A 206,727-nucleotide genomic window follows, 5' to 3' on the forward strand; every position below is an offset into this window, starting at 1 on the left:
GGGCGGGGCGGGGGGCGGCCGGGGGGGGGGGCGGGGCGGCGGGCGGGCGGGGGGGGGGGCGGGGCGCGCGGCGGCCCCCCGGGGGCCCGGGCACCCCCCCGGCCCCCGGCCCCCACGTCGTCGTACCGGCCGCGGCTACTGCTCGCCGCCCGTGGAGGCGCTCTCGGAGCCGGCGCCCTCGGCGGTCCCGGCCTTCTCACGCATCTTCTTCAGCAGCTCGGCCTTCTGGTCGGCGGCCGCCTTGCGGTCGGCGTTGCGGCCCTGACCGGCGCCGTGCTGTTCGGCGCGGGACAGCTTCTTGCGCTGTCCGCCGACGCCGAGGAGGTTGTTGCGGCCCTTGGCCATGGGTGGTTCTCCCGTCGGTGAGAGGTGCGGTGGTCAATCGGCTGGCGCTGCGCGGGCTTTCCCGGCCCGCGGCGCTCTCACTCGTAGATCTGGAAGAACGAATACATGCGCCAGACGCTACCCCGGCCGCGGTCGCCCGGGCACGTCGTTTTCCGGCGTGGTGCGGGCACGCCGACCGCTCACACCATCAAGTGAATGACAAACATTGAAATCTGTCAGCCGTCATGCCATGCTTGTCATGCGTCACCCCTCAGCCCGACTCCCGAGGAGACCCCCATGACCTCCGCCTCCACCCACCCCGCCCCCTCCGCCCTCCCCACCCGCCGCCTCGGCGCCACCGGCCCGCAGGTCTCGGCACTCGGCCTCGGCTGCATGGGCATGTCCGCGCTGTACGGCGAGAGCGACCGCGCCGAGTCGATCGCGACCATCCACGCCGCCCTCGACGCCGGCGTGACGCTCCTGGACACCGGCGACTTCTACGGGATGGGGCACAACGAGCTGCTGATCAACGAAGCCCTGCGCACGGCCCCCGCCGCCGCCCGGGAGCAGGCGCTGACCAGCGTGAAGTTCGGCGCCCTGCGCACGGTCGAAGGTGGCTTCACCGGCTATGACGGCCGCCCGGCCGCGGTGAAGAACTTCGCGGCGTACTCCCTCCAGCGCCTCGGCACGGACCACATCGACATCTACCGGATCGCCCGCGTCGACCCGGACGTGCCGATCGAGGAGACCGTCGGCGCCATCGCCGAGCTGGTCGAGGCCGGGCACGTCCGGCACATCGGCCTCTCCGAGGTCGGCGCGGACACCCTGCGCCGGGCGGCGGCCGTCGCCCCGATCGCCGACCTCCAGATCGAGTACTCCCTGATCTCGCGCGGCATCGAGGAGAAGATCCTGCCGACCGCCCGCGAGCTGGGCATCGGGATCACGGCGTACGGCGTCCTGTCGCGCGGCCTCATCAGCGGCCACTTCACGCGCGACCGCGAGCTCGCGCCGGGCGACTTCCGGGGCATGAGCCCGCGCTTCCAGGGCGAGAACCTCCAGCGCAACCTGGACCTGGTGGACCGGCTGCGCGCGCTCGCCGAAGCCAAGGGCGTGACGGTCGCGCAGACCGCCGTCGCCTGGGTCCTCGCGCAGGCGGACCGGCAGGGCGCGGACATCGTCCCGCTCGTCGGCGCCCGCCGCAGGGACCGGCTCACCGAGGCCCTCGGCGCCCTGGACGTGACGCTGGACGCCGCCGACCTGGCCGCGATCGAGCAGGCCGTCCCGGCGGGCGCGGCGGCCGGCGAGCGGTACCCGACGGCCCAGATGGCCCACCTGGACAGCGAGCACTGATCAGAGCCGCCGGGGTGCGACTGACAGGTACTGTCATCCCATGGCCACCGAGACCCTGACCGCAGAGCGCATCCTCGAAGCCACCGAGGAGGTGCTCCGCCGGTACGGCCCGGCGAAGGCGACCGTGGTGGACGTGGCCCGCGTCCTCGGCGTCAGCCACGGCAGCGTCTACCGCCACTTCCGTACGAAGGCGGCGCTGCGGGAGGCCGTGACCGAGCGCTGGCTGAGCCGCGCCGAGGTGATGCTCGCCGAGCTGATCGCCGGCTCGTCCGCACCGGCCGCCGAGAAGCTCCGCGCCTGGTTCGCCGCCCTCTTCGAGGCAAAGCGCCACAAGGCGGGCGACGACCCCGAGCTGTTCGCCACCTACGGCGTGCTGATCGACGAGGCCAGCGACGTGGTCGACGAGCACATCGAGGTCCTCGTCGGGCAGGTCCGGGAGATCGTCGAAGAGGGCGCGCGCAGCGGCGAGTTCGCCGCCCCCGACCCGGCGGCCACGGCCCGCGCGCTCTTCGACGCGACGGGCCGCTTCCACGACCCGATGTACGCCCCGGAGTGGCAGCGCCCCACGATCCAGGCCGAGTTCGACGCGGTCCTCGACCTGCTCCTGCGCGGCCTGCGCGTGTAGGGACACACGCTTCCCGGATGCGTTGAGCGTGAACTCCCTCTTGCCATACGCTGATTGAGGGACGAAAAACGGGAGGGGTAGCGCGGGTGTTGCCTTCACATGTACCGCCGGCCCCCAGTACGACCGAAGCCTCCCGGTTGCTGTGCGCCGGCACGTATCTCGACGACACCTTCCGTGACGCGGTCATCGACGAGCTCTATGTGCACGAGGAGCGCAGGGTCGCCCCCTCGTTCGGCTTCGACGCGGCCCGGGTGCTCGCCCATGCCCTGCGCGCCCGCAGGACGGCGGCGGCCTGGGCCGCGCTGGTGCTGGCGCTCTGGCTGATCGGCGTCACCCTCAGTGGCGGGCTGATGCTGGCCTTCGTGCCGCCCTTCGTTCTGCTCGCCGCCGCCTCCCGGTTCCGGAGCCCGTCGGCGAAGCATCCCGAGCCGTCCCCCGCCAGGGCGGCGGGCGGGGTCGCGCTGCGCTGGTCGGGACGGCTCTGGCTCAGCGGTCTCTCGCTCTGGCTGCTGTGGATCTATCCGGGCCTGGGGCAGGGCGACGACGGTCCGGGGGCGCTTCCCGAGGACGACGTCTTCTCCTGGGCCTCCGGCCTCTGGGAGGGCCTCGGCCACCGGCCGGTCCATGTGTGGGCGACGGTCTGCTGCGTCCTCCTGATGGCCGTGGCCGGGGCGGCGCAGCGCGCGCAGATCGCCGCGACCCTGGGTCGCGAACTGTCGCCCGCCGAATTCGGCGACCCGGCGAGCGACCCGGCCCTGCGGTCGATCGGCATCCGGTTCCAGCGGCTCAGGCAGCTCATCCGGATGGAACAGAGCTCGCCCCTCCTGCTGTACGACACTGCTGCACCGTTCCGCGGGGCGGGCGTGCCGTACACGTCGTGGACGCACGCCGTGGGCCTCCGCCCGATCCAGGAGCCGGGGTCCGGGACCCATCCGCCCTCTCAGCTCCTCAACCAGGAGGTCCTGGAGCACATCAGGTCCCGGATGGAGCAGATCCGGGTCCCGTCCGTGCTCGGCTCGGCCCAGGACACCGTGCGGGACCGGCTGCGCCAGCTGACCGTCGAGGACTGTGTGTTCCTCCCCGTGGACGGACTCCCCCACCGGTGGCTGGCACCGCAGAGCCTCGCCGAGTTCGAGGCACACCGGACGTCGTCGGTGGAGGAGGGCGGGGAGAAGCGCCGCCACTTCCTGCGGATCCAGGTGAGCAGCTGGGACGACGAGGTGATCCTCACGGTGTACGTCCGCGTACACACCCAGGGCGGGCTGCTGACGCTGGAGGCCGCGCCGTTCGTCCTGCGGCCCGTGCTGTCCTGGTTCCGCAAGGCCGACCGGATCGCGCACCGGCAGCGGCACAGCGGCCTCCTCGCCAAGGCGGCTCGGGCGATCGCACGGATCCCCATCACGGCCGGGTCCGCACCGCTGCTGCTGTGGCGGGCGGCGAAGCACTCCTGGCGGGTGCTCGCCGGCGGTTACGAGGCCGGCCTGCCGGAGGGCCCGGCGAGATCGGTGCGGGAGCTGGGCTCCGAGCGGAGCACCGGCGCGTTCCAGGACATGGACGTTCAGCGCTACTTGGAGTCGGTCCGCGAGGGCATCGCCCAGGGGGTCGCGGACGCGCTCCGGGAAGCGGGCTGGCAGGTGGACGAGTTCGAGGCGAAGACGCTGACGAAGGGTGTCTTCATCGGGGCGGCCGGCCTGCAGCCGGAGCCGTCACCCGTGCGACAGGCGGGGGGTGGAGCGGCGTGAGCACCAGTCAACCGTTCTGGGACGCGGACACGCAGGGTTGGAGCGGCGGAGCCTGGGCCGGCATGCGCGAGAGGCGGTACCGGCCACGGACCCGGCAGGCGCGGGAGCCGCACCGGTCCCGGCTGTGGGAGTGGCTCGCGTCGCGCCGGGACCGGATCGGCCGGAGCAGGGTCCCCGCTCGCTGGAACCAGGCGGCCGACGGGTGGGACACCGGAGCCCAGGACGTCGGTGCGGCCCGCCCGGAGACGTGGGCGCGGCGTGGGACGACCCTCGCGGTGATCGCCACGGCCGCGACGGTGGCGCTGCTGGCCGACTTCTGGACCGCGGTGCTGTTCGTCGTCTGGGCACACCTCGTGCGGACCGGCGTCGCGATGGTCCGCGACAAGGCTCCGCTCGTCGCGGGCGCGGGCGCGGGCACGGGCGCGGGCACGGGCGCAGGGGCAGGATCGGCCACGGGCGCCGTCACCGGACGCGCCCGGCCGGCCCGCACGGGTCCCCCCACCACCCCGGGGCGGGCCTTCGCCGAGGGCGCGCTCTCGGTGCTCGTCCCCTCACGCGCCTTCGGCGATGCCGAGCCCCTGCCGATGCGGACCTTCGCGGAGCCGCTGCCGCTCGAGAGCGGGCCCGTGGAGGTCGAGGAAGCCGTACGCGACGTCGTCGCTCGCATCGCCGCCGCCTCGGCCCGGGCCGACGGGGAGACCGGATGACCGCCCCCGTGCCGGCCCAGCCGGCGCTGCCCGGCCCGGACGGCACGTCCAACGGCCAGGGCGGCCTCTCTCCGCACCGCCCTCTGCCTCCGGGCGAGGACATGGAGATCTGGAAGCGCCTGATGGACGGGGCGCCCGAGCGGGTGCTGGGGATCGTCGAGCGCGAGTCGGCCGCGCAGATCGAGCTGCAGCGGGCGGAGGCCCTGCGGCGCCACCAGCTCGACCAGCACCAGATGCGGATGGACATCGTGCATTTCCGCTTCCGGGTCGCGGGAGCCGTCTTCGGCGCGACCGCCTTCGTCTCGATCCTCCTGCTCGCCAAGCACTTCATCGACCAGGGCGCCCTGGCCCCGGCCGCGGGTGTCCTCAGCGCCGCGGCGGCTGCGATCGGCGCGCTGGTCTTCGGAGCGAAGAAGGGGAAGTAGCCCAGGGGCACGACGCGTGGGCGAAGCCGCTTCCGGCGGCGCGGACAGAGCGAAGCCCCCCGGTTCCGCGGGAACCGGGGGGCTTCGTCACGCCAGAGGCGTCAGCAGCCGAGGAGGCGGCTGCCCAGGTAGCCCTGGATCTGGTCGAGGGAGACGCGCTCCTGCTTCATGGTGTCGCGCTCGCGCACGGTCACCGCGTTGTCGTCCAGGGTGTCGAAGTCGACGGTGACGCAGAACGGCGTGCCGATCTCGTCCTGGCGACGGTAGCGGCGGCCGATGGCACCGGCGTCGTCGAACTCGATGTTCCAGTTCTGCCGCAGGTCGGCGGCGAGGCCCTTGGCCTTCGGCGAGAGCTGCGCGTTGCGGGAGAGCGGCAGGACGGCGACCTTGACCGGCGCGATGCGCGGGTCGAGGCGCATCACGGCGCGCTTCTCCATGACGCCCTTGGCGTTCGGGGCCTCGTCCTCGCTGTACGCGTCGAGCAGGAAGGCCAGCATGGTGCGGCCGACACCGGCGGCGGGCTCGATGACGTACGGCGTCCAGCGCTCCTGGGCGTCCTGGTCGAAGTAGAGGAGCTCGTTGCCGGAGGCCTTGGAGTGCGCCTTCAGGTCGTAGTCGGTGCGGTTGGCGACACCCTCCAGCTCGCCCCACTCGCTGCCGCCGAACTGGAAGCGGTACTCGATGTCGGCGGTGCGCTTGGAGTAGTGGGAGAGCTTCTCCTTCGGGTGCTCGAACCAGCGCATGTTCTCCTCACGGAGACCCAGGCCCGTGTACCAGTTCCAGCGCTGCTCCATCCAGTACTCGTGCCACTGCTCGTCCTCGCCGGGCTTGACGAAGAACTCCATCTCCATCTGCTCGAACTCGCGCGTGCGGAAGATGAAGTTGCCCGGAGTGATCTCGTTCCGGAAGGACTTGCCCATCTGCGCGATGCCGAACGGCGGCTTCTTGCGCGAGGTCTGCAGCACCTGGCCGAAGTTGGTGAAGATGCCCTGCGCGGTCTCGGGACGCAGGTAGGCGACGGAGCCGGAGTCCTGGGTCGGGCCGAGGTGGGTGGAGAGCAGACCGGAGAACTGCTTGGGCTCCGTGAAGGTGCCCTTGTTGCCGCAGTTGGGGCAGTTCAGGTCGGTGAGGCCGTTCTCGGGGAGACGGCCGTGCTTCTCCTCGTACGCCTCCTCCAGGTGGTCGGCGCGGTAGCGCTTGTGGCAGGAGGTGCACTCGGTCAGCGGGTCGGTGAAGGTGGCGACGTGGCCGGAGGCCTCCCAGACCTCGGTGGCCAGGATCACCGACGAGTCGATACCGACGACGTCCTCGCGCGCGGTGACCATGTAACGCCACCACTGACGCTTGATGTTCTCCTTGAGTTCGACACCCAGCGGCCCGTAGTCCCAGGCGGCGCGCTGGCCGCCGTAGATCTCACTGCACGGGTAGACGAAGCCACGGCGCTTGCTCAGGCTGACGATGGTGTCGATCTTGTCGGCGGCCACGGTGCTCTCTTCATTACGACGACGAAGTGCGAATGCTTCAGGTTACCGGCGCCCCTGCCCCCTGTATCAAATCGGTTCGGCCTCTCGCCGCATACGCGGACGGGCATGCCTGGGTGTGTCCGGGGGTGTCCGGGAACACAACCAGGACAATTGACAATCGTTTCCAACTTTGTTGAAAATGAGTGTCATGAACGTACGCCGTCTGATACCCACCGCCGCCGTCGCCGGAGCCGTCACCCTCGGTCTCGTCACCCTCTCCGCCTGCGGCGGGACATCCGACGCGTCCGGCAAGTCCGCCGACGGCAAGCTGAGCGTGGTGGCGTCGTTCTACCCCATGCAGTACCTGGCCGAGCAGATAGGCGGCGACCACGTCTCCGTCTCCACGCTCACCGCGCCGGGCGTCGAGCCGCACGACCTGGAGCTCAAGCCGCGACAGATCGGCGAGCTCGGCGACGCGGACTACATCCTCTACCTCAAGGGCATCCAGCCCGCCGTCGACGAGGCGATCAAGCAGGCCGGCGTGAAGAACACCGTCGACGCCGCGACGCTCACGACGCTGGAGGACCACGGCACCGCCGTCGGCCACGACCACGGCCACGGCGCCGAGGAGCCCGGCCACGAGGGCGAGACCCCCGAGGAGCACGCCGGGCACGCCTCGGAGGAGCCCGGTCACAAGGACGAGCAGGGCCACGAGGGCCACAGCCACGGCTCCGAGGCCGGTGCCGACCCGCACATCTGGCTGGACCCGGTGAAGTACGCCGAGGTCGCCAAGGGCGTCGGCGCCTCCCTGGAGAAGGCCGACCCGGACAACGCCGCCGCCTACAAGAAGAACACCGACGTCCTGGTCAAGAAGCTCGGCGACCTCGACACGGCGTTCAAGGACGGCCTGAAGAACACCTCCACCAAGACCTTCATCACCACCCACTCCGCCTTCGGCTACCTCGCCGAGCGGTACGGCCTGGACCAGGAGGGCATCACCGGCATCGACCCCGAGTCCGAGCCGAGCCCCGCCCGCATGAAGGAACTGCAGGAGATCGCCGCGAAGGACAAGGTCTCCACCGTCTTCTTCGAGACCCTCGCCAGCGACAAGACCGCGAAGACCCTCGCGAAGGACACCGGCCTCAAGACCGACGTCCTGGACCCGCTGGAGGGAATCACGGACAGGTCCCAGGGCGATGACTACATCGAGGTCATGCAGTCCAACCTCACCGCGCTGAAGAAGGCCCTCGGCGCCAAGTGACCCCAGCACAGCAGGAGGCCCCCGTGAGCGCGCCCGTCACGCCGGACACCCCGGCCACGCCCGTCATATCCGTCCGCGGAGCCACGGCGTCCCTCGGCGCGCGCCCGGTCCTGCGCGGCGTCGACCTCACCGTGAACCCCGGTGAGGTCGTCGCGCTGCTCGGCGCCAACGGCTCCGGCAAGTCGACCGCCGTCCGCGCGATCATCGGCCAGGTCCCGCTGACCGACGGGGCGATCTCGCTCTTCGGCACCGAGCGGAAGCGTTTCCGCGACTGGTCGCGCGTCGGCTACGTCCCCCAGCGCACCACCGCCGCGAGCGGCGTCCCCGCCACCATCCGCGAGGTCGTCACCTCCGGCCGGATCTCCCGCCGGAAGTTCGGCCCCCTGGCCAAGGCCGACCGGGCGGCCGTCGACCGCGCCATCGAGCTCGTCGGCCTCACCGACCGGGCCAAGGACTCGGTGAGCGCCCTCTCCGGCGGCCAGCACCAGCGCGTGCTGATCGCCCGCGCGCTCGCCTCCCAGCCCGATCTGCTGATCATGGACGAGCCGATGGCGGGCGTCGACCTCGCCAGCCAGGAGATCCTCGCCGGCACCCTGCGCGAGCAGGTCGCGGGCGGCACCACGGTCCTGCTCGTGCTGCACGAGCTGGGCCCGCTGGAGCCGCTCATCGACCGGGCCGTGGTCCTGCGCGACGGCTGTGTCGTCCACGACGGCCCGCCGCCCAAGGCGGTCGGCCAGCACGCCCTGCCGGGCCACGACCACGTCCATCCGCACGCGGCCGACGAGCCGCTCCGCACGGGTCTGCTGACCTGAGGAAGCTGACCTGATCATGGAATTCCTCGAACCCGCCTTCATGCAGCGGGCGCTGATCGCGGCCGTCCTGGTCGGCATCACCGCCCCCGCCGTCGGCATCTTCCTGGTCCAGCGCCGCCAGGCCCTGATGGGCGACGGCATCGGCCATGTCGCCATGACCGGTGTCGGCCTCGGCTTCCTGCTCAACAGCAGCCCGGTGTGGATGGCCACCCTGGTCGCCGTCGCCGGCGCCGTGCTGATGGAGCTGATCCGGACCTACGGACGCACCCGCGGCGACCTCGCGCTCGCGCTGCTCTTCTACGGCGGCATGGCGGGCGGCGTGATGCTGATCCAGGTCGGCGGCGGCTCCAACGCGAACCTGCTGTCGTACCTCTTCGGATCCCTGTCCACGGTCTCGGAGGAGGACGTCACCGCGATCGGCATCCTCGCGGCCTTCGTCATCCTCGTCACCATCGGCCTGCGCCGACAGCTCTTCGCCGTCAGCCAGGACGAGGCCTTCGCACGCGTCACAGGGCTGCCGGTGCGCGCCCTGAACCTGCTCATCGCGGTGACCGCAGCGGTGACCGTCACGGTCGCCATGCGGGTCGTCGGCCTGCTCCTCGTCAGCGCGCTGATGGTGGTCCCGGTCGCGGCGGCGCAGCAGCTCTCCCGCTCCTTCCGCGCGACCTTCGTCCTCTCCGTCGTCATCGGCACGGCCGTCACCCTGACCGGCACGATCACCACCTACTACCAGGACCTGCCGCCCGGCTCCCTCATCGTGCTGCTCGCGATCGGCGTCTTCATCGTGCTGACCGCGCTCTCGGCGCCCCTCGCCCGGCGCCGCGCCCGAGCCGCCGCGGAGGCCTCGGGGGCGGGGACGGACGGCTGCGACGCCCAGGTGCCGCTCACGCGCCGTCCCACGGACGACGTCACGGTCTGAACGGCCTGGCAGAATGGCGGGGGCAACGGAACTCACAAGGAGGCCCCTGTGGCGACGGCAGGACCCCCCGTACGCGGCCGCTCGACCAAGCAGCGGGCCGCTGTCGCGGCGGCACTGAACGAAGTGGACGAGTTCCGCAGCGCCCAGGAGCTGCACGACATGCTCAAGCACCGCGGCGACTCGGTGGGCCTCACGACGGTCTACCGCACGCTCCAGTCCCTCGCGGACGCGGGCGAGGTCGACGCGCTGCGCACCAGCGACGGCGAGACGGTCTACCGCCGCTGCTCCACCGGCGACCACCACCACCATCTCGTCTGCCGCGTCTGCGGCAAGGCGGTCGAGGTGGAGGGCCCGGCGGTCGAGCAGTGGGCGGAGACGATCGCCTCCCAGCACGGCTATGTGAACGTGGCCCACACGGTCGAGATCTTCGGCACGTGCGCGGAGTGCGCCGCGAAGTAGGACTTCGGGCGCGCCAGAGCCTTCGGGCGCGGCAGGACACGATGCGAGAGGGCCCGTACGGATCGATCCGTACGGGCCCTCTCGCATGCGGTCGGTCAGAGCCGGGTGATGCTCCGGTCCAGCAGCTCACGGAGCCGGTCGACGTCGGCGGGGTCGGCGAGTCCGCGCTTGGGCAGGGCGGCGACACCGGCGCGGGCCTTGTCGGCCGTGAGCAGGACGAACTGCGTCGGCGTCTCGACGTACCGGGGCATCATCGGCCAGCGGTGTGACGTCTCGGTGTCGCGCGTGGTCCAGCCGACCCCCTGCTCGTCCACGCGCGCCCGGAACTCCCCCTGCCGTTCGACCATCCCGTACATCTGCCGGGCGGCCAGCCAGGGTGTCAGCGGCCCGAGGACGGCGGCGATCACCCCGAGCCCCGTCATGACGGCCACCCACACCCGATCCGGCTCACCGGGGCCGAACAGCTCCAGGGCGACCACCAGGAACGCCAGGACGGCGGTCGGGGGCAGCACCCACCGCAACCGCCGGAACATGCCGTGCCGCAGCTGCACCCGCACCGCGTCGGCCACGTCCGCGCGCGTCGGTACGTAGACCAGCTCCACGGTCAGACCGCCGGTCCCTGCTGCGGCACCGAGCCCATCGCCGCGCGGTCCGCCGCCGGGATCGCGCCGAAGCGGCGGTCGCGGGAGGCGTACTCGACGCAGGCGCGCCACAGGTCGCGGCGGTCGAAGTCCGGCCACAGGACGTCCTGGAAGACCATCTCGGCGTAGCTGCTCTGCCAGATCAGGTAGTTCGAGGTGCGCTGCTCGCCGCTCGGGCGCAGGAACAGGTCGACGTCCGGCATGTCCGGGTAGTACAGGTACTTCTGGAACGTCTTCTCGTTGACCTTCGACGGGTCGAGCCTGCCCGCCGCCACGTCACGGGCGATGGCCTGGGCCGCGTCGGCGACCTCGGCGCGACCGCCGTAGTTGACGCAGAAGTACAGCGTCATCGCGTCGTTGTCGACGGTCTGCTCCTGCGCGACCTGCAGCTCCTGGACGACCGACTTCCACATCTTCGGCATGCGGCCGACCCAGCGGATCCGGATGCCCAGCTCGTCCATCTCGTCCCGGCGGCGCCGGATCACGTCCCGGTTGAAGTTCATCAGGAAGCGGACCTCCTCGGGCGACCGCTTCCAGTTCTCCGTGGAGAAGGCGTAGAGCGAGAGGTTCTTGACGCCCAGCTCCAGGCACCCCTTCAGGACGTCCAGGACGACGCCCTCGCCGACCTTGTGCCCCTCGGTGCGCGGGAGGCCGCGCTCCTGGGCCCAGCGGCCGTTGCCGTCCATCACACAGGCGACGTGGTTCGGCACCAGCTCGCCGGGGAGCTTCGGCGGGCGCGCGCCGGACGGGTGCGGCTCCGGGGTCTTGTACTCCCGGATCTTCCGTCCGAGGATTCCGCGTCGTGCGATGGCCATGCGATGGGTCTCCTAGCTCTTCTCTACGTACCGCAGCGAGCGCAGCCCGCGCTCCAGGTGCCAGTGCAGATAGGCGGACACAAGGCCGCTGCCCTCCCTGACGTGACGCGGCTCGCACGCGTCCGCAGTCGCCCAGTCGCCGGTGAGCAGCGCGCTGAGCAGGCCGATGGCCTCCGGAGAGGGTACGACGCTGCCGGGCACCCGGCAGTCGCCGCATATGACGCCGCCCGCCGCGACCGAGAAGAACCTGTTCGGTCCGTGCAGGCCGCACTTCGCACAGTCCTCGAAGCTCGGCGCGTAGCCGTTGACCGCGAGCGAGCGGAGCAGAAAGGCGTCGAGGATCAGATGGGGCGCGTGCTCGCCCCGCGCGAGCGTGCGCAGACCGCCGACGAGCAGCAGGTACTGCTGCACGGCCGGCTCGCCCTCGTGGTCCGTGAACCGCTCCGCCGTCTCCAGCATCGCCGTCCCGGCGGTGTAGCGGGCGTAGTCGGTGACGATCCCGCCGCCGTACGGCGCGATGGTCTCACTCTGCGTACAGAGCGGCAGCCCGCGCCCGACCAGCTCACTCCCACGGGCGAAGAACTGCACGTCGACGTGGGAGAAGGGCTCCAGCCTGGCCCCGAACTTCGACTTGGTCCGCCGCACCCCACGCGCCACGGCGCGTACGCGCCCGTGACCGCGCGTGAGCAGGGTGATGATGCGGTCCGCTTCACCCAGCTTCTGGGTGCGCAGCACGATGCCGTCGTCGCGGAACAGACTCATGGGCCCATTCTCGCGTACGGGACGGCAGACCTTGGCCCCCCTGCGCACCCTCGTCCACTCGTGGGCCGTGTTCGCCGCGATCGCACGCTTCCCCGAGCGAGCGGCCCGCCTTCAGGGCACCTCACCCCGGCTCCGCGCGTTCGCGTGCGCGGTCGCCGCGCGCAGCCGCTCGGTCGTGGTGGCCTCCCTCACCCCCTCGGGCTCGGCGTCCCACTCCCGCCCGCCGCCGAGCGGCCGTAGCTGTACGTACGGCCCCTCGTGTCCCATGACCGTGCCCACACGTCCGGTGCGGATCTCCACGACGTACGACCCGATGGGCAGTTTCATGGCCGGCTCCCTTCTTCCCCTGACGGGAGTACGGCGCCGGCGAGGAGCCGTGCCGTTTCCACCGTGCAGCGTCCCAATTCGATGAGCGGCGGCCGGGACGGGGAGTCGGCGGCGAGGTGACGACGTCGAGCCCGAGGGAGGGAAGCACGATTCCCGCCCGCACGAGTGTCTCGCGCAATTCCGCCACCGTCTCGCTCGCTTCTTCGACGGCCCCCGTGATCGACCGCGTGCCTTGTTCCTTCACCAACGCATCCCTTTCCGAATCCATTTCTCACTTACCGCCCCCAGCGTGGTCCCGGATCCCTAAACTCGATAGATGCGCAGGTCCTACAACTGCGGGGCAGTATGGAGGAGTTAATCCATGGCCAAAGCAAGGCGGCAGGACACGTGGGCGTTCTTCGGCCAGGAGCTGAAGGCCCAGCGGGAGACGAAGGGGCTCACACAGACGGAGTTGGGCGATCTGGTGTTCGTTTCCGGCGGATACATCGGCCAGTTCGAGCAGGGAATTCGGAAGCCGCAGCTGGATGTGGCGCGGCGAATCGACGTGGTCCTACAAACCGGTGGCTTTTTCGAACGGACGTGTAAGCGACTCATCAACGCCTCGCCGTACGCGACCTATTTCGAGCCGGTGGTCGAGCTGGAGCGACTGGCGACGAAGATCTGCGAGTTCGCACCGACGGTGGTGCCGGGGTTGCTGCAGACGGCGGAGTACGCGCGGGCGGTGACGTTGGCGGCGAACCCATTCGCGACGGACGCGTACGTGGAGGAGAAGGTCACGTCGCGACTGGACCGGGCCCAGATCCTCAAGCGCACTACAAGGCCCGAGTATTGGGTGATCGTGCATGAGAACGCGTTGCTGACGCCGGTGGGCGGGGCGGCGGTGATGGCCGCACAGTTGGAGCATCTTGCGACGCTGGCGCGTGAGCGCGTGGCTCTGGTGATGGTGCTGCCGCGCACGACGGGCGCGCACGCGGCGATGGGCGGCATGCTTCAAATCATGGAGTTCCAGGACGCACCCCCAACCGCCTACACAGAGACCTCGTTTTCAGGAACTCTGCTGGACGATCCGGCAGTGGTGAAGCAGACACAGCGCGCCTACGATCTGCTCAGGGTTGCCGCGCTGTCGCCGGAGGCGTCCCTGGCTCTGATCGAATCGGCGGCGGAGGACTACAGACGATGCGCGAGTACGACCTGAGCAACGCCCACTGGTTCAAGAGCTCGCACAGCGACGGTGACGGCGGCAACTGCATCGAGGTCTCGTACGACTTCGTCGGAGCCACGTGGCGCAAGAGCAGCCACAGCAACGGCGAAGGCGGAAGCTGCCTCGAAGTCCTCGACAACATCCCCGGCGTCGTCCCCGTCCGGGACAGCAAGAACCCCGCCGGCCCCGCCCTCGTCATCGCCGCGCCCGCCTGGGCGGCGTTCGTGGCCGGGGTCAGGAAGGGCTGACGATCAGGCCGATCGTCGCGAGGACGCCCGCCGCGAAGGACAGGACCGCGATCCGCTGCGCGCCCCGCACGTAGCCCTTGCGGCGCCCGCGCTCCTGGCGGACCGTCGACATCGTGCCCATGTGCACGATCTTGGTGTTCGTGGGGTGGTGGACCAGCGGGTACTCGTCGCCGACCACGTGCGCGGAGCCGAAGTTGACCCCGGTGTTGTGCCGGGCGGTGCCTCCGGTCGGGGTCGGGAAGTCGTACGTGACGCTCGCGTAGCCACGCGGGCCGAACGGCTCCAGACGCACGAGGCGCGACCGCACCTCGATACCGGTCTCGCTCAACTCCGTCATCTTCTTCAGCTCTGACCGCTCACCGGAGATGAGCATCAGGCCGAAGATGCAGACCGGCACGGACGCGATCATGAAGCAGACGAGGACTGCGGTCACCAGGTTCACAGGCGGACCGTACGACACCACGCGCCCCACCCGAAACCCCCACAGGCTCTTCACCCGTGGGGATCCGGCGACTTACGATCACGCGCATGTCGATCACTTCGCCCATACCCGTCCTCCATGGCGACCGAGGTACCGAACTCCGCTCCGAGGGCGAGGGGTTGCTGCTGCGTCGGCGGGACGACGAGCTGCGCATCCCGCTCGTGGCGATCGCGCGCGTACGAGCCGAGAGGCGAGCCGTCACGATCGAGCTGACGGCCCCCGCGGGGACCGAGCCGACCGAGTACGGGGTCACGGACGTGAGCGCCGCCGCCGCCACGGCCTTCGCCGACGCGGTGAACGCAGCGCTGCCCGAGCGCACCGCGGACGAGCCGGCGGTCGACGGCTCCACGCTCGTCGTCACCCGGAGCCTGGTCTCCGGCGGCGACGGGGAGGACGGGGAGGACGGGGAAGCCGACGACGCGCGGCCTCGCGGACTCCCCAAGCCCGCGAAGTGGGCGACCTGGGCGACCAACGGCGCAATCGCGGTGCTCGCCGTCGCCGTCGGAGTGGCCGACCGGAACTGGGGCCGAGGCATCGCGACGCTCCTGCTCGGGGAACTCGCCATCGGGGCCGTCTTCCTCGCCTGGGCAGGACTGATGTCCGTGTGGGAGGGCTGGTACCTGCGCCGCTACGGCATCACCGTGGAGACCCGGCAGGTCTACCGGAACGGCACGGACACCAACGCCTACACCGCCACCGACGGCGTGACCCGCTACGTCGGCGGCACCGACAAGGGCAGGACCGTCCGGGTCGCCTACCACCCGCGCAAGCCGGGGACCGCCGTCGTCCTCACCGGCCTGGGCGATCGGATCGGGGGCCTGATCCTGTGCCTGGTGATCGCCGGCATCGCGGGCCTCATCGCCTGGGGTGTCGTCGCCCTCGCGCTGCCCGCCTTCGGCGGGTGACCGCCCCCCGTCCTACTTGATGAGCGCGTTGGCGGCCGCGATCGCCAGGCCGATCGTCGCGTCCGCCAGGCCACCCACCCTCGCCCCCAGGCTTCCTTTGGGAAGCCATAAGTCCGCCTTATGTGGTCATAGACCGGGGGTGGGTACCGGCGCGCTACGGGCGTTATTTAGGGTGACCTAAGTGACGACACCCATCGTCGTCACGTCGTTTTGCGAAGGGAACCCAGACATGACCCGCCCCCTCCGGGTAGCGATCGTCGGCGCCGGCCCCGCCGGGATCTACGCCGCCGACGCGCTGCTGAAGTCCGAGGCCGCCAACGAGCCGGGCGTGTCGATCGACATCTTCGAGCGGATGCCGGCTCCCTTCGGCCTGATCCGGTACGGCGTCGCGCCCGACCACCCGCGCATCAAGGGCATCATCACGGCCCTGCACCAGGTGCTCGACAAGCCGCAGGTCCGCCTCTTCGGCAACGTCGACTACGGCACGGACGTGCACCTGGACGACCTGCGCTCGTTCTACGACGCCGTGGTCTTCTCGACCGGCGCCATGGCCGACCGCGAGCTGAAGATCCCCGGCGTGGAGCTGGACGGCTCCCTCGGCGCGGCCGACTTCGCGTCCTGGTACGACGGCCACCCGGACGTCCCGCGCACCTGGGACCTGTCGGCCGAGAAGGTCGCCGTGCTCGGCGTCGGCAACGTGGCGCTCGACATCGCGCGCATCCTCGCCAAGACGGCGGACGAGCTGCTGCCGACCGAGATCCCGGCGAACGTCTACGACGGGCTCAAGGCCAACAAGGCCGTCGAGATCCACGTCTTCGGCCGTCGTGGCCCGGCGCAGGCGAAGTTCAGCCCCATGGAGCTGCGCGAGCTGGACCACTCGCCGAACATCGAGGTCATCGTCAACCCCGAGGACATCGACTACGACGACGGCTCGATCGCCGAGCGCCGCAAGAACAAGCAGACCGACATGGTCGCCAAGACCCTGGAGAACTGGGCGATCCGCGACGTCGGCGACCGCCCGCACAAGCTCTTCCTGCACTTCTTCGGGTCGCCGGTCGAGATCCTCGGCGAGGACGGCAAGGTCGTCGGCCTGCGCACCGAGCGCACCGAGCTGGACGGCACCGGCAACGTGAAGGGCACCGGCCAGACCACGGACTGGGACGTGCAGGCCGTCTACCGCGCGGTCGGCTACCTCTCCGACGAGCTGCCCAAGCTCCCCTGGGACACCATCAGCGGCACCGTGCCCGACGAGGGCGGCCGGGTCATCGAGGAGGGCGGCGCGCACCTGGCGTCGACCTACGTGACCGGCTGGATCCGTCGCGGCCCCGTCGGCCTCATCGGCCACACCAAGGGCGACGCCAACGAGACGGTCGCGAACCTGCTGGACGACTTCGCGAACGACCGGCTCCTCACGCCCTCGAACCCGGAGACGGACGCGGTCGTCGCCTTCCTGGAGGGCAAGGGCATCACGTACACGACGTGGGAGGGCTGGTACGCCCTCGACGCCGCCGAGAAGGCCCTGGGCGAGCCGCAGGGCCGTGAGCGCGTGAAGATCGTCGAGCGCGAGGACATGCTCCGCGCGAGCGGTGTCGAGCTGGGCTGACCCGCCCACTCGTCCGCCCTCCCGGGCCCCCACCGGTCACGTACCGGTGGGGGCCCGGCCCGTGTCCGCGACGCGCCGCGATGCCCGGCGCGCGTCAGCGGCTCGGGGCCACCAGGCCCGACTCGTACGCGGCGATGACCAGTTGCGCCCGGTCCCGGGCGCCGAGCTTGCCCATGATCCGGCTGACGTGTGTCTTCGCCGTGAGGGGCGAGAGCCCCAGCGTCTCCGCGATCTCCGCGTTGTTCAGGCCCCGTGCCACCAGCGCGAGCACCTGGCGCTCGCGCTCCGACAGCCCTTCCGGGCCTCCCGTCACCGGCGCCTCCGGCGTCGCGAGGACCCTGGCTATCAGCAGCGCCGTCGGGCCGGGGGAGAGCAGGGACTCCCCCGCCGCCACCGTGCGGATCGCCGCGAGGAGCTCGGCCGGGCGGATGTCCTTGACCACGAAGCCCGAGGCGCCCGCCCGCAACGCCTCCACGATGTGCTCGTCCGTGTCGTACGTCGTGAGGACTAGCACCTTCACCCCGGCCAGGTCCTCGTCGGCGGCGATCAACCGGGTCGCCCCGATCCCGTCGAGCTCGGGCATCCGGACGTCCATGACCACGAGGTCCGCCCGCGCCGAACGGGCCAGCTCCACCGCCTCCCTGCCGTTGGCCGCCTGGCCCACGACCTCCATGTCGGGCGCCGAATCGACCAGCATGGCGAACGACGCCCGGACGAGCGTCTGGTCGTCCGCGAGCAGCACCCGGATCACGCCGTCACCCTCTCCCTCGCCACGAGCGGCAGCGCCGCCGTGACCTCGAACCCCCCGCCGGTCCGCGGGCCCGCGCTCAGTGTCCCTCCCACACTCCGCGCTCTCTCCCTCATTCCGAGAATCCCGTACCCGGAGCCCCCGCCGGCCCCGCCCGAACGACCGGCCCCACCCGAGCCGCCCGAGCCGACGCCGCCGTTGACCACTCGTACCGTCAACACCTCGTCGACCAGGCCGACATCGACCCGCACCCCACCGCCGCCCGCACCCCCGTGGCGGACGGCGTTGGTCAGGGACTCCTGCACGATCCGGTACGCGGCCGCCGCCACCGCCGCCGGGACCTTCGCCTCCCCCGTCCGAAGCGTCAGTTCCGCGCCGGAGGACCGTACGAGATCGGGCAGCGAGGCGAGATCCGGCAACGGACCTTCCGGGGCCGCCCGCAGCACGTCCAGCGTCGTGCGCACCTCCGCACGTGCCTCCCGGCACGTCTCGGCTATCCCGTCGAGCGCCCGGGCGAGCGCCTCCCGGTCGAGCCTGTCCGGGTCGGCGACCAGGACATGCGCGGCGACCGACGTCTGCACGCCGATGAGGGTGATCGAGTGCGCCAGGAGATCGTGCAGGTCACGGGCGATACGCAGCCGCTCCTCGGCGACCTTCCGCTCCCCGTCGCGCTCCGCCCGCTCGACCACGCTCGCCACCAGCTGCCGGTAGAGCCGGATGCTCGCGCCGAAGACCAGCATCGCGATCACCCAGCCGGAGACCCTCAGCAGCTCCACCATCTCGTGCGGGTTGACGAAGATCTGCATGGTGAGCGTGATGGACGTGACCGAGAGGCCCACGAGCAGGGTCCGCTGCGGACGGCCGGTGGCCGCGACCGTGTACAGCGCGGTCATCGAGGCGGGTATCGGCGCCAGATGCATGTAGTCCAGGGCGTGGTACGGAGCCACGCAGGCCACCACGGCGAGCAGCACCGGCATCGGAGCCTTGCGCCGCCACGCGAGCGGGACGTGCGCGGCGAGCAGCAGCGCCCAGCCGACCAGGTCCGGCCGGCGGCCGTCGTCGACGGTGAGCGCGATCACCACCGCGAGGACGGCGAAGACAGCGGCGGCCGCCGCGTCGCACCTCACCGGGTACGGCGCCGCCTGCGGGTCACGGGTGAAGGCCGCTGCGAAGTCCATGACGTTCATCCTCCCTGCGGGCGGGGGCTCCTGACAGTCCGGGAAGCCCCCCACCCGCCCCCGATCACACCCGTACGGGCATCCGCTCGGACCCCGAACCGCCCGTTGACGGACCGCCGTCGGACGGACCGCCGTCGGACGAACCGCCCGTTGACGGACCTTCCGTCGAAGAACCGCCCGTCGACGAACCGCCCGCCGACGCACCCGCCTTGGCCAGCGGTCCCGGCCACCACACCTTCCGGCCGAGCAGCACGCTGGCGCTCGTGACGAGGTACGTGCGGACCAGGAAGGTGTCGAGCAGGACGCCGACCGCGATCACGAAGCCCAGCTCCGCCAGTTGCACCATCGGCATGTTGACGAGGACCCCGAAGGTGGCGGCGAGGACGAGCCCCGCCGAGGCGATCACCCCGCCGGTCGTGCGCAGCGCGGTCAGGGCCGCGGCGCCCGGCTCCGCGCCGTTCAGGCACTCCTCGCGCATCCGGTGCATCAGGAAGATGCCGTAGTCCACGCCGAGGGCGACGAGGAAGACGAACGAGAGCAGGGCCAGGCCGGGGTCGGTCCCCTCGAAGCCGAAGAGCGACTCGAAGACGAGACCGCCGATGCCGAGGGCCGCGCCCCAGACCGCGACGACGGCCGCGACCAGGATCAGTGGTGCCACGAGGCTGCGCAGCAGCACGACCAGCACGAGGAGGACGACGACGATGACGAGCGGCACGACGATGTTCCGGTCGCCGGCGTTGGTGTCGGTCATGTCGAGCTGTTCGGCGCTGGGCCCGCCGACGTACACACCGTCGCCGAGCGCGGTCCGCAGCTCCCTGATGGTCGCGGTCTCGGCCGCCGACTGCGGCGGTACGGAGGCCACGACGGAGATCTCCGTCCAACCGCCGCCGCTGCGGCCCCGCTCGGCCTTCGCGACCCCGTCGGTCGCGAGGGCGGTCCGGAGAGCCTCGGGAACCGCGCCGGTCGGGGCGACGACGGTGAGGGGCTGGGTGCCCATCTCCGGATACGCGGCGGCGAGCGTCTTCATCGCGGCGACCGCCTCCGGGGTGGAGGTGAAGGTGTCCTCCTGCTTGAGGGCGCCCGGCAGGTTCAGCGCGCCGAGCGCGAGCGCAGCGAGCGCCGCGGCACCCGCGACGAGGACGGCGAGCGGTCGGCGGCCCGCCGAGGAGCCCATCACCGCGAAGAGGGAGCGGCGCGCGGCCTTCGGCTCGCTGCCGTACGCCGGGATCAGCGGCCAGAACACCCGCCGGCCGAGGACGACGAGCAGCGCGGGGAGCAGCGTCATCATCGCGACGAGCGCGCACAGCACGCCGACGGCGGCCGTGGGCCCCATGCCCCGGCTGCTGTTCATGTCCGCGGCGAGCAGGCAGAGCATCCCGAGCGCGACGGTGCCGGACGAGGCGAGGACGGCGGGCCCGCAGCCGCGCAGGGCGGTGACCATGGCGTCGTACGGCCGCTCGGTGCGGCGCAGTTCCTCGCGGTAGCGGGAGACGAGGAGGAGGGCGTAGTCGGTGCCGGCGCCGAAGACGAGGATCGTCATGACGCCGGTGCTCTGGCCGGAGACGCTGATGTCGAAGCCCTGGTGGAGGGCGTACGTGACGGCCATCGAGAGGTAGTCGGCGACGCCCGCGACGACCAGCGGGACGAGCCAGAGGAAGGGGCTGCGGTAGATGACGATCAGGAGGATCGCGACGACGGCGACGGTCGTGTAGAGGAGCGGGCCGTCGAGGGAGTTGTAGACCTCGCCCGCGTCGGTGGCGAGCGCGCCGGGGCCGCCGACCTCGCCGCTCACCGTCTCGCGCACGTCGAGGACGAAGGCGTCCCTGGCTTTTTCGTCCGTACCGGGCTCGGTACTGGACACCGCGTACAGCAGGGTGGTGCCGTCCTTGGACGGGACGGGGGCCGGGGGCGTGGTGAGCGGGTGCTCGGCCGCGACCCGCGCCACCTCCCGGGCGGCGGTGGCCTTGTCGGCGGCGGTCAGTCCGCCGTCACGGTGGTAGACGAGCACGAGGTCGGTGGAGTCTCCGCCGGGCAGTTGCTCGCTGATCTTGGCGACCTGGGTCGAGTCGGCGCTCGCGGGCAGATAGTCGACGGCGCGGTCGCGTTGTACGTCGCCGAGCTTTCCGGCGAGGGGTGCGGCGAGGGCGATCACGATCACCCACAGGGCCAGCACGCCCCAGCCCACGATTCTCTTACGGCCCTCCATGGCGGGGGCTCCCTCCGGTCGGTCGGACGAGTCGGTCGGATGTGTCGTCCGGTCGATCCCAGATTCCCGTCGCCCCGACCTGGATTCGTCGCGCTGACGGCCGAGTTGAGGGCTACTGCCAGGGGTGGTGCGGAGGCCCGCGTACTCCCCCGGGAGTAAGCCGGGAGTAAGCGGAGGCCGTACGCGCCGGGCGCTCATATTCTGGAAGGACCGGCACGGCCGGAAGGGAAGTGAGCGGCGATGGCCGTCCCCGTCGAAGAGGCCCCCGCGGTCGAGCGGGCGCGGGACGCGGCGGCCCGGGACGCGTGGGCCGAGGCGTACGTCCTGCTGCGCGAGTCCGACCGGCACCCCTCCGCGGCCCTTGCCCCCGAGGATCTGGACCTGCTCGCCGACGCGGCCTGGTGGACGGGCCACGTGGACGAGTCGGTGGCCGCGCGGCTGCGGGCGCACGCGGCGTACGGGGCGGCGGGCGACCACCGGGGCGCGGGGGCCGTGGCCTGGTGGCTGCACTTCGAGTACCAGTGCCTCGGCCGCCCGGCGGCCGCGGCGGGCTGGCTGCACCGGTCACGGCACCACCTGGAGCGCGAGCCGGACTGCCCCGAGCAGTGCTTCCTCGCCTGGACGGACGCGGAGGAGGCCCAGCAGCGCGGGGACCCGGCCGCCGCTCTCGCCGCCGCACGCCGGATGACGCGGCTCGCCACCGCGTCGGGCGACCCGGGTCTGATGGCCCTGGGCCGGACGACCGAGGCGGCGGTGCTGCTGGCCGAGGGGCGCCGGGAGGAGGGCATGGCCCTCCTCGACGACGCGATGGTCGCGGTCCTGGCGGGCGAGCTGAGCGGCATGTACACCGGTTTCCTCTTCTGCCTGGCGCTCAGCCAGTGCATGGAGGCGGCCGACCTCGCCCGTGCGGTGGAGTGGACGGACGCGGCGATGAGCTGGTGCGAGGTGCCGTGGTCCCGGCACGTCCGGCCGCCGGAGCCGGAAGGCGCGGGAACGCCCGCGCCGGGGAGCGCCGGACCACCGGCGTCGGCCCCCGAGCCGGCGCCCGGCGCGGGCTCCTTCACGGACAACCCCTTCCGGGGCCTGTGCCGGATCCACCACGTCGAGGTGCTGGACCTCCTCGGGGCGTGGACGCTCGCCGAGGACGAGGCCGGGCGGGTGTGCGGCGAGGTGATGGTGGACAGCCTGGACGTGGCCGCCGAGGCGTACTACGAGGCCGGGGAGATCCGGCGCCGCCAGGGGCGCCTGGACGCCGCCGCCCGCGCGTACGCGCACGCCCATGAGCTGGGCAGGGTCCCGCAGCCCGGCCTCGCGCTGCTACGGCTGGCGCAGGGCAAGGCCGACGCGGCCGTGGCCGGTCTGCGGCTCGCCCTGGCCTGCGACCCGCACCACGGGCTCCTGGGCCGGGCCAGGCTGCTGGCCGCCATGGTGGAGGTCGCGCTGGCCGTCGGGGACGTGGCGGGCGCCGAGGCGGCGGTCGTGGAGCTGGAGGGGCTCGCCGGGGCCGGGGGCGCGCCGCTCCTGACCGCCATGGCCGACACCGCACGCGGCGCCCTCGCGCTCGCCGGGCACGGACCGGCCCTGTTGCCGCTGCGCAGCGCCCTCGCGGGCTGGCTGGAGCTGCGGGTGCCGTACGAGGCGGCGCAGGTACGGATGCTGCTGGCCGCCGCCGACCGGGCCGCCGGGGACGAGGAGGCGGCCCGCCTGGAGCTGGAGGCGGCCCGTGCGGCCTTCGACCGGCTGGGCGCCGTGCCCGACGCGCGTCGCGCGGCGGCCCTGCTGACGCGGCGGCGGCGCCAGACGCTGCCCGGCGGCCTGACGGCCCGCGAGGCCGAGGTGCTGCGGCTGGTCGCGTCGGGCGGCACGAACCGGGAGATCGCCCAGGCCCTGGTCATCAGCGAGCACACGGTCGCCCGCCACCTGAACAACATCTTCGCCAAGCTCGACGTGACCTCCCGCACCGCCGCCTCGGCCTACGCCTTCGCCCACGACCTGGTCCCGCCCGCGTCCCCGCCCCGCTCCCCGCCGTCCGCTCCCGCCCCGCCCCACTCCCCGCCGTCCGCTCCCGCCCCGGTCCCCGCGCCGACGGGCGAGCCGCCACCCGTGCCGTGAGTGTCCTCCTCGCGCGGAAGGTCTGATCCGGCGGGGGACGCCAGGGGGCCGGTACGCGGCGGGAGGCGCCGTTGCGCGGGGATGCGCGCAGGTACCGACGGGCCGCCGAGGTGTCTCCTCAGGGCCCGGACCGCGGTCCGGGCCGCTCGGACAGCTGCCCACAGCCTGGTGACGGTGAGCAGGAGGGAGGGGGTGCCGTAGCGCATCAGCGCGTGCCGCACGCGCGGTCCCGGGGCCACCGGCTCGCCGCGGACGTGATGGCGGCGCAGCTGGGCGCGGGCGCGGCGGAAGAACTCGGCCCGCCGCTCGTGGGGCAGCCGGCCCGAGTCGAAGTACAGCCGCGTGTAGTGGTTCGCGATCTTCCGGTAGAGCCCCGGCCGCCAGCGGTCGAACTCCGCCCGTCCTTCGAGGAAGGCGAACACCCGGTCGTACTGGTCGATGATGTCCAGGTGGCGGGGCGAGGGCGTGGAGAGGATCGAGCCCGGCCGGGCCTGCAGATAGTCCACGCACACCCGGTCGAGCACCGCGATGGAGTGGGCCGACAGCAGGGCCTGGTAGCCCCAGGGGGTGTCCTCGTACAGGCCGGGAGGGAAGCGCAGCCCGAGCCGCTCGACGTAGTCCCGCCGGTACGCCTTGTTCCACGCCACCATGAGCACGGTGAGGAGTCCGGGCCGCTCGGAGACGCGGAAGGTGCCCGGACCCCGCTCCGCCAGGTGCGCCGCCCGTTCGTTGCGGACCTTCTCGCCGTCCGGATAGGTGAGCGCGAAGTCGTAGACCAGGATCTCGGGGGAGCCGGTCGCCTCCAGCCGGTCGGCGACGGCCTGGAGCGAGCCGGGGGTGAGCCGGTCGTCGCTGTCGAGGAAGAGGACGTAGTCGCCGGTGGCGAGGGCCAGTCCGGCGTTACGGGCCCGGCCCAGGCCTACGTTGCGGGGCAGGTGGACGGCGGTGACGCGGGGATCTCGGGCCGCGTACCGGTCGATGATCTCGCCGCACGCGTCCGGGGACCGGTCGTCGACGGCGATCAGTTCGAAGTCGGTGAACGACTGGCCGAGGACGGAGTCCAGACTGTCCCGGAGGTACTCCTGGACGCGATACGCGGGCACGATGACACTGAACCGGGGCACGGCACATCCCAAAGCCGAGTGGGTGCGGGGACCTGCCTCCCAGAACCCCGGCCCGGCGTCGCGGTCACGCCGGTTGGGGCGAACGGGTGACGATCCCGTCGACGGGACGACGCCGCCCGCCCCCGCATGGGCCGTTTCGCCCATGTCCGCGCGGCGCGCGATGTGGGTGGTTCGGGCGATGCCCGCGCCCGCGCACCCGGCCTAGAACGGGTGCATGGACACCACCGACCCCCTCACCACGCTCCCCGACACCCCCCACCCCGCGCCCCTCCCCCTCGAAGGCCTCGAAGCCCTCGACACCCTGCGCGGTGCCGTCCGCGGCGAGGTCGTCGTGCCCGGCGACCCGGACTACGACGAGGCCCGCAAGGTCTACAACGCCATCCACGACCGGCGACCCGCCGTCGTCGTCCGGGCCGCGGACGCGGGCGACGTGATCGCCGGCGTCCTCTTCGCCCGGGACCACGGGCTGCCGCTCGCGGTCCGGGGCGGCGCGCACGCGGTCGCCGGGTACGGGACCGTCGACGACGGGCTCGTCGTCGACCTGTCCCCGATGCGCGCGGTGCGCGTCGACCCCGCGGCCCGTACCGCCCGCGCCGAGGGCGGCTGCACCTGGGGCGACTTCAACCACGCCACGCACGCCTTCGGCCTGGCCACCACCGGCGGAGTCGTCTCCACCACCGGCATCGCCGGGCTCACCCTCGGCGGCGGGATGGGCAATCTCGCCCGCCGCTACGGCCTGAGCTGCGACAACCTCGTGGAGGCCGATGTCGTGACCGCCGACGGCACCCTCGTCACCTGCGACGCCGAACGGCACCCCGACCTGTTCTGGGCGCTGCGCGGCGGCGGAGGGAACTTCGGCGTCGTCACCTCGTTCGTCTACCGGCTGCACCCGGTCGACGACGTCCTGGGCGGCGTGGTCTTCTACCCGCTCGACGCGGACGTGGCCCGGAACTGGCGTGATCTCGTCGCCGGCTCACCCGAGGAGCTGAACACGATCTTCGTCATGGTGCTCGGCCCCGACATGCCGTTCCTGCCGGAGCGCTGGCACGGCCGCCCGGTCTGCGGCCTCGTGACCTGCTTCAGCGGCCCGCCCGAGGAGGACGGGAAGGTGCTCGCGCTCCTCGACGAGCTGGGTCCCGTCGTCGGCCGCTTCGTGGAGCGGATGCCGTATCCGGTGGTCAACACGCTCTTCGACGAGGACCTGCCGCCCGGGCTCTACCACTACTGGAAGGGGAACTTCAGCCGCGATCTCTCGGACGGCGCCATCGACGTCCACGTCCGCTACGGCGCGACCCTGCCCTCGATGGAGAGCGACACGGCGATCTTCCCGATCGACGGCGCCTGCCACCGCGTCGGCCCCGAGGAGAGCGCCTTCGCCTACCGGGACGCGAGCTTCTCCGCCGCGTTCGGCACGACCCACACCGACCCCGCCGACAACGAGGCGAACATCGCCTGGACCCGGGCCTACGACGAGGCGCTGCGGCCGCACACGCAGGAGGCCGGCTACGTCAACTTCATGGACACCGACGACCAGGACCGCGTACGGGCCAACTACCGGCAGAACTACGACCGGTTGCGGACGGTCAAGCGCCGCTACGACCCCGGCAACCTCTTCCGCCTCAACCACAACATCGAGCCGTGAGCGGCCCTCAGGCCCTCAGGTCCTCAGGTCCTCAGGTCCTCAGAGCAGCGTCCGGGCCGTCGCGAGGAGACGTGCCGTGTCGTCCGCGCAGAGCGCGAGCGCGTTGCCGACGGTGTTCAGGACGTCCCGCTCCGACGGGGTGTACGCCCCGTCGGCGAGCGCGATCCGCGCGCCCTGGAGCAGGATCGATTCCCGCCCGGAGAAGGCCAGGTGCGGGGCGAGCGGCTCCAGGGCCTCGTGCAGCTCGATGGCGAGGGCCGCGCCCCCGCAGTCGGCGTCCGGCAGGAACCGGCCGGTGTCGGCGGCGAGCGCCTCGACCAGGTCGGTGAGCTGGACTCCGGTGCACTCGTCGTACCCGGCGGAGCGGACCGCCGCGACGGCGGTGTCGACGGCCGTACGGGACTCGGTGCCGCCCGCCGCGAGCACGGCGAGGGCGACCGTGTGCACGGCGTCGCGGAGCATCGCCGCGAAACGGCTGGTCGTGGGGTGGTCGAGCGCGTCGGTGCCGAAGTGCGTGTGACAGCCCGCGCATTCGATCACCGGCCCGGCGTGGCCCCGGGGCAGCAGCGGCACGCCGAGGACGGCGAACCGCCGGCGTCCGGTCCTGCGGCGGTAGTTGCGGTCGCCGCCGCACTCCTCGCAGAAGAACTCGCCGTCCCCGATGGTGTTCCAGGAGGTACGAATGCCGCAGAGAATTACTTTTCGTCCACGTGACTCTCGGGCAGACAGCACGCCGCACCTCCCTTGACGAACCGGCGACTTTGCCGACGTGGGGAGTGATGTTAGCCACATCCTTGATGTGGCGTCAGCACCCCGTCAGCAGATCGCCACCGACTTGGCCGAGACGCGACACCGTCAGGAGAGCCGCCCGCGCCGCCTGCGCACCGAGTACGCGACGAATCCACCGCCCAGGGCCACGGTGGCGATCGCCACCCCCACGACACCCGGTCCGAACGCGGATCCGGTACTGGCGAGATCACCCTCAGGGGTGGTCGGGGCGGGCGCGGGCGTCCCGGGGGCGGCGCTCTCCGCGGGCGTCGAAGGGGACGCGGACGGCGCCCCCGGCTCCGTACCGCCGGGCTGCTCGGACTTCGGCTCCTCGGGCTCGGGCTGCTCGGGGACGACGGTCGGCGTCGGCTTCGGCTTCTCGGGGGTGACGGGCTCGCCCGGCTCGGCGGCCTTGGGCAGGCAGCCGGTGAACGTCATCTGGTGGGTCTCGGCGCCGGGGACGGAGAGCAGCTCCTCGGCGACGACCGCGCCGTTGACGTGGCCGGGGCCGACGCCCTTGCCGCCCAGCTCCACCGTGGCGCGGGGCGCGAGGATCGTGCCGGGCCAGGAGGTGTAGTTCTTCTTCACGCTCTCGGCCTGCGGGAAGTTCCACAGCAGCGCGGAGCGGACCTGCTTGAAGGCCGCGCTGCCGGCCGCGTAGTCGTCCTGGACGAAACGGCCCGCGGTCTCGTCCCAGAGGTTCACGCCGTACGTGGGGGTGGCGCCCATGTCGTACGAGCCGCCGATCACGTTGACGAGGGTCGTGGCGCCGGCCGGGACCTTGATCGAGATCTCGGCGGCCTTCTCGAGGTCGCCCGCGGCGACAGCGAAGACGTTGAGCTCCTTGTCGGTGCCGGCCAGGAGCAGCCCGTGGGAGCCCTGGGGCACGGCGACGGTGCCGTTCGGCGTGACGGCGGCCCAGCCGGACGAGAGGTTCCGCAGCGCGGCGAACTCCTTGCCGAAGTCGACCGGGGAGGCGCCGGGCCCGTGCCGTCCGTCGACGGCGAAGTCGGCGCTGGAGCGGTCCTGAAGGCGTCCGTAGACGGCGCTGCCCTTGGACACGACGACCTGGTTGGCGTGGAGGGTGCCGCCGACGACGAGGCTGTGGCCGCCCGGGAGCTTCGCGAGGTCGGCGTCGGAGAGCCGGGAGCCGACGGAGAAGCCCTGGCCCGTGGCGGCGTCGCCGAAGCGCGCGTCCCCGCCGACCGCGACCGCGCCCTCGGAGTCGGAGAAGCGCGTGGAGTCCTTCTCGACGAACTCGGCGTAGCCGCCGGCGACACCGAGGGGGGCGCACGACAGGGCGGCCGTCGGGGCGGCGGAGGCGGCCGGGGCCCAGAGGAGGGCGGTGCCGGTGACCGCGAGGACGGCGGCCGCGGCAGCGGGCGTACGCATGACGGAACTCCAGGTCAGGGAGTGCGGAAGGGGGGCGTCCGAGTGGACGAGCCGAACCTTCCGGCACTCCCTGATGTGGCGTCAACTGCCCGCACATACGGGTAATTCAGGCACTGCCGACCGATCTTCCTTAAGTCAACCTGAAGGGGTGACCCAGATCACAGCCGGGCTTTCGGCGCGGCCGACACGCGGTCAGCGCGCGGAGCGGTTGACCGCCGAGACGACGGCCTTCAGCGAGGCGCGCGTGGTGTTGGCGTCGATGCCGATGCCCCACAGGACCTGGCCGTCGATGGCGCACTCGATGTACGAGGCGGCCTGCGCGGAGGCGCCCTCGCTCATCGTGTGCTCCTGGTAGTCCAGGACCCGGGCGTCCACGCCGGCCGCCGCCAGGGCGTCGATGAACGCGGAGATCGGACCGTTGCCGGAGCCGCTCAGGACGGTGTCGACTCCGTCCACGACCGCCTCGACGGTCAGGGTGTCGGTGCCGTCGGTGTCCGAGGTGGACTGACCGGAGCGCAGCTGGATGCGGCCCCAGGCGTTGTCCGGGTTCGGCAGGTACTCGTCCTGGAAGACCGACCAGATCGCGGCCGGGGTGACCTCGCCGCCCTCGCTGTCCGTCTTCTGCTGGATGATCTTCGAGAACTCGATCTGCATCCGGCGCGGCAGGTCCAGCTTGTGGTCGTTCTTCAGGACGTACGCGATACCGCCCTTGCCGGACTGCGAGTTGACCCGGATGACGGCCTCGTAGGAGCGGCCGACGTCCTTGGGGTCGATGGGCAGGTACGGGACCGCCCACTCGATCTCGTCCACGGTCCTGCCCTGGGCGGCCGCGTCGGCCTCCATGGCGTCGAAGCCCTTCTTGATGGCGTCCTGGTGGGAGCCGGAGAAGGCGGTGTAGACCAGGTCGCCCGCGTAGGGGTGGCGCGGGTGGACCTCCATCTGGTTGCAGTACTCGCTGGTGCGGCGGATCTCGTCGATCTGCGAGAAGTCGATCTGCGGGTCCACGCCCTGCGAGAACAGGTTCATGCCCAGCGTCACCAGGTCGACGTTGCCGGTCCGCTCGCCCTGCCCGAACAGGCAGCCCTCGATGCGGTCGGCGCCGGCCATGATGGCCAGCTCGGCCGCCGCCACCGCCGTACCGCGGTCGTTGTGCGGGTGGACGGACAGGCAGACGTACTCCCGGCGGGTCAGGTTGCGGGACATCCACTCGAACCGGTCCGCGTGCGTGGACGGCGTCGAACGCTCCACGGTGGCGGGCAGGTTGAGGATGATCTCGCGCCCCTCCTCGGGCTGCCAGACGTCACAGACCGCCTCGCAGACCTCCAGGGCGAAGTCCAGCTCGGTGTCGGTGAAGATCTCGGGGCTGTACTGGTAGCCGAAGACGGTCTCGTCGCCCAGCAGCTTGTCCGCGTACTCCATGACCAGCCGCGTGCCGTCGACGGCGATCTGCTTGATGTCCTCCTTCGAGCCGCGGAAGACGACCCGGCGGAAGGTGGGCGCGGTGGCGTTGTACAGGTGGACGGTGGCGCGCCTGGCGCCGACCAGGGACTCCACGGTCCGCTCGATCAGGTCCTCGCGGGCCTGGGTCAGTACGGAGATGGTGACGTCGTCCGGGATCGCGCCCTCTTCGATGATGGAGCGCACGAAGTTGAAGTCGGTGTCGCCGGAGGACGGGAAGCCGACCTCGATCTCCTTGTAACCCATGCGCACCAGCAGGTCGAACATCTCGCGCTTGCGGGCGGGGCTCATCGGGTCGATCAGGGCCTGGTTGCCGTCGCGCAGGTCGGTCGACAGCCAGCGGGGGGCCTTGGTGACGCGCTGCTCGGGCCAGGTGCGATCGGGGATGTGGACGGCTTCGTAGCGGCCGTACTTGTGGATCGGCATCCCGGACGGCTTCTGCGTCTGGGTGGCGTTGGTGATGGGCGTGGGGCGGCCGACAGGCTGGGACATTGCGTAGGGCTCCTCGGGGTCCAGAAGAGGGACGGCCGACTGTCGAACGCAACACCAGGTCCCGCGGGGAGGGGGTCGGCCTACGACTACAGGCCCTCGCCGCGGCAGCTAAGGAGAAGCAGCCCGAAACGCATGATGTGCCGCAGCCTAGCCCAGGTCCGTGGAGCGCGGACCTCCTGTTTCAGTATGCGGGACGGCCGGACTGTCAATACGAAAAGGTGACGTATCACTCCATTTCGCGGATCATGGTCGCCCCTAGTGACACTGGCGTGACCCAGTGCCACATTGCTGGGATGACTTCTGTCTTCTGCACGATCGTGCCGCCCCACCTCCTGGAGCACCTGGCCGCCTCCGCGAACCCGGCCGTCGCGGCCGTCGCCCGGCGCACCCTCGTCGCCGACGCGGCGAACCGCACGAACCGCGCCCTGGCCCTCCCGGCGGCGCCGACGGCGGTCGCGCCGAGCGCCGGACCCGCCCGCCCCAAGCGGACGATCTTCGACGCCCAGGGCGCCACGGAGCTGCCCGGTGTCACGGTCCGCGAGGAGGGCCAGGAGGCGACGGGGGACGCCACCGTCAACCGCGCGTACGCGGGGCTCGGCGCCACCTTCGACCTCTTCCTGAAGGCCTTCGACCGGGACTCCATCGACGGCGCGGGACTGCCCCTGCTCGCGACCGTCCACTACGACCGCAACTACGGCAACGCGTTCTGGAACGGCGAGCAGATGGTGTTCGGCGACGGTGACGACGAGATCTTCCTCGACTTCACCCTCCCCGTGGACGTGATCGGCCACGAGCTGGCGCACGGCTTCACGCAGTACACGGCGAACCTGGAGTACTTCAGCCAGTCCGGCGCGCTCAACGAGTCCGTCTCCGACGTCTTCGGCGCCCTGGTGAAGCAGTACGGCCTCGGCCAGAGCGCGGACGAGGCGGACTGGCTGATCGGCGAGGGCCTCTTCCACCCGAACGTCCAGGGCACGGCCCTGCGCTCCATGAAGGCCCCCGGCACGGCCTACGACGACGACGTCCTCGGCAAGGACCCCCAGCCGGGCCACATGGACGACTACGTCCGCACCAGCAGGGACAACGGCGGCGTCCACATCAACTCGGGCATCCCGAACCACGCCTTCTACCTGGCGGCGACGGAACTGGGCGGCCGCGCCTGGGAGCGCGCCGGCCAGATCTGGTACGACGTGATGACGGGCGGCACGCTCACTCCCGAGACCCGCTTCACCGAGTTCGCGGCGGCCACGGTGGCGGCGGCGAAGGCGCGGTACGGCGACGGGGCGGAGATCCAGGCGGTCCTGAAGGCGTGGGCGGCGGTGGGCGTGGCGACGGACTGATAGACCTGCGTCATGCGTATTCGAGTACGGCGCACCGGTGGTTTCGCGGGGATCGAGCGGTCGGCCGAGGTGGACACCTCCGGCCGGCCGGACGCCGGGGAGTGGGCCGCGCTGGCCGCCACCGTCGTCCGGGAGGGGGACGGTGACGTCCGGGGCGGGCCGGACGGGTTCTCGTACGAGATCACCGTCGACGGCGAGACGGTGCGCTGCTGCGATCCGCGGCTGACGGAGGCGCAGCGGGCGCTGATCGAGAGGGTGCTGAAGGAGGGGGCGTAGGGCTCCTCCGGAGCGCTGACCTCCAGTTATCGTCGATTCCTCGCGCGGACAACTCCCCCTCACCATCGGGGCATTCGTGCGAACATACAGCCCGTGCATATTGATCATCTTCTGTCACGGGCCGCCCGCCGCGGGGTGCTGAGCGCGTTCGCGCTCACCCTCCTCGCCGCCGGTGCGCTCGCCCCCTCACCGGCCTCCGCGGCCGAACCGGCCATCAACCCCAAGGTCTCGACGCCGTTCGACATCGGCGTCGACGCCGGCTACGCCTGCTTCCGCATACCCTCGGTCGTCAGGACGGTCTCCGGTGACCTCCTCGCGTTCGCCGAGGGCCGGGTCGACGACTGCACCGACGACACGCACGTCGACATCCTCGTGAAGCGGTCGACGAACAACGGCCAGAGCTGGGATCCGGCGGCCAAGGTCGTCGTCGGCGCCACCGACGACTTCGCCAACGGGAACCCGTCGCCCGTCGTCGACACCGCCTCCGGACGCGTCTCCCTGGTGTACGCCTCGTCGAAGGTGCACGACCGCGGCAACCGCACCGTGCGCGTCGTCAACAGCGAGGACGGCGGCACCACCTGGGGCGAGCCCCGGCAGCTGCCCACGTACATGAAGCCCGAGTGGGGCTGGGTCTCCGTCGGTCCCGGCCACGGCATCCAGCTGACCCGTGGCGCGCACAAGGGGCGGCTCGTCGTCACCGGCGACCACAAGAACAAGGACAATCTGCGCGCCGGCGCGCAGCTGTACGTCAGCGACGACGGCGGCCAGAACTGGACCTTGGGCGCGTACACCGACACGCCCGCCGTCGCCCCCGCGGGCAGCACGGCCGTCCCCCAGCAGCCGGGCGAGGTCGCCCTCGTCGAGCGGACCGACGGGTCGCTGCTCTTCAACGCGCGCGACCGGCTCGCCTGCGGCTACAACGAGCGGCGGCTCGACGCGGAGTCGACCGACGGCGGCAACTCCTTCACCCGCGGCTTCGAGCCGGTGGGGGATCTCGACTCGCCGCCGGTCTTCGGCTCGCTGCTGCGCCTGAACGCCACGGACACCGGTGACGCGGGCAACCGCATCCTGTACTCCGGCTCCTCCAGCACGGGCAGCACCGTGGCGGACCGGAAGGACCTCACGATCCGCTCCACCACCGACGAGGGCCGGACCTGGTCCGGCACCGGCACGGTCGTCGCGCCCGGTTTCGCCGGCTACTCCGACCTGACCCTCCTGGCGCCCGGCACGGTCGGGATGGTCTACGAGTCGGCCCTGAGCTACCCGCACGGCCGCTTCATCCGGTTCTCCTCCTTCACGGACGGCCAGCTGAAGGCCCAGGAGACCGTGGTGCGCGAGCAGCGGACCACCGACTCCGCGGGCGACCACCGCGACTCCCCCGCCGTCCAGGGCGGGCCGGTGCAGACCTCGCGCGGCGCGGGCAAGGCACTCGCGCTCGACGGGGTGGACGACCAGCTGCAGACCACGTCCTGCTCGCCGGACCTCCAGATCGGCGCGGCCGACTTCACCCTCACCGCGTGGTTCCGCTACTCCGCGACGAGCGGCGCGCACCCGATCCTGTGGGCCTACGGCCAGGGTCCTGACGCGCCGCAGTTCTGGCTGCGGGCGGAGCCCGGCAACGGGCGGATCCACGGTCTGGTGGACACCGGCGCGGGTCGCGACGCCGTCGACGTGACGGTGCCCGGCGCGTACAACGACGGCTCCTGGCACCTCGCCGTCCTCACCCGCGAAGGCAAGCAGCTGCGGCTCTCCGTGGACGGCACGGCGACCGGCGTCTCCGCCGCCGGCGCGGACGCGAGCGGCGCGATCACCCCGGCCGACCCGCCGGTCCTCCGTGTCGGGTCCCGTCCGGACGGCATGGAGCACTTCGCGGGCGCGCTGGACGAGGTCCGGCTCTTCGCGCGGGCGCTGACCCCGGCCGAGGCCGAGGCGGCGGGCAACAGTGCCGCCGTCGACGCGACGACGGAACGGTTCCGCCTGGGCTTCTCCGCCCTGTGGAACTGACGGCCCCGGGGGCCTCGGCCCCCTCGGGCCCCTCAGTGCCCTAGAAGCCGAGCTTCCTGAGCTGCTTGGGATCCCGCTGCCAGTCCTTCGCGACCTTCACGTGGAGGTCGAGGAAGACCGGGGTCCCGAGCAGTGCCTCGATGTGCTTGCGGGACTTCATCCCGACCTCCTTCAGGCGGCTGCCCTTCGGGCCGATGATGATCCCCTTCTGGCTGGGGCGCTCGATGTAGACGTTCGCGTGGATGTCCAGGAGCGGCTTGTCCGCCGGGCGGTCCTCGCGGGGGATCATCTCCTCGACGACCACCGCGATCGAGTGCGGCAGCTCGTCCCGTACGCCTTCCAGCGCGGCCTCGCGGATCAGCTCGGCGACCATCACCATCTCCGGCTCGTCCGTGAGGTCGCCCTCCGGGTAGAGCGGCGGGGACTCCGGGAGGAGCGGGATCAGCAGGTCGGCCACGAGCTGGACCTGCTTGTCACCGACGGCCGAGACCGGCACGATCTCGCGCCATTCGAAGCCCAGCTCCTTGCCGAGCTGGTCGACGGCGATGAGCTGCTCGGCCAGCGTCTTGGAGTCGACGAGGTCGGTCTTGGTGATGATCGCGACCTTCGGGGTCTTCTTGATCCCGGCCAGCTCCTTGGCGATGAAGCGGTCGCCGGGGCCGAGCTTCTGGTCGGCGGGCAGGCAGAAGCCGATCACGTCGACCTCGGCCCACGTCGTGCGCACGACGTCGTTCAGCCGCTCGCCGAGGAGCGTGCGCGGCTTGTGGAGGCCGGGCGTGTCCACCAGGATCAGCTGCGCGTCCGGGCGGTGCACGATGCCGCGGACGGTGTGCCGGGTGGTCTGCGGCCGGTTGGAGGTGATCGCCACCTTCTGGCCGACCAGAGCGTTCGTGAGGGTGGACTTGCCCGCGTTGGGGCGGCCGACGAAGCAGGCGAAGCCGGCCCGGTGGACGGCTTCGGATTCTTGGTTACGAGCGCTCATGGGGGCCATTCTCCCCGATCCCCGGCCGCTGACGTACCTCGGCGCCTCCTCAGTCCGCCGCGGAGCCCGCCCGGCCCGCCTGGACCCGCCGCACCCGCAGCGCGATCAGCGCCACCGCGCCGCCGACGAGCACCACGCCGGCCGCCAGCCACGGCAGCGCGAGGAAGGAGGCCCGTCCGGACTCCCGCACGTCCTTGGCGGTGGCCGTGAGCGTCACCTCGCCCCAGTCGAACTGCGGCGCGCCCGTCCACCGCTCGCTCAGCCGGATCTTCTGCCGGGGCAGCAGCTCGGAGGGGATCTTCGCCAGGTCGCGGGCGAGCAGGGTGCGGCCGAAGACCCCCTCGGCGCGCAGGGCCACCTTGGGGTTGAGCGTCACGTTCCCGCGGTTGTGGAGGGTGTACGAGACGACGGCGGTGGACGTGCCCGCGCCGGGCACCAGCGGCCGGTCCTGGTCGAGGGTGACGTCCTCGACGGCGAGCGCAGGGACGGTCGGGCCGTTCACCCGGAGGTAGACCCGGGCCCCGACCGCCCGCTGGACACCGACGGCGACGGAGCCGGTGCCCGCCTCGATCCGCTCGTCGAGGGCGACGACGGCGCCGGGGTGGTCGCCCGGCTCGGCGTCCTCGGGGACGGTCAGGGTGTAGGGCACGGTGACCGCGGAGCGGGGCGGCACGGTGACACGGCTCCGCTCGGGCTTGATCCAGGCTCCGGCGCCGGTCTGCTTCTCCTGGCTGGTGCGGACGGCGAAGCCGCCGTCCCGCTCGGTGTTGTAGGCGTCGGCTCCGTAGAGCCGGAAGGTCAGCGGGGCCCCGGTCTTGTTGGCGACGGTGACCTGGTCCTTCAGGGTCGTGCCGGGGTCGGCGGAGAGGTAGAAGTACGGCCGGCTGCCGAGCTGGGAGGCGGCCGGGTAGACCGCCCACTCGCCGTTCTCGGCGGCCCGGGCTGCGGGGGCGGCCACCGCGCCGATCAGCGTGAGCGCCGTCACGAGGAGAAGGACGTACAGCTTGCTGTGCACGGTGCGGAGACCTCCCGTGGTTCGGAGCGGGCCGACCGGGTGCGCGCCCGGCCCGCCGTGGTCGTACTGCCGATCAGCTGAGCGTCAGCGTCAGGACGCCCGCGTACGAACCGGGCGCGGTGAACGCCGGGACGTCGAGGGAGACCTTGGCGTCGACGGTGAACTCACCGCCGGTGAGCGTGCCGTTCGGGGTCGAGGCGAGGGTCGCCCCGCCGCTGCCGACCGCGCCCGCCGAGCCGGGTACGCAGGTGCTCGGGCTGCCGGCCTTGGTGGTGCAGGCCGGGGTCCAGCTGAGCGCGCCGGCGCCGATGGAGCCGCCGGGGCCGGTGAAGTCGGTGACCTTGCCGGTCAGGGACCAGCCCGCGGGGCCGCCGCGGAAGTCCTTGACCGTCACCGTCTTCAGGTCGCCGGTCGCCGCGCCGCCCTGCCCGAAGTCGACGGACGACAGCTGGACCGCGTCACCGGCCTGGGTCATCGACAGCTGGCCCGCCGTGACCGCCGCCGTCAGCTTCTGGCTGTTCGGTGGCTGCGGGGTGTCGTCGACGACGGTGTACGCGGCCGGTCCGGCACCCTTCTCCGGGTCCCAGGCCGCCCCCTCGTACGCCACGATCCCGGTGGTTGCCTTGTCATTGACCTTCAGACGGGCGGCGAACCCGCCCTCGCTGTCGGTCGTGACGGTCATCTTGTCGGCCGTCTCCGCCCCGCCTGCCCGGCCGACGACGGTGACCTCGGCGAGCGGGGTGAACTTGGCGCCGGTCACGGTGACCCGGACCCCTGGTGCGCCGGAGGCCGCGTCGAGCGAGACGCTCCGCTCGTTGGCGCCCGGCTGCGCGCTGGCGACGACCGTCTCGGAGACGGGCGCGGGCGGGTTGAGGACCGTGCAGGGGGTGTCCAGCTCCATGATGTAGCTGGTGTGGATGTTGTAGTCACCGGGCGAGAGGGTGATCGATCCCGGCGCGGTGACCGTGAAGGTGCCGGTCATCGAGAACGACGGGAACGTGCCCTTGCCGGGGACCGGCGGGTTCTTCTTGGGCCCGGCGACGGTGACCGCGCCGGACTGGGCGCCGCCGAGGGCGACCTTGCCGGTCGGGGTCATGATGTCGGCGGGCAGCGCCAGGTCGACGGGGTTCGAGGCGGCCGGCTTGGTGATCGTGTACGTCACCGTGACGGTGTCGCCGACCTTGGGCGCGGCGTTGTCGACCGTGATCTGGGCCTTCGTGACGCCCTCGATGGGCGGGATGCCGGCGATCGGCGGCGGGACGCAGCGGGTGGGGAATTCCACCTCCTGCGAGGTGGGCCCGAGCGCGCCGGCCGGAGCCGCCAGTGCGCCGCCCGCGGCGAGCACCAGGGCCGTGGCGCCGAGGGCGGCGGTCCAGCGCCGTCTTCGGGTCCGGGTCCGGATGGGCGAAAGTGCCATGTGTGTGCCCCCTCCTGAGGGATGAGAGGGCGCCATTGACGGCTGCGGGCCAGGAGAAGTCAATGGAATCGAAATGCACCGACTGATGACCCATCAGATAGTGTCAAGATCGACGTTTCCCCTGGTCACAGGGGTTCCGGCGCGACCCCGCGGGGCAGCACAGGTACCGGCGCCGCCTGCGGCGACGCCGGTGAGGGAACGGTGGAGCGGTTGCGCGCTAGAACACGAACGGGCCGGGCGACTGCGAGGTGACCGCGTCGCAGTTGACGGTGACGCCGAAGATCGTCATCGTGAGCGCGGTGCCCGCGAAGTACGAGTTGAGGCTGTCGCCGGCGGCCACGGTCCCGTTGAGCGGGCCGATGGTGACGGACTGGTTCGCCGCCAGGGCCGGGTTCTTCTGGCCGGTGAACACGCGGGTGCCGCCGCCGCCCTTGGCCATCGTCAGCGAGGCGTTGATGGTGTCCGCCCCGACCGCGACCGGCGTCTTGACGGCCGATGTGAGGGTGATCGTCGCGGCGGTGCCGCTCTGCGTGGCCGCCAGGGTGGCGAGCCCGCCGCCCCAGATCCCGCAGTCGTACGTGGCCGTGGCCGAGCCCGGCGTCACGGCGCCGGCGGCCGGGGCGAAGGCGAGCCCGGTGACCGCGAGCGCACCCGCGAGGACCGCGCCGATGCCTAACCTGCCGCTGTTGCTGCCTCTCATGGTCGTACCCCTTCCCGATGAAGCACGCAGGGGTGCGGACGCTGCGTGAAGGCGTGAATCTGACGGTCCGTCGGACCGGTCGCTGCTATTGATGCGCAACGGACCGGGGAAGACAAGAGACGTTTCGTTGATTCTTCACAAACACACAAAGGGGGCCCGGCGCGCCGCCGGGCCCCTTCTGATGCGGGTGGACCTCAGCCCGCGGTGACCGCCGCGCGCAGCTGCCCGTCCGGCCCGGCGAGCAGCACCGGGGTCTCGGGCCCGCCGAGGTCGCGCACGGCCGCGCGGTCCTCGTCCGAGGCCGCCTCCGCGTTCGAGACGACGGCGGCGGCCTCCAGGGACTGGGCCCCGCTGGCCACGGCCATCGCCACGGCGGTCTGGAGGGCGCTCAGCTTGAGCGACTCCAGGGCCACGGTCCCGGCCACGTAGGTGCGGCCGGTCTCGTCCCGTACGGCCGCACCCTCGGGCACACCGTTACGGGCGCGGGCGCTGCGCGCCAGCGTGATGATCTTGAGGTCCTCGGCGCCGAGGTCGCCGTGGTCGGGCTGAAGTGTCATGGACCGAGGATAGGTCGGGGCACGGGGTCAGCTCTTGGCGCCCTTGACGAACTTGTCGGTGGCGAGCTTGCCGAGGGCGTCGAAGTCCTTGTGGCCGGAGGCGGCGGCCGGGTCGTGCGCCAGCCTGATCACACCGGTGCCCTGACGGGCGACCAGCAGGTTCACCTCCGTCTCGTAACCGAAGTCGGCGATGCTCAGCTTCAGCCGCAGGGCGTGGGCCTGCTCGGCGCCCTGCGGAGCGGTGAGCTTCGCGACGGTGGCACGCACCTTCATATCCTCCGCCGTGGCACCGAATTCGGTGCAGGCCTCCAGGGCGGCGCCCAGCTTCGTGACGAAGTCGGTGGCACCGGTGCCCGCGAAGGCCAGGACCTCCTGGTTGAGCGTCGTGGCTCCGCCCCGCTCGAAGTCGCCCGAGGCACCGAGCGTCGCGCCGGAGATCTTCTCCGAGAGCAGGCCCGCGATCGGCAGGCATTCGGGCTTGTCGACCTTGGTGAGAGTCGGGCCCTCCTCCGCCTTGGCGGTCTTCCAGCCCGACGGCAGGTCCTTCGCCTCCAGGACGGCGGCCTTCATCTGCGCGGCCGTCAGCGGCGTCGCGGCCGGGGCGGACGACGGGGCGGCCGAGGTGCTCTGCTCGGCGGCCGGCTTGTCGGCGGCCTTGTCCTTGCCGGTGCCCTTGGCGCCGTCCGAGCCACCGCAGGCGGCGACGAGGGAGAGGGCGGAGACGGTGAGGGCCGCGGCCAGGCCGTGGCGGACGCGCGTACGCATGGTGGTGGAACCTTTGGTGGGTGCGAGCGGAACGGAGGGACCGGCACCAGTGAGGGATCGGCCGGAACGGCAGGAGGATATACGGCGGCTGTGACGTTCCTGTGGGCCGGGCTCCTCCGCCGGTCGGCGCCCTCCCGGGCGGAGCCCAGCTCCAACGGCGCAGGCCAACGGGTTCCGGCACCCGGCCCGAGCCTCCCTCCCGGACCCTCAGCCCGCGACCGGGTACATCGAGCCGCGCCTTCCCTCCGGGGAGACCAGCCAGGCCAGCTTCGCCTGGGTGTCGGCGAGCGGCAGCGGGGTGTGCATGACGATCGTCAGGTCCGGACGGGCCGGTACCCGCAGCTGCGTGGCCTCCAGGTGGAGTTCGCCGACGACCGGGTGCCCGATCCGCTTGTGGAGCTGGCCGCCCGGGGAGATGTCCCGCCGCTCCCACAGCGCCGCGAACTCCGCGCTCGCCGCCTTCGCCTCCTCCACCACTGCGCGGAAGCCCTCGTCGTCGGGGCAGTCCGAGCAGGCGGCCCGGAACTGGGCGACGATCTGCGGTGCGAGGCGCTCCCAGTCGGCGGCGCGGGAGCGGTAGAGCGGGTCGGTGAAGAAGGAGATCAGGCAGTTCTGCGAGGTCTCGGGCCGCATGCCGAGGACCACCGACGCCGACTCATTGTACATGATCGCGTTCCAGTACACGTCCATGATGTGCGCCGGGAACGGCATCCACGCGTCGATCAGCCGCCGCAGCCCCGCGCACATGTCCCGCGCCGCCGGATCGACCTCGGGCGCGGGCGGGTTGAGGGCGGCGAGGACGTACAGATGGCGGCGCTCGGCCGGGCTGAGCCGCAGCACCCGGGCGACCGAGTCGAGGACCTGCGCGGAGACCGTGATGTCCCGGCCCTGCTCAAGCCACTGGTACCAGGAGACGCCGACGCCCGCGAGGACGGCGACCTCCTCGCGGCGCAGGCCCGGCGTGCGGCGGCGGGCGCCGCCGTCCGGCAGACCGGCCTCGGCGGGGCTGACCCGGGCCCGGCGGCTCATCAGGAACTCGCGCAGCTCGCCCAGTCGGTGCGCCTTGGCGGCGCCGCTCTCGACCGCTGTGACCACGGCTCGCTTCCTCCCCCTGGATGCCTGGTGGTACGACCAACAGGATAAGTTCCCGCTCCCCACGGTTGTTCCGCGGCGCCGAGGGTGTCGTCCATGGCAACGACCCTCGACTCCCCGACCGGCACCTCCGCTCCGCAGGCCCCACCCGCCCTCACCGGCCGCGCCCGGCTGGTCCTCTTCGTGCTGTGCGCCGCCCAGTTCATGGTGGCGCTCGACTTCTCCGTCCTCAACGTGGCACTGCCCGTCCTCGGCGCCGACCTCGGCATGAGCCCGTCCGCGCTCCAGTGGGCGGTGACCGCCTTCGCGCTGCCGTCCGGCGGGTTCCTGCTGCTCTTCGGGCGGATCGGCGACCTGTTCGGGCGCAAGAAGCTGTTCCTCGCGGGCCTGGCGCTCTTCGGCGCGGCCTCGCTGCTCGCGACCTTCGCCTGGGACCCGGCCTCCTTCCTCGCCGGCCGGGCCCTCCAGGGCCTGGGCGCGGCGGCGATCGTGCCCACCGGCATGTCCCTGCTGACCACGACCTTCCCGGAGGGCCCGCAGCGGGCCCGGGCGCTCGGGATCTCCGGCACGCTGATGTCCCTCGGCTTCACCGTCGGCATGATCCTCGGCGGGGTCATGACCGACACCCTCGGCTGGCGCTCGACGATGGCCCTGCTGGCGCTGTTCAGCGTGATCGTGCTGCCGCTCGCCCCCGGTGTGCTGCGCGAGTCGCGGACCGCCGAGCGGCCGCGCCTCGACGTACCGGGCGCGGTGACGGTGACCGGCGGACTGCTCGCCGTGATCTACGCGCTCTCCACGGCCGCCGAGCGCGGCTTCGGCGGGACGGACGTCCTGGTCACGCTGGTGGGCGGGGTGCTGCTGCTCGCGGCCTTCGTGGCGGTCGAGTCCCGGCACGAGACGCCGCTGGTCTCGCTGCCGATGCTGCGCCGCAGGACGGTGGCCTTCGGCAACCTGGGCGGGCTCGTGACCTTCTCGATGATGTCCACGGTCGTCTTCGTGCTGACCCTGTACCTCCAGGAGACCCTGGGCCTGTCGGCCTTCGGCACCGGCCTGGTCTTCGGCGTGCAGGGCGTCCTGTCGGTGCTCGCCGGATCGACGGCCGCGAAGATCATCGGCCGGTTCGGCGCCCGCCGCACGCTGGCGGTCTCGCTGCTCGGCCAGGGCGTCTTCGTGGCCGCCCTGCTGGGCCTCGGCACGGAGTCGGGCGCGGTCTACGCGACCGTCGGCGTCTCGGTGGCGAGCATGTTCCACCTGGCCGCGATCATCTCGTACGGCGTGACCGTCACCTCCGGCGTGCCGGACACGGAGCAGGGCCTGGCGACCGGGCTCGTGACGACGACCCAGCAGGTCGGCATCACCGTCGGCATCCCCCTGCTCGGCGTCCTCGCGACGACGGGACCGAGCCTCTACGACGGGGTGCGCACGGTCCTCGCGATCGACGCGGCCATCGTCCTCGCGGCGGCTCTGCTGGTCGCCGTGGGCCTGCGGAAGCGCGCCTAGGGCCGGTCGAGGCGGAGCCGTACCGCCTTCGGGAGGCCCGCGACCACCAGGTCGTAGCTGTCCTCGACCAGCTCCCGGACCATGCGGTCCGGGAGTTCGCCGACGGTCACCGTGTTCCAGTGGCGCTTGTTCATGTGGTAACCGGGTGCGATCGCCGGGTACTCCTCGCGGAGCCGGACCGCCTCCTCCGGCTCGCACTTGAGGTTGATCCGCAGCGGACTGCCGTCGAGCCAGGACAGCGCGAACATCTTCCCGGCGACCTTGAAGACGGAGGTGTCGGGCCCGAAGGGGAACTCCTCCGTCGCGTCGTTGAACTCCAGGCAGAAGGCGCGCAGCTGGTCAGGCGTCATCGGTCGGCGTCCCTTCCGGGTCGGCCGCCACGGGCTCCACGAGCACGGTCACGATCTTGTTCCGACGGCCCGCGGGGGACTCGGCGGTCAGCCGCAGCGAGCGCCCGTCGGGGAGTTCCACGACCGCCTTGGCACCGGCGATCGGGACCCGGCCGAGCGCCTTGGCGAGCAGTCCGCCGACGGTCTCCACGTCCTCGTCGTCGAACTCGTCCGGGCCGAAGCCGTACAGCTCGCCGAGGTCGCCGATGTCGAGCCGGGCGGTGACCCGGTAGCTGCCCTCGCCCAGGTCCTGGACGGGCGGCAGCTCGCGGTCGTACTCGTCGGTGATCTCGCCGACGATCTCCTCCAGGATGTCCTCGATGGTGACGATCCCGGCCGTGCCGCCGTACTCGTCGATCACGACGGCGACATGGTTGCGCTCCTGCTGCATCTCGCGCAGCAGGTCGCCGGCGTTCTTGGTGTCCGGCACGAAGGTGGCGGGACGCATCGCCGTCGACACCAGGTCGGACTCGGCGTCGCGGTTGATGTGCGTCTTGCGGACCAGGTCCTTCAGATAGACCATGCCGACGATGTCGTCCTCGTTCTCGCCCGTGACCGGGATCCGGGAGAAGCCGGAGCGCAGCGCGAGGGTGAGGGCCTGACGGACGGTCTTGTACCGCTCGATGCAGACGAGGTCGGTGCGCGGCACCATGACCTCCCGTACGAGCGTGTCGCCGAGCTCGAAGACGGAGTGCACCATCCGGCGCTCCTCGTCCTCGATCAGCGACTCCTGCTCGGCCAGGTCGACCATGGCGCGCAGCTCGGCCTCGGAGGCGAAGGGGCCCTTGCGGAAACCCTTGCCGGGGGTGAGCGCGTTGCCGATCAGGATGAGCAGCTGCGGGATCGGGCCCATGATCCGGGCCAGCGGCAGCAGGACGTACGCGGAGGCCGTCGCCGTGTTCAGCGGGTGCTGCCGGCCGATGGTGCGCGGCGAGACGCCGACGGCGACGTACGAGACGAGCACCATGACCGCCATCGCGACGAGCAGCGCCTCCCAGGTCTCGGGGAACTCCTCCAGGCACGCGTAGGTGACGAGCACCCCGGCCGCCATCTCGCAGGAGACCCGGACGAGCAGGGCCACGTTGAGGTAGCGGGTCGGGTCGGCGGCGACCTGCGCCAGCTTCTCCGCGCCGCGCCGCCCGGACCGTACGGCCTCGGCGGCGCGGAAGCTGGAGACGCGGGCGATGCCGGCCTCGGCGCAGGCCGCGAGCCAGGCGACGATCACCAGCGCGACCGCTCCGAGGATGAGCGATGCGTTCATCGGGGGCCCGATCCCCGGGTCAGGAGACGGTGGGCGCCGGGGACGGGCCGGTGAGGCCCTTCTCCGCGCGCCAGCCGTCGACGATGGCCGCCTGGAGGCCGAACATCTCGGCCTTCTCGTCCGGCTCCTCGTGGTCGTAGCCGAGCAGGTGCAGCACTCCGTGGACGGTCAGGAGCTGGAGCTCCTCGTCCATGGAGTGCTGCGTCGGAGCGTCCTTGCCCTGCTGGGTGGCGACCTCGGGGCAGAGCACGATGTCCCCGAGGAGCCCCTGCGGCGGCTCCGCGTTGTCGTCGTCCTTCGCCGGCGGACGCAGCTCGTCCATCGGGAAGGACATGACGTCCGTCGGGCCCGGCAGGTCCATCCACTGGATGTGGAGCTGCTCCATCGCGTCGGCGTCCACGACGATCACCGAGAGCTCGGAGAGGGGGTGGATGCGCATCCGCGCGAGCGCGTAGCGGGCGATGTCGAGGATCGCCTGCTCGTCGACCTCGGTTCCGGACTCGTTGTTGACGTCGATCGACATGGTGCTCTTCTACTGCTTCCCGTTGCGGCTGTCGTACTGCTCGTACGCGTCGACGATACGGCCGACGAGCTTGTGCCGGACGACATCCTGGGAGGTGAGCATGGAGAAGTGGACGTCGGGGACGCCGTCCAGGATGTCCCGGACCTGGCGGAGACCGCTCTTGGTACCGCCGGGCAGGTCGACCTGGGTGATGTCACCGGTGATGACGATCTTGGAATCGAAGCCGAGCCGGGTGAGGAACATCTTCATCTGCTCGGGGTTCGTGTTCTGCGCCTCGTCGAGGATGATGAACGCGTCGTTGAGCGTCCGGCCTCGCATGTACGCCAGCGGCGCGACCTCGATCGTGCCCGAGGCCATCAGCTTCGGGATCGAGTCGGGGTCGAGCATGTCGTGCAGGGCGTCGTAGAGCGGCCGCAGGTACGGGTCGATCTTCTCGTAGAGCGTGCCGGGCAGGAAGCCGAGCCGCTCGCCCGCCTCGACGGCCGGCCGGGTCAGGATGATCCGGGTGACCTGCTTGGACTGCAGGGCCTGGACCGCCTTGGCCATGGCCAGATACGTCTTTCCGGTGCCCGCGGGGCCGATGCCGAAGACGATCGTGTGCTTGTCGATCGCGTCGACGTACCGCTTCTGGTTGAGGGTCTTGGGGCGGATGGTGCGGCCGCGGCTGGAGAGGATGTTCTGCGTGAGCACCTCGGCCGGGGTCTCCTGGCCTGCCTCCGCCTTGCCGTTCTCGCTCGCCCTGAGCATGGCGATCGAGCGTTCCACTGCGTCCTCCGTCATCGGCTGTCCGGTGCGGAGCACCAGCATCATCTCGTCGAACAGGCGCTGGATGAGGGCGACTTCCGCCGCTTCTCCCACTGCGCTGACCTGGTTGCCCCTGACATGGATGTCGGCCTTCGGGAACGCTTCCTCGATCACACGGAGGAGCGCGTCACCGGAACCGAGCACGGTCACCATCGGATGCTTGGCGGGGACGGTGAAGTGGGCGCGGGTCTCGCCCGACGCGCCGTTGGGGGCTGTGGGTGTCTGAGTCATGGGCCGGCACTGTGGCCTGCACATACCTCCCGTTGCAGGGTTCTCGCTGCTCGACAACCTCTGGGTTACCAAGCCTACGACTTGTCGCTGACACGACCGAAGGCTTTTACGAGGGGGCCGCTCTGAACCCGATCGTCGGCACCGCACGGCGCAGGGGCCAGGGTCGGGTGGCGGCCGGGAGCATGCGCTCCAGGAAGGCGTAGCGGGCGCGCAGGGCCTCCGGGTCCTGGCAGACGTGCTCCTGGACGTGCTCCCACCAGGCGGCGACCTCGCCCCAGCCCGGGGCGGAGAGCGAGCCGCCGAACTCCTGCACGGAGAGCGCGGCGATCAGCCCGGCGAAGGCCAGCCGGTCGGCGAGCGGCCAGCCCGCGAGCGTCCCGGTGACGAACCCGGCCACGAAGACGTCCCCGGCGCCGGTCGGGTCGAGGGCGGACACCTCGATGGCGGGCACCTCCGCGGTCTCGCCGGTGGCCCCGTCGACCGCGTACGCGCCCTCGGCACCGAGGGTGACCACGGCGTAGCGGACCTTGTCGGCGAGCGCCCGCGCGGCGGTCCTCGGGCAGTCGGTGCGGGTGTAGCGCATGGCCTCCTGGGCGTTGGGCAGGAAGGCCTCGCAGTGCGCCAGATCGGCCAGGCCGGCCAGGTCCCAGCGGCCCGTGTCGTCCCAGCCGACGTCGGCGAAGACCTTCGCGCCGCCCCGCGCGGCCCGGGCGACCCACTCCTCGGACCGGCCGGGCACGAGCGAGGCGACGGCGGCCCTGGCGGGCGGCGGGTAGGCGGGCAGGGCGCCGTCCAGCGGCGGGGCCTCGTGGCCGTGGGAGACCATCGTGCGCTCGCCCTCGTACGCCATGGAGACGGTGACCGGGGAGTGCCAGCCGGGGACGGTCCGGGAGAGCGAGAGGTCGATGCCCTCGCCCTGCTCCAGGGCGTCCCAGCAGTACTCGCCGTAGTGATCGTCGCCGAAGGCGGCGGCGAGCGAGGTGCGCAGGCCGAGGCGGGCGAGTGCGGTGGCCATGTTGGCGACGCCGCCGGGGCTCGACCCCATGCCCCTGGCCCAGGACTCGGTGCCGCGCACGGGGGCGCTGTCGAGGCCGGTGAAGATGATGTCGAGGAAGACCGTGCCGGTGAGGAAGACGTCGCAGGCGGGGTCGCCGGGCTCGCGCAGACGCACCAACGGGTCGACCCCCGCGTCGCGTTGCTGGTCTCCTCGTGCTGTGGTCACGGCCTGCTCCCGTCCGTGGTGCCGATCAGGCCAGTGTGCCTGATGGGGGCGGGGCGACAGGGGTGACGCGGGACGGAGAACCGCGCGCGTTTACCCGGGCGACCACCCCCCAAACCCCATAGTGACCCAGATCACAAATGGAATGGGGGCTTTCCGCCCTCTTCGGGCTTCTCCGGGCCCACGATCACTTGATACGAATGTCCCCGCGACCCCGTTGGCCCGCGACCCCGACCCCCGGGATCCCGTGCACACACCGGGCGCTCCACCCCTCCTCGCCCTCCCGTTCCCTGGAACGCCCATGTCGTCGCGCCCGCGTGCCCTGGGGCCTCTCGTCGCCCTGTTCACGGCCGGTTATCTCGCTCCGTACCTGCTGCCCACCGTCGTCGGCAGACTCTCCGCCGGACTCGGCCTGACCCCGGCCCAGGCGGGCCTGGTCGGCTCGGTCCTGCTGCTCGCCTCCGCCTCGGCCGGCTTCACCCTGGCCTCCCGCGTGGAACGGATCGGACCGCGCCGCGCGGCACGGTTCGGGCTCGGCGCGATGATCCTCGGCTACGGCTCCGCGGCCCTGACCGCGAGCGTGCCGCTGGTCGTCGGCGGCGCGGTCGTGGGCGGCTTCGGCTCCGGTACGGCCCTGGCGGTGGCCGCCGCCGGCATCGCCGCCCAGCGGGACCCGCACCGGGCGTCCACGCTCGGCCTGCTCACCGTCTCGGCGACGGCCGGCGCGCTCTACCTCACGCTGCCCCACCTCGGCGGCGGCCACGGGCTGCCGTTCGCGTCCATCGCGGTGGCGGCGGCGCTGGTGTGGCCGCTGACGGGCGCGCTGGGGAGCGGGGCCGGGCACGGTCCCGTACCGACGCCGTCCAGGGGCGAGGGAACCCCACTCCCCCACCGCCGCTCCGGCCTCGTCCTCGCCGCCGCGATCCTGTGCTGGTCCATGGCCCAGAACGCCCTGTGGGGCGTCAGCGGCCGGATCGGGCTCACCCAGGCCGGGCTGAGCGAGGTCACCGTCGGCGCCGTCTTCGCGGTGGCCCTGGGAGCCGGGCTCGCGGGCGTGACGGCCGCGGGGGCGCTCGGCTCACGGCTCGGCCGGGCCGCGCCGATCGGGGCGGGCACGGCGATCATCGCCGTCTGCGTGCTGGTGAGCTCGGGCGCGGAGAGCCTGCCGGCGTTCGCGGCCGGCGAGATCCTGTGGAACGTCTTCTACCCGGTCGTCCTGTCCTACCTGCTCGGCCTCGCGGCGTCCCTCGACCCGCGCGGACGGTGGGCGGTGCTCGTCGGCTCCGCGTCCTCGCTGGGCGTGGCCTGCGGCCCGGTCACCGGCAGCCTCCTGTCCGAACAGGCCGGCTACCCGGGCATGGGCGTGGTCCTGTGCGCCCTGCTCCTGCTGGCGGCGGCCCCGATGACGGCGGTCGCCCTGCACACCTCCGGCCGCCCCCTGGTCCCCGGCTCGATCCGCCGCCGCGGCGGCGCCCCTGCGGCGGTCCTGGCGGGCACGACGGGCTCGACACCGGGCCTGGTGCCGCAGATGGGCGCGCCGGAACAGGAGATCGCGGAGATCCCGGTCCCCGCCCGGCGCCGCGCGGACCGCCGCGCCTTCGGCCTGGCCCGCCCGAGCGACCGCGGCTGAGTCGGGGGCCGGGGCTCTTTCCCACCCCGCCCCTTCCCGAACCGGGGGCAAGCCCCCAGGCCCCCGGGAGCCGGGTTCCAGCCCCGCCGGCGTTTGAGCGCGGGTCCGGGGCGGAGCCCCGGTTCGGGAAGGGGCGGGGTGGGGAAGAGGCCCCGCGCAGCGGCCCACCCGCACCCGAACCCCCGCCCCCTATTCCCCCGCAGGGAACTCGTACGCCTCCACCTCCGCGAGATACCGCGCCCGCCGCTCCTCCTCGTCGTCCAGGAACGCCGCCTCGAACGAGTTCCGCGCCAGCGTCCGCAGCTGCTCCGGCTCCAGCCCCAACGCCCCCCGCACCGCCGCGAAGTTGTCCCCCACGTACCCCCCGAAGTACGCGGGGTCGTCGGAGTTCACCGTCGCGACGAGCCCGGCGTCGAGCATGGCGGCCAGCGGGTGGTCCTCCAGGACGTCGATCGCCCGCAGCCGTACGTTCGACAGCGGGCAGAGCGTCAGCGGCACCCGCTCCCGTACGAGCCGGGACACCAGCTCCGGGTCCTCCATGCAGCGCAGCCCGTGGTCCACGCGCTCCACGCCCAGGACGTCCAGGGCCTCGCGGATGTACTCCGGAGGGCCCTCCTCGCCCGCGTGGGCGACCCTGCGCAGGCCGAGCTCCTCGGCCGCCGCGTACACCTCGCGGAACTTCGACGGCGGGTGGCCGACCTCCGCCGAGTCCAGGCCGACACCGGTGATCCGGTGCAGATACGGCTTCGCGGCCTCCAGCGTCGCCATCGCCGACTCGGCGGACTCGTCCCGCAGGAAGCACATGATCAGCCGGGTCGAGACGCCGTGCCGCTCCTCGGCCCGGTCGAGCGCGGCGGCGAGCCCCTCGACCACCGTGCCCATCGGCACACCGCGCGCGGTGTGCGCCTGCGGGTCGAAGAAGATCTCGGCGTGCCGCACGCCCTGCGCCGCCGCCCGCGCCAGATACGCGTCGGCCAGCTCGGTGAAGTCCCGCGCCGTGTGCAGGACCCCCATCAGCTCGTAGTACAGGTCGAGGAAGGACTGCAGGTCGCTGAAGCGGTACGCCTCGCGCAGCTCCTCGGTGGACGCGTACGGCAGCTCCACGCCGTTGCGCGCGGCGAGCGCGAACGCCAGCTCGGGTTCGAGGGTGCCTTCGATGTGGAGGTGGAGTTCGGCCTTGGGGAGGTGCATGGGCATGGCCTGGTCTTTCCGGTCTTTCATGTCTTCCGTCTATCGCTTGGGGAGGGGCACCCGCATGAGGTCCTGGGCGATGCTCAGCTCGCCGTCGAACCCGGCCTCCCGCGCCTGCCGTTCGAACTCCGCGGGATCGCCGTACCGCTGCGAGAAGTGCGTCAGGACGAGGTGGCGCACCCCCGCCTCGCGCGCGACGTTCGCGGCCTGTCCTGCCGTCAGATGGCCGTGGTCGGTGGCGAGCCTGACGTCCTCGTCGAGGAAGGTCGACTCGATGACGAGCATGTCGGCGCCCTCGGCGAGCGCGTGCACGCCGTCGCAGAGCCGGGTGTCCATGACGAACGCGAACCGCTGCCCGCGCCGGACCTCGCTGACCGACTCGAGCGTCACTCCGTCGAGGACGCCGTCCCGCTGGATCCGGCCGACGTCCGGGCCCTTGATGCCGTGCGCGGCGAGCCGCTCGGGCAGGATGCGGCGCCCGTCGGGCTCGGTGAGCCGGTAGCCGTACGACTCGACCGGGTGGGAGAGCTTGCACGCGTCGAGGGTGTACGCGTCTGTGACGGCGAGGGGGCCGTCGGCGGCCACCGGGGCCTCCGCCAGCCGCACCGTCTCGCGGTAGGCCGTCGCGTACCGCAGGCGCTCGAAGAAGCGCTGCCCGCTCGCCGGGTAGTGCGCGGTGACCGGGTGCGGGACCTGGTCCAGGTTGATCCGCTGGATGACCCCGGCCAGACCGAGCGAGTGGTCGCCGTGGAAGTGCGTGACGCAGATCCGGTCGATGTCGTGGGCGGCGACCCCGGCCCTGAGCATCTGGCGCTGGGTGCCCTCGCCCGGGTCGAACAGGATGCCCTGCCCGTCCCAGCGCAGCAGGTACCCGTTGTGGTTGCGGTGCCGGGTCGGGACCTGGCTGGCGGTCCCGAGCACGACGAGTTCACGTACGGACACGGCTTATCCGGGGGGCCAGTTGAGGCCGCGGCCGCCGAGGACGTGCGCGTGGGCGTGGAAGACGGTCTGGCCCGCGCCGGCGCCGGTGTTGAGGACGATCCGGAAGCCGGTGCCGTCGATCTTCTCCTGGGCGGCGACCTCGCCGGCCTCGCGCAGCATGTCCGCGGCGACCGTCGGCGCGGCGGCGGCCAGGCTGGCGGCGTCGGGGTAGTGGAGGCGCGGGATGACGAGCACGTGCGTGGGCGCCTGCGGGTTGATGTCCCGGAAGGCGAGGGTCGTCTCCGTCTCGCGCACGATCGTCGCCGGAACCTCCCCGTCCGCGATCTTGCAGAACAGGCAGTCGCTCTGCGGCTCTCCGGTCATGGCCCGGGCCTCCTCGCCTTCGGTGATCAGCTACCCGGGCATCGTATCGGCCGGGTCACCGCCGCCGCTCGGGTCACCGCCCGGGGTGGGGCGCGGGCGCGCGGCGCTGCAGGGCGGAGCGGCTCACCCAGTAGGTGATGACCACGGCCCAGAAGAGCGGGTAGCCGAGCATCCTGAAGGCCGACGCGTCGAGCGTCCACAGCGCCATCGAGACCGCCGAGTGGAGGCCCAGGAGGCCCACCGCCCCCGCCATGGCGAGGACGGGCCGGCAGTTGCGCGCCACCAGGAGCAGCGGACGGCGCAGCCGGGACGGTATCCGGCGGATGTTCCACAGCGCCCAGCCGGCCCAGCCGCCGACGAGGACGGTCAGGGCGATCCCGTACGCGACGAGGCCCTCGTCCGCCGGGCCGTCGCGGAGGGATCCCGAACCGATCGCGGCCGCCAGGTAGCCGGCCAGAGCCACCCAGCGGGCGCCCGCCGCGGCGCCCCAGGCCATGGTCTCCAGGTTGTAGCGGGCCTGCCGGTCGTTCAGGTCGAGTGCGGCGGACTCCACGAACCCCTCGGCGGCCTTCGTCCACGCCCCGCGCCGGAACCAGCGGCGGCGCAGGTGCAGCAGCGAGAGGTTGTTGTGCGCCTCGCTGCTCTCCGGGTCGAGCCGCAGCGCGGTCTCGTAGGCCTGCTGGGCGATGCGGTGGTTGCCGGTGCGCTGCGCGGTGAGACCGACGAGGAAGTGCGCGTCGCTCTCCTCGGGTGCGAGCGCGACGGCGGTGCGGGCCGCCTCGTACGCCTCGCGCCGGCGTTCCATGCGGACGGAGCGGTCGAGGACCGTGCCGAGCGCGTAGTGGCTGCCCCAGTACTGCGGGGCGAGTTCGACGGAGTGCCGGGCGGCCTGCTCGGCCTCCTCGTACCGCCGCAGCGCGAGCAGGATGTGGGTGCGCATCAACCAGCCCGGCAGCGCGTCGGGATCGGCGCGCAGGGCCCGCTCGACGGTGTCGAGCGCCTCCCGCTCCCGGCCGAGGCGGTGCTGGCAGCGGGCCAGGAGGACGAGCGCGGCCCCGTCGTCCGGGTCGTTCGCCAGGTGCTGGGCGGCGAGGGCGGCCGCCTGCTCGTACCGCCCGACGTCGAAGAGCGCGTCCGCCCGGTCGAGGACGCGGTCCGGCGCGGCGCTCATCAGACCTTGTTCCGGTCGTGGGTGATGCTGAGCAGGTTCGGTACGAGTCCGAGCCAGAACAGGACCTGGGGAACGGTCCGGTCGGCCCAGGGCACGAGGACGATCAGCAGGGCGCAGAGCGTGGCGAGGATGGCCTGGCCGAGGACGATCCGGGGCCAGACGAGCCGCCGCAGGAGGTCGCGTACGGTCATCTGCGCGCCGGTGCGCATGCGCCGGTAGCGGCGCAGGGCGCCGAAGCCCCATACGGCCGCCATCAGCGCGAGTGCCCAGAGCCGGGTGCCGAGATGGACGGGGAGTTCCTTCGCGTCCGCGCCGTCGGTCGGGAAGACGTCGACGACGACGCCCGCCATGACCAGGCAGAGCAGGGCGAGCCACCGCGTCCCGCGCAGCATCCGGTAGACGGCCCTGTCGAGGTCCTTGCGGAGCCAGTTGGCGTCGGGGGCGGCGGCGAGGCCGCCGGCATAGAGGTCGGCGGCCTGCGCGGCGGAGGTGCCGGGCCTGGCGGCCTCGTCCTGGGTGGCCATCGTCACGGCCAGGGTGTTGGTGGGGTCGATCCGCAGGAGCTGCCGGACGGCCTCGTCGGCGAGGTCGGGGCGCCGGTTGAAGAGGGCGAGCTTGTACAGGGCCTCCCACGCGCGGGTCTCCTCCGGCCCCAGCCGGACGGCCTCCTGCGCCTCGGCGAGCCCCTCGGCGACCGCCGCCGCGTCGCCTCCCGGGAACCGGTCGCGTACGAACGGCATCAGCTCGGCGCGCACGGCACGCGGCGCCCAGTAGTCGGGGTCGAGACGGATGGTCTCCCGCATCGCCTCCTCGGCGTCGTGCGGCCGCCCCTGCCGCCGCAGCGCGACACCGCGGATGTAGTGCCCGAAGGCGAAGTCGGGGGCGTGGGCCAGCGCCGCGTCGGCAGCGGCCTGGCCCTCGGCGCACCGGTCCTCGGCGAGGAGGCAGCGGGCGAGCAGCACCAGGGCGTGGTGGTCGTCGGGGGCCTCGGCGATGCATCGGGCGACCCGCTCCCGGCTCTCGGCGTACCGGCCCAAGTCGTACAGCAGCTCGGCCTGTTCGAACTGCGCGTTCTTCACACTCACAGCTTCCGCTTCTTCTTCAGGTGGGCGACGAGGTCGTCGTACATGCCGCCGTCGTTGGCGAACATCGCCACGTTGCGGGCGGAGGCGAACCAGGCCTCGCTCGACGGCTTCAGCTGCTTCGCCGCGCCCAGCAGGTCCTTCATGTTGATCATGCGAACGGTGCCGGTGCGGGCCGAGTCGAGGAGGGCGGACTCGGCGGCGGTCTCGCAGAGATGGGCGAGGTCGGCGCCGGAGAAGTCCTCGGTGGCCTTCACCAGCTTGCCCAGGTCGACCGATTCGATGGGCCGCTCACGCAGGTGGTAGCGGAGGATCGCCTCGCGCGCGGGGGCGTCCGGCGGCAGCACGAGCAGCGTGCGGTCGAGCCGGCCGGGGCGGCGCAGCGCGAGGTCCACGTCCCAGGGGACGTTGGTGGCGGCCAGGACGAACACGCCCTCGTTCTCTGCGCCGTCGACACCGTCGAGCTCGGTGAGGAGCTGGTTGACGACGTTGCGCAGTCCACTGTGATGCGTACGGGAGCGCTTGGCTCCGAGGGCGTCCAGCTCGTCGAGGAAGACGACGCACGGAGCCTGGGCACGGGCGGTCTCGAAGATGTCGTGGACGTTCTTCTCCGACGTGCCGATGTACATGTCGAGGATGTCGGAGAGCGAGACCGAGATGAAGTTCGCGCCCAGTTCACCGGCGACGGCGCGGGCGATGAAGGTCTTGCCGCAGCCGGGCGGGCCGTAGAGGAGCAGGCCGCCGCGGAGCGACTTGCCGTACAGCTTGCGGAGTTCGGGGTTGCGCATGGGCGCGAGGAAGGCGGCCTCCAGGCGGTCCTTGACCTCCTGCATGCCGCCGACGTCCGCGAGGCGTACGGAGCCGGGGGCGTCGACGTCCCAGGCCGAGGCGTCCCCGGGGTCGCCGCTGCCGTCGGCGGTGAGCGGCGCCTCGATCCCCTCCGCCGGTCCGGTCACGAAGCGGGGCCCGACGACGTCACCGACCTCCTGCTCGGCGGCGGCCCAGTCGAAGGCGGGGGTTCCGGCCGGGGTCGCGGCCGCCGGAGTCGCGGCCGAGGCGTCGTCCGGGGTGCCGGCCGGGGTCTCGGCCGGGGTCTCCGGATCCGCGGAGGGGGTCGCGGCGACAGCAGTGGCGGGCGTCGCGGGCAGTCCCATCGCGCGGACCATAAGGGCGCGGGCGGCCGAGTCCCCGGGCGCGTGCTGAAGGGCGACGGCCGCCTCCGTGACGGCCTCGTCGCCCCGCCCCTCCGCGAGGAGCAGTTCGGCGAAGTGGAGCCGCAGGGGCACGTCTTGCGGTGCGGCGGAGACGGCGGCGCGCAGGCTACGGATCAGGGGTGACTCGTCGGGCATGCGGCCCAGCCTAGGGAGCGGGCCCGGGCCCCCGTCCACCGGGTTCCGGCAACCGAGAGGGCTCGCGCGGGTCAACCCCGGGCCCTGGACTCCCACTCCCGTCGCGCGATCCGGTGGAGCACGCACGGGCGCAGCGGCCCTTCGGGCACGCTGAGGTCCTCGAAGTCGTCGGCCGGGTCACGGGTCATGCCGATGCGGCGCATCACGGCCTGGGAGCGGAGGTTGCGGACGGTCGTCGACGCGAGCACCTCCGCGAGCCCGAGCGTCTCGAAGGCGAAGGCAAGGCAGGCCAGTCCGGCCTCGGTCGCGTAACCGCGCCCCCACGCCGAGCGCGTCAGCCGCCAGCCGACGTCCACGCCCGTGAACGGCGTGTCCGGGCTCATCTCGTCAAGCCCGGCCCGGCCGACGAACGCGCCGGACCCGCGCTCCTCCAAGGCCCACCAACCGAAGCCCCGACGCTCGAAATCGGCCCGCATCGCCGCCACCGTGGCATCGCTCTGCTCACGCGTCAGGAGCTCGCCGAGGTGTTCGCGGATCTCGGGATCGGCGTTCATCGCCGCCCACGGCGCGAGGTCGGACTCCCGCCACGGGCGGAGGAGGAGACGGTCGGTGCGCAGCTCTGGCATGGCGCGGAGCCAAGCAGATCACCGGCCGCCGCGTCGACGGAAATACCGTCCGCGGCGCGGGAGTACGGGGCCGGTGTACGAGGCCGGGGTACGCTCCGGGTCTGCTGAACGGGGCCGGGGTCCGGGGCCGGGGTCCGCGTCCGGAGCCCGGGTCCGGGGCCGGGGTCCGCGTCCGGGGCCGGGGGCCGGACGCGTGCTAGCTCCAGCGGCCCGTACGGCCCAGCAGCAGCGCCGTCGCCGCCGTGCCCGCCGTCGACGTGCGCAGCACGCTGTGCCCGAGCCGGTACGGCTTCGCGCCCGCCTCCTCGAAGGCCGCCAACTCCTCCGGGGAGACGCCCCCTTCGGGTCCGACGACGAGCACGATCTCACCCTCCACGGGGAGTTCGGCGTCGGCGAGCGCGCCGCTGGGGTGGTCCCGGTCCTCGTGCAGGACGGCGGCGAAGTCGGCGCCGGCGAGGAGCGCCGCGACCTGCTTGGTGGTCATCGCGTCGGCGACCTCGGGGAAGCGGTTGCGGCGCGACTGCTTGCCCGCCTCGCGCGCGGTGGCGCGCCACTTGGCGAGGGCCTTGAGCCCGCGGTCGCCCTTCCACTGGGTGATGCACCGGGACGCGGCCCACGGCACGATCGCGTCGACACCGGTCTCCGTCATGATCTCGACGGCCAGTTCGCCCCGGTCGCCCTTGGGCAGCGCCTGGACGACAGTGATGCGGGGCGCGGGCTCGGCCTCCTCGTAGGTACCGGAGACCTGGACGGTCAGCTGGTCCTTGCCCTCGGCGGACAGCACGACGCACTCGGCCCAGGTGCCGCGCCCGTCGGTGAGGACGACGTCCTCCCCCGCGCGCAGCCGCTTCACGGAGACGGCGTGACGGCCCTCGGGGCCGTCCAGGAGGAAGGGGCCGTTGCCGGGGACGGCCTCGACGACGAAGACGGGTGCGGTCATGAGGCGGTGCTCCTGTGGGCCTGCGCGGTGAGTGCGGTGTCGAGTTCGGCGGCCAGCACCTCGACGAGCTGGCCGGCCGGGAGGTCGCGGGCGAGCCGGTGCCCCTGGCCGGCCCACAGGGCCATGCCCTGGGCGTCGCCGGCGGTGGCGGCGGCCTTGCGGAGGGGGGCGGTGAGGTGGTGGACCTCGGGGTAGGCGGCGGGGGCGTACCGCCCGTGCTCGCGCATGAAGCGGTTGACGAGCCCGCGCGCGGGGCGGCCGGAGAAGGCCCGGGTGAGCTCGGTCCGGACGAAGAGCGGGTTGGTCAGGGCCTGCTTGTGCAGCGCGTGCGCGCCCGACTCGGGGCAGACGAGGAAAGCGGTGCCGAGCTGGGCGGCGTCGGCCCCGGCGGCGAGGACGGCGGCGATCTGCGCGCCGCGCATGATCCCGCCGGCGGCGACGATCGGCAGCTGGACGGTCTCCCGGACCTGGGTGACGAGCGTGAGGAGCCCCGTCCCGGCGAGCGCGGCGTCCGGGTCGTCGCGGTGCGTGCCCTGGTGGCCGCCGGCCTCGACGCCCTGCACGCAGACGGCGTCGGCCCCGGCCCACTGGGCGGCCTGGGCCTCTTCGGCGGAGGTGACGGTGACGACGGTGAGCGTACCGGCGCGGGCGAAGGCGTCGAAGGTGCCGCGGTCGGGGCAGCCGAAGGTGAAGGAGACGACGGGGACGGGGTCGTCGAGCAGGATCGCCAGTTTGGCGTCGTACGCGTCGTCCCGCCCGTTGTCGGGGTCGCCGAGGGCCGTCTCGTACCAGGTGGCCTCGCCGGTCAGCTGGTGCCGGTAGACGTCGACGGAGGCGGAGTCGGCGTGCTGTCCGCCGGGCGGCATGAAGAGGTTGACCCCGAAGGGCTGACCGGTCAGCCCGCGCACCTGCTTGATCTCCTGGTAGAGCCCGCCGGCGGTCTTGTACCCCCCGGCGAGGAACCCGAGCCCCCCGGCCTCGCACACCGCCCCGACGAGCTGCGGACCGGACGCGCCGCCCGCCATGGGGGCCTGCACGATCGGGTACCGGGAGAGATCGTTCAGCGCGGTGGACATGCAGGCATCGTGTCATACGGGAAGGGCGGCACCCGCTCGAAGCGGATGCCGCCCTTCCAGGCACAACGCGGGCTCAGCGCCCGTTGAACGCGTCCTCGATGTCCGAGAACAGACCAGACCTACCGCCCGTTGAACGCGTCCTTCAACCGCGAGAACAGCCCCTGCTGACCCGGCTGGAACTGACCCGTCGGCCGCTCCTCGCCGCGCAGCTTCGCGAGTTCGCGCAGCAGTCGCTCCTGCTCGGGGTCGAGCTTCGACGGGGTCGTCACCTCGACGTGGACGATCAGGTCACCGCGTCCGCCGCCCCGCAGGTGCGTGATGCCGCGCCCGTGCAGCGGGATGGACTGGCCGGACTGGGTGCCCGGCCGGATGTCGACCTCTTCGAGCCCGTCGAGGGTCTGCAGCGGCACCTTCGTGCCGAGCGCGCCCGCCGTCATCGGGATGGTCACCGTGCAGTGCAGGTCGTCGCCGCGGCGCTGGAAGACCTCGTGCGGGACCTCGTGGATCTCCACGTACAGGTCACCCGCCGGGCCGCCGCCCGGGCCGACCTCGCCCTCGCCGGCGAGCTGGATGCGGGTGCCGTTGTCGACACCGGCCGGGATCTTGACCGTGAGCGTACGGCGGGACCGGACCCGGCCGTCGCCCGCGCACTCGGGGCACGGGGTCGGGACGACGGTGCCGAAGCCCTGGCACTGGGGGCACGGGCGGGAGGTCATGACCTGGCCCAGGAAGGACCGGGTGACCTGGGAGACCTCACCGCGGCCGCGGCACATGTCACAGGTCTGCGCGGAGGTGCCGGGCGCGGCGCCCTCGCCCGAACACGTCGTACAGACGACGGCCGTGTCGACCTGGATGTCCTTCGTCGTGCCGAAGGCGGCCTCGTTGAGGTCGATCTCCAGACGGATCATCGCGTCCTGGCCGCGCCGCGTGCGCGAGCGCGGTCCGCGCTGCGACGCCGTGCCGAAGAACGCGTCCATGATGTCCGAGAAGTTCCCGAAGCCGCCCTGGCCGAAGCCACCGGCTGCACCGGCGCCGCCGGACGCGGACAGCGGGTCGCCGCCGAGGTCGTAGACCTGCTTCTTCTGCGGGTCCGACAACACCTCGTACGCGGCGTTGATCTCCTTGAAGCGCTCCTGCGTCTTCGGATCGGGATTCACATCCGGGTGCAGCTCGCGGGCGAGCCGCCGGAATGCCTTCTTGATCTCGTCCTGGGACGCGTCGCGGCGTACGCCGAGTACGGCGTAGTAGTCCGTGGCCACTTACGACTCCGCCAGGATCTGTCCGACGTAACGTGCCACTGCGCGTACCGCTCCCATCGTTCCGGGGTAGTCCATGCGGGTCGGTCCGACCACGCCGAGTTTGGCGACTGCCTCGTCGCCCGAACCGTAGCCGACCGCGACGACGGACGTGGACGTGAGGCCCTCATGGGCGTTCTCGTGCCCGATCCGTACGGTCATGCCCGAGTCCTTGGCCTCGCCGAGCAGCTTGAGGAGCACGACCTGCTCCTCGAGCGCTTCGAGCACAGGCCGGATCGTGAGGGGGAAGTCATGGCCGAAGCGGGTGAGATTGGCGGTACCGCCGATCATCAGCCGCTCCTCGTGCTCCTCCACCAGGGTTTCGAGCAGGGTCGCGAGCACGGTCGAGACCGTCCCGCGGTCCTCCATCTCCTCGAAGGACTCCGGGAGATCCTGCACCAGCTGCGGCACGTCCGCGAAACGGCGGCCGACGACCCGGCTGTTCAGCCGGGCGCGCAGATCGGCGAGCGAGGTCTCGCCGAACGGCGCGGGGCAGTCGATGACGCGCTGCTCGACGCGGCCGGTGTCCGTGATGAGGACGAGCATCAGCCGGGCGGGCGCCAGCGAGAGCAGCTCCACGTGCCGGACCGTCGAACGGGTCAGCGACGGGTACTGCACGACGGCGACCTGCCGGGTCAGCTGCGCGAGCAGCCGGACCGTGCGCCCGACGACGTCGTCGAGGTCGACGGCTCCGTCGAGGAAGTTGTGGATCGCGCGCCGCTCGGGCGTCGACAGCGGCTTGACGCCGGCGAGCCGGTCGACGAAGAGGCGGTAGCCCTTGTCGGTCGGGATGCGTCCGGCGCTGGTGTGGGGCTGGGCGATGTAGCCCTCGTCCTCCAGGACCGCCATGTCGTTGCGCACGGTGGCGGGCGAGACGCCGAGCTTGTGGCGCTCCGTGAGCGCCTTGGAGCCGACCGGCTCCTCCGTCCCGACATAGTCCTGGACGATGGCGCGCAGCACCTCGAGTCTGCGTTCGCTGAGCATCGCGCCCACCTCCAGCTGTCGTTCGGTCGTATCGGTTGCTCCACATTTGGCACTCGCCCTGTCCGAGTGCCAGGAATCCCCCGGCCAGTGTACGGCGGCGGGCATCGCTCCTGGCAAGGAGGCCGCGTCGGAGCGCGTCCTTGCGGATAGCGTCGCGGTATGGATGTCGCTTGGGAAGACTTCGGCTGGGAGCGGCTCGCGGACGGTGTCGGTCGGCGCAGACTGCCCGGCTGGGACGCCACGGTGGGCCTGGTGGTGGGCGAGAAGGCCGTCCTGCTGTACGACACGGGCTCGACGCTCCGGGAGGGAACGGCGCTGCGGACCCAGGTGGAGTCGCTGACCGGGGGCCGAAGAGTGACACACATCGCACTCAGCCACCCCCACTTCGATCATGTCCTGGGCACGGCGGCCTTCGCGGGGGCGGAGGTGTACGGGGCGGTCGGCGTGGACGCGCTGCTGCGCCGGGAGGCGAGCGAGCTGATGGCGGACGCGGTACGGCACGGGGTGGACGCGTTCGCGGCGGCGGAGGCGGTGGACGTGCTGGTGGCGCCGCAGCACGTGGTCTCCGGCGAGTGGACGCTGGACCTGGGCGGCCGGCAGGTGCTGCTCGCGAACGTGGGCCCGGGCCACACGGCGCACGACCTGGCGCTCTTCGTCCCCGGTGGCCGGGAGGTCGTCTTCTGCGGGGACCTGGTGGAGGAGTCCGGGGAACCACAGGCGGGCCCGGACGCGATCCCGTCGCGCTGGCCGGACGCCCTGGACCGGCTGCTGGCCCTGGGCGGCGCGGACGCGGTGTACGTACCGGGCCACGGGGCGGTCGTGGACGCCGCGTTCGTGCGACGCCAACGCGAGGAACTGGCACGGCGCTTCGCCGTCGCATAACGTCACGCGAATGCGCAGCTACGACCCCGACCTGACGCCCCCGTGGAAGCGATCCGCCCCGGTGCCGGAGGTGCCGGCGGAGGTGGACCTCGTGGTGGAGGAGGTCTCGACGGGCTTCTGCGGGGCGGTGATCCGCTGCGAGGCGGGCACGGTGACCCTGGAGGACCGCTTCGGCAAGCACCGGGTGTTCCCGATGGAGCCGAGGGGCTTCCTCCTGGAGGGCAGGCCGGTGACGCTGGTGCGCCCGGCGTCCGGGCCGGCGCGGCCGACCCGCACCGCCTCCGGATCGATCGCGGTCCCGGGGGCGCGGGCTCGGGTGGCACGGGCGGGCCGGATCTACGTCGAGGGCCGGCACGACGCCGAGCTGGTCGAGCGGGTCTGGGGCGACGACCTCCGGATCGAGGGCGTGGTGGTGGAGTACCTGGAGGGCATCGACGACCTCCCGGCGATCGTGGCCGACTTCGCCCCGGCGGCGGACGCACGCCTGGGCGTCCTCGTCGACCACCTGGTCCCCGGCTCGAAGGAGTCCCGCATCGCGGCGCAGATCTCGTCACCGGACGTCCTGGTCGTCGGCCACCCGTACATCGACGTCTGGGAGGCCGTGAAGCCGGCCTCGCTCTCCATCCCCGCCTGGCCGACGGTCCCGCGCGGCCAGGACTGGAAGACGGGCGTCTGCGAGGCCCTGGGCTGGCCCCCGAACACGGGCGCGGCCTGGCAGCACATCCTGTCGAAGGTCCACAGCTACAAGGACCTGGAGCCGTCCCTGCTGGGCAGGGTGGAGGAACTGATCGACTTCGTCACGGCGCCGTAGCGGGGCCTGCCCGGCCGAACAGGTCTGTCCGGCCGGTCGGGTCTGCCCGGCCGATCAGGTCTGCCTGGCCGATCAGGGCCTGCCCGGCCGGTCGAGCCGGTCGGGCCAGATCAGGGCGAGGCACGGCGCCAGTCCTGCTCGGGCCGGTCGGGCCGGATCAGGGCGAGGCACGGCGCCAGTCCTGCTCGGGCCGGTCGGGCCGGATCAGGGCGAGGCAAGGTGCCAGGGCCCGCGCGCCCGGCCTGATCCAGAAACGCGGGGCCCTAGTCCACCAGGTCCCTGACCACCGCGTCCGCAAGGAGCCGTCCCCGGAGGGTCAGGACCGCGCGCCCCTCGCCGTACGCCACCTCGTCGAGGAGGCCGTCCGCGAGGGCCTTGCGGGACGCGGCGAGCCCGTCCGGGCGCAGGAGGTCCAGCGGGCACCCCTCCCGGAGCCGCAGCTCCAGAAGCACCCGCTCGACGCGCCGGTCCTCGGCCGAGAGGATCTCGCGCCCGGCACCCGGCGACCTGCCGGCGGACAGCGCCTGCGCGTACGCCCCCGGATGCTTCACGTTCCACCACCGCACGCCGCCCACGTGCGAGTGCGCCCCCGGACCGGCTCCCCACCAGTCGGCGCCGCGCCAGTACAGCTCGTTGTGCAGGCACCGCCCGGCCTCCGAGGTGGCCCAGTTCGACACCTCGTACCAATCGAAACCGGCCTCGGCGAAGACGGAGTCGGCGATCAGATACCGGTCCGCGTGCACGTCGTCGTCCGTCATCGGCACCTCGCCGCGGCGGATCCGCCGGGCCAGCTGTGTGCCCTCCTCGACGATCAGCGCGTAGGCGCTGACGTGGTCGGGCCCCGCCCCGATCGCCGCCTCCAGGGACGCCCGCCAGTCGTCGTCGGACTCCCCAGGCGTCCCGTAGATCAGGTCCAGGTTCACGTGGTCGAAGCCCGCCGCCCGCGCCTCGGCGACGCACGCCTCGGGCCTGCCCGGCGTGTGGGTGCGGTCGAGGACCTTCAGGACGTGCTGCCGGGCGCTCTGCATCCCGAAGGACACCCGGTTGAAGCCACCGGCCCGCAGCTCCTCGAGATACGCCTGGTCCACCGACTCCGGGTTCGCCTCCGTCGTCACCTCGGCGTCGTCCGCGAGCCCGAACTCGTCCCGGATCGCCCCCAGCATCCGTACGAGGTCCCCGGCGGCGAGCAGCGTCGGCGTACCGCCGCCGACGAAGACCGTCCGCACCGGGCGCGGGTCGTCGCCGAGCACCTTGCGGGCGAGGCGTATCTCCTCGGTCACCTGTCCCGCGTAGTTGTCCCGGGAGGCGAGCACGCCACCGGCACCGCGCAGCTCGCTCGCGGTGTACGTGTTGAAGTCGCAGTAGCCGCACCGCGTGGCGCAGTACGGCACGTGCAGATAGAACCCGAGCGGCCGCTCCCCGGCCCCTTCCAGGGCGTGCGCGGGCAGCGCCCCGTCCTCGGGCATGGGCTCACCATCGGGCAGTACGGAAGGCATGAGCCCATTGTCCCGTACCGCCCGAGCAAGCAGGCCGCCCTGTGGACAACCCTTGACGGACAGCCGTCAAGGGTCGTCCGTCAAGGATCCCGTCGACCGGAGACGGCCGGGGCTACGCCTCCCGCGCCCCCGCGTACATCTCCTCGATGAGGTCCTTGTACGTCCGCTCGACCACCGGCCGCTTCATCTTCAGCGACGGCGTCAGCTCGCCGTGCTCGACGTCCAGGTCACGCGGCAGCAGCCGGAACTTCTTGATCGTCTGCCACCGCTGCAGGTCCCCGTTGAGCCGGTCGATGTACCCCTGGACCATTTCCTGGGTCTGCGGGGCGGCGACGACCTCGGCGTACGACTTGCCCGCGAGGTCGTGCTCGGCGGCCCAGCCGAGGATGGCGGGCTCGTCGAGGGCGATGAGCGCGGAGCAGTAGTTCCGGTCGGCGCCCAGGACGACGATGTTGGAGACGAACGGGCAGACCGCCTTGAACCGGCCCTCGATCTCGGTCGGGGCGATGTACTTGCCGCCCGAGGTCTTGAACAGGTCCTTCTTGCGGTCGGTGATCCGCAGGTAGCCGTCTGCGGACAGCTCGCCGATGTCGCCCGTGTGGAACCAGCCGTCCGCCTCCAGGACCTCGGCCGTCTTCTCGGGCAGGCCGTGGTAGCCCTCCATGATGCCGGGGCTGCGCAGCAGGATCTCGCCGTCGTCGGCGATCCGGACCTCGGTGCCGGGCAGCGGCTTGCCGACGGTGCCGGTGCGGTACGCCTCGCCCGGGTTGACGAAGGAGGCGGCGCTGGACTCCGTCAGGCCGTAGCCCTCCAGGATGTGGATGCCCGCGCCGGAGAAGAAGTAGCCGATCTCGGGCGCCAGCGCGACGGAGCCGGAGACGGCGGCGCGCAGCCGGCCGCCGAAGGCGTCGCGGAGCTTCTTGTAGACCAGCGCGTCGGCGACCTTGTGCTTGGCCGAGAGGCCGAAGGGCACGGAGGCGGTACCGGTGCGGCGGAAGTTGTCCTGGCTGACCTTGGCGTACTCGCGGGCCACCCCGGCAGCCCACTGGAAGATCTTGTACTTCGCCGGGCCGCCCTCGCGCGCCTTGGCGGCGACGCCGTTGTAGACCTTCTCGAAGATCCGGGGCACGGCGGCCATGTACGTCGGCTGGACCACCGGCAGGTTCACGATGATCTTGTCGATACGGCCGTCGACGGCCGTGACGTGGCCGACCTCGATCTGGCCGGAGGTGAGCACCTTGCCGAAGACGTGCGCGAGCGGCAGCCAGAGGTACTGGACGTCGTCCTGGGTGACCAGGCCGGTCGCGGCGATGGCCTTCGCCATGTACGACCAGTTGTCGTGCGGGAGGCGGACGCCCTTGGGCCGGCCGGTGGTGCCCGAGGTGTAGATGAGGGTGGCGAGCTGCGTGGAGGTGATGGCCGAGACGCGCTCCTTGATGGCGTCGGCGTGCTTCTCCAGGTACGCCTTGCCACGGGCCTCCAGCTCGGCGAGGGAGAGGACCCAGTCGTCGCTCTCGACACCCGTGGCGTCGATGACGACGACGTGGTGGAGGCCGGGCAGGTCGGCGCGGGTCTCACGGGCCTTGGCCAGCTGGGCCGCGTCCTCCGCGATCAGCACCTTGGACTCGGAGTCGGCGAGGATGAACGCCGACTCCTCGGCGTTGGTCTGCGGGTAGACGGTGGTGACGGCGGCACCGGCACACATCACGCCGAGGTCGGCGAGGATCCACTCGACCCGCGTCGAGGAGGAGAGGGCGACCCGCTCCTCCGGCTGGACGCCCAGGTCCATCAGACCCGCGGCGATCGCGAAGACCCGCTCGGCGGCCTGTCCCCAACTGAGCGACTTCCAGTCGTCCGGGCCCTGGCCGTCGGCCGCCGGGACGGGGTAGCGGTAGGCCTCCGCGTCGGGAGTCCGCGCCACGCGCTCAAGGAAAAGGTTCGCCACCGAGGGCGGCCGGTTCTCGATCTGGGTCTGTGTGTCGCTCACGACGTCCTCCGGGCGGCGGCGGTGCGTTCTGGCGGTGCGTTCCATGCGTACTAACTCGCGAGTAACCTTCGAGCCGCGATCAGAGTAAGGCGCCGGGGTCCGGCGCGTAAGAGGCTGCGGGCCGCCTCTTCATACCCGGTTGATAACAGAACCAAAGACGAACGGGCCCCCGCACTGCCGGTGCGGGGACCCGTTCGACGCATCCGGTCGGACGCGGGGGACGGATGGTCCGTCGGCCGGTTCTTCCTACTTCTTCGCCTTGCCGCCGGACTCGTCGCTCGACAGCACGGCGATGAAGGCCTCCTGCGGGACCTCCACCGAGCCGACCATCTTCATCCGCTTCTTGCCTTCCTTCTGCTTCTCCAGCAGCTTCCGCTTACGGGAGATGTCACCGCCGTAGCACTTGGCGAGGACGTCCTTGCGGATGGCGCGGATGGTCTCGCGGGCGATGACCCGGGAGCCGATGGCGGCCTGGATCGGCACCTCGAAGGCCTGCCGCGGGATGAGCTCGCGCAGCTTGGCGACGAGCCGCACACCGTAGGCGTACGCGGCGTCCTTGTGGGTGATGGCGGAGAAGGCGTCGACCTTGTCGCCGTGCAGCAGGATGTCGACCTTGACCAGGCTGGAGGTCTGCTCGCCGGTGGGCTCGTAGTCGAGGGAGGCGTAACCGCGGGTCTTGGACTTCAGCTGGTCGAAGAAGTCGAAGACGATCTCGGCGAGGGGGAGGGTGTAGCGGATCTCCACCCGGTCCTCGGAGAGGTAGTCCATGCCGAGGAGAGTGCCGCGCCGGGTCTGGCACAGCTCCATGATCGCGCCGATGAACTCGCTCGGGGCGAGGATCGTGGCCCGCACGACGGGCTCGAAGACATCGTTGATCTTGCCTTCGGGGAACTCGCTCGGGTTGGTGACGACGTGCTCACTGCCGTCCTCCATCACCACGCGGTACACGACGTTCGGGGCGGTGGCGATGAGGTCGAGACCGAACTCGCGCTCCAGGCGCTCCCGGATCACGTCCAGGTGCAGCAGGCCGAGGAAGCCGACGCGGAAGCCGAAGCCGAGGGCGGCGGAGGTCTCCGGCTCGTAGACCAGCGCGGCGTCGTTGAGCTGCAGCTTGTCGAGGGCGTCGCGCAGCTCGGGGTAGTCCGAGCCGTCGAGCGGGTAGAGCCCGGAGAAGACCATCGGCTTGGGGTCCTTGTACCCGCCGAGCGGCTCGGTCGCCCCCTTGCTCAGGCTGGTGATCGTGTCACCGACCTTGGACTGCCGGACGTCCTTCACACCGGTGATCAGGTAACCGACCTCGCCGACGCCGATGCCGTCGGACGGAGTCATCTCGGGGGACGAGACGCCGATCTCGAGGAGCTCGTGGCTGGCGCCGGTCGACATCATCTTGATGCGCTCACGCTTGTTGAGCTGCCCGTCGACGACACGGACGTACGTCACGACGCCCCGGTAGGAGTCGTAGACGGAGTCGAAGATCATCGCGCGGGCGGGCGCGTCGGCGACACCGACGGGGGCCGGCACGGACGCGACGACGCGGTCGAGCAGCGCCTCGACACCGAGACCGGTCTTCGCGGAGACCTTGAGCACGTCCGCGGGGTCGCAGCCGATGAGGTTGGCGAGCTCCTCGGAGAACTTCTCCGGCTGCGCGGCGGGCAGGTCGATCTTGTTCAGTACGGGAACGATGGTGAGGTCGTTCTCCATCGCGAGGTACAGGTTCGCGAGGGTCTGCGCCTCGATGCCCTGGGCCGCGTCGACGAGCAGGATCGTGCCCTCGCAGGCCGCCAGGGACCGCGAGACCTCATAGGTGAAGTCGACGTGCCCGGGGGTGTCGATCATGTTGAGGATGTGGGTCTTCCCCTGACCCTCGCCCTCGGTGGGCGCCCAGGGAAGACGGACCGCCTGGGACTTGATCGTGATGCCGCGCTCGCGCTCGATGTCCATCCGGTCGAGATACTGGGCGCGCATCTGCCGCTGGTCGACCACACCGGTCAGCTGGAGCATCCGGTCGGCGAGTGTGGACTTGCCGTGGTCGATGTGCGCGATGATGCAGAAATTGCGGATCAACGCAGGGTCGGTACGGCTCGGCTCAGGCACGTTGGTAGGAGTCGCGGGCACGCAAGGTCTCGTCTCGGGGCGATGGTCGGTTGGATACGTAGGCTCCATCGTCCCACGAGTGGGAGCCGCCGCTCGGTTTGGGCGGAGCTTATAGGCCCTGATAACGTGGACAGCTGTGTCACGTGCGCCCTCTCAGCGATGTGTACACACCTCAGAAACAACACCGAACCTGAAAAGGCTCTTTTCGTGGCGAACATCAAGTCCCAGATCAAGCGGAACAAGACGAACGAGAAGGCGCGCCTGCGCAACAAGGCCGTCAAGTCCTCGCTCAAGACCGCGATCCGCAAGGCCCGCGAGGCCGTCGCCGCGGGTGACGTCGAGAAGGCCGTCGTGGCTTCTCGCGCCGCCTCCCGCGCGCTCGACAAGGCTGTCTCGAAGGGTGTCATCCACAAGAACGCCGCCGCCAACAAGAAGTCGGCGCTGGCCACCAAGGTTGCCGCTCTGCAGGGCTGAGCCCCTCTGATGTAACGCCGGACGGGACCCAGCGGGCCCTCTACCCCGCTCCCAACCGGCACCCCGGACTCGCGCGCGACACGCGTTCGCCACGCGTGCACGAGCCCACCAGCACACGCCGAAGGCCCCGAGCCTCCTTCCCCAGGAGCCCGGGGCCTTCGCCGTACCCGTACACCGCCGGCTGCCCGCGCCACACCCGCCGAGGCCCAGCAAGGCCTTGCCCCAAGCCCGGACCAGGCAGGCCCCGCCCGAACGCGCGGGCGAAGCCACCCGCGCCTGGCAAGGGCTCGGGCCAAGCCCGAACCAGGCAGGCCGCGCCCCAACGCGGGGGCGAAGCCACCCGCACCCGGCAGGGGTCGGGGGCGCAGCCCCGATCCGTTCAGCCCCCACCAGCCCCCGGCAGGGTTTCGGGAAGGGGCGGGGTGGGGGGAATCGCCCGAACGGAACGGACCCGCACCCGCAACGCGCCCAGTCCTAGCGCCTCATCCTCGCCGCCCGAGCCACCGCCACCACCGCCTTCTCCAGCGCGTACTCCGGGTCGTCCCCCCCGCCCTTCACACCCGCGTCCGCCTCCGCCACAGCGCGCAGCGCGAGCGACACCCCGTCCGGCGTCCAGCCCCGCATCTGCTGCCGCACACGGTCGATCTTCCACGGCGGCATCCCCAGCTCCCGCGCGAGATCCGCCGGCCGCCCACCCCGCGCCGACGACAGCTTGCCGATCGCCCGGACGCCCTGCGCGAGCGCGCTTGTGATCAGGACGGGCGGGACGCCGGTCGAGAGCGACCAGCGCAGCGCTTCGAGCGCCTCCGCCGCCCGCCCCTCCACCGCACGGTCGGCCACGTTGAACGACGACGCCTCCGCCCGCCCCGTGTAGTACCGCCCGACGACCGCCTCGTCGATCGTCCCCTCCACGTCCGCCGTCAGCTGCGACACCGCCGACGCCAGCTCCCGCAGATCGCTGCCGATCGCGTCCACCAGCGCCTGGCACGCCTCGGGCGTCGCCGACCGCCCCAGCGACCGGAACTCCTGCCGTACGAACGTCAGCCGCTCCGCCGGCTTCGTCGTCTTCGGGCAGGCCACCTCCCGCGCGCCCGCCTTCCGCGCCGCGTCCAGGAGGCCCTTCCCCTTGGCGCCGCCGGCGTGGAGCAGCACGAGCGTGATCTCCTCGACGGGCGTGTCGAGATACGCCTTGATGTCCTTGATCGTGTCCGCGGACAGGTCCTGCGCGTTCCGCACGACCAGCACCTTGCGCTCGGCGAAGAGCGACGGACTCGTCAGCTCGGCGAGCGTCCCCGGCTGGAGCTGGTCGGAGGTGAGGTCCCGTACGTCCGTGTCGGCGTCGGCGGCCCGGGCGGCCGCCACGACCTCCTGGACCGCGCGGTCGAGGAGCAGGTCCTCCTGGCCCACGGCGAGCGTGACGGGGGCGAGGAGGTCGTCGTTCGAATTCTTCCTGGTGGCCATCCCGACCAGCATCCCACGCGCCACTGACACCCATCCCCGGCATCCGCCCCCATGCCCGAGAATGACGGGGTGAGTGAACGACACGTACTGGTACTGCCCGACCGCGACGCCGCCGAGGAGGTCGCCGAGGAGCTGCCCGCCCGCTTCGCAGTCGTCGAGGAGCCCCAACTGGTCAGGGACGCGCTGGCCGGCGAGGACGACGCCGAGGACGCGCAGTGGCTGGTCGTCGTCGAGGACCCGGAGGGCCGGCTCGACTCGTCGGCCCTGGACGAGCTGGCGGCCGAGTACGAGGGCTGGCTGGAGGCCCCGTAGGCGTGGCCGCGTCCGCGCCTACGCGCGCGAGACGGTCGGCAGCTCGGCGAGCTCGATGCCGAACAGCTCCCGGTACGCGGTCCTCACCTCCTCCTCGCCTTCGAGCATCCGCTCGGTCAGCTCGCCGTGCACGTGCGTGACGAGCTTGTGGCCGCTGAGAGTGACCCGGCCCTCGTCGGTGAGCCGGGTGCAGACGAGGGAGCGGGTGAAGTGCGAGTCCGGTGAGGTGCGGTGGTACCAGGCACCCGCCGTGAAGTCGGCGAGCACCCGCGGTCGTGTCTCCAGCCGGTACTGCGGCTTGCCGTTCCGCAGCACGTCCAGGTCGCCCTCCTCGGTCTCCACGACCCGGAACGTACCGGCGGGGTCGGTCTGGTCGCCCCGCTCGTCCAGCGCCACCGGGAAGTGGCTGTGCTCACCGAACCCGACGTCCGCGAGCCACCGCCCCTCCGGCTCCGACCCCCTCTCCGTCTCCACCACCATCGCCATGTGGTCGTACGGAATCCCCAGCCGGCCGCCCTCACCGAAGACGCGTGCCTGCACGAGCGTGACGCCGAAGCCGAGTGACCGCAGCAGCGCGGCGAACGTGCCGTTGATCTCGTAGCAGAAGCCACCCCGCCTCGCCCCGACGACCTTGTCGAGCAGCGCCTTCTCCTCCAGGACGATGTCCTCGCCGAGGTGGATCGAGAGATTCTCGAAAGGAACCGCCTTCAAGTGCCGCAGATGCAGGTCGCGCAGGGCGGTCGCGTCGGCGCGGTCCGGTCGCTCGGCACCGATGCGCCGCAGGTACGCCTCGACGGACGAGTCGACGGGGACGTCCGGGCTCTGCCGGGTGTGAGTGGTCATGAACCGAGTCTGCCGCTCCGTCCCCCCGCACGCCCATGAGTCCCTGGACTTAGGCCTGTTGCCCGAGGTCCGACGACCGAGGCGGCACCCGCCCCGCCCCGGCTACCGTGCCGGTCATGACCGATCATGAACCGCCCGGCCCCAGCCCGCGCCCCCGCGCCCAGCGCAAGCGGGACGTCCTCGACCGGCTCGCGAAGGAGGAGGACATCTGGGTCGCGACCGCCTCCACCGATGGCCGGCCGTGCCTGGTGCCGCTGTGGTTCCTCTGGGACTCGGGGAGCCTTCTCTTCTGCACGAAGCGGAGCAACCCCACGGCCCGCAACCTCACGCCGAGCGGCGCGGTCCGGCTCAGCCTCGGCCACACCCGGGACGTCGTGCTGATCGAAGGCACGGCCGAACCGGTCGAGGGCGCCGACCTGCCGACGGCCTCGGCGGACGCCTTCGCGGCCAAGCTGTCCTGGGATCCGCGTGGCTCCACCGACTGGGTCTACTTCCGCGTCACCCCCGAAACGGTCAGAGCCTGGCACGAGCAGCACGAACTCGCGGGCCGCCTGCTGATGCGCGACGGCCGGTGGCTGGTCTGAGGGCCGCACGGCCCTACGGACTCGGTACGGCCATCAGGCCCGGCCCCGCCCCCGTCACCGCGACGGCGCCGTCCCGGTCCGTCCGCAGCACCTCCGCTCCCCCGGCCCGCAGCGCCTCGACCGTCGCCGGCGCGGGATGGCCGTACGGGTTGTCCCGTCCGGCCGACACCAGCGCGAGCCGCGGCCGGACCGCCCGTATCAGCCCGGGGTCCTGGTAGGCGGAGCCGTGATGGGCCACCTTGAGCACGTCCACCGGGCCGAGCGCGGGGTGGGCCCGCAACAGCCCTTGCTGGGCGGGGGGTTCGAGGTCTCCCAGGAGCAGCAGCCTCAGCCCCTCCCGGGTCCGGACGAGCAGCGTGACGCTCGCGTCGTTCGGACCGGACTCCGCCGGCGTGACCGCCCCCGGCCTCCCCACCGGCCACAACACCTGCCACTCCAACGGACCCAGTCGTCTCCGCTCCCCCGGCCACGCCCGGACGACGGGCACCCCCGCCGCCCCGGCCGCGCGGCGCACAGCCGCCGCCTGCGCCGGGGGCTCCTCGAGGCCCGTCGTCTGGATCGCCCCGACCGACCGGCCCCGCAGGACCCCCGGCAGCCCGGCGACGTGGTCCGCGTGGAAGTGCGTCAGGACGAGCAGCGGGATCCGCCGGACTCCGAGATCGTGCAGGCAGCGGTCCACCAGGTCCGGGTCGGGCCCCGCGTCCACGACGACGGCCGCGTCCCCTCCCGCCGCGAGAACGGTCGCGTCGCCCTGCCCCACCTGGCACATCGCGAACGTCCAGCCCGGTGGCGGCCAGCCACTGACCAGCCGGGTCAACGGCGGAGGGCGTACCACCGCGAGGAGGAGCAGGACGACGCAGCCCACCGCCACCCTCCGCCGGTACGGCAGCCTCCACGCCCCGAGCACCACCAGCCCGAAGAGCCCGGCGAGAAGGAGCCCGCCCCACCAGCCACCGGGCCAGCCGGCCTCCGCCCCGGGCAGCGCGGCACCCGCCCGGGCCACCCCGGCGATCCACCCGGCGGGCCAGGCGGCGACCCCCGCCACCAGCTCCGCCGCGGGGAGCCAGAGCGGGGCCAGCGCGAGCGCGGCGAACCCGAGCACCGTCGCCGGTGCCACGGCCACCTCGGCGAGCAGGTTGCTGGGAATCGCGACCAGGCTCACCCGCGCGGCGAACACCGCCACCACGGGCGCGCACACGGCCTGGGCCGCCAGGGCCGCCGCCAGCGCCTCGGCGAGCCTGCCCGGCACCCCACGCCGCCGTAGCGCGTCACTCCAGCGCGGCGCGATCGTGAGCAGCGCCCCGGTGGCCAGGACCGAGAGCAGGAAGCCGTAGCTCCGCGCCAGCCACGGGTCGTAGAGCACCAGCAGGAGCACGGCTCCGGCCAGCGCGGGAATCAGCGACCTGCGTCGGCCCGTGGCGATGGCGAGCAGCGCGACCGAGCCGCAGGCCGCCGCCCGCAGCACGCTCGGATCCGGTCGGCACACGACCACGAAGGCGAGCGTCAGGCCTCCGCCGATGAGGGCGGTGGCCCGCAACGGAAGCCCGAGCCGGGGCGCGAGCCCGCCCCGCTCCACCCGCATCGCCGCCCCCGGCCGCCCGATCAGCAGGAGCAGGACGCACGTGAGGTTCGAACCGGAGACCGCGAGCAGGTGCGTGAGGTCGGTGGCTTCGAAGGCGTCGTTGAGATCCTGGTCGATCCGGGAGGTGTCACCGACGACGAGCCCGGGCAGCAGCGCCCGCGCGTCACCGTCGAGATCCTCGGTCGCGCGGCGCAGCCCCGCCCTCAGCTCCCCGGCCGTGCGCTGGGCACTGCTCGGCGGACCGGTGATCCGAGGTGGCCCGGCTCCTTCGACGCGCAGCACCGCCGCGAACCTGTCTCCCGGCCGCATCGGAGGCGCGAGCCGTGCGGAGAGCCGCACCCGGGTCGACGGCAGCAGCCGCAGCCACTCCCGCTGGGCCTCCCCGGCCGGGACGATCACCAGGACCGGAGTCCGGGTCCGGTGCGCGGCGCCGCCCGCCGCCTCGACACGGGTGGCCCGAGCGTCGAGGACGACGGACACCGGGGCCGTCCTGTCGCCCCGGATCCGGGGCCGGGTGAGCCGCGGATCGGAGGTGACCGTGACTTCCGCTGCCACCCGTGCGTACTCCTCCGCGAGCCCGGGCACAGGCCCTCGCCGCAGGTCCGCGGCGTGCAGCCCGCCCGCCGCGGCACCCGAGGCCGCGCAGAGCAGCACCGCCGCCCCCGCGGTCCCCCGCAGCCACCACCCGGCCCCCTCCCGACCGGCGGGACGACGCCCACCACGCCCCGACCGCACGCGGACCGAAGCCATCAGGGCTGCCGCCCCCGCCAAGCAGACGAGCACCCCCGCACACACCCACCACCCGGCCACGCCGACCGCCGCCCCGGCCGCTCCCCAGGCCGCCAACGCGGGCGGAACGAGCCGGAGATCGGCGGGCCCGTCCTCCTCGGCCGGCCGTCCGGGCCACGACGTCGGGACGGACTCCTCATCCGCCACCCGGCGCGCGTTCATGGCCGCACCAGCGGCGCGAGGTCCGCGAACCTGCGCTCTCCGATGCCATTGACCTCGCGCAGCTCGGCCACCGACCGGAATCCGCCGTGCTCCGCGCGGTGGTCGACGATGTGCTGAGCCAGCACCGGTCCCACCCCGGGCAGGGTGTCGAGCTGCTCCACCGTCGCCGTGTTCAGGCTCAGCGGTGCCGCGCGCGTGCCGGCGGCCGCTCCCGCGCCTCCTCCCCCGCCGGCTCCCGGCGCGCCGCCCATCACCACCGGCGGCGTCACTCCGACCGCGACCTGTTCGCCGTCCGACAGGACGCGGGCGCGATTGAGTCCGGTCAGGTCCGTTCCCGGCCGGGCCCCTCCGGCCGCCCGCAGCGCGTCGGCGACCCGCGAACCGGCCGGCAGCGTCAGCACCCCGGGCCGCCGTACCTTGCCGCTCACGTCGACGACCACACCCGGCGGCGACGCCTCGGGCACCGGGGCCCCGTGGGTCGGAGTCACCGGATCGCCGTGGGCCGGCCCGGTCCGCGGCGGCGGCACCGCGTGCACGATCTCCGGCGCCCTGACCGCCTCGGGCCTGCCGGTCCAGAAGTGACGCCCGGCGAATCCGGCGGCCACGACGAGGATCACGGCCAGCGCGGCCAGGGTCCGCGGTTCGAGGCCGCACCGGGTCTGCACCCACAGCGGCAGGCGATCACCGAGCGCCGACCGCAGCCGCACCCACCGCCCCGAAGCCGCCCGCTCCCTCTGGGGGCCGGTCGGCTCGACCGCCTCCGCCGCTCCCCATTCCGCCAGTCGCCGAGGCGTCGCTGCCGTGCGCTCGGCAGCGGGCGCGCCGGCGGCGGAGAAGAGTGCCTCGCCCCGCCGCCGTACGGCCGCGCCGTTCGCCGCGACCGCGCGCCTGCCCCGTGCCCGTGCGGGAGGCGAGCCACGCCCCCGGATCCGTGTGCGCCTGTCCGATCCGGGAGGGCGACCGGGACCGCTGGACGCGCCTCGGACAGTCCGACGAGCGGTGGAACGTGTGGAGTTGGATACGGAGGGACGGGTTGCGAGATGTGTGCGAAGAGCCATGGACAGGACGGTAGGCACATCCGTCCGAATCCGCTGAGACCCCTCGATTTCCGTGGACAGAGGCCCAGTTGTGGAAAAACCCGTCACTCACACGAGGGATGGACGCGTCAGCGGGGCGCCACGACAACCGCGAGGAGTCCGGGCCCGGTGTGCGCCCCGATCACCGCGCCCACCTCGCTGACCTGCAACTCCTCAAGTCCCGGTACCCGTTCGCGCAGTCGCTCGGCGAGCGCGGCGGCCCGCTCGGGAGCGGAGAGGTGGTGCACGGCGACATCGACCGGTCCTGAGCCGGCCCGTTCCACCGCGATCTCCTCGAGGCGGGCGATGGCCTTCGACGCCGTCCGCACCTTCTCGCGCAGCTCGATCCGGCCTCCGTCGAGCTGGAGCAGCGGCTTGACGGCGAGGGCCGACCCGAGCAGTGCCTGCGCGGCGCCGATCCGCCCGCCTCTGCGGAGGTACTCGAGGGTGTCGACGTAGAAGAAGGCGGAGGTCCCCGCGGCCCGCTTCTCGGCGGCGGCGACGGCCTCGTCGATCGAGCCGCCGGCGTCCACGACCTCCGCCGCCGCCAGCGCGCAGAAGCCGAGGGCCATCCCCATCATGCGGGTGTCGACCACCCGGACCGGTACGGGGGCGTCCTTGGCCGCCACCACGGCGGCGTCGTACGTGCCGGACAGCTCCCCGGACAGGTGCAGCGAGACGATGCCCGTGGCGCCCGCCTCGGCCGCCGCGCGGTACGTCGCCGCGAAGACCTCGGGCCCGGGCCGCGAAGTGGTCACCGGGCGGCGCTTGTGCAGCGCCTGGGTCAGCTGACGAGCCGAGGCCTCGGTCCCCTCCTCGAGCGCCTCGTCGCCGATGACGACGGTGAGCGGGACAGCGGTGATGCCGTGCCGCTCCATCGTCTGGGGTGGAAGGTAGGCCGTGGAATCGGTGACGATCGCGACATGCCGGGACATGAGCGGGAGGTTACCCGCAGGCGCGGCCGGACGGCAGTCCGCCCCCGCGTTCCACGACGTCAGGTCGTGGTTTCGGGCCGCGCGGACTTCTCCCACGGGTAGGTGGTCGCGCGCGGGTCGGGCGCCGTGATCGCCTGCGGAGCCTGCCGGTCCGGGGTCTCCTCGTCAGCGCGGGGCCCGGCCGCCGCGTCACGGCCCGCGTCGGCGCGCTCCTCGGCCTCGCCGGGCCAGGTCTGCCCCCGCTCGGCGTCCGGCGCGGGGGCGCCGGCGGCGGGCCAGGAGAACGCGTCCGAGGCGGGGTCCTGCGCGGTCGCTCCCGACCAGTGGCGGAGCGCGCCCGCCTCCAGGTCGATCTGAGCGCTCAGCGAGCCCAGGTCGTCCTCCGCGAACTTCCGCGCCCGGTCCCTGGCGGCCCAGCGCAGCGAGTCGGCCGAGTGCGTGATCCGCTCGGTGCGCTCCCGCAGGTCCTTGAGCTGCCCGGCGACCCGCGCCTTGTCCGGCTCGCGCTCCAGTCGCTTGAGGTCCTCGTCCAGCTCGCGCCCATGGGCGCTGAGCCGCTCGAAGAGGCCGAGGGACTCCCGCAGCGAGGCGTCCTCGGCCACGCCCGCCTGCAGCGCGTCCTGCGTCGCGCGCATCGAGGTCCGCAGGGAGAGCCGCAGCTGGGCCAGCTCACCCCCGACCCCGCCCTGGCCGTAGCTCTTGGCGCGGAGCGTGGTGTCCTCGACGGTGCGCCGGGCCTGGTGGATCGTGCGGTCGACGCCGCGCTTGGCGGCCTTGACCGCCTTCACGGTCGCGTACACCCCCAGCGCCACGAAGGCGAAGAAGAGCAGCGCCATGATCACAATCGCGGCTTCCATGTCCGCCCCTCCGGCGTGGGTCGAATTCCCTCGGCTGTCGTTCTTCCACGGTAAACGGAACGGGCAGGCCAGAGGTTCCAGCGGAACCCCCAACCTGCCCGTAGGGGAAACCCCCCATGCCGCGCGGCCGGTGTCAGCTGCGCGAATCGTCCGCGGAGCCGAGCCGGACTATCCGGCGACGATGTTGACCAGCTTCGGCGCCCGCACGATGACCTTGCGGATCTGCGCGCCGCCCAGCGCCGCGACGACGTGCGCGTCGCCCAGGGCCAGCGCCTCCAGCTCCGCGTCCGTGATCGACGGGGAGACCTCCAGGCGGGCCTTGACCTTGCCCTTGATCTGCACGACGCAGGTCACGGTCTCGTCGACGACGTACGCCGGGTCGGCGACCGGGAAGTCCTGGTGGACGACCGAGGCGGTGTGGCCCAGCTTGCGCCACAGCTCCTCGGCGATGTGCGGGGCCAGCGGGGCGACCAGCAGCACCAGCCGCTCGGCGACCGAGCGGGAGACCGGGCCGCCGACCTTGGTCAGGTGGTTGTTCAGCTCGGTGACCTTGGCGATGGCGGTGTTGAAGCGCATGGCCGCCATGTCCTGCGAGACGCCGTCGATCGCCTTGTGCAGGGCGCGCAGCGTGTCCTCGTCCGGCTCGGTGTCGACGACGGTCGCCTCACCGGTCGACTCGTCGACGACGTTGCGCCACAGCCGCTGCAGCAGCCGGTACTGGCCGACCACCGCGCGCGTGTCCCACGGGCGGGAGACGTCCAGCGGGCCCATCGCCATCTCGTACAGGCGCAGGGTGTCGGCGCCGAACTCGGCGCAGATCTCGTCGGGCGTGACGGCGTTCTTCAGGGACTTGCCCATCTTGCCCAGGACGCGGCTGACCTTCTCGCCCTGGTACCAGTAGCCGCCGTCGCGCTCCTCGACCTCGGCCGCCGGCACGGCGATGCCGCGCGCGTCCCGGTAGACGAAGGCCTGGATCATGCCCTGGTTGTACAGCTTGTGGAACGGCTCGGCCGAGGAGACGTGACCCAGGTCGAACAGCACCTTGGACCAGAACCGCGCGTACAGCAGGTGCAGCACGGCATGCTCGGCACCGCCGACGTACAGGTCGACACCGCCGGTGGGCATGCCCTCGCGGGGGCCCATCCAGTACTGCTCGATCGCCGGGTCGACCAGCTGCTCGGCGTTGTGCGGGTCCAGGTAGCGCAGCTCGTACCAGCAGGAACCGGCCCAGTTGGGCATGGTGTTGGTCTCGCGGCGGTACTTCTTCGGCCCGTCGCCCAGGTCCAGGGTGACGTTGACCCAGTCCTCGTTGCGGGACAGCGGCGTCTCGGGCTGGGTGTCGGCGTCGTCCGGGTCGAACGTGCGCGGCGAGTAGTCGTCGACCTCGGGCAGCTCCAGCGGCAGCATCGACTCGGGCAGCGAGTGCGCGACGCCGTCCTCGTCGTAGACGATCGGGAAGGGCTCGCCCCAGTAGCGCTGGCGGCTGAACAGCCAGTCGCGCAGGCGGAAGTTGACGGTGCCCTCGCCGATGCCGCGGTCGGCCAGCCAGGCGGTGATCTTCGCCTTGGCCTCGACGACGCCCAGGCCGTCCAGGGAGATCTCGTCGTTCGCGGAGTTGACCAGCTTCGCCTCGTAGGAGGCGAAGGCGTCGTCCCAGGCGGCCGGGTCGGTGCCGCGGTCGTCGCTCGGCTCGACGACGCAGCGCATCGGCAGCTCGAAGGCGCGGGCGAAGGCGAAGTCGCGGGTGTCGTGGGCGGGGACGGCCATGATCGCGCCGGTGCCGTAGCCCATCAGGACGTAGTCGGCGATGAAGACCGGGACATGCTCGCCGCTGACCGGGTTCGTCGCGTACGCGCCGGTGAAGACGCCGGTCTTGTCCTTGGCCTCGGCCTGCCGCTCGACGTCGGACTTGGTGGCGGCCTGCTTGCGGTAGGCGGCGACGGCGTCGGCCGGCGTGGCGTGCCCGCCCGTCCACACGTCGTGCGTACCGGCCGGCCACGCGTCCGGGACGATCTTCTCGACCAGGTCGTGCTCGGGGGCCAGGACCATGTAGGTGGCACCGAACAGGGTGTCCTGACGGGTGGTGAAGACGGTGATGGCACCGGCCTCGCCGACCTGGAAGTCGACGCGGGCTCCCTCGGAGCGGCCGATCCAGTTGCGCTGCTGCAGCTTGATGGCCTCGGGCCAGTCCAGCGCGTCCAGGTCGTCCAGCAGGCGGTCCGCGTAGGCGGTGATGCGCATGTTCCACTGGCGCAGCCTGGCCTTGAAGACGGGGAAGTTGCCGCGCTCGGAGCGGCCGTCGGCGGTGACCTCCTCGTTGGCCAGGACGGTGCCCAGGCCGGGGCACCAGTTGACCGGCGCGTCGGAGGCGTAGGCCAGGCGGTACTCGCCCAGGACGTCGGCGCGCTCGGACGCGTTCAGCTCGCTCCACGCGCGCGTGGAGCCGGGGACGTCACGGGTGCCGTTCTCGAACTGCTCTACCAGCTCGGCGATCGGGCGGGCCTTCTTGGCCTCGTCGTCGTACCAGGAGTTGAAGATCTGCAGGAAGATCCACTGGGTCCACTTGTAGTACTCCGGGTCGATCGTCGCGAACGACCGGCGCTTGTCGTGGCCCAGGCCCAGCCGGCGCAGCTGGACCTTCATGTTCTCCATGTTGGCCTCGGTGGACACGCGCGGGTGCGTGCCCGTCTGCACGGCGTACTGCTCGGCCGGCAGGCCGAAGGCGTCGAAGCCCAGGGTGTGCAGCACGTTGTGGCCGGTCATGCGCTGGTGACGGGCGAAGACGTCGGTGGCGATGTAGCCCAGCGGGTGACCGACGTGCAGGCCCGCGCCCGAGGGGTACGGGAACATGTCCATGATGAACTTCTTGGGGCGGGCCGCGACGGCGGCGTCGCCCGCCAGGTCACCCGTCGGGTTCGGCGCCTCGTAGGTTCCCTCGGCGTCCCAGAAGTCCTGCCAGCGTGCCTCGATGTCGGCGGCCATGGCCGCCGTATAACGATGCGGGGCCGCCGTCTCGGCAGCCGAATTCATCTCGCTCATGATCCTTGAAGCTCCATCGATCGTCTCTGCCCACTGCCCGCGAACTGCACTGCCACGAAATGAAAAATCCCCTCGCACAGGAGGGGACGCCGCGCCGATTCCGACCGGATCTTTCATCCGTCGGGACTGATCAGCGCGGCTCGCTAAGCAGAAGGCGTACGGCACGCATGGCGTCAGGGTACCGCAGGGCCCGCACGGGCCGCACCGACGTTCCGCCCGGCGGTCACCCACGGCCGAGGCCGCCCGAGGCGCCCGGGTTACTCCGCGTATCGACCCTATCCGGGGCAACCCCAGAGTCAGTTCTCGGCCCTGTGCGGTGTAAACGAGCAAACCACCTACCGCTCGGTATGGAGCGACTTAGCATGCGGCAACGGGACCGCTTATCCGCACCATTCGGAGTCGCACCCATGAACCCTCATCGCAAGATCCGCTCGTCCCCCGTTCCGCGAACCGGTGTGAGTCGGCCGGTTCAGGGCGGGATTTCGGTCGCGGGGCTGGTGACCATTCCCCTGCTCGTCCTCGGCGGCAGTGACGGATTCCGGGCCGCCCTCGACTTCACCAGCGGTGTGCTGTCGCTGGTCTCCCTCACGGCGTCGGTCGCCTGGGGGCTGATCGCGACCGACCGGCTGCTGCTCTCCGCCCGGCACCGGCTGCTCGCCCAGGGGATCCACCGCGCCACCGCGGTCGCCGCGCTCGGCTTCCTGCTGCTGCACGGCACCGTGAAGGTCGCCCTCGGCCGGGTCGAACCGCTCGGCGCGCTGCTCCCCTTCGGGCTCGGTGTCACCGGGAGCTCGGCGCTCATCGGCTTCGGCTCGCTCGCCGGGCTCCTCATGGTCGTCACGGCCGCGACCGGGGCGCTGCGCAGCACCCTGGCGGGCCGGAGCCGGTTCGCCGCCCGCTGGCGCCCGCTGCACATGCTGGCGTACCCGGCCTGGTGCTTCGCCCTGGTCCACGGGCTGTACGCGGGCCGGCCCGCCGCCACGTGGGTCCTGGTCATGTACTGCCTGGCGCTGACCTCGGTCGCGGCGGCCGTCTCGCTCCGGTTGCTGCCCGCCCCCGCGCAGCGCGCGCTCGCGGACCGGTTCGCCGCCCTCCTGGCGTCCCTGGAGGGCCGCACCGGACGCACCGGATGCATCAGCCGCACCCGGCCTCCCGAGGAGGACCCCGCGGCCGGGACCGCCGAGAACGCCAGGAACGCCGAAAGCGCCGAGAACCCGGCAAGCACGTCCACCGCGCCCGTCCCCGACGAACCCGCCACGCTGTCCGCCGAGTGGCTCGACCGCCCCGCTCCCGGTGTCCCCGCCGGATTCTCGGCCGCCTACCGCGCGGTGTCCCGCGCCATCGGCGACGCCCGCCCCGAACCCGCCCCGGACACCCCGGAGCCCGTCCCTTACGTGCCGGAGCCCGCCCCTTACGCCGCCTCGGAGCGCCCCCCGTACCGCTCCGAGCCCGTCCCGTACGCCGCCACGAGCGATCTCGGCGGCCCTGCCCCGCTCGCCGAGCGCGTGCCCCTGACCGAGGAGATACCCGTCGTCCCCGACCCGCCCCGCCGCCCCGGCTACTGGCCCGCTCCCTCGCCCCCGATGCCGACCTACGCGGCCCCGGCCCAGATGCCGACGTACGCGGCGCCGCCGCCGGCGCCGCCCTACGCCACCCCGCCGCCGGCGGGTGAGCCCTGGACCGCGCCCTCTGGAGACCGCCCGTGAACGCACCGCTCCCCGACGTCCCCGAGGTACGGGTGGTCGGCCTGCCCCAGCTCACCCAGGGGTTCGACCTGGTCGAACGGCTCGGTCTCGACATGCACCTGAAGGTGCACGGGCCACTCGACCCCATGGGCGGCGAGCAGCTGGCCCGGCTCGCGGACGAGATGTCCCTGCACGGGCGCGGTGGCGCCGGTTTTCCCTTCGGCCGCAAGCTCAGGGCGGTCGGTCAGGCGGCGATCCGCCGCGGGGTGCGGCCGGTGGTCGTGGTCAACGGCAGCGAGGGCGAGCCCGCCTGCCGCAAGGACACCGTGCTGCTGAACCGCGCCCCACACCTGATCCTGGACGGCGCGCTGCTTGCGGCGGAGGCCCTCGGCGCCCGGACGCTGATCGTGGCCGTCACCCGTAACTCCACGGAGATATCCGTCCGGGCGGCGCTCTCCGAGCGCGGCCTGTCCGACCGGCGTGGACAGGGTCTACGCGCGCGTGTCGTCCGTACTCCCGAGCGGATGGTCTCCGGGGAGGCCTCCGCGGTGATCCGCGCGGCGGGCGGCGGCCCCGCCCTGCCTCCCGGCCGCAGGGAGCGCGCGGCCGAGTCGGGGGTGGGCGGCGCGCCGACCCTGCTGTCGAACGCCGAGACCTTCGCCCAGCTGGCCGTGGCGGCCCGGATCGGACCGCGCCGCTACCGCCACACCGGCCTGGACGCGGAACCCGGCACGGTCATGCTGACCCTGTCCGGCGCGGTCGCGCGCCCCATGGTCGTCGAGGTGCCCACCGGGGTCCCGCTGCGGTACGTGCTCCAGCTGGCGGGGGCCCCGCCGCTGCCCCAGGGCGTCCTCACGGGCGGCTACCACGGCAGCTGGATCGACTCGGTCGCGGTCGACGACGCGGTCGTCTCGCGGGCGTCCCTGGCCGCCGTCGGCGGCGCGCTGGGAGCCGGGGCGATCCTGCCGATCGGGCCCGAGACCTGCCCGCTCGGGGAGTCGCTGCGGGTGGCGAACTGGCTTGCGGCGGAGACGGCCGGTCAGTGCGGGCCGTGCCGGCTCGGCCTCCCCGCGGCGGCCGGCGGCCTGTCCGACGTCCTGAACGGGGGCGGCCCCGCCGCGCTGGCGGCGCTGCGGGAGGTCACCCAGGCGGTCAAGGGCAGGGGCGCGTGCAAGCACCCGGACGGTTCGGCCCGTTTCCTCGCGTCGACGGTGTCGGCGTTCACGGACGATCTTGCCGCGCATGTCCTCGGCGGTGGCTGCGGCCGCCCGACCCTCGGCGTGCTGCCGCTGCCCGGGCCCGGTCACCAGGAGTGGGAGGAGTCGATTCCGAGCGGCGAGAAGCTGGCCGTGGACTGGACGCTCTGCCAGGGGCACGGGCTGTGCGCGGACATCGTGCCGGAGCTGATCCGGCTGGGCCCCGACGGTTTTCCGGCGCTCGCCGACGCCTCCGTGCCCACCCATCTGCGCGGCCGGGCCCAGCGGGCCGTACGCCGCTGTCCCGCGCTGGCGCTGCGGGTCGAGGCCACGTCCCCCGAGCGGCCGGCGCTGCCGCCCGGCGGCGGACCCAAGGCACTGGGCAGCGGCAGGGGTTGACCCTGGTCGGCCCCGGCGACGGGGCCGACGGCACACGAAGAAGCGGACCATCCGATCCGGATGGTCCGCTTCTTTTCCTTCTTGTGGAGCTAAGGAGAATTGAACTCCTGACCTCCTGCATGCCATGCAGGCGCTCTACCAACTGAGCTATAGCCCCTTGCTGTCCGCCCCGTTCCGGGTTTCCCCCGCGGCGACAGACAGAACATTAACCGGCCTCCCGGGGGATCACCAAATCGTTTCCCTGGGCGTTCGAACCCGGCGGGTAGGGTCGCCCTCTGTGACCGCGTCCGTGATCTCCCGAACCCGCGCCCGTCAGTGGCCCCTCGCCACCGCTGTGGCGGTCTGCCTCCTGTCGTTCGCCGCCTTCTGGGTGGCGCAGCGGCTGGCCCACGTGAACATGCTCGACGTGATGGTCTACCGGGCCGAGGGAGAGACGGTCCGGGCCGGCGGTGACCTCTACGCGATGCGCGCGACCTCGGCGAATCTCGCCATGACGTACCCGCCCTTCGCGGGGCTGTTGTTCGTGCCGCTGACGTTCGTCGACGTCCCGCTGATGCGGACGCTGGCCACGGCCGGGAACCTGCTGCTCGTCCTGGCGCTGGTCCAGCTCTCGCTGCGGCTCGTGCGGCCGTCCCTCTCCGGCGAGCGGCTCTGGCGCGCCGCGCTCCTGGTGGCGGCGGTCGTCGTCTGGTGCGAGCCGGTGTGGACGACGCTGCGGTACGGCCAGATCAACCTGCTCATCGCGGTGGCCGTGCTGTGGGACTTCACACGCCGGGAGGGCAGCCGCTGGGCGGGCGTGGGCATCGGCCTCGCGACTGCGGTGAAGCTCACACCGGGACTCTTCGTCGTCCTCGTGCTCGCGGCCGGGCTGCTCCAGTGGCGCCGCGAGCGGCGCTGGAACGCCTGGCTGCGGATGGCCGCCACCGCGACGGCGGTGTTCCTCGGGACGACCCTCGCGAGCGCGCTGGCCCTGCCCTACGACTCCAAGCGCTTCTGGACCCACACGCTCTTCGAGACCGGCCGGGTCGGCTTCGCCGAGGAGACCGCCAACCAGTCGCTGCGCGGCGTACTGGCCCGACTGATGCACACCGACGATCCCGGTCTGCTGTGGGCGGTCGTCGCGGCCGCCCTCGGAGGCGCGGCGATGGTGCTGGCGGTGCGGGCCGCGCTGCGCGGGGACAAGGCCCTGGCCGTGATCGTCTGCGCGGTCACGGCGCTCATGATCAGCCCGATCTCGTGGTCCCACCACTGGGTGTGGTGCGTGCCGCTGCTGGTGCTGCTGGTCGACCGTCGTGAGCGGATACGGCCGGCCTGGACGGTCTGGGCGGTGCCGCTGGTCTTCGCCTCGTTCGCGCTCTGGTGGGTGCCGCACGACCCGGGCCGCCCCGAACTCGACCAGAACGCCGGTCAGATGCTGCTCTCGGCGGTCTATCCGCTGACCGCGACGGCGCTGTTCGTGGGGTACGCGCTCACGCGCCGGGCCACGGACGGGAATCAGGCCGTGGCGAAGGAGTAGAACCGCTTGAGGGTGCAGTGTTCGTCGAGGAGCCGGCCGTAGATCGGCTCCCCTTCGAGTTCACGGTAGGTCTCGATGGGGTCGCCTTTTATGATCAGCGCCCGCGCGCACTCCTCGCACCAGTACTGGTACTCGACATTCACCGGGTCCATGTCCCGGACGATGGGCGTACCACTGCCGCACCAGTCGCATTTCCGCCTGTGTGCACCCATCACTCAGCTCCAGCTGTGGCCGCAGGACGTGCACACATAGGACACTCCGCCGTAGTCACCGAGCATTGGGGCCACCTGGGCGGAACCGCACGAGGGGCAGTCGATCAGAGCCTCGGAGCGTTCCGCGGACTCGACGGGCTCGGTGACGGCATGGGCCTCGGCATCCTCGACACCGCTCACGGCCAACGCGCACTCCCTCCGCCCGGACCCTCGTTCCCCTCCGGCCGTCCGATTCTGCCATGGCCCCGCAAGGGGGTCAGCGGGCTCGTCGCACGAGGGCGGTCGACGCGCCCAAGATCGACGCGGCCGCAAGGGCGAGGGCGCACGCCCACAGCGCCTCCGCGGAGTCATACGCCCCTGGCGTGTGCAGCCGTCCCAGGAAGACCGTACCGAAGGCCGCCACACCGATCAGCTGACCGAGTTGTGTGACGGTGGCGAGGAGTCCGCCGGCGTCGGCGGCGTCCTCGGGCCTGACGGCCGCCAGCGCGCCGGTCAGGGCCGGGCTGAAGGCGAGTGCGAGCCCTCCTCCCATGGCGACGAAGGCCGGGTAGAGGGCCCAGCCGCCGGTGCCGCCGCCCCGGAGGAGGGCGCCCATGGCCAGGGCGGCGGCCGCGGCGGTGAGGAACCCGGCGGGGACGAGGACGCGCTGCGCGCGGGCGGGCAGGCGGCGCCAGGTGAGGCCGAACACACCGAAGACGACGGCGGCCGGCGCGAAGGTGAGACCCGCGCGCAGGGCGCTGTACCCGAGCCCTCCTTGCAGGTGCAGGGTCAGAGTGAACAGGAAGCCCGCGTTGACGGCCATCGCCACGGCGATCCGGAACGCGGCCCGTCCGATGCCGGGGATCCGCAGGACGCGTGGGGCGATGAGCGGCGCGCCGCCCCTGCGGGCGAGCCGCGACTCGTACCCGCCGAGGACCACGGCCAGGGCCGCGGCGGCCGCGAGCGAGAGCCAGGCCCACAGGGGCCAGTCCTGCTCCTGTCCGAGGACCAGCGGGACGGTCAGGAGTGAGACGACCGCCGCGAGGAGGACGAGGCCCGGCAGGTCGAGGGGGCGGGAGCGTGCGGGTTCGGTGTGCGCGTCGCGCGGCAGGACGCGCGCGCCGAGCGCCAGCAGGGCCACGCCGATCGGCACGTTCACGAGGAACACCGGCCGCCACCCGCTGCCGAGGAGATCCGCGCTGACGAGGACACCGCCGACGACCTGGCCTGCGGCGGCGCCGGTGGCGAGCACCGCCGCGTACGCCCCGAGGGCACGGACCCGGTCCTCGCCCGTGAACGCGCGCTGGATGAGGCTGAGCACCTGCGGGATCATCAGGGCCGCCCCGGCGCCCTGGACGATCCGGAACGCGATCAACTGGCCCGTGTCGGCCGCCAGTCCGCAGGCGAGCGAGGCGGCGGTGAAGACGGCGAGCCCGCCGAGGTACGCCCGGCGGTGGCCGAAACGGTCACCGAGCCGCGCGCCCGTGACCAGCAGGACCGCGTAGGCGATGGTGTATCCGGCGACGACCAGCTGAAGTCCTGCCCCGGAGGTGCCCAGTTCGGCACGGATCGTGGGGGCGGCGACATTGACGATGAAGACGTCGAGCAGCGCCATGAACTGCGCGGCGAGCACCACCGCGAGCAGCAGCGTCCGCCGATTGTCGGTGCCACCGTCTTTACTGAGTACGGGATGTGTCGGGGTCGTCGTCATGGCAGCCAGCGTGACGAGGGTCCGATACGGGTAACGAGAGCCCGCCGATGCTGGTACTGACACCACCTGGCAACGGCGGTACGCGGACTCGACCATGGGGGGTGTGACGATCTTGGCAGCACCGGCACAGCCGCGCCGCAGACACGAACTGGCCGCGTTCCTGCGCGGCCGCCGGGCCCGGGTGACTCCGGAGGACGTGGGGATGCCACCGGGCCTGCGCCGCCGCACGCCAGGGCTGCGCCGCGAGGAGGTCGCCCAGCTCTCCGGCGTCGGCGTCACCTGGTACACCTGGCTGGAACAGGGCCGTCCGATCAACGCCTCCGCCCAGGTGCTCGACGCGGTGGCCCGTGTCCTCCGGCTCGACCGGCCCGAGCGCGAGCATCTGTACCACCTGGCGGAGGTGCCGTTCGCGCCGGACCACGCCACCGAGGACGTGGACGCGGTCAGCCCGGAGATCCAGGGCATCCTGGACGCCCTGGTCCCGCATCCGGCGGTCGTCTACAACAGCCGGTACGACGTGCTGGCGACCAACTCGACGTACCGGCTGCTCTTCGCCGCGCCGGAGACCACCCCGGCCGACGTACGCAATGTCCTGTGGACGCTCTTCACGGTCGAGGACCACCGCTGTCCGCTCGTCGACAGGGGGCGCGAGCTTCCGCTGATGGTGGCCCAGATGCGCGGCGCGTACGGCCGGCATGTCGGTGAGCCCGCCTGGGAGGGGTTCGTCCGCAGGCTCGCGGCGGCGAGCCCGGAGTTCGCCCGGCTCTGGCGCAGCGGCGACGTGGTCCCGCCCGGGAGCCACGTCAAGACCTTCCGTCACGACGCCGTGGGAGAGCTGCGGATGACCTCGGTGTCGCTCTCGATCAACGGGATGCCGGAGTGCCGGATCGTCGCCTACACCCCCAACGACGAGGAGAGCAGACGGGCGATCGAGACACTCCGCGCCGTGGGGGTGGACACCTGGACATGAGCGGCCGGGGAAGGGGAAACGACGAATCCCGCCCCCTGGTGGGGACGGGATTCGGTGACTGTGGAGCTAAGGAGAATTGAACTCCTGACCTCCTGCATGCCATGCAGGCGCTCTACCAACTGAGCTATAGCCCCTCGTGTTCTTCGCGCTCCGCGCTGCGAACAAGAAGAACTTTAGCCTGTGACCTGCCGGAAAGTGAAATCCGGGTCGGAGGGCCGCTCAGTCGTCGTCGCCGAGCACCGGTTCGGGCAGGGTGCCGGCGTTGTGCTCCAGGAGCCGCCAGCCCCGGGCGCCCTCGCCGAGGACGGACCAGCAGCAGTTGGAGAGCCCACCGAGGCTCTCCCAGTGCCGCGCCTCCAGGCCGAGGAGCCGGCCGATGGTGGTGCGGATGGTGCCGCCGTGGCTCACGACGACGAGGGTGCCGTCCTCGGGCAGCTTGTCGGCGTACTCGAGCACGAGCGGGGCGGCCCGGTCGGCGACCTCGGTCTCCAGCTCGCCGCCGCCCCTGCGCACGGGCTCGCCGCGCTTCCAGGCGGCGTACTGCTCGCCGTAGCGCGCGACGATCTCGTCGTGGGTCAGCCCCTGCCACTCCCCCGCGTACGTCTCGCGCAGGGCGGAGTCGTGCGTGACGAGGTGGCCGGTGATCGCGGACAGCTCGGCGGCGGTGGCCGCGGCCCGCTTCAGGTCGGAGGCGATGATCGCGTCCGGCTTCAGCGAGGCGAGCAGCCGGGCGGCCCGGCGCGCCTGGGCGAGGCCGGTCTCGGTCAGCTCGATGTCCGTGGATCCCTGGAACCTGCGCTCCAGGTTCCACGAGGTCTGACCGTGCCGCCACAGGACGATGCGGCGGCCGCTGCCGCCCTTGGTGGTGCTCAGCTCAGCTCACCGTCCGTCTCCTCGCCGACGCCGGTCAGCGCGGCGTGCTCGGCGGCCTTGCCGCGGGTCTTCAGGGCGTCCTCGGGCAGCGGCAGCTCGGGGCAGTCCTTCCACAGCCGCTCCAGGGCGTAGAAGATCCGCTCCTCGCTGTGCTGGACGTGGACGACGATGTCCACGTAGTCCAGCAGGATCCAGCGGGCGTCGCGGTCGCCCTCGCGGCGGACCGGCTTGGCGCCGAGGTCCTTGTTGAGCCGCTCCTCGATCTCGTCGACGATCGACTTGACCTGGCGGTCGTTGGGCGCGGAGGCGAGCAGGAAGGCGTCGGTGATCGACAGCACATCGCTGACGTCGTACGCGATGATGTCGTGCGCGAGCCGGTCGGCCGCCGCCTGGGCGGCGGCGTTGACGAGCTCGATGGAGCGATCCGTGGCGGTCACAAGCAGGCTTTCGTCGGCGGTCAGAGACACATCAAGGGTCTCACGTACCGCCGACCGCACCGCAAACGATTACGAACGGGTCACTTCTTGCTCCCGGGGATCTTGTAATCCTGGCCCAGGACCACCGTGACATCGGCGTTTCCGGCGGGCTTGCCCTTCTTCACCGCGCCGTCCGGAAGGCCGAGCGTCTTGGCGACCTCGCCGGCGGTCGCCTTCTGAGCGTCGTCGGCGTACAGGACCTGGGACGTCTCCTGGGTGTCCGCGTCGGCGCCGCCCACGAAGGCGAAGCCTCCGTTGACCAGGACGACCCTGGCGGCCTCGGTGGCGTCCTTGCCGGTGGCGTCCTTGACCGAGACCCGGACCGCCGCGCCCTGCTCGGGAGCGCTGACCTTGCCGCCGAGGATGTCCTTGACCACGCTGTCGGCCGCGGCCTCGGTGAGCGAGCCGTCCTGCTCCACCGGGAGCACGGCCGTCTTGTAGTCGCCGCCCTTGGCGTGCTTGGCAAGACCGGCGAGCGAGGCGCCGAGGTCCTTCTCCGGCAGGGACGGGTCGAGGATCATGACCAGCGTCGCGATGGTGTCCGCGTTGGCCTTGGGGTCGTCGGACATCTTCCGCAGCACGCCGTAGAGGACCTGGCCGAAGCGCTGGAGCTGCTTGGCCTCGGCCTCGCCGGGCGCTCGGTAGGTGGCGTAGGCGACGGCGGCGCGGCCGTTCAGCGTCTGGTTCTCGCCCTTGGTGACGAGCGGGTCCTCGCCCTTCTTGTCACTGGGCACGGTGACGTCGGTGGTGAGGTCGATGTTGCTGACCAGCTCGACCAGGTTCTCCAGGAACGGGGAGTCCAGGCGCCAGGTGCCGGTGATCTTCGTTCCGAGGAGGTTGCCGACCGCCTCCCGCGTGCCGCTGGAGCCATCGTCCTCGACGGACTTGGCGAGCGTGGTCGCGGCGCCCTCGGAGTTGGACACGGACAGGCTGTTGGGGAGCAGGACGGTGGTGCCCTGCTGGGTCGTGGTGTTGTCGACGAGGAGGGCCGTGGAGGTGGTGCCGCTCTTGATGTCGTGCAGGTGCACGACGATCGTGTCGCGCTTCTGCGGCCCGGTCGCGGTGTTCTGCTTCTGCTCCTCGCCGGACATGCCGGGGAGCTTGCCCGCGGACCAGAGGTAGCCGACCCCGCCGACGGCGGCGAGGGCCAGGACCACGATGAGGGCGACGACCTTGTTGCGGCCGCGCCGCCTGGCCTCCTCGCGCCGCTCGGAGCGGCTCTCGGTGAACTTGAGCCAGTCGATGACGTCTTCGGAGTCCTCGTCGGGCTCCTCGATGAACGAGAACTGCTCGGTGCGGTAGTCGCGGTCGCCACCGCTCTCCGGAGCGGGGCGCTGACCGGGCACTCCGGGCGGCGCGGCCACCGGCGCGGAGGCGGGTGGGGCGGCGGGGGCCGTGTCGGCCTGGACGGCCCACTGCCGGCCGGTGTCGTACGAGGAGTGGCCGTAGCCCTGCTGCGGCTGCTGCTGCCCGTACGGGTCGTACTGCGGCTGCTGGGGAGGCTGAGGCTGCTGGGGCTGGACGGGCTGCCCGTAGGCGTCGTAGCCATAGCCCTGCTGCTGTCCCTGGTGCTGCGCCTGCTGTCCCTGGTGCTGGACATGCTGCTGCTGGGCATACGGGTCGTACGGCTGCTGCGCCTGCGCCGGCACCTGCTGGTACACCGGTTGCCCGTACTCGTCGTAGCCGATGATCTGCGGCTGCGGGTAGTACGGGTCGTACGGGTTCTGGTCGTTCACCGGTGCCCCTCTCCGAGGCTCACTCGCCGCGGTACAACTGGCGCTTGTCGATGTAGCGAACCACACCGTCCGGCACCAAATACCAGACCGGATCGCCCTTGGCGACCCTCGCCCGGCAGTCGGTGGAGGAGATGGCGAGTGCGGGAACCTCGACGAGCGAGACGCCCCCCTTGGGCAGGCCGTCGTCCGTGAGGTCGTGGCCCGGCCGGGTGACGCCGATGAAGTGGGCGAGCGAGAACAGCTCCTCCGCGTCGCGCCACGTGAGGATCTGGGAGAGCGCGTCGGCACCCGTGATGAAGAAGAGGTCCGCGTCGCTGTTGAGGGAGCGCAGGTCCCGCAGGGTGTCGATGGTGTACGTGGGCCCGCCCCGGTCGATCTCGATACGGCTGACCGAGAACTGCGGGTTGGACGCCGTCGCGATGACCGTCATCAGATAGCGGTCCTCGGCCGCCGACACGGCCTTGTGGCTCTTCTGCCACGGCTGCCCGGTCGGCACGAACACCACCTCGTCCAGGTGGAACAGGGCGGCCACCTCACTGGCGGCCACCAGGTGTCCGTGGTGGATCGGGTCGAACGTTCCGCCCATCACGCCGAGTCGGCGCTTGCCGCGGCCGCCAGTAGGCACTTCCTGCTCTCCCATGCGTGCAGAGCCTACTGGCACGGCAGCGGGCGCCTTCGGTCCGGTCTCCGGCTCAGCGGTCGCGGTTGAAGCGGGTGGTGATCCACAGCAGCAGGAGCAGCGCGCCCAGCGCGCCGAAACCGGTGAGGTAGGGGTTGAGGCTGTCGTGGTTGCCACCGTGCTCGGCGCCCTCGGCGAGCATGACCAGGTTCGCGGCGGTGCTGTGGAGGCTCATCTTCGGCAGGACCTATCGATCGGGGATGGGAGCGGAGACTTCGCGCACATCGTATGCGGGCCGTCCGGGCACGCTCACGCCGACTCAGTCGTTGACCGGGCTGTCGTACCCCGCCGTCGCCCCCGTGCCGGAGTTATCCACAGGCTCGGGCGCTCCGGGACCCCAGCACCTAGGCTGGGACGCGTCAGGGGGACGAGCAAGGTCTCGTACGAACAGGGGGCATCCAATGACCGAGAAGTCCGACAACGGCCGGGAGAACGTGCCGAGCAGGCAGCGCAGGCGCTTCCCCGGTATCTCCTCACGCGCCTACGAGCACCCGGCGGACCGTTCGGCGCTCGTGGCGCTGCGCAAGCTCACCGGCTTCGACACGGTCTTCAAGGCGCTGAGCGGGCTGCTGCCCGAGCGGAGCCTGCGACTGCTCTTCCTCTCCGACTCCGTGCGGGTGAGCGAGGCCCAGTTCTCCCACCTCAACGACATGCTGAGGGACGCCTGTTACATCCTGGACCTGGAGAAGGTCCCGCCGATGTACGTCACGCAGGACCCGAAGCCGAACGCGATGTGCATCGGCCTGGACGAGCCGATCATCGTGGTCACCACCGGCCTCGTGGAGCTGCTCGACGAGGAGGAGATGCGCGCGGTCGTCGGCCACGAGGTGGGCCACGCCCTCTCCGGTCACTCCGTGTACCGCACGATCCTGCTGTTCCTCACCAGCCTGGCGGTCAAGGTCGCCTGGATCCCGCTCGGGAACGTGGCGATCATGGCGATCGTGACCGCGCTGCGGGAGTGGTTCCGCAAGTCCGAGCTGTCGGCGGACCGGGCGGGTCTGCTGGTGGGCCAGGATCTGCAGGCCTCGATGCGCGGTCTGATGAAGATCGCCGGTGGCAACCATCTGCACGAGATGAACGTGGACGCGTTCCTCGCCCAGGCCGACGAGTACGAGAAGGGCGGCGACCTGCGCGACTCCGTCCTGAAGATCCTCAACGTGCTCCCGCGCACGCACCCCTTCACGACCGTCCGGGCGGCCGAGCTGAAGAAGTGGTCCGAGACCCGGGACTACCAGCGGATCATGGACGGCCACTACCCGCGGCGCGAGGAGGACAAGGACACCTCGGTGACCGACTCCTTCCGGGAATCCGCCGGGCACTACGCCGAATCGGTGCGCACCAGCAAGGACCCGCTGATGAAGCTGGTCGGCGACATCGCGGGCGGCGCGGGCGACCTGGCGGGCGACCTCGGCGGGAAGCTGCGCAGCAGGTTCGGCGGCGGCACGGCGGCGCGCGGCGACGGCGGCACGGCCGGTGGCGAGAAGGGCGACGCCGGCGGCGAGGCCGGCGAGAGCGGCAGAGGCGGCGGCGCTCCGAGCGAGGGCTGAGCGTCAGAGCGAGGGCTGAGCGCTCGGGGCGAGGGTCCCGCAGAGCGCGGAGACGACGGGCCGGCCCGTTGCGTACGGGTCGGTGACGGCCGGGCCGCCCGCGTCGGAGGCGCGTTCGCCCGCGAGCAGCGGGTGGAGGGCTCCGCCGGCGTCGGGTCCGCAGGCCTGCGGACCCGCCTGGACGGTGCTGGCCAGCAGCTCGGCGCGGTGCATCCGCAGGTCCTCGCGGTCGAAGCGGAAGTGGACCGCGCGGTGGACGGTGAAGAGGGAGGCCGCGGCCACGGGACCGGCACCGGCGGTCGCCGGGCGCAGCGCGTAGGTGAAGGTGTGGTCCGCCGTGACCTCCAGCATGTCGGCGGACGTCTCCGCGAAGCGGAGGGTGCCCTGGACGCGGACGGACGGGTCGGCGAGGGCGACCTCCGCCGGGTCGAACCGCACCAGCCAGCCGGCCTCCGCGTGCCGCCCGTCGTCGGTCGAGGACTCGACGCTCTGGTCGAACTGCGCGAGCTGGTCGGGGTCGAGCAGCAGGCGGGCGGGGCGGACCGTCACCCCCGCCAGCACGTCGGGCTCCAGGGAGGAGGCCACGAGGTAGTCCTTGGCGATGGACAGGGCCGTCACCACCTGGCCCTCCGAGAAGTGGGTCGTGCGACCGGTGACCGGGAGGTTGATGCCGGCGGCGCCCGTGCGGTACTCGGCGGCGGGGCTGTTGGCGAAGAGCTGGGCGGCCTGCCCGCCCGGGACCGGCCCCTGCGGGGCGAGCGGGACCACAGTGGTCCGCAGCGGTTCGGCCCGCTGGTCGACGGGCGGCTGGTAGGGGTTGCGGACGCCGAGATAGATGGCCGTACCGAAGGCGAGGAGGACCAGGAGCACCAGCATGATCGCCGGGCGGGAGCCGGTTCTGGGTTCCCAGGAGGGGCGGGAGCGGACGGCCTGGGAGTGCTCGCCCATGCGCTCTTCCGCCGAGAACTCCTGGAGCCGGGCAGCTTTGACGAACGACTCGTCGAAGACGACGGATCGGTACTCGTCCTCACCACCGCCGGGGTCGGGAACCGGCCCCTCAGGCGGGTCGCCACGCCCTGCCATACCTTCAGAGTAGGTCGGACGGCGCTCCGGTAAACGCCCAGGTACACGACAAGTTCCGAAGATTTCGGACGTGCGGCGCGAAAGGTCCGGCCGGGTGTCCGCGTGTGCTCAGGGAGTACGCGGAACGGCGGGTACCGGGGGCGCGGAGTATTCGGCGGAGGCCGAGGGCGCGGTGACGGCCGGGGGGTTCCCGCGCGGCTTGTCGATGCCGGTGGTGGCGGGGGCCGGGACCTGGTCCTGGCGGTTGGCGGAGGCGCCCCGGTAGACGGCGGTGAAGGCGAGGGCGACCATGCCGACGCCCATCACCAGGGCGAGCACCCAGGCGACGGGCCGGTGCCAGCGGGCGCTGCCCCGGTAGGGGCGCAGGGCGCCGCCGTGCGGGCCGTAGGGGCCGCCGTCGGGGTCGTCCGGGTCGTACGCGTCGCCGTAGGGGCCGGCGAAGGGATCGGAGGGGTCGTAGCCGTCCTCGTCGTCGCCGGGCCGCGCACCCGCTCTGGCGCGGGCGGCCTCGGCCTCGGCGCGCGCCTGGGCGGCCGCCAGAAGGCGTTCCACGGCGGTCGGCTCGTGGACCTCGGCGGCCCGTACGAAGTCCTCGTCGAACACCACGGTGGCGAAGTCGTCCTTCGCGCCCCCGCGGTCGTCCGAGTTCTCAGGGTCCCTGCCGTCCTGGAACGGCCTGCCCCCCACGTCGTCCGGCACGTTTGTCAGAGTAGACCTGAGAGGTGGTTTTGGGCAGGGAGAGTGCGAGACATCCCTTCCCGTCCGGTCCCCCGCGGCCCCGCGGGAGCGGGGCCGAACGGGGGAAACGCAAGGGTCAGCGGGTGTGGCCGTCGCCGGTGACGATGTACTTCGTCGAGGTCAGCTCGGGCAGGCCCATGGGCCCGCGGGCGTGCAGTTTCTGGGTCGAGATGCCGATCTCGGCGCCGAAGCCGAACTGGCCTCCGTCGGTGAACCGGGTGGACGCGTTGACGGCGACCGTCGTGGAGTCGACCAGCTGGGTGAAGCGGCGGGCCGCGGCCTGCGAGGTGGTGACGATGGCCTCGGTGTGGCCGGAGGACCAGAGCCGGATGTGCTCGACGGCCTTGTCGAGGGAGTCGACGACGGCGGCGGCGATGTCGTAGGAGAGGTACTCGGTCTCCCAGTCCTCGGGGGTCGCCGGGACGACGGTGGCCTTGGAGCCCTCGGCGTGGGCGAGCACCCGCTCGTCGGCGTGGACCGTGACGCCCGCCTCGGCCAGGGCCGTCAGGGCGCGCGGCAGGAAGGCCTCGGCGATGTCCTGGTGGACAAGCAGGGTCTCGGCCGAGTTGCAGACGCTGGGCCGCTGGGCCTTGGAGTTGATCAGGATGTCGACGGCCATGTCGAGGTCGGCCTGGGCGTCCACGTAGACGTGGCAGTTTCCCGTGCCGGTCTCGATGACGGGGACGGTGGAGTCCTCGACGACCGTGCGGATCAGGGAGGCGCCGCCGCGCGGGATGAGGACGTCGACCAGGCCGCGGGCGCGCATCAGCTCGCGTACCGAGTCGCGGGACTCGCCGGGGACGAGCTGGACGGAGTCGGCGGGCAGGCCGGCGCCCCCGACGGCGTCGCGCAGGACCTTCACCAGGGCGGTGTTCGAGGAGTACGCGGAGGACGAGCCGCGCAGCAGGACGGCGTTGCCGGACTTGAGGCAGAGGGCGGCCGCGTCGACGGTCACGTTGGGCCGGGCCTCGTAGATGATGCCGACGACGCCGAGGGGGACGCGGACCTGGCGGAGGTCGATCCCGTTGGGAAGCGTCGAACCGCGCACGACCTCGCCCACGGGGTCCGGCAGGGCGGCCACGTCGCGGACGTCGGCGGCGATGGCGCGGACGCGCTCGGGGGTGAGGGTGAGCCGGTCGATGACGGTCTCGCTGGTACCGGCCTCGCGGGCGCGGGCGATGTCCTCGGCGTTGGCCTCGACGATCTCGGCGGTACGGACCTCGAGGGCGTCCGCGATCGCCAGCAGGGCGTCGTCCTTGGCCGCGCGCGGAAGTGGCGCGATTTCGGCGGCGGCGGCGCGGGCGCGGTAGGCGGCCCGGGCGACCGGGGACAGGTTGTCGAGGGGCGTGAGCGAGGTCATGCCCGCAGGGTACTGGCACCACTGCGGACATCCCTCACGAATGCCGTCCGCATCCCGCACTCCGAGACGCTCCTCGGACGCTCCGGACGCGCACGCCGCGCCCGACCTGCCCGACGCGCGCCTGCCGCGCCCGACCCGCCCCGCCCGCCTCACCTGCCCGACGCGCACGCCCGCCCCGCGCACGCCGACCCCGCACGCGCCCCGGGGCGCCTTCAGTACGGGTGGACCCCCACCGGGGCGGCCGGCGGTGGGCCGTAGCCCTCGGCGATGCGCAGGTGGTAGGTCTCGCGGTCGATGACCTCGAGGCCGACGATCTCCCACGGCGGCAGCTTCGCGCTCTGCCGGTGCTCGCCCCACAGCCGGAGCGCGACCGCCGCGGCATCGTGCAGGTCACGGGCCTCTTCCCAGTAGCGGATCTCCGCGTGATCATTGGCGTAGCGGCTGGTCAGCAGGAAGGGATGGTCGTGGGCCAGCTGCTCGAGGCCGCGCCTGACCTCCTTCAGCGGGGCCTCGGCGCCCGAGACGCTGAGGGTGATGTGCCAGAGCTTCGAGGCGACCACCGGCCGCTCCTCACCGCGTGCCCGGTCGGTCTGGGTGCCCTGTCCCTCGCCGCCCTGTCCCTCGTCGAAGTCGGCTCCGGCCTCGACACTGGTCAGGGCGCGTTCGGCTGTCCCGCGGGGCGGTGCCCCTGGGCGCGCTCGTCTCACCGGCGGCCTCCTGTTGATGCGTGTGGTGCTGTACCCCGCCCTGTCTTGTCCCCGAGACAAAGTTGACCAGTCCGAGGCGGCACGTGGGGCGGTTTTGGTAAAGGTCCCTACCGGATGGCCGGTCTTTCAGCCGTTTTCTCCACACGTCTCCCCACGCCTCCACACGTCCGCCGCAAAGGGGCGGATCAGGCGCGCACGACCACCAGGTCGTCGCGGTGGACGACCTCCCGCTCGTACTCGGGGCCGAGCTCGCGCGCCAGCTCGGGCGTGGAGCGGCCGAGCATCCGCGGGATCTCCTTGGCGTCGAAGTTGACGAGCCCGCGGGCGACGGCCCGGCCGTCGGTGTCGCGCAGTTCGACCGGGTCGCCCGCCACGAACTCGCCCTCGACGGCGGCGATCCCGGCGGCCAGAAGTGACTTCTTGCCCTCGACCACGGCCCGTACCGCGCCCTCGTCCAGGGTGAGGCTGCCCTGCGGGGTGGAGGCATGGGCGAGCCAGAGGAGCCGGTCGGCGGAGCGGCGGCCGGTGCGGTGGAAGTACGTACCGGTGTCGCGGCCCGCCAGGGCGTCGGCCGCGCGGACGGCGGAGGTGAGGACCACGGGGATGCCGGCGGCCGCGGCGATCCGGGCGGCCTCGACCTTGGTGACCATGCCGCCGGTGCCGACCCCGGCCTTGCCCGCGGAGCCGATCTCGACATGGGCGATGTCCTCGGGTCCCGCCACCTCGGCGATCCGCGAGGTGCCGGGCTTGGCGGGGTCGCCGTCGTAGAGCCCGTCGACGTCGGAGAGCAGCACAAGCAGGTCGGCGCGGACGAGATGGGCGACGAGGGCGGCGAGCCGGTCGTTGTCGCCGAAGCGGATCTCGTCCGTGGCGACGGTGTCGTTCTCGTTGACGACCGGCAGGGCGCCCATGGCGAGGAGCTGGTCGAGGGTGCGGTAGGCGTTGCGGTAGTGGGCGCGGCGGCTGGTGTCGTCGGTGGTGAGGAGGACCTGGCCGACGCGGACGCCGTAGCGGGCGAAGGAGGCGGTGTACCGGGCGACGAGGAGTCCCTGGCCGACGCTGGCGGCGGCCTGCTGCCGGGCCAGGTCCTTGGGCCTGCGGGTGAGGCCGAGCGGGGCGAGTCCGGCGGCGATGGCACCGGAGGAGACCAGCACGATCTCCTTCTCGCCACCGCTGCGGACCTTGGCGAGGACGTCGACGAGGGCGTCGACCCGGTCGGCGTCGAGCCCGCCGGAGGCGGTGGTGAGCGAGGAGGAGCCGACCTTGACGACGATCCTGCGGGCTTCCGTCACGAACTGCCTTGCCACTGTCACCTGTACCGCCGCCACCTGTACCGCCGTCACCGGCGCCCGTCCCACTCGGATGTCAGGCCGCAATCTACGCGAGCGGGACGGCCCGGCGCCCGCCCGTTTCGCCCGCTGGACGCGGGCGGCCGCCACGGAAACCAAGAGCGGTCAGCGGCTGGCGACCGGGTCCGACTCGACCTCGGAACCGCCCGCCGGGCCGGTCGGCCCGGCGGGTCCCGCCGGGCTCGGCTGCTTGCCGCCCGGCACGAGGATCTTCTTCGACAACAGGTACGTGAACGGAATGGCCACCACGGCCGCGACCAGCGGCGCGATCCGGTCGTCCATACCGGCCCAGGTCACCAGCGCGTACAGGCCGACGCTCTGCACCAGGTAGTTGGTGACGTTGGTGAGCGGGAAGAGTGCGAACTTCTTCCAGGTGGGCCTGGTCCGGTAGGTGAAGTACGTGTTGAGGAAGAACGAGCCGATCATGCTGAGCACGAACGCGATGGAGTAGGCGGCGAAGTACGGCATCCACGGGTGCAGGAGCAGATAGCACCCGTAGAACGTGCCCGTGTTGATTCCGCCGACAAGACCGAAGCGGACGATCTGGCCCAGCTGACCGCGCATTACATCTCCCGATCGGTGGCGACGACGCGTGCGCGGCCGTCCATACGGCCGACTGCGTAGTCGCTGCCCGCGAACGGGTGGCGCGTCCTGGAGCGGTCCGTCTCCTTGACGAGGAAGTGCGGCCGGCGCTTCGTCTCATAGTAGATGCGGCCGATGTACTCGCCGATCAGACCCAGCATCATCATCTGGACGCCGCCGAGGCCCACGATGATCGCGACGAGGGTGACGTAACCCGGGGCGCTGACGCCCTGGGTGAGGGCGGCGACCGCGATCCAGATCGCGTACAGCCCGGCCAGGCCGCTGAGCGTGAGCCCGAGCCAGATCGCCAGGCGCAGCGGCCGGTTGTTGAAGGAGATCAGCCCGTCCATGCCGTAGTTGAGCAGCGAGCTGAACTTCCACTTGGTCTCGCCCGCCTCCCGCGCGGCGTTCTGGTAGTCGAAGGTGACGGTGTCGAAGCCGATCCAGGAGAAGAGCCCCTTGGAGAAGCGGTTGTACTCGGGCAGCGAGATCAGCGCGTCGACGGCGGCGCGGGACAGCAGCCGGAAGTCGCCGACGCCGTCGGTCAGCTCGACGTCGACCCACTTGTTCACGCCCCGGTAGTACAGCCTGCTCAGGGCGGAGCGGACCTTCTTGTCGCCCTCGCGGGTGCGCCGGGCGATGACCTGCCCGTGACCCCGCTCGAACAGTTCGAGCATGCGCTCGATGAGCTCCGGCGGGTGCTGGAGGTCGGCGTCCATGATCACGACGGCGTCGCCGGAGGCCTCGCGCAGGCCGGCCAGCATCGCGGCCTCCTTGCCGAAGTTGCGGCTGAAGGAGACGTAGCGGGTCTGCTTCTCGTGCTCGTCGGCGATGGCGCGCAGCCGCAGGAAGGTTCCGTCCTTGCTGCCGTCGTCGACGTAGCAGAGCTCGTACTCGATGGGCAGCGCGCCCAGGACCTCGCGGATCCGGGCGTCGAACCGGTCGATGACCGCTTCCTCGTTGTAGCAGGGCACAACGACGGACAACTTGATCATGAGCGGTTTCTCCTGGACGAAGAGCGAGCGAGACGCGGGCGGACACGGGTGCGGAACAGGGGAAGGGCGGCGACCGCGAGCAGGACCGCGGCGGCCATGCCGCTCGCCGCCATGCCGAGCTTCAGCCCGGGGGTGTGGTACGAGCAGGACAGCTGCGAGGCGCCGTCCGCGAGGGGTACGGCCATCAGGCCGCCGAGCTTGCGGGGCGCGCGCTCCGCCGCGCCGTCGACCGAGCAGCGCCAGCCGGGAGCGGCGGGCACGGAGAGGACCGCGATGCCCTCGGTGGCGGGCGCGAAGGTGGCACGGATGCCGTGTCCCGAGGCTTCGACGCGGTCCGGGCCGGCGGCACGGAGCTCCCGTACGGTCCGGTCGAGCGCGGCCCGGTCGAGGCAGCCGACGGGGGTCTCGTTGAGCACCGTCCCCCGTTTCGGGCTGACGGTGACGGTGATCCGGCCGTCGGCGGGGACGGTACCGAGCAGGGCCAGCGAGTTCGCGGTCATCGGGTACTTGCCGGCCGCCTCGACGGTCCGGCCGAGCGCGGTGACCTGGCCGGACAGCCAGGGCGCGTTCCAGTAGGCCTCGGTGCCGGGGGTGCACACGGTGGTGAAGGTCGTAGGGCCGCCGCGCTTCACGGACGGCACGCCCCAGCCGTGGCCGGGCTTGCCGGAGCCGGGCGGCGCGGGCTCGGAGCGGACGAGCTTGGGCACCTCGTAGACCCGGGCGCCCAGGACCCGCTCCTGGCGGGCGAAGACGGTGGCGTCGCGCCCCGCCGTCCCGTCGAGGCGCGTGTCGGAGGGCCGCAGGGTGACGACCGGCGGCGCGGAGGCGGTGCGCTGGACGAAGCCGTCGGGGCCGAGGTCGTCCTCCAGGTAGCTGCTGATGCCCATGATCGCGCGGCTGACCGGGTCGTTGAAGCTGACCGTGCCGCGGCCCTGCATGAACCAGCCGCCGCCGAGCCCGTGGAGGGACTGGGCGGTGACGGCCGGCAGATAGCTGCTGTAGTAACGGCCGCCCTGCCCTGCGAGGAGCATCGGGTCGTTGGCGGCGAAGGCGTGCGGGCCCGGGTCGGTGCGGCTCGCGGGCCAGGCGTCGGCCGCCTTGAGCTGGTCGTACGCGGCGCGCGACTGGTCGTCGAAGGTGCGCTTGGGTGCCCACCAGTCCATCGCGTCACGGATCTGGGTGGTGGACAGGACCGTGTACGAGGCGGAGAGCAGGACGGCGCCGGCCAGGGCGACGGTGAGCCCGCGGCGGACCCGGCGGTCGTCCCGGTAGCGGTGCAGCGCGAGCAGCAGGGCGAGGAAGACAAGACCGCCGGCGGCGAGGATCCAGGGCCCTCGCGACATGTACGCGGTGGTGCTCACGCTCAGGACCAGGACGAGGACCAGGGCGCCGCCGCCGAGCAGCTCGGCGGGGCGGGGGCGGCGGGCGAGCGCCAGCCAGGCGACGCAGACCAGGACGGCCGTGAGGGCGATCGATGCGCGGTACGGGCTGCCGTTGGGCAGGGCGAAGCCGTGCCAGAGCAGGATCGTGGGCTCCCAGACCAGGGAGACCGCCATCAGCGCGATCAGGCCGAGCCAGGCGGCCCGCTCCTTCAGCGCTACGCGCCGCATGAACGGGTAGGCGGCGATCAGGAGCAGGCTGAGCATCCCGACGGAGATGTGCGGCACGCGGCCGACGAGCCCGCCGGGGATCAGGTGCGCCAGGTAGTCGGCGAGGTCGGGCGCCCCGTAGTAGACGGCCTCGGGGGCGGGCTGGGACAGCTTGCTCGCCTTGAGGCCGACGGTGAGGACGGGCGCGGCGAGCAGCACACCGACGGCGGTCATGGAGAAGACGCGCGCAAGCACCCGCAGGCGCTCGCCGGTCGGCCGCTCGTCGAGGAGCACCCGGACGAGCAGCACCAGGCCCATGCCGATGGTGGCCATGGCGGCGGTGTAGAAGTTGCCCGCCCAGCCGACGGTGACGAAGAGGGTGCCGAGGACCCAGCGCCGACGGTGCAGACACCAGTCGTAGGCGATGCCGAGGAGCGGGATCGCGACCATGCCCCACATCCACATGGGGTCGGAGAAGCCGTCCGAGACCATCCAGGCGCTGAGGGCGAAGCCGACGGAGAGCAGGGCGCGGAGCCACGGGCTCCCGTCGTGGAGCCGGCCGAGGAAGACGGTCATCAGCCCGGCCGCGAGCCCGGCACTGAGAAGGGTGACCAGGAACACAGGGAACTCGACGGCGTCCCGGGGGAAGACCCCGACCAGCCATGAGAACGGGTTCATGAGGTACGTCACGAAGTCGGCGAAGAACGGCACGCCGTAGCCGCTCGACCAGTTGAACAGCAGGTCACCGGTGGTCTCGCCGTGCATCAGGTCCCACAGCTGGGCGTGGAACGGCACGAACTGGTTGCCGAGGTCGTTGACCGCGCGCGAGCGGCCCCCGAAGGGATAGGTGCCCTGGACGGCCATGGCCACGCAGTAGGCGGTCATGGACAGGAAGGCGGCCAGCCAAGGGGCGATCAGCCCCGCTCTTCGCCGGTTCCGTGGTACCGGTCCGGCTTTCTTCACAAGTGGAGTGGAACCTCCCACCCCTTGCTGAGCATCTGTCCCAGCTGACGGGTCGAGCACGGGGGCCTGCCCTTGGTCTCGAGTACCTGGGCGTCCCCCATTGCCCTGGATATCCAAGTTGAGCAGCATTCTTCCCCGTCCGTCACTTTCCCACGTCTATTTGCGCACAAAGAGGCTACGGCTCCTATGTGCGGACACCTTCTAGACAGGTACGGGGCCGAAAGGGTTGCCCCCTAAAATCGACGAATCCGATCGAGGGGTGCCCCAGCCGCCCCGGCGCGGCCCCCTCGGGGCTCGGACGCCTCCTGAACCGTCGGAGAGCCGGAAAGTGAACGCGAGGTACCGTTGAGGCAGCCTGCGAAAGACAAATGGATCGAGGTGCCAGTGCCTGACGTCTCCGTGATCGTCATCGCCTACAACGACGCAGAGCGTCTCCCGACGGCCGTGCGATCGGTGTTGGACCAGACATTGCAGAGCGTCGAAGTCGTGATCGTCGACGACTGCAGCAAGGACCGCACCTTCGAGGTCGCCCAGGAACTGGCAGCCGCACACCCCGGCCAGGTCCGGGCCTACCAGCTGCCCGAGAACAGCGGCGCGGGCGGCGAGCCCCGGAACGTCGGCATCGGCCACGCGCGGGGCCGCTACGTCATGTTCCTCGACAGTGACGACGTGCTCGAGATCAACGCCTGCCGGAACATGGTGTCGGCCGCCGAGGAGACCGGCGCCGACATGGTCTCCGGCCTCTGCGTCCGGCTCACCAAGGACACCGTCCAGGAGAAGCGCAACGAGTGGTACCCGTGGCTCTACGCGACCACGCGCACCCTGGACTCGGTCACCGAACTCCCCGACCTGTTCGTCTGGGACACCCTGTCGACCAACAAGTGCTACCGGCGCGACTTCCTCGTCGACAACGAGCTCCGCTTCCCCAAGGGGATGTTCTACGAGGACCTGATGTTCATCGCCGACGCCTACATGGCGGCGAAGAAGATCACTCTGATCCCCAACCAGGTCTACTTCTGGCACGTCTACGAGAAGGCCGCCGTCAAGTCGGTCACCAACAGCCGTCACGAAATGGTGAACTACCAGCACCGGCTGGAGATCCACCGTCGTATCGACGCGCTCCTCGACCGCCACGGCCAGGCCGAGATGCGGGCGGCCAAGGACGTCAAGTTCCTCAAGCACGACCTGGTCCTCCATCTGCGTGACCTTCCGTTCCGCGACGAGGCCTACCGCCGCGAGTTCGAGGAGCTCTCCCGGCCGTACCTCCAGGGCCTTGACCGCGAGGCGTACAGCAAGTGCGCCAAGATCCAGGCGATCTGCGCGTACCTGCTCGAGAAGGGCGACTGGGACAACCTGCTGCCCGCCGTGGACACGCTGATCCACCGGGACAAGCTCTCCGCCCCGCTCGCCGAGCGCGACGGCCGCGTCTACTGGTGCGCCGAACACCTCGACGACGAGTTCGGCCGCGAGGTCCTCGACGTCACCGACCTCGGCTACCACCAGAAGCCGATCAACAAGCTGTTCCTGCGCAACGAACTCACCACGTACGAGGAGTCCGGCGGCACCGCCAAGCTCGGCGGCCGGATCACCAACCCGCTGGGGATCGTCAAGCCCGGGGACACCCTCAAGGCCGAGGTGGAGTTCCGGGCCCGCCGGCGCAGCCTGCAGACCTTCCTCTTCCCCGTCACCGAGCTCCGCCACGACGGCGACACGATCCGCTGGGAGACGCGGGCCGACATCAGCGCCAAGCTGCGGCCCCTCGGCATCATCGACTCCGTGTGGGACGTCCGCGTCATCCTCCATGTGAACGGCGTCCGTACCCAGACCCGTCTCACCGTCGAGCAGAGCGACCTCGGCGGCGGCGCGCTCCCCGTCAAGCCGCGGCTGACCCGGCTGGTGGGCGACCGCATAGAGCCCCACCCCACCGCCAAGGGCCACCTCGCCTTCCGGCTCGTCTCCTCCAAGGGCGACAGCGACCGGATCGAGGAGCTCGTCCAGCGCAGCCTGCACGGCAGGCCCGGCCAGATCGCGAAGTCCGGCTACCGGCGTGCCAAGGCGCTGCGCACCACCCTCACCTCCGGTGAGACCAAGCTGCGCCTGTACCACGAGGTCTACAGCCGGCTGCCCGTGAAGAAGCGCACCGTCGTCTTCGAGAGCCAGCTGGGCAAGCAGTACAGCGACAGCCCGCGCGCGATCTACGAGGAGATGGTCCGCCAGGGCCTGGACTTCGAGGCGATCTGGTCCTACACCGGCAGCCCGAAGGACTTCCCCAAGGGCGTCCAGCTGGTGCGCCGCTGGTCCCTGCCGTACCTCAAGGCCCTGGCCCGCGCCGAGTTCTGGGTGGACAACCAGAGCTACCCGCTGCGTCTGGCCAAGCGTCCCGAGACGACGTACATCCAGACCTGGCACGGCTCCGCGCTGAAGAAGATGGGCTTCGACCAGCCCAAGCTCAAGGCGCAGACCCGGCAGCAGCAGGAGGCGCAGCAGAAGCACCTCGACCGCTTCGACCACTTCCTGGTGCGTTCGGAGCACGACGTGCGGACGCTGGCCAAGGCCTTCCGGCTGCAGGACCGCACGCTGATGCGCTCGGGCTACCCGCGCAACGACGTGCTGGTGCAGGCCCGGCAGCGCGAGGAGGAGGCGGGCCGCCGCGAGCGCGGACCGCTCGCCGAGAAGCTCGGCATCCCGGCGGACAAGAAGGTGCTGCTGTACGCGCCGACCTTCCGCACCTCGGGCAAGGCCAGCCAGTTCCAGCTGCCCTTCGACGTGGACCGCTTCGCCGAGGAGTTCGGCGACCGCTACGTCCTGCTGGTGCGCGCGCACTACTTCAACCACGTGGTGCTGCCGCCGAACGTCGAGGGCAAGATCATCGACGTCTCGCACGAGCACGACGTGATGCCGCTGATGGAGCTCGCCGACGCGCTGATCACGGACTACTCCTCCGTGATGTTCGACTACGCGCTGCTCGACCGGCCGATGCTGTTCTTCACGTACGACTACGAGACCTACGTCCACGAGGACCGGGGAACGTACTTCGACCTGCTGGAGCACGCGCCCGGACCGGTCTTCAGGACCGAGGACGAGCTGCACGCGGCCGTGCGCGAACTCGACGCCCAGGGCCGGGAGTTCTGCGACGCCCGCAAGCGCTTCGTGGCCGAGTTCGGCGAGTTCGACCAGGGCAACGCCGCGCGGTCGATCGTCGAGAAGTTCTTCTCCGGGTGGAGCCGTTGATGACCGAGATGATGAGTACGACGACGACCGCCCCGCAGGACGACGACGCGAAGACCAGGGACATCATCCTGATCTCCAACAGTGTCGACGAACTCGGCGGCATCACCAGCTGGTCGCACCAGATGGCACGGCTCTTCAGCGAGCGCGGCCACGCCGTCCACGTCGTCGGTGTCGTCCCCGCTCCGGAGGGCCGCCGCGCCGACCTCGGCGACGACCTGCCCTACCGGACGACGACGCTGTACGACGTCCACCCGCCGTCCCTCAAGTCGAACCGGGGCCTCAAGGGCAAGCTCGACCTGGTCGAGCGTCGGCGCAGGGCCGCGCGGGAGTCCGGCATGCGCCGCGAGGCGGCCAAGCTGACCTCGATCTTCCGCGCCGCGCGCCCGGGTGCCGTCGTCATCGTGACGCAGGTCTGGGCCATGGAGTGGGTCGCGCTCGCGGACACGGCCGGGCACCGCGTGGTCGGCATGAGCCACGAGTCCTTCCTCACCTGCAAGAACTCCTCCCGCTTCCAGCGGGTCAAGAAGTTCTACGCGGACGTCGACCGGATGCTCGCGCTGACCCGGGAGGACGCCGACCTGTGGATCCGGCAGCGCTTCGACCACGTCGGGGCCATGCCGAACCCGCTGCCGTTCTTCCCCGAGGAGCCCTCCCCGCGGACGGCCAAGGTCGTCGTCTCCATCGGCCGGCTGCACGAGGAGAAGGGTGTCGACCTGCTCCTCGACGCCTGGTCCGAGGTCGCGCCGAAGCACCCCGACTGGACCCTGCGCCTCTACGGCTCCGGCGAGGAGGAGGCGGCGCTGAAGGCCCAGAGCGAGCGGCTCGGGCTGACCTCGCAGGTCGAGTGGATGGGACGGACCAGTGACGTCCCCGGCGCGCTGAAGGACAGTTCGCTGTTCGCCCTGTCCTCCCGGGGCGAGGGCTTCCCCCTCGCCCTCATGGAGGCCATGGCCACGGCCGTGCCCTGCGTCGCCTTCGATGTCGCCCCCGGCGTCCGCGAGATCATCACGGACGGTGAGAACGGCCTCATCGTGCCCCCGGGCAACACCGGTGAGTTCGCGCGCAGGCTCGACGAGCTGATCTCCGACCAGGAGCTGCGCGACCGGATGGGCGACAAGGCCCGTGTCGACATCCAGCGCTACTCGACGGACGAGATCGTGGCGCGCTGGGAGAACCTCTTCACCCTGCTCGACCGCTAGAGCTGACGAAGGGAGGCCCGCCGGTGTGACCGGCGGGCCTCCCTTCTTCGTACCTGCGTCTTCGTATCTGCGCGACCTCAGGCTCGTACGGACGTCACGTGTGTGGCGTGCGTGGCGTCAGGCCGACGCGGAGCGGCGGGCGACCCAGCCCGCCCAGGCCGACTCGATCATGTCGCGGACGTCGTGACGGGCCTTCCAGCCCAGCTCGGCGGCGATCCGGTCGGCGGAGGCGACGACCCGCGCCGGGTCGCCCGCGCGGCGCGGGGTGACGACCGGGGCGACGGCGTGCCCGGTGATCTCGTTGATCAGGTCGATCATCTCGGTCACGGAGACGCCCTCACCGCGGCCGATGTTGACCGTCAGGTCGCGCGGCTCACCGGCGGCGGCCCACTCGGCGAGCTTGCGCGCGGCGACCAGGTGGGCGTCGGCGAGGTCCTCGACGTGGATGTAGTCGCGGACGCAGGTGCCGTCCGGGGTGGCGTAGTCGTCGCCGAAGATCCGCGGGGCCTCACCGGCGTCGAGCCGCTCGAAGACCATCGGGACCAGGTTGAAGACACCGGTGTCGGCCAGCTCGGGGGTCGCGGCGCCCGCCACGTTGAAGTAGCGCAGGCAGGCCGTGGAGATGCCGTGGGCCTTGCCGGCGGCACGGACGATCCACTCGCCGGCCAGCTTCGTCTCGCCGTACGGGCTCATCGGCAGGCAGGGCGTCTCCTCGGTGACGAGGTCGACGTCCGGCATGCCGTACACGGCGGCCGAGGAGGAGAAGAGGAAGTTGCGGACGCCGGCCGCCGCCACCGCCTCCAGGAGGACGGTGAGGCCCTGCACGTTCTCGCGGTAGTAGTGCAGCGGCATCTCGACCGACTCGCCGACCTGCTTCTTCGCCGCGAGGTGGACGACGCCGGTGACACCGTGTTCGGCGATGGCGCGGTCCAGGACCTCGCGGTCCAGGGTCGACCCGACCACCAGCGGCACACCCTCCGGCACCCGCTCCGCGTAGCCCGTGGACAGGTCGTCGAGGACGACGACCCGCTCCCCCGCCTGCGTCATCGCCCGGACCACGTGCGAGCCGATGTAGCCGGCGCCACCGGTGATCAGATATGTCATTGCGCCCCAATCCTTCCGCTATGAACGGCGCGAGAGCCTACGGAGCCTGGCCCTGACCGCCCCGAGCCCGTCGCGGGCGCCGGGTGCGATCCGCACCGCGAGCGAGCCGTTCGCCGTGGTGTACTGCTGCACCAGCAATACACCGTACCGGCTGCTCGGCAGCACCGAGCGCCGCTGGCGGCCCTCCGGCAGCCGCAGCGCTGTCGCGAACGTCTCCCCGTCGGCGCACGTCACCGTGGCCCGGATGTCCCAGAACTGGATCCCCGCGTTGCCGCGACCGCGGCCGGCCCGGGCGAGGCCGGTGAGCCCGGCCGGGACCCGGGCGGTCCAGCCGCCGTCCACCTCGGTCAGCTCGGCCCGCTCGGTACGGGCCGGTTCGTCAGCGCCCCGCGGGACGAACGCGACCTCGACGGCACGCGGTCCCGCCGCGCCCACCCTGCCGTACAGGTCGCGGACCGTGAGCCGCAGCTCGGCGCCCGCGCCGGTGCGCAGGGCGGCGTCGACCACCAGCGGCAGGTCGGCCAGCGGCAGGGTGTCCATGCCGTCGAGCCGCACGTCCGGCAGATCCTCGGACCAGACGGCGGTGTCACCCTTCCGGGCGTACGGCGGGAGCAGGCGGGCCGGGTCGGCGGAGAGCCGGGAGAGGCGCAGCAGGTCCCTGGGCTGCTCGGCGGCGAGCAGGAAGCGGGCCGTCCAGCGGGCCGGCGCGGTCGCCGCGGCGATCTCGGCCTCCTCGAAGGCCGCGAGGTGCTCGCGGGTCAGCCGCCACCAGTCGCTCTGGTGCTCGGCGCCGCGCAGCCGCAGCTCACGGGCGTACATCCGCAGGTCGTGTTCGAGGAACTTGGTGCGGCAGGCGGCGGCGAGCTCGGCGCGCCCGGCCTGCTGGAGGGTCTCGACGGCCTGGCGGTGGGCGGCGATCCTGGCCTGCCAGTTGGTGACGTCCTCGCGGGCGAGGGAGATCGACAACTGGGCGGCGGCACGGCGCACGTGCCAGACGTAGACCGTGTCGGGTATCACGGCGATGCGCGGCGCGGCGGCGAGGACGCGGGCGGTGAAGAGGAAGTCCTCGTAGACGAAACGGCCGTCGGGGAACCGGATGCCGTGCTCGGTGAGGAAGGACCGCTCGTAGATCTTGTTGACGCAGAGGGTGTCGTGCACGAGTGGGACGAGGTCGGCCGGCGTCTGCAGGAGCGCGCGCTCCCGGTAGAGGGCGGGCTGCCAGCGCACGTCGCGGCCCTCGGGCAGCTCGCGCCGCACACAGGCGCCGACGGCCACGGGCGTCCCGTGCTCGGTGGCCGCCGCGACCAGGGCCTCGGCCGCGCCCTCCGGCAGGATGTCGTCGCTGTCCAGGAACATCACGTACGGCGCCGTGGCCGCCTGGATCCCGTCGTTGCGGGGGGTGCCGCAGCCGCCGCTGTTCTCGGTGCGGTGGACGACCCGGACCCGGGGGTGGAGCGCCGCCAACTCGTCCAGCACCTGCGCGGTGGCGTCGCTGGAGGCGTCGTTCACGGCGACGACCTCGGCGACGACGGGTCCCTGGGCGAGCGCCGAGCGGATCGCGTCGCCGACCAGCTCCGCGTCGTTGTAGGCGATGACGACGACACCGAGCATGCCTGCGGTCGTGACGGGGTGGGGGGCGCTACTCACACCGAGATCCTACGGGAGCGGCAGATTCCGTCCGACCGACCGCTCCCGGGGTCTGAGGGCCCGCGGGCCCTCAGACCCTCAGGCCCTTAGAACGGGTTGAACTCGTCGTACTCGCGCTGGGCGTCGTCGCGCTCCGCCTCGCGGGCCCCTCCCCATGGCCGCCCTCGCACGGCGAGGCCCCGGGGGGCCTCACCGGCTTCGGACGACTGCGCCGGACTCCGTCCGCCGAGGGGGCGCTGCCCGGGCACGGGAAGCCGAACTAGAACGGGTTGAACTCGTCGTACTCGCGCTGGGCGTCGTCGCGCTCCGCCTCGCGGTCGCGGCGGCGCTGGGCGGCCGGGCGGGGGGCTTCGAGGCGGTGGTCCTCGCCGCGGCGGCCGAGCATCTCGGCGCCCGCCATCATCGTGGGCTCCCAGTCGAAGACGACCGCGTTGTCCTCGGAGCCGATCGCGACGCCGTCGCCGGCGCGGGCGCCGGCCTTCATCAGCTCGTCCTCGACGCCGAGGCGGTTGAGGCGGTCGGCGAGGTAGCCGACGGCCTCGTCGTTGTTGAAGTCGGTCTGGCGGACCCAGCGCTCCGGCTTCTCGCCGCGCACCCGGTAGAGCTCCTCGGCCTCGTCGTACGTGACCGTGAAGCCCGCCTCGTCGACCGCCTGCGGGCGGATGACGATCCGGGTCGACTCCTCCTTCGGCTTGGCCGCGCGCGCCTTGGCGACGATGCCGGCCAGGGCGAAGGAGAGTTCCTTCAGACCCGTACGGGCCACGGCGGAGACCTCGAAGACCTGGTAGCCGCGCTCCTCCAGGTCCGGGCGGATCATGTCCGCCAGGTCCTTGCCGTCCGGGATGTCGATCTTGTTGAGGACGACGACACGCGGACGGTCGTCGAGGCCGCCGTACTGCCGCAGCTCCTCCTCGATGACGTCGAGGTCGGTGACCGGGTCCCGGTCGGACTCCAGCGTCGCCGTGTCCAGGACGTGCACGAGGACCGAGCAGCGCTCGACGTGGCGCAGGAACTCCAGGCCCAGGCCACGGCCCTCGCTGGCGCCCGCGATCAGACCCGGCACGTCGGCGATCGTGTAGACCGTCGAGCCGGCGGTGACGACGCCCAGGTTCGGGACGAGCGTGGTGAAGGGGTAGTCCGCGACCTTCGGCTTGGCGGCCGACAGGACGGAGATCAGCGAGGACTTGCCGGCGCTCGGGTAACCCACGAGCGCCACGTCGGCGACGGTCTTCAGCTCGAGGACGATGTCCCGCGCCTCGCCGGGCTCGCCGAGCAGCGCGAAGCCGGGGGCCTTGCGGCGGGCGGAGGCGAGCGCCGCGTTGCCGAGGCCACCGCGGCCGCCCTGGCCCGCGACGAAGGTGGTGCCCTCGCCTACCAGGTCGGCGAGCACGTTGCCCCGCTTGTCGAGGACGACGGTGCCGTCGGGCACGGGCAGGACGAGGTCCTGGCCGTTCTTGCCGGAGCGGTTGTCACCGGCGCCGGGCTGACCGTTGGTCGCCTTGCGGTGCGGGGAGTGGTGGTACTCCAGGAGCGTGGTGATCGACTGGTCGACGACCAGGGTCACGTCACCGCCTCGGCCGCCGTTGCCGCCGTCGGGCCCGCCGAGGGGCATGAACTTCTCCCGGTGTACGGAGGCGCAGCCGTGGCCTCCGCTACCCGCGGCGACGTGCAGCTCGACGCGGTCCACGAAGGTGGTCATGGTTCTGTGCCTCCAGATACAAGGGGGTACTACGAGGTGGAATGTCTATCTAGTAACACGCGAAAGGCGGACCCGCTTCCCTGCCGGGAAGTGAGGTCCGCCTCCGCGAAAGAATTCCGATCAGGCGACCGGAACGATGTTCACGACCTTGCGGCCACGGTGGGTGCCGAACTGCACCGAACCGGCCTGCAGGGCGAACAGCGTGTCGTCGCCGCCACGGCCGACGCCCGAGCCCGGGTGGAAGTGGGTGCCGCGCTGGCGGATCAGGATCTCACCGGCGTTGACGACCTGACCGCCGAAGCGCTTCACGCCGAGCCGCTGAGCGTTGGAGTCGCGACCGTTCCGGGTGGACGATGCGCCCTTCTTGTGTGCCATCTCTCCTCAGTCCCTTACTTCGCAGCCGCGGGGATGCCGGTGACCTTGATCGCCGTGTACTGCTGGCGGTGGCCCTGGCGACGGCGGTAACCGGTCTTGTTCTTGTAGCGAAGGATGTCGATCTTCGCGCCCTTGTGGTGGTCCACGACCTCGGCCGTGACCTTGATACCGGCCAGCACCCACGGGTCGCTGGTCACGGCGTCGCCGTCGACAACGAGCAGCGTAGAGAGCTCTACGGTGTCGCCAACCTTGGCAGTGGAAATCTTGTCAACCTCAACGATGTCGCCGACAGCAACCTTGTGCTGGCGACCACCGCTGCGCACGATGGCGTACACGCGGATCTCTCTCTCACTCGGGAACGGGCCCCTGATGCCAGCCGCTCACACGGGCCGGAGCCCGCGGTGATCCGGAAGTGGACGAGCGGCCTCTCTCGGCAGACCGGGAGGAGGGTGCTCAGGGGTTTGGCATGTCATACGACACGCCGACGGTCAAGATTACGGCGGGTGCCTCGGGGGGTCAAATTGGGGTGACTCCCCGGAGGCGGGCCGCAGACGGGCGGTGCGGGCCGTCCGATGAAGGACGGCCCGCACCGGCCGGTCAGTCCTGCGCCGGGGCTGCCGTCTTCTTGGCGGCGGCCTTCTTGGCGGTCGTCTTCTTCGCCGCGGTCTTCTTGGCCGTCGCCGTCTTCTTGGTGGCGGCCTTCTTCGCGGTGGCCTTCTTCGCCGTCTTGCGGGCGGCCGTCTTCTTGGCCGGGGCCGCGGCCTCCGCCTCGCCGTCCGCGGCGGGCGCCTCGGCGACCGGCGCCTCGGCCGGTGCCGCGGCGGCCGGGGACTCGACCACCAGCACGGCGGCCTCCTCGGCGCCCGAGGGCGAACCGGCGGGGGCGGTCACCTTGCGGACGACCCGACGACGGGCCCTCGGCGGGGCGGCCACGGGGGCCTCCTCGACGACGGGCGCCTCGACCACGGGCTCGGGGGCGGCCTCGACGACCGGCTCCGGGGCCGCGACGGGCTCGACGACCGTCTCGACGACCGGCTCCGCGGCGGCCGGCGAACCGGCCGGGGCCGTCGCCTTCCGCGTGGCACGGCGGCGCGCACGGGGGGCCGGGGCGGCCTCCTCGACGACCGGCGCCTCGACCACGGCCTCGACGACCGGCGCGGCCTCGACGACGGGCTCGGGCTCCGCCACGACCGCCGGGGCGGGCGTGGAGGCGACCGGCGCGGAGACCCTGCGGGTCGCCCGACGGCGACCGCGGCCCCGCGTGGCGGCGGCCTCGGCCTCGGCGGCGCTGCCGTACAGCTCCTCGTCGGGGCGGAAGGGCTCCTCCACGGCCACCGGGGCGGCGATCTCGGCGGCCACCTCGGCCTCGGTCTCGACCGTCTCGGTCTCGGACTCCGTCTCCTCGACGGCGCCGCCCTCGACGTGCTCGTGCTCGTGGTGCTCGGCGCCGCCGCGGCCACGCCGCTTCGAGCGCTTGCCGCTGCCGCCGCCACCGGGGGCGGTCGGCTGCTCCATGTGCACGATGACGCCACGGCCGTTGCAGTGGACGCAGGTCTCGGAGAAGGACTCCAGCAGGCCCTGGCCGACCCGCTTACGGGTCATCTGGATCAGGCCCAGCGAGGTGACCTCGGCCACCTGGTGCTTGGTCCGGTCACGGCCCAGGCACTCCAGGAGGCGGCGCAGCACCAGGTCGCGGTTGGACTCCAGGACCATGTCGATGAAGTCGATGACGACGATGCCGCCCAGGTCGCGCAGGCGCAGCTGGCGAACGATCTCCTCGGCCGCTTCGAGGTTGTTCCTCGTCACGGTCTCTTCGAGGTTGCCGCCCTGACCGGTGAACTTGCCGGTGTTGACGTCGACGACGATCATCGCCTCGGTCTTGTCGATCACCAGCGAGCCACCGCTCGGCAGCCAGACCTTGCGGTCGAGCGCCTTCATCAGCTGCTCGTCGATCCGGTACGTCGCGAAGACGTCGACCTCGCTCGTCCACTTGGACAGGCGGTCGGTCAGGTCCGGGGCGACGTGGTTGACGTATCCGTGGATGGTCTCCCAGGCGTCGTCACCGCTGACGATGACCTTCGAGAAGTCCTCGTTGAAGATGTCGCGGACGACGCGGACGGTCATGTCCGGCTCGCCGTAGAGAAGGGTCGGGGCGTTGCCGCGCTTCGCCTTCTTCTGGATGTCCTCCCACTGCGCCTGCAGACGCTCGACGTCACGGCGCAGCTCGTCCTCGCTCGCGCCCTCGGCGGCGGTGCGCACGATGACGCCCGCGTCCTCGGGGACGATCTTCTTGAGGATGGTCTTGAGCCGGGCGCGCTCGGTGTCGGGCAGCTTGCGGCTGATACCGGTCATCGACCCCTCGGGGACGTAGACGAGGTACCGGCCGGGCAGCGAGACCTGGCTGGTCAGACGGGCACCCTTGTGCCCGATCGGGTCCTTGGTGACCTGCACGAGGACCGACTGGCCGGACTTGAGGGCGGTCTCGATGCGGCGCGGCCCGTTGGCCATGCCGAGGGCCTCGAAGTTGACCTCACCGGCGTACAGGACGGCGTTGCGGCCCTTGCCGATGTCGACGAAGGCGGCCTCCATCGACGGCAGCACGTTCTGGACCTTGCCCAGGTAGACGTTGCCGACGTACGAGGTGGCCTGCTCCTTGTTGACGTAGTGCTCGACGAGCACGTTGTCTTCCAGGACGCCGATCTGGGTGCGCTCGCCGTTCTGGCGGACGACCATGACGCGCTCGACGGCCTCACGGCGGGCCAGGAACTCGGCCTCGGTGATGATCGGGACGCGGCGGCGGCCCTGCTCGCGGCCCTCGCGGCGGCGCTGCTTCTTCGCCTCCAGACGGGTCGAGCCCTTGATGGACTGGACCTCGTCGGACGGCTCGGCCTTCTCGCGGGCCGGGCGGGGCTCGCGGACCTTGACGACCGTACGGACGCCGTCCTCGTCGCCCGCCTCCGCCTCGCCACCGGCGTCACCGCTGCGACGGCGACGGCGACGGCGGCGACGGGAGCTGCTGCTGCCGGAGGACGGCGCGCCGCCCTCGTACTCGTCGGTGTCGGACTCCTCGTCCTCGGACTCCTCGTCCTCGGCGCGGGCCTCGTCCGCCTCGTCGCTCTCCTCGGTCTCCTCGGCCTCGGCGAGCTCACCGCGGCGACGGCGACGGCCGCCACGGCGGCGACGGCGGGACGGGCGGTCCCCGTACTCGTCGGTCTCCTCGGCCTCCGCCTCGGGCTCCTCGGCCTCGACCTCGGGCTCGTCGGCGACGGTGGCGGGCACCGGCTCGACGGCCACGGGCTCGGCGGGCTCGCCACGACGACGGCGGCGCCGGCGGCCGGCGGGCTCGGGACGCTCGACGGCCTCGACGGGCGCGGCGGTCTCCTCGGCCTCGACCGTCTCCTCCTCGTCCTCCTCCACGACCTCGGCGGCAGCGGCGGCGGCCGCGGTCTCCGGGGTCTGGAACATGGGCTCGGTGAAGACCGGGGCCTGGAAGACGGCGACGGCGGGGCGCGCGGCACGGCGGCCACGGGGCTCCTCGTCGGCCGCCGCGGGCGCCGCGGGCTCGGAGGTGAACTGCGGAGAGGTGGCGCGGCGGCGGGTGCGGCCCCGGGTGGCGGCCTTCTCGGCGGCGGCGACCTCGGGCTCGGCGGCCTCGGCGGTGATCTGCGTGACGGTCTCCTGCGGCAGGCTCTCGCCGCCGGCGGGGGTGCCCTCGGGCGTGGTGGCCTTGCGGGTGGCACGGCGACGCGTACGGGCCGGGGCGGCGGCCAGCTCCGCGACGGGAGCCTCCACGACAGGGGCCTCCGCGACGGGGGCCTCCACGACGGCCTCGGCCTCGACGACCGGCTCGGGCGTGGTGGCCTTACGGGTGGCACGGCGACGCGTACGGGCCGGGGCGGCGGCCGGCTCCGCGACGGGGGCCTCGGCCACGACGGGCTCGGGCTCGACGGCCTCGACGGTCTCGGCGACCGGGGCCGGGGCGGTGGCCTTGCGGGTGGCGCGGCGACGCGGGCGCGCGGGAGCGGCGGGCTCCTCCACGGGCTCCGGCGCGGCGGCCGGGGTGGTGTCCGGCGTCTCGACGACGGTCTCGGCCACGGTCTCGGTGACCTCCGCCGCGACCGGCGGACCGGCGGGGCGGGAAGCGGCGCGGCGCCTGCGGCGCGGCGGCAGCTTGTCACCCGGTGCGTTGTTGTTCTCGTTGCTTTCTTCGTGCTGCTCGAGCATGCGGGCGGTTCTCCCGTCACGCCCCCGGGCGCCGCGTCTTGGTCCGGTCCGGCGGCACGATCGCGCACGATGCGCGGTGCCGCCGTCCGGGGCGCGGGCGCCGCACGGGAGCTGATGTCTGGCTCGCCGGTTCCGTACGCGTTGTACGCACGGCCTGGCGAAAGTCTCCTGGTCAGTGCGCTGCCGGACCCAGGTGGCTCCCGAGTGCCAGGGCTGCGCTACGACGACCGCTCCCTACGCGGAACCGGTACCCGGCGCCGTCGCTGAAGCGGTCGCGGCGGCCGTGGGTGAAGCGGCCGTGACTGCCTCGCGGTCGGGCGCGAGCGGGTCGGTCACCGTGCCGGACTCCTCGTCGAAGAGCCCCTGCGCCAGCCTGGTCACCGCTGCGGGGACCGGCGGCGCCAGGTCGGCCACAGCTCGGAGACCGGACAGGACGTCGTCGGGTCGCACGGCAGGTGTCACGTGCCGAACAACCAGCCGCAGTATCGCACAGGCATTGTCCAGCGGCCTATCAGCCGCGGAACGTGCCTGGAGCTCTGCGACGGCGGAGCGGGCGTCGAAGGAACGGATGCCGTTCTTGGTCTTGCGCTGTACTTCCACGGTCTCGGCCGCGAGGAAGGCGTCGACGGCCTTCTGCGCGTCCTCGGGGGTGACGCCGTCGAGCCGGAGCTCCCACACGGAGGCGGTGAGCCGGTCGGCGAGTCCCGAGGTACGGGCCTCGACGGCGTCGGTGATGTCGAGGCCGGCCGGGAGCGACTCGTCGAGCAGGGCCCGCAGGGTCTCGGGGTCCCGTGCCTCGGTGAGGGCGATCTCCAGGTACTCGGCCTCGGAGCCCGTACCCGTGGGGGCGGCGTTGGCGTACGACACCTTGGGGTGCGGGGTGAATCCGGCCGAGTACGCCATGGGCACCTCGGCGCGGCGCAGCGCGCGCTCGAAGGCGCGCTGGAAGTCACGGTGGCTGGTGAACCGGAGGCGGCCGCGCTTGGTGTAGCGCAGTCGGATGCGCTGCACCGCCGGTGCGGGCGGCGGGCCTTCGGGCTGTCGCTTGCCCAGTGGTTCTTCTCCTCGGTGCGGGGCGGGCGCGGGTGCCGCGCCGCCCTCGAACAGACAGGGGGCCTCTGGGGGGCCCACCCGGCTCACCCCCGCTCTCGCGGGGAGATCTCGGATGTGGGCGCCGCGCCGGAGGCGGTTGTTGTACTACCCAGAGTACGCGTAGAGGCCGTCACCGGTTCCCCAGGCTCGGTCACCCGGGGGGCAGCAGCGCGACGGCCCGGCGCGGGGTCTCCCTCGCGCCGGGCCGTCGTCGGAGTGCTGTGCGGCTACTTGACGACCGTCAGCGGCAGCAGCTTCTTGCCTGTGGGGCCGACCTGGATCTCGGTCTGCATGGCCGGGCACACGCCGCAGTCGAAGCACGGCGTCCAGCGGCAGTCGTCGACCTCGGTCTCGTCGAGGGCGTCCTGCCAGTCCTCCCAGAGCCAGTCCTTGTCCAGGCCCGAGTCCAGGTGGTCCCAGGGGAGGACCTCCTCGTAGGTGCGCTCGCGGGTGGTGTACCAGGCGACGTCGACGCCCTGCTCGGGGAGCGTCTTGTCGGCGCAGGCCATCCAGCGGTCGTACGAGAAGTGCTCGCGCCAGCCGTCGAAGCGGCCGCCGTCCTCGTAGACCGCGCGGATGACGGCGCCGATGCGGCGGTCACCGCGGGAGAGGAGGCCCTCGACGATGCCGGGCTTGCCGTCGTGGTAGCGGAAGCCGATCGAGCGGCCGTACTTCTTGTCGCCGCGGATCTTGTCCCGGAGCTTCGCCAGGCGCGCGTCCGTCTCCTCCGCGGAGAGCTGCGGGGCCCACTGGAAGGGGGTGTGGGGCTTCGGGACGAAGCCGCCGATGGAGACCGTGCAGCGGATGTCGTTCTGGCCGGAGACCTCGCGGCCCTTGGCGATCACGTTGACCGCCATGTCACCGATCTGGAGGACGTCCTCGTCGGTCTCCGTCGGCAGGCCGCACATGAAGTACAGCTTCACCTGGCGCCAGCCGTTGCCGTAGGCCGTGGCGACCGTACGGATCAGGTCCTCCTCCGAGACCATCTTGTTGATGACCTTGCGCATGCGCTCGGAGCCGCCCTCGGGGGCGAAGGTCAGACCGGAGCGGCGACCGTTGCGGGTCAGCTCGTTCGCGAGGTCGACGTTGAAGGCGTCCACCCGGGTGGAGGGGAGCGAGAGGCCGATCTTGTCTTCCTCGTAGCGGTCCGCCAGGCCCTTGGCGATGTCGGCGATCTCCGTGTGGTCGGCGGAGGACAGCGAGAGCAGGCCGACCTCCTCGAAACCGGTCGCCTTGAGGCCCTTCTCGACCATCTCGCCGATGCCGGTGATGCTTCGCTCCCGCACGGGGCGCGTGATCATGCCGGCCTGGCAGAAACGGCAGCCGCGGGTGCAGCCGCGGAAGATCTCCACCGACATCCGCTCGTGGACCGTCTCGGCGAGCGGGACCAGCGGCTGCTTCGGGTAGGGCCACTCGTCGAGGTCCATGACCGTGTGCTTCGAGACGCGCCACGGCACGCCCGAGCGGTTCGGGACCACGCGGGCGATCCGGCCGTCCGGGAGGTACTCGACGTCGTAGAAGCCCGGGATGTAGACCGAGCCGGTCTTGGCGAGCCGGAGGAGGACCTCCTCGCGCCCGCCCGGTCGGCCCTCGGCCTTCCAGGCGCGGATGATCTCGGTCATGTCGAGGACGGCCTGCTCGCCGTCGCCGATGATCACCGCGTCGACGAAGTCCGCGATCGGCTCGGGGTTGAACGCGGCGTGGCCGCCGGCGAGCACGATCGGGTGGTCGACGGTGCGGTCCTTGGACTCCAGCGGGATGCCCGCCAGGTCGAGGGCCGTGAGCATGTTGGTGTAGCCGAGCTCCGTGGAGAAGCTCAGGCCGAAGACGTCGAACGCGCCGACCGGGCGGTGGCTGTCGACGGTGAACTGCGGGACGCCGTGCTCCCGCATCAGCTCTTCGAGGTCCGGCCAGACGCTGTACGTCCGCTCGGCCAGGACGCCCTCGCGCTCGTTCAGTACCTCGTAGAGGATCATGACGCCCTGGTTGGGCAGACCGACCTCGTACGCGTCCGGGTACATCAGTGCCCAGCGGACGTCGGCGGACTCCCACGGCTTGACCGTGGAGTTCAGCTCTCCACCGACGTACTGAATCGGCTTCTGCACGTGCGGGAGCAGAGCTTCGAGCTGCGGGAAGACAGACTCGGCAGCAGACATCTCGAACCTTCGTGAGCTGGCAGGGGGCGACTCTCAAGCGTACCCGGTGCTCAGTGGGTGAGTGGCGCCCTCAGTTCAGGGGCCGAGGCCCTGGCCCAGACCTGCGGAAACTCGTTCTCCCCCGCCGCACCGGCCGCCTCCTCCTGGCCGTGCAGGAGTCCCCAGGTGAAGGCGGACTCGCCGGCCGCGTGGGCCTGGATGGCGAGGTCGCGCAGGGCCTCGCGGGCGACGACGCTGTCCTGGTGTTCCCCGAGGACACTCTGGACGGCCTTCATCCGCTTGGCGAAGCGCTTGGCGGGCTTGCCGAGGGTGGGGGTGGCGGCCTCGGCGGCGTACCGGGCGCGCTTGGCCGCCTTGCGGGTCTCGTGCATCGCGAGGTCGCGGTCGTGGCCGGGCAGCAGGGCGAGGGCGTGTCCGGCACGCGTGGCGAGGCGGTCGTAGTCCTTGAGGACGGCGGCGGCGAGGACGGGTGCCGGGGCGTCGGCGGCGGCCTTGAGCAGCGGCGGGTCGGTGAGCAGCGCGTCGAGGGCGCCGAGCAGCGCGAGGTGGCGGGCGGAGTCGAGAGCGGCGAGGGTCTTGCGGCGGGCGCCGCCGCCGTGGGCGTTGTTCCAGATGCGCAGGCGGGCGCGGACGGGGCCGAGGACGAGGGTGCGGGGGATCGCGTCGAGGCGGGTGCGGAGGCGTTCGGTGAGGACCTCCTGGTCGCGGGCGACGCCCAGTTCGCCGGCGAGCCACTTGAGTTCGTCGCCGATCGGGTCGGTGGCGGCGCGGTCGAGGACCTTGCGGTAGCTCTTGAAGGCGCTGCGCAGGCGCCGGCAGGCGACGCGCATCTGGTGCACGGAGTCGGGGAGGTCGCGCCGCACGGCGGGGTCGAGGGCGACGATCGCCTCCACCTGGTCCCGTACGTAGGCGAGGACGCGGGCGCCCGCGGTGTCGGCCGGGGGTGAGGCGTACTCGGGCTCGGGCTCCCGGCCCGTCTCCGCCAGCGCCCGCGCGACCTTCGACGCCGACGCCGACGGGCGGATCCCCGCCTTCTTCAGGCGCTTCTCCACCGCGTCGAGGACGGTCGGGTCCGCGTCGTCGGCGAGTTCGACCTCGATCTCCGTCCAGGAGGTGTCCGGGCCCTCCGGGAGGCGTTCCGCGCGCACCGTGTCGACGGAGAGCTCGGCGAGCAGGGTGCCCTCGTCGTCCACCAGGTGGTGGACCTGGCGGGTGGAGCGGAGGCGGACGACCGGGACGACGGTCTCGGCGCGCGTGCGGGAGCGGACCAGACCCGCCAGGGCCTTGGGGAGGGTGTCGGAGAGCGGGGCCCTGATCTCGTCGCGGATCCCGGAGGCGACCGGGAACTTGAGGTGCCAGCCCGCGTCCCCGCCGCCCGTGCGGCGGCGCAGGGTCAGCGCGTCCGCGGCGAGCCGCAGGTCGGGCGTGTCGTAGTAGACCGCGTCGAGTTCGGCGACGCCCCGGTCCTCGACCGAGGCGACGCCGGGGGCCCGCGTCAGGTCGGGCAGCTCCGTCCGCGCCGTGGCTTCGTACTTCCGCTCGATCTCGCGCTTCGTCTCCGCCATGAATCGAATCTAGACGGGAAGTGAACGGAACGGGAGGGTGCCCCGCGCCCGCCTCAGGCCGACGCTGGCCGCCTCAGGCCGTCATCGGGCGCTGCACCTTGATCGACTGGAGCAGTCCGATGGCCACCCACACCGCGAACATCGACGAGCCGCCGTACGACACGAACGGCAGGGGCAGACCCGCCACCGGCATGATGCCGAGCGCCATGCCGATGTTCTCGAAGGACTGGAAGGCGAACCAGGCGATGATGCCGGCGGCGACGATCGTGCCGTAGAGCTCGGTGGTCTCGCGGGCGATCCGGCAGGCGCGCCAGAGGATCACACCGAGCAGCACGATGATCAGTCCGCCGCCGAGGAAGCCGAGCTCCTCGCCCGCGACGCTGAAGATGAAGTCGGTCTGCTGCTCGGGCACGAACTGGCCGCTGGTCTGGTGGCCGTTGAAGAGCCCCGCGCCGTACAGGCCTCCGGAGCCGATCGCGATGCGCGCCTGGTTGGTGTTGTAGCCGACGCCCGCCGGGTCGAGTTCGGGGTTGGCGAAGGCGGCGAAGCGGTTGATCTGGTACTCGTCGAGCAGGCCGAGCGCGGTGACCGCGACCGCACCCGCGATGCCGGCCCCGATGAGACCGAGGACCCAGCGGTTGGAGGCGCCGGAGGCGAGCAGCACACCGAGCACGATGACCGCCATGACCATCACCGAGCCGAGGTCCGGCATCAGCATGACGATGGCCATCGGCAGCGCGGCGAGGAGCAGGGACTTGGCGACGGTCCGGTGGTCCGGGTGCACCTGGTCACCGGCGTCGACCTTGGCCGCGAGCAGCATCGCCATGCCGAGGATGATCGTGATCTTCACGAACTCGCTGGGCTGGAGCGAGAAGCCGCCGCCGATCACGATCCACGCGTGCGCGCCGTTGATGGTCGCGCCGAGCGGGGTGAGCACGGCGAGGATCAGCACGATCGAGATGCCGTAGAGGATCGGCACCGCGCCGCGCAGGGTGCGGTGGCCGAGCCAGATCGTGCCGATCATCAACGCGAAGCCGATGCCGGTGTTCAGCGAGTGACGGAACAGGAAGGCGTACGGGTCGCCGCCGTTGAGCTCGGTGCGGCCGCGGGTGGCGGACCAGACGAGCAGCGCGCCGAGGAAGGACAGGGCGAGCGCGGAGAGCAGCATCGGCCAGTCGAGCCGGCGCAGCACCGAGTCCCGGGCGGTGAGCTTGGCGAGGGTGCCGCGCTCGGGGGCGTACCGGGAGACGGAGAAGCCGTGGGGTGCGGTCATCGGTTCAGTCTCCCGTCCTGCCGGGCGGCGGTCCCGCGAGCGGCTGTTGTCCGTCGCCCTGCTTCTCCGGGTCGACCAGCTGGGACTTCGGGTCGTACGCCTTGACGTCCGGCGCGTCGATGGTGCCGTCCGGCTGGACCTTCGGCAGCGCCGCCTGCGGCTTGGGCAGGAGGGCCCGCTTGAGGTCCTGGTTCCCGGAGTCGTCGAGGCCGTAGAGCGCGTCGTAGATGTTGCGCACCGCGGGACCCGAGGCACCGGAGCCCGTACCACCCTGGGAGATCGTCATGACGATGGTGAAGTCGTCGGTGTACGTGGCGAACCAGGAGGTCGTCTGCTTGCCGTAGACCTGCGCGGTACCGGTCTTGGCGCGCATCGGGATCTTGTCCTGCGGCCAGCCGCCGAACCGCCAGGCGGCGGTGCCGCCGGGCTCGACGACCGAGCGCAGTCCCTTGTCGAGGTCCCGGATCGTCTCGGCGTTGACCGGCAGCTTCCCGTGGGGCTCGGGCTTGATCTCCTGGACGCTCTTGCCGTCGGGGCTGATCACGGCCTTGCCGATGGTCGGGTTGAAGAGCGTGCCGCCGTTGCTGATGGCGGCGTAGGCGGTGGCCAGCTGGACGGGCGTGATGAGGACGTCGCCCTGGCCGATGGAGAAGTTGATGCTGTCGTAGGCCTTCAGCTGGTTGCCCTCGAGGCAGCTCTCATAGGCGATCTGCTCGACGTAGCTGCCCCCCTTCTTGCCCTGCTTGCACCAGGCGTCCTTGTTGGCCTCCCAGAACCTCTGCTTCCACTGGCGGTCCGGGATACGGCCGGTGACCTCGTTCGGCACGTCGATGCCGGTCTCGGAGCCGAAGCCGAAGTCACGGGCGGTCCGGTAGAACCAGTCGTGGGCGTCCTTCTTGGGCTTGAGGCCGCCGTCGCGGTTCCACTCCTGGTGGCCGAGACGGTAGAAGACGGTGTTGCAGGAGTACTTGAGGGCGTCCCCGAGGGTGATGGGGCCGTGCCCCTGGGACTCGAAGTTCGCGAAGCTCCGGTTGCCCATGCTGTAGGAGCTGCTGCAGAGGTACTTGTCGTTGAAGTCGTAGCCGGCCCGCACGGCCGCGCTCGCCGACACGACCTTGAAGACGGAGCCGGCGGGCGCCTGGCCCTGGATGGCCCGGTTGAGCAGCGGGTAGTTGGAGTCCTTGCTGGTGAGCTGGGCGTAGTCCTTGCCGGAGATGCCGCCGACCCAGGCGTTGGGGTCGTAGTCGGGCTGGGACGCCATCGCGACGACGCGACCGGTCTTGGACTCCATGACGACGACGGCGCCGGCGTCGGCCTCGTACTTCCGGCCGGTGATCTTGTCGGTCTCGCCGCGGACCGTCTTCATCGCCTGGGCGAGTTCGTACTCGGCGACGGCCTGGACACGGGCGTCGATGCTGGTGACGAGGGTGGAGCCGGGCACACCCGGATCGGACTGGGTCTGGCCCATGACCCGGCCGACCTTGTCCACCTCGTACGACGTGACGCCCGCCTTGCCGCGCAGCTCCTTGTCGTAGGTGCGTTCGATGCCGGAGCGGCCGATCTGGTCGGATCGCAGATAGGGCGATTCGGTGTCCTTGGCCTTCTGGATCTCCTCGTCGGTGACCGGCGAGAGGTAGCCGAGCACCTGCGCGGTGCGGGCCTTGCCGGGGGCCGTGTAACGGCGTACGGCGGTCAGCTCGGCCGAGATGCCGGGGAAGTCCTCGGTGGACTCCCGGATCCGCAGGGCCTGCTGCGTGGTGGCCTCGTCGGTGATCGGGATCGGCTGGTAGGGGGAACCGTTCCAGCAGGGCTTGGGGGTCTGGGAGTCGCAGAGCCGGACCTTGTCCATGACGTCCTTGGGCTTCATGCCGAGGACGCCCGCCAGACGGGTGAGGACGGCCTTGCCGTCGTCCTTCATCTTCATCAGGTCCGTGCGGGACGCCGAGACCACGAGCCGGGTCTCGTTGTCGGCGAGCGGGACGCCCCGGGCGTCGAGGATCGAGCCGCGGACGGCGGGCTGGACGACGCGCTGGATGTTGTTGCTCTTCGCCTCCTCGGCGTACTCCTTGCCGTTGCGGATCTGGAGGTACCAGAGGCGTCCGCCGAGGGTGAGGAGGAGGGAGAAGACCAGGATCTGGATGATCACGAGCCGGACCTGGACCCTGGGGGTCCGCCCGGTCTCCGGGATGTTGCTCATGCTGCCGGTGCCCCCTCGCTCACAGTCGCTTGACTCCCTTGATGCGGCCTGCGCGTGCCGCTCTCGTCCGGGCGGCCTTGACGCGCAGGCCGCCGCGCTGGTTGCCGATCTGCAGGCCGGTGCCCGAGCTGAGCCAGCCGGAGGCGACGTCCGTGCCGGCCGAGGTGTCGGCGGCGAGCGGGTCGTTCTCCGCGCGCCGGGCCAGCGCCATGATCAGCGGCACGGTGAAGGGCGCGAGAAGCAGGTCGTAGAGGGCCGCGGTGAACAGCAGGAAGCCGAGGCCGACATGGCGGGCGGCGGTGTCGCCGACGAGGGCGCCGACCCCCGCGTACAGCAGGGTGGAGCCGATCGACGCTGCGACGACCACGGCCATCGGGCCACTGGCGGACTTGAGCTTGCCGTTGTCGGGGCGGGCGAGTCCGGCGAGGTAGCCGATGACGCAGAGGACCAGGGCGTAGCGGCCGGCGGCGTGGTCGGCGGGCGGGGCGAGGTCGGCGAGGAGTCCGGCCCCGAAGCCGATGAGGGAGCCGCTGACCGGGCCGTACACGAGCGCGAGACCGAGGACGGTCAGCAGGACGAGATCGGGTACGGCGCCGGGGAGCTGGAGCCGCGCGAGGACGGAGACCTGGATGACCAGGGCGACGACGACGAGCGTGGCGGAGAGCAGGATCCGGTTGAACTTCATGCCTCAGTCCCCCTGCTGGTCGTTCGGCTGCTCGTTCTCGGGTTTCTGCCCCTGCTGTTGCTGGCCGGGCTGCACCCCTGGCTGCTGCTCCCCCTGCGCCTGGCCCTGCGGCTGGTCGCCCTGCACCTGGCCCTCGACCTGGCCCTGCGGCTGCTGCTCCCCCGCCGGGGGCGGCGGCGTGACCGTGACGGTGACGGTCGGCGCGGGCTTCGGCTTGGGCGGCAGGACCATGTCGCGCGGGTTGGTGCGCGGGGCCTGGACGACGACGCCGACGATGTCGAGCTTGGAGAAGCTCACGTACGGGCGGACGTAGATGTTGCGGGTGAGGCCGCCGCCGAGCGGGTCGACGCGGACGACCTCGCCGACCGGGACGCCGGGCACGAAGGGCTTGCTCGCCTGCGAGCCGAAGGTGACGAGCCGGTCGCCGTTCTTCACCTTCGCCTTGCCGTTGAGGAGCTGGACGAGGAGCGGCCCGTTGCCCTGGCCGGTGGCGAAGCCCAGTTCGTCCGAGTTCTCCATGCGGGTGCCGACGGTGAAGTCGGGGTCGCTGGCGAGGAGCACGGTCGCGGTGGAGGGGCCGACGGTGGTGACGCGGCCGACCAGGCCGGAGCCGTTCAGCACGGTCATGTCCCGCTCGATGCCGTCGTTGGCGCCGGCGTCGATGGTGACCGTCCAGGAGAAGCCCTGGGCCGCTCCTATGGCGATGACCTCGGCGCCCTTGATGCCGTACTGCCCGGCGCCGGCCGTCTTGAGGAGGGTGTCGAGCTCGCGGAGGCGGCTGCGGTTGCGGTCGTCGCTGCCGAGCTTGGCCTTGAGGGCCGCGTTCTCGCGCTCCAGGGCGGCGAGGCGGTCGTGCCGCTCCCCCGAGTCGCGCACCGCGCCTATGGCGTTGCCGATCGGGTCGACGGCCGCCGCGACACCGTTCTCGACCGGTCCGAAGACCGCCGCGGCCGCCTGTCGGGCGCCGTCGACGGGTGACTCCTCGCCGCCGCGGATGTCCACCGTGATCAGTGCGAACGCGATGGCGATCAGCAGCACCAGGAGCAGCCGGCTCTCTCGTGTGTCCCTCACGTGCGGCGGCCGTGCCTTTCCTCGTGGTTCGGTTGTTCCGTGCGGTTCGTGCGGGTTCGTGTCGTTATATCAACGATCGGCCGTACGGGGGGTCTTGCCACCCGTGCGGCCGATCGCGAGCCGATAGCCGCCCATTCGTTATCGGCGGGGCTGGGCGTCCAGGACCTGCTGGAGGGCTTCGAACTCCTCCACGCACTTGCCGGAGCCCAGCGCCACGGAGTCCAGCGGATCCTCGGCAATGTGGATCGGCATCCCGGTCTCACGGCGGAGCCGCTCGTCCAGGCCGCGCAGCAGGGCGCCGCCACCCGTGAGAACGATGCCGCGGTCCATCACGTCACCGGAGAGCTCGGGCGGGCACTTGTCGAGCGTCGTCTTCACGGCGTCGACGATGGCGTTGACCGGCTCCTCGATGGCCTTGCGGACCTCGGCGGCCGAGATGACCACGGTCTTGGGCAGACCGGAGACGAGGTCACGCCCGCGGATCTCGGTGTGCTCGTCCTTGTCGAGGTCGTACGCCGAGCCGATGGTGATCTTGATCTGCTCGGCGGTCCGCTCACCGAGGAGGAGCGAGTACTCCTTCTTGATGTGCTGGATGATCGCGTTGTCGAGCTCGTCGCCGGCCACCCGGATCGACTGTGCTGTGACGATTCCGCCGAGCGAGATCACGGCGACCTCGGTGGTGCCGCCGCCGATGTCGACGACCATGTTGCCCGTGGCCTCGTGGACCGGCAGGCCCGATCCGATGGCGGCGGCCATGGGCTCTTCGATGATGTGCACCTGGCGGGCGCCGGCCTGCGTCGAGGCCTCGATGACGGCGCGGCGCTCCACTCCGGTGATGCCGGAGGGCACGCAGACGACGACCCGGGGGCGGGCCAGGTAGCGGCGCTTGTGGATCTTGAGGATGAAGTAGCGCAGCATGCGCTCGGTGATCTCGAAGTCGGCGATCACGCCGTCCTTCAGGGGCCGGACGGCGACGATGTTGCCGGGCGTCCGGCCGATCATCTTCTTCGCCTCGGCGCCGACCGCCAGGATGCCGCCGGTGTTGGTGTTGATCGCGACGACGGACGGCTCGTTCAGAACGATGCCTCGGCCCCTGACGTACACCAGCGTGTTGGCGGTCCCGAGGTCGACAGCCATGTCACGGCCGATGAACGACATTGAGTTCCCCTTGTTTCCCATGAGGATGCGTCGAGCCTTCCCAATCGGAGCGTTGACGGCTTCTCAGGTAGGCGAGGTGGTGCGAAGTGGTGGGTGTTCGGGTGCTACGGCGTGGAGTTTTCCATCGTAGTGCCGCCCACCCGGATACCGCGCGGTGGTCCACCTCTGTACAGGTGACGACAGGACGGTGCTACGCGTTCCCGGTCCCGCCGTTCATATGCCCGGGGGCGACCGAAATTCCTTCGGTCGCCCCAGGCGCGTTGCGGTGGATGGCTGACTTCGGGTCAGAACGGGATGTACCCGGTCGGCCCTGTCCGCCCTGTCCGCCGTCTCCGGATCAGGCCAGGCCGGGGAAGAAGATCTTCAGCTCCCGGGCGGCGGACTCCTCGGAGTCCGAGGCGTGGATCAGGTTCTCGCGGACGATGGTGCCGTAGTCGCCACGGATGGAGCCGGGGGCGGCGGCGATCGGGTCGGTCGGGCCGGCCAGGGTCCGCAGGCCCTCGATGACGCGCTCGCCGTCGACGACCAGGGCGACGACCGGGCCGGACTGCATGAAGCCCATCAGCGGCTCGTAGAAGGGCTTGCCCTTGTGCTCTCCGTAGTGCTGCTCCAGCGTCTCCTGGCTCAGCTCGCGCAGTTCGAGCGCGGAGATCGTCCAGCCGGCCTTGCGCTCGATACGACCGATGATCTCGCCGATCAGGCCACGGCGGACGGCGTCGGGCTTGAGCAGGACGAGCGTGCGCTGGCTCACGGTGGGGCTCCTTAGTGCGGTGTGCGGGACTCAGAGGCTACAGGGCTCGTCCGGCCACCGATTACTCAGCGTCAGGCCCTCCCCAGCCCGCCCCGCGCGGCGCCGCACCGCCCCTGCACGGGGCCCTGCGCGCCACCCGCGTGGCGACGCGCCGCCCACGTGGCGACGGCCCGGGCCCGGGCGGGCCCGGCCCTGGCGGCTAGCCCGCCTCCGGGGCCGGTGCGCCGGCCTCCGCGGCCTCCGCCTGGGCGGCCCAGCGGGCCTTGGCCTCGTCGATCTTCGCGCCGTAGTGGCAGGAGGCCCACCACAGCGCCGCGAAGACCGCGCCGAGGAAGAACATCACCGGGACCACGAAACCGCTCGCGATCAGGGCGATCTGCAGCGCCCAGCCGAGCTGGACGCCGCCCGGGCGGGTGATCATCCCGCACAGCAGGACCGAGAGCAGCATCGCGACACCGCAGACCCACCAGACCGTGGCCATCGACAGGCTGTCGTCCTTCATGGCGACGAGCCCGGCGAAGCCGATCACGAAGAACTCGCCGATCAGCGTCGAGGCACAGAGCGTACGCATCGGATTCAGCGCCTTCCGAGCAGCAGCCGGGCGTCCCCGACCGTGAAGATCGAACCGGTCACGAGCACACCCGCGCCGCTGTACTCGCCCTCTTCCTCCGCGAGGGTGATGGCCGTCTCGATCGCGTCGTCCAGACGCGGCTCGACGACCACCCGGTCCTCGCCGAACACCTCCACGGCGACCGCCGCGAGCGCGTCGACGTCCGTGGCGCGCGGGTTGGAGTTCGCCGTCACGACGACCTCGGCGAAGATCGGCTCGAAGGCTTCGAGCAGGCCCTTGGCGTCCTTGTCGGCGCTGGTGGAGACCACGCCGATGAGCCGGGAGAAGCCGAAGGACTCGCTGATGCCCTCGGCGGTGGCCCGCGCGCCGTGCGGGTTGTGCGCCGCGTCCAGGATGACCGTCGGGGACTTGCGGACGACCTCAAGGCGGCCCGGGGAGGCCACCTGGGCGAAGGCGCGCCGGATGGTGTCGACGTCCAGGGTGCGGGCGTGCTCCGCACCGATCCCGAAGAAGGCCTCGACCGCGGCGAGGGCGACCGAGGCGTTGTGCGCCTGGTGCGCGCCGTGCAGCGGAAGGAAGACCTCGTCGTACTCGCCGCCGAGTCCGCGCAGGGTGAGCAGCTGGCCGCCGACCGCGACCTCGCGGGAGACGATGCCGAACTCCATGCCCTCGCGGGCCACCGTCGCGTCGACCTCGACGGCCTTCTTCAGCATCACCTGGGCCGCGTCCACCGGCTGCTGGGCCAGGACGACCGTCGCGCCCTGCTTGATGATCCCGGACTTCTCGACCGCGATCTCGCCGGGCGTCCCGCCGAGCCGGTCGGTGTGGTCCAGGTCGATCGGGGTGACGACGGCGACCTGCGCGTCGATCACGTTCGTCGCGTCCCAGGTGCCGCCCATGCCGACCTCGACGACCGCCACGTCCACGGGCGCGTCGGCGAAGGCCGCGTACGCCATGCCCGTGATGACCTCGAAGAAGGAGAGGCGGTACTCCTCGCGGGAGTCGACCAGCTCCACGTACGGCTTGATGTCCTGGTACGTCTCGATGAACCGCTCGGCGGAGATCGGGGCGCCGTCCAGGCTGATGCGCTCGGTGATCGTCTGCACGTGCGGCGAGGTGTACCGGCCGGTGCGCAGGTCGAAGGCGGCGAGCAGCGCCTCGATCATCCGGGCCGTGGACGTCTTGCCGTTCGTCCCGGTGATGTGGATGGAGGGGTACGCGCGCTGGGGCTCGCCCAGGACGTCCATGAGCGCCGCGATACGGGTCACCGAGGGCTCGAGCTTGGTCTCGCCCCAGCGGGTCGACAGCTCGGTCTCGACCTCGCGGAGCGCCTTGTCCACCTCCGGGTCGGCGGGCCGGGCGGGCACGGGGTCGCCCTGCGGCGGACCGGCCTGGGCGCGCAGGGTGCGGCTGCCGGCCTCGATCACCGCCAGGTCGGGGTCTCGGTCGGTCTCGGCGGCGACGATGTCGTCGAACTGGTCGGTCTCGCCGAACTCGTCGGACTCGTCGAACTGGTCGCGGGGCTCACTCACGGGCCCAGTCTACGGAGCGGCACCGACAGGACCATGGACCCACCCCTTTCGGGACTTTCGGCCCGCCGTCCGCCGGACGGGCCGGGCAAACTTGGCGATCATGGACATAGGCATCGACCTCGGCACCGCGAACACCCTTCTCTACGCCCGCGGCCAGGGCATCGTGCTCAACGAACCGTCGGTGGTGGCGGTCCAGGAGGGCTCGCGGTCGGCGCTCGCGGTGGGCACGGAGGCGAAGGAGACGATCGGCCGGACGCCCGGTTCGATCACGGCGATCCGGCCGCTGCGGGACGGCGTGATCAGCGACTACGAGGCCGCCGAGGAGATGATCCGGCACTTCGTCCGCAAGGCGGTGAAGGGGCGCAGGCCGCGGACCCGGATGGTGGTCTGCGTGCCGAGCGGGGTGACGCCGGTGGAGCGGCGGGCGATCGTGCACGCCTCGCGCTCGGCGGGCGCCCGCGCGGTCCATCTCATCGAGGAGCCGATGGCGGCGGCGATCGGGGCGGGGCTGCCGGTCGCCTCTCCGCGCGGCTCGATGGTCGTGGACATCGGCGGCGGTACGACGGAGGTGGCGGTGATCTCGCTCGGCGGCATCGTCACGGCGCAGTCGCTGCGGGTCGGCGGCGACCGTCTTGACGCGGCGATCACCGACTTCGTCCGCAAGGAGCACTCGCTGCTGATCGGGGAGCGCACGGCGGAGGACGTGAAGGTGGCGATCGGCTCGGCGTGGCCGGTACCGGGCGAGGAGGAGCGGGAGCGGGCGACGTTCACGGTACGGGGCCGGGAGAAGGTCAGCGGGCTGCCGAAGACGCTGGAGCTGACGGTCGCGGAGGTGCGGGCGGCCCTGGACGAGCCGGTGGAGGCGATCATCGCGGCGGTGCGGGCGACCCTCGAGGAGTGCCCGCCGGAGCTCTCGGGCGACGTGATGGAGCACGGCATCGTCCTCACGGGCGGCGGCGCGCTGCTGCCGGGCCTGGACCTGCGGATGGCCTCGGCGACGGGCATCCCGGTCTTCGTCGCGGACGACCCGCTGGACTGCGTGGCCCTCGGCTCGGGCCGCTGCGTGGAGGAGTTCGACAGCCTGCAGCGGGTGCTGGGGCGGGCGGAGAGCGGACGCTGATCCCCCGCCGCCCTGAGGGGCGGGCGCTACGCGCGCGGGCGGGGCGCTACGCGCGCGTGAAGCCCGTGGGCAGGAGCGCCGTCACCGTGTACGTACGGCCGTCAGGGCCCGCCGACAGGCTGCCGCCCATGCTCGTGACCCGCTCCTCCATGGAGAACAGGCCGGTGCCCGTGGACACCGGGGCGCGGTCCGGCGGGTTCTCGGGGAGCGGATTGCGGACCTCGACGCGCAGGTCGCGGCCGGCCACCTCGATCGTGACCGTCACCGGCAGCCCCGGTGCGTGCTTGGCCGCGTTCGTCAGGCACTCCTGGACGACGCGGTGCACGGCCGCCTGCCGCAGCGGCGAGAGCGCCTTCGCCTCCTCGGCGACCACGAGGTCGACCGGGCCACCCATCCGCTCGCTCTCGGCCGCGAGCGCGTCGAGCCCTTCGAGACCGGGCGTCGCCGCGCCCCCGTCGGCCCGCCGCACGATGGTCTCGTTCAGCATGTGGTGGGCCCGCCGCGCGGTGTCCGCGAGCTCCTCGAAGTCCGACTGGTACGTCGCGCCCCTGGCCCGTACGGCGAGCACCTCGGCCCGTACGGCGAGCACGGTCAGCTCGCGCCCGACCAGGTCGTGGACGTCCCGCCCGACCGAGATCCGCTCCTCCTGGACGGCCTGCCGTGCCGCCGCCTCCGCCCGCTGCGACTCCAGGGCGCGCACCAGGTCCTGGCGGTTCGCGCCGATGCCGACGCCTGCGGCGAGGACGCCGATGGGCACGACGAGGCTGAGGAAGTCGCTGAGGGTCTCGCCGTGCCGGGCCGGCCAGCCGGGCATCAGGAACAGGGAGTAGGCCACGGCCACGTAGAGCACGGTCGCGACGACGGCGACCGCGCGGCCCCGGAACCGGCCGAGGGAGTACAGCGCGAACTGGATCATCGTCAGTTCGTGCAGCCAGCCCATCAGGGCGAGCGCCACCAGGTACGGCACCCAGGGCAGCCGGCGCCGCAGGACGAGCGTCGCGGCCCCGGCCGCCAGGACCAGGGAGGCGGTGGCGCCGGTCAGCGAGTTGTCGGCGCGGGCCAGGCCCGGCACGTCGAGGGACATCAGCGCAAAGGCGCTCACCGCCGTCACGACGTCGAGCGCGCGCGGCGTACCCGCCCACCGGTCCACGCGGCGGCGCAGCGCGGGGAAGGCGGGCAGTCGGGGCATGCCCTCCATCATCCAGGGTCCTTCGACCCGTCGTACCGGACTTAAGTCACTTCAGGTGTGAGATCGGGCACTCCGGTCAATCCGCTGTTTGATCAATGAATACGCATGAATCGCCCCAGGAACGGAGGAGGGCCCGGAACCGAACGGTTCCGGGCCCTCCTCCTTGTGTCGCTCTAGGCCTGCGGCAGCCGCTCCAGCTGCGCCTGGATGCGGGCGATGTCCTCGTCCGCCCTGGCGAGCCGGGTACGGATCTTCTCCACGACGTTGTCCGGCGCCTTGGCGAGGAACGCCTCGTTGCCGAGCTTCCCGTTGGCCTGCGCCTTCTCCTTCTCGGCGGCGGCCAGGTCCTTCGCGAGCCGCTTCCGCTCGGCCTCGACGTCGATCGTCCCGGAGAGGTCGAGCGCGACGGTGGCGCCGGCGACGGGGAGGGAGGCTGTGGCGGAGAAGCCCTCGCCCTCCGGCTGAAGGCGCAGCAGCTGACGGATGGCCGCCTCGTGCGAAGCGAGCGCGGTACCGGTCAGGTCCAGGCGGGCCGGGACCTTCTGGCCGGGCTGCAGCCCCTGGTCGGAACGGAACCGGCGGACCTCGGTGACGACCTGCTGGACCAGCTCGATCTCCTTCTCGGCGGCCTCGTCGCGGAAGCCCGAGTCGGTCGGCCAGTCGGCGATGACGACCGACTCCTTGCCGGTGAGCGTGGTCCAGAGCGTCTCCGTGACGAACGGGACGATCGGGTGAAGCAGCCGCAGCATCACGTCCAGGACCTCGCCGAGGACCCGGCCGGAGACCTTCGCCTGCTCGCCGCCAGCGAAGAACGTGGTCTTCGACAGCTCGACGTACCAGTCGAAGACCTCGTCCCACGCGAAGTGGTAGAGCGCGTCGGCGAGCTTCGCGAACTGGTAGTCGTCGTAGAACGCGTCGACCTCGGCGACGGTCTTGTTGAGCCGCGAGAGGATCCAGCGGTCCGTCGCGGACATCTCCGACGCGTCGGGCAGCGGGCCCTCGACCGTGGCGCCGTTCATCAGCGCGAAGCGGGTGGCGTTCCAGATCTTGTTGGCGAAGTTCCGGGAGGCCTTGACCCAGTCCTCGCCGATCGGGACGTCGACGCCCGGGTTGGCTCCGTTGGCCAGGGTGAAGCGGACGGCGTCGGAGCCGTACTCGTTCATCCAGTCCAGCGGGTTGACCGCGTTGCCGAAGGACTTCGACATCTTCTTGCCGAACTGGTCGCGGACCATGCCGTGCAGGGCGATGGTGTGGAACGGCGGGGTGCCGTCCATCGCGTACAGGCCGAACATCATCATCCGGGCGACCCAGAAGAAGAGGATGTCGTAACCGGTGACCAGGACCGAGTTCGGGTAGAACTTCGCGAGGCTCTCGGTCTGCTCGGGCCAGCCGAGCGTGGAGAACGGCCACAGGCCGGAGGAGAACCAGGTGTCCAGGACGTCGGTGTCCTGGTGCCAGCCCTCGCCCGTCGGCGGCTCCTCGTCGGGGCCGACGCAGACGATCTCGCCGTTCGGGCCGTACCAGACGGGGATGCGGTGGCCCCACCACAGCTGCCGCGAGATGCACCAGTCGTGGAGGTTGTCGACCCAGTCGAAGTACCGCTTCTCCATCTCCTGCGGGTGGATCTTGACCTTGCCGTCGCGGACGGCGTCACCCGCGGCCTTGGCGAGCGGGCCGACCTTGACCCACCACTGCATGGACAGGCGCGGCTCGATGGTCGTCTTGCAACGCGAGCAGTGGCCGACGGAGTGGACGTACGGGCGCTTCTCGGCGACGATCCGGCCCTCGGCGCGCAGGGCGGCGACGATGGCCGAGCGGGCCTCGAGGCGGTCCAGGCCCTGGAAGGGGCCGTGGGCGGTGATGACGGCGCGCTCGTCCATGACGGCGAGGTTCGGCAGGCCGTGGCGCTGGCCGATCTCGAAGTCGTTCGGGTCGTGGGCGGGCGTCACCTTGACGGCGCCGGTGCCGAACTCGGGGTCGACGTGCTCGTCGGCGACGACCGGGATCCGGCGGCCGGTCAGCGGCAGCTCGATCTCGGTGCCGACCAGGTGCTTGTACCGATCGTCGTCCGGGTGGACGGCGACGGCCGTGTCGCCGAGCATCGTCTCGGCACGCGTCGTCGCGACGACGATGGAGGCGTCACCGTCGCCGTAGCGGATGGAGACGAGCTCGCCGTCGTCGTCCTGGTACTCGACCTCGATGTCGGAGATGGCCGTCAGACAGCGCGGGCACCAGTTGATGATGCGCTCGGCGCGGTAGATCAGCTCGTCGTCGTAGAGCCGCTTGAAGATGGTCTGGACGGCCTGCGACAGCCCCTCGTCCATGGTGAAGCGCTCACGGGACCAGTCGACACCGTCGCCGAGACGGCGCATCTGGCCGCTGATCTGGCCGCCGGACTCGGCCTTCCACTGCCAGACGCGCTCGACGAACGCCTCGCGCCCCAGGTCGTGGCGGGACTTGCCCTCCTTGGCGAGTTCGCGCTCGACGACGTTCTGGGTGGCGATGCCGGCGTGGTCCATACCGGGCTGCCACAGCGTCTCGTAACCCTGCATGCGCTTGCGGCGGGTGAGGGCGTCGATCAGCGTGTGCTCGAAGGCGTGGCCCAGGTGGAGCGAGCCGGTGACGTTCGGCGGCGGGATGACGATGGTGTACGGGGGCTTCTCGCTCTTCGCGTCGGCCTCGAAGTAACCGCGCTCTACCCAGCGCTCGTACAGCGGCCCTTCTACCTCGGCCGGCGCGTACTGGGTCGGCAGTTCGGTGGTGGGCGCTGTCTGCTGCTGAGTGTTCTCGGTCACGGGGTCAGTTTAGGGGTGTCTCGGGGGTGTCCCGAAACGCGTTTGTTCCGTAACGGTGTGCCCCCCGCCGCCCATGCGGGGCACGGCTTCCGACAGGATGTTCGCAGGCATAAACATCTTGTGAGGGGAACCTGTCGATGAGCTACAACCAGCCGGGACCGTACGGCGGTCAGCCGCAGCAGCCCGGGCCGTACGGCCAGCCGGGCCCCTACGGCCAGCAGCCCGGCCCGTACGGCCAGCAGCCGCAGGCACCGCAGCCCGGCTACGGCTACCCCCAGCAGGCCCCTCAGGGCGTGCCGCCGCAGCAGCCCCCCTACGGCTACCCGCAGCAGCAGCCCCAGTACGGCCAGCAGCCCCCGTACGGCGCCCCCCAGGGCCAGGGCGGCTACATGCCGCCCCCGCCGCCGGTGAAGAAGTCGAAGACGGGGCTGATCATCGGCGCGTCGATCGTGGCCCTCGCGCTGATCGCCGGTGGCGCCTGGTACTTCACCTCGGGCGGTGGCGGCTCGTCCGTCGCGAACGACGGCCCGCACAAGCTGATCACTCCGGAGACCGTGCTCACCGAGTACAAGAAGTCCAAGGAGGAGAGCGGCGGTTCCAGCTCGGACGGCGACGACTTCTTGAAGGACGCCGAGAAGAACGGCGTGAAGAACGCGAAGCAGGTCGAGGCCGGCTACGAGGTGAAGGACACTACTAACCCGCTGGGAGGGAAGCTGCTCCAGTTCGGCGGAGTGTACGGCGAGATCGCCGACCCGGAGGCCGTCGTGGACGGCGTCTTCGCCACCATCAAGGCCGAGTCCGAGAAGGACAAGGACGCCGAGGCGGAGCTGCTCGGTGAGCCCAAGCCGTACACGCCCGAGGGGTTCGACGGCGCGGTACTGAAGTGCCAGCAGATCAAGAGCAAGCCGAAGGCCGGCGCTGACGCGGGCGCAGGTCCGACGGAGTTCACGATCTCGGTGTGCGTGTGGGGCGACCACAGCACCCTCGGCTTCGTGATGCCCATGGACATGGCCTCGCTACTGAGCGGCAAGGGCACCGCCCCGGAGGAGGCCGCCTCCATCACGGCCAAGTTCCGCAAGGAAGTCCGCGTCAAGGCTTGACCTCGATACCTGTCAACGGTGTCCGGCCACCAGTTAATGGGCCGGACACCGTTGGAGGTCGTACGTTGCCCCATAGGGCGCTACCTACGACCTGCCGAGGTCGCACGCCGCACGCGCGTGACGATCCTTCACACCGATGTTCACGAGAACCGGATAGCAGAACCCGTCGCGGAGCATGTCTCCTGCATAGCCGCACGCCTGCGTGATCTTCGGACCGACCTTGTAACCCACGTCGTGCAGGTACGTCTGGCACGCGGTGATCGACGCCTGAGCAGGCGCGGCAGTCACCACCGGCACGATTGTCGCGGCGCCGGCCACGCACAGCGTCGCGATCACGCGCTGGGCCTTCGATCGAAGCATCTGTTTCCCCCGGTACTAGGTGGAACTGGCAGTTGGTCGAGAGCCAGCAGATCATGATCGAAATCGCCATCGCAAGAACAGGTATTCGACGTGGCCGGAATGAGGCACCCTGCGCACAAGGGCGCCCGGCCGGTTGTCTTCAACCGGCCGGGCGCCCTTGTGCGTTACCTCGTTACGCCGACTTCTCGTGCCTGCCGTCGTTCTTCACGATGCGCGGGACCAGGGTCGGGTTCACGTTGTTGTGGACGACGTCGGCGGTGATGACCACGCGGGCCACGTCCTTGCGGGACGGGACCTCGTACATCACCGACATGAGGACCTCTTCCATGATGGCGCGCAGGCCGCGCGCGCCCGTGCCGCGCAGGATCGCCTGGTCGGCGATGGCCTCCAGGGCCGGGCGGTCGAAGTCCAGCTCCACGCCGTCGAGTTCGAAGAGGCGCTGGTACTGCTTCACCAGCGCGTTGCGGGGCTCGACCAGGATCTTCAGGAGCGCTTCGCGGTCCAGGTTGTGCACCGAGGTGATGACCGGGAGGCGGCCGATGAACTCCGGGATCATCCCGAACTTCACCAGGTCCTCCGGCATGACCTCCTGGAACTGGTCGCTCGCCTCGATCTCCCGCTTCGAGCGGATCGTCGCACCGAAGCCGATGCCCTTCGCGCCCGCCCGCGACTCGATGATCTTCTCCAGGCCGGCGAAGGCGCCGCCCACGATGAAGAGCACGTTCGTCGTGTCGATCTGGATGAACTCCTGGTGCGGGTGCTTGCGGCCGCCCTGGGGCGGGACCGAGGCCGTCGTGCCCTCCAGGATCTTCAGGAGGGCCTGCTGGACGCCCTCGCCCGAGACGTCGCGCGTGATCGACGGGTTTTCGCTCTTGCGGGCGACCTTGTCGATCTCGTCGATGTAGATGATCCCGGTCTCGGCCTTCTTGACGTCGTAGTCCGCCGCCTGGATCAGCTTGAGCAGGATGTTCTCGACGTCCTCACCGACATAGCCGGCCTCCGTCAGCGCCGTCGCGTCGGCGATGGCGAACGGGACGTTCAGCATGCGCGCCAGCGTCTGGGCCAGGAGCGTCTTGCCGGAGCCCGTCGGGCCGAGCAGCAGGATGTTGGACTTCGCCAGCTCGATGGCGTCGTCACGGCCCGCGCCGCCGCCGTTCTCGCCGGCCTGGACGCGCTTGTAGTGGTTGTACACCGCGACCGAGAGGGCCTTCTTGGCCGGCTCCTGGCCGACCACATAGCCCTCGAGGAACTCGTAGATCTCGCGGGGCTTGGGAAGCTCTTCCCAGCGCACCTCGCTCGTCTCGGCGAGTTCTTCCTCGATGATCTCGTTGCAGAGGTCGATGCACTCATCGCAGATGTACACACCGGGTCCCGCGATGAGCTTCTTCACCTGCTTCTGGCTCTTTCCGCAGAACGAGCACTTGAGCAGATCGCCGCCATCACCGATGCGTGCCACGAGGTGCTTCCCCTTCGCCTGGGAGCGCTTGGTTCAGCGACTCCTGGTGCCTCATATTCGACGGTACCTTGCCGGGCCCCCCGTTCGGGCCCCCCTTGGCACGGTTCACATGGTCGGGATTCGGCCACACGAACCGTGCCAGGGGAAGGTCGAGCGTCAGGCTGCCGCGGCGGCCGTGCTCTTGCGGGTCGAGACGATCTGGTCGACCAGGCCGTACGCGAGGGCGTCCTCGGCGGTCAGGATCTTGTCGCGCTCGATGTCGTCGCGGATCTTCTCGATGGGCGTGGAGGAGTGCTTGGCCAGCATCTCCTCCAGCTGGGTGCGCATGCGCAGGATCTCGTTGGCCGCGATCTCCAGGTCGGAGAGCTGCTCACGGCCGGTGCCGCCGGACGGCTGGTGGATCAGGACGCGCGCGTTCGGCAGGGCCATGCGCTTGCCCGGGGTGCCGGCGGCGAGCAGGACCGCGGCGGCGGAGGCCGCCTGGCCCATGCAGACCGTCTGGATGTCCGGCTTCACGAACTGCATCGTGTCGTAGATGGCCGTGAGGGCGGTGAAGGAGCCGCCCGGGCTGTTGATGTAGATCGAGATGTCGCGGTCCGGGTCCATCGACTCCAGGCACAGCAGCTGCGCCATGACGTCGTTGGCGGAGGCGTCGTCGATCTGCACGCCGAGGAAGATCACGCGCTCCTCGAAGAGCTTCGCGTACGGGTCGTACTCACGGATGCCCTGCGAGGTGCGCTCGACGAAGCGCGGGACCACGTAGCGGTTGTCCATCGGCGCGCCCGTGTAGAGGCCGCTCGCGGAGAGGTTGTTCTGCATCTGGTTGTTCACCGTCCTGGTGGCGTTCGGTGGTGGCTGGGGCTCTTCAGCGGACTGCCGGGCTCAGGCGCCCGTGCCGCCGCCGCCGGGAACGCCCGCGGCGTGCGTGATGATGTCGTCGATGAGGCCGTAGGCCTTGGCCTCGTCCGCCGTGAACCAGCGGTCGCGGTCACCGTCGCGGATGATCGTCTCGACGGTCTGCCCGGAGTGGTGCGCGGTGATCTCGGCCATGCGCTTCTTCGTGCGCAGCAGGTACTCGGCCTGGATCTTGATGTCCGAGGCCGTACCGCCGATGCCGGCGGAACCCTGGTGCATGAGGACGTCGGTGTTCGGCAGCGCGAAGCGCTTGCCGGCGGCGCCGCCGGTGAGCAGGAACTGGCCCATCGAGGCCGCCATGCCCATACCGATGGTGACGACGTCGTTCGGGATGTACTGCATGGTGTCGTAGATGGCCATGCCGGCCGTCACCGAGCCACCGGGGCTGTTGATGTAGAGGTAGATGTCCTTCTCCGGGTCAGCGGCCAGGAGAAGCATCTGCGCGGTGATCTTGTTGGCGATCTCGTCGTCGACCTGCTGGCCGAGGAAGATGATCCGCTCGCCGAGCAGTCGGTTGTAGACATGGTCGCCGAGGCCACCACCGATGGACGGCTCACCCGCGGCGTAAGGCATCAGATTCGTCACGTATCCACCTGCTCGTCTCCGACGGCTCCGGCCGTCTCAGCGTCTCGTTCAGAGGGCAGTGCCCTCGTATTCATGGACCCTAACGCGCAGGTAGGACAACGCCATCCCGGTTCCCGAACTGTTCGCTGGGAGCGCAAGGTTACGCGGGGTCCCACAGGCCCCGAGGACGGCCACGGGCCCGGCGCACAGCAGTGCGTCCGGGCCCGTGGACCAGCGGTTCAGCGCGAGGCCAGGGGCCTCTTACTTCTCCTCGGAGACCTCGGTCTCGCCGGTGGCGGCCGCGGCCGTCTCGGCGGCGGTCTCGGTGTCCTCGTCCTCGTCCTCGAGGTCGACGGTCTCACCGTTGGTGTCGACGACCTTGGCGGCCTCGACGACGACCGCGAGGGCCTTGCCGCGGGCGACCTCGCCGACGAGCATCGGCACCTGGCCACCCTCGACGACGGCCTGGGCGAACTGGTCGGGGGACATGCCGGAGGAGGCGGCGCGGCGCATGAGGTGCTCGGTGAGCTCCTCCTGGCTGACGTTCAGCTTCTCCTTGTTGACGAGCTCATCGAGGATGAACTGCGTCTTGATGCCCTTCTCGGCCTGCTCCTTGGTCTCCGCCAGGAACTCTTCCTCGGTCTTGCCCTGGATCTCCAGGTACTTCTCGAGGGTCAGGCCCATCTGGCCGAGCTGGTGGTGCTCCAGGTTGTGCTTGCGGGTGTTGATCTCGTCCTCGAGCAGCTTCTCGGGCATCGGGACGTCCGCCAGCTTCAGCAGCTCGTCGAGGACGCGCTCCTGGGCCTGGGTGGCCTGGTCGAACTGCTTCATGTTCTCGAGGCGCTTGCGGCTGTCGGCCTTGAGCTCGTCGAGGGTGTCGAACTCCGACGCGAGCTGCGCGAAGTCGTCGTCCAGCTCGGGGAGCTCACGGGCGGCGACGGCGGTGACCTTGACGGTGACCTCGGCGTCCTTGCCCTCGGCGGAGCCGCCCTTCAGCTGCGAGGTGAAGGTGGCCTCGCCGCCGGCCTCCAGGCCGGTGACGGCCTCGTCGATGCCGTCGAGAAGCTCGCCGGAACCGATGGTGTACGAGACGCCCTGGGCGACACCGTCCGGGAGGACCTCGCCGTCGACCTTGGCCTCGAGGTCGATGGTGACGACGTCACCGTCGGCCGCGGCGCGCTCGACCGGGTTGGTGGAGGCGAAGCGCTCGCGCAGCTGCTGCACGGACTTCTCGATGTCCTCGTCGGTGACCTCGACCGCGTCGACGGTGACCTCGATGCCGGAGTAGTCCGGGATCTCGATCGTCGGGCGGATGTCGACCTCGGCGGTGAAGGCCAGCAGCTCGCCGTCCTTCAGTTCCGTGATGTCGACCTCGGGCTGACCCAGCGGGTTGACCTCGGCCTCGTTGACGGCCTCGGTGTAGAACTTCGGGAGGGCGTCGTTGACGGCCTCCTCCAGCACCGCACCACGGCCGAACCGCTGGTCGATGACACGAGCCGGGATCTTGCCCTTGCGGAAGCCCTTGACCGTGACCTGCTGGTTGATCTTCTTGTACGCCGCGTCGAGGCTGTCCTTGAGCTCCTCGAAGGGCACCTCGACAGTGAGCCGAACCCGGGTCGGGTTCAGGGTCTCCACGGCGCTCTTCACGGTTCGGTCTCCTTGGTGGCTGATTCTTGGATTCTGCCGGTGCCGCTTGGTGGCGGTTCCGGCCGATCGGCCCGGTCAGAGAGACACACGGGCACGCAGCTTGCATAGTAACCGCAAGCGGGATGAGGCCCACAACGCGATCATGCGATGCGTGATCTCGGTGGTCGGGGTGGCGGGATTTGAACCCACGGCCTTCCGCTCCCAAAGCGGACGCGCTACCAAGCTGCGCCACACCCCGTCGGTGCGACACGTAGGGTACATGCACGGAGACAGTGCGACGCCCCCTCTTTATGGGGCGTGCGGGGACCGCCATGGACCCGCTACGATGCTGTCCGTGCCGCGGCCCTCGTGACCTGCGGCGCGTCCCTTGCGGGCGTAGCTCAATGGTAGAGCCCTAGTCTTCCAAACTAGCTACGCGGGTTCGATTCCCGTCGCCCGCTCTCAATGGCTCAGGGCCAGGTCAGAGGATCATCCTCCAGCCTGGCCCTGATGCGTTTCCGATCTTCTTTCAGCCCTGCGTGCCCGCTGCGTGCCCGTTCGGATTGGGATCTTGCTTCCGGGCCTGCTCTACGACAGCGCTCACGGCCTGACCGATCAGCCGCTCCCGCTCAGCCGTCGCGTGCTGATAGATCAGCGCGGCACGGGCGGTGCTGTGGCCCATTCTCGTCATCAGCTCTCGCGTGCTCGCGCCGGTCGCGGCGGCGAGGGTGTTCCCCGTATGGCGAAGATCATGGAAGTGCAGCCCTTTGATACCGACTTTCTCGCACGCCTGACGCCAGAGCTTGCCGAAGTGGTTGCGCCGAGGAATCGCCTTCTTGGCCCCGATGAAGACCCGGCCGTCGGCGCCCGGCTCGGAGAACACGGCGAGATGGTTGGCGACCTCGGTGGAGATCACGGCCGGAATGGCCACCGTGCGCTTACCGGCAGCACTCTTGGGCTCCTTCACCAGGCGCCGGCCGCTGTGGAGTTCGGCGACGTTCCGACGGACCCGCAGGGTTCCCCCGTCGAGGTCGATGTCCCGGCGCGAGAGTCCGATCAGCTCACCCCAGCGGAGGCCCGTGAAGGCCGCCAGGAGAACGAGCGCGCGGTAGCGAGGCTGGATGGCACCCGCGAGCGCGTACACCTCCTGCACGGTCGCTGTAGGCCGCTCGGGAGTGGGGGCGACGCTCGCGCCCTTGACCCGGCAGGGGTTCCGCCGAATCAGCCGGTCCTCCACGGCAGTCATGAGCACTGCCCGCATGAGCGCGTACGACTTGGCCACCGAGGAGGCGCCGGCACCCGCGTCGAGGCGAGCGACCCGCCAGGCGCGAACCGCGGCCGGACTGATGTCGGCAAGGGCGACGCTTCCGAACGTCGGTTCAAGGTGGTTCCGCAGGAGCGACCGGTACAGGTCAACCGTCGATGCGCTGAGGCCCCGCTCCTTGATCCAGGTGGAGGCGTAGGAGCCGAAGGGCACCTTGGCGGCATCCGGGTCGGTCCAGTCCCCCGCGCGCAGCTCTGCTTGCCGCTCGGCCAACCAGTCGTCAGCCTCCCGCTTCGTACGGAAGGTGTGCGGCGCCGGGCGGTCTATGCCGTCGGGTCCCGGGTAGCGAGCCTGGTAGCGCCCGGAAGGCAACTTGCGAACACGGCCGAACGACCGCTTCTTGCCCGCCATCAGGCCACGCTCCGCAGACGCCGTACGGTCGGCTCGACGGTGTTCGCGGCGACGAAGGCCATGACCGCGCTCTCCGGGATGCGGACGTGTCGGCCGACCTTGACGAAGGTGATCCGTCGCTCCTCGATCAGCCGCCGGGGGAACCGGACGGTGGTGCCGAGGAGTTCGGCGACTTGGTCAACGCTCAGCAGTCGGTCCATGGTCACCACTCCCCGTTGGTGTCGTCAGCTTCGAGTCCCGCGAGGACTTCGCGGGCGGTGTCGCGGTTGGTCTTGATGTCCCGGGCGATGGACTGGGCGAGCCAGGACTCGCCCGGGGTATGGCCGTGCCCGGCGTAGGTCCAGTGCGCGAGCACGAGCGTGGAGCCCTCCGAGTCGTCGGGGTCGGGCAGGCCGCGTTCGCGACGTTCCTGGGCGGCCCGGTAGTCGGCGCGAACCTGGCGCCGGGCGGTCAGGGTGGAGGAGTAGGCGCGGGACTTGGTCATGAAGTGGCCCCGGAAGCCGAGCATGTGGGACCAGCGGGCCAGCATCCGGTCGGGGTAGTCGGCGTCGAGGTCCCAGCAGGCCTCGATCAGGCGCCGGGTGTGGTCGGGCAGGCCGGACAGCTTGTCGAGTTCGCTCAGCTCCCCGATCCGGCGGTCTACGGTGCCGGTGCTCTCGGCCGCCTTGGTGGCGTACTTGGCGACGTAGGAGGCAACAGCCGCGTCGGTCAGCTCCACGCCCTGAAGGCTCCCGATGCCCTGAACGTCGACCTGCCTGCCCCACGTCAGCGTGCGAGCCGGATGGGTGCCGGCCGCAGGGACGGACACGGCGACCCGGACGGCAGCCGCCTTGATGGCGTTGTCCAGGAGCGCGACCGATGCCCAGGCCGGGGGTGCGGTGTCGGGTCCGTCGGGGCCGTCGAGGCGGACTACGGCGTGGAAGTGGATCGCGCCGCGCTTCTGGAACTCGGCGACCTTCCCGAAGGAGACCCGGCAGATGTCCTTGAGAGCGCGTTGCGAGAGCCCGGCGCGGGCGGCGATCTCGCGGCGCAGGTAGATCGTGAAGCGTTGCCAGAGCTGCCCGGCGTGGTTGTTCCACAAGGCCGCGCCCGCGTAGTCGTACCGGGCGGGGTCTAGCGCCGTACCGAGGGCCGGATCGTTCTCCGCGTGGGCGGTGCCGCAGCGGCAGCGCCCGGAGGCGGGGCGATTGTGGACCGGCCCGAAGGACGGAGCGGTCAGGGTGGCGAACACGCCGGGGTGCTGGCGGATCTCCCCCGAAATGCCCATGCGGCTGTCGCCGGAGATCCCGGCACGCATCAGGTGGTAGACGTCCCCCGCGTAGGTCCAGGCGCAGGACGGGCAGCGGGAGGCTCGGCGGTTGCCGCAGGCGACCCGTAACCGGCCGCCCGGCTCATCGGCGGTCGAGTACGAGTAGAGGACATCACCGGTCTTGCGGTCGCGGGTGACGGTGGTGCCGGTCAGGTGGATCGGGTCCGAGCAGCCGCCCGTACGCCGGACCTGTTCCTGCCACCGGTCGAAGCCTGGGGCAGAGGCGACGCGCAGAAGGTCGGCGATGGTGAGAGGGTCGGTGCCCACGGCCGCCGCTACACCAGCGACAGCAGCCGTGGGCACGGGGAGGGTCACGCCCACTGCCAGGGCACCCCCGTCCCGTGGCAGGCCGGGCAGTCGGCGCCCGGACGCGTCTTACCCGGGGTGACCTCGTTCCAGATGAAGCCCCAGCCGCAGCACTCCGCGCACGCCTCCACGTCGCCGGGAAGGGCAGCGCCCGCGTCCAGCAGCTCGACAACCACCGGGGCGTTCATGCGGCCACCGCTACGTCCAGGGGGGCGGTCTCGAAGACCGGGCGGTCCGAGCGCTCCATGGCAGCGGCGCTCACGTCCGGGACGGGGCCGAGAGTGATCACGGTGGCCGTACGCATGGCCAGGTGGAACCGCTTCTCAACGGGGAAGCGGGCGACGTGAGCGGCGGTGTGGCGGGGGCGCGCCTCGTCCTCCACCCAGAGCCGCATGTAGCCGCTGGCGCACGCGGCGGAGTGGTACAGCTCCCCCAGCCCCAGCCGGGCGGCGCCCTGGACGATCCAGGCGCAGAGCTTCTCGTCATCGGCACTGCGGTACCGGTACGAGCTCGGCATGGCCGAGGCGTAGAGCGCGACGGCACGTTCCATGTTCGACAGGTCCCGGATCGAGACCGGCGCGGACTCCACCACTGTGAGCGGTACGGGCATGATGGAAGCTCCCTTCAAGGGGCGGGAGCGGCGTGGCTGCTTGGCGGTAGGAACGCCGCTCCCAGCTAACTTCTCTAACTTCTACTGTGTTACCTAGATTAGTAGGGGTGGCAAAGAACGCAAGGCCCTAGGGCAGATTTCTTTAGATCACTTAGATAACCTGGGTTTGTGACTGTGACCCCAGACGACCCCCGCAGCGCCTATGCGCAGGTAGCCGACGATCTCCGGAACCAGATCGCGCACGGCACGCTGAAGGCCGGCCAGCGGCTGGAGGGCAACGCCAGGTTGGCCGAGCGGTATGGCGTAGCAGCCATGACCGTTCGGCACGCGTTGGACATCCTTCGAGACGAGGGTTTGATCGTCAGCCAGCAGGGGCGCGGGACGTTCGTCGCCAGCGACCCGCCGACTGTCGAGGTGGAACAGAGCGCCACCATGGGCGGGGAACTGGCAGAGATCAAGGCCGCCCTGGACTTGATCAACTCGCGGCTCGACCGCTTGGAAGGTCGCGTGCGCGATCTGCCGTAACGGCCGCCGACAGTCGCTCAACTCTCTGACTGGCCTCAGCCAGCCTCTTCCGGATCTCGTGCAGCTCGACTAATAACCGTGCCCTGTCGGCGACCTTCACTGCCTTGTTCCCCCTGGTAGACGTCGTGATCAGCCCAGCTTCATGTGTCCAGCAAGGCGCCGGATCTCCTCCGTGCGCGTGTGCCTATCAGTGGAGCGAAGGTCATCCACGAGGTTGCGAGCTATAGGCCGGTTGCGCACATGCTGCGGGGCAATGGAGTCGGCCCGCAGGATCGCGTCGGCCGCCGGCGCAGCCTTCCCGTTCATCATGTGTCCGGCCGCAGTGCACACCCAGAAGTGAGACTGTCGCTCGCCGGACGCGATACCCATGACGTCGACAAGCTCGGCACGGGACGACACATCGCGGGGGTGCCCCAGCTCCAGACTCACCTCAACCGCGTGAATCTCTGTGTTCACGGCGTTGAACTGAGTCTGGAAGACGTTGCCGCCCGCGGGCAGGCCACCCGCCACATCCCGCGCCGCCGCAAGGTGAGACTCAGCCTCTCCTCGGTCCCAGAGGCGCGACCACGCCACCGCCGCACGGAGGTGCATGGCCCCCCAGAGCGATCGGACCGACGCGTCACCTTCAGCCATGTGCGGTTCGAGATCGTCGAGAGCGCGACGGGCCATGTCCTTCGCCGCCGCAAGTTCCCCCTCGTGAAGCCAGACACCGCAGAGGTCCCAGCGTGCAGCGGCCTGGAGGGTCGGCGACTCCGCCCGCTCGGCTGCGACAAGTTCCCGCTGAACGGCACTCCACCCGAGGTCGTGATGACCAAGCAGGTTCGAGGACACACGAGCCATGTGGCTTGACCGAAGCATCAGAGCTTCCGCCTTCGGCACGTCATCCCCCTGAGCCATGGCACAGAGGATGATCAGCTCGCGAAGGATCTGGGGCAGGACGTCACCCAGCGCGGTGAAGCGGGCATCCTGCCTGAGCCGCTCGGCAGCCCCTACTCTCACCGTGAGGTCCGCAAGACTCGGCACTTCGGGCATCGTGATGAGGGCGGCGCCGCCCGGCATCGTGGCCTGTTGGAGGGCGAGACGGAGCCCAGGGATCGCGGCGTGACCGGAGTCGAGGTCCGAGGTCTCGTGGCGGTAGGGCTGGCCCGTCAGCTCGATCACCTCGACGCCCAGCACGTCGGCAAGCTGCCCCAGCACACTCATGCGATCGAGCGGGAGACGCCCCGTTTCGACCTTCGAGACCCAGCTCACGGATCGGCTGACAGCAGCGGCCAACTGCGCTTGGTCCCAGCCGATGCGACGCCTTGCCCTTGCCACACGCTGACCTGCACTCAACTCCGCCCCCATGATGGGCCTCCCTTCCATACTCCGAAGGTACCCACCCCGCACTGAAGCGCTGTCAGGAAAAGTGACAGTGGCTGATCGAACGCCCAGTGGACGAAGCCGAGTTACAGGTTTCTCTACCTCATCAAGACCCGCGCACGGCGCGGGAGCGCGCCGCCTTTACGGCGGGGCCGCCGCCACTGTCTTCGCCAGCGGCGGCCCCGCCCGGCGGCGCGCCACGTGCAGCGGGCGGTCGAGAAAGCAATAGCGCAGCCGCGGGTCAAGGATGATGCCTCCGGCGGGGGCGCTCAGGCTCCGGGATGGCGGGGCGCCGTTCGCGGGTGCCGGCCAGTGGGGTGTGGCGGTGGGGGCTCCCATCCCGTCTGCCATCGACCCAGGCAGAGCCGAGCAGACACGGCACCGGGCGTCCAGGTCGTTCGTACAGTGGCGCGCTCCACCTGGACGCCCGGCACCGCGCCTGCTCCACGGTGTGTGGGTCGACGGCAGACGGGATGGGAGCCAGGGCGAGCCGTGGGAAAGGCCGGCGGACCAGTGCCCCGTGACAGCTCCAGCCCAAGGCCGCTCTACGTTCACCGCACCTGGCCCACGGCTCGGGGACATGCCATGATCCCGCCACAAAGGAGGGGTGAGCCGTGCTCCCGTACGTTGGCATCGTGGTCTGCCTGATTGCGCTACACGCCGGTATCAACGGGGCGGCGGCACTCCGCTGGGGTTGGCTGATGCCGTGGCAGCGGCGACGCGTCCACCGCCCGCGTGCGTACGGCTGGGGAAGCCTGACGTTTGCTGCCGGGCTTGTCGTCTATTGGTTCGGGGGCGTGCTCCCTCGGAACACAACCATTCGCGACGGGGCCATCGCGGTCGCCGCGCTTGCCTTTCTGTTGACCATGCAAGATCAAGGCGCGCCACGCGACCGAGACAGACAAGCGCGCAGCGACATCAACGGGTGACACCAGCGAGTGCGAATCTCGCCGATCGACGCCGAACATCAGCGGCAGGCCAGACGGCGCGCGGGGCGTGTCGCGCGAGGTCCCAGAGTCCCCATGATCGACCTGATAGGGATGAGACCAGACCTCAAAGCCTGGATGGGGCACCGCGTTGTCGGGGTGTAGCCCGTGATCACCCACGCGTGGGCGCCCATAGGGTCGCGGTCATGACGAGACCTCTTGCAGCAGACGACCACCTTGGCGACCGAGAAGCCTTCAGTGCCTTCCTGGCACGCCTACGAGCGGACCATGCGGAGAATGGCGCGGAGTGGGAGAACGGGACGCTGGACGCCTTCTTGGAGGCTCTGGAAGCCTGGGTCTCGGATGCGCCCGGGTGGTACGGCAACCATGGGCAGGATCTACCGCCCCAAGGCGACTGGACGTTCTTCGCTCGCGCCCTCGCTGCCGCCCGGATCTACGAGTGAGGCCGTGCCCCTGACGTGCCCGATGGGACAGCAAGTAGCGGGGAGCCTCGGGGAACAGCGGAGAGCGAGCCGGGAACGCGCAGGTCAGCGTCTTGCCAGCTCAGCCGCCACCCGCATACGGGGTCTTCCAAACTAGCTACGCGGGTTCGATTCCCGTCGCCCGCTCTTCCGGCCTCGGGGCCGGGCCGGAGATCACTCCTCCGGCCCGGCCCCGAGGCGTTTTCCGTGGTGCGGTCGCAGGATGGGAACTGTCCCCTTTGTTCCTCGTCCCTTGTTCCTCGTCCCTTGGTCCTGTCGGTTCCTGTCGGCGTGGACGCCCCATCGGAGGCAGTCGTGAAGGATCTGAAGTTCGAGCAGAAGCACCCGATGTCACGTTTCGACGCGGCGGATCTGCTGACGGCGTTCGCGGAGGCGCTGCGGAAGGGCGACAAGGCGGAGGTGGAGCTGATCGGCGGAACGCTGGAGCTGAGGGTCCCCGACGAAGTCCTCGCCGAGGTGGAGTTCGAGATCGGCGACGGCGAGGTCGAGCTGGAGATCGAGTTCAAGTGGCCCACCGGGGGTCGGCGGAAGGCTCCCGCCGCGGCGGCGGCCCCGGCCCCGGAGAGCGCCGAGGGTGCGGCCGGCGCGAAGAAGGCCGCACCGAGCGCGCGGACGCGGAAGGCGGCGCCCGCCAAGCGCACGCGGAGCGGCGCGGGCACCGGCGGGGGCACGAGGACGAAGCGGGCGGCGGCGAAGAAGGCCTGAGCGGGGGCCGACGGCGAGGACCCGGGCTCGGGAGCACCGCCCGGAAGGCTGGAGCACCGCCCGAAGGCGGGAGCTCCGTCCGGGCCCGGGGTTACGGCTCGGAGGTGGGAGCGCGGGTCGGGACGGGCGCCGGCTCAGAACTTGATGGCGCCGACCGTCTGCGTTATCGAGTCGAGGAAGCGCTGGATGTCGTCGGCCATGCCCGTGGAGGCGAGGAAGAAGCCGAAGAGGACCGCCACGACGGCCGGGCCGCCCTTCAGGCTCCCGCCGCGGATCAGCACCACCAGAACGATCGCCAGCAGCAGCACCACGGATAGCGAAATGGCCATACTGATCACACCCTCGGTCGGTCCCACCTAGCCGCCCGGGAGCGCACGTCACAGAACACCCCCGCTGCATCCATCGTGCCACCAACTTCTTGCCCACCGACGCCGGGTGACGAATCGTCGGCGTACGAATCGAGCCAGGGCGAACGGTTTTCGTCTTGATCGACTCGAGGCGTCGGCGGCCAGGACTCAGTCGGCGGTGAGCCCGAGCAGCGCCCGTACCGTGGCGTACTTGCCGGTCAGGCGCGTGCGGGTCGGTTCGTCGAGAACGGCGAGGCGGGCCGGGTCGGCGTTGTGCGCGAGGTCGGCCTCCTTGACGAGGAGAGCGCCGGGGACCGCGAGAATCCGCTGGGTGTACGCCTCCAGATCCTCGCCCGGCCGCTTGGTGAGCGCGAGCACCATGTCCTTGACCGCGCGCGGGAGTTCGGCCGAATCCAGCCACTCGGCGGAGAGGGCGTCGTCCTCGACCGCGTCGTGCAGCCAGGCCGCCGCGATCTGCTCCTCGCTGCCGCCCCGGGCCCGTACCCCCTCGGCCACCGCCCGCAGATGCTCGGCGTACGGGCGGCCGGCCTTGTCGGTCTGGCCCGCGTGGGCGGCGACGGCGAGGGACTCGACCTGGGCGAGGGTGAGGTACGGCATGCGCCGACTGTACGGCGGCGCCGGGCGCTACGTCGCCGGGCCGCGGAGGGCGGCGCGGGCGGGCAGGGCCGTGGACAGCAGGCCGAGGACCACGACGGCGCCCGCGAAGGAGCCGTAGGGGAGCGGCGGGACGGTGGGGGCCTCGCCGGTCAGGCCGTTGGTCATCGGGACCAGGGTGGCCAGCGCGATCCCGGTGCCGAGGGCCAGGCCCGCCAGGGTGACCAGGAGGGCCTCCCAGCGGATCATCCGCAGGACCTGGCGGCGGGTGGTGCCGATCAGCCGGAGGGTGCCGAGTTCGCGGCGGCGGTCGAGGACGGTCATCACCAGGGTGTTGGCCGCGGCGACGGCGGCGAAGCCGCCGAGGACGGCCGCCATCGTGTAGTTGGCCCAGGCGTTCAGCGCGCGCTCGGTGCTCTGCGCGGTGGTCCAGCCGGCCGGGTCGGTGACCGTGCCGAGGCCGGTCAGGGCCGTCGCCGTACCGCCGCGGACGAGGAGTTCGGTGGCGTACGGGGCGGTGACGTGGCCGGTCAGGGCGGCGCCGGGCAGGGTGACCTCCGCCGTGCCGAGGCCGCGGGTGTACGTGGCGACCAGGCGCGGGGTGGTCTTCGTGCCGTCGGGGAGCAGGAGCTCGACGCGGTCGCCCGTCGTCACGTCGTACGCGTCCGCGAGCCGGGTGTCCAGGGCGACCGTGCCGGGGGCGAGGGCCGCCAGGGAGCCCGTACGGACGCCGAGGTCGAGGACCGGGGACGGGTCGGCGGAGACGGCCTGGGCGGAGGCGGTGCGGAAGCCCTGGCTGTCGGACGGGAGCAGGACGGAGGTCCGCTGGACCGCGACGGCCGCGGTGACGCCCGGGGTGTCGGCGGCGCGCCGCGCCGCCGCGGTGGGCAGGCCGCCGGGCGCGGTGACCACGTGGTCGGCGACGACGGCGGCGCGCTGCTGGTCGGCGGTGGCGCGGTCGGTGCTGGTGTGCAGGAAGACCAGCGTGGAGGCGAAGGACATCGCGAGCACGATCGGGGTGAGCGCGGAGGCGAGCCGGCGGGCGTTGGTGCGGGAGTTGGCGGCGGCCAGGTAGCCGGCGGCGCCCGAGCCGCGCAGCGGCAGCCCGAAGAGGCTCGCGCAGAGCCGGGCCAGGAGCGGTCCGAGCAGGGCCACGGCCAGCATGAAGAGCATGACGACGCCCAGGGCCGTGTTGGCGGCGTCCTCGCCGGACAGCGAGGCGGCGACGCCCGCGAGGGCGACTCCGCCGACGGCGGCGGCGAGGCCGAGCGGGGTCCGGACCTTGCCGAGGGCGCGGCGTTCGACGGCGGCCTCGGCGAGCGCCTCGCCCGGCTTGGTCCGGGAGGGGCGGCGGGCTGCCAGGCGGCCGGCGAGGAGCGCGGTGGCGACGACGGCGACGAGTGCGGCGGCGAACGGGATGGGGCCGAGGTTCAGGGCGAGGGCCTCGGGGACGGCGCCCTTCTCCTTGAGCTGCCCGAGCCACCAGGTGGCGAGGGCGGCGCCGGGCAGGCAGCCGAGGAGGCCGGCGACGGGCGCGACGAGGAGGGCCTCGGTGGCGATGGAGCGCCGGAGCTGGCGCGGGGTCGCGCCGATGGCGCGGAGCAGGGCGAACTCGCGGGCGCGCTGGGCGACGGAGAGCGCGACGGTCCCGGCGGCGGTGAAGATCGCGACGAGGGTCGCGATGCCGCCGAAGGAGCCGCCGAGCGCGGTGAGCAGTTCCTTGGCGGCGGGCAGCGCGGCGCCTTCGGCGCGGGCGCGGTCGTCGCCGGTGTGCACCTGGGCGCGGTCGCCGAGGGTGTGGGCCACGGCAGCGGCCAGCGCGTCGGGGCCGGTGCCGGGCTCGGGCAGGACGGCGATGGCGTCGACGGTGCGGGGGTGGCCGGAGAGGGCGAGGGCCTGCGCGTCGGAGAGCCGGACGCCGGGGCTCGCGGTGAGGCCGGAGACGGTGAACGCGCGCTCGCCGACGGGGGTGGCGAGGGTGATCCGCTCCCCCACGCGGGCGGTGCCGGTGGCGACGACGGCCTCGTCGGGGCCCGGGGCGCGGCCCGAGGCGAGGGTCACGCCGGTGAAGGCGGTGGAGGACCAGCCCTGGGCGGTGCGGGGTGTGCCGTCCTGGCGTACGGGGTAGCTGACGTCGCCGATCGCTCGGGCGGCGCCCGGGGCGTCGGCGGCCTTCGCGACGAGGGAGGCGTCGAGCCGGGCCCGGTCGGGGACGGCGGCCGACTCGGTCTCCTTCTCGCCGCCCATGGTCACCGTGCGGTGGACCTCCTGGTCGGCGGCGGCGACGACCGGCGCTCCCGCGTACCGCTCGGGCGGCACGGTGGCCGTCACGCCGGTCTGGAGGAGCAGTCCGCAGCCGGAGACGATGGCGGCGGCCAGGAACAGGGCCACGAAGGTGCCCACGAAGGACGAGGGCTTGAAGCGCACGGCGGCGCGGGCGAGCCCGTTGGGGCGGAAGAGACTCATCAGGCGGCCACCCCGGCGTGCGCGGCGGGCGCGGGCGCGGTGAGCGTGCGCATGCGGTCGGCGATCCGCGCCGGGCTGGTGCGGGGCAGGGTGTCGGCGATGGCCCCGTCGGCGAGGAAGAGGACGCGGTCGGCGTGGGCGGCGGCGACGGGGTCGTGGGTGACCATGACGACGGTCGCGCCGAGGCGGTCGACGGCGCCGCGGAGCAGGGCGAGGACCTCGGCGGCGGTCGTGGTGTCCAGGGCGCCGGTCGGTTCGTCGGCGAAGACGACATCGGGCCGGGTGACGAGGGCGCGGGCGAGGGCGACCCGCTGCTGCTGGCCGCCGGAGAGCTCGGAGGGGCGGCGGGCGCCCTTGTCGCCGAGGCCGACCTGGCCGAGGACCTCGGCCGCGCGGCCCCGGTCCGGCCGCTGTCCGGCGAGCCGCATCGGCAGCAGCACGTTCTGCTCGACGGTCAGCGAGGGCAGCAGGTTGAACGCCTGGAAGACGAAGCCGAGGCGGCTGCGGCGCAGCTCGGTGAGCCTGTTCTCGCTCATTCCGGTGATCTCCGTGCCGCCGAGCCGGACCGATCCCGCGGTGGGGCGGTCGAGGCCCGCGGCGCACTGCAGGAAGGTGGACTTGCCGGAGCCGGAGGGACCCATCACGGCGGTGAAGCTGCCGTGCGGCAGGGCCAGGTCGATCCCGCGCAGCGCGTGGACTGCGTCCGCTCCCCTGCCGTACTGGCGGCGCACGCCGGTCAGCTCGACGGCGAGGCCGGTGCCGGCGGCGCCGGTGCGCGCGGGCGGTGCGGGGTGCTCGGTGCGCTGGGTGCGGCGCAGGGCAGCCATGGGGGTTCCTCCGTGGGTCCGTGACGATGTCTCGAACGTACGGATCGGGGCGGTACGGGAACCATGGCGGCTGCCGGTCGATCTTGGGTGGGGATTCCCCCACCCCCGGCCTTCGGGTCCTCAGCCCTTGCGGCTGATGAGGAGCAGCGCGCGGTCGTCGTTGACGTCCTTCGCGCAGGCCTCGATCAGGTGCCAGGCGGCGCCCTCGAAGCCGGTGGCGACGTAGCGGTCGGCCTCGCCGGTGAGCCGGTCGATGCCCTCGGCGATGTCCCGGTCGGCGGACTCGACGAGCCCGTCGGTGAAGAGCATCAGGACGTCCCCGGGCCGCAGGGAGCCCTTGACCGGGTGGAACTCGGCGCCGTCGTAGACACCGAGGAGCGGGCCCTCGCCGGCCTTCTCCTCCCACCGTCCGGTGCCCGCGTGGAGCTGGAGCGCGGGCAGGTGCCCGGCGGACAGCAGCTCGTAGTCGCCGGACTCCAGGTCGAGGACGAGGTGGATGGAGGTGGCGAAGCCCTCGTCCCAGTCCTGGCGCAGCAGATAGCCGTTGGCGGCCGGCAGGAAGGCGTGCGGGGGCAGGGAGCCGAGAAGCCCGCCGAACGCCCCGGAGAGCAGCAGCGCGCGCGATCCCGCGTCCATGCCCTTGCCGGAGACGTCCGTGAGGAGGACCTCCAGGGTGCGTCCGCCGTGGGTGCGGGCGGCGACGACGAAGTCGCCGGAGAAGGACTGGCCGCCGGCCGGGCGGAGCGCCATCTCGCGGTGCCATCCCTTGGGGAGCCGGGGCAGGGCGCTCTGGGCCCTGATCCGTTCGCGCAGGTCGAAGAGCATCGTGCCGCCGCGTCGCCAGGGCACGCCGACGCGGGCCCGGAACTGGGCGATGAGCAGGCCGAAGAACCCACAGGCGGCGACCACGAGGACCGTGCCGGGGGTGACCCGGGCGGGGCCCTGCGTGTAGGGGCCGAGCACGAGCGACTCGACGATCAGGGCGCCGGCGGCGGCCGCGTACAGGGCGAGCAGGCTCGCGGGGCGCAGCAGCAGGCCGCCGGCGACGATCGGCAGGACGAGCGTGGCGGGCGCGCACCAGACCGGGTCGGCCAGGGTTCCGGCGGTGATGGCCGGGACGGTCAGCAGCAGCGCGCCGAAGGCCAGCCAGTCGGAGCCCTCGCCGCGGAAGTAGTCGACGCCGGATCTGCGCAGCGCGACGCGGGCCCGGTGTGCGCTCCTGCGCATCCGGGCCGGGTACGAATCGACACCGGCGCGAGTTCTCATTGGCCTGGACCCTATCCACCCGCGCGGACCTCGTGCAGGGGGACCCCTGAGACATTGCGAGCGAAAACGGGTCGCCTCGGGCTGCCGCGCGCTGGTATCGATGGCATATGACGACTGAACTGCGCGTACTCGAGCCGGCCGAGTGGGACGAGTGGTACGGGATGCTGGAGCTCGCCTTCGGCGGAGTGGCGGAGTCGCCGCAGGAACGTGCGCTCTACCGGGAGCTGACCGAGTGCGAGCGCTCGTACGGCGTCTGGGACGGCGAGAGCTGTGTGGGGACCTCGGGGGCGTTCTCGTTCCGGCTGTCGGTGCCGGGCGGGGCGCTGGTGCCGGCCGCGGGCGTCACGATGGTGGGGGTGGCGCCGACGCACCGCCGCCGCGGGATCCTGACCGCGATGATGCGGCGCCAGCTCGACGACGTGCGGGCGGGTGGCGAGCCGCTGGCCGTCCTGACGGCCTCGGAGCCGGAGATCTACGGCCGGTTCGGCTACGGCATCACCGCGTACTCGACGCGGGCGGAGATCGACACGAACCGGGTGCGGCTGACCGTGCCCGAGGGCACGGACGAGGTGACGCTGCGGCTGGCGGATCCGGCGAAGGCGCTGGGGGCGTGCGAGGCGGTCTACGCGCGGAAGGTGCCGACCCGGCCCGGGATGCTCGCCCGGCAGCCCGGCTGGGAGAAGCAGGCGCTGTGCGACCCGGCGAGCGAGCGGGGCGGCGCGTCGCCGCAGCTGTGTGTGCTCGCGGAGCGGGCCGGGGAGGTCGTCGGTTTCGCGCGGTACGCGGTCAAGCCCGACTGGTCGCCCGCCGGCGCCGAGGGTGTGGTGCTGGTGCGGGACCTGGAGGCGCTGGATCCGGCGGCGGAGGCGGCGCTGTGGCGGTTCCTCTGCTCGGTCGACCTGACGTCGACGGTACGGATCCACAGCCGGCCGGTGGACGACGCCTGGCAGCACCTGGTGTCGGACGTGCGGCGCTGCTCGCCGACGCAGCGGGACGGGCTGCACCTGCGGCTGGTGGAGGTGGGCGCGGCGCTCGAGGCGCGGACGTACCAGGCGCCGGTGGACGTGGTGTTCGAGGTCGCGGACGCGTTCTGCCCGTGGAACGAGGGGCGTTGGCGGCTGACCGGGGACGCGAAGGGGGCGGTGTGCGTCCGTACGGACGACCCGGCCGATCTCGCACTGTCCGTACGGGAGTTGGGCGCCGCGTACCTCGGGGGCGTGAGTCTGACGTCGCTGGCCGCGGCCGGTCGGGTGCGGGAGCTGCGGGCGGGCGCGCTGGTCGAGGCGTCGGTGGCGTTCGGCTCGCCCGTGGCGCCGTGGCTGCCGCACGGGTTCTAGCGGGCGCCGACGGCCGTCAGCGCTGCTGGCAGCCCGGGCACCAGAAGAGATTGCGGGCGGCGAGGTCGGCGGTGCGGATCTCGCCGCCACAGATGTGGCAGGCCTGGAGGGCCCGGCGGTAGACGTAGACCTCGCCGCCGTGGTCGTCGACGCGCGGCGGGCGGCCCATGGCCTCGGGGGTGTGTTCGGGGCGCACGGTGTCGATGCGGTTGTTGCGGACGCCCTCGCGCATCAGGGCGATCAGGTCCGTCCAGATCGCGTCCCACTCGGCCCGCGTGAGGTCCTTGCCCGCGCGGTACGGGTCGACGCCGTGGCGGAAGAGGACCTCGGCCCGGTACACGTTCCCGACGCCCGCGACGACCTTCTGGTCCATCAGGAGGGCCGCGATCGTCGTACGGGACGTGGAGATCCGGCGCCAGGCGCGGTCGGGATCGTCGCCGTCGCGCAGCGGGTCGGGGCCGAGGCGCTCGTGTATCGCCCGCTTCTCGGGGTCGGTGATCAGGGCGCACGTGGTGGGGCCGCGCAGGTCGACGTACGCCTCGGGGTTGGCGAGCCGGAGCCGCACGGTGTCCGTGGGCGGCGGCGCGGGGGCGTCGCCGAAGTTCACCTTGCCGAAGAGCCCGAGGTGGATGTGGACCCAGCCGTTGTCACCGAAGCCGAGGAAGAGGTGCTTGCCGTGGGCGTCGACGCCGTCGAGCACCCGGCCGTCGAGGAGCGCCGCGCTGTCGGTGAACCTGCCCTGGGGGCTGCTCACACGCAGGGACGAGCCGCCGAAGCGCGTCAGGTGGTCCTGGGCGAGGCGGTGGATCGTATGCCCCTCGGGCACAGCTGCTCTCCTGGCGGAACGGAACGGAACCCGACGGGACGGAACCCGACGGGACGTGGCGGCACGGGACGGCACGACCGTGCCGCCGGGCTCGGCCGGCGGCACGGGTGAGGCGGGGGCGTCAGCCCTGCTGCGGGTGGTGGGCCGGGATCGGGGGGAGCTCGCCGGTGGTCTCGTAGGCGGAGAGCATCTCGATCCGGCGGGTGTGACGCTCCTCACCGGAGTACGGGGTGTTCAGGAAGATCTCGACGAACTTCGTCGCCTCTTCCTCCGTGTGCATCCGGCCGCCGATGGAGACGACGTTGGCGTTGTTGTGCTCGCGGCCGAGGGCGGCGGTCTGCTCGCTCCAGGCGAGGGCGGCGCGGACCCCCTTCACCTTGTTCGCGGCGATCTGCTCGCCGTTGCCGGAGCCACCGATGACGATGCCCAGGCTGTCCGGGTCCGCGGCCGTCTTCTCGGCGGCACGCAGGCAGAACGGCGGGTAGTCGTCCAGGGCGTCGTAGATGTGGGGACCACAGTCGACGGGCTCGTGGCCATGGGCCTTCAGCCACTCGACGAGGTGGTTCTTGAGTTCGAAGCCGGCATGGTCGGAGCCGAGGTACACGCGCATGGTTCCGAGTGTGGCACGCGCGGGGCGGGGTAGCGGTCAGCGGGGTCGGGGCCTTGGTCCGGATCGGTATGGACCTTTGGCCCTTACGCAACGATCCGGAGTCGGCCCTTCCGATCTCGCCGCAGTCCGGTGTTCAATGCTCGGGCTCGTGACCCGAGTGCCCCACAGACGTAAGGAAGCGTTCATGAACACGCAGCCGACCCTTGCGAAGGAAGGCAGCGCCACCGGAAACCCCGGTGATTCGCAGTCGTCCGACGGACTCAAGGCCGGTCTCAAGAACCGTCACCTCTCCATGATCGCCATCGGTGGCGTCATCGGCGCCGGACTGTTCGGCGGCTCCGCCGCCGGCATCCAGGCCGCCGGCCCCGGCATCCTGCTGTCCTACGCGCTCGTGGGCACCATGGTCGTCTTCGTGATGCGGATGCTCGGCGAGATGTCGGTCGCCAACCCGACCTCCGGCTCCTTCTCGGCCCACGCCGACCGGGCGCTCGGACGCTGGGCGGGCTTCTCCATCGGCTGGCTGTACTGGTTCTTCTGGGTCGTCGTGCTCGCCGTCGAGGCGACCATGGGCGCGGACATCCTCAACGGCTGGATCCCGGCCGTCCCGCAGTGGGCCTGGGCGCTCATCGTGATGGTCGTCCTGACCGCCACCAACCTCGGCTCGGTCGCCTCCTACGGCGAGTTCGAGTTCTGGTTCGCGGGCATCAAGGTCGTCGCCATCGCCGCCTTCATCGTGGTCGGCGGGCTCGCGATCTTCGGCGTGCTGCCGGGCGCGGACACCTCGGCCGCCGGTCTGAGCAACCTCACCGAGCACGGCGGCTTCCTGCCGAACGGCTACGGCGCGATCCTCACCGGCATCCTGATGGTCGTCTTCTCCTTCATGGGCAGCGAGATCGTCACCCTCGCCGCCGGCGAGTCCTCGGACCCGCGCCGCGCGGTCGCCAAGGCCACCAACAGCGTGATCTGGCGGGTCGGCATCTTCTACCTCGGCTCGATCCTGGTGGTCGTCTCGCTGCTGCCGTGGAACGACCCGTCGCTGCAGAAGGACGGCTCGTACGTCGCGGCGCTGAACTCCATCGGCATCCCGCACGCCGGCCAGATCATGAACGTGATCATCCTGACCGCGGTGCTGTCCTGCCTGAACTCGGGCCTCTACACCGCCTCCCGCATGGCCTTCTCCCTCGGCCGCCGCGGTGACGCGCCGAAGGCCTTCGCCAAGCTCAACTCGAAGGGCGTGCCGCAGGCCGCCACCCTCGGCTCGGTGATCTTCGGCTTCGTCGCGGTCTTCTTCAACTACAAGTGGCCCGACACCGTCTTCGCCTTCCTGCTGAACGCGTCCGGTGCCATCGCCCTCTTCGTCTGGCTGGTCATCTGCTTCTCGCAGCTGCGCATGCGCAAGATCATCCTGCGCGAGTCCCCGGAGAAGCTGCTCGTCAAGATGTGGCTGTTCCCGTACCTGACCTGGGCGACCATCGCGATGATCGTCTTCGTCCTCGGCTACATGCTCTACAACGGCGGCTCGGCCCGTGAGCAGGTCGTCCTGTCGCTGCTCGTGGCGGGCCTGGTCGTGGCCGTCGCCGTGATCCGCGACCGCTTCGGCAAGACCGCGGAGCCGGCCGACGCCGTGGAGACCGCCGCGAAGGACTGACTCCGCACGCGCGTCCACCGGCGTATCCGTAGACGCATCCATACCTGACGGGTTCTGTCAGGTATCGGCGAGAAGCTCTCCGTGTCCCCAGGGAATCCCCCAAGGAACGGAGAGCTTTCTCATGTCCCTCACCGCCCAGCACGTCTTCCGCCCCGGCGACGCCGGATACGACGAGGAGCTCGCCGGCTACCAGACCGGCTTCGCCGTCCGCCCCGAGCTGATCGTCGGCGCCACCGGCGCCGAGGAGGTCCGGGCGGCCGTCGCGTACGCCGCCGGGCGCGGGCTGCCGGTCGGCGTCCACGCCACCGGGCACGGGCTGCCCCGGGCCACCGAGGGCGGGCTGCTGATCACCACACGCCGGATGGACCGGCTACGGATCGACGCGGACGCCCGCGTCGCGCGGCTGGCGGCCGGGGTGCGCTGGGCGCGGGTCGTCGAGGCCGCCGCCGCGCACGGCCTCGCCCCGCTGAACGGCTCCGCGCCGAGCGTCGGCGCGGTCGGGTACACGCTCGGCGGCGGGCTCGGGATCCTCGCCCGCGAGTACGGCTGGGCCGCCGACCACGTGCGGTCCCTGGAACTGGTCACGGCCGACGGCACCCTGCGCGAGGTGACCGCGTCGAGCGACCCGGAGCTGTTCGCGGGGCTGCTCGGCGGCGGGCACGGCCTGGGCGTGGTGACCGCCCTGGAGACCGGCCTGGTCCCGGTGGCCCGGCTCTACGGCGGGGCGATCGCCTTCGACGGCGCCCTGACCGACCCGGCCGCGGTCCTGCGCGCGTACGCGCGGTGGACCGGGACCCTGCCGGAGACCCTGACCTCGTCGCTGGCCGCGGTCGCCTACCCGGACCTCCCGATGCTGCCGCCGCAGCTGCGCGGGCGGTACGTGATCTCGGTGCGGGTCGCCTTCACCGGGGACGCGGCCGAGGGCGAACGGCTGGTGGCCCCGCTGCGCGCGATCGGCCCGGCGCTCTCCGACTCGCTGCGGGAGCTGCGGTACACCGACAGCCACACGATCCACAGCGACCCGGACTTCCCGCACGCCTACTGGGGCGACGGGATCATGCTGAGCGCGCTCGATCCGGACGCGGCCGCCGCGGTGCTCGACGTGACCGGGCCGAAGGCCGGCCGGATGGCGATCGTGCAGCTCAACCACCTGGGCGGGGCGCTGGCGAAGGAGCGGCCGAACACCGTGCCGTACCGCGAGGCGGCCTTCCTGGTGCGCGCGCTCTACCCGCTGGACGCGGACGGCGTGGAGCCGGTCCGCGCGCTCCACGCGCGCGTGGAGGGGGCGTTGGCGCCGTGGGCGCTGGGCCGGGCGGTCAACTTCGTCTTCGGCGACGGACGGGCGAAGGAGGAGCTGTACGACGCGGAGACGCGGAAGAGGCTCGCCCGGCTGAAGTCGGAACTCGACCCGGCGAACCTCTTCGGATGAAGCCTGTGACGGAGCTGAGGCTCAGCCCTTGCCGCCGAGCAGCTTCCACGCGGTCGGGAGCACGCCCATCGCGAGGGCGGCCTTGAGCGCGTCGCCGATCAGGAACGGGGTCAGGCCGGCGGCGACCGCCTGCGGGAGGGTCATCCCGGTGGCGAAGGCCAGGTACGGCACGCCGACCGCGTAGATGACCGCGGAGCCGAGCACCATCGTGCCGGCCGTGCGGAGCACGGACCGGTCGGCGCCGCGCCGCGCGAGGGCGCCGACGACGGTGGCGGCGAGCAGCATGCCGAGGATGTAGCCGAAGGAGGGCATCGCGTAGCCGGAGGAGGCCTGGGCGAACCACGGCACGCCCGCCATGCCCACGACCGCGTACAGCGCGAGGGAGAGGAAGCCGCGGCGGGCGCCGAGGGCGGTGCCGACGAGCAGGGCCGCGAAGGTCTGGCCGGAGACCGGGACCGGCGAGCCGGGAACCGGGACGGCGATCTGCGCGGCGATGCCGGTGAGCGCGGCGCCGCCGACGACGAGGGCGATGTCCCGGGCGCGGGAGGACGGCAGCAGGTCGGCCAGGACCGTCCCGGAGCGGAGGGGACGGACGGGGGCGGTGGCGGTGCTCATCGGTACTCCGCGGGGGTGAGGGAGGTCAGGACAGGTCGACCGTAGTCGAGGGGTGAGCGCGCGATCACCATCAGCCGCCCACAAAGGGGAGCTTGAGCGCTTGGTGGGGATCACACAAAGAAGCGGATCCATGCCTCGCGCCACGTGACGCTTGTCACGGCGATGAGCTGGACCGGGGGCCATTTTGCGCCAAGGGGCGGTCAGCGGGGAGACTGTGGGTTCCCCATAAACACCTCCGGGGCCTGCCCCGGAGTCTCCGCACCGCTTCCGAAGGCACGAGCCCCCCACATGCACGACGCACCTCCTGCCGCCCCCGCTCCCCTGGCCCCCGAACCCGAGCCGCTCTCCCACGGGCTGAAGCAGCGTCATCTGACGATGCTGGGGCTCGGCGGGGTGATCGGCGCCGGGCTCTTCGTCGGCTCGGGCGCGGGCATCGCGGTCGCCGGCCCCGGGATCGTCCTCTCGTACCTGATCGCGGGCACGCTCGCCATGCTGGTCATGCGGATGCTCGGCGAGATGTCGGCGGCGATGCCGGCGTCGGGCGCCTTCTCCGTCCACGCCGAGCGGGCGCTCGGCCGCTGGGCGGGCTTCTCGGTGGGCTGGCTGTACTGGTTCCTGCTGGTCGTGGTCCTCGCGGTGGAGGCGACGGGCGCGGCGCAGATCGCGCACGGCTGGGTGCCGGGGGTCCCGCAGTGGGGCTGGGTGCTGATCTTCATGGTCGTGTTCACCGTCGCCAACCTGGCGGCGGTGAAGAACTTCGGCGAGTTCGAGTTCTGGTTCGCGGCCCTGAAGGTCGGCGCGATCGTGCTCTTCCTCGCCCTGGGCACGCTCGCGATCGTCGGCCTGCTCCCCGACACCGATCCGGTGGGCCTGGCGAACCTCACGGGCCAGGGCGGCTTCCTGCCCAACGGCTGGGGCGGGGTCGTCTCCGGTGTTCTCGCCGTCGTCTTCGCCTTCGGCGGCCTGGAGGTCGTCACCATCGCCGCCGCCGAGTCGGACGACCCGGCGCGCAACGTGGCCCGCGCGGTGCGCAGCGCCGTCTGGCGCATCCTCTTCTTCTACGTGGGTTCGATGCTGGTCATCGTGACCCTGCTGCCCTGGACCTCGATGACGCCGGGTCAGTCGCCGTACGTCGCCGTCCTCGACTCGATCGGGGTCCCGGCGGCCGGCCAGATCATGAACATCGTGGTCTTCGTGGCGCTGCTGTCGGCGCTCAACGCCAATCTGTACGGCTCCTCGCGGATGGTCTTCTCGCTCGCGGAGCGCGGTGAGGCGCCGAAGGGGCTGCTGAAGGTGGCGGGCGGGGGCGTGCCGCGCCGCGCGGTGCTGGCCTCGGTGGCGTTCGGGTTCGTCTCCGTGCTGCTCAATCTGAAGTGGCCGGATTCCGTCTTCCTCTACATGCTCAACGCCGTCGGCGCGGTGCTCCTCTTCGTCTGGGGTCTGATCGCGGTCTCGCAGCTGCGGCTGCGCCGCCGGATCGAGCGCGAGGCCCCGGAGACGCTGACGCTGCGGATGTGGGGCTTCCCGTGGCTGACCTGGACGGCGCTGGCCGCGATGGCGGCCGTCCTGGTGCTGATGCTGACCGACGACGGTGCGCGGCCGCAGGTGCTGTGGTCGGGCGCGGCCACCGGGGCGGTACTGCTCGTGGCATGGGTGCGCGAGATATGCACGAAGCGGAGGTAATCCTTCACCTTGTGTGAAGCTCGTGCCCGTATAGCGGACATCTGTTCCCTGTAAGCGGTACTCCCACCCAGACTGTGGGCCGTTCCCCCGTCTCAGGCAATGAACAGGGCTGCCCATGTCACGGACCACCGCGCCCGAGCCCGTCGACCGCAAGGCCGACGGGACGCCCCCCTCCCAGGGACTCACGCACGGCCTCAAGCAGCGTCATCTCTCGATGATCGCCCTCGGCGGCGTCATCGGCGCCGGCCTCTTCGTCGGCTCCGGTGCCGGCATCGCCGCCGCCGGCCCCTCGATCGTGGTCGCGTACGCCATCTCCGGGCTGCTCGTCATGCTCGTGATGCGCATGCTCGGCGAGATGTCGGCGGCCAACCCGGCCTCCGGCTCCTTCTCCGTCCACGCCGAGCGCGCCATCGGCCCGTGGGCCGGCTTCACGGCGGGCTGGTCCTTCTGGTTCCTGCTCTGCGTGGCCGTCGGCCTGGAGGGCATCGGCGCGGCGAAGATCATGACCGGCTGGTTCCCGGACAGCCCGGAGTGGGCCTGGGTCGCCCTCTTCATGCTGGTCTTCTGCGCGACCAACCTGGCGGCGGTGAAGAACTTCGGCGAGTTCGAGTTCTGGTTCGCCGCCCTGAAGGTCGGCGCGATCGTCCTCTTCCTCGGCATCGGCGTGCTCGCCATCGTCGGCGTCCTGCCCGGCTCGGACGCCCCCGGCACCGCGAACCTCACCGGCGACGGCGGCTTCTTCCCGAACGGCTCCGAGGGGCTGATCGTCGGTCTGCTCGCCTCGGTCTTCGCGTACGGCGGTCTGGAGACCGTCACCATCGCCGCCGCCGAGTCCGAGCACCCCGTGCAGGGCGTCGCGAAGGCGGTCCGCACGGCGATGTGGCGCATCGCGCTCTTCTACATCGGCTCGATGGCCGTCATCGTGACCCTGGTCCCGTGGGACGACAAGGCCGTCGTCGAGAAGGGCCCCTACGTCGCCACCCTCGACCACCTGGGCATCCCCGCGGCCGGCCAGATCATGAACGTGGTCGTACTGATCGCCCTGCTGTCGGCCATGAACGCCAACATCTACGGCGCCTCCCGGATGGCCACCTCGCTGGTCGCCCGCGGCCAGGGCCCGAAGGCGCTCGGCCGGACCTTCGGCGGCGTCCCGCGCCCCGCGGTGCTCGTCTCCTCGGTCTTCGGCTTCCTCTGCGTGCTGCTGAGCTACTGGCGGCCGGAGGACATCTTCATCTGGCTGCTCAACACCATCGGCGCGATCATCCTCGTCGTCTGGTTCTTCATCGCCGTCTCGCAGCTGCTGCTGCGCCGCCGCACCGAGCGCGAGGCGCCGGAGAAGCTCGTCGTGAAGATGTGGGCCTTCCCGGTGCTCACCTGGGTGGCGCTCGCCGGCATGGCGGCGATCTTCTTCCTGATGGCCCGCGAGGAGGGCACCAGGGTCCAGCTGTACTGGACCGGCGGCCTGACGGCGCTGCTCGCGGCGGTCGGCTTCGCGCTGCAGAAGAAGCGCGGGGCGCGGGAGCCGCAGGACTCCTGAACGCACGACGCCCGAGCGCACGACGCCTGAGCGCACGACGCATCCGTACGGAAGCCCCCGGACCGGTCTCGGTCCGGGGGCTTCCGTGTTTCTCCGCCACGAGTCCTAGGACCGATGACTGATCAACTCGGGGCGGTGCTGCTGTTAGCCTGCACCTGCATATAGGTTGCAATAACTCAGTAGCAGCGAGAGGCTCGGCACATGGCGATCTACACCCTTCCGGAACTGCCGTACGACTACGCGGCTCTGGAGCCGGTGATCAACCCCCAGATCATCGAGCTGCACCACGACAAGCACCACGCCGCGTACGTCAAGGGCGCCAACGACACCCTTGAGCAGCTGGAAGAGGCGCGCGACAAGGAGCAGTGGGGCTCGATCAACGGCCTGGAGAAGAACCTCGCGTTCCACCTCTCCGGCCACATCCTCCACAGCATCTACTGGAACAACATGAACAGCCCGAAGGAGGGTGGCGGCGGCGAGCCGCTGGCCGCCGACGGGGTCGGCGACCTCGCCGACGCGATCACCGAGTCGTTCGGTTCCTTCGCCAAGTTCAAGTCCCAGCTGACCAAGGCCTCCGCCACCACCCAGGGCTCCGGCTGGGGTGTCCTCGCCTACGAGCCGATCAGCGGCCGGCTGATCGTCGAGCAGGTCTACGACCACCAGGGCAACGTCGGCCAGGGCTCGATCCCGGTCCTCGTCTTCGACGCCTGGGAGCACGCCTTCTACCTGCAGTACAAGAACCAGAAGGTGGACTTCATCGAGGCCATGTGGCAGGTCGTCAACTGGCAGGACGTGAACAAGCGCTACCAGGCGGCCAAGACGTCCGTCCCGCTGATCTCCTTCTGATCCGCGTTCCGCGCCGCCCTCCGGTCCCCGTCCGGACCGGGCCCCGCTCGTCCTGCTCGTGATCGTCTTCTCAACCTTCACTCGCAGGCGGATGAAAGAAGGACCCCCGCGATGACGTGAATCGCGGGGGTCCTTCCATGCCCGGGGGCGGTCACTCGAAGCTCGGGGCCGCCGTCCGCGTCCGCTTGATCTCGTAGAAGCCGGGCGTCGCCGCCACCAGCAGCGTGCCGTCCCACAGCCGGGCCGCCGCCTCGCCGCGCGGGGTCGGCGTGACGACCGGGCCGAAGAAGGCGACCTCGTCGCCGTCGGCGCCCGGCACCGAGATGACCGGCGTACCGACGTCCTGGCCGACCTTCTCTATGCCCTCCTTGTGGGAGGCGCGCAGCTCGGCGTCGTACGTGTCCTTGTCGGCGTAGTCCGCGAGGTCGGCCGGCAGGCCGACGTCCGCGAGGGCGCCGGCGATCGCCTCGCGCGTCGGGCCCTCGCCGTTGTTGTGGAAGCGGGTGCCGAGCGCGGTGTAGAGCTTGCCGACGACCTCGTCGCCGTGCAGCTGCTGGGCCGCGATCACCACGCGGACCGGGCCCCAGGCCTTGGTCTCCAGCATGTCGCGGTAATCCGCCGGGAGCTCGTCGAGCTTGTCCTCGTTGAGGACCGCCAGGCTCATCACCTTCCACCGGACATCGACCGGGCGGACCTTCTCGACCTCCAGCATCCAGCGGGAGGTCATCCAGGCCCACGGGCACAGCGGGTCGAACCAGAAGTCGGCGGTGGTCCTGCTCTCGGACATGTCACTCCTCTTGGACGGATACCTGTACGCCGTCCGGAGCAACGTCTCACCCCGGCCGGGGCATTCCCCGAGTGCCGCCCGACAGTGGCACATGGGAGGATCGGTGCTGTTTCGAACGAGCCACGAAGGAGTGACCGTGCCCGGTGAGAATCTGTCCCGCGACGAGGCCCGCGAGCGGGCCGAGCTGCTGTCCGTCGACGGGTACGAGGTCGCCCTGGACCTGCGCTCGGCGGTCGGGGAGTCGAGCGAGAAGGTCCGCACCTTCCGCTCGGTGACGACGATCCGGTTCCGGCGCACGGGCACGGGCACCACCACCTTCGTCGACCTGATCGCCCCCGCCGTCACCTCGGTGGAGCTGAACGGCCGCGCGCTCGACCCGGCCACCGTCTTCGACGGCGCGCGGATCGCCCTGGACGGCCTGGCCGACGAGAACGTGCTCGTGGTCGACGCCCAGTGCGCGTACAGCCGGACGGGCGAGGGCATGCACCGCTTCGTCGACCCCGAGGACGGCGAGGTCTACCTCTACACGCAGTACGAGCCGGCCGACGCCCGCCGCGTGTACGCCACCTTCGAGCAGCCCGACCTGAAGGCCCCGCACCTCTTCTCGGTGACGGCCCCCGAGGGCTGGACGGTGTGGAGCAACGGCGCCGGGGAGCGGGACGCCGAGGGCGTGTGGCGGTTCGCGGAGACGGCGCCGATCTCGACGTACATCACCTGTGTCGTCGCGGGTCCCTACCACTACGTCACGGACACCTACCGGCGCACGCTGGCCGACGGGACCGATCTTGAGATCCCGCTCGGCGCGATGTGCCGCAAGGGGCTCGCCAAGCACTTCGACGCGGACGACGTCTTCCTGATCACCAAGCAGGGCTTCGACTTCTTCCACGACAACTTCGACTTCCCCTACCCCTTCGGCAAGTACGACCAGGCCTTCGTCCCCGAGTACAACCTCGGCGCGATGGAGAACCCGGGCATGGTGACCTTCCGCGAGGAGTACATCTACCGGGGCAAGGTCACGCGGGCCGCGTACGAGCGCCGCGCCAACGTGATCCTGCACGAGATGGCGCACATGTGGTTCGGCGACCTCGTCACCATGGTGTGGTGGGACGACCTGTGGCTGAAGGAGTCCTTCGCCGACTTCATGGGCTCCTTCGTGCTGGCCGAGGCGACCCGGTTCACCAACAGCTGGGTCACCTTCGCCAACAACCGCAAGTCCTGGGCGTACCGCGCCGACCAGCTGCCGTCCACCCACCCGATCACGGCCGACATCCGTGACCTGGAGGACGCCAAGCTCAACTTCGACGGCATCACGTACGCCAAGGGCGCCTCGGTCCTGAAGCAGCTCGTGGCGTACGCGGGCCGGGACGCGTTCCTGGAGGGCGCGCGCCGCTACTTCAAGCGGCACGCGTACGGGAACACGCGTCTGGCCGACCTGCTCTCCGTCCTGGAGGAGACCTCCGGGCGCGACATGAAGGCCTGGTCGCGGTCCTGGCTGCAGACCTCGGGCGTCAACACGCTGACGCCGGAGGTGACGTACGACGCGGAGGGCCGGATCACCGAGCTGGCCGTCGTCCAGGGCGGCGAGGAGCTGCGCCCGCACCGGGCCGCCGTCGGCCTCTACAAGCTGTCCGCCGACGGCGAGCTCGTGCGGTACGCGCGGGCCGAGGCCGACGTGGTCGGCGCGCGGACCGTCGTGGCCGAACTGGCCGGCTCGGACCGGCCCGATCTGGTGCTCGTCAACGACGACGACCTGACGTACTGCAAGGTCCGCTTCGACGAGGGCTCGCTCGCGACCCTGCGGGAGCACCTGGGCGACATCACGGACCCGCTCGCGCGGGCGCTGTGCTGGTCGGCGCTGTGGAACCTGACCCGGGACGGCCTGATGCCCGCCCGTGACTTCGTCGCGGTCGCGCTCGCCTTCGCGGGCCGCGAGACGGACATCGGCGTGCTCCAGATGGTGCACGCCTGGGCGCGCTCGGCGGTCACGCACTACGCGGCACCCGCGTGGCGCGCGGAGGGCGGCCGGCTGCTCGCCGAGGGCGGGCTGCGCGAGCTGCGGGTGGCCGAGCCGGGCAGCGAGCACCAGCTGACCTGGGCGCGCTTCTTCGCGGCCGCGGCCGGGTCGGAGGCGGACTTCCAGCTCCTCGAGGGTCTGCTCGACGGCTCGGCGAAGATCGACGGCCTGGAGGTCGACCAGGAGCTGCGCTGGGCGTTCCTGGAGCCGCTGGCCACGCACGGCCGCGCGGACGAGGCCCGGATCGGCGAGGAGCTGTCCCGCGACGACACGGCGACCGGCAAGCGGCACCAGGTGCGCTGCCTGGCCGCCCGGCCCTCGGCGGCGGTCAAGGCGCAGGCCTGGGCGCAGGTCGTCGAGTCGGACACGCTGTCGAACGCGCTGGTGGAGGCGACGATCGCGGGCTTCGTCCAGCCCTCGCAGCGCGAGCTGATCGCGCCGTACGCGGAGAAGTACTTCGCGGCGATCGAGCGGATCTGGTCGGAGCGTTCCATCCAGATCGGCATGGACGTGGTCCGCGGGCTGTTCCCGGGCCTCCAGGACGACGAGTCGACGCTGACGGCGACGGACGCCTGGCTGAGCGCGCACGAGGGCGCCGCGCCGGCGCTGCGGCGGCTCGTCCTGGAGTCGCGCGACGACCTGGCGCGGGCGCTGCGGGCGCAGGTCTGCGACGCGGGCGCGGACGCGTAGCGCACGGGGATCCCGAACGGTTGTCGTGGGCGGCGCTCCTGATGGGGCGCCGCCCACGGCGTTCCGGCAAGCAACCCTCATCGGCACTCGAACGCGCGTACTTTAGGGCGAAGTTGTCCCGGTTCGGCGACGTGCTTGTAACAGCGGTTAGCGGGGCCTCCGGGAGCGGAAGACCCCCGGCATGAACCAGAACACCCCCATCACCCCCCGGCCCCTCCCCCTCACCGCCGACCGGCTGCGGGCGGCGCTGCTCCACGCGCACCGGCCCGGCGCCGCGCCCGCCGCCCGGGAGACCGAGGCGATGATCACCGGGCTCGCAGCGCTCGCCGTGCACGGCTTCTCCTCCGCTCCCCCGCTGCTCGCCCTGGACCGGATCGACGTCCTGGTCCCGCGCACCCGCCGGCTGCGCTCCACCCACACGGTCCGGGTGGTGCGCGCGCACGACATGCCCGAGCCGCTGGAGCTCGGCGGGGTTCCCGTCGCGCCGGTCGCGCGGGCGCTCGCGGACGCGGTGTCCGCGCTGACCGACGCGCCCACGGTGCGCGGGTTGCTCACCGAGGCGGTACGCGGCGGGCACTGCGAACCCGGCACGGTGGTACGGGAGTTGAACCGGGCGCGGCTGCTGAACCGGCCGCACGTGGTGGACGCCGTCGACTCGCTGCTCGCGGAGGGCCGCGGCATCGCCGAGGAGCGGCTGTACGAGATGGTCCGGGAGTTCGGGCTCCCGGACCCGATGTGGAACGTGGACCTGCGGCTGCCGGGCGGCCCGCACCTCGGCGGCGTGGACGCCTACTGGCCCGACCAGGCGGTGGCCCTGGAGCTGGACACCCGGGCGCCCCGGCAGGACGACGACGCGCTCTGGTCGGAGTACACCCGCAAGCGCGAGCACCTGGAGCGGCTCGGCATCACGGTCGTCCACATCACTCCGCGCAAGCTGCGCGAGGCGATGGACCAGCAGGCCACCGTGGTCCGTACGGCCCTGATGGCCGCGTCGGACCGGCAGCCCGCCGCCTACGTCGTCGTCCTGCCCCGCTGAGCGGGCGCCGCGTCAACTCTTCGGAGCACCCTTCGGAGCCGTACCGCAGAACTCGGCCTCGACGACGGTCTGACTCTCCCCGACCCAGTCCGCGTTGAAGTTCATGGCGAGCGAGTGCTCGCCGTCCCGGGTGGTGACGGCCTGCGAGGAGGAGCCGTGGATGCCACCGCCGTGGCCCCAGACCTCCTTGCCACAGCTCAGCTTCACCTGCATCAGCCCCAGGCCGTAGTGGACGCCGGGGGCCACCTCGCCCACCGGCACGGCCCGCGTCAGCTCGCGCATCTCGGCCTTCGGGAGCAGCTTCCCCTTGAGCAGGGCCCGGTAGAACGTCTGCAGGTCGTTGGAGTCGGAGATCATCTCGCCCGCCGCGTACGCGAGGGACGGGTTCAGCTCGGTGACGTCGTACACCTTCGTCGCGTTCGGGTCGATCGAGAGCGTCGAGAACGCGCGTGAACTCGGCTGCGGCATCCGCGCCTTCGTCCCGGGGACGCTGGTGGCCCGCAGCTTGAGCGGCCCCAGGATCCGCCGCTCGACCTCCTTGCCGTACGGGCGGCCGGTGACCTTCTCGATCACCATGCCCGCGAGGACGTAGTTGGTGTTGGAGTAGGACCAGGAGGTGCCCGGCGCGAAGGTCGGCTCGTGGGTCATGGCGACGGCGACGAGCTGCTCCGGGGTCCAGGTGTCGTAGCGGTGCTTCAGGAACTCCTCGCCGAAGACCTTCTGCTGGAAGCCGGGGTCGGAGGTGACGTCGTAGACGCCGCTGGTGTGGTTGAGGAGCTGCCGAACGGTCATCTTGCTTCCGTCGTGACCGTTGCCCCGGACGACGCCCGGCAGCCACTTCTCGACCGGGTCGTCCAGGTCGAGCCGGCCCTCGGCCTGGAGCTGGAGGAGGACGGTGGCGACGAAGGTCTTGGTGATCGAGCCGACCCGGTAGCGGTCCTGGCCGCCGCGCTCGCCCGCCGTCCCGGTCCAGCCGGACCGGCCGGAGCGGGCCTGGGCCACGGCCCCGGGCACCCCTTCGGCGACCGCCGCGTCGAGGGCCCGCTGGGTGACGGTGTGGTCGGGCTTCTTCGGTGCGGTGGCGGCGACGGCGGGCGCGGCGAGCGCTCCCGCGGTGAGCGCGGCGGTGGCGGCCGTCGCGGCGAGGAGGGTGCGGGCGAGGCGTGCGGAGGTCATGCGGGTTCCCCTGTTTCTGTGCGGTCCTGCGGGTGTACTGCGGTCGCGGGAGGGGACCCGGAAGGCGGGGCGGAGGGTTGAGCGGGGTCGCTCCGGTTGAGCGGTATTCAGCCGTTCGCCGGGTCGGCGAGGCGGGAGCGGCCGACGGGCGGCCGTTCGCGCCACAACTGCAGCCCGATGTCGACGAGTTCGACCCTGGTGAGGTCGGGGACGGCGGCGAGGGGGTGCCAGGCGGCGAGGTCCGTGGAGCCGCCGGTCTCGTTGCGCAGGGAGCCGCCGGTGATCCGGGATTCGTAGATGATCCGCAGGCCCTGGAAGTCGCCGGGGCCGCCGAGCCTGCGCAGCCAGCCGCGCCGGATGGAGTCGATGCCGAGCAGGGCGACCGGCTCGGTCAGATAGCCGGTCTCCTCCTCGACCTCGCGGACGACGGTGTCCACGGGCTCCTCGCCGTGGTCCATCCCGCCGCCGGGCAGCGTCCAGCGCTTGGCGCCCGCCCGGTCCACCCAGCGGGCGAGGAGGATCTCGTCGTCACGGACACACACGGCGTAGGCCGCCACCCTCAACTCCTGCTTCATGGAGCGAGGTTAGAGGCAGCGGGGCGGCGGTGTCAGAACCAGTACGCGGGGTACGTCCGCCCCGTGACGCGGGCGCCCGCGAGCCCGACGGCGACGAGCAGGACGCTGGCGAGGGCGAGCAGCGCGAGGAAGGTCCAGAACGGCGGATTCTGGAGGGTGACGATCACGGCCGTGGCGGCGGCGGGCGAGTGCGGGGTGCGGGCCGCCATCATGACGCCGAGCGCGAGGCCGCCGGCGAGGGCGGCGCCCCAGAGGGACGGACCGGTGACCAGGAGGACCGCGAAGCCGGTGAGCGCGGAGAGGAGCTGACCGCCGACGACCGAGCGGGGCTGGGCGAGCGGCAGGTCGGGCGCGCCCGCCACCAGGGCCATGCTGGCCGCCAGGGGCGGGATCAGCAGCGGCTGGTCGAGGACGGTGCCGAGGGCGACCAGGGCGAGCAGGGCGGTGACGCTCACGGCGGTCGCCAGGGCCACGGCCCTGGGGTGCGGCCGGGCGGGTGGGGCGGCGGTCGTCATGCGGGGTCCTGGGGGTGGGCGCCGAGGGGCGGGTTGGCGGGCGAGTAGTCGGGTTCGGACCAGCGCAGGGGGCTCGCGGCCGGGGTCTCCAGGACCTGCTCCACGCGGAACCTGGTGGTCCGGCCACCGTCCTCGCCGTACGTCGTGCCGGCCGTGCCGGACAGCTGGAGCGTGGTGCCGGTCAGCCAGTCGAGGAAGAGCAGGCCCGCGCGGCCGTCGGTCTCCAGGTTGCCGAGGGTCAGGAACATCGCGTTGCCGGGATAGTCCGGCCAGCTCAGCTCGGTGGGCGAGTCGACGCCCACGAAGCCGGGGAAGCCGCCCCGGTGGCTCGCGTCCATGCCGTCGGGGGCGGTGGTCGCGATGAAGAAGGTGTCGGCGGCCCGGACGAACCGCTCCTGGGCCGGGGTCAGCGCGGTGGAGCGGCGCGGGGCGCCGGGCGGGGTGGCGAGGTCGGGCGCGGACAGCTCGCGCTTCTGGATGTACTTCGGGCAGTTGGAGAAGACCTGCTCCGCCTCGACGGTGAAGCCGCGGGCGCTGGGGCGGGCGATGCCGTTGAGGCGCATGCGGCGACGGGTGCGCGGGTCGAGGGCGATGGTCCCGACGGGCGCGGGGCCGGGGGCCGGCGGCGGGGCCGCCACGGAGATCGTGTGCGGACCGGTCGCCCGGGCGAAGCCGGGGGTGCCGGTGAGGAGCGAGCTCCAGACCCGGCCGTCGGCGTCGGCCGCGGCGAGCACCAGCATCGGCTGGAGTTCGAGGAAGGCGGCGGCGATGGGGCGGATGCCGTCGGTGATGGAGCGGCCGACGTGGGCGGCGATGTCGGTGGCGCCGGTGCGCTCCTGGACGGCGCGGGAGCCTGCGTTGTACGCGTCCATGGGTGGGCCTTTCGTGTACGGGCCCGGGGGCGGGGGTCCGGGGTGCGGACCCCCGCCCTCGGGCGGCGTCCGCTGCCTAGAAGAAGCCGCAGGTCGGGGCACCCTCGGTGGGGGCCTCCGCGTCCTCCCCGCCGGTCGGGGCGAAGATCTCCAGGCGGGTGCCGTCCGGGTCGTGGAAGAAGATGCCGCCGGAGTGGCCGCCCTCGGAGTGCGGGACGACGCCCTCGTACGCGAAGGGCGTGCCGCGCTCCTTCAGGGCCGCCTCCGCCGTCTTGACCGCCTCGCTCGACTCGGCCTCCCACGCGAGGTGGTGCAGGCCCGCGCGGCCGGCGTCGTACGCCCCCTCCGCCTGCTGCCAGAGCGTGAGGACGAGCTGTCCGCCCTGGCCGAGGAAGGCGTACCGCCGGCCCTCCTCCTTGCCCTCGCCGAGCACCTCGAAGCCCAGCACGTCTCCGTAGAAGCCGAGCGAACGCTCCAGGTCCGTGACGTTCAGCCCCACATGGTTGGTCTTCAGCGTTCCGATCGCCGCCATGGCGGTTCCCCTCTCATCGACAAGCGCTAACCATTGAACTTCACTTTAGAGGTTAGAGCGCGGGAGCGCAACCGGTTACGTAACCTTGAGGGGTTAGTTCCACGAGGAGGGTGCCCGCCATGACCGTTTCCGATCCGCGGCCCCTGGCCGGCGAGCCCGTCTCCCTCGACCTGCTCAACACCCGCTGGATGATGGACGGCGTACGCCAGGACCTGCTCACCGACACCGAGGGCCTCGCCGTATGGCTCGGCGCCAACGGGCTCGACGCGCGCTTCGCCGCCGACGCGACCACCCTGCGCCACACGCTGACCGCCCGCGAGGCCCTCTCCGGGCTCGTCGACCGGCCCGGCGACCTCGACGCCGTCTCCCGCGTCGACGCCGTCCTCGGCCACGGCCGCATCCGCGCCACGCTCACGGCCGAGGGCCCGGGCGAGCTGCCCGAGTTCGCGGACCCGGCCTGGGGCCCCGGCTGGACCGCCGCCCGGGACTATCTCGACCTCCTGCGCACCGCCCCCGACCGCATCCGTTCCTGCGCCCACGAGGCGTGCATCCTGCACTTCTTCGACACCTCACGGAACGGCACCCGGCGCTGGTGCTCGATGGCGATCTGCGGCAACCGGGCCAAGGCCTCCCGCCACTACGCTCGTACAAAGGAGAACTAACCAGCGGTAAACGGGGGTCGACTCGTCACCTTTGACACCGATACGTTCTCTGTGGCGTATCGCGCCCGGTGGCGGATGTGTGCCATGACCACATCCCGCCGAATTCAACTCTCCACAAACCCCTGTCACTTGCGAAAGGCTGAGCGGTCATCCGGTACCGAAATCCGGACCCTCTTCTTTCACCATCAGGGATGTAAATGACCACCCCCGAAACTCAGAGCTCCATATCCGGGCGCTCGACCTCCGGGCACAGACGCGCAGCCCGGATCGCCGCCGCCGCGGGACTCGTCACCGCGCTGATCGCGGCCGGCGCCGCGCCGGTCCTGGCCGTCGAGGCCCCGGCCACCACCACTCCCCCGGTCAAGTCCGCCGGGTCGAGCGACAAGCTCGGTCCGACCGACGCCCAGCGCCTCAGCGAGGCCGAGGCGACCGGCGAGAAGAACGTCACGATCCTCGTGGCCACCGCCCCCGGCTCCACCGAGCAGGTCGCAGGCCAGCTCGACGCCGTCCAGGGTGCCTCGGTCGGCCGCCAGGAGGACAAGCTCGGCTACGTCCGCGCCACGATCCCGACCGGCAAGGCCGACGCCGCCATCAAGGCGGCCGCCAAGCTCTCCAGCGTCCAGGCGATCGACCTGCAGGCCGAGATCCCGCTGGACGACCCGACCCCCGACGCCGGCACCGCCGGCGCCGTCGAGGGCACGACCGTCTCCACGACGTACCCGGCCCCGAGCAAGAACACGCCGGCGAAGAACCCGTACAACCCGTCGCACGAGACGGGCGCCGTCGACTTCGTCGAGGACCACCCCAAGGCCGACGGCCGGGGTGTCACCATCGGCGTCCTCGACTCCGGCGTGGACCTCGGCCACCCGGCGCTGCAGAAGACCACCACCGGCGAGCGCAAGATCGTCGACTGGGTCACCTCGACCGACCCGCTGACCGAGGGCGACGGCACCTGGCGTGCCCAGATCACCCCGGTCGCCGGCCCGGTCTTCACCGCCTCCTCGCAGTCCTGGAAGGCGCCCGAGGGCTCCTACCAGTTCAGCCGCTTCAACGAGGCGATCACCGCGGGCGGCGACCCGGCCGGTGACATCAACCGCGACGGCGACACGGCCGACCTCTTCGGCATGCTGTACGACCCGGCCGCCGGCACCGTCCGCGTGGACACCGACCAGAACAACGACTTCACGGACAACGCGCCGATGAAGCCGTACAAGGACGGGTACCAGATCGGCTACTTCGGTACCGACAACCCGGCCACCGAGGTCGTCGAGAAGACGCCGTTCGTCGTCGAGATCCGCAAGGACGTCGCGATGGACCCGCTGGGCGGCTCCTGGGTCGGCCAGAAGCGCGACTTCGTCAACATCGGCATCGTCGAGTCCTCCCACGGCACGCACGTCGCCGGCATCACCGCCGCCAAGGGCCTCTTCGGCGGCCGGATGAACGGCGCGGCGCCCGGCGCGAAGATCGTCTCCTCGCGCGCGTGCACCTGGACCGGCGGCTGCACCAACACCGCCCTCACCGAGGGCATGACGGACCTCGTCGTCAACCGCGGCGTCGACATCGTCAACATGTCGATCGGCGGCCTGCCCGCGCAGAACGACGGCGACAACGTCCGCGCCCGCCTGTACACCCGCCTGATCGACCAGTACGGCGTCCAGCTGATCATCTCGGCCGGCAACTCCGGCCCGGGCATCAACACGATCGGCGACCCCGGCCTGGCCGACAAGGTCATCTCGGTCGGCGCGGCGATCTCCAAGTCGACCTGGGCCGCCAACTACGGCTCGGCCGTCACCAAGTCGTACGCGATGTTCCCCTTCTCCTCGCGCGGCCCGCGTGAGGACGGCGGCTTCACCCCGACCATCTCCGGTCCGGGCTCGTCCGTGAACACCATCCCGACCTGGCAGGCGGGCGCCGGCGTTCCGGAGTCCGGCTACGCGCTGCCCGCCGGTTACGGGATGCTCAACGGCACCTCGATGTCCTCCCCGCAGGTCGCGGGCGCGAGCGCGCTGCTCATCTCGGCCGCGAAGCAGAAGCGGATCGAGCTCGACCCGCTGACCCTGCGCACCGCCCTCACCTCGACCGCCCAGCGGATCCCCGGTGTCGCGGCGCACGAGCAGGGCTCGGGCCTCATCGACATCAACGAGGCCTGGGAGTCGATCAAGGACGGCGCGACCGCCCACGACTACAAGGTCCAGGCCCCGGTCGACACCGCGATCTTCCCGGCCCCGCACACCGGCACCGGTGTGTACGACCGTGAGGGCGGCCTCAAGGTCGGCCAGAAGAAGGTCTACGACGTCACCATCACGCGCACGAACGGCCCGAACCGGCCGATCGAGCACGAGCTGGAGCTGAAGTACAACGACGGCACCTTCCGGATCCTCGGCGACGACGAGATCGACCTGCCGCTGAACCAGCCGGTCACCGTCAAGATCCAGGCGAAGCCCACCACCGCCGGTGTGCACAGCGTGATCCTGGAGGCCGACGACGACCGCACCGAGGGTGTCGACAAGCAGATCCTCGCCACCTCGGTCGTCGCGTCCGACCTGACCGCGCCCGGCTACGGCTTCTCCGCCAACGGCTCGGTCCAGCGCAACAGCCACAAGTCGTACTTCATCACCGTGCCGGAGGGCGCCAAGACCCTCGAGGTCGCCCTCGGCGGTCTGAAGGAGAAGAGCCAGACCCGGTTCATCTCCATCCACCCGTACGGCGTGGCCTTCGAGTCCACCGCGTCCAACGTGTGCTACCCGCACTACAACCCGGCCAACACCTGCCGTCCGGACCTGCGCTCGTACGCCAACCCGACGCCGGGCGTCTGGGAGATCGAGGTCGAGGCGCGCCGCACCTCGCCCGACCTGGACAACCCGTACAAGCTCGACGTCTCGGTGCTCGGCGCCGAGTTCGACCCGGCCACGCAGACCGTCGCCGAGGCGAAGGTCGGCACCCCGGCCGCCGTCGAGTGGACCGTCACCAACAAGTTCGCCGGCCTCGAGGGCAAGCTGAAGGGCGGCCCGCTGGGCTCGCTCAAGACCGAGACGCCGACGATCAAGCACCACGAGCAGCAGACGAAGACCGTCACCATCGGTGAGGGTGTCGAGCGGCTCGACGTGGCGATCGGCAACACCTCGGACAAGGCCGCCGACCTGGACCTGACGGTCCTGCGCGACGGCGTCCAGGTGGGCCAGGCCGCGGACGGCGACTCGGAGGAGGCCGTCTCGCTCGTCAAGCCGGCCGCCGGCACCTACACGATCGTGATCGACGGCTACTCGGTGCAGGCCGAGGGCGGCACGACCTTCGACTACAAGGACGTGTACTACTCGGCAGCGCTCGGCAGCGTCCAGGTCGACGCCGCCAAGAGCTACCCGCTGGCCAACGGCGCGTCCGCCAAGGTCGGCGCCTCGGTGCTCGTCGCCGGTGCCGCGCCCGAGGGCCGGCAGTTCTTCGGCGAGGTCCAGCTGGTGAACGCGCGCGGCACGGTCGCGGGCGCCGGCAGCGTCGTGATCGGCAAGGTCACCCCGTAACACCGCGGTACGCGTGACGTCCCGTGACGTCGCGTGAGGGGCGGGCACCGGAACCGGTGCCCGCCCCTTCTCCGTCTCCGCCCACGGCCCGTGACCGTCCCGACACCCGTCCCGATCCTCGGACAATGGATTGGACAAGCCGGGCCGGGACATACGCATCATGGACGGCAGCAGCCTGCACAAACGTACGGAGGAGTCCCCGTGAAGGTCGGAATCGTCGGAGCCACCGGTCAGGTCGGCACAGTCATGCGCAAGATCCTGGCCGAGCGGGAGTTCCCGGTCGAGGAGCTGCGGCTCTTCGCCTCCGCCCGCTCCGCGGGCACCGTCCTCGACGGGGTCACGGTCGAGGACGCCGCCACCGCCGACTACACCGGCCTCGACATCGTCCTGTTCTCCGCGGGCGGCGCGACCTCCAAGGCCCTCGCCGAGAAGGTCGCCTCCCAGGGCGCCGTCGTGATCGACAACTCCTCCGCCTGGCGCCGCGACCCCGAGGTGCCCCTGGTGGTCTCCGAGGTCAACCCGCACGCGATCAAGGACCGCCCCAAGGGCATCATCGCCAACCCGAACTGCACCACGATGGCCGCGATGCCGGTCCTCAAGCCGCTCCACCAGGAGGCCGGCCTCACCGCGCTGATCGCCACGACCTACCAGGCCGTCTCCGGCTCCGGTGTCGCCGGCGTCGCCGAGCTGCGCACCCAGGCGTGCGCCGTCGCCGAGAACGCCGACCAGCTGGCGTTCGACGGCGAGGCCGTGGAGTTCCCCGAGCCCGCCGTCTACAAGCGCCCGATCGCCTTCAACGTCGTCCCGCTGGCCGGCTCGATCGTCGACGACGGCACCTTCGAGACCGACGAGGAGCAGAAGCTCCGCAACGAGTCCCGCAAGATCCTGGAGATCCCCGAGCTGAAGGTCTCCGGCACCTGTGTGCGCGTCCCGGTCTTCTCCGGCCACTCGCTCCAGGTCAACGTGCGCTTCGAGCGTCCGATCAGCGTCGAGCGCGCCTACGAGCTGCTCAAGGACGCCGAGGGCGTCGAGCTCTCCGAGATCCCGACCCCGCTGCAGGCGGCCGGCAAGGACGCCTCGTACGTGGGCCGCATCCGCGTGGACGAGACCGTGGACCACGGTCTGGCGCTGTTCCTCTCCAACGACAACCTGCGCAAGGGCGCCGCGCTGAACGCGGTGCAGATCGCGGAGCTGGTCGCGGCGGAGCTGAAGGGCTGACGCCGACCGTACGCGGACGGGAAGGGGCGGCCACCGGGGACGGTGGCCGCCCCTTCGGGCGTTCTTCCGGCCCTGGGAAATGTGCCGTGCGGGGTGGAGCCGCCGCGTGGAAGGATGGCCCAAACGTCACGAAATCTAGGAGATGACCGGGTGCCTGGCACAAACCTGACCCGTGAAGAGGCGCAGCAGCGGGCGAAGCTGCTGACCGTGGACGCGTACGAGGTCGACCTCGACCTCTCCGGTGCGCAGGAGGGCGGCACCTACCGGTCCGTCACCACCGTCCGCTTCGATTCCGCCGAGGCGGGCGCCGAGACCTTCATCGATCTCGTCGCCCCCGCCGTGCACGAGGTCGTCCTCAACGGCCACGCGCTCGACGTCGCCGCCGTCTTCCGCGACTCGCGGATCGCGCTGGCCCATCTGCACCAGGGTTCGAACGAGCTGAAGGTCGTCGCCGACTGCGCGTACACGAACACCGGTGAGGGCCTGCACCGCTTCGTCGACCCGGTCGACGACCAGGCGTACCTCTACACCCAGTTCGAGGTGCCGGACGCCCGCCGGGTCTTCGCCTCCTTCGAGCAGCCGGACCTGAAGGCGACGTTCCAGTTCACCGTGAAGGCGCCGAGCGGCTGGAGCGTGATCTCCAACTCGCCGACCCCGGAGCCCAAGGACGACATGTGGGTCTTCGAGCCGACCCCGCGCATCTCGACGTACATCACGGCGCTCATCGTCGGCCCGTACCACTCGGTGCACTCGACGTACGAGAAGGACGGCCAGACCGTCCCGCTCGGCATCTACTGCCGTCCGTCGCTGGCCGAGTTCCTCGACGCGGACCACATCTTCGACGTCACGCGCCAGGGCTTCGACTGGTTCCAGGAGAAGTTCGCGTACGACTACCCCTTCGCCAAGTACGACCAGCTCTTCGTGCCGGAGTTCAACGCGGGCGCGATGGAGAACGCGGGCGCGGTGACCATCCGCGACCAGTACGTGTTCCGCTCGAAGGTGACGGACGCGGCGTACGAGCGCCGGGCCGAGACGATCCTGCACGAGCTCGCGCACATGTGGTTCGGCGACCTGGTCACCATGGAGTGGTGGAACGACCTGTGGCTGAACGAGTCGTTCGCGACCTTCACCTCGGTCGCCTGCCAGGCCTCCGTGCCGGGCACCCGCTGGCCCAACGCCTGGACCACCTTCGCGAACGCGGAGAAGACCTGGGCGTACCGCCAGGACCAGCTGCCGTCCACGCACCCGATCATGGCCGAGATCAACGATCTCGAGGACGTGCTGGTCAACTTCGACGGCATCACCTACGCCAAGGGCGCCTCGGTGCTCAAGCAGCTGGTGGCGTACGTCGGCCAGGACGAGTTCTTCAAGGGCGTCCAGGCGTACTTCAAGGCGCACGCCTTCGGCAACACGCGCCTGACCGACCTGCTCGGCGCGCTTGAGGAGACCTCGGGCCGTGACCTGAAGGCCTGGTCGAAGCTGTGGCTGGAGACGGCCGGCATCAACATCCTCCGCCCGGAGATCGAGACCGACGAGAACGGTGTCATCACCTCCTTCGCGGTCAAGCAGGAGGCCCCGGCGCTGCCGGCGGGCGCCAAGGGCGAGTCGACGCTGCGTCCGCACCGGATCGCGATCGGCTTCTACGACCTGGACGCGGCCGGCAAGCTGGTCCGCTCCGACCGTCTGGAGCTGGACATCGAGGCGGCCGGGCTGACGGCCGTACCGCAGCTCGCGGGCAAGCCCCGTCCGGCGGTCGTGCTGCTCAACGACGACGACCTGTCGTACGCCAAGGTCCGGCTCGACGAGGTGTCGCTGAAGAACGTGACCGCGCACCTCGGCGACTTCGCCGAGTCGCTGCCGCGCGCGCTGTGCTGGGCCTCGGCCTGGGACATGACGCGGGACGGCGAGCTGGCCACCCGCGACTACCTGGACCTGGTCCTCTCCGGCATCGCCAAGGAGAGCGACATCGGTGTGGTGCAGTCGCTGCAGGGCCAGGTGAAGGCGGCTCTCGACCTGTACGCGGCGCCGGAGTGGCGGGAGGCCGGGCTGACCCGGTGGACCGACGCGACCCTCGCGCACCTGCGCGCGGCCGAGCCGGCGAGCGACCACCAGCTGGCGTGGGCGCGGGCGTTCGCGGCGACGGCCCGCACGCCGCAGCAGCTGGACCTGCTGGCGGCCCTCCTGGAGGGCGGCGAGACGATCGAGGGCCTGGCCGTCGACACCGAGCTGCGCTGGGCGTTCGTGCAGCGGCTCGCGGCGACCGGCGTCTTCGACGAGCCGGAGATCGCGGCGGAGCTGGAGCGGGACAAGACCGCGGCCGGTGAGCGGCACGCGGCGACCGCGCGGTCGGCGCGTCCGACGGAGGCGGCGAAGGCCGAGGCGTGGGCGTCGGTCGTGGAGTCCGACAAGCTGGCCAACGCCGTGCAGGAGGCGGTGATCGGCGGCTTCGTCCAGACCGACCAGCGTGAGCTGCTCGCCCCGTACACGGCGAAGTACTTCGCCTCGATCAAGGGCGTCTCGGAGACCCGTAGCCACGAGATGATCCAGCAGATCGTGGTCGGCCTCTACCCGACGCTCCAGGTCTCCCAGGAGACCCTGGACGCGACGGACGCGTGGATCGCGGCGAACAACCCGGCGCCGGCGCTGAAGCGCCTGGTGACGGAGTGCCGGGCGGGCGTCGAGCGGGCCCTGAAGGCGCAGGCGGCGGACGCGGCCGCCGCGTAACGACCGCCAGAACGGCAAGACGAAGGGGCACCCTCCCCCACGGAGGTGCCCCTTCGTCCGTTGGTGATCCGCTCGGCGGGCGGGCGTCGGCGCGCGGCCGCCCGCCGGGCGGAGATCCGGGTCGGGCGGGCTCAGCCGCCGAGCGCCGCGTAGCGGGCGCGCAGGTCGGCCGCGCCCTGCTCGGTCAGCGCGCCGTGCAGGCGCATCCGGGCGACGCCGCCGTCGGGGAAGGCGTCCAGGCGGACGTGGGTGACGACGGCCTGCGCGGGGAGCTTGAAGCGGTGCAGGGTGTCGGGCTGCAGCTTGGTCCTGGGGATGATCTCGAACCACTCGGCGCCCTTCGCGGGGTCGCCGTTGCAGCCCTGGAGCGCGATCCAGCCGGCCGAGTTGCCCTTGAGGTACGCGGTGTCGATCTCGACGGCGCGTACGGCGCCCTGGGCGGCGAGCCGGAAGCGGACCCAGTCGTTGGTGCCGCGGACGCGGCGGCGGCGGTTCTCCCAGCCGTCGTCCATCTTGCGGGAGGTGCCGGGCAGGATGATCTGCGTGGGCGAGGAGTAGAACTTGTCCGAGGCGTCCTCGTAGACGCCACCGTTGACCACGGCGATCAGGTCGAGGGTGCCGAGCAGCTCCAGCCACTCGGGGTCCGCCACGACCTCGCCGTGGACGCGCAGGCGCGCGATGCCGCCGTCGGGGTGCTGGCAGACCCGGACGTGGGTGAAGCGGCGCTCGGCGTCGATCGCGAAGCCGTTGGCGGCGTGGCCGCGCACGGGGGTCGGCGCGACGAGCTCCTCCCACTTCACGTCGTCGGCGAGCAGCTGCTCGGGGCTCGGGGACCCCTCGACGGCGGTGGCCTGGATCGAGACCCGCTGCGGGTAGTTGCCGCGGAAGTGGGCGGTGTCGACGATGATGCCGCGGATCACGCCGGGGGCACCGAGCCGGACGATCGCCCAGTCGTGGTCCTCGGGGGCGGGGAAGACGTTCTCGGCGTCGGCGCCGCGGCGGCGGCGGGTCTCCCAGCCGTCCATGATCTTGCCCTTGTGCCCGAAGTGCTCCGGGTCGAAGACGGCGCGCTCACGGACGAGGAGGTTCTCGCGCTCGGCGAAGAACTCGTCGTTGGCGGCGACGACACCGCCGCCGAGGCGGCGGTCGGCGAGGTCGACGAGCTCGGTGAAGGGGAAGTCACCGGTGCGGTAGTCGGCGTACGGGTCGCCGCCGCCGTAGGGGGCGGCGTCGTTGGCGTGCGGGTCGGCGTTCGCGGCGTTCGTCTCGTCGAGGCTCATGGCACGACTGTGCGCCCTGGACCAGGACCGGGTCCATCGAATGTTTTCGACAGGTACGTTCAGTTGAACTGAACGTTCGAGTGCGTCTACTGGACCGTCTCGCGCTGGACGGCCGCCTGCCGGAGCGCGGCGAGGACCCGGGCCACGGCCGGGCCCTCCTCCGCCCCGCGCCGTACCGCCGCGACGACATGGCGGCGCGGCTGGTCGGCAGAGAGCACCCGCATGACGATCCCGCGCTCGCCGCGTCGCTCGGCGGAGGCCATCCGGGGGACGAGCGCGACGCCCATCCCGGCCTCGACCATGGCGAGGATCGCGGTCCAGCCGGCGGCGCTGTGGGCCTGTTCGGGGACGAACCCGGCGGCTTCGCAGGCGGCGGTGGTGATCTCGGACCAGGGTCCCGAGCCGCCGAAGATCCAGGGTTCGGCGGAGAGGTCGGCGAGCCGGAGCCCGGGCGCGTCGGCGAGCGGGTGCCCGGCGGGCAGGGCCACGTCGAGCGGGTCGGCGAGGAGCGGGACGCGGCTGAACTTGGGGTCACGCGCGGAGGGGGCGTGGGCGGCGAGCGAGAGCGCGAGGTCGACGTCGCCGGTGGCGAGGAGTTCGTACGCCTCCGCCGCCTCGGCCTCGCGGATCTTGACGTCGAGCCCGGGGTGGGCGGTGCGCAGCTGCTGCACGGCGGGGACGACGAGGGCGGGCACGGCCGTGGAGAAGGCCGCCACCCGCACCTGTCCGGCCTCGCCGCGCAGATAGCCGTCCAGTTCGGCGTCGGCGCGCTCCAGTTGGGCGAAGACGGCCTCGGCGTGCCGCAGCACGAGGTGGGCGGCGTCGGTGAGCCGGACGCGGCGTCCCTGCGCCTCCAGGAGCTGGACGCCGAGCTGCTTGGCGAGGTTGGTGAGCTGCTGGGACACGGCCGAGGGGGTCATGAGCAGCGCCTCCGCGGTCGCGGTGACGGTGCCGCGGTCGCGGAGGGTGCGGAGGATCTGGAGCTTCTTGATGTCCCACTCGGTCATGGGGCGCAACCTACCGGGCGCCCCTGGTGGATCGTTCACGTCCGGGCCCGGGCGCTCGCCAGCGCGACCCCGCCCAGGATGAGGGCCATGCAGGCGCCGCCGAGGAGTGCGAGTTCCTCGCCGAGGAGGGCGTAGGAGAGCAGGGCCACGCAGACGGGCTGGAGGTAGTAGACGACTCCGGCGCGGGCCGCGCCGATGAGGGAGACGGCCTTGTTCCAGGCGAAGAAGGCGACGGCGGAGGAGAAGACTCCGACGTAGAGGAGCGCGCCGACGGCGCCGGGGGTGGCCTCGAAGCCGCCTTGGACGGCGAGGCTGACGCCGTAGGCGGGGAGCAGCATCAGGGCGCCGAGGACGAAGGTGGTGAAGAGGAAGGGCAGGGCGCCGATCTCGGTCGGCTTGCGCTTGAGTAGGGCGCTGTACGAGGCGAAGGAGAGGGCGGCCGCGAACATCCACAGGTCGCCGGCGGTGAGGTCGACGGCGAGGGAGCCCTTGCCGACCAGGAGCAGCACACCGAGTGCGGCGAGGAGCATCCCGGCGGTGCGGCGGGCGCCGAGACGTTCGCCGCCCAGGCGGGAGAAGAGCGCCATGATCACCGGGGAGGCGGCCATGATCATGCCCATGTTGGAGGCGGAGGTGGTCAGTCCGGCCTGGTGCACGAGGGTGTTGTAGAGGGCGACGCCGAACAGCGAGGCCAGGGCGACGTAGCCGAAGTGGCGGCGGATCAGGTGCCGTTGCCGCCATGCCTGGCGGGCCGCGAGGGGGGCGACGGCGACGAGGGCGATGACCCAGCGCCAGAAGACGGCCTGGATCGGCGGGACGGAGTCGGCCATGTCCCGGGTGGCGACGAAGCTGCCGGACCAGACGACCGTGGCGACGAGTGCGAGGAGGAGCCCGACGCCCGCGCCCCGCGCGAGGCGGCGCGGGGCGGTGGGTTCGGTGGTGCGCTCGCCCGTGGGGGCGGTGGGTTCGGTGGTGCGCTCGGCGGTGCGGACGGTGCGGACACGGTCCAGGAGGGCCACGGTGATCCTTTCGGTCGGTGCGACCTCTACCGTCGCACCGAGGAAACCTCCAGGTCCATCGAAACTTTCCGATCGAATCGTTCAGTGGAGCTGAACGATTCGAGCTTCTTGGCCGGGGTACGGGGATTCAGCTGACCGAAGAGGGTGGCGCCGAAGGCGATCGCCATGCCGACGAGCTGGACCGGACCGAGCGCCTGACCGAGGGCAACCCAGCCGACGACGGCCGCGGTGAGCGGCGACAGGGGGCCGAGGAGGGTCACGGAGGAGGCGCTGAGCCGCTCGATGCCCCGGAACCAGAGGAAGTAGGAGATCGCGGTGTTGCCGAGGGCGAGGTAGGCGTAGCCGAGCAGGTTGGTGGAGTCCAGGGCGGGCGGGGCGCCCTCGACGAGGGCGGCGATCGGCAGGATCACCAGGCCGCCCGCGGTCAGCTGCCAGCCGGTGAGCGCCAGCGCGCCCACGCCTTCGGGCCGGCCCCAGCGCTTGGTGAGGACGGTACCGGCCGACATCGACAGCGCCGACAGGAGTCCGGCTAGCACGCCGACCAGGTCGAGGGCGGCGCCCGCCTTGAGGACGACGAGGCTGACACCGAAGGCGGCGGCGACGGCGGTGAGCAGGGTCCGCACGGTCGGCCGGTCGCCGAGGAGGAGGGCGGCGAGGCCGACCACGAAGAGCGGGCCGACGGAGCCGACGACCGCCGCGACCCCGCCGGGCAGCCGGTAGGCGGCGAGGAAGAGCAGCGGGAAGAAGGCGCCGATGTTGAGCGCTCCGAGGACCGCCGCCTTCCACCACCAGGCACCCTGCGGCAGCTTGCGGGTGACGGCGAGCAGCAGGAGTCCGGCGGGCAGGGCGCGCATGAGCCCGGTGAAGAGCGGCCGGTCGGGCGGCAGGAACTCGGTGGTGACGAAGTAGGTGGAGCCCCAGGAGATCGGGGCGAGCGCGGTCAGCGCGACGACTGCGGCCTTGCGGGACATGGCAGGTCCCCCCTTGTTCGGAGTGGTTCCGAGCGACTTGTTGGTAAGTAGCTTAGCAGTAAGCCACTTACATACAAGAGGCTTCCTGGCGAGACACTTCCTCTTGAGATACTTCCCCGTGAGATGCTTCCGCCATGGACCGCATCGACAGCAGCGACCGCATTGATCCGACGGACCGCGCCGAAGAACGCGCGCACGACGCCGTCGACGCCATCGCCGACCAGTGGGCGGTCGTCCGCCCCGACCTGGACACGCTGCCGATGGCCGTCTTCGGGCGGATCTACCGGCTTGCCGCGGCGATGCGCGGCCGCGTCGACAAGGCGTACTCCCCCTACGGGGGCATGTCGCTCGGGGAGTTCGACGTCCTGGCGACCCTGCGCCGCTCGGGAGCGCCCTACACCCTCTCGCCGCGCGAACTCACCGCGACCCTGATGATCACCACGGGCGGGATGACGGGCCGGCTCGACAAGCTGGAGAAGGCCGGGCTGCTCAGCCGCAACCCCGATCCGAACGACCGGCGCGGGCTACGGGTGACGCTCAGCGAGCACGGGAAGGAGCTGGTGGACCAGGCCGTCGGGGCCGGTCTCGCCCAGCAGCGGGAGGCGCTGGAGGCCGCGCTCACGCCCGAGGAGGCGGAGCAGCTGGCGGGCCTGCTGCGCAAGCTCCTGGCGACGACGGTGGTGTGACGGAGATCTGAAGGGGCCGCCCCGGACCCCCGGAAGCACACGCGAGGGCGCCGCGCCGGTACACACGTACCGGCGCGGCGCCCTCGCGAAGTGAAGGAGGCGTCAGGCCTTCTTGGGCCTGTCGGACTTGTCGAGCACCATCACGAGACCGGCGATCACCAGGAACAGCACGATCGGCGCGGCCACGAACAGGCCGAGGGTCTCCACGACACTCAGCTTGGGGGCCGGGTCGTCACCGTCGTCGCGGGTCAGCGCGAGCGCGGGGGACGACATGAGCAGCATCATCAGCGTCGTACCGGCCGCGACAGCACCGGCGCGCAGGGCGTTCTTCTTGTCCACGGTGCAAACGTAGCGAACAGCTAAACGGGGCGCGCGTCCGGGGGTGCCGTACGGGCCTCCCGCAGGGTTCCGAAGACCTCGAGGAGGCGGTGCGCCCGGGGCGAGGCGGCCACCTCCTCCAGGGTCATCGGCTGCCCCTCGGGGCCCGCCACGGGCAGCCGCCAGTTGGGGTACTGGTCCCAGGTCCCGGGCAGGTTCTGGGGCCGCCGGTCCCCCACCGCGTCGGGCAGCCACACGCCCACCATCGTGGCCGGTGTCCGCAGCAGGAACCGGTGGACCGCCCTCACCTCGGCCTCCTCGTCGCCCGGGCCCTCAGGCAGCAGCCCGAGCCGCTCCAGGCACGTCAGCCACTCGGCGACCTCCGCCGCGTCCCTGGCCCGCTCGTGCCCGAGGTCGCCGGTGAGCAGCCCCAGCCGGTGGCGCAGGGCGACGTGGTCGCCGGAGAGGCGGGCGGCGGTCGAGGGCAGGTCGTGCGTCGTGGCCGTGGCCACACAGTCGGTGCGCCACTCCTCGGGGGCCAGCGGGCGGCCCGTGCCGGACCAGTCCCGTTCGAACCAGAGCACGGAGGTGCCGAGCACCCCGCGCCGGGCGAGCGCCTCGCGCACCCCCGGCTCGACCGTGCCGAGGTCCTCGCCGATCACGACCGCGCCGGCCCGGTGGGCCTCCAGGGCGAGGACGGCGAGCATCGCCTCGGCGTCGTACCGGACGTACGTGCCCTCGGTGGGTTCGCGGCCCTCGGGGACCCACCAGAGCCGGAACAGCCCCATGACGTGGTCGAGCCGCAGCGCGCCCGCGTGCCGCAGCAGCTCCCGCAGGAGACCGCGGTACGGGGCGTAGCCGGAGGCGGCCAGGGCGTCGGGGCGCCACGGCGGCAGCCCCCAGTCCTGGCCACGGGAGTTGAAGGCGTCGGGCGGGGCGCCGACCGACATGCCGGCGGCGAACGCGTCCTGGAGCGCCCAGGTGTCGGAGCCGTCGGGGTGGACGCCGACCGCGAGGTCGTGGACGATCCCGACCGCCATCCCGGCCTCCCGCGCCGCCGAGCTCGCGGCGGCCAGCTGCTCGTCCGTCAGCCAGGCGAGCCTGCAGTGGAAGTCGACCCGGGCCGTCAGCTCCTCGTCGGCGCGGACGACCGCCGCGGCCGCGCGCGGATCACGCAGCTCCTCGGGCCAGGACCGCCAGTGGTGGCCGTACCGCTCGGCGAGGGCCTGGTACGTGGCGTGGTCCTCCAGGGCGCGGCCCCGCTCGGCGAGGAAGTCGCGGTACGCGGCGCGCCGGCCGGGGCCGAGCTCCACCGTCGCCACGAGTGCGAGGGCGCGCCGCTTGAGCTCCCACACCGCGTCCCGGTCGATCAACGCACCCTTGCGCAGGACGCGTTCACGCAGCTCGGCGGCGTCGGCCAGGATCGCGTCCAGCCGGTCTCGGTGGACCGGGTCCACGAAGTCGTACTCCGGGACGTCCTCGATCCGCAGATGGACGGGGTCGGAGAAGCGCCGGGACGACGGGCGGTACGGGGACGGGTCGCTGGGCGCCCCGGGCACGCCCGCGTGCAGCGGGTTGACCTGGACGAAGCCCGCGCCGTGCGTCCGGCCCGCCCAGCCGGCGAGTTCGCGCAGGTCGCCGAGGTCGCCCATGCCCCAGGAGCGGTCGGAGAGCACCGAGTACAGCTGGGCGAGCAGCCCGAAGACCCGTCTCTCGGGCCGGGGCACGCGCGCGGGGGCCACGATCAGCGTGCCGGTGCCGCGCCGCCCGTCGGGAGCCAGCGCCTCGATCCGGTGGACCCCGAGCGGCAGCGCGTCCCAGGCCTCGCCCTCCGCCCCCTCCAGCGTCTCGCCGGACTCGGTCGTCAGGCGCAGCCGGGTGCCGGGCGGCAGGCCCTCGGGGGGCCGCGCGGGGCCGTCCTGCCAACGCACCAGCGTCGGCGGGAGCAGCCGTGCCTCCGCGGCCCGCCGGGCTGCTTCCAGGGCGGCGGCGACCGCCTCCGGCGTACCGGCGTCGACGTCGAGGGCGGCGAGCACGGCCACGACCGTGGCGTCGGGCACCTGGACGGTGACGCCCTCGGACGGCTCGTACGCGGTGGCGACGCCGTGGAGGGCGGCGAGGCGGGCCAGGGTCACTTCACACTCCAGAGGTCTGGGTCGCTGGTGGACCTCCCCGGGCGGCCCGGCTTCCCCGCGTCACATCACGGGGACTCCGTGCCGCCCGAGGTCCAGGGGGCGGTGGGTTCGCTGGTGAGCGGAGCCGCCTGGGTCAGGGGCGGTTCGCTGGTGAGGGGCGCGGTGTCGGCGAGCGGCGGTTCGCTTGTCAGCGGCGCGGTGTCGGCGAGGGGCGGCTCGCTGGTCAGCGGGCCCTGTTTCGGTACCGGTATCTCGGCGAGGTGGGGGGTGGTCACGGTCACGGGGGTACTCCCGGCTTCGTCTCGACGGGTGGAACGACCAAGCCCTACCCACCGCACCCCGTTTTACCGGCGGAACTTGGCGCGGCGGCGCCACCTCGCCGAAAGCCCGGCGGGCAAACCGGGCACTTCGGCCACGCACGTTGACACCTCCGCCGGACGGGTGGTGGGCTCGTGACCTACTCGTGACCGAACGGGGGAGCGGAGAGGAGTTCGGCGTGCACCTCGGGCGCAGGAAGCGGACGGCGACGGCCGTGGCCGCGGCCGTGATCGGCGGGCTCCTCGGCGGCGGTCTCCCCGGAGCGGCCCAGGCCGCCCCGGTCTCGCCCGTCACCACCGCAGACGTGCCGCGGAGTCCGGCCGAGCCGGCCGTGTGGCCGCGCCCGCAGTCCCTGCGGGCCGCGGGCCCGGCCGTACGGCTCGGCGGCGAGGTGACGCTGCTCGCGGACCCCGACGCCGACCCGTACGCGGTCGCCGCGCTCCGCGAGGTGCAGCGGACGGCGGGCGTGGGGACGGTCCACACCACGCTGCCGGGCGGCGGGACGGTCTTCCGCGTGGGCTCCGCGGCCGCCCAGGGACCCCTGCGGGCGCTGCGCGCGGCCGACCGGGGCGATCTGCCGCGCGGTGGCTACCGGCTCGCGACGGGGCGAGTGGACGGCCGGGACACGGTCGCCCTGGACGGCGTCGGCCCGGACGGGCTCTTCCACGGCGTCCAGACGCTCCGTCAGCTCGTCGAGGGAGTCGAGAGACGCGGCCGGGAGGATCGGACGATCCCCGGCGTCGTCGTCCGCGACTGGCCCGCCACCGCCGTGCGCGGCCTCACCGAGGGCTTCTACGGCCGCCCCTGGAGCCACGAACAGCGGCTCGCCCAGCTCGACTTCATGGGCCGGACCAAGCAGAACCGGTACCTCTACGCGCCCGGCGACGACGCGTACCGCCAGACCCAGTGGCGCGACCCCTACCCCGCCGCGCAGCGCGCCGAGTTCCGCGCGCTCGCCGAGCGGGCCCGCGCCAACCACGTGACCCTCGCCTGGGCCGTGGCGCCCGCCCAGTCCATGTGCCTGGCGTCGGACGCCGACCTGAAGGCGCTGACCCGCAAGATCGACGCGATGTGGGCGCTGGGCGTGCGCTCCTTCCAACTCCAGTTCCAGGACGTCAGCTACAGCGAGTGGCACTGCTCGAAGGACAGGGACACCTTCGGGCGCGGCCCAGAGGCGGGCGCGACCGCCCACGCGCGCGTGGCGAACGCGGTGGCCCGGCACCTGGCCGAGCGGTACCCGGACGCGGAGCCGCTCTCGCTGATGCCGACGGAGTACTACCAGGACGGCGCGACCGACTACCGCACGGCGCTCGCCGCGGCGCTCGACTCCGGGGTGCAGGTCGCCTGGACCGGCGTCGGCGCCGTCCCGCGCGCCATCACCGGCCGCGACCTCGCCGGCGCCCGCCAGGCACTGGGCCACCCGCTGGTCACGATGGACAACTACCCGGTCAACGACTACGCCCAGGACCGGCTGTTCCTCGGCCCCTCCCTGGGGCGCGAGCCGGCCGTGGCGGTCGGTTCGGCCGCGTTCCTCGCCAACGCCATGGAGCAGCCGGCGGCCTCCCGCGTCCCGCTCTTCACCGCCGCCGACTACGCCTGGAACCCGAAGGGTTACCGCCCCCAGGAGTCCTGGCGGGCCGCCGTCGACGAGCTGGCCGGGCCGGACCCGGCCGCCCGCGAGGCGCTGCGGGCGCTGGCCGGCAACGACGCCTCCTCGCTGCTCGACCCGGCGGACGAGTCGGCGTACCTGAAGCCGCTGATGACCGCCTTCTGGACGACCCGTACGTCCCAGGACCGGGCGGCACGGGAGAAGGCGGCGCGCGAGCTGCGCGCGGCGTTCACCGTGATGCGGGAGGCCCCGCGGCGCCTCGCGGCGACCGCCGACGGCACCCTGGACGACGAGGTCGGCCCGTGGCTCGAACAGCTGTCGCGCTACGGCCTCGCGGGCGAGACCGCCGTCGACATGCTGCTCGCCCAGGGCCGCGGCGACGGCGCGGAGGCCTGGCAGGCCCAGCTGCGTCTGGAGCCGCTGCGCGAGGCGGCGAAGGCGAGCGGGGCGACCGTCGGCGCCGGCGTCCTCGACCCCTTCCTCACGCGCGCGGTGACGGAGGCCTCCGCCTGGACGGGCGCCGACCGCGAGAGCCGGACCGGAGGGCGGCCCGCCGAGGTGGCCGTGGCGCCGGACGCGTACACCCTGCGGCTCGACCGCTCGCGGCCCGTGGACACGGTGACCGTGATGACGGAGCCCGGTTCGGGCGACTCCGCGCGCGTGGAGGCGTACGTGCCCGGCGAGGGCTGGCGGCCCCTCGGCCCGGTCTCCCCGACCGGCTGGACCCAGACGGACGTGAAGGGGCTGCGCGCGGAGGCCGTCCGGATCGTCTGGGACGGCGCGGCCGGACACACCGCCCCGAAGGTGCGCTCCCTGGTGCCGTGGTTCGCGGACGAGCCGCGGGCCGAACTCGAGCTGGCCCGCGCCGCGACGGACGCCGAGATCGGCGGCCCCGCGCAGCGGGTGGACGTCCGGCTGGTGGGCCGGTCCACCGACGAGGTGCGCGGGGCGCTGACGGCTCGGGCGCCCCGGGGCATCCAGGTGCGGCTGCCCGCGGAGGCCCGGATTCCGCGCGGCACGCGCGCGACGGTGCCGCTCGAGGTGTCGGTGGCCCCGGACGTGCCCGTGGGCGAGTACGCGGTGCCGGTCTCCTTCGCGGGCGAGGAGCGGGTCCTGACGGTCCGCGCGTTCCCGCGCACGGCGGGCCCGGACCTGGCGCGCACGGCGACGGCCTCGTCGTCCGGTGACGAGACGCCGGACTTCCCCGCGGTCTCGGCCCTGGACGGCGATCCGGCCACCCGCTGGTCCTCCCCGGCCGAGGACGGCGCCTGGTGGCAGCTGGAGCTGGCGGACCCGGCCCGGATAGGGCAGGTGGTCCTGCACTGGCAGGACGCGTACGCCACCCGCTACCGCATCCAGGTCTCCCCCGACGGCCGCACCTGGCGCACGGCGGCCACGGTCGCCGACGGCCGGGGCGGCCGCGAGAGCGTCCGCATGGACGCGGCGGACACCCGCTTCCTGCGGGTGCAGGGCGACACGCGGGCGACGCGGTTCGGCTACTCCCTCTGGTCGGTGGAGACGTACGCGGTGGCCCCTCCGGCCGCCCCGGAGACCCCCGAGACCCCGGCCGGCACGGAGCCGCCGACGCCGCCGGAGCGGCCCGGGCCGCCGTAGCGGAGGCCCGGGGGCACCCGTACGAGCAGGGGCGCCTCGGCGAGGCGCCCCTGGGACGTGCGGACCGCGCGCGGACGACGAAGGCCCGGCTCAACCCGCCTTCACGGCCCCCGTGGGGGCGGTGGAGACGGCGTCGATCCGGGCCATCACGTCGTCCGCGCCGTACGGCTGCAAGTACGGCAGCCAGCGTGGGTCCCGATGTCCGGTCCCGATGATCCGCCAGGCCAGGCCGCTGGGCGGGGCGGGCTGATGGCGCAGCCGCCAGCCCAGGTCGTGCAGGTGCCGGTCGGCCTTGACGTGGTTGCAGCGGCGGCAGGCCGCCACGACGTTCTCCCAGGCGTGCGTACCCCCGCGGCTGCGCGGAATGACGTGGTCGACGCTGGTTGCGACGCCACCGCAGTACATGCAACGCCCGCCGTCACGGGCGAAGAGGGCTCTGCGGGTCAGAGGAACGGGCCCCCGGTAGGGGACCCGGACGAACCGCTTCAGCCGGACCACACTGGGTGCGGGGATGACGCGGGTCTCGCTGTGCAGGAAGGCGCCGGACTCCTCGAGGCAGAGTGCCTTGTTCTCGAGGACGAGGACGAGCGCGCGGCGGAGCGGTACGACGCCGAGGGGCTCGTACGACGCGTTGAGGACCAGGACATGCGGCACGGATGCCTCCTAATACGCCGGCGGCGCGTGGCTCGCGCCGGGACGAACTGCTCTCAGTCTCTCCTCATGCCTGGTCGGAGCGCCACCACGTACCCGTAACGGGCTTGGAGTGTTCTCGACCACATCGGCATCGTCTCCGGGTACATCCCCGCGTGAGGTCGGTCTCTCCCTCGAACAGCACAACAGGAGCACTCCTTGTGCCCCGTTAGTGTGGATGCTCGCGTACGCCACGCCTGGAGGTTTCCCGTGTCCTGGTCCGCCTTGTCGACCGCCGACGATCCGCAGAAGGTGCCCGTCACCCTCGACGAGGCCGCGGAGAAGGCGACGAACGCCGCGGGCTGGGTGGAGGAGAACTGGTCCACCTGGCTGAACACCGGCCTGCGGATCCTGCTCATCCTGGTCGTCGCGCTGCTGCTGCGGATGGCGATCCGGCGGGCCCTGACGAAGCTGATAGAGCGGATGAACCGCTCCGCGCAGGCCGTGGAGGGCACCGCGCTCGGCGGGCTCCTGGTCAACGCCGAGCGGCGGCGCCAGCGCTCGGAGGCGATCGGCTCGGTGCTCCGCTCGGTCGCGTCGTTCCTGATCCTGGGCACGGCGGGGCTGATGATCCTCGGCGCCTTCCAGATCGACCTGGCGCCGCTGCTCGCCTCGGCGGGTGTCGCCGGTGTGGCGATCGGTTTCGGCGCGCGGAACCTGGTGACGGACTTCCTCTCCGGTGTCTTCATGATCCTTGAGGACCAGTACGGCGTCGGTGACTCGGTGGACGCCGGGGTGGCCTCGGGCGAGGTCATAGAGGTCGGTCTGCGCGTGACGAAGCTGCGCGGCGTCGACGGGGAGATCTGGTACGTCCGCAACGGCGAGATCAAGCGGATCGGCAACCTGAGCCAGGGCTGGGCCACGGCCGGGGTCGACGTGACGGTCCGCCCGACGGAGGACCTGGACCGGGTGAAGTCGGTGATCGACGAGGCGACGGCGTCCATGGCGAAGGAAGAGCCGTGGAACGAGCGGCTGTGGGGTCCGGTGGAGATCCTCGGCCTGACCGAGGTGCTGATCGACTCCATGACCGTGCGGGTCTCGGCGAAGACCATGCCGGGCAAGGCCCTGGGCGTGGAGCGCGAGCTGCGCTGGCGGATCAAGCGGGGCCTGGACGAGGCCGGCATCCGGATCGTCGGCGGCCTCCCGCTGCAGGCGGAGGATTCCCCGGCCGACCCGACGGCCGGCATGGCGGCGCCCTCGGCCTACGCCTCGGCGACCTCCCCGCAGGGCATGGCGGCGAGCCCGCTCCCGAAGCCGGACCTCAACAAGTAGCCCACCCCGAGTCTCCTCCACGGAGCCCCCGCAGGTAACGCTTTGGTTGCCTTCGGGGGCTCCGTGCGTTCCCGGGTATTGACGGCCCGGCGACGCCCGCCCTACGGTCACCCCACCGAATAGGAAACTTTCCTAACAGTGCACCTCATGTGCAGAGAGGCGGTGCGTCGCGATGGCCGGTACGACCCCGGGCACCCCCGGCACCCCGCGCGTGCTGCGGGCCATGAACGACCGCGCCGCACTCGACCTGCTCCTGGAGCACGGCGCCCTGTCCCGCACCCGGATCGGCAAGCTCACCGGCCTGTCGAAGCCGACCGCCTCCCAGCTTCTTGCCCGCCTGGAGGCCGCCGGACTCGTCGTCGCCACCGGCACCACCGAGGGCCGGCCGGGACCGAGCGCGCAGCTGTACGCGGTGAACGCCCGGGCCGCCTTCGCCGCCGGCATCGACGCCAGCCCGCACCGGATCCGGGCCGCCGTCGCCGACATCACCGGCGCGGTCGTCGGCGAGTTCGAGCTGCCCACGCCCGGCCGCTCCACCGACGGCGGCGTCGTCCGCCAGGTCACCACCGCCCTCGACGGCGCCGTCAAGGACGCCGGGATCACCCGCTCCGACGTGCACCGGCTCGTCATCGGCACCCCCGGCGCCTTCGACCCGGCCACCGGCCGCCTGCGCTACGCCTCCCACCTGCCCGGCTGGCACTCCCCCACGCTCCTGGAGGAGCTGGCGGCCGTGCTGCCGATGCCGTTCGAGTACGAGAACGACGTCAATCTGGTGGCCGTCGCCGAGCAGCGCCTGGGCGCCGCCCGGGGCCACGAGGACTTCGTCCTGCTGTGGAACGAGGAGGGCCTCGGCGCCGCCCTCGTCCTCGGCGGCCGGCTCCACCGCGGCTTCACCGGCGGCGCCGGCGAGGTCGGCTTCCTGCCCGTGCCCGGCACCCCGCTCGTACGCCAGGTCACCAAGGCCAACTCCGGCGGATTCCAGGAGCTCGCCGGCGTCCAGTCCGTCCCCAGGATCGCCCGGTCCCTGGGCATCGAGACCGCCGAGCAGCCGTACGTGGCCACCGCGAGCCGCCTGCTCGGCCACGCCGCCGCCGAGCACGGCGACGACCCCCGGTACGCGGCGCTGCTCGACCAGTACGCCGAGCGCCTCGCCACCGGTCTCGCCTCCCTGGTCGCCGTACTCGACCCCGAACTCGTCGTCCTCTCCGGTGACGTGATCGTCGCCGGCGGAGAGCCCCTGCGCGAGCGCGTCCAGTCCGAACTGGCCGAGCTCGCCGCCTCCCGCCCCCGGCTCGTCCTCGCCGACGTGGACCGGGACCCGGTCCTGCGCGGGGCCCTCGAGAGCGCCCTCGCGACCACCCGCGACGAGGTCTTCGACACGTCCCGGTAGCCCGGACCACACAGCCACCGCGCCACCGAGCCACCGCGCCACCGCGTCACCGCGTCACCGAGAAAAGCCAGCACTTCCCTTGCCCCCGTAGTTCCGCTCCGTCCGCCCAGGGAGTCCTTGTCATGCCCGCACGCACGCGCAGAGCCGTCGTCGCACTCGCCGCCACCGCCTCCGTCGCCCTCCTCGCCTCGGCCTGTACCGGCTCGGCGGACGACAAGGCCGGCGACGACCCGAACGCGCGGACCACGATCACCTTCTGGCACGGCTGGTCGGCCCCCTCGGAGGTCAAGGCGATCCAGGAGAACGTCGCCCGCTTCGAGAAGGCCCACCCGAACATCAAGGTGAAGGTCGTCGGCAACATCAACGACGACAAGCTGAGCCAGGCGCTGCGCGCGGGCGGTTCGAACGGTCCGGACGTGGCCGCCTCCTTCACGACGTCGAACGTCGGCAAGTTCTGCCACACCGGTTCCTTCGCCGACCTCAAGCCCTTCCTGGAGAAGGACAAGGTCGACCTGGACAAGACCTTCTCCAAGGTCCTGCAGGACTACACCCAGTTCGAGGGCAAGCGCTGCTCCATGCCGCTGCTCTCCGACGCGTACGGCCTCTACTACAACAAGGACGCCTTCAAGGCGGCCGGCATCACCGCCCCGCCGAAGACCTGGTCGGAGTTCTCCCAGGTCGCGAAGAAGCTGACCAAGGAGAAGGGCGACAGCTACGAGCAGCTCGGCTTCATGCCGAACTACCTCGGCTACGAGACCGTCCCCTCCCACTACATGTCGCAGTGGAACCACACGTACTTCGACGAGAGCGGCAAGTCGCTCCTCGCCAAGGACCCCGGCTTCGCCGAGATGCTGACCTACCAGAAGTCGCTGGTCGACGGTCTGGGCGGGTTCGCGAAGCTGGACAAGTACCGCACCACCTTCGGTGACGAGTGGGGCGCGAAGCACCCGTTCCACACCGGCCAGGTCGCCATGCAACTGGACGGCGAGTGGCGGCTGAACTTCATCAAGGAGGCCAAGGTCGGCTTCGAGGTCGGCGTCGCGCCGCTGCCGGTCGCCGACGACGAGGTGGCCGAGTACGGCAAGGGCTATCTCTCGGGCACGATCATCGGCATCGCACCGCAGAGCAAGAAGCAGAACGCGGCCTGGGAACTCGTCAAGTACATGACCATGGACACCGACGCGGTGGTGGAGTTCGCCAACGCCATCGGCAACGTCCCCTCCACCCTGGAGGCGCTGAAGTCGCCGAAGCTGAAGACCGACGCGAACTTCAAGGTCTTCCTGGACATCGCCCAGCACCCCGCGTCCTCCACCTCCGACGGCGCGGTGAACGGCTCGACGTACCAGGACACCTTCCAGGACTTCGCCCAGAAGTACGAGAAGGGCCAGGTCAAGGACCTGAAGAAGGGCCTTGAGGAAACGGCCGCCCAGATCGACCGCGACATCGCCCAGGCGAAGTAGGACCCGGGACCGGTATCTCATGTCCTCCTCCGACACCCTCGACGGGCGTCAGGCGGCGCTGCGGTCGAAGCGCGTACGCAACGCGCTTCGCACCGCGGCGTTCATGTCGCCCTGGCTGATCGGCTTCAGCGTCTTCTTCGCGTACCCGCTCGTCTCGACCGTCTACTTCTCCCTGATGAAGTACGACGGGCTCAACCCGCCGACCTGGCGGGGCCTGGACAACTGGACGTACGTCTTCTCCGACCTGCCGAAGTTCTGGCCGGCCATGCAGAACACCCTCTGGCTCGCGGTCGTCATGGTCGCCTGCCGGGTGGCGTTCGGGCTCGGCATCGGCCTGCTCATCACCAAGATCAAGCTGGGTGCCGGGGTCTTCCGCACCCTCTTCTACCTGCCGTACCTGGCCCCGCCGGTCGCCGCGACGCTGGCCTTCGTCTTCCTGCTCAACCCGGGCACGGGGCCGGTCAACTCGGTCCTGGAGGCCGTCGGCGTCCCCGCGCCCTCCTGGTTCAACGACACCGCGTGGGCCAAGCCGGCCCTCACCGTCCTCGCCGTGTGGGGCGTCGGGGACCTGATGGTCATCTTCATGGCCGCGCTGCTCGACGTACCGAAGGAGCAGTACGAGGCGGCGGAGCTGGACGGGGCCTCGGCCTGGCAGCGGTTCCGCTACGTCACGCTGCCGAACATCTCGCCGATCGTCCTCTTCGCGGTCGTCACCGGGATCATCGGCGCGATGCAGTACTACACGCAGCCGATCGTGGCCGCGAAGGTCGCGTCCGGCGTGATGGGCGGCTCCGGCCAGACCTTCGAGCCGGGCTACCCGGACGACTCGACGCTGACGCTGCCGCAGCTGGTCTACAACCTCGGCTTCGGCCGCTTCGACTACGGCGCCGCCTGCGTCGTGGCCCTCGTCCTGTTCGCGCTCTCCATGGCCTTCACCGCGCTGCTCATGCGCCGGCGGGGCGGCCTGATCGGCTCGGGTGACTGACCATGAGCTCCCTGACCACCCTCGACAGGCCCGTGCGCCAGGAGTCCCCCGGCGCGGCCGAGCGGACGGCCCGGCGCAAGGCGCTGCTGCACTGGATCGCCGTGCACTCGCTCGGCATAGCCGCGGCCCTGTTCTTCGTGCTGCCGTTCGTCTTCGTCTTCCTGACCTCGCTGATGAGCGACCAGCAGGCGCTGACCCGCGACCTGACCCCGAACACCTGGCACTGGGACAACTACGTCCGGGTCTTCCGGACCCCGGGCTTCCTGGACTGGTGGAGGAACTCCCTGCTGTACGCCGGGCTCGGCACCGCGCTCGTCGTGGTGTCCTCGATCCCGGTGGCGTACGCGCTCGCCAAGTTCCGCTTCCGGGGCCGGCACCTGTCGCTGCTGCTCGTCATCTCGATGATGATGCTGCCGCCGCAGGTGATCATCATTCCGATGTACCTGTTCTGGGCCAAGCAGATGGACCTCTCCGGCACCCTGTGGCCGCTGATCATTCCGATGGCGTTCGGTGACGCCTTCGCGATCTTCCTGCTGCGCCAGTTCCTGCTGACGATCCCGAACGAGTACATCGAGGCGGCGAAGCTGGACGGCTGCGGCGAACTGCGCACCCTCCTCAAGGTCGTGCTGCCGATGGCGAAGCCCGGCATCGCCGCCGTGGCGCTGTTCCAGTTCTTCTACTGCTGGAACGACTACTTCGGGCCGCAGATCTACACCTCGGAGAACCCGGCGATGTACACGCTGAGTTACGGCCTGGAGTCCTTCAAGGGCGCGCACCACACCGACTGGAACCTGACCATGGCCGCGACCGTACTGGTCATGGCCCCCGTGATCCTCGTCTTCTTCTTCGCCCAGAAGGCGTTCGTCGAGGGCGTCACACTGACCGGAGTGAAGGGCTAGCTGAACAACATGAAGCTCGCTGTCGTGGGGGGCGGCTCCACCTACACCCCCGAACTGATCGACGGATTCGCGCGGTTGCGCGACACCTTGCCCATCACCGAACTCGTCCTCGTCGACCCGGCCGCCGACCGGCTGGAACTGGTCGGCGGGCTCGCCCGGCGGATCTTCGCCCGGCAGGGCCACGACGGGAAGATCGTCACCACCTCGGACGTCGACGCCGGCGTGGAGGGCGCGGACGCCGTCCTGCTCCAGCTCCGGGTCGGCGGGCAGGCCGCCCGGAACCAGGACGAGACCTGGCCGCTGGAGTGCGGCTGCGTCGGCCAGGAGACCACGGGCGCCGGCGGTCTCGCCAAGGCGCTGCGGACCGTGCCGGTGGTCCTCGACATCGCCGAGCGGGTCCGGCGCGCCAACCCCGACGCCTGGATCATCGACTTCACCAACCCGGTCGGCATCGTCACGCGCGCGCTGCTCCAGGCCGGTCACAAGGCCGTCGGTCTGTGCAATGTGGCCATCGGCTTCCAGCGGAAGTTCGCCCGGCTGCTGGACGTCGCCCCGTCCGAGGTCCATCTCGACCACGTCGGGCTCAACCACCTGACCTGGGAGACCGGAGTCCGCCTCGGCGGCCCCGAGGGCGAGAACGTGCTGCCGCGGCTGCTCGCCGAGCACGGCGAGGCCGTCGCCGAGGACCTGCGCCTGCCGCTGTCGGTGGTGGACCGCCTCGGTGTCGTCCCCTCGTACTACCTGCGCTACTTCTACGCGCACGACGAGGTCGTACGGGAGCTGGGCAGCAAGCCGTCGCGGGCGGCCGAGGTCGCCGCGATGGAGAAGGAACTCCTGGCGATGTACGGCGACCCGGCGCTCGACGAGAAGCCCGCCCTGCTGGCCAAGCGCGGCGGCGCCTTCTACTCGGAGGCCGCCGTGGACCTGGCGGCCTCGCTCCTTGGCGGCGGAGGCTCGCCGTACCAGGTGGTGAACACCTCCAACAACGGCACGCTGCCGTTCCTCGCGGACGACGCCGTCATCGAGGTGCAGGCGGCGGTCGGGCCGAGCGGTCCGGTACCGCTGCCCGTCGCCCCGCTCGACCCGCTGTTCGCCGGGCTGATCGCGAACGTCACCGCGTACGAGGACCTGGCCCTGGAGGCGGCACTTCGCGGCGGTCGGGACCGGGTGTTCAAGGCGCTGCTCGCGCACCCGCTGGTCGGGCAGCACGCGTACGCCGACGGGCTCACCGACCGCCTGATCGCGCACAACCGGGAGCACCTGGCGTGGGCGTGAACCTTCAGAACCCGCTCCTGGCGATCGACGCGGGCAACAGCAAGACCGACGTGGCGATCGTGGGCGCGGACGGCAGCGTGCTCGGCTCGGCGCGCGGCGGCGGGTTCCAGCCGCCCGTGGTCGGGGTGGGGACGGCCGTGGACACGCTGGCCGAGATCGTCGGCCGGGCGTGGGAGGACGCCGGCGGTGCCGGTGCGCCACCGACGTTCGCCCATGTCGCGGCCTGCCTCGCCAACGCCGATCTGGCGGTGGAGGAGGTGGAGTTGGCCGCGGCTCTGGAGGCGAGGAGCTGGAGCCGCTCGGTCCGGGTGTACAACGACACCTTCGCCATCCTGCGCGCCGGGCTCGACGAGCCGCGCGGGGTCGCCGTGGTCTGCGGGGCGGGCATCAACTGCGTCGGGATGCTGCCCGACGGGCGCACCGCCCGGTTCCCCGCGATCGGGAAGATCTCCGGGGACTGGGGCGGCGGCAGCGGGCTCGCCGAGGAGGCGCTCTGGTTCGCCGCCCGGGCGGAGGACGGACGCGGCGAGCCGACGGCCCTGGCGCGGTCGCTGCCCGCGCACTTCGGCCTGGAGACGATGTACGCGCTGATCGAGGCGCTGCACCTGGGGACCATCCCCTTCGAGCGGCGCCACGAGCTGACCCCCGTGCTGTTCCGTACGAGCGCGGAGGGCGACGCCGTGGCCCGTTCGCTGGTGCACCGGCTGGCCGAGGAGGTCGTCGCGCTGTCGACGGTCGCGCTCGGCCGGCTCGAACTGCTCGACGAGGAGGCCCCGGTGATGCTGGGGGGCAGCGTGCTGGCGGCGCGGCACCCGGAGTTGGAGGGCAGGATCACCGAACTCCTCGCGGCCAAGGCGCCGAAGGCCGTGATCGGGGTGGTCACGTCCCCGCCGGTGCTGGGCGCGGCGCTCCTCGCCCTGGACGCGGTGGCGGCCGGGCCCGAGGCCGCGGCGCGGCTGCGAGAGCACTACGCCTGAAGTCCCACAGGCGTGGTGACACCGGGGCGCTCCCTTCACGGGGGCGCCCCGGTCGTCGTTCGGCGCGTTTGTTCTTCACCCGTTCGGGGAGGCGCGCGAGGGAACCGATCACGTCCGAAAAGCGTATTCATGGCAGGGGATTCGCCCACGGGGGTGGCGCGCGATGGGGCACGATAGGCACAAGATCCAGTCAATCCTGGTGTGCGGGCAGGGTCCCTGACGCCATACTGCTGGCCGGGAACGTCGGACCGAGGGGGAGGCCACGTTGACACACCCGCCGAACACGCCTGCCGTCTCGGCCGCGGGCTCCACGCCCGCGCATCCGGGGACCGGCCTGCCCGCGCAGGCACCACCGCCTGGCGCGCCGCCGTCCGCCGCCTCCGCGTCCCGCGCTCCGGCCGCCTCCGGCTCCCCCGCCTCCCCGCCCGCCGGAGCGCCCGGTGGGCGCGGGGCCTGGGGCGAGGTCCGGGTGGTGCTGCGCCGCGCCGCGACGACCGAGCCGGGCCGGCTGCAGATCCTGGGCGCCGTACTGGCGTTGCTGGTCGTCGCGTTCGGGGCGGTCACCGCCTACGAGGTGTCCGACCGGGCCGGCTCCGCCGACGACGTGGTGAGCCGCAGCCAGCCGCTGAGCGCCGACGCCGCCGCGATCTACCGCTCGCTCGCCGACGCCGACACGGCCGCCGCCAGCGGCTTCCTCTCCAAGGAGCGGGACCCCGCCGACCTGACGCAGCGGTACCGGGACGACATCGGCACCGCGTCCCGCCTGTTGGTGAAGGCGGCCGCGAGCACCGACGGTTCGGCGCAGTCGGCCCGCGAGATCACGACCCTGAACGAACAGCTGCCGCGCTACACCGGCCTGATCGAGCGGGCCCGCGCGGCCAACCGGCAGGGCCTGCCGCTCGGCGGCGCCTATCTGCGGTACGCGAACCAGCTGATGAGCACGCAGCTCCTGCCCGCCGCCGAGCGGCTGTACGAGGCGGAGACCGCGCGCCTCGCGAAGGACGACGAGGACGCCCGCGACTGGCCGTTCCTCTCGCTCGCCCTCGGGCTCGCCGTCCTCGCCGTCCTGGTCTGGGCCCAGCGCCGCACGTACGCGCGGACGAACCGGGTCTTCAACCAGGGTCTCCTCGCCGCGACGGCCGCGTCCGTCGTCGTGCTGCTCTGGCTGACGGCGGCGCACACGGTCGCCCGCGCCGGTCTGAACGACGCCCGCGCGCACGGCCAGAGTTCGCTCCAGGTCCTCAACACCGCCCGGATCAGCTCTCTGAAGGCCCGCGCCAACGAGAACCTGACGCTCGTCGCGCGCGGCGCGGTCCTCACCGACGACGGCAAGAACGACAAGTACGAGACCGACTACACCGCGAGCATGAACGCGCTGACGGACTCGCTCGCCGACGCCCGCGAACTGGCCGACGACGACGCCGGACGTGATCCGCTGGCCGCGGTCGCCGAGCACACGGCCGAGTGGAAGACCCGCCACGACAAGGCGCGGGAGAAGGACGACGCGGGCGACTACGAAGGCGCGCGCATCGGCGTCGTCGGGCCGGACGACGCCGGTTCCGGACCCGACGAGTCCACCGGGCAGTCCTTCGACCGGGTCGACGCGGCCCTGAAGAAGGCCCTGGACCACGAGCAGCGCGAGTTCACCGAGGCCGCCGAGGGCGGCGGCCGCGCGCTGACCGCCCTGCCGCTCGGAGCGGCGGTGCTCGGCGTCCTGGGCGCGGCGGGCGCGATCATGGGCATCAACCGCAGGCTGTCGGAGTACCGGTGAGAGGGGGCGGGATGCACAGCAGCGTCGACGGCGCGAGGAGGCACGGCGTGGCCGCGCTCCTGAGCGGCCGCCGCCCCCTGGCCCGCCCACGCGGCTGGGGCGGGGTGGCTGCGATGGCGGTGGCCTGCGGTCTGACGGCCTCGCTGACCCTGCTGCCGCTCGCGCACGGCGGGAGCGGCCCCGCGGCGGCGCCCGCGGCGACCGGCCCCGGTGTCGGCACGGGCATCCAGGTCAAGGCGGACAGCTGCCAGAACCCGGAGGCCTCGCTCACCCCGTCCACCCAGGACGGCCCCGCGGTCCAGGCGATCAAGGCACGCGGCAAGCTCGTCGTCGGCGTCGACCAGAACAGCTACAACTGGGGGTACCTCAACCCCGAGAGCAGACAGCTGGAAGGTTTCGACATCGCGCTGGCGAAGGCGATCGCCAAGGATCTGCTGGGCAGCGAGGACGCGATCATCTACCGCACGATCCCCACCAACCAGCGGGTCGCCGCCCTGGAGTCGGGCAAGGTCGACCTCGTCGTCCGCACGATGACGATCAACTGCAAGCGGATCCAGCAGGTCGCCTTCTCCACCGCCTACTTCCAGGCCGGCCAGCAGGTCCTGGCGGCCAAGGACGACGCCACGATCACCGGGTACGACTCCTCCCTCACCGGGAAGCGGGTCTGCACGGCCGAGGGCTCCACGGCGTACGAAGCCCTGGAGAAGAACTCCTTCGGCGCCACGTTCAAGGACGAGGGCGACGGCACCAAGGCGGACCGGGACCGGTTCACCGTCCCGAACCAGCTGGACTGCCTGGCCCGGCTCCAGATGGGCGAGGTCGACGCGGTCGTCACGGACAACGCGCTGGCGGCCGGACAGGCCGCGCAGGACCCGGCCGTGGAGCTGAAGGGCGAGCCGTTCACCACCGAGTACTACGGAGTCGCCGCCAAGCTCGGCAACGACGACCTGGTGCGCCGGGTCAACCAGGTCCTCGTCGACTACCGCATGAGCGCGTGGCTCGCGGCGTACGACGAGTGGCTGAAGGCGGACCTGCCCGGGATATCCGGGCCGCCCGCACCCCTGTACAAGTAGAGCGAGAGGTGATCGATGGGCGTCGCGGGCACCCCCGGCCCTGTGATGGACCGGGACGAGGTGGACCGTGCGCTGGCGCGGCTCGGCGCGGAGCACAAGGCGATCGAGGACTCGCTGCTGGCGCTCCAGGACCACGCGGGCCGAAGGCTGCTCGAAGGCGCCGAGCTGACCGGGACCACCCGGGACCGCTGGCACTCCACCGAGGGCACCATCACCCTGCTCTGGACGTACTTCGAGGCGTACACCGGCGCCCTGTACGGCGCCCGTGAGCTGCGGGCACGCAGGCGCTGGGCCAGCCGCGAGGACCTGGTGGAGCTGACCGAGCGGCTGCGCGGGGAGAGCGTGCTGGTCGCGGGCGGGGCGCAGGCGCCCGCCGCGCCGACGCTGACCGGCCCCGCCCGGCTCTCCGAGCGGTTCAGCCTGGAGCGGCTCGTGGCCCGGATGAACGAGCTGTACGCCTCCTCGCTCGACATGGTCGTGACGGCCGACGCGGTGTGGTCCGCGCTGCCCGCGCGGATAGACCTCCTCGCCGCCGAGCTCGGGCGCACGCGCTCGCTCGCGCACTCCGTGGGGGTCCGTCCCGGCGAGCATCCGGCCGGCGACGAGCTGGAGTCGATCACCGCCGAGCTGACCGCGCTGCGCTCCCAGGTCGTCACCGACCCGCTGGCCTTCTGGCGGCCCGCGGCCGGGAGTTCGGCGCCGGGCGGGGGCCGTCCGGACACCGAGCGGTACGACCGGGCGGCGCGCGCCCTGGAGGACATCCGGCGGGAGATCGAGGCGGTCCTGGCTGTCCGGCAGGACTCGGAGGAGCGGCTGCTGCGGCTGCGGGACGTCCTCTCGCGCGCCGACCGGACGCTCGCCGAGGCGCGGGCGGCGCGCGGCGAGGTGCTCGCCAAGATCGCCGCCTCGGAGGTGCCCGCCGTCAGCGGCCCGCCGACGGTCCTCCAGGAGCGCCTGGCCGCCGCCGCCGAGTACCGCAGGCACGCCCAGTGGCACCGGCTCTCGCCGCTCCTGGAGTCCCTGGAGGTGGAGGCCGAGGACGAACTGCATCGCGCCCGCGCGTCCTTGACCGCCGTCACCGCCCCGCTCGCGGTCCGCGCCGAGCTGCGCGGCCGGCTCGACGCGTACAAGGCGAAGGTGGCCCGGCTCGGCGCGGCGGAGGATCCGCTGCTCATCGAGCGGTACGACGCGGCGCGGCGGATGCTGTGGAGCGCGCCCTGCGACCTGCGGGTCGCCGAGCAGGCGGTGTTGCGGTACCAGCAGGCGGCGGCCGAGGTGCTGTCCGGCCCGAGAGACGCGAGGGGGAGTCAGTGGTGAGCACCTGTCAGCGGCCTTCGTGCGAGGGTTCGTACGAGGACATGGGCGGCGGCGAGCTGTACTGCGACACCTGCGGGCTGGCTCCCGTGGTGTCGCCCGGTGGCATGCTCCAGTCCAATCCGACCGGCATGGCCGTGTCGGGCAAGGAGTCCGGTTCGGCGCGCACGGGTTCGGGCGCCTCGTCCCGGTCCTCCTCCCGCGCCTCGTCGCGTTCCTCGACCTCGCGCCGCTCGGTCTCCGGTCGTCTGTCGCGCTCGCTGTCGGGCGGGACGAGCGGCCGTTCGGTCTCGGTGCGCAGCTCCGGCTCGTCCACGGCGCAGTCCGGGCGGAACCGGCTGGGCGCGGGTCTGGTGACGATCCCGGAGGTGCCGCGCCCCGACCCGCGCGCGGCGGTCATGGCGAACCCCGAGGTTCCCGAGCGGAAGCGATTCTGCTCGCGCTCCGACTGCGGCGCCCCGGTGGGCCGCGCGCGTGGGGACAGGCCGGGCCGCACCGAGGGCTTCTGCACCAAGTGCGGCCACCCGTACTCCTTCGTGCCGAAGCTGCGCGGCGGGGACGTCGTGCACGGCCAGTACGAGGTCGCGGGCTGTCTCGCGCACGGCGGTCTCGGCTGGGTCTACCTGGCGGTCGACCGGGCGGTCTCCGACCGCTGGGTGGTCCTCAAGGGCCTGCTCGACACCGGCGACCAGGACGCGATGGCCGCGGCGATCTCCGAGCGCCGCTTCCTCGCCGAGATCGAGCACTCCAACATCGTCCGCATCTACAACTTCGTCGAGCACCTCGACCCGCGCACCGGCTCCCTCGACGGCTACATCGTCATGGAGTACGTGGGCGGCAAGTCGCTCAAGGAGATCGCCAACGACCGCCGCACGCCGGACGGCCGGCGCGATCCGCTGCCGGTGGAGCAGGCCTGCGCGTACGGGATCGAGGCCCTGGAGGCGCTCGGCCACCTGCACAGCCGGAACCTGCTGTACTGCGACTTCAAGGTCGACAACGCGATCCAGACCGAGGACCAGCTCAAGCTGATCGACATGGGCGCGGTCCGGCGGATGGACGACGACGAGTCCGCGATCTACGGCACGGTCGGCTACCAGGCGCCGGAGGTGGCCGAGGTCGGCCCGTCGGTGGCGAGCGACCTGTACACGGTGGCGCGCACGCTCGCCGTGCTGACCTTCGACTTCCAGGGCTACACCAACGTCTTCGTCGACTCGCTGCCCGACCCTTCGAACGTCGAGGTCCTGCGGACGTACGAGTCGTTCTACCGCTTCCTGGTCCGTGCGACGGACCCCGACCCGGCGCGCCGGTTCGCCTCCGCCCAGGAGATGGCGGAGCAGCTGACGGGCGTCCTGCGCGAGGTCGTCGCCCTCCAGACCGGCCGCCCGCGCCCCGCGCTCTCGACGCTGTTCGGGACCGAACTGCGGGTCACGGACACGGAGTTGTTCGCCGAGCTGACGGGGGACGTCTCCGCCCTGGGCGCCAGGACGACCGGCGGCGGGCGCGGCGGCCGCCGCAAGGCCCTGCCGGCCGCACCGGGCGGCGGGGCGCTTCCGGCGCCGATCCCGGCGCAGGCCGGCGCCCCCGGCGCGGGCAGCCCCGCCCCCGTACCGGCGGCCGTGCCGGACGGACCCTTCCTCGCGCCGCTCGACGGGCGGGCCGCGTCGCTCGCGCTGCCCGTGCCGCGCGTGGACCCGGGGGACCCGAACGCCGGATTCCTCGCCGGTCTGCTGGCCTCCGCGCCCGCCGAGCTGATCAGCGCCCTCCAGAGCGCGCCCGCGCCCTCCCTGGAGCTGCGGCTGCGCGAGCTGCGGGCCCGCCTGGAGATGGCCGATCTCGGCGCCGCGGGCCGCGCCCTGGCGACCCTGGAGGAGCGGCACCCGGACGACTGGCGGGTCGTCTGGTACCGGGGCGTGGCCTCGCTGGTGACCGGCGACCACGAGAACGCGGCGCTGTCGTTCGACGCGATCTACGACGCCTTCCCCGGCGAGCCCGCGCCCAAGCTGGCCCTCGGCATCTGCGCCGAGGTGCTCGGCCAGTTGGACAACGCGGCCGAGTACTACCGCCTGGTGTGGGCCACGGACCCGAGTCATGTGAGCGCCGCCTTCGGCCTGGCCCGGGTCAGGCTCGCGTCCGGCGACCGCGCCGGCGCCGTACGGACCCTGGAGTCCGTCCCCGAGGCGTCCATCCACTACACCGCGGCCCGGGTCGCGGCCGTGCGCGCGCGGCTGCGCCGACGCGCGGCGCACGAGCCGCTCGGAGCGGATCTGACGGCCGCCGCCGCGCAGGTCTCCGCGCTCCAGGACTTCGGCCTCGACGCGGTGCGCCACGAGCGTCTTTCGACGGAGGTCCTCGGTTCGGCGCTCGACTGGGTACTCTCCGGTAGTCCCGGAGCGGCTCCGGACGGCGCGCGGCTGCTCGGCAGCGAACTGGACGAGCGCGGGCTGCGCTTCGGCCTCGAACGCTCGTACCGGGTGCTCGCCCGGCTCGCGCAGCGGGGCGAGGAGAGGATCGAACTGGTGGAGCGGGCCAACCGTTTCCGCCCCCGGACGTGGGTGTGAGTATGTCCCAGATGCCCCAGAACGACCTGTCTGCCTGCCCGGGCTGCGCGGAGCCGCCGGCCTCGGGCGACCGGTACTGCGGGGCGTGCGGCTACGACCTCGCGGCCGTACCGGCGACGGCTCCGGGTCAGGACCGTCCGACGGTCGCCATCGGCACGCCCGTGGACTGGCCCGAGCCCCCGTCCCGCGACCCGAACTCCCTCACCACGGCCACCCAGCACCCGGGCGATCTCCCGGGCACCGACTCGGGCGGCCGCGACCTGCCGACGATGGCGGTCCGCACGGACCTCCCGCAGCCGTCCGCACCGACGCCCGCCACACCGGCGGCATCCGCTCCGATGCCGGCCGCGCCGCCGGCCACCGCGCCGATGCCCGCCGCACCTTCGGCCGCCGCACCTTCGGCCGTCTCCGCTCCGGACGCGGGCGCGCGGGAGGGGGACTTCACGCTCGCCGCGCCCGACCCGCGGGCCGCCGCCCCAGCCGGCGGCCGGGGTCTCGCCGAGGGCCCGCTCGGCC

At 71.8% G+C, this 206,727-nt stretch carries 176 protein-coding genes, 4 tRNA genes and 2 pseudogenes; 64 read left to right on the plus strand and 118 right to left on the minus strand.

The genetic code is table 11. The annotated features are described in order from the left end of the window. Window positions 1-135: 135 nt before the first annotated feature. Window positions 136-345 (minus strand): DUF6243 family protein, encoded by a 210-nt coding sequence (locus AB0E14_RS02800; protein WP_362410865.1) that lies wholly within the window; start codon window positions 343-345, stop codon window positions 136-138. A gap of 276 nt (window positions 346-621) precedes the next feature. Here AB0E14_RS02800 and AB0E14_RS02805 point away from each other — a divergent pair, with 276 nt between their 5' ends. From AB0E14_RS02805 to AB0E14_RS02825, 5 genes are all read left to right on the plus strand, one after another. Continuing rightward, a complete protein-coding gene (locus AB0E14_RS02805) occupies window positions 622-1,674 on the plus strand; it encodes an aldo/keto reductase (RefSeq protein WP_362410868.1) in 1,053 nt (350 codons plus the stop codon). A gap of 40 nt (window positions 1,675-1,714) precedes the next feature. Continuing rightward, window positions 1,715-2,299, plus strand: coding sequence for a TetR family transcriptional regulator (locus tag AB0E14_RS02810; protein ID WP_362410871.1), 585 nt, complete (start codon window positions 1,715-1,717; stop codon window positions 2,297-2,299). An 89-nt stretch (window positions 2,300-2,388) separates the two neighbouring features. Then, a complete protein-coding gene (locus AB0E14_RS02815; protein WP_362410874.1) occupies window positions 2,389-4,041 on the plus strand; it encodes a hypothetical protein in 1,653 nt (550 codons plus the stop codon). Next, window positions 4,038-4,748: a hypothetical protein gene (locus tag AB0E14_RS02820; protein ID WP_362410877.1), complete on the plus strand. Its 711-nt coding sequence runs from the start codon at window positions 4,038-4,040 to the stop codon at window positions 4,746-4,748. The genes AB0E14_RS02815 and AB0E14_RS02820 overlap by 4 nt, the downstream gene beginning before the upstream one ends. After that, complete coding sequence (locus tag AB0E14_RS02825) at window positions 4,745-5,173, plus strand: hypothetical protein (RefSeq protein ID WP_362410880.1); 429 nt, start codon at window positions 4,745-4,747, stop codon at window positions 5,171-5,173. The genes AB0E14_RS02820 and AB0E14_RS02825 overlap by 4 nt, the downstream gene beginning before the upstream one ends. Window positions 5,174-5,274: 101 nt before the next feature. Here the strand turns inward: AB0E14_RS02825 and AB0E14_RS02830 are convergent, their stop codons facing one another. After that, window positions 5,275-6,657 carry a glycine--tRNA ligase gene (locus AB0E14_RS02830; RefSeq protein WP_362410883.1) on the minus strand — a complete coding sequence of 461 codons (1,383 nt, stop codon included), beginning with the start codon at window positions 6,655-6,657 and terminating at the stop codon, window positions 5,275-5,277. Window positions 6,658-6,844: 187 nt separating this feature from the next. Between AB0E14_RS02830 and AB0E14_RS02835 the strand changes: the two genes are divergently transcribed. The 4 genes from AB0E14_RS02835 to AB0E14_RS02850 are packed head-to-tail and all read left to right on the plus strand — an operon-like array spanning window position 6,845 to window position 10,087. After that, entirely contained in the window at window positions 6,845-7,897 is a 1,053-nt protein-coding gene (locus AB0E14_RS02835; protein WP_362410886.1) for a zinc ABC transporter substrate-binding protein, read from the plus strand. A gap of 23 nt (window positions 7,898-7,920) precedes the next feature. Continuing rightward, the gene (locus AB0E14_RS02840; RefSeq protein WP_362410889.1) at window positions 7,921-8,709 is read left to right on the plus strand and encodes a metal ABC transporter ATP-binding protein; all 789 of its coding nucleotides are present in this window, start codon (window positions 7,921-7,923) and stop codon (window positions 8,707-8,709) included. A 10-nt stretch (window positions 8,710-8,719) separates the two neighbouring features. Continuing rightward, entirely contained in the window at window positions 8,720-9,628 is a 909-nt protein-coding gene (locus AB0E14_RS02845) for a metal ABC transporter permease (RefSeq protein WP_362411332.1), read from the plus strand. Between the two features lie 48 nt (window positions 9,629-9,676). Further along, a complete protein-coding gene (locus AB0E14_RS02850) occupies window positions 9,677-10,087 on the plus strand; it encodes a transcriptional repressor (protein ID WP_361965620.1) in 411 nt (136 codons plus the stop codon). 95 nt (window positions 10,088-10,182) lie between these two features. Here AB0E14_RS02850 and AB0E14_RS02855 read toward each other — a convergent pair whose 3' ends face one another. The 4 genes from AB0E14_RS02855 to AB0E14_RS02870 all read right to left on the minus strand — a co-directional run bounded on the left by AB0E14_RS02855 (window position 10,183) and on the right by AB0E14_RS02870 (window position 12,632). Next, window positions 10,183-10,689 carry a YcxB family protein gene (locus tag AB0E14_RS02855; RefSeq protein ID WP_362410893.1) on the minus strand — a complete coding sequence of 169 codons (507 nt, stop codon included), beginning with the start codon at window positions 10,687-10,689 and terminating at the stop codon, window positions 10,183-10,185. A gap of 2 nt (window positions 10,690-10,691) precedes the next feature. Next, window positions 10,692-11,537 carry an isoprenyl transferase gene (locus AB0E14_RS02860; RefSeq protein WP_362411335.1) on the minus strand — a complete coding sequence of 282 codons (846 nt, stop codon included), beginning with the start codon at window positions 11,535-11,537 and terminating at the stop codon, window positions 10,692-10,694. Between the two features lie 18 nt (window positions 11,538-11,555). Then, entirely contained in the window at window positions 11,556-12,305 is a 750-nt protein-coding gene (recO, locus tag AB0E14_RS02865) for a DNA repair protein RecO (protein WP_362410896.1), read from the minus strand. Window positions 12,306-12,416: 111 nt separating this feature from the next. Beyond that, entirely contained in the window at window positions 12,417-12,632 is a 216-nt protein-coding gene (locus AB0E14_RS02870; RefSeq protein ID WP_362006364.1) for a hypothetical protein, read from the minus strand. Between the two features lie 361 nt (window positions 12,633-12,993). Between AB0E14_RS02870 and AB0E14_RS02875 the strand changes: the two genes are divergently transcribed. Both AB0E14_RS02875 and AB0E14_RS02880 read left to right on the plus strand, forming a co-directional pair. Further along, entirely contained in the window at window positions 12,994-13,827 is an 834-nt protein-coding gene (locus tag AB0E14_RS02875) for a helix-turn-helix transcriptional regulator (protein ID WP_362410900.1), read from the plus strand. Continuing rightward, window positions 13,809-14,081, plus strand: coding sequence for a DUF397 domain-containing protein (locus AB0E14_RS02880; RefSeq protein WP_362410903.1), 273 nt, complete (start codon window positions 13,809-13,811; stop codon window positions 14,079-14,081). Before AB0E14_RS02875 ends, AB0E14_RS02880 begins: the two co-directional genes overlap by 19 nt. On the opposite strand, the gene AB0E14_RS02885 is transcribed toward AB0E14_RS02880, so the two are convergent. Beyond that, complete coding sequence (locus tag AB0E14_RS02885; RefSeq protein ID WP_362410906.1) at window positions 14,068-14,523, minus strand: hypothetical protein; 456 nt, start codon at window positions 14,521-14,523, stop codon at window positions 14,068-14,070. The two genes, AB0E14_RS02880 and AB0E14_RS02885, sit on opposite strands and share 14 nt — an antisense overlap. An 86-nt stretch (window positions 14,524-14,609) precedes the next feature. On the opposite strand from AB0E14_RS02885, the gene AB0E14_RS02890 reads away from it, so the two are divergent. Both AB0E14_RS02890 and AB0E14_RS02895 read left to right on the plus strand, forming a co-directional pair. Then, window positions 14,610-15,467 carry a hypothetical protein gene (locus tag AB0E14_RS02890; protein WP_362410909.1) on the plus strand — a complete coding sequence of 286 codons (858 nt, stop codon included), beginning with the start codon at window positions 14,610-14,612 and terminating at the stop codon, window positions 15,465-15,467. Window positions 15,468-15,696: 229 nt separating this feature from the next. Beyond that, window positions 15,697-17,070 carry an FAD-dependent oxidoreductase gene (locus AB0E14_RS02895; RefSeq protein ID WP_362410912.1) on the plus strand — a complete coding sequence of 458 codons (1,374 nt, stop codon included), beginning with the start codon at window positions 15,697-15,699 and terminating at the stop codon, window positions 17,068-17,070. Window positions 17,071-17,164: 94 nt separating this feature from the next. On the opposite strand, the gene AB0E14_RS02900 is transcribed toward AB0E14_RS02895, so the two are convergent. The 3 genes from AB0E14_RS02900 to AB0E14_RS02910 form a co-directional block, all read right to left on the minus strand. Continuing rightward, window positions 17,165-17,821 (minus strand): response regulator transcription factor, encoded by a 657-nt coding sequence (locus AB0E14_RS02900; protein WP_362410915.1) that lies wholly within the window; start codon window positions 17,819-17,821, stop codon window positions 17,165-17,167. Beyond that, complete coding sequence (locus tag AB0E14_RS02905; RefSeq protein ID WP_362410918.1) at window positions 17,818-18,996, minus strand: histidine kinase; 1,179 nt, start codon at window positions 18,994-18,996, stop codon at window positions 17,818-17,820. The genes AB0E14_RS02900 and AB0E14_RS02905 overlap by 4 nt, the downstream gene beginning before the upstream one ends. Window positions 18,997-19,060: 64 nt before the next feature. Then, the gene (locus AB0E14_RS02910) at window positions 19,061-21,202 is read right to left on the minus strand and encodes an MMPL family transporter (RefSeq protein WP_362410921.1); all 2,142 of its coding nucleotides are present in this window, start codon (window positions 21,200-21,202) and stop codon (window positions 19,061-19,063) included. 240 nt (window positions 21,203-21,442) lie between these two features. Between AB0E14_RS02910 and AB0E14_RS02915 the strand changes: the two genes are divergently transcribed. Continuing rightward, complete coding sequence (locus AB0E14_RS02915; protein WP_362410924.1) at window positions 21,443-23,314, plus strand: LuxR C-terminal-related transcriptional regulator; 1,872 nt, start codon at window positions 21,443-21,445, stop codon at window positions 23,312-23,314. Window positions 23,315-23,571: 257 nt separating this feature from the next. Here the strand turns inward: AB0E14_RS02915 and AB0E14_RS02920 are convergent. Beyond that, window positions 23,572-24,438, minus strand: a pseudogene (locus tag AB0E14_RS02920) (glycosyltransferase family 2 protein); the annotation flags it as partial. 214 nt (window positions 24,439-24,652) lie between these two features. Between AB0E14_RS02920 and AB0E14_RS02925 the strand changes: the two are divergent. Then, entirely contained in the window at window positions 24,653-26,080 is a 1,428-nt protein-coding gene (locus AB0E14_RS02925; protein ID WP_362410927.1) for an FAD-binding oxidoreductase, read from the plus strand. A gap of 39 nt (window positions 26,081-26,119) precedes the next feature. Here AB0E14_RS02925 and AB0E14_RS02930 read toward each other — a convergent pair whose 3' ends face one another. The 3 genes from AB0E14_RS02930 to leuA form a co-directional block, all read right to left on the minus strand. Continuing rightward, complete coding sequence (locus AB0E14_RS02930; RefSeq protein WP_362410930.1) at window positions 26,120-26,812, minus strand: TerB family tellurite resistance protein; 693 nt, start codon at window positions 26,810-26,812, stop codon at window positions 26,120-26,122. A gap of 123 nt (window positions 26,813-26,935) precedes the next feature. Continuing rightward, window positions 26,936-28,240 (minus strand): choice-of-anchor A family protein, encoded by a 1,305-nt coding sequence (locus AB0E14_RS02935; protein ID WP_362410933.1) that lies wholly within the window; start codon window positions 28,238-28,240, stop codon window positions 26,936-26,938. Between the two features lie 192 nt (window positions 28,241-28,432). Then, the gene (gene leuA, locus AB0E14_RS02940) at window positions 28,433-30,190 is read right to left on the minus strand and encodes a 2-isopropylmalate synthase (RefSeq protein WP_362410936.1); all 1,758 of its coding nucleotides are present in this window, start codon (window positions 30,188-30,190) and stop codon (window positions 28,433-28,435) included. A 293-nt stretch (window positions 30,191-30,483) separates the two neighbouring features. Between leuA and AB0E14_RS02945 the strand changes: the two genes are divergently transcribed. The 3 genes from AB0E14_RS02945 (at window position 30,484) to AB0E14_RS02955 (ending at window position 33,810) form a co-directional block, all read left to right on the plus strand. Then, on the plus strand, window positions 30,484-31,530 hold the full coding sequence (locus AB0E14_RS02945) for a M4 family metallopeptidase (RefSeq protein WP_362410939.1): 1,047 nt from the start codon (window positions 30,484-30,486) through the stop codon (window positions 31,528-31,530). Between the two features lie 12 nt (window positions 31,531-31,542). Beyond that, complete coding sequence (locus tag AB0E14_RS02950) at window positions 31,543-31,806, plus strand: protealysin inhibitor emfourin (RefSeq protein ID WP_362410942.1); 264 nt, start codon at window positions 31,543-31,545, stop codon at window positions 31,804-31,806. Window positions 31,807-31,899: 93 nt separating this feature from the next. Continuing rightward, window positions 31,900-33,810: a sialidase family protein gene (locus AB0E14_RS02955; protein WP_362410945.1), complete on the plus strand. Its 1,911-nt coding sequence runs from the start codon at window positions 31,900-31,902 to the stop codon at window positions 33,808-33,810. Between the two features lie 40 nt (window positions 33,811-33,850). Here the strand turns inward: AB0E14_RS02955 and era are convergent, their stop codons facing one another. The 7 genes from era to AB0E14_RS02990 all read right to left on the minus strand — a co-directional run bounded on the left by era (window position 33,851) and on the right by AB0E14_RS02990 (window position 40,341). Further along, on the minus strand, window positions 33,851-34,792 hold the full coding sequence (gene era, locus AB0E14_RS02960; protein WP_362410948.1) for a GTPase Era: 942 nt from the start codon (window positions 34,790-34,792) through the stop codon (window positions 33,851-33,853). A 49-nt stretch (window positions 34,793-34,841) separates the two neighbouring features. Further along, complete coding sequence (locus tag AB0E14_RS02965) at window positions 34,842-35,807, minus strand: DUF916 domain-containing protein (protein ID WP_362410951.1); 966 nt, start codon at window positions 35,805-35,807, stop codon at window positions 34,842-34,844. A gap of 73 nt (window positions 35,808-35,880) precedes the next feature. Further along, window positions 35,881-37,224 carry a beta-xylosidase gene (locus AB0E14_RS02970; RefSeq protein WP_362410953.1) on the minus strand — a complete coding sequence of 448 codons (1,344 nt, stop codon included), beginning with the start codon at window positions 37,222-37,224 and terminating at the stop codon, window positions 35,881-35,883. Between the two features lie 217 nt (window positions 37,225-37,441). Then, complete coding sequence (locus AB0E14_RS02975) at window positions 37,442-37,924, minus strand: hypothetical protein (RefSeq protein WP_362410956.1); 483 nt, start codon at window positions 37,922-37,924, stop codon at window positions 37,442-37,444. 194 nt (window positions 37,925-38,118) lie between these two features. Continuing rightward, window positions 38,119-38,481: a cytidine deaminase gene (locus AB0E14_RS02980; protein ID WP_362410959.1), complete on the minus strand. Its 363-nt coding sequence runs from the start codon at window positions 38,479-38,481 to the stop codon at window positions 38,119-38,121. Window positions 38,482-38,508: 27 nt separating this feature from the next. Continuing rightward, window positions 38,509-39,246: a hypothetical protein gene (locus AB0E14_RS02985; protein WP_362410963.1), complete on the minus strand. Its 738-nt coding sequence runs from the start codon at window positions 39,244-39,246 to the stop codon at window positions 38,509-38,511. Between the two features lie 207 nt (window positions 39,247-39,453). Continuing rightward, on the minus strand, window positions 39,454-40,341 hold the full coding sequence (locus AB0E14_RS02990) for a helix-turn-helix transcriptional regulator (protein WP_362410966.1): 888 nt from the start codon (window positions 40,339-40,341) through the stop codon (window positions 39,454-39,456). Between the two features lie 93 nt (window positions 40,342-40,434). On the opposite strand from AB0E14_RS02990, the gene AB0E14_RS02995 reads away from it, so the two are divergent. Beyond that, complete coding sequence (locus AB0E14_RS02995; RefSeq protein WP_362410969.1) at window positions 40,435-41,838, plus strand: MFS transporter; 1,404 nt, start codon at window positions 40,435-40,437, stop codon at window positions 41,836-41,838. Here the strand turns inward: AB0E14_RS02995 and AB0E14_RS03000 are convergent. From AB0E14_RS03000 to AB0E14_RS03020, 5 genes are all read right to left on the minus strand, one after another. After that, a complete protein-coding gene (locus AB0E14_RS03000) occupies window positions 41,835-42,188 on the minus strand; it encodes an MmcQ/YjbR family DNA-binding protein (protein WP_362410972.1) in 354 nt (117 codons plus the stop codon). The genes AB0E14_RS02995 and AB0E14_RS03000 overlap by 4 nt on opposite strands. Continuing rightward, entirely contained in the window at window positions 42,178-43,488 is a 1,311-nt protein-coding gene (locus AB0E14_RS03005) for a hemolysin family protein (RefSeq protein WP_362410975.1), read from the minus strand. Before AB0E14_RS03005 ends, AB0E14_RS03000 begins: the two co-directional genes overlap by 11 nt. A gap of 19 nt (window positions 43,489-43,507) precedes the next feature. After that, window positions 43,508-44,011 carry an rRNA maturation RNase YbeY gene (ybeY, locus tag AB0E14_RS03010; RefSeq protein WP_362410978.1) on the minus strand — a complete coding sequence of 168 codons (504 nt, stop codon included), beginning with the start codon at window positions 44,009-44,011 and terminating at the stop codon, window positions 43,508-43,510. Window positions 44,012-44,020: 9 nt separating this feature from the next. Next, window positions 44,021-45,046: a PhoH family protein gene (locus tag AB0E14_RS03015; RefSeq protein ID WP_362410981.1), complete on the minus strand. Its 1,026-nt coding sequence runs from the start codon at window positions 45,044-45,046 to the stop codon at window positions 44,021-44,023. A 106-nt stretch (window positions 45,047-45,152) separates the two neighbouring features. Beyond that, window positions 45,153-46,268: a PfkB family carbohydrate kinase gene (locus AB0E14_RS03020; RefSeq protein ID WP_362410984.1), complete on the minus strand. Its 1,116-nt coding sequence runs from the start codon at window positions 46,266-46,268 to the stop codon at window positions 45,153-45,155. A 298-nt stretch (window positions 46,269-46,566) separates the two neighbouring features. Between AB0E14_RS03020 and AB0E14_RS03025 the strand changes: the two genes are divergently transcribed. Next, window positions 46,567-47,895: an MFS transporter gene (locus AB0E14_RS03025; protein ID WP_362410987.1), complete on the plus strand. Its 1,329-nt coding sequence runs from the start codon at window positions 46,567-46,569 to the stop codon at window positions 47,893-47,895. Window positions 47,896-48,084: 189 nt separating this feature from the next. Here the strand turns inward: AB0E14_RS03025 and AB0E14_RS03030 are convergent, their stop codons facing one another. The 11 genes from AB0E14_RS03030 to hrcA form a co-directional block, all read right to left on the minus strand. Beyond that, complete coding sequence (locus AB0E14_RS03030) at window positions 48,085-49,086, minus strand: adenosine deaminase (protein WP_362411338.1); 1,002 nt, start codon at window positions 49,084-49,086, stop codon at window positions 48,085-48,087. A 39-nt stretch (window positions 49,087-49,125) separates the two neighbouring features. Beyond that, window positions 49,126-50,028: a ribonuclease Z gene (locus AB0E14_RS03035; protein WP_362410990.1), complete on the minus strand. Its 903-nt coding sequence runs from the start codon at window positions 50,026-50,028 to the stop codon at window positions 49,126-49,128. A 3-nt stretch (window positions 50,029-50,031) separates the two neighbouring features. Further along, on the minus strand, window positions 50,032-50,391 hold the full coding sequence (locus tag AB0E14_RS03040; protein ID WP_362410993.1) for a histidine triad nucleotide-binding protein: 360 nt from the start codon (window positions 50,389-50,391) through the stop codon (window positions 50,032-50,034). 73 nt (window positions 50,392-50,464) lie between these two features. Further along, window positions 50,465-51,562: a tetratricopeptide repeat protein gene (locus tag AB0E14_RS03045; protein ID WP_362410997.1), complete on the minus strand. Its 1,098-nt coding sequence runs from the start codon at window positions 51,560-51,562 to the stop codon at window positions 50,465-50,467. Further along, on the minus strand, window positions 51,562-52,647 hold the full coding sequence (locus tag AB0E14_RS03050) for a tetratricopeptide repeat protein (protein ID WP_362411000.1): 1,086 nt from the start codon (window positions 52,645-52,647) through the stop codon (window positions 51,562-51,564). The genes AB0E14_RS03045 and AB0E14_RS03050 overlap by 1 nt, the downstream gene beginning before the upstream one ends. Next, window positions 52,644-53,993, minus strand: a complete 1,350-nt coding sequence (locus AB0E14_RS03055; RefSeq protein WP_362411003.1) for an AAA family ATPase — start codon at window positions 53,991-53,993, stop codon at window positions 52,644-52,646. Before AB0E14_RS03055 ends, AB0E14_RS03050 begins: the two co-directional genes overlap by 4 nt. Window positions 53,994-54,064: 71 nt before the next feature. After that, entirely contained in the window at window positions 54,065-54,619 is a 555-nt protein-coding gene (locus AB0E14_RS03060) for a GNAT family N-acetyltransferase (protein ID WP_362411006.1), read from the minus strand. A gap of 196 nt (window positions 54,620-54,815) precedes the next feature. Further along, a complete protein-coding gene (locus AB0E14_RS03065) occupies window positions 54,816-55,559 on the minus strand; it encodes a 16S rRNA (uracil(1498)-N(3))-methyltransferase (protein ID WP_362411009.1) in 744 nt (247 codons plus the stop codon). Next, the gene (locus tag AB0E14_RS03070; RefSeq protein ID WP_362411012.1) at window positions 55,556-56,635 is read right to left on the minus strand and encodes a nitronate monooxygenase; all 1,080 of its coding nucleotides are present in this window, start codon (window positions 56,633-56,635) and stop codon (window positions 55,556-55,558) included. The genes AB0E14_RS03065 and AB0E14_RS03070 overlap by 4 nt, the downstream gene beginning before the upstream one ends. Before the next feature lie 119 nt (window positions 56,636-56,754). Then, entirely contained in the window at window positions 56,755-57,894 is a 1,140-nt protein-coding gene (gene dnaJ, locus AB0E14_RS03075) for a molecular chaperone DnaJ (protein ID WP_362411015.1), read from the minus strand. Beyond that, complete coding sequence (gene hrcA / locus AB0E14_RS03080) at window positions 57,895-58,914, minus strand: heat-inducible transcriptional repressor HrcA (RefSeq protein ID WP_362411018.1); 1,020 nt, start codon at window positions 58,912-58,914, stop codon at window positions 57,895-57,897. A gap of 159 nt (window positions 58,915-59,073) precedes the next feature. On the opposite strand from hrcA, the gene AB0E14_RS03085 reads away from it, so the two are divergent. Both AB0E14_RS03085 and AB0E14_RS03090 read left to right on the plus strand, forming a co-directional pair. Next, window positions 59,074-59,796, plus strand: coding sequence for an MBL fold metallo-hydrolase (locus tag AB0E14_RS03085; RefSeq protein WP_362411021.1), 723 nt, complete (start codon window positions 59,074-59,076; stop codon window positions 59,794-59,796). A gap of 10 nt (window positions 59,797-59,806) precedes the next feature. Continuing rightward, window positions 59,807-60,607, plus strand: coding sequence for a DUF3097 domain-containing protein (locus tag AB0E14_RS03090; RefSeq protein WP_362411024.1), 801 nt, complete (start codon window positions 59,807-59,809; stop codon window positions 60,605-60,607). Between the two features lie 263 nt (window positions 60,608-60,870). Here AB0E14_RS03090 and hemW read toward each other — a convergent pair whose 3' ends face one another. The 3 genes from hemW to lepA form a co-directional block, all read right to left on the minus strand. Beyond that, entirely contained in the window at window positions 60,871-62,103 is a 1,233-nt protein-coding gene (gene hemW / locus AB0E14_RS03095; RefSeq protein ID WP_362411027.1) for a radical SAM family heme chaperone HemW, read from the minus strand. Between the two features lie 112 nt (window positions 62,104-62,215). Then, a complete protein-coding gene (locus AB0E14_RS03100; protein WP_362411030.1) occupies window positions 62,216-64,090 on the minus strand; it encodes a long-chain fatty acid--CoA ligase in 1,875 nt (624 codons plus the stop codon). Window positions 64,091-64,336: 246 nt separating this feature from the next. Continuing rightward, window positions 64,337-66,205 carry a translation elongation factor 4 gene (gene lepA, locus AB0E14_RS03105; RefSeq protein ID WP_362411033.1) on the minus strand — a complete coding sequence of 623 codons (1,869 nt, stop codon included), beginning with the start codon at window positions 66,203-66,205 and terminating at the stop codon, window positions 64,337-64,339. 186 nt (window positions 66,206-66,391) lie between these two features. Here lepA and rpsT point away from each other — a divergent pair, with 186 nt between their 5' ends. Further along, window positions 66,392-66,658, plus strand: a complete 267-nt coding sequence (gene rpsT, locus AB0E14_RS03110) for a 30S ribosomal protein S20 (protein ID WP_137989361.1) — start codon at window positions 66,392-66,394, stop codon at window positions 66,656-66,658. Between the two features lie 474 nt (window positions 66,659-67,132). Here rpsT and holA read toward each other — a convergent pair whose 3' ends face one another. After that, window positions 67,133-68,119 (minus strand): DNA polymerase III subunit delta, encoded by a 987-nt coding sequence (gene holA / locus AB0E14_RS03115; protein ID WP_362411036.1) that lies wholly within the window; start codon window positions 68,117-68,119, stop codon window positions 67,133-67,135. A 69-nt stretch (window positions 68,120-68,188) separates the two neighbouring features. On the opposite strand from holA, the gene AB0E14_RS03120 reads away from it, so the two are divergent. After that, window positions 68,189-68,431, plus strand: coding sequence for a hypothetical protein (locus AB0E14_RS03120; RefSeq protein ID WP_362411039.1), 243 nt, complete (start codon window positions 68,189-68,191; stop codon window positions 68,429-68,431). 18 nt (window positions 68,432-68,449) lie between these two features. Here the strand turns inward: AB0E14_RS03120 and AB0E14_RS03125 are convergent, their stop codons facing one another. Further along, window positions 68,450-69,274: an arylamine N-acetyltransferase gene (locus tag AB0E14_RS03125; RefSeq protein WP_362411043.1), complete on the minus strand. Its 825-nt coding sequence runs from the start codon at window positions 69,272-69,274 to the stop codon at window positions 68,450-68,452. A gap of 116 nt (window positions 69,275-69,390) precedes the next feature. On the opposite strand from AB0E14_RS03125, the gene AB0E14_RS03130 reads away from it, so the two are divergent. Then, window positions 69,391-69,858 (plus strand): pyridoxamine 5'-phosphate oxidase family protein, encoded by a 468-nt coding sequence (locus AB0E14_RS03130; RefSeq protein WP_362411046.1) that lies wholly within the window; start codon window positions 69,391-69,393, stop codon window positions 69,856-69,858. Between the two features lie 13 nt (window positions 69,859-69,871). On the opposite strand, the gene AB0E14_RS03135 is transcribed toward AB0E14_RS03130, so the two are convergent. The 5 genes from AB0E14_RS03135 to leuS all read right to left on the minus strand — a co-directional run bounded on the left by AB0E14_RS03135 (window position 69,872) and on the right by leuS (window position 78,298). Continuing rightward, entirely contained in the window at window positions 69,872-72,391 is a 2,520-nt protein-coding gene (locus AB0E14_RS03135; RefSeq protein ID WP_362411049.1) for a ComEC/Rec2 family competence protein, read from the minus strand. Further along, complete coding sequence (locus tag AB0E14_RS03140; RefSeq protein WP_362411052.1) at window positions 72,388-73,449, minus strand: ComEA family DNA-binding protein; 1,062 nt, start codon at window positions 73,447-73,449, stop codon at window positions 72,388-72,390. Before AB0E14_RS03140 ends, AB0E14_RS03135 begins: the two co-directional genes overlap by 4 nt. A gap of 107 nt (window positions 73,450-73,556) precedes the next feature. Next, window positions 73,557-74,402, minus strand: coding sequence for a DegV family protein (locus AB0E14_RS03145; protein WP_362411055.1), 846 nt, complete (start codon window positions 74,400-74,402; stop codon window positions 73,557-73,559). Between the two features lie 59 nt (window positions 74,403-74,461). Further along, the gene (locus AB0E14_RS03150; RefSeq protein ID WP_362411058.1) at window positions 74,462-75,259 is read right to left on the minus strand and encodes a hypothetical protein; all 798 of its coding nucleotides are present in this window, start codon (window positions 75,257-75,259) and stop codon (window positions 74,462-74,464) included. 168 nt (window positions 75,260-75,427) lie between these two features. Beyond that, window positions 75,428-78,298: a leucine--tRNA ligase gene (gene leuS / locus AB0E14_RS03155; protein ID WP_362411061.1), complete on the minus strand. Its 2,871-nt coding sequence runs from the start codon at window positions 78,296-78,298 to the stop codon at window positions 75,428-75,430. Window positions 78,299-78,795: 497 nt separating this feature from the next. Here leuS and AB0E14_RS03160 point away from each other — a divergent pair, with 497 nt between their 5' ends. Continuing rightward, entirely contained in the window at window positions 78,796-80,004 is a 1,209-nt protein-coding gene (locus AB0E14_RS03160) for a hypothetical protein (protein WP_362411064.1), read from the plus strand. Next, on the plus strand, window positions 80,001-81,578 hold the full coding sequence (locus AB0E14_RS03165) for an NADH-ubiquinone oxidoreductase-F iron-sulfur binding region domain-containing protein (RefSeq protein ID WP_362411067.1): 1,578 nt from the start codon (window positions 80,001-80,003) through the stop codon (window positions 81,576-81,578). Before AB0E14_RS03160 ends, AB0E14_RS03165 begins: the two co-directional genes overlap by 4 nt. 84 nt (window positions 81,579-81,662) lie before the next feature. Here AB0E14_RS03165 and AB0E14_RS03170 read toward each other — a convergent pair. Beyond that, window positions 81,663-81,735: transfer RNA gene (locus tag AB0E14_RS03170), tRNA-Ala, on the minus strand. 120 nt (window positions 81,736-81,855) lie between these two features. On the opposite strand from AB0E14_RS03170, the gene AB0E14_RS03175 reads away from it, so the two are divergent. Next, complete coding sequence (locus tag AB0E14_RS03175; protein ID WP_362411070.1) at window positions 81,856-83,094, plus strand: glycosyltransferase 87 family protein; 1,239 nt, start codon at window positions 81,856-81,858, stop codon at window positions 83,092-83,094. On the opposite strand, the gene AB0E14_RS03180 is transcribed toward AB0E14_RS03175, so the two are convergent. From AB0E14_RS03180 to AB0E14_RS03190, 3 genes are all read right to left on the minus strand, one after another. Continuing rightward, window positions 83,073-83,306 carry a hypothetical protein gene (locus tag AB0E14_RS03180; protein ID WP_362411073.1) on the minus strand — a complete coding sequence of 78 codons (234 nt, stop codon included), beginning with the start codon at window positions 83,304-83,306 and terminating at the stop codon, window positions 83,073-83,075. The two genes, AB0E14_RS03175 and AB0E14_RS03180, sit on opposite strands and share 22 nt — an antisense overlap. Window positions 83,307-83,309: 3 nt before the next feature. Continuing rightward, complete coding sequence (locus AB0E14_RS03185; protein WP_362411076.1) at window positions 83,310-83,492, minus strand: hypothetical protein; 183 nt, start codon at window positions 83,490-83,492, stop codon at window positions 83,310-83,312. Between the two features lie 70 nt (window positions 83,493-83,562). Beyond that, a complete protein-coding gene (locus AB0E14_RS03190) occupies window positions 83,563-84,918 on the minus strand; it encodes an MFS transporter (protein ID WP_362411341.1) in 1,356 nt (451 codons plus the stop codon). 181 nt (window positions 84,919-85,099) lie between these two features. Here AB0E14_RS03190 and AB0E14_RS03195 point away from each other — a divergent pair, with 181 nt between their 5' ends. Then, entirely contained in the window at window positions 85,100-85,966 is an 867-nt protein-coding gene (locus AB0E14_RS03195) for a helix-turn-helix transcriptional regulator (RefSeq protein ID WP_362411079.1), read from the plus strand. 61 nt (window positions 85,967-86,027) lie between these two features. Here the strand turns inward: AB0E14_RS03195 and AB0E14_RS03200 are convergent. The 6 genes from AB0E14_RS03200 to AB0E14_RS03225 all read right to left on the minus strand — a co-directional run bounded on the left by AB0E14_RS03200 (window position 86,028) and on the right by AB0E14_RS03225 (window position 89,905). Next, window positions 86,028-86,100: transfer RNA gene (locus AB0E14_RS03200), tRNA-Ala, on the minus strand. Between the two features lie 85 nt (window positions 86,101-86,185). Continuing rightward, entirely contained in the window at window positions 86,186-86,839 is a 654-nt protein-coding gene (locus AB0E14_RS03205) for a histidine phosphatase family protein (RefSeq protein WP_362411344.1), read from the minus strand. Further along, on the minus strand, window positions 86,836-87,276 hold the full coding sequence (gene rsfS / locus AB0E14_RS03210) for a ribosome silencing factor (RefSeq protein ID WP_362411082.1): 441 nt from the start codon (window positions 87,274-87,276) through the stop codon (window positions 86,836-86,838). Before rsfS ends, AB0E14_RS03205 begins: the two co-directional genes overlap by 4 nt. A gap of 80 nt (window positions 87,277-87,356) precedes the next feature. Further along, window positions 87,357-89,051, minus strand: coding sequence for an LCP family protein (locus AB0E14_RS03215; protein WP_362411085.1), 1,695 nt, complete (start codon window positions 89,049-89,051; stop codon window positions 87,357-87,359). Between the two features lie 19 nt (window positions 89,052-89,070). After that, window positions 89,071-89,691, minus strand: a complete 621-nt coding sequence (nadD, locus tag AB0E14_RS03220; RefSeq protein ID WP_362411088.1) for a nicotinate-nucleotide adenylyltransferase — start codon at window positions 89,689-89,691, stop codon at window positions 89,071-89,073. Between the two features lie 52 nt (window positions 89,692-89,743). Continuing rightward, window positions 89,744-89,905, minus strand: a complete 162-nt coding sequence (locus AB0E14_RS03225) for a hypothetical protein (protein ID WP_260226309.1) — start codon at window positions 89,903-89,905, stop codon at window positions 89,744-89,746. Between the two features lie 226 nt (window positions 89,906-90,131). Here AB0E14_RS03225 and AB0E14_RS03230 point away from each other — a divergent pair, with 226 nt between their 5' ends. Continuing rightward, window positions 90,132-91,277 carry a M48 family metalloprotease gene (locus AB0E14_RS03230; protein ID WP_362411091.1) on the plus strand — a complete coding sequence of 382 codons (1,146 nt, stop codon included), beginning with the start codon at window positions 90,132-90,134 and terminating at the stop codon, window positions 91,275-91,277. Window positions 91,278-91,280: 3 nt separating this feature from the next. Here the strand turns inward: AB0E14_RS03230 and AB0E14_RS03235 are convergent, their stop codons facing one another. From AB0E14_RS03235 to AB0E14_RS03270, 8 genes are all read right to left on the minus strand, one after another. Beyond that, a complete protein-coding gene (locus AB0E14_RS03235; RefSeq protein WP_362411094.1) occupies window positions 91,281-92,360 on the minus strand; it encodes a hypothetical protein in 1,080 nt (359 codons plus the stop codon). 108 nt (window positions 92,361-92,468) lie between these two features. After that, window positions 92,469-93,059: a hypothetical protein gene (locus AB0E14_RS03240; protein WP_362411097.1), complete on the minus strand. Its 591-nt coding sequence runs from the start codon at window positions 93,057-93,059 to the stop codon at window positions 92,469-92,471. A gap of 115 nt (window positions 93,060-93,174) precedes the next feature. Beyond that, a complete protein-coding gene (locus tag AB0E14_RS03245) occupies window positions 93,175-94,458 on the minus strand; it encodes a glutamate-5-semialdehyde dehydrogenase (RefSeq protein ID WP_362411100.1) in 1,284 nt (427 codons plus the stop codon). A gap of 212 nt (window positions 94,459-94,670) precedes the next feature. Next, the gene (locus AB0E14_RS03250) at window positions 94,671-95,165 is read right to left on the minus strand and encodes a hypothetical protein (protein WP_362411103.1); all 495 of its coding nucleotides are present in this window, start codon (window positions 95,163-95,165) and stop codon (window positions 94,671-94,673) included. Between the two features lie 185 nt (window positions 95,166-95,350). Then, on the minus strand, window positions 95,351-96,478 hold the full coding sequence (gene proB, locus AB0E14_RS03255) for a glutamate 5-kinase (protein ID WP_362411106.1): 1,128 nt from the start codon (window positions 96,476-96,478) through the stop codon (window positions 95,351-95,353). A gap of 141 nt (window positions 96,479-96,619) precedes the next feature. Then, the gene (locus AB0E14_RS03260; RefSeq protein WP_362411109.1) at window positions 96,620-97,078 is read right to left on the minus strand and encodes a GtrA family protein; all 459 of its coding nucleotides are present in this window, start codon (window positions 97,076-97,078) and stop codon (window positions 96,620-96,622) included. After that, the gene (locus AB0E14_RS03265; RefSeq protein ID WP_362411112.1) at window positions 97,078-98,091 is read right to left on the minus strand and encodes a glycosyltransferase family 2 protein; all 1,014 of its coding nucleotides are present in this window, start codon (window positions 98,089-98,091) and stop codon (window positions 97,078-97,080) included. Before AB0E14_RS03265 ends, AB0E14_RS03260 begins: the two co-directional genes overlap by 1 nt. After that, the gene (locus tag AB0E14_RS03270) at window positions 98,088-100,565 is read right to left on the minus strand and encodes a YfhO family protein (protein WP_362411115.1); all 2,478 of its coding nucleotides are present in this window, start codon (window positions 100,563-100,565) and stop codon (window positions 98,088-98,090) included. The genes AB0E14_RS03265 and AB0E14_RS03270 overlap by 4 nt, the downstream gene beginning before the upstream one ends. A gap of 462 nt (window positions 100,566-101,027) precedes the next feature. On the opposite strand from AB0E14_RS03270, the gene AB0E14_RS03275 reads away from it, so the two are divergent. Both AB0E14_RS03275 and AB0E14_RS03280 read left to right on the plus strand, forming a co-directional pair. Continuing rightward, window positions 101,028-103,874: a bifunctional glycosyltransferase family 2 protein/CDP-glycerol:glycerophosphate glycerophosphotransferase gene (locus AB0E14_RS03275; protein ID WP_362411118.1), complete on the plus strand. Its 2,847-nt coding sequence runs from the start codon at window positions 101,028-101,030 to the stop codon at window positions 103,872-103,874. After that, window positions 103,874-105,073 (plus strand): glycosyltransferase, encoded by a 1,200-nt coding sequence (locus tag AB0E14_RS03280; RefSeq protein WP_362411121.1) that lies wholly within the window; start codon window positions 103,874-103,876, stop codon window positions 105,071-105,073. Before AB0E14_RS03275 ends, AB0E14_RS03280 begins: the two co-directional genes overlap by 1 nt. 117 nt (window positions 105,074-105,190) lie before the next feature. Here AB0E14_RS03280 and galE read toward each other — a convergent pair whose 3' ends face one another. From galE to AB0E14_RS03365, 17 genes are all read right to left on the minus strand, one after another. After that, window positions 105,191-106,177: a UDP-glucose 4-epimerase GalE gene (gene galE / locus AB0E14_RS03285; protein ID WP_362411124.1), complete on the minus strand. Its 987-nt coding sequence runs from the start codon at window positions 106,175-106,177 to the stop codon at window positions 105,191-105,193. A gap of 18 nt (window positions 106,178-106,195) precedes the next feature. Continuing rightward, window positions 106,196-107,788 (minus strand): glycosyltransferase family 2 protein, encoded by a 1,593-nt coding sequence (locus tag AB0E14_RS03290; protein WP_362411347.1) that lies wholly within the window; start codon window positions 107,786-107,788, stop codon window positions 106,196-106,198. A gap of 295 nt (window positions 107,789-108,083) precedes the next feature. Next, on the minus strand, window positions 108,084-109,523 hold the full coding sequence (gene obgE / locus AB0E14_RS03295) for a GTPase ObgE (RefSeq protein WP_362411127.1): 1,440 nt from the start codon (window positions 109,521-109,523) through the stop codon (window positions 108,084-108,086). A gap of 120 nt (window positions 109,524-109,643) precedes the next feature. Further along, window positions 109,644-109,898, minus strand: coding sequence for a 50S ribosomal protein L27 (rpmA, locus tag AB0E14_RS03300; protein WP_030317577.1), 255 nt, complete (start codon window positions 109,896-109,898; stop codon window positions 109,644-109,646). 14 nt (window positions 109,899-109,912) lie between these two features. After that, window positions 109,913-110,233 (minus strand): 50S ribosomal protein L21, encoded by a 321-nt coding sequence (rplU, locus tag AB0E14_RS03305; protein WP_015033583.1) that lies wholly within the window; start codon window positions 110,231-110,233, stop codon window positions 109,913-109,915. Window positions 110,234-110,495: 262 nt separating this feature from the next. Continuing rightward, entirely contained in the window at window positions 110,496-114,122 is a 3,627-nt protein-coding gene (locus tag AB0E14_RS03310; RefSeq protein ID WP_362411131.1) for an Rne/Rng family ribonuclease, read from the minus strand. Between the two features lie 234 nt (window positions 114,123-114,356). After that, window positions 114,357-115,133 (minus strand): TIGR03936 family radical SAM-associated protein, encoded by a 777-nt coding sequence (locus AB0E14_RS03315; protein ID WP_362411134.1) that lies wholly within the window; start codon window positions 115,131-115,133, stop codon window positions 114,357-114,359. Between the two features lie 308 nt (window positions 115,134-115,441). Further along, on the minus strand, window positions 115,442-117,370 hold the full coding sequence (locus AB0E14_RS03320) for a TIGR03960 family B12-binding radical SAM protein (RefSeq protein ID WP_362411137.1): 1,929 nt from the start codon (window positions 117,368-117,370) through the stop codon (window positions 115,442-115,444). 50 nt (window positions 117,371-117,420) lie between these two features. Further along, window positions 117,421-118,935, minus strand: coding sequence for a CYTH and CHAD domain-containing protein (locus tag AB0E14_RS03325; protein WP_362411139.1), 1,515 nt, complete (start codon window positions 118,933-118,935; stop codon window positions 117,421-117,423). Window positions 118,936-119,008: 73 nt separating this feature from the next. Next, window positions 119,009-120,208: a rod shape-determining protein RodA gene (gene rodA / locus AB0E14_RS03330; RefSeq protein ID WP_362411142.1), complete on the minus strand. Its 1,200-nt coding sequence runs from the start codon at window positions 120,206-120,208 to the stop codon at window positions 119,009-119,011. Between the two features lie 4 nt (window positions 120,209-120,212). Next, window positions 120,213-122,405 carry a penicillin-binding protein 2 gene (gene mrdA, locus AB0E14_RS03335; protein WP_362411145.1) on the minus strand — a complete coding sequence of 731 codons (2,193 nt, stop codon included), beginning with the start codon at window positions 122,403-122,405 and terminating at the stop codon, window positions 120,213-120,215. 19 nt (window positions 122,406-122,424) lie between these two features. Next, window positions 122,425-123,090 carry a rod shape-determining protein MreD gene (gene mreD, locus AB0E14_RS03340; RefSeq protein ID WP_362411148.1) on the minus strand — a complete coding sequence of 222 codons (666 nt, stop codon included), beginning with the start codon at window positions 123,088-123,090 and terminating at the stop codon, window positions 122,425-122,427. Window positions 123,091-123,093: 3 nt separating this feature from the next. After that, a complete protein-coding gene (gene mreC, locus AB0E14_RS03345) occupies window positions 123,094-124,161 on the minus strand; it encodes a rod shape-determining protein MreC (RefSeq protein ID WP_362411151.1) in 1,068 nt (355 codons plus the stop codon). A 138-nt stretch (window positions 124,162-124,299) separates the two neighbouring features. After that, window positions 124,300-125,319, minus strand: a complete 1,020-nt coding sequence (locus AB0E14_RS03350) for a rod shape-determining protein (RefSeq protein WP_017239313.1) — start codon at window positions 125,317-125,319, stop codon at window positions 124,300-124,302. Window positions 125,320-125,656: 337 nt separating this feature from the next. Continuing rightward, window positions 125,657-126,070, minus strand: a complete 414-nt coding sequence (ndk, locus tag AB0E14_RS03355) for a nucleoside-diphosphate kinase (protein ID WP_362411154.1) — start codon at window positions 126,068-126,070, stop codon at window positions 125,657-125,659. 199 nt (window positions 126,071-126,269) lie between these two features. Then, window positions 126,270-126,641: a DUF4233 domain-containing protein gene (locus AB0E14_RS03360; RefSeq protein WP_362411157.1), complete on the minus strand. Its 372-nt coding sequence runs from the start codon at window positions 126,639-126,641 to the stop codon at window positions 126,270-126,272. Between the two features lie 5 nt (window positions 126,642-126,646). Next, the gene (locus AB0E14_RS03365) at window positions 126,647-128,173 is read right to left on the minus strand and encodes a folylpolyglutamate synthase/dihydrofolate synthase family protein (RefSeq protein ID WP_362411160.1); all 1,527 of its coding nucleotides are present in this window, start codon (window positions 128,171-128,173) and stop codon (window positions 126,647-126,649) included. A 100-nt stretch (window positions 128,174-128,273) separates the two neighbouring features. Between AB0E14_RS03365 and AB0E14_RS03370 the strand changes: the two genes are divergently transcribed. After that, window positions 128,274-129,293, plus strand: coding sequence for a rod shape-determining protein (locus AB0E14_RS03370; protein WP_362411163.1), 1,020 nt, complete (start codon window positions 128,274-128,276; stop codon window positions 129,291-129,293). Between the two features lie 46 nt (window positions 129,294-129,339). Here AB0E14_RS03370 and AB0E14_RS03375 read toward each other — a convergent pair whose 3' ends face one another. Together AB0E14_RS03375 and AB0E14_RS03380 are read right to left on the minus strand one after the other, a co-directional pair. Continuing rightward, window positions 129,340-130,482, minus strand: coding sequence for an ATP-binding protein (locus tag AB0E14_RS03375; protein WP_362411166.1), 1,143 nt, complete (start codon window positions 130,480-130,482; stop codon window positions 129,340-129,342). 173 nt (window positions 130,483-130,655) lie between these two features. Further along, window positions 130,656-133,277, minus strand: coding sequence for a valine--tRNA ligase (locus AB0E14_RS03380; protein WP_362411169.1), 2,622 nt, complete (start codon window positions 133,275-133,277; stop codon window positions 130,656-130,658). Window positions 133,278-133,414: 137 nt separating this feature from the next. Between AB0E14_RS03380 and AB0E14_RS03385 the strand changes: the two genes are divergently transcribed. Continuing rightward, entirely contained in the window at window positions 133,415-134,377 is a 963-nt protein-coding gene (locus AB0E14_RS03385; RefSeq protein ID WP_362411172.1) for a hypothetical protein, read from the plus strand. A gap of 84 nt (window positions 134,378-134,461) precedes the next feature. Here the strand turns inward: AB0E14_RS03385 and AB0E14_RS03390 are convergent, their stop codons facing one another. The 6 genes from AB0E14_RS03390 to AB0E14_RS03415 all read right to left on the minus strand — a co-directional run bounded on the left by AB0E14_RS03390 (window position 134,462) and on the right by AB0E14_RS03415 (window position 139,557). After that, the gene (locus AB0E14_RS03390; RefSeq protein ID WP_362411175.1) at window positions 134,462-134,713 is read right to left on the minus strand and encodes a hypothetical protein; all 252 of its coding nucleotides are present in this window, start codon (window positions 134,711-134,713) and stop codon (window positions 134,462-134,464) included. 196 nt (window positions 134,714-134,909) lie between these two features. After that, window positions 134,910-136,193, minus strand: coding sequence for an ATP-dependent Clp protease ATP-binding subunit ClpX (clpX, locus tag AB0E14_RS03395; RefSeq protein ID WP_137989313.1), 1,284 nt, complete (start codon window positions 136,191-136,193; stop codon window positions 134,910-134,912). Between the two features lie 156 nt (window positions 136,194-136,349). Continuing rightward, complete coding sequence (locus AB0E14_RS03400; protein ID WP_362006950.1) at window positions 136,350-137,012, minus strand: ATP-dependent Clp protease proteolytic subunit; 663 nt, start codon at window positions 137,010-137,012, stop codon at window positions 136,350-136,352. A 63-nt stretch (window positions 137,013-137,075) separates the two neighbouring features. Beyond that, window positions 137,076-137,681 carry an ATP-dependent Clp protease proteolytic subunit gene (locus tag AB0E14_RS03405; RefSeq protein ID WP_362411351.1) on the minus strand — a complete coding sequence of 202 codons (606 nt, stop codon included), beginning with the start codon at window positions 137,679-137,681 and terminating at the stop codon, window positions 137,076-137,078. Window positions 137,682-137,933: 252 nt separating this feature from the next. After that, window positions 137,934-139,319, minus strand: coding sequence for a trigger factor (gene tig / locus AB0E14_RS03410; protein WP_362411178.1), 1,386 nt, complete (start codon window positions 139,317-139,319; stop codon window positions 137,934-137,936). A gap of 161 nt (window positions 139,320-139,480) precedes the next feature. Beyond that, a tRNA-Pro gene (locus tag AB0E14_RS03415) sits at window positions 139,481-139,557 on the minus strand. Between the two features lie 131 nt (window positions 139,558-139,688). Here AB0E14_RS03415 and AB0E14_RS03420 point away from each other — a divergent pair. Further along, window positions 139,689-139,759 (plus strand) — tRNA-Gly (locus AB0E14_RS03420). Window positions 139,760-139,827: 68 nt separating this feature from the next. Here the strand turns inward: AB0E14_RS03420 and AB0E14_RS03425 are convergent. The 5 genes from AB0E14_RS03425 to AB0E14_RS03445 are packed head-to-tail and all read right to left on the minus strand — an operon-like array spanning window position 139,828 to window position 143,198. After that, on the minus strand, window positions 139,828-140,973 hold the full coding sequence (locus AB0E14_RS03425; protein WP_362411181.1) for a site-specific integrase: 1,146 nt from the start codon (window positions 140,971-140,973) through the stop codon (window positions 139,828-139,830). Beyond that, window positions 140,973-141,173 (minus strand): helix-turn-helix domain-containing protein, encoded by a 201-nt coding sequence (locus AB0E14_RS03430; RefSeq protein ID WP_362411184.1) that lies wholly within the window; start codon window positions 141,171-141,173, stop codon window positions 140,973-140,975. Before AB0E14_RS03430 ends, AB0E14_RS03425 begins: the two co-directional genes overlap by 1 nt. 2 nt (window positions 141,174-141,175) lie before the next feature. Then, window positions 141,176-142,549, minus strand: a complete 1,374-nt coding sequence (repSA, locus tag AB0E14_RS03435; protein ID WP_362411187.1) for a replication initiator protein RepSA — start codon at window positions 142,547-142,549, stop codon at window positions 141,176-141,178. Window positions 142,550-142,593: 44 nt separating this feature from the next. Further along, complete coding sequence (locus tag AB0E14_RS03440; RefSeq protein WP_362411190.1) at window positions 142,594-142,776, minus strand: hypothetical protein; 183 nt, start codon at window positions 142,774-142,776, stop codon at window positions 142,594-142,596. Further along, the gene (locus AB0E14_RS03445) at window positions 142,773-143,198 is read right to left on the minus strand and encodes a hypothetical protein (RefSeq protein WP_362411193.1); all 426 of its coding nucleotides are present in this window, start codon (window positions 143,196-143,198) and stop codon (window positions 142,773-142,775) included. The genes AB0E14_RS03440 and AB0E14_RS03445 overlap by 4 nt, the downstream gene beginning before the upstream one ends. Before the next feature lie 168 nt (window positions 143,199-143,366). On the opposite strand from AB0E14_RS03445, the gene AB0E14_RS03450 reads away from it, so the two are divergent. Then, window positions 143,367-143,723, plus strand: a complete 357-nt coding sequence (locus AB0E14_RS03450) for a winged helix-turn-helix domain-containing protein (protein WP_362411196.1) — start codon at window positions 143,367-143,369, stop codon at window positions 143,721-143,723. Window positions 143,724-143,852: 129 nt separating this feature from the next. Here AB0E14_RS03450 and AB0E14_RS03455 read toward each other — a convergent pair whose 3' ends face one another. Continuing rightward, on the minus strand, window positions 143,853-145,070 hold the full coding sequence (locus AB0E14_RS03455; protein ID WP_362411199.1) for a helix-turn-helix transcriptional regulator: 1,218 nt from the start codon (window positions 145,068-145,070) through the stop codon (window positions 143,853-143,855). Between the two features lie 1,147 nt (window positions 145,071-146,217). On the opposite strand from AB0E14_RS03455, the gene AB0E14_RS03460 reads away from it, so the two are divergent. Together AB0E14_RS03460 and AB0E14_RS03465 are read left to right on the plus strand one after the other, a co-directional pair. Beyond that, window positions 146,218-146,475, plus strand: coding sequence for a hypothetical protein (locus AB0E14_RS03460; protein ID WP_362411202.1), 258 nt, complete (start codon window positions 146,218-146,220; stop codon window positions 146,473-146,475). A gap of 333 nt (window positions 146,476-146,808) precedes the next feature. Continuing rightward, window positions 146,809-147,219 carry an amphi-Trp domain-containing protein gene (locus AB0E14_RS03465; protein ID WP_362411205.1) on the plus strand — a complete coding sequence of 137 codons (411 nt, stop codon included), beginning with the start codon at window positions 146,809-146,811 and terminating at the stop codon, window positions 147,217-147,219. A gap of 134 nt (window positions 147,220-147,353) precedes the next feature. On the opposite strand, the gene AB0E14_RS03470 is transcribed toward AB0E14_RS03465, so the two are convergent. The 5 genes from AB0E14_RS03470 to AB0E14_RS03490 form a co-directional block, all read right to left on the minus strand. Beyond that, window positions 147,354-147,548, minus strand: a complete 195-nt coding sequence (locus tag AB0E14_RS03470) for a hypothetical protein (RefSeq protein WP_352187837.1) — start codon at window positions 147,546-147,548, stop codon at window positions 147,354-147,356. A gap of 186 nt (window positions 147,549-147,734) precedes the next feature. Then, window positions 147,735-148,184 carry an HD domain-containing protein gene (locus AB0E14_RS03475; protein ID WP_362411208.1) on the minus strand — a complete coding sequence of 150 codons (450 nt, stop codon included), beginning with the start codon at window positions 148,182-148,184 and terminating at the stop codon, window positions 147,735-147,737. 27 nt (window positions 148,185-148,211) lie between these two features. After that, window positions 148,212-150,647 carry an FtsX-like permease family protein gene (locus tag AB0E14_RS03480; protein WP_362411211.1) on the minus strand — a complete coding sequence of 812 codons (2,436 nt, stop codon included), beginning with the start codon at window positions 150,645-150,647 and terminating at the stop codon, window positions 148,212-148,214. Then, entirely contained in the window at window positions 150,647-151,474 is an 828-nt protein-coding gene (locus AB0E14_RS03485; RefSeq protein WP_362411214.1) for an ABC transporter ATP-binding protein, read from the minus strand. Before AB0E14_RS03485 ends, AB0E14_RS03480 begins: the two co-directional genes overlap by 1 nt. A gap of 120 nt (window positions 151,475-151,594) precedes the next feature. Next, window positions 151,595-152,740 (minus strand): PP2C family protein-serine/threonine phosphatase, encoded by a 1,146-nt coding sequence (locus AB0E14_RS03490; protein WP_362411217.1) that lies wholly within the window; start codon window positions 152,738-152,740, stop codon window positions 151,595-151,597. Window positions 152,741-152,847: 107 nt separating this feature from the next. Here AB0E14_RS03490 and AB0E14_RS03495 point away from each other — a divergent pair, with 107 nt between their 5' ends. Continuing rightward, window positions 152,848-154,077 (plus strand): GNAT family N-acetyltransferase, encoded by a 1,230-nt coding sequence (locus tag AB0E14_RS03495; protein WP_362411220.1) that lies wholly within the window; start codon window positions 152,848-152,850, stop codon window positions 154,075-154,077. 16 nt (window positions 154,078-154,093) lie between these two features. On the opposite strand, the gene AB0E14_RS03500 is transcribed toward AB0E14_RS03495, so the two are convergent. Together AB0E14_RS03500 and AB0E14_RS03505 are read right to left on the minus strand one after the other, a co-directional pair. Next, on the minus strand, window positions 154,094-154,903 hold the full coding sequence (locus AB0E14_RS03500) for a DNA-formamidopyrimidine glycosylase family protein (protein ID WP_362411223.1): 810 nt from the start codon (window positions 154,901-154,903) through the stop codon (window positions 154,094-154,096). Between the two features lie 121 nt (window positions 154,904-155,024). Then, on the minus strand, window positions 155,025-155,513 hold the full coding sequence (locus tag AB0E14_RS03505) for a ribose-5-phosphate isomerase (protein ID WP_362411226.1): 489 nt from the start codon (window positions 155,511-155,513) through the stop codon (window positions 155,025-155,027). A 184-nt stretch (window positions 155,514-155,697) separates the two neighbouring features. On the opposite strand from AB0E14_RS03505, the gene AB0E14_RS03510 reads away from it, so the two are divergent. Both AB0E14_RS03510 and AB0E14_RS03515 read left to right on the plus strand, forming a co-directional pair. Then, window positions 155,698-157,161, plus strand: coding sequence for an amino acid permease (locus tag AB0E14_RS03510; RefSeq protein WP_362411229.1), 1,464 nt, complete (start codon window positions 155,698-155,700; stop codon window positions 157,159-157,161). A 121-nt stretch (window positions 157,162-157,282) separates the two neighbouring features. Continuing rightward, entirely contained in the window at window positions 157,283-158,590 is a 1,308-nt protein-coding gene (locus AB0E14_RS03515; RefSeq protein WP_362411232.1) for an FAD-binding oxidoreductase, read from the plus strand. A 21-nt stretch (window positions 158,591-158,611) separates the two neighbouring features. Here the strand turns inward: AB0E14_RS03515 and AB0E14_RS03520 are convergent, their stop codons facing one another. Next, entirely contained in the window at window positions 158,612-159,205 is a 594-nt protein-coding gene (locus AB0E14_RS03520) for a biotin transporter BioY (RefSeq protein WP_362411235.1), read from the minus strand. 288 nt (window positions 159,206-159,493) lie between these two features. Between AB0E14_RS03520 and AB0E14_RS03525 the strand changes: the two genes are divergently transcribed. The 3 genes from AB0E14_RS03525 to AB0E14_RS03535 all read left to right on the plus strand — a co-directional run bounded on the left by AB0E14_RS03525 (window position 159,494) and on the right by AB0E14_RS03535 (window position 163,271). Further along, window positions 159,494-160,888 carry an amino acid permease gene (locus AB0E14_RS03525; RefSeq protein ID WP_362411238.1) on the plus strand — a complete coding sequence of 465 codons (1,395 nt, stop codon included), beginning with the start codon at window positions 159,494-159,496 and terminating at the stop codon, window positions 160,886-160,888. A 115-nt stretch (window positions 160,889-161,003) separates the two neighbouring features. Continuing rightward, on the plus strand, window positions 161,004-162,425 hold the full coding sequence (locus AB0E14_RS03530) for an amino acid permease (RefSeq protein ID WP_362411241.1): 1,422 nt from the start codon (window positions 161,004-161,006) through the stop codon (window positions 162,423-162,425). A gap of 201 nt (window positions 162,426-162,626) precedes the next feature. Continuing rightward, entirely contained in the window at window positions 162,627-163,271 is a 645-nt protein-coding gene (locus AB0E14_RS03535; RefSeq protein WP_362411244.1) for a superoxide dismutase, read from the plus strand. Window positions 163,272-163,422: 151 nt separating this feature from the next. Here AB0E14_RS03535 and AB0E14_RS03540 read toward each other — a convergent pair whose 3' ends face one another. Further along, entirely contained in the window at window positions 163,423-164,058 is a 636-nt protein-coding gene (locus tag AB0E14_RS03540) for a DsbA family protein (protein ID WP_362411247.1), read from the minus strand. Window positions 164,059-164,194: 136 nt separating this feature from the next. Between AB0E14_RS03540 and pepN (AB0E14_RS03545) the strand changes: the two genes are divergently transcribed. Continuing rightward, on the plus strand, window positions 164,195-166,762 hold the full coding sequence (pepN, locus tag AB0E14_RS03545; protein WP_362411250.1) for an aminopeptidase N: 2,568 nt from the start codon (window positions 164,195-164,197) through the stop codon (window positions 166,760-166,762). Window positions 166,763-166,943: 181 nt separating this feature from the next. After that, entirely contained in the window at window positions 166,944-167,798 is an 855-nt protein-coding gene (locus tag AB0E14_RS03550) for a hypothetical protein (protein WP_362411253.1), read from the plus strand. Between the two features lie 12 nt (window positions 167,799-167,810). On the opposite strand, the gene AB0E14_RS03555 is transcribed toward AB0E14_RS03550, so the two are convergent. From AB0E14_RS03555 to AB0E14_RS03575, 5 genes are all read right to left on the minus strand, one after another. Continuing rightward, the gene (locus AB0E14_RS03555) at window positions 167,811-168,974 is read right to left on the minus strand and encodes a serine hydrolase domain-containing protein (RefSeq protein WP_362411256.1); all 1,164 of its coding nucleotides are present in this window, start codon (window positions 168,972-168,974) and stop codon (window positions 167,811-167,813) included. A gap of 107 nt (window positions 168,975-169,081) precedes the next feature. After that, window positions 169,082-169,549: an NUDIX hydrolase gene (locus tag AB0E14_RS03560; RefSeq protein ID WP_362411259.1), complete on the minus strand. Its 468-nt coding sequence runs from the start codon at window positions 169,547-169,549 to the stop codon at window positions 169,082-169,084. Window positions 169,550-169,581: 32 nt separating this feature from the next. Next, entirely contained in the window at window positions 169,582-170,064 is a 483-nt protein-coding gene (locus tag AB0E14_RS03565; RefSeq protein WP_362411262.1) for an HPP family protein, read from the minus strand. Beyond that, on the minus strand, window positions 170,061-170,936 hold the full coding sequence (locus tag AB0E14_RS03570) for a pyridoxamine 5'-phosphate oxidase family protein (protein ID WP_362411265.1): 876 nt from the start codon (window positions 170,934-170,936) through the stop codon (window positions 170,061-170,063). The genes AB0E14_RS03565 and AB0E14_RS03570 overlap by 4 nt, the downstream gene beginning before the upstream one ends. Window positions 170,937-171,012: 76 nt before the next feature. Continuing rightward, window positions 171,013-171,468 carry a VOC family protein gene (locus AB0E14_RS03575; RefSeq protein WP_362411268.1) on the minus strand — a complete coding sequence of 152 codons (456 nt, stop codon included), beginning with the start codon at window positions 171,466-171,468 and terminating at the stop codon, window positions 171,013-171,015. Between the two features lie 119 nt (window positions 171,469-171,587). On the opposite strand from AB0E14_RS03575, the gene AB0E14_RS03580 reads away from it, so the two are divergent. The 4 genes from AB0E14_RS03580 (at window position 171,588) to pepN (AB0E14_RS03595) (ending at window position 179,590) form a co-directional block, all read left to right on the plus strand. After that, complete coding sequence (locus AB0E14_RS03580; protein ID WP_362411271.1) at window positions 171,588-172,130, plus strand: CGNR zinc finger domain-containing protein; 543 nt, start codon at window positions 171,588-171,590, stop codon at window positions 172,128-172,130. A gap of 197 nt (window positions 172,131-172,327) precedes the next feature. Further along, window positions 172,328-175,648, plus strand: coding sequence for a S8 family serine peptidase (locus tag AB0E14_RS03585; protein WP_362411274.1), 3,321 nt, complete (start codon window positions 172,328-172,330; stop codon window positions 175,646-175,648). A 201-nt stretch (window positions 175,649-175,849) separates the two neighbouring features. After that, on the plus strand, window positions 175,850-176,866 hold the full coding sequence (locus tag AB0E14_RS03590; RefSeq protein ID WP_362411277.1) for an aspartate-semialdehyde dehydrogenase: 1,017 nt from the start codon (window positions 175,850-175,852) through the stop codon (window positions 176,864-176,866). 150 nt (window positions 176,867-177,016) lie between these two features. Then, on the plus strand, window positions 177,017-179,590 hold the full coding sequence (gene pepN, locus AB0E14_RS03595; protein ID WP_362411281.1) for an aminopeptidase N: 2,574 nt from the start codon (window positions 177,017-177,019) through the stop codon (window positions 179,588-179,590). 131 nt (window positions 179,591-179,721) lie between these two features. Here the strand turns inward: pepN (AB0E14_RS03595) and alc are convergent, their stop codons facing one another. The 4 genes from alc to AB0E14_RS03615 form a co-directional block, all read right to left on the minus strand. After that, the gene (gene alc, locus AB0E14_RS03600) at window positions 179,722-180,870 is read right to left on the minus strand and encodes an allantoicase (protein WP_362411284.1); all 1,149 of its coding nucleotides are present in this window, start codon (window positions 180,868-180,870) and stop codon (window positions 179,722-179,724) included. A gap of 86 nt (window positions 180,871-180,956) precedes the next feature. After that, window positions 180,957-181,877 (minus strand): LysR family transcriptional regulator, encoded by a 921-nt coding sequence (locus AB0E14_RS03605; protein ID WP_362411287.1) that lies wholly within the window; start codon window positions 181,875-181,877, stop codon window positions 180,957-180,959. 35 nt (window positions 181,878-181,912) lie between these two features. Continuing rightward, the gene (locus AB0E14_RS03610) at window positions 181,913-182,896 is read right to left on the minus strand and encodes a DMT family transporter (RefSeq protein ID WP_362411290.1); all 984 of its coding nucleotides are present in this window, start codon (window positions 182,894-182,896) and stop codon (window positions 181,913-181,915) included. A gap of 26 nt (window positions 182,897-182,922) precedes the next feature. Further along, complete coding sequence (locus AB0E14_RS03615; RefSeq protein ID WP_362411293.1) at window positions 182,923-183,867, minus strand: EamA family transporter; 945 nt, start codon at window positions 183,865-183,867, stop codon at window positions 182,923-182,925. A gap of 134 nt (window positions 183,868-184,001) precedes the next feature. Between AB0E14_RS03615 and AB0E14_RS03620 the strand changes: the two genes are divergently transcribed. Beyond that, window positions 184,002-184,553, plus strand: coding sequence for a MarR family transcriptional regulator (locus AB0E14_RS03620; RefSeq protein WP_362411296.1), 552 nt, complete (start codon window positions 184,002-184,004; stop codon window positions 184,551-184,553). Window positions 184,554-184,655: 102 nt separating this feature from the next. Here the strand turns inward: AB0E14_RS03620 and AB0E14_RS03625 are convergent, their stop codons facing one another. The 3 genes from AB0E14_RS03625 to AB0E14_RS03635 all read right to left on the minus strand — a co-directional run bounded on the left by AB0E14_RS03625 (window position 184,656) and on the right by AB0E14_RS03635 (window position 187,257). After that, window positions 184,656-184,892 carry a hypothetical protein gene (locus AB0E14_RS03625; RefSeq protein ID WP_260226244.1) on the minus strand — a complete coding sequence of 79 codons (237 nt, stop codon included), beginning with the start codon at window positions 184,890-184,892 and terminating at the stop codon, window positions 184,656-184,658. Between the two features lie 20 nt (window positions 184,893-184,912). Further along, entirely contained in the window at window positions 184,913-187,006 is a 2,094-nt protein-coding gene (gene malQ / locus AB0E14_RS03630; protein ID WP_362411300.1) for a 4-alpha-glucanotransferase, read from the minus strand. A gap of 65 nt (window positions 187,007-187,071) precedes the next feature. Then, window positions 187,072-187,257, minus strand: coding sequence for a hypothetical protein (locus AB0E14_RS03635; protein WP_362411354.1), 186 nt, complete (start codon window positions 187,255-187,257; stop codon window positions 187,072-187,074). A 245-nt stretch (window positions 187,258-187,502) separates the two neighbouring features. Here AB0E14_RS03635 and AB0E14_RS03640 point away from each other — a divergent pair, with 245 nt between their 5' ends. Then, a complete protein-coding gene (locus tag AB0E14_RS03640) occupies window positions 187,503-190,547 on the plus strand; it encodes a beta-N-acetylglucosaminidase domain-containing protein (protein WP_362411303.1) in 3,045 nt (1,014 codons plus the stop codon). 90 nt (window positions 190,548-190,637) lie between these two features. On the opposite strand, the gene AB0E14_RS03645 is transcribed toward AB0E14_RS03640, so the two are convergent. After that, entirely contained in the window at window positions 190,638-191,201 is a 564-nt protein-coding gene (locus AB0E14_RS03645) for an HNH endonuclease (protein ID WP_362006681.1), read from the minus strand. Between the two features lie 246 nt (window positions 191,202-191,447). On the opposite strand from AB0E14_RS03645, the gene AB0E14_RS03650 reads away from it, so the two are divergent. The 12 genes and pseudogenes from AB0E14_RS03650 to AB0E14_RS03705 all read left to right on the plus strand — a co-directional run. Next, window positions 191,448-192,509 (plus strand): mechanosensitive ion channel family protein, encoded by a 1,062-nt coding sequence (locus tag AB0E14_RS03650; protein WP_362411307.1) that lies wholly within the window; start codon window positions 191,448-191,450, stop codon window positions 192,507-192,509. A gap of 172 nt (window positions 192,510-192,681) precedes the next feature. After that, complete coding sequence (locus AB0E14_RS03655; RefSeq protein WP_362411311.1) at window positions 192,682-193,899, plus strand: ROK family transcriptional regulator; 1,218 nt, start codon at window positions 192,682-192,684, stop codon at window positions 193,897-193,899. A gap of 122 nt (window positions 193,900-194,021) precedes the next feature. Then, window positions 194,022-195,359 (plus strand): ABC transporter substrate-binding protein, encoded by a 1,338-nt coding sequence (locus AB0E14_RS03660; protein ID WP_362411314.1) that lies wholly within the window; start codon window positions 194,022-194,024, stop codon window positions 195,357-195,359. 19 nt (window positions 195,360-195,378) lie between these two features. After that, window positions 195,379-196,344 (plus strand): sugar ABC transporter permease, encoded by a 966-nt coding sequence (locus AB0E14_RS03665; RefSeq protein WP_362411317.1) that lies wholly within the window; start codon window positions 195,379-195,381, stop codon window positions 196,342-196,344. A gap of 2 nt (window positions 196,345-196,346) precedes the next feature. Continuing rightward, the gene (locus tag AB0E14_RS03670; protein ID WP_362411320.1) at window positions 196,347-197,243 is read left to right on the plus strand and encodes a carbohydrate ABC transporter permease; all 897 of its coding nucleotides are present in this window, start codon (window positions 196,347-196,349) and stop codon (window positions 197,241-197,243) included. A 9-nt stretch (window positions 197,244-197,252) separates the two neighbouring features. After that, window positions 197,253-198,518, plus strand: coding sequence for a 6-phospho-beta-glucosidase (locus tag AB0E14_RS03675; protein WP_362411323.1), 1,266 nt, complete (start codon window positions 197,253-197,255; stop codon window positions 198,516-198,518). Further along, on the plus strand, window positions 198,509-199,495 hold the full coding sequence (locus AB0E14_RS03680) for a BadF/BadG/BcrA/BcrD ATPase family protein (RefSeq protein WP_362411326.1): 987 nt from the start codon (window positions 198,509-198,511) through the stop codon (window positions 199,493-199,495). The genes AB0E14_RS03675 and AB0E14_RS03680 overlap by 10 nt, the downstream gene beginning before the upstream one ends. Window positions 199,496-199,970: 475 nt before the next feature. Then, on the plus strand, window positions 199,971-201,266 hold the full coding sequence (locus tag AB0E14_RS03685) for a hypothetical protein (protein ID WP_362411357.1): 1,296 nt from the start codon (window positions 199,971-199,973) through the stop codon (window positions 201,264-201,266). Window positions 201,267-201,379: 113 nt separating this feature from the next. Beyond that, entirely contained in the window at window positions 201,380-202,339 is a 960-nt protein-coding gene (locus tag AB0E14_RS03690; RefSeq protein WP_362411360.1) for a glutamate ABC transporter substrate-binding protein, read from the plus strand. A gap of 15 nt (window positions 202,340-202,354) precedes the next feature. Further along, the gene (locus AB0E14_RS03695) at window positions 202,355-203,656 is read left to right on the plus strand and encodes a hypothetical protein (protein WP_362411329.1); all 1,302 of its coding nucleotides are present in this window, start codon (window positions 202,355-202,357) and stop codon (window positions 203,654-203,656) included. A 41-nt stretch (window positions 203,657-203,697) separates the two neighbouring features. After that, a complete protein-coding gene (locus AB0E14_RS03700; RefSeq protein WP_362411363.1) occupies window positions 203,698-206,211 on the plus strand; it encodes a tetratricopeptide repeat protein in 2,514 nt (837 codons plus the stop codon). An 11-nt stretch (window positions 206,212-206,222) separates the two neighbouring features. Further along, window positions 206,223-206,727, plus strand: a pseudogene (locus AB0E14_RS03705) (phosphatase); the annotation flags it as partial.

The sequence above is a fragment of the Streptomyces sp. NPDC047981 genome (assembly GCF_040653315.1).
GTDB lineage: Bacteria > Actinomycetota > Actinomycetes > Streptomycetales > Streptomycetaceae > Streptomyces.

Excerpts from the sequence above, each read along its gene's own strand:
- AB0E14_RS03620 (WP_362411296.1), top strand. The coding sequence starts at position 184,002 with ATGGACCGCATCGACAGCAGCGACCGCATTGATCCGACGGACCGCGCC.
- AB0E14_RS03265 (WP_362411112.1), bottom strand. The coding sequence starts at position 98,091 with ATGATCAAGTTGTCCGTCGTTGTGCCCTGCTACAACGAGGAAGCGGTC.
- AB0E14_RS02810 (WP_362410871.1), top strand. The coding sequence starts at position 1,715 with ATGGCCACCGAGACCCTGACCGCAGAGCGCATCCTCGAAGCCACCGAG.
- alc (WP_362411284.1), bottom strand. The coding sequence starts at position 180,870 with ATGAGCCTCGACGAGACGAACGCCGCGAACGCCGACCCGCACGCCAAC.
- AB0E14_RS03320 (WP_362411137.1), bottom strand. The coding sequence starts at position 117,370 with ATGTCTGCTGCCGAGTCTGTCTTCCCGCAGCTCGAAGCTCTGCTCCCG.
- hrcA (WP_362411018.1), bottom strand. The coding sequence starts at position 58,914 with ATGCTCAGCGAACGCAGACTCGAGGTGCTGCGCGCCATCGTCCAGGAC.
- recO (WP_362410896.1), bottom strand. The coding sequence starts at position 12,305 with ATGAGTCTGTTCCGCGACGACGGCATCGTGCTGCGCACCCAGAAGCTG.
- AB0E14_RS03230 (WP_362411091.1), top strand. The coding sequence starts at position 90,132 with ATGACCGAGAAGTCCGACAACGGCCGGGAGAACGTGCCGAGCAGGCAG.
- leuS (WP_362411061.1), bottom strand. The coding sequence starts at position 78,298 with ATGAGCGAGATGAATTCGGCTGCCGAGACGGCGGCCCCGCATCGTTAT.
- mreD (WP_362411148.1), bottom strand. The coding sequence starts at position 123,090 with ATGAAGTTCAACCGGATCCTGCTCTCCGCCACGCTCGTCGTCGTCGCC.
- AB0E14_RS03225 (WP_260226309.1), bottom strand. The coding sequence starts at position 89,905 with ATGAGCCTCCACAGCACCGCCGCGAACCTGGTCATGCTCGCCGAGGGC.
- AB0E14_RS03025 (WP_362410987.1), top strand. The coding sequence starts at position 46,567 with ATGTCGTCGCGCCCGCGTGCCCTGGGGCCTCTCGTCGCCCTGTTCACG.
- AB0E14_RS03360 (WP_362411157.1), bottom strand. The coding sequence starts at position 126,641 with ATGCGTACGCTCTGTGCCTCGACGCTGATCGGCGAGTTCTTCGTGATC.
- AB0E14_RS03515 (WP_362411232.1), top strand. The coding sequence starts at position 157,283 with ATGTCCCTCACCGCCCAGCACGTCTTCCGCCCCGGCGACGCCGGATAC.
- hemW (WP_362411027.1), bottom strand. The coding sequence starts at position 62,103 with ATGCCTTCCGTACTGCCCGATGGTGAGCCCATGCCCGAGGACGGGGCG.
- AB0E14_RS03445 (WP_362411193.1), bottom strand. The coding sequence starts at position 143,198 with ATGCCCGTACCGCTCACAGTGGTGGAGTCCGCGCCGGTCTCGATCCGG.
- AB0E14_RS02875 (WP_362410900.1), top strand. The coding sequence starts at position 12,994 with ATGGCCAAAGCAAGGCGGCAGGACACGTGGGCGTTCTTCGGCCAGGAG.
- AB0E14_RS03055 (WP_362411003.1), bottom strand. The coding sequence starts at position 53,993 with ATGCCCGACGAGTCACCCCTGATCCGTAGCCTGCGCGCCGCCGTCTCC.
- AB0E14_RS03030 (WP_362411338.1), bottom strand. The coding sequence starts at position 49,086 with ATGCACCTCCCCAAGGCCGAACTCCACCTCCACATCGAAGGCACCCTC.
- AB0E14_RS03070 (WP_362411012.1), bottom strand. The coding sequence starts at position 56,635 with ATGTCCACCGCGCTGAACGATCTCTCCCGGTACCCGATCGTGCAGGCC.
- AB0E14_RS02825 (WP_362410880.1), top strand. The coding sequence starts at position 4,745 with ATGACCGCCCCCGTGCCGGCCCAGCCGGCGCTGCCCGGCCCGGACGGC.
- AB0E14_RS03375 (WP_362411166.1), bottom strand. The coding sequence starts at position 130,482 with ATGCCCCGACTGCCCGCCTTCCCCGCGCTGCGCCGCCGCGTGGACCGG.
- AB0E14_RS03280 (WP_362411121.1), top strand. The coding sequence starts at position 103,874 with ATGACCGAGATGATGAGTACGACGACGACCGCCCCGCAGGACGACGAC.
- AB0E14_RS03700 (WP_362411363.1), top strand. The coding sequence starts at position 203,698 with ATGGGCGGCGGCGAGCTGTACTGCGACACCTGCGGGCTGGCTCCCGTG.
- AB0E14_RS02935 (WP_362410933.1), bottom strand. The coding sequence starts at position 28,240 with ATGCGTACGCCCGCTGCCGCGGCCGCCGTCCTCGCGGTCACCGGCACC.
- AB0E14_RS03555 (WP_362411256.1), bottom strand. The coding sequence starts at position 168,974 with ATGACCTCCGCACGCCTCGCCCGCACCCTCCTCGCCGCGACGGCCGCC.
- AB0E14_RS02905 (WP_362410918.1), bottom strand. The coding sequence starts at position 18,996 with ATGGACTTCGCAGCGGCCTTCACCCGTGACCCGCAGGCGGCGCCGTAC.
- AB0E14_RS03615 (WP_362411293.1), bottom strand. The coding sequence starts at position 183,867 with ATGTCCCGCAAGGCCGCAGTCGTCGCGCTGACCGCGCTCGCCCCGATC.
- AB0E14_RS03150 (WP_362411058.1), bottom strand. The coding sequence starts at position 75,259 with ATGGAAGCCGCGATTGTGATCATGGCGCTGCTCTTCTTCGCCTTCGTG.
- rpmA (WP_030317577.1), bottom strand. The coding sequence starts at position 109,898 with ATGGCACACAAGAAGGGCGCATCGTCCACCCGGAACGGTCGCGACTCC.
- AB0E14_RS03540 (WP_362411247.1), bottom strand. The coding sequence starts at position 164,058 with ATGTCCGAGAGCAGGACCACCGCCGACTTCTGGTTCGACCCGCTGTGC.
- AB0E14_RS02975 (WP_362410956.1), bottom strand. The coding sequence starts at position 37,924 with ATGAGAGGCAGCAACAGCGGCAGGTTAGGCATCGGCGCGGTCCTCGCG.
- AB0E14_RS03655 (WP_362411311.1), top strand. The coding sequence starts at position 192,682 with ATGGCCGGTACGACCCCGGGCACCCCCGGCACCCCGCGCGTGCTGCGG.
- AB0E14_RS02870 (WP_362006364.1), bottom strand. The coding sequence starts at position 12,632 with ATGAAACTGCCCATCGGGTCGTACGTCGTGGAGATCCGCACCGGACGT.
- AB0E14_RS03040 (WP_362410993.1), bottom strand. The coding sequence starts at position 50,391 with ATGACCGGAGAGCCGCAGAGCGACTGCCTGTTCTGCAAGATCGCGGAC.
- AB0E14_RS03065 (WP_362411009.1), bottom strand. The coding sequence starts at position 55,559 with ATGACCGCACCCGTCTTCGTCGTCGAGGCCGTCCCCGGCAACGGCCCC.
- AB0E14_RS03490 (WP_362411217.1), bottom strand. The coding sequence starts at position 152,740 with ATGAGAACTCGCGCCGGTGTCGATTCGTACCCGGCCCGGATGCGCAGG.
- AB0E14_RS03670 (WP_362411320.1), top strand. The coding sequence starts at position 196,347 with ATGAGCTCCCTGACCACCCTCGACAGGCCCGTGCGCCAGGAGTCCCCC.
- leuA (WP_362410936.1), bottom strand. The coding sequence starts at position 30,190 with ATGTCCCAGCCTGTCGGCCGCCCCACGCCCATCACCAACGCCACCCAG.
- AB0E14_RS03000 (WP_362410972.1), bottom strand. The coding sequence starts at position 42,188 with ATGACGCCTGACCAGCTGCGCGCCTTCTGCCTGGAGTTCAACGACGCG.
- AB0E14_RS03405 (WP_362411351.1), bottom strand. The coding sequence starts at position 137,681 with ATGCCTTACGCCGCGGGTGAGCCGTCCATCGGTGGTGGCCTCGGCGAC.
- AB0E14_RS03525 (WP_362411238.1), top strand. The coding sequence starts at position 159,494 with ATGCACGACGCACCTCCTGCCGCCCCCGCTCCCCTGGCCCCCGAACCC.
- AB0E14_RS02985 (WP_362410963.1), bottom strand. The coding sequence starts at position 39,246 with ATGCGTACGCGCGTCCGCCACGGCCTGGCCGCGGCCCTCACCGTCTCC.
- AB0E14_RS03695 (WP_362411329.1), top strand. The coding sequence starts at position 202,355 with ATGGGCGTCGCGGGCACCCCCGGCCCTGTGATGGACCGGGACGAGGTG.
- AB0E14_RS03665 (WP_362411317.1), top strand. The coding sequence starts at position 195,379 with ATGTCCTCCTCCGACACCCTCGACGGGCGTCAGGCGGCGCTGCGGTCG.
- AB0E14_RS03675 (WP_362411323.1), top strand. The coding sequence starts at position 197,253 with ATGAAGCTCGCTGTCGTGGGGGGCGGCTCCACCTACACCCCCGAACTG.
- AB0E14_RS03125 (WP_362411043.1), bottom strand. The coding sequence starts at position 69,274 with ATGACCACTCACACCCGGCAGAGCCCGGACGTCCCCGTCGACTCGTCC.
- AB0E14_RS02970 (WP_362410953.1), bottom strand. The coding sequence starts at position 37,224 with ATGGCACTTTCGCCCATCCGGACCCGGACCCGAAGACGGCGCTGGACC.
- AB0E14_RS02895 (WP_362410912.1), top strand. The coding sequence starts at position 15,697 with ATGACCCGCCCCCTCCGGGTAGCGATCGTCGGCGCCGGCCCCGCCGGG.
- AB0E14_RS03460 (WP_362411202.1), top strand. The coding sequence starts at position 146,218 with ATGACGAGACCTCTTGCAGCAGACGACCACCTTGGCGACCGAGAAGCC.
- AB0E14_RS03550 (WP_362411253.1), top strand. The coding sequence starts at position 166,944 with ATGAACCAGAACACCCCCATCACCCCCCGGCCCCTCCCCCTCACCGCC.
- AB0E14_RS03085 (WP_362411021.1), top strand. The coding sequence starts at position 59,074 with ATGGATGTCGCTTGGGAAGACTTCGGCTGGGAGCGGCTCGCGGACGGT.
- AB0E14_RS03440 (WP_362411190.1), bottom strand. The coding sequence starts at position 142,776 with ATGAACGCCCCGGTGGTTGTCGAGCTGCTGGACGCGGGCGCTGCCCTT.
- holA (WP_362411036.1), bottom strand. The coding sequence starts at position 68,119 with ATGGCCACCAGGAAGAATTCGAACGACGACCTCCTCGCCCCCGTCACG.
- AB0E14_RS02980 (WP_362410959.1), bottom strand. The coding sequence starts at position 38,481 with ATGACACTTCAGCCCGACCACGGCGACCTCGGCGCCGAGGACCTCAAG.
- AB0E14_RS03575 (WP_362411268.1), bottom strand. The coding sequence starts at position 171,468 with ATGGCGGCGATCGGAACGCTGAAGACCAACCATGTGGGGCTGAACGTC.
- AB0E14_RS03400 (WP_362006950.1), bottom strand. The coding sequence starts at position 137,012 with ATGCAGAACAACCTCTCCGCGAGCGGCCTCTACACGGGCGCGCCGATG.
- AB0E14_RS03585 (WP_362411274.1), top strand. The coding sequence starts at position 172,328 with ATGACCACCCCCGAAACTCAGAGCTCCATATCCGGGCGCTCGACCTCC.
- AB0E14_RS03350 (WP_017239313.1), bottom strand. The coding sequence starts at position 125,319 with ATGTCGTTCATCGGCCGTGACATGGCTGTCGACCTCGGGACCGCCAAC.
- AB0E14_RS03325 (WP_362411139.1), bottom strand. The coding sequence starts at position 118,935 with ATGGCGGAGACGAAGCGCGAGATCGAGCGGAAGTACGAAGCCACGGCG.
- AB0E14_RS03510 (WP_362411229.1), top strand. The coding sequence starts at position 155,698 with ATGAACACGCAGCCGACCCTTGCGAAGGAAGGCAGCGCCACCGGAAAC.
- AB0E14_RS02950 (WP_362410942.1), top strand. The coding sequence starts at position 31,543 with ATGCGTATTCGAGTACGGCGCACCGGTGGTTTCGCGGGGATCGAGCGG.
- AB0E14_RS03130 (WP_362411046.1), top strand. The coding sequence starts at position 69,391 with ATGACCGATCATGAACCGCCCGGCCCCAGCCCGCGCCCCCGCGCCCAG.
- AB0E14_RS03290 (WP_362411347.1), bottom strand. The coding sequence starts at position 107,788 with ATGCTCGGTGTCGTCGTCATCGCCTACAACGACGCGGAGCTGGTCGGC.
- AB0E14_RS03455 (WP_362411199.1), bottom strand. The coding sequence starts at position 145,070 with ATGGGGGCGGAGTTGAGTGCAGGTCAGCGTGTGGCAAGGGCAAGGCGT.
- AB0E14_RS03145 (WP_362411055.1), bottom strand. The coding sequence starts at position 74,402 with ATGTCCCGGCATGTCGCGATCGTCACCGATTCCACGGCCTACCTTCCA.
- ybeY (WP_362410978.1), bottom strand. The coding sequence starts at position 44,011 with ATGTCGATCGACGTCAACAACGAGTCCGGAACCGAGGTCGACGAGCAG.
- AB0E14_RS03385 (WP_362411172.1), top strand. The coding sequence starts at position 133,415 with ATGAGCTACAACCAGCCGGGACCGTACGGCGGTCAGCCGCAGCAGCCC.
- AB0E14_RS02835 (WP_362410886.1), top strand. The coding sequence starts at position 6,845 with ATGAACGTACGCCGTCTGATACCCACCGCCGCCGTCGCCGGAGCCGTC.
- AB0E14_RS02805 (WP_362410868.1), top strand. The coding sequence starts at position 622 with ATGACCTCCGCCTCCACCCACCCCGCCCCCTCCGCCCTCCCCACCCGC.
- AB0E14_RS02910 (WP_362410921.1), bottom strand. The coding sequence starts at position 21,202 with ATGGAGGGCCGTAAGAGAATCGTGGGCTGGGGCGTGCTGGCCCTGTGG.
- AB0E14_RS03370 (WP_362411163.1), top strand. The coding sequence starts at position 128,274 with ATGGACATAGGCATCGACCTCGGCACCGCGAACACCCTTCTCTACGCC.
- AB0E14_RS03565 (WP_362411262.1), bottom strand. The coding sequence starts at position 170,064 with ATGACGACCGCCGCCCCACCCGCCCGGCCGCACCCCAGGGCCGTGGCC.
- AB0E14_RS02800 (WP_362410865.1), bottom strand. The coding sequence starts at position 345 with ATGGCCAAGGGCCGCAACAACCTCCTCGGCGTCGGCGGACAGCGCAAG.
- AB0E14_RS03090 (WP_362411024.1), top strand. The coding sequence starts at position 59,807 with ATGCGCAGCTACGACCCCGACCTGACGCCCCCGTGGAAGCGATCCGCC.
- mrdA (WP_362411145.1), bottom strand. The coding sequence starts at position 122,405 with ATGAGCAACATCCCGGAGACCGGGCGGACCCCCAGGGTCCAGGTCCGG.
- AB0E14_RS03425 (WP_362411181.1), bottom strand. The coding sequence starts at position 140,973 with ATGGCGGGCAAGAAGCGGTCGTTCGGCCGTGTTCGCAAGTTGCCTTCC.
- AB0E14_RS03560 (WP_362411259.1), bottom strand. The coding sequence starts at position 169,549 with ATGAAGCAGGAGTTGAGGGTGGCGGCCTACGCCGTGTGTGTCCGTGAC.
- obgE (WP_362411127.1), bottom strand. The coding sequence starts at position 109,523 with ATGACCACCTTCGTGGACCGCGTCGAGCTGCACGTCGCCGCGGGTAGC.
- AB0E14_RS03535 (WP_362411244.1), top strand. The coding sequence starts at position 162,627 with ATGGCGATCTACACCCTTCCGGAACTGCCGTACGACTACGCGGCTCTG.
- AB0E14_RS03245 (WP_362411100.1), bottom strand. The coding sequence starts at position 94,458 with ATGACCTCGCTCACGCCCCTCGACAACCTGTCCCCGGTCGCCCGGGCC.
- AB0E14_RS03495 (WP_362411220.1), top strand. The coding sequence starts at position 152,848 with ATGACGACTGAACTGCGCGTACTCGAGCCGGCCGAGTGGGACGAGTGG.
- AB0E14_RS03605 (WP_362411287.1), bottom strand. The coding sequence starts at position 181,877 with ATGACCGAGTGGGACATCAAGAAGCTCCAGATCCTCCGCACCCTCCGC.
- AB0E14_RS03060 (WP_362411006.1), bottom strand. The coding sequence starts at position 54,619 with ATGCCAGAGCTGCGCACCGACCGTCTCCTCCTCCGCCCGTGGCGGGAG.
- nadD (WP_362411088.1), bottom strand. The coding sequence starts at position 89,691 with ATGGGAGAGCAGGAAGTGCCTACTGGCGGCCGCGGCAAGCGCCGACTC.
- AB0E14_RS03270 (WP_362411115.1), bottom strand. The coding sequence starts at position 100,565 with ATGACCGCCTACTGCGTGGCCATGGCCGTCCAGGGCACCTATCCCTTC.
- AB0E14_RS03135 (WP_362411049.1), bottom strand. The coding sequence starts at position 72,391 with ATGAACGCGCGCCGGGTGGCGGATGAGGAGTCCGTCCCGACGTCGTGG.
- rodA (WP_362411142.1), bottom strand. The coding sequence starts at position 120,208 with ATGACCGCACCCCACGGCTTCTCCGTCTCCCGGTACGCCCCCGAGCGC.
- galE (WP_362411124.1), bottom strand. The coding sequence starts at position 106,177 with ATGACATATCTGATCACCGGTGGCGCCGGCTACATCGGCTCGCACGTG.
- AB0E14_RS03430 (WP_362411184.1), bottom strand. The coding sequence starts at position 141,173 with ATGGACCGACTGCTGAGCGTTGACCAAGTCGCCGAACTCCTCGGCACC.
- AB0E14_RS03005 (WP_362410975.1), bottom strand. The coding sequence starts at position 43,488 with ATGAACGCATCGCTCATCCTCGGAGCGGTCGCGCTGGTGATCGTCGCC.
- AB0E14_RS03530 (WP_362411241.1), top strand. The coding sequence starts at position 161,004 with ATGTCACGGACCACCGCGCCCGAGCCCGTCGACCGCAAGGCCGACGGG.
- AB0E14_RS03310 (WP_362411131.1), bottom strand. The coding sequence starts at position 114,122 with ATGCTCGAGCAGCACGAAGAAAGCAACGAGAACAACAACGCACCGGGT.
- AB0E14_RS03140 (WP_362411052.1), bottom strand. The coding sequence starts at position 73,449 with ATGGCTCTTCGCACACATCTCGCAACCCGTCCCTCCGTATCCAACTCC.
- AB0E14_RS03480 (WP_362411211.1), bottom strand. The coding sequence starts at position 150,647 with ATGAGTCTCTTCCGCCCCAACGGGCTCGCCCGCGCCGCCGTGCGCTTC.
- AB0E14_RS02890 (WP_362410909.1), top strand. The coding sequence starts at position 14,610 with ATGTCGATCACTTCGCCCATACCCGTCCTCCATGGCGACCGAGGTACC.
- AB0E14_RS02915 (WP_362410924.1), top strand. The coding sequence starts at position 21,443 with ATGGCCGTCCCCGTCGAAGAGGCCCCCGCGGTCGAGCGGGCGCGGGAC.
- AB0E14_RS02880 (WP_362410903.1), top strand. The coding sequence starts at position 13,809 with ATGCGCGAGTACGACCTGAGCAACGCCCACTGGTTCAAGAGCTCGCAC.
- AB0E14_RS03485 (WP_362411214.1), bottom strand. The coding sequence starts at position 151,474 with ATGGCTGCCCTGCGCCGCACCCAGCGCACCGAGCACCCCGCACCGCCC.
- AB0E14_RS03505 (WP_362411226.1), bottom strand. The coding sequence starts at position 155,513 with ATGCGCGTGTACCTCGGCTCCGACCATGCCGGCTTCGAACTCAAGAAC.
- AB0E14_RS03015 (WP_362410981.1), bottom strand. The coding sequence starts at position 45,046 with ATGACTCAGACACCCACAGCCCCCAACGGCGCGTCGGGCGAGACCCGC.
- AB0E14_RS03260 (WP_362411109.1), bottom strand. The coding sequence starts at position 97,078 with ATGCGCGGTCAGCTGGGCCAGATCGTCCGCTTCGGTCTTGTCGGCGGA.
- AB0E14_RS02995 (WP_362410969.1), top strand. The coding sequence starts at position 40,435 with ATGGCAACGACCCTCGACTCCCCGACCGGCACCTCCGCTCCGCAGGCC.
- AB0E14_RS03235 (WP_362411094.1), bottom strand. The coding sequence starts at position 92,360 with ATGGCAGGGCGTGGCGACCCGCCTGAGGGGCCGGTTCCCGACCCCGGC.
- AB0E14_RS03580 (WP_362411271.1), top strand. The coding sequence starts at position 171,588 with ATGACCGTTTCCGATCCGCGGCCCCTGGCCGGCGAGCCCGTCTCCCTC.
- AB0E14_RS03520 (WP_362411235.1), bottom strand. The coding sequence starts at position 159,205 with ATGAGCACCGCCACCGCCCCCGTCCGTCCCCTCCGCTCCGGGACGGTC.
- AB0E14_RS03690 (WP_362411360.1), top strand. The coding sequence starts at position 201,380 with ATGGCGGTGGCCTGCGGTCTGACGGCCTCGCTGACCCTGCTGCCGCTC.
- AB0E14_RS03475 (WP_362411208.1), bottom strand. The coding sequence starts at position 148,184 with ATGCCGTACCTCACCCTCGCCCAGGTCGAGTCCCTCGCCGTCGCCGCC.
- AB0E14_RS03570 (WP_362411265.1), bottom strand. The coding sequence starts at position 170,936 with ATGGACGCGTACAACGCAGGCTCCCGCGCCGTCCAGGAGCGCACCGGC.
- AB0E14_RS02925 (WP_362410927.1), top strand. The coding sequence starts at position 24,653 with ATGGACACCACCGACCCCCTCACCACGCTCCCCGACACCCCCCACCCC.
- AB0E14_RS03470 (WP_352187837.1), bottom strand. The coding sequence starts at position 147,548 with ATGGCCATTTCGCTATCCGTGGTGCTGCTGCTGGCGATCGTTCTGGTG.
- AB0E14_RS03045 (WP_362410997.1), bottom strand. The coding sequence starts at position 51,562 with ATGAGCGCCGCGCCGGACCGCGTCCTCGACCGGGCGGACGCGCTCTTC.
- era (WP_362410948.1), bottom strand. The coding sequence starts at position 34,792 with ATGAGCGCTCGTAACCAAGAATCCGAAGCCGTCCACCGGGCCGGCTTC.
- AB0E14_RS02945 (WP_362410939.1), top strand. The coding sequence starts at position 30,484 with ATGACTTCTGTCTTCTGCACGATCGTGCCGCCCCACCTCCTGGAGCAC.
- AB0E14_RS03180 (WP_362411073.1), bottom strand. The coding sequence starts at position 83,306 with ATGGGTGCACACAGGCGGAAATGCGACTGGTGCGGCAGTGGTACGCCC.
- AB0E14_RS03660 (WP_362411314.1), top strand. The coding sequence starts at position 194,022 with ATGCCCGCACGCACGCGCAGAGCCGTCGTCGCACTCGCCGCCACCGCC.